The organism is Ruegeria sp. AN11 (assembly GCF_056536005.1).
Window position 1 is genome coordinate 2,880,056 of sequence record NZ_JBQFJD010000001.1, and the last position, 223,932, is coordinate 3,103,987.

223 protein-coding genes (2 of these 223 only partly in view) are annotated in these 223,932 nt (G+C 59.5%); 108 read left to right on the forward strand and 115 right to left on the reverse strand.

The genetic code is table 11. The features are described 5' to 3' along the window. The 5 genes from galE to ACR3EQ_RS14210 form a co-directional block, all read left to right on the forward strand. Window positions 1–656 carry the 3' portion of a UDP-glucose 4-epimerase GalE gene (gene galE / locus ACR3EQ_RS14190; protein ID WP_170612695.1) on the forward strand. It extends 328 nt beyond the left edge of the window, so only the last 656 of its 984 coding nucleotides appear in the window; its start codon lies off the left edge, out of view; its stop codon occupies window positions 654–656. A gap of 7 nt (window positions 657–663) precedes the next feature. After that, the gene (locus ACR3EQ_RS14195) at window positions 664–1,707 is read left to right on the forward strand and encodes a glycosyltransferase family 2 protein (RefSeq protein ID WP_480440951.1); all 1,044 of its coding nucleotides are present in this window, start codon (window positions 664–666) and stop codon (window positions 1,705–1,707) included. Window positions 1,708–1,893: 186 nt separating this feature from the next. Then, the gene (locus tag ACR3EQ_RS14200; RefSeq protein ID WP_480490987.1) at window positions 1,894–2,880 is read left to right on the forward strand and encodes a glycosyltransferase family 2 protein; all 987 of its coding nucleotides are present in this window, start codon (window positions 1,894–1,896) and stop codon (window positions 2,878–2,880) included. Next, window positions 2,877–4,577, forward strand: a complete 1,701-nt coding sequence (locus ACR3EQ_RS14205; protein WP_480490989.1) for a DUF5927 domain-containing protein — start codon at window positions 2,877–2,879, stop codon at window positions 4,575–4,577. Before ACR3EQ_RS14200 ends, ACR3EQ_RS14205 begins: the two co-directional genes overlap by 4 nt. Window positions 4,578–4,583: 6 nt before the next feature. Then, window positions 4,584–6,008, forward strand: coding sequence for a nodulation protein NodH (locus ACR3EQ_RS14210; RefSeq protein WP_480490991.1), 1,425 nt, complete (start codon window positions 4,584–4,586; stop codon window positions 6,006–6,008). 2 nt (window positions 6,009–6,010) lie between these two features. On the opposite strand, the gene ACR3EQ_RS14215 is transcribed toward ACR3EQ_RS14210, so the two are convergent. The 8 genes from ACR3EQ_RS14215 to hslO all read right to left on the reverse strand — a co-directional run bounded on the left by ACR3EQ_RS14215 (window position 6,011) and on the right by hslO (window position 15,272). Then, complete coding sequence (locus tag ACR3EQ_RS14215; protein ID WP_170612703.1) at window positions 6,011–6,529, reverse strand: L,D-transpeptidase family protein; 519 nt, start codon at window positions 6,527–6,529, stop codon at window positions 6,011–6,013. Window positions 6,530–6,590: 61 nt separating this feature from the next. Next, window positions 6,591–7,376: an ion transporter gene (locus tag ACR3EQ_RS14220; protein WP_170612705.1), complete on the reverse strand. Its 786-nt coding sequence runs from the start codon at window positions 7,374–7,376 to the stop codon at window positions 6,591–6,593. Window positions 7,377–7,396: 20 nt separating this feature from the next. Further along, window positions 7,397–8,626 (reverse strand): methyltransferase, encoded by a 1,230-nt coding sequence (locus tag ACR3EQ_RS14225; protein ID WP_170612707.1) that lies wholly within the window; start codon window positions 8,624–8,626, stop codon window positions 7,397–7,399. Between the two features lie 59 nt (window positions 8,627–8,685). Next, a complete protein-coding gene (locus ACR3EQ_RS14230; RefSeq protein WP_480490993.1) occupies window positions 8,686–10,518 on the reverse strand; it encodes an ABC transporter ATP-binding protein in 1,833 nt (610 codons plus the stop codon). Further along, window positions 10,515–12,353, reverse strand: a complete 1,839-nt coding sequence (locus ACR3EQ_RS14235) for an ABC transporter ATP-binding protein (RefSeq protein ID WP_480490995.1) — start codon at window positions 12,351–12,353, stop codon at window positions 10,515–10,517. The genes ACR3EQ_RS14230 and ACR3EQ_RS14235 overlap by 4 nt, the downstream gene beginning before the upstream one ends. 192 nt (window positions 12,354–12,545) lie before the next feature. Beyond that, window positions 12,546–13,700: a CCA tRNA nucleotidyltransferase gene (locus tag ACR3EQ_RS14240; protein WP_480490997.1), complete on the reverse strand. Its 1,155-nt coding sequence runs from the start codon at window positions 13,698–13,700 to the stop codon at window positions 12,546–12,548. Beyond that, the gene (locus ACR3EQ_RS14245) at window positions 13,697–14,311 is read right to left on the reverse strand and encodes a CoA pyrophosphatase (RefSeq protein WP_170612715.1); all 615 of its coding nucleotides are present in this window, start codon (window positions 14,309–14,311) and stop codon (window positions 13,697–13,699) included. Before ACR3EQ_RS14245 ends, ACR3EQ_RS14240 begins: the two co-directional genes overlap by 4 nt. Beyond that, window positions 14,286–15,272, reverse strand: coding sequence for an Hsp33 family molecular chaperone HslO (gene hslO / locus ACR3EQ_RS14250; protein ID WP_170612717.1), 987 nt, complete (start codon window positions 15,270–15,272; stop codon window positions 14,286–14,288). Before hslO ends, ACR3EQ_RS14245 begins: the two co-directional genes overlap by 26 nt. Before the next feature lie 76 nt (window positions 15,273–15,348). Here hslO and ACR3EQ_RS14255 point away from each other — a divergent pair, with 76 nt between their 5' ends. Then, window positions 15,349–15,792 (forward strand): NUDIX hydrolase, encoded by a 444-nt coding sequence (locus ACR3EQ_RS14255; RefSeq protein ID WP_170612719.1) that lies wholly within the window; start codon window positions 15,349–15,351, stop codon window positions 15,790–15,792. Here ACR3EQ_RS14255 and ACR3EQ_RS14260 read toward each other — a convergent pair. Continuing rightward, complete coding sequence (locus ACR3EQ_RS14260) at window positions 15,789–17,063, reverse strand: PP2C family protein-serine/threonine phosphatase (protein WP_480490999.1); 1,275 nt, start codon at window positions 17,061–17,063, stop codon at window positions 15,789–15,791. The genes ACR3EQ_RS14255 and ACR3EQ_RS14260 overlap by 4 nt on opposite strands. 161 nt (window positions 17,064–17,224) lie before the next feature. Between ACR3EQ_RS14260 and ACR3EQ_RS14265 the strand changes: the two genes are divergently transcribed. Continuing rightward, window positions 17,225–17,554 (forward strand): Hpt domain-containing protein, encoded by a 330-nt coding sequence (locus ACR3EQ_RS14265; protein ID WP_170612723.1) that lies wholly within the window; start codon window positions 17,225–17,227, stop codon window positions 17,552–17,554. Window positions 17,555–17,570: 16 nt separating this feature from the next. Here ACR3EQ_RS14265 and ilvA read toward each other — a convergent pair whose 3' ends face one another. Continuing rightward, window positions 17,571–18,797: a threonine ammonia-lyase IlvA gene (ilvA, locus tag ACR3EQ_RS14270; RefSeq protein WP_480491001.1), complete on the reverse strand. Its 1,227-nt coding sequence runs from the start codon at window positions 18,795–18,797 to the stop codon at window positions 17,571–17,573. A gap of 58 nt (window positions 18,798–18,855) precedes the next feature. After that, window positions 18,856–19,617, reverse strand: coding sequence for a hypothetical protein (locus ACR3EQ_RS14275; RefSeq protein ID WP_170612727.1), 762 nt, complete (start codon window positions 19,615–19,617; stop codon window positions 18,856–18,858). A gap of 141 nt (window positions 19,618–19,758) precedes the next feature. Here ACR3EQ_RS14275 and ACR3EQ_RS14280 point away from each other — a divergent pair, with 141 nt between their 5' ends. From ACR3EQ_RS14280 to msrA, 3 genes are all read left to right on the forward strand, one after another. Then, on the forward strand, window positions 19,759–20,985 hold the full coding sequence (locus tag ACR3EQ_RS14280; RefSeq protein WP_170612729.1) for an argininosuccinate synthase: 1,227 nt from the start codon (window positions 19,759–19,761) through the stop codon (window positions 20,983–20,985). Between the two features lie 144 nt (window positions 20,986–21,129). After that, window positions 21,130–21,411 (forward strand): SCP2 sterol-binding domain-containing protein, encoded by a 282-nt coding sequence (locus ACR3EQ_RS14285; protein ID WP_170612731.1) that lies wholly within the window; start codon window positions 21,130–21,132, stop codon window positions 21,409–21,411. Window positions 21,412–21,509: 98 nt separating this feature from the next. Then, a complete protein-coding gene (gene msrA / locus ACR3EQ_RS14290; RefSeq protein WP_170612733.1) occupies window positions 21,510–22,181 on the forward strand; it encodes a peptide-methionine (S)-S-oxide reductase MsrA in 672 nt (223 codons plus the stop codon). Here msrA and ACR3EQ_RS14295 read toward each other — a convergent pair. Next, window positions 22,178–23,050, reverse strand: coding sequence for a ribokinase (locus tag ACR3EQ_RS14295; RefSeq protein WP_170619055.1), 873 nt, complete (start codon window positions 23,048–23,050; stop codon window positions 22,178–22,180). The genes msrA and ACR3EQ_RS14295 overlap by 4 nt on opposite strands. Before the next feature lie 3 nt (window positions 23,051–23,053). Beyond that, a complete protein-coding gene (locus ACR3EQ_RS14300) occupies window positions 23,054–25,309 on the reverse strand; it encodes an NADP-dependent malic enzyme (protein ID WP_480491004.1) in 2,256 nt (751 codons plus the stop codon). 162 nt (window positions 25,310–25,471) lie between these two features. Here ACR3EQ_RS14300 and mutS point away from each other — a divergent pair, with 162 nt between their 5' ends. Further along, entirely contained in the window at window positions 25,472–28,087 is a 2,616-nt protein-coding gene (gene mutS / locus ACR3EQ_RS14305; RefSeq protein ID WP_480491787.1) for a DNA mismatch repair protein MutS, read from the forward strand. Between the two features lie 58 nt (window positions 28,088–28,145). Here the strand turns inward: mutS and ACR3EQ_RS14310 are convergent, their stop codons facing one another. Both ACR3EQ_RS14310 and hrcA read right to left on the reverse strand, forming a co-directional pair. Beyond that, on the reverse strand, window positions 28,146–28,709 hold the full coding sequence (locus ACR3EQ_RS14310; protein WP_170612739.1) for a nucleotide exchange factor GrpE: 564 nt from the start codon (window positions 28,707–28,709) through the stop codon (window positions 28,146–28,148). 10 nt (window positions 28,710–28,719) lie between these two features. After that, window positions 28,720–29,784, reverse strand: a complete 1,065-nt coding sequence (hrcA, locus tag ACR3EQ_RS14315) for a heat-inducible transcriptional repressor HrcA (RefSeq protein ID WP_480491006.1) — start codon at window positions 29,782–29,784, stop codon at window positions 28,720–28,722. Window positions 29,785–29,896: 112 nt separating this feature from the next. Here hrcA and rph point away from each other — a divergent pair, with 112 nt between their 5' ends. From rph to ACR3EQ_RS14335, 4 genes are read left to right on the forward strand one after another with little or no spacing between them, the layout of a single operon-like run. Next, the gene (gene rph, locus ACR3EQ_RS14320; RefSeq protein ID WP_170612743.1) at window positions 29,897–30,610 is read left to right on the forward strand and encodes a ribonuclease PH; all 714 of its coding nucleotides are present in this window, start codon (window positions 29,897–29,899) and stop codon (window positions 30,608–30,610) included. Next, window positions 30,607–31,221: an RdgB/HAM1 family non-canonical purine NTP pyrophosphatase gene (rdgB, locus tag ACR3EQ_RS14325; RefSeq protein ID WP_170612745.1), complete on the forward strand. Its 615-nt coding sequence runs from the start codon at window positions 30,607–30,609 to the stop codon at window positions 31,219–31,221. Before rph ends, rdgB begins: the two co-directional genes overlap by 4 nt. Next, window positions 31,211–32,365 (forward strand): radical SAM family heme chaperone HemW, encoded by a 1,155-nt coding sequence (gene hemW, locus ACR3EQ_RS14330; RefSeq protein ID WP_170619057.1) that lies wholly within the window; start codon window positions 31,211–31,213, stop codon window positions 32,363–32,365. The genes rdgB and hemW overlap by 11 nt, the downstream gene beginning before the upstream one ends. 3 nt (window positions 32,366–32,368) lie before the next feature. Then, window positions 32,369–32,722, forward strand: a complete 354-nt coding sequence (locus tag ACR3EQ_RS14335) for a YbaN family protein (protein WP_170612749.1) — start codon at window positions 32,369–32,371, stop codon at window positions 32,720–32,722. Here ACR3EQ_RS14335 and ACR3EQ_RS14340 read toward each other — a convergent pair. The 7 genes from ACR3EQ_RS14340 to ACR3EQ_RS14370 all read right to left on the reverse strand — a co-directional run bounded on the left by ACR3EQ_RS14340 (window position 32,712) and on the right by ACR3EQ_RS14370 (window position 40,080). Continuing rightward, window positions 32,712–33,605 carry a ParB/RepB/Spo0J family partition protein gene (locus ACR3EQ_RS14340; protein ID WP_170619058.1) on the reverse strand — a complete coding sequence of 298 codons (894 nt, stop codon included), beginning with the start codon at window positions 33,603–33,605 and terminating at the stop codon, window positions 32,712–32,714. The genes ACR3EQ_RS14335 and ACR3EQ_RS14340 overlap by 11 nt on opposite strands. Window positions 33,606–33,625: 20 nt before the next feature. Continuing rightward, complete coding sequence (locus ACR3EQ_RS14345; protein ID WP_480491009.1) at window positions 33,626–34,429, reverse strand: ParA family protein; 804 nt, start codon at window positions 34,427–34,429, stop codon at window positions 33,626–33,628. Beyond that, window positions 34,422–35,042 (reverse strand): 16S rRNA (guanine(527)-N(7))-methyltransferase RsmG, encoded by a 621-nt coding sequence (gene rsmG, locus ACR3EQ_RS14350; RefSeq protein WP_170807120.1) that lies wholly within the window; start codon window positions 35,040–35,042, stop codon window positions 34,422–34,424. Before rsmG ends, ACR3EQ_RS14345 begins: the two co-directional genes overlap by 8 nt. Next, window positions 35,039–36,907, reverse strand: a complete 1,869-nt coding sequence (mnmG, locus tag ACR3EQ_RS14355) for a tRNA uridine-5-carboxymethylaminomethyl(34) synthesis enzyme MnmG (protein WP_480491011.1) — start codon at window positions 36,905–36,907, stop codon at window positions 35,039–35,041. The genes rsmG and mnmG overlap by 4 nt, the downstream gene beginning before the upstream one ends. A gap of 12 nt (window positions 36,908–36,919) precedes the next feature. After that, window positions 36,920–38,206 carry a tRNA uridine-5-carboxymethylaminomethyl(34) synthesis GTPase MnmE gene (gene mnmE, locus ACR3EQ_RS14360; protein WP_170619060.1) on the reverse strand — a complete coding sequence of 429 codons (1,287 nt, stop codon included), beginning with the start codon at window positions 38,204–38,206 and terminating at the stop codon, window positions 36,920–36,922. Between the two features lie 30 nt (window positions 38,207–38,236). Next, window positions 38,237–39,508 carry a transcription termination factor Rho gene (rho, locus tag ACR3EQ_RS14365; protein WP_170619061.1) on the reverse strand — a complete coding sequence of 424 codons (1,272 nt, stop codon included), beginning with the start codon at window positions 39,506–39,508 and terminating at the stop codon, window positions 38,237–38,239. Window positions 39,509–39,630: 122 nt separating this feature from the next. After that, on the reverse strand, window positions 39,631–40,080 hold the full coding sequence (locus ACR3EQ_RS14370) for a CopD family protein (RefSeq protein ID WP_170612763.1): 450 nt from the start codon (window positions 40,078–40,080) through the stop codon (window positions 39,631–39,633). Window positions 40,081–40,484: 404 nt separating this feature from the next. On the opposite strand from ACR3EQ_RS14370, the gene ACR3EQ_RS14375 reads away from it, so the two are divergent. The 4 genes from ACR3EQ_RS14375 to dnaQ are packed head-to-tail and all read left to right on the forward strand — an operon-like array spanning window position 40,485 to window position 43,219. Continuing rightward, window positions 40,485–41,084 (forward strand): Maf family protein, encoded by a 600-nt coding sequence (locus tag ACR3EQ_RS14375; protein WP_480491013.1) that lies wholly within the window; start codon window positions 40,485–40,487, stop codon window positions 41,082–41,084. Then, window positions 41,081–41,914 (forward strand): shikimate dehydrogenase, encoded by an 834-nt coding sequence (locus ACR3EQ_RS14380; RefSeq protein WP_170612767.1) that lies wholly within the window; start codon window positions 41,081–41,083, stop codon window positions 41,912–41,914. The genes ACR3EQ_RS14375 and ACR3EQ_RS14380 overlap by 4 nt, the downstream gene beginning before the upstream one ends. After that, on the forward strand, window positions 41,911–42,504 hold the full coding sequence (gene coaE, locus ACR3EQ_RS14385) for a dephospho-CoA kinase (protein WP_170612769.1): 594 nt from the start codon (window positions 41,911–41,913) through the stop codon (window positions 42,502–42,504). The genes ACR3EQ_RS14380 and coaE overlap by 4 nt, the downstream gene beginning before the upstream one ends. Beyond that, entirely contained in the window at window positions 42,497–43,219 is a 723-nt protein-coding gene (gene dnaQ, locus ACR3EQ_RS14390) for a DNA polymerase III subunit epsilon (protein WP_170612771.1), read from the forward strand. The genes coaE and dnaQ overlap by 8 nt, the downstream gene beginning before the upstream one ends. 27 nt (window positions 43,220–43,246) lie before the next feature. On the opposite strand, the gene secB is transcribed toward dnaQ, so the two are convergent. After that, window positions 43,247–43,744 (reverse strand): protein-export chaperone SecB, encoded by a 498-nt coding sequence (secB, locus tag ACR3EQ_RS14395; protein WP_170612773.1) that lies wholly within the window; start codon window positions 43,742–43,744, stop codon window positions 43,247–43,249. A gap of 54 nt (window positions 43,745–43,798) precedes the next feature. Further along, complete coding sequence (locus ACR3EQ_RS14400; protein WP_170612775.1) at window positions 43,799–44,299, reverse strand: FxsA family protein; 501 nt, start codon at window positions 44,297–44,299, stop codon at window positions 43,799–43,801. A gap of 108 nt (window positions 44,300–44,407) precedes the next feature. Here ACR3EQ_RS14400 and ACR3EQ_RS14405 point away from each other — a divergent pair, with 108 nt between their 5' ends. From ACR3EQ_RS14405 to ACR3EQ_RS14415, 3 genes are read left to right on the forward strand one after another with little or no spacing between them, the layout of a single operon-like run. Continuing rightward, the gene (locus tag ACR3EQ_RS14405) at window positions 44,408–45,064 is read left to right on the forward strand and encodes a Tim44/TimA family putative adaptor protein (RefSeq protein WP_170612777.1); all 657 of its coding nucleotides are present in this window, start codon (window positions 44,408–44,410) and stop codon (window positions 45,062–45,064) included. Continuing rightward, entirely contained in the window at window positions 45,061–46,101 is a 1,041-nt protein-coding gene (gene mltA / locus ACR3EQ_RS14410) for a murein transglycosylase A (RefSeq protein ID WP_170612779.1), read from the forward strand. The genes ACR3EQ_RS14405 and mltA overlap by 4 nt, the downstream gene beginning before the upstream one ends. Next, window positions 46,101–46,688, forward strand: coding sequence for a Smr/MutS family protein (locus ACR3EQ_RS14415; RefSeq protein ID WP_170612781.1), 588 nt, complete (start codon window positions 46,101–46,103; stop codon window positions 46,686–46,688). The genes mltA and ACR3EQ_RS14415 overlap by 1 nt, the downstream gene beginning before the upstream one ends. Here the strand turns inward: ACR3EQ_RS14415 and ACR3EQ_RS14420 are convergent. The 3 genes from ACR3EQ_RS14420 to hslU form a co-directional block, all read right to left on the reverse strand. Continuing rightward, window positions 46,685–47,905 carry an MFS transporter gene (locus ACR3EQ_RS14420; protein WP_480440962.1) on the reverse strand — a complete coding sequence of 407 codons (1,221 nt, stop codon included), beginning with the start codon at window positions 47,903–47,905 and terminating at the stop codon, window positions 46,685–46,687. The genes ACR3EQ_RS14415 and ACR3EQ_RS14420 overlap by 4 nt on opposite strands. Further along, window positions 47,902–49,002 carry an alpha/beta fold hydrolase gene (locus tag ACR3EQ_RS14425; RefSeq protein ID WP_170612783.1) on the reverse strand — a complete coding sequence of 367 codons (1,101 nt, stop codon included), beginning with the start codon at window positions 49,000–49,002 and terminating at the stop codon, window positions 47,902–47,904. Before ACR3EQ_RS14425 ends, ACR3EQ_RS14420 begins: the two co-directional genes overlap by 4 nt. A 96-nt stretch (window positions 49,003–49,098) precedes the next feature. Next, complete coding sequence (gene hslU, locus ACR3EQ_RS14430; RefSeq protein WP_170612785.1) at window positions 49,099–50,406, reverse strand: ATP-dependent protease ATPase subunit HslU; 1,308 nt, start codon at window positions 50,404–50,406, stop codon at window positions 49,099–49,101. A gap of 199 nt (window positions 50,407–50,605) precedes the next feature. Here hslU and ACR3EQ_RS14435 point away from each other — a divergent pair, with 199 nt between their 5' ends. Continuing rightward, entirely contained in the window at window positions 50,606–51,007 is a 402-nt protein-coding gene (locus ACR3EQ_RS14435) for a DM13 domain-containing protein (RefSeq protein ID WP_170612787.1), read from the forward strand. A gap of 116 nt (window positions 51,008–51,123) precedes the next feature. Next, complete coding sequence (locus ACR3EQ_RS14440; RefSeq protein ID WP_170612789.1) at window positions 51,124–52,365, forward strand: MFS transporter; 1,242 nt, start codon at window positions 51,124–51,126, stop codon at window positions 52,363–52,365. Here ACR3EQ_RS14440 and hslV read toward each other — a convergent pair. Then, window positions 52,357–52,914: an ATP-dependent protease subunit HslV gene (hslV, locus tag ACR3EQ_RS14445; protein WP_170612791.1), complete on the reverse strand. Its 558-nt coding sequence runs from the start codon at window positions 52,912–52,914 to the stop codon at window positions 52,357–52,359. The genes ACR3EQ_RS14440 and hslV overlap by 9 nt on opposite strands. A gap of 199 nt (window positions 52,915–53,113) precedes the next feature. Between hslV and ACR3EQ_RS14450 the strand changes: the two genes are divergently transcribed. After that, window positions 53,114–53,308: a DUF1127 domain-containing protein gene (locus ACR3EQ_RS14450; RefSeq protein ID WP_170612793.1), complete on the forward strand. Its 195-nt coding sequence runs from the start codon at window positions 53,114–53,116 to the stop codon at window positions 53,306–53,308. A 57-nt stretch (window positions 53,309–53,365) separates the two neighbouring features. Here ACR3EQ_RS14450 and ACR3EQ_RS14455 read toward each other — a convergent pair whose 3' ends face one another. The 10 genes from ACR3EQ_RS14455 to regB form a co-directional block, all read right to left on the reverse strand. After that, complete coding sequence (locus ACR3EQ_RS14455; RefSeq protein WP_170612795.1) at window positions 53,366–53,728, reverse strand: Lin0512 family protein; 363 nt, start codon at window positions 53,726–53,728, stop codon at window positions 53,366–53,368. Then, a complete protein-coding gene (locus ACR3EQ_RS14460; RefSeq protein ID WP_480491017.1) occupies window positions 53,725–54,075 on the reverse strand; it encodes a Lin0512 family protein in 351 nt (116 codons plus the stop codon). The genes ACR3EQ_RS14455 and ACR3EQ_RS14460 overlap by 4 nt, the downstream gene beginning before the upstream one ends. 269 nt (window positions 54,076–54,344) lie before the next feature. Beyond that, the gene (gene trxA, locus ACR3EQ_RS14465; RefSeq protein ID WP_170612799.1) at window positions 54,345–54,665 is read right to left on the reverse strand and encodes a thioredoxin; all 321 of its coding nucleotides are present in this window, start codon (window positions 54,663–54,665) and stop codon (window positions 54,345–54,347) included. A 60-nt stretch (window positions 54,666–54,725) separates the two neighbouring features. Then, window positions 54,726–58,085, reverse strand: coding sequence for a double-strand break repair helicase AddA (gene addA / locus ACR3EQ_RS14470; protein WP_480491019.1), 3,360 nt, complete (start codon window positions 58,083–58,085; stop codon window positions 54,726–54,728). Beyond that, window positions 58,082–61,009, reverse strand: coding sequence for a double-strand break repair protein AddB (addB, locus tag ACR3EQ_RS14475; protein ID WP_480491021.1), 2,928 nt, complete (start codon window positions 61,007–61,009; stop codon window positions 58,082–58,084). Before addB ends, addA begins: the two co-directional genes overlap by 4 nt. Next, window positions 61,002–61,688: a nucleotidyltransferase family protein gene (locus tag ACR3EQ_RS14480; protein ID WP_170612805.1), complete on the reverse strand. Its 687-nt coding sequence runs from the start codon at window positions 61,686–61,688 to the stop codon at window positions 61,002–61,004. Before ACR3EQ_RS14480 ends, addB begins: the two co-directional genes overlap by 8 nt. Next, window positions 61,685–62,689: a phosphotransferase gene (locus ACR3EQ_RS14485; protein WP_170619065.1), complete on the reverse strand. Its 1,005-nt coding sequence runs from the start codon at window positions 62,687–62,689 to the stop codon at window positions 61,685–61,687. The genes ACR3EQ_RS14480 and ACR3EQ_RS14485 overlap by 4 nt, the downstream gene beginning before the upstream one ends. Continuing rightward, window positions 62,686–63,159 (reverse strand): tRNA (adenosine(37)-N6)-threonylcarbamoyltransferase complex ATPase subunit type 1 TsaE, encoded by a 474-nt coding sequence (gene tsaE / locus ACR3EQ_RS14490; RefSeq protein ID WP_170612809.1) that lies wholly within the window; start codon window positions 63,157–63,159, stop codon window positions 62,686–62,688. The genes ACR3EQ_RS14485 and tsaE overlap by 4 nt, the downstream gene beginning before the upstream one ends. Window positions 63,160–63,200: 41 nt before the next feature. Then, the gene (locus ACR3EQ_RS14495) at window positions 63,201–64,709 is read right to left on the reverse strand and encodes a PAS-domain containing protein (RefSeq protein WP_480491023.1); all 1,509 of its coding nucleotides are present in this window, start codon (window positions 64,707–64,709) and stop codon (window positions 63,201–63,203) included. Between the two features lie 64 nt (window positions 64,710–64,773). After that, entirely contained in the window at window positions 64,774–66,171 is a 1,398-nt protein-coding gene (gene regB / locus ACR3EQ_RS14500; RefSeq protein ID WP_170612813.1) for a sensor histidine kinase RegB, read from the reverse strand. Window positions 66,172–66,262: 91 nt separating this feature from the next. On the opposite strand from regB, the gene ACR3EQ_RS14505 reads away from it, so the two are divergent. The 4 genes from ACR3EQ_RS14505 (at window position 66,263) to ACR3EQ_RS14520 (ending at window position 68,620) form a co-directional block, all read left to right on the forward strand. Next, complete coding sequence (locus ACR3EQ_RS14505; protein ID WP_480491025.1) at window positions 66,263–66,883, forward strand: SCO family protein; 621 nt, start codon at window positions 66,263–66,265, stop codon at window positions 66,881–66,883. Window positions 66,884–66,959: 76 nt separating this feature from the next. Beyond that, window positions 66,960–67,514: an ActR/PrrA/RegA family redox response regulator transcription factor gene (locus ACR3EQ_RS14510; protein WP_170612816.1), complete on the forward strand. Its 555-nt coding sequence runs from the start codon at window positions 66,960–66,962 to the stop codon at window positions 67,512–67,514. A 131-nt stretch (window positions 67,515–67,645) separates the two neighbouring features. Beyond that, entirely contained in the window at window positions 67,646–68,140 is a 495-nt protein-coding gene (locus ACR3EQ_RS14515) for a lactoylglutathione lyase family protein (protein WP_170612818.1), read from the forward strand. Between the two features lie 84 nt (window positions 68,141–68,224). Beyond that, window positions 68,225–68,620, forward strand: coding sequence for a DUF805 domain-containing protein (locus tag ACR3EQ_RS14520; RefSeq protein WP_170612820.1), 396 nt, complete (start codon window positions 68,225–68,227; stop codon window positions 68,618–68,620). A gap of 28 nt (window positions 68,621–68,648) precedes the next feature. On the opposite strand, the gene ACR3EQ_RS14525 is transcribed toward ACR3EQ_RS14520, so the two are convergent. After that, window positions 68,649–69,242, reverse strand: coding sequence for an HD domain-containing protein (locus ACR3EQ_RS14525; RefSeq protein WP_170612822.1), 594 nt, complete (start codon window positions 69,240–69,242; stop codon window positions 68,649–68,651). Window positions 69,243–69,448: 206 nt separating this feature from the next. Between ACR3EQ_RS14525 and ACR3EQ_RS14530 the strand changes: the two genes are divergently transcribed. Together ACR3EQ_RS14530 and ahcY are read left to right on the forward strand one after the other, a co-directional pair. Then, on the forward strand, window positions 69,449–69,763 hold the full coding sequence (locus ACR3EQ_RS14530; RefSeq protein ID WP_170612824.1) for a hypothetical protein: 315 nt from the start codon (window positions 69,449–69,451) through the stop codon (window positions 69,761–69,763). 101 nt (window positions 69,764–69,864) lie between these two features. Beyond that, window positions 69,865–71,253, forward strand: a complete 1,389-nt coding sequence (gene ahcY / locus ACR3EQ_RS14535) for an adenosylhomocysteinase (RefSeq protein WP_480491027.1) — start codon at window positions 69,865–69,867, stop codon at window positions 71,251–71,253. 51 nt (window positions 71,254–71,304) lie between these two features. Here ahcY and ACR3EQ_RS14540 read toward each other — a convergent pair whose 3' ends face one another. After that, on the reverse strand, window positions 71,305–71,952 hold the full coding sequence (locus ACR3EQ_RS14540) for a DUF899 family protein (protein WP_480491029.1): 648 nt from the start codon (window positions 71,950–71,952) through the stop codon (window positions 71,305–71,307). Between the two features lie 191 nt (window positions 71,953–72,143). Here ACR3EQ_RS14540 and ACR3EQ_RS14545 point away from each other — a divergent pair, with 191 nt between their 5' ends. Then, window positions 72,144–72,485, forward strand: coding sequence for a DUF2853 family protein (locus ACR3EQ_RS14545; RefSeq protein ID WP_480491031.1), 342 nt, complete (start codon window positions 72,144–72,146; stop codon window positions 72,483–72,485). Window positions 72,486–72,721: 236 nt separating this feature from the next. Here ACR3EQ_RS14545 and ACR3EQ_RS14550 read toward each other — a convergent pair whose 3' ends face one another. From ACR3EQ_RS14550 to tsaD, 5 genes are all read right to left on the reverse strand, one after another. Then, on the reverse strand, window positions 72,722–73,765 hold the full coding sequence (locus ACR3EQ_RS14550; protein WP_480491033.1) for a hypothetical protein: 1,044 nt from the start codon (window positions 73,763–73,765) through the stop codon (window positions 72,722–72,724). 440 nt (window positions 73,766–74,205) lie between these two features. Beyond that, entirely contained in the window at window positions 74,206–74,628 is a 423-nt protein-coding gene (locus tag ACR3EQ_RS14555) for an EVE domain-containing protein (protein ID WP_170680070.1), read from the reverse strand. Next, on the reverse strand, window positions 74,628–74,897 hold the full coding sequence (locus ACR3EQ_RS14560) for a YciI family protein (protein WP_170807095.1): 270 nt from the start codon (window positions 74,895–74,897) through the stop codon (window positions 74,628–74,630). The genes ACR3EQ_RS14555 and ACR3EQ_RS14560 overlap by 1 nt, the downstream gene beginning before the upstream one ends. A gap of 1 nt (window position 74,898) precedes the next feature. Further along, complete coding sequence (locus tag ACR3EQ_RS14565) at window positions 74,899–75,861, reverse strand: NAD(P)H-dependent glycerol-3-phosphate dehydrogenase (RefSeq protein WP_480491035.1); 963 nt, start codon at window positions 75,859–75,861, stop codon at window positions 74,899–74,901. Continuing rightward, window positions 75,858–76,955 (reverse strand): tRNA (adenosine(37)-N6)-threonylcarbamoyltransferase complex transferase subunit TsaD, encoded by a 1,098-nt coding sequence (gene tsaD, locus ACR3EQ_RS14570; RefSeq protein WP_170612842.1) that lies wholly within the window; start codon window positions 76,953–76,955, stop codon window positions 75,858–75,860. The genes ACR3EQ_RS14565 and tsaD overlap by 4 nt, the downstream gene beginning before the upstream one ends. 97 nt (window positions 76,956–77,052) lie before the next feature. Between tsaD and ACR3EQ_RS14575 the strand changes: the two genes are divergently transcribed. Genes ACR3EQ_RS14575 through ACR3EQ_RS14585 form a run of 3 tightly spaced genes read left to right on the forward strand, consistent with a single transcriptional unit; the run spans window position 77,053 to window position 80,729 of the window. Then, window positions 77,053–77,766: a uroporphyrinogen-III synthase gene (locus ACR3EQ_RS14575; protein WP_480491037.1), complete on the forward strand. Its 714-nt coding sequence runs from the start codon at window positions 77,053–77,055 to the stop codon at window positions 77,764–77,766. Window positions 77,767–77,821: 55 nt separating this feature from the next. Continuing rightward, window positions 77,822–79,231, forward strand: a complete 1,410-nt coding sequence (locus tag ACR3EQ_RS14580) for a COG4223 family protein (protein ID WP_480491039.1) — start codon at window positions 77,822–77,824, stop codon at window positions 79,229–79,231. Window positions 79,232–79,241: 10 nt separating this feature from the next. After that, the gene (locus ACR3EQ_RS14585; protein ID WP_170612848.1) at window positions 79,242–80,729 is read left to right on the forward strand and encodes a heme biosynthesis HemY N-terminal domain-containing protein; all 1,488 of its coding nucleotides are present in this window, start codon (window positions 79,242–79,244) and stop codon (window positions 80,727–80,729) included. A 77-nt stretch (window positions 80,730–80,806) separates the two neighbouring features. Here ACR3EQ_RS14585 and ACR3EQ_RS14590 read toward each other — a convergent pair whose 3' ends face one another. Genes ACR3EQ_RS14590 through ACR3EQ_RS14610 form a run of 5 tightly spaced genes read right to left on the reverse strand, consistent with a single transcriptional unit; the run spans window position 80,807 to window position 85,010 of the window. Further along, on the reverse strand, window positions 80,807–81,349 hold the full coding sequence (locus ACR3EQ_RS14590; RefSeq protein WP_480491041.1) for a DUF3833 family protein: 543 nt from the start codon (window positions 81,347–81,349) through the stop codon (window positions 80,807–80,809). Continuing rightward, complete coding sequence (locus ACR3EQ_RS14595; RefSeq protein ID WP_480491043.1) at window positions 81,346–81,963, reverse strand: DUF3833 domain-containing protein; 618 nt, start codon at window positions 81,961–81,963, stop codon at window positions 81,346–81,348. The genes ACR3EQ_RS14590 and ACR3EQ_RS14595 overlap by 4 nt, the downstream gene beginning before the upstream one ends. Further along, complete coding sequence (locus ACR3EQ_RS14600) at window positions 81,960–83,183, reverse strand: MFS transporter (RefSeq protein WP_480491789.1); 1,224 nt, start codon at window positions 83,181–83,183, stop codon at window positions 81,960–81,962. Before ACR3EQ_RS14600 ends, ACR3EQ_RS14595 begins: the two co-directional genes overlap by 4 nt. Further along, a complete protein-coding gene (locus tag ACR3EQ_RS14605; RefSeq protein ID WP_480491045.1) occupies window positions 83,183–83,725 on the reverse strand; it encodes a hypothetical protein in 543 nt (180 codons plus the stop codon). The genes ACR3EQ_RS14600 and ACR3EQ_RS14605 overlap by 1 nt, the downstream gene beginning before the upstream one ends. After that, complete coding sequence (locus ACR3EQ_RS14610; protein ID WP_170612858.1) at window positions 83,679–85,010, reverse strand: FAD-dependent oxidoreductase; 1,332 nt, start codon at window positions 85,008–85,010, stop codon at window positions 83,679–83,681. The genes ACR3EQ_RS14605 and ACR3EQ_RS14610 overlap by 47 nt, the downstream gene beginning before the upstream one ends. A 187-nt stretch (window positions 85,011–85,197) precedes the next feature. Here ACR3EQ_RS14610 and ACR3EQ_RS14615 point away from each other — a divergent pair, with 187 nt between their 5' ends. Continuing rightward, window positions 85,198–85,923: an SDR family NAD(P)-dependent oxidoreductase gene (locus ACR3EQ_RS14615; RefSeq protein ID WP_170612860.1), complete on the forward strand. Its 726-nt coding sequence runs from the start codon at window positions 85,198–85,200 to the stop codon at window positions 85,921–85,923. A 2-nt stretch (window positions 85,924–85,925) separates the two neighbouring features. Here the strand turns inward: ACR3EQ_RS14615 and ACR3EQ_RS14620 are convergent, their stop codons facing one another. Further along, window positions 85,926–87,578, reverse strand: a complete 1,653-nt coding sequence (locus ACR3EQ_RS14620; RefSeq protein ID WP_170612862.1) for a Y-family DNA polymerase — start codon at window positions 87,576–87,578, stop codon at window positions 85,926–85,928. A 67-nt stretch (window positions 87,579–87,645) separates the two neighbouring features. Beyond that, a complete protein-coding gene (locus ACR3EQ_RS14625; RefSeq protein ID WP_170612864.1) occupies window positions 87,646–87,933 on the reverse strand; it encodes an I78 family peptidase inhibitor in 288 nt (95 codons plus the stop codon). A 131-nt stretch (window positions 87,934–88,064) separates the two neighbouring features. On the opposite strand from ACR3EQ_RS14625, the gene ACR3EQ_RS14630 reads away from it, so the two are divergent. Continuing rightward, window positions 88,065–89,177 carry an S-(hydroxymethyl)glutathione dehydrogenase/class III alcohol dehydrogenase gene (locus ACR3EQ_RS14630; protein WP_170612866.1) on the forward strand — a complete coding sequence of 371 codons (1,113 nt, stop codon included), beginning with the start codon at window positions 88,065–88,067 and terminating at the stop codon, window positions 89,175–89,177. A gap of 101 nt (window positions 89,178–89,278) precedes the next feature. After that, window positions 89,279–89,995: an NYN domain-containing protein gene (locus ACR3EQ_RS14635; protein ID WP_480491047.1), complete on the forward strand. Its 717-nt coding sequence runs from the start codon at window positions 89,279–89,281 to the stop codon at window positions 89,993–89,995. A gap of 7 nt (window positions 89,996–90,002) precedes the next feature. On the opposite strand, the gene ACR3EQ_RS14640 is transcribed toward ACR3EQ_RS14635, so the two are convergent. The 3 genes from ACR3EQ_RS14640 to ACR3EQ_RS14650 form a co-directional block, all read right to left on the reverse strand. After that, window positions 90,003–90,941, reverse strand: a complete 939-nt coding sequence (locus ACR3EQ_RS14640) for a DMT family transporter (RefSeq protein WP_170612869.1) — start codon at window positions 90,939–90,941, stop codon at window positions 90,003–90,005. Between the two features lie 153 nt (window positions 90,942–91,094). Then, the gene (locus ACR3EQ_RS14645) at window positions 91,095–91,508 is read right to left on the reverse strand and encodes a group III truncated hemoglobin (protein ID WP_170612872.1); all 414 of its coding nucleotides are present in this window, start codon (window positions 91,506–91,508) and stop codon (window positions 91,095–91,097) included. Between the two features lie 49 nt (window positions 91,509–91,557). Then, window positions 91,558–94,476, reverse strand: a complete 2,919-nt coding sequence (locus tag ACR3EQ_RS14650) for an error-prone DNA polymerase (protein WP_170612874.1) — start codon at window positions 94,474–94,476, stop codon at window positions 91,558–91,560. Between the two features lie 108 nt (window positions 94,477–94,584). On the opposite strand from ACR3EQ_RS14650, the gene ACR3EQ_RS14655 reads away from it, so the two are divergent. Further along, window positions 94,585–95,049: a DUF1203 domain-containing protein gene (locus ACR3EQ_RS14655; RefSeq protein ID WP_170612876.1), complete on the forward strand. Its 465-nt coding sequence runs from the start codon at window positions 94,585–94,587 to the stop codon at window positions 95,047–95,049. Here the strand turns inward: ACR3EQ_RS14655 and ACR3EQ_RS14660 are convergent. Then, on the reverse strand, window positions 95,046–96,038 hold the full coding sequence (locus tag ACR3EQ_RS14660) for an ABC transporter ATP-binding protein (RefSeq protein WP_480491791.1): 993 nt from the start codon (window positions 96,036–96,038) through the stop codon (window positions 95,046–95,048). The two genes, ACR3EQ_RS14655 and ACR3EQ_RS14660, sit on opposite strands and share 4 nt — an antisense overlap. A gap of 87 nt (window positions 96,039–96,125) precedes the next feature. Between ACR3EQ_RS14660 and ACR3EQ_RS14665 the strand changes: the two genes are divergently transcribed. The 3 genes from ACR3EQ_RS14665 (at window position 96,126) to polA (ending at window position 99,894) form a co-directional block, all read left to right on the forward strand. Then, window positions 96,126–96,305, forward strand: a complete 180-nt coding sequence (locus tag ACR3EQ_RS14665) for a zinc-finger domain-containing protein (protein ID WP_170612878.1) — start codon at window positions 96,126–96,128, stop codon at window positions 96,303–96,305. A gap of 34 nt (window positions 96,306–96,339) precedes the next feature. Continuing rightward, window positions 96,340–97,002 carry a YrbL family protein gene (locus ACR3EQ_RS14670; RefSeq protein WP_170612880.1) on the forward strand — a complete coding sequence of 221 codons (663 nt, stop codon included), beginning with the start codon at window positions 96,340–96,342 and terminating at the stop codon, window positions 97,000–97,002. A 93-nt stretch (window positions 97,003–97,095) separates the two neighbouring features. Continuing rightward, a complete protein-coding gene (polA, locus tag ACR3EQ_RS14675) occupies window positions 97,096–99,894 on the forward strand; it encodes a DNA polymerase I (RefSeq protein ID WP_480491049.1) in 2,799 nt (932 codons plus the stop codon). Window positions 99,895–99,944: 50 nt separating this feature from the next. Here the strand turns inward: polA and ACR3EQ_RS14680 are convergent, their stop codons facing one another. Both ACR3EQ_RS14680 and ACR3EQ_RS14685 read right to left on the reverse strand, forming a co-directional pair. Next, window positions 99,945–100,175 carry a DUF2798 domain-containing protein gene (locus ACR3EQ_RS14680; protein WP_170612884.1) on the reverse strand — a complete coding sequence of 77 codons (231 nt, stop codon included), beginning with the start codon at window positions 100,173–100,175 and terminating at the stop codon, window positions 99,945–99,947. 41 nt (window positions 100,176–100,216) lie between these two features. Then, entirely contained in the window at window positions 100,217–100,993 is a 777-nt protein-coding gene (locus ACR3EQ_RS14685) for a TIM barrel protein (protein WP_170612886.1), read from the reverse strand. 172 nt (window positions 100,994–101,165) lie between these two features. Between ACR3EQ_RS14685 and ACR3EQ_RS14690 the strand changes: the two genes are divergently transcribed. Then, entirely contained in the window at window positions 101,166–102,110 is a 945-nt protein-coding gene (locus ACR3EQ_RS14690) for a DMT family transporter (RefSeq protein WP_480440982.1), read from the forward strand. Here the strand turns inward: ACR3EQ_RS14690 and ACR3EQ_RS14695 are convergent. Beyond that, on the reverse strand, window positions 102,107–102,688 hold the full coding sequence (locus ACR3EQ_RS14695) for a DUF1285 domain-containing protein (protein WP_480491051.1): 582 nt from the start codon (window positions 102,686–102,688) through the stop codon (window positions 102,107–102,109). The two genes, ACR3EQ_RS14690 and ACR3EQ_RS14695, sit on opposite strands and share 4 nt — an antisense overlap. 64 nt (window positions 102,689–102,752) lie before the next feature. Between ACR3EQ_RS14695 and ACR3EQ_RS14700 the strand changes: the two genes are divergently transcribed. Genes ACR3EQ_RS14700 through ACR3EQ_RS14715 form a run of 4 tightly spaced genes read left to right on the forward strand, consistent with a single transcriptional unit; the run spans window position 102,753 to window position 109,430 of the window. Next, window positions 102,753–103,760 carry an AAA family ATPase gene (locus ACR3EQ_RS14700; protein WP_480491053.1) on the forward strand — a complete coding sequence of 336 codons (1,008 nt, stop codon included), beginning with the start codon at window positions 102,753–102,755 and terminating at the stop codon, window positions 103,758–103,760. Next, a complete protein-coding gene (locus tag ACR3EQ_RS14705) occupies window positions 103,757–104,632 on the forward strand; it encodes a DUF58 domain-containing protein (protein WP_170612892.1) in 876 nt (291 codons plus the stop codon). Before ACR3EQ_RS14700 ends, ACR3EQ_RS14705 begins: the two co-directional genes overlap by 4 nt. Further along, entirely contained in the window at window positions 104,629–107,391 is a 2,763-nt protein-coding gene (locus ACR3EQ_RS14710; RefSeq protein WP_480491055.1) for a DUF4159 domain-containing protein, read from the forward strand. The genes ACR3EQ_RS14705 and ACR3EQ_RS14710 overlap by 4 nt, the downstream gene beginning before the upstream one ends. Next, window positions 107,388–109,430, forward strand: a complete 2,043-nt coding sequence (locus tag ACR3EQ_RS14715; RefSeq protein WP_170612896.1) for a DUF7408 domain-containing protein — start codon at window positions 107,388–107,390, stop codon at window positions 109,428–109,430. The genes ACR3EQ_RS14710 and ACR3EQ_RS14715 overlap by 4 nt, the downstream gene beginning before the upstream one ends. 1 nt (window position 109,431) lies before the next feature. Here ACR3EQ_RS14715 and ACR3EQ_RS14720 read toward each other — a convergent pair whose 3' ends face one another. From ACR3EQ_RS14720 to ACR3EQ_RS14730, 3 genes are read right to left on the reverse strand one after another with little or no spacing between them, the layout of a single operon-like run. Next, a complete protein-coding gene (locus ACR3EQ_RS14720; protein ID WP_170807071.1) occupies window positions 109,432–110,271 on the reverse strand; it encodes a fumarylacetoacetate hydrolase family protein in 840 nt (279 codons plus the stop codon). A gap of 13 nt (window positions 110,272–110,284) precedes the next feature. Beyond that, the gene (pbpC, locus tag ACR3EQ_RS14725; protein ID WP_170612900.1) at window positions 110,285–112,321 is read right to left on the reverse strand and encodes a penicillin-binding protein 1C; all 2,037 of its coding nucleotides are present in this window, start codon (window positions 112,319–112,321) and stop codon (window positions 110,285–110,287) included. A 36-nt stretch (window positions 112,322–112,357) separates the two neighbouring features. Further along, entirely contained in the window at window positions 112,358–117,784 is a 5,427-nt protein-coding gene (locus ACR3EQ_RS14730; RefSeq protein WP_480491058.1) for an alpha-2-macroglobulin family protein, read from the reverse strand. 115 nt (window positions 117,785–117,899) lie between these two features. Between ACR3EQ_RS14730 and ACR3EQ_RS14735 the strand changes: the two genes are divergently transcribed. Then, window positions 117,900–120,107: a response regulator gene (locus ACR3EQ_RS14735; RefSeq protein WP_170612904.1), complete on the forward strand. Its 2,208-nt coding sequence runs from the start codon at window positions 117,900–117,902 to the stop codon at window positions 120,105–120,107. A 9-nt stretch (window positions 120,108–120,116) separates the two neighbouring features. Continuing rightward, window positions 120,117–120,593: a VOC family protein gene (locus ACR3EQ_RS14740; RefSeq protein WP_170612906.1), complete on the forward strand. Its 477-nt coding sequence runs from the start codon at window positions 120,117–120,119 to the stop codon at window positions 120,591–120,593. Here ACR3EQ_RS14740 and yaaA read toward each other — a convergent pair. The 3 genes from yaaA to ACR3EQ_RS14755 all read right to left on the reverse strand — a co-directional run bounded on the left by yaaA (window position 120,584) and on the right by ACR3EQ_RS14755 (window position 123,793). Next, window positions 120,584–121,354, reverse strand: a complete 771-nt coding sequence (yaaA, locus tag ACR3EQ_RS14745) for a peroxide stress protein YaaA (RefSeq protein ID WP_480491060.1) — start codon at window positions 121,352–121,354, stop codon at window positions 120,584–120,586. The two genes, ACR3EQ_RS14740 and yaaA, sit on opposite strands and share 10 nt — an antisense overlap. Window positions 121,355–121,387: 33 nt before the next feature. Continuing rightward, window positions 121,388–123,427: a DNA helicase RecQ gene (recQ, locus tag ACR3EQ_RS14750; protein ID WP_480491062.1), complete on the reverse strand. Its 2,040-nt coding sequence runs from the start codon at window positions 123,425–123,427 to the stop codon at window positions 121,388–121,390. A gap of 78 nt (window positions 123,428–123,505) precedes the next feature. Further along, window positions 123,506–123,793 carry a YggT family protein gene (locus ACR3EQ_RS14755; RefSeq protein ID WP_170568510.1) on the reverse strand — a complete coding sequence of 96 codons (288 nt, stop codon included), beginning with the start codon at window positions 123,791–123,793 and terminating at the stop codon, window positions 123,506–123,508. 129 nt (window positions 123,794–123,922) lie between these two features. On the opposite strand from ACR3EQ_RS14755, the gene ACR3EQ_RS14760 reads away from it, so the two are divergent. The 10 genes from ACR3EQ_RS14760 (at window position 123,923) to smpB (ending at window position 132,130) form a co-directional block, all read left to right on the forward strand. Then, complete coding sequence (locus ACR3EQ_RS14760; RefSeq protein ID WP_170612912.1) at window positions 123,923–125,290, forward strand: MFS transporter; 1,368 nt, start codon at window positions 123,923–123,925, stop codon at window positions 125,288–125,290. Continuing rightward, complete coding sequence (gene mepA / locus ACR3EQ_RS14765) at window positions 125,287–126,150, forward strand: penicillin-insensitive murein endopeptidase (protein WP_170619076.1); 864 nt, start codon at window positions 125,287–125,289, stop codon at window positions 126,148–126,150. The genes ACR3EQ_RS14760 and mepA overlap by 4 nt, the downstream gene beginning before the upstream one ends. Then, the gene (locus ACR3EQ_RS14770) at window positions 126,123–127,007 is read left to right on the forward strand and encodes an esterase-like activity of phytase family protein (protein ID WP_170612916.1); all 885 of its coding nucleotides are present in this window, start codon (window positions 126,123–126,125) and stop codon (window positions 127,005–127,007) included. The genes mepA and ACR3EQ_RS14770 overlap by 28 nt, the downstream gene beginning before the upstream one ends. Before the next feature lie 96 nt (window positions 127,008–127,103). Next, window positions 127,104–127,748, forward strand: coding sequence for a queuosine precursor transporter (locus ACR3EQ_RS14775; protein ID WP_170612918.1), 645 nt, complete (start codon window positions 127,104–127,106; stop codon window positions 127,746–127,748). Between the two features lie 263 nt (window positions 127,749–128,011). Further along, a complete protein-coding gene (gene arfB, locus ACR3EQ_RS14780) occupies window positions 128,012–128,431 on the forward strand; it encodes an alternative ribosome rescue aminoacyl-tRNA hydrolase ArfB (RefSeq protein ID WP_170612920.1) in 420 nt (139 codons plus the stop codon). A gap of 60 nt (window positions 128,432–128,491) precedes the next feature. Further along, on the forward strand, window positions 128,492–129,238 hold the full coding sequence (locus ACR3EQ_RS14785; RefSeq protein ID WP_480491064.1) for an SDR family oxidoreductase: 747 nt from the start codon (window positions 128,492–128,494) through the stop codon (window positions 129,236–129,238). Window positions 129,239–129,310: 72 nt separating this feature from the next. After that, window positions 129,311–130,327 (forward strand): P1 family peptidase, encoded by a 1,017-nt coding sequence (locus tag ACR3EQ_RS14790; protein WP_170612924.1) that lies wholly within the window; start codon window positions 129,311–129,313, stop codon window positions 130,325–130,327. 113 nt (window positions 130,328–130,440) lie between these two features. Next, the gene (locus ACR3EQ_RS14795) at window positions 130,441–130,854 is read left to right on the forward strand and encodes a c-type cytochrome (protein WP_170612926.1); all 414 of its coding nucleotides are present in this window, start codon (window positions 130,441–130,443) and stop codon (window positions 130,852–130,854) included. Window positions 130,855–131,063: 209 nt separating this feature from the next. Next, a complete protein-coding gene (gene idi, locus ACR3EQ_RS14800) occupies window positions 131,064–131,606 on the forward strand; it encodes an isopentenyl-diphosphate Delta-isomerase (RefSeq protein ID WP_170612928.1) in 543 nt (180 codons plus the stop codon). A gap of 47 nt (window positions 131,607–131,653) precedes the next feature. Then, window positions 131,654–132,130, forward strand: a complete 477-nt coding sequence (gene smpB / locus ACR3EQ_RS14805) for an SsrA-binding protein SmpB (RefSeq protein ID WP_170612930.1) — start codon at window positions 131,654–131,656, stop codon at window positions 132,128–132,130. Between the two features lie 13 nt (window positions 132,131–132,143). Here the strand turns inward: smpB and glpK are convergent, their stop codons facing one another. The 3 genes from glpK to panB all read right to left on the reverse strand — a co-directional run bounded on the left by glpK (window position 132,144) and on the right by panB (window position 135,368). Continuing rightward, entirely contained in the window at window positions 132,144–133,622 is a 1,479-nt protein-coding gene (gene glpK, locus ACR3EQ_RS14810; RefSeq protein ID WP_170612932.1) for a glycerol kinase GlpK, read from the reverse strand. Between the two features lie 67 nt (window positions 133,623–133,689). Then, entirely contained in the window at window positions 133,690–134,532 is an 843-nt protein-coding gene (gene panC / locus ACR3EQ_RS14815; protein WP_480491065.1) for a pantoate--beta-alanine ligase, read from the reverse strand. Beyond that, window positions 134,529–135,368 carry a 3-methyl-2-oxobutanoate hydroxymethyltransferase gene (panB, locus tag ACR3EQ_RS14820; RefSeq protein WP_170612936.1) on the reverse strand — a complete coding sequence of 280 codons (840 nt, stop codon included), beginning with the start codon at window positions 135,366–135,368 and terminating at the stop codon, window positions 134,529–134,531. The genes panC and panB overlap by 4 nt, the downstream gene beginning before the upstream one ends. A 183-nt stretch (window positions 135,369–135,551) precedes the next feature. Between panB and ACR3EQ_RS14825 the strand changes: the two genes are divergently transcribed. The 6 genes from ACR3EQ_RS14825 to ACR3EQ_RS14850 are packed head-to-tail and all read left to right on the forward strand — an operon-like array spanning window position 135,552 to window position 143,039. After that, window positions 135,552–137,027 carry an ABC transporter substrate-binding protein gene (locus tag ACR3EQ_RS14825; RefSeq protein WP_170613158.1) on the forward strand — a complete coding sequence of 492 codons (1,476 nt, stop codon included), beginning with the start codon at window positions 135,552–135,554 and terminating at the stop codon, window positions 137,025–137,027. Between the two features lie 60 nt (window positions 137,028–137,087). Further along, window positions 137,088–138,158, forward strand: a complete 1,071-nt coding sequence (locus ACR3EQ_RS14830; RefSeq protein WP_480491067.1) for a ligand-gated ion channel — start codon at window positions 137,088–137,090, stop codon at window positions 138,156–138,158. A 40-nt stretch (window positions 138,159–138,198) separates the two neighbouring features. After that, window positions 138,199–139,146 (forward strand): ABC transporter permease, encoded by a 948-nt coding sequence (locus ACR3EQ_RS14835; RefSeq protein WP_170612937.1) that lies wholly within the window; start codon window positions 138,199–138,201, stop codon window positions 139,144–139,146. After that, window positions 139,143–139,958 (forward strand): ABC transporter permease, encoded by an 816-nt coding sequence (locus ACR3EQ_RS14840; protein ID WP_170612938.1) that lies wholly within the window; start codon window positions 139,143–139,145, stop codon window positions 139,956–139,958. The genes ACR3EQ_RS14835 and ACR3EQ_RS14840 overlap by 4 nt, the downstream gene beginning before the upstream one ends. Beyond that, on the forward strand, window positions 139,955–141,553 hold the full coding sequence (locus tag ACR3EQ_RS14845) for an ABC transporter ATP-binding protein (protein WP_170612940.1): 1,599 nt from the start codon (window positions 139,955–139,957) through the stop codon (window positions 141,551–141,553). Before ACR3EQ_RS14840 ends, ACR3EQ_RS14845 begins: the two co-directional genes overlap by 4 nt. A 34-nt stretch (window positions 141,554–141,587) precedes the next feature. Next, entirely contained in the window at window positions 141,588–143,039 is a 1,452-nt protein-coding gene (locus ACR3EQ_RS14850) for an aldehyde dehydrogenase family protein (protein ID WP_480491069.1), read from the forward strand. A gap of 4 nt (window positions 143,040–143,043) precedes the next feature. Here the strand turns inward: ACR3EQ_RS14850 and pncB are convergent, their stop codons facing one another. Next, window positions 143,044–144,336: a nicotinate phosphoribosyltransferase gene (gene pncB, locus ACR3EQ_RS14855; protein WP_170612944.1), complete on the reverse strand. Its 1,293-nt coding sequence runs from the start codon at window positions 144,334–144,336 to the stop codon at window positions 143,044–143,046. Window positions 144,337–144,500: 164 nt separating this feature from the next. On the opposite strand from pncB, the gene ACR3EQ_RS14860 reads away from it, so the two are divergent. Beyond that, complete coding sequence (locus ACR3EQ_RS14860; RefSeq protein ID WP_170612946.1) at window positions 144,501–145,058, forward strand: hypothetical protein; 558 nt, start codon at window positions 144,501–144,503, stop codon at window positions 145,056–145,058. On the opposite strand, the gene pncA is transcribed toward ACR3EQ_RS14860, so the two are convergent. Beyond that, the gene (gene pncA / locus ACR3EQ_RS14865) at window positions 145,055–145,648 is read right to left on the reverse strand and encodes a bifunctional nicotinamidase/pyrazinamidase (RefSeq protein ID WP_170612948.1); all 594 of its coding nucleotides are present in this window, start codon (window positions 145,646–145,648) and stop codon (window positions 145,055–145,057) included. The two genes, ACR3EQ_RS14860 and pncA, sit on opposite strands and share 4 nt — an antisense overlap. Window positions 145,649–145,744: 96 nt before the next feature. Here pncA and trhO point away from each other — a divergent pair, with 96 nt between their 5' ends. Both trhO and ACR3EQ_RS14875 read left to right on the forward strand, forming a co-directional pair. Beyond that, on the forward strand, window positions 145,745–146,650 hold the full coding sequence (gene trhO, locus ACR3EQ_RS14870) for an oxygen-dependent tRNA uridine(34) hydroxylase TrhO (RefSeq protein WP_170612950.1): 906 nt from the start codon (window positions 145,745–145,747) through the stop codon (window positions 146,648–146,650). A gap of 41 nt (window positions 146,651–146,691) precedes the next feature. After that, complete coding sequence (locus ACR3EQ_RS14875) at window positions 146,692–147,234, forward strand: ion channel (RefSeq protein WP_480440990.1); 543 nt, start codon at window positions 146,692–146,694, stop codon at window positions 147,232–147,234. Between the two features lie 25 nt (window positions 147,235–147,259). Here the strand turns inward: ACR3EQ_RS14875 and ACR3EQ_RS14880 are convergent, their stop codons facing one another. The 6 genes from ACR3EQ_RS14880 to ACR3EQ_RS14905 form a co-directional block, all read right to left on the reverse strand. Next, window positions 147,260–147,589: a hypothetical protein gene (locus ACR3EQ_RS14880; RefSeq protein WP_170612952.1), complete on the reverse strand. Its 330-nt coding sequence runs from the start codon at window positions 147,587–147,589 to the stop codon at window positions 147,260–147,262. A gap of 496 nt (window positions 147,590–148,085) precedes the next feature. Then, the gene (locus ACR3EQ_RS14885; protein ID WP_170612954.1) at window positions 148,086–150,224 is read right to left on the reverse strand and encodes a hypothetical protein; all 2,139 of its coding nucleotides are present in this window, start codon (window positions 150,222–150,224) and stop codon (window positions 148,086–148,088) included. Next, a complete protein-coding gene (motA, locus tag ACR3EQ_RS14890) occupies window positions 150,221–151,090 on the reverse strand; it encodes a flagellar motor stator protein MotA (protein ID WP_480491072.1) in 870 nt (289 codons plus the stop codon). The genes ACR3EQ_RS14885 and motA overlap by 4 nt, the downstream gene beginning before the upstream one ends. A gap of 46 nt (window positions 151,091–151,136) precedes the next feature. Further along, the gene (locus ACR3EQ_RS14895; protein ID WP_480491793.1) at window positions 151,137–151,649 is read right to left on the reverse strand and encodes a MotE family protein; all 513 of its coding nucleotides are present in this window, start codon (window positions 151,647–151,649) and stop codon (window positions 151,137–151,139) included. 68 nt (window positions 151,650–151,717) lie between these two features. Continuing rightward, window positions 151,718–152,236, reverse strand: a complete 519-nt coding sequence (locus ACR3EQ_RS14900; protein WP_480491073.1) for a hypothetical protein — start codon at window positions 152,234–152,236, stop codon at window positions 151,718–151,720. Between the two features lie 9 nt (window positions 152,237–152,245). After that, entirely contained in the window at window positions 152,246–152,737 is a 492-nt protein-coding gene (locus ACR3EQ_RS14905) for a flagellar basal body-associated FliL family protein (protein ID WP_170612962.1), read from the reverse strand. Between the two features lie 119 nt (window positions 152,738–152,856). On the opposite strand from ACR3EQ_RS14905, the gene fliF reads away from it, so the two are divergent. From fliF to fliP, 4 genes are all read left to right on the forward strand, one after another. Then, entirely contained in the window at window positions 152,857–154,452 is a 1,596-nt protein-coding gene (gene fliF, locus ACR3EQ_RS14910; protein ID WP_480491074.1) for a flagellar basal-body MS-ring/collar protein FliF, read from the forward strand. After that, entirely contained in the window at window positions 154,452–154,910 is a 459-nt protein-coding gene (locus tag ACR3EQ_RS14915; RefSeq protein ID WP_480491075.1) for an ABC transporter ATP-binding protein, read from the forward strand. The genes fliF and ACR3EQ_RS14915 overlap by 1 nt, the downstream gene beginning before the upstream one ends. 130 nt (window positions 154,911–155,040) lie before the next feature. After that, the gene (locus tag ACR3EQ_RS14920; RefSeq protein ID WP_170612966.1) at window positions 155,041–155,328 is read left to right on the forward strand and encodes a FliM/FliN family flagellar motor C-terminal domain-containing protein; all 288 of its coding nucleotides are present in this window, start codon (window positions 155,041–155,043) and stop codon (window positions 155,326–155,328) included. Beyond that, complete coding sequence (gene fliP, locus ACR3EQ_RS14925; RefSeq protein WP_170612968.1) at window positions 155,328–156,047, forward strand: flagellar type III secretion system pore protein FliP; 720 nt, start codon at window positions 155,328–155,330, stop codon at window positions 156,045–156,047. Before ACR3EQ_RS14920 ends, fliP begins: the two co-directional genes overlap by 1 nt. Before the next feature lie 9 nt (window positions 156,048–156,056). On the opposite strand, the gene ACR3EQ_RS14930 is transcribed toward fliP, so the two are convergent. Both ACR3EQ_RS14930 and ACR3EQ_RS14935 read right to left on the reverse strand, forming a co-directional pair. Further along, the gene (locus ACR3EQ_RS14930) at window positions 156,057–157,508 is read right to left on the reverse strand and encodes an ATP-binding protein (protein WP_170816830.1); all 1,452 of its coding nucleotides are present in this window, start codon (window positions 157,506–157,508) and stop codon (window positions 156,057–156,059) included. Next, a complete protein-coding gene (locus tag ACR3EQ_RS14935; RefSeq protein WP_170612972.1) occupies window positions 157,505–158,242 on the reverse strand; it encodes a response regulator transcription factor in 738 nt (245 codons plus the stop codon). The genes ACR3EQ_RS14930 and ACR3EQ_RS14935 overlap by 4 nt, the downstream gene beginning before the upstream one ends. Before the next feature lie 218 nt (window positions 158,243–158,460). Between ACR3EQ_RS14935 and ACR3EQ_RS14940 the strand changes: the two genes are divergently transcribed. From ACR3EQ_RS14940 to ACR3EQ_RS14955, 4 genes are read left to right on the forward strand one after another with little or no spacing between them, the layout of a single operon-like run. Beyond that, entirely contained in the window at window positions 158,461–159,705 is a 1,245-nt protein-coding gene (locus ACR3EQ_RS14940) for an ABC transporter substrate-binding protein (protein WP_170619080.1), read from the forward strand. A gap of 57 nt (window positions 159,706–159,762) precedes the next feature. Then, window positions 159,763–160,635 (forward strand): carbohydrate ABC transporter permease, encoded by an 873-nt coding sequence (locus ACR3EQ_RS14945; protein WP_170612976.1) that lies wholly within the window; start codon window positions 159,763–159,765, stop codon window positions 160,633–160,635. Further along, window positions 160,628–161,527, forward strand: a complete 900-nt coding sequence (locus ACR3EQ_RS14950) for a carbohydrate ABC transporter permease (RefSeq protein WP_170612978.1) — start codon at window positions 160,628–160,630, stop codon at window positions 161,525–161,527. The genes ACR3EQ_RS14945 and ACR3EQ_RS14950 overlap by 8 nt, the downstream gene beginning before the upstream one ends. A 3-nt stretch (window positions 161,528–161,530) precedes the next feature. Next, complete coding sequence (locus tag ACR3EQ_RS14955; RefSeq protein WP_170612980.1) at window positions 161,531–162,628, forward strand: sn-glycerol-3-phosphate ABC transporter ATP-binding protein UgpC; 1,098 nt, start codon at window positions 161,531–161,533, stop codon at window positions 162,626–162,628. A 58-nt stretch (window positions 162,629–162,686) separates the two neighbouring features. Here ACR3EQ_RS14955 and ACR3EQ_RS14960 read toward each other — a convergent pair whose 3' ends face one another. Together ACR3EQ_RS14960 and ACR3EQ_RS14965 are read right to left on the reverse strand one after the other, a co-directional pair. Next, window positions 162,687–163,295, reverse strand: a complete 609-nt coding sequence (locus ACR3EQ_RS14960) for an MlaC/ttg2D family ABC transporter substrate-binding protein (protein ID WP_170612982.1) — start codon at window positions 163,293–163,295, stop codon at window positions 162,687–162,689. Further along, window positions 163,285–164,100, reverse strand: a complete 816-nt coding sequence (locus tag ACR3EQ_RS14965; protein ID WP_480441004.1) for an MlaA family lipoprotein — start codon at window positions 164,098–164,100, stop codon at window positions 163,285–163,287. Before ACR3EQ_RS14965 ends, ACR3EQ_RS14960 begins: the two co-directional genes overlap by 11 nt. A 294-nt stretch (window positions 164,101–164,394) precedes the next feature. Between ACR3EQ_RS14965 and ACR3EQ_RS14970 the strand changes: the two genes are divergently transcribed. Genes ACR3EQ_RS14970 through ACR3EQ_RS14985 form a run of 4 tightly spaced genes read left to right on the forward strand, consistent with a single transcriptional unit; the run spans window position 164,395 to window position 167,138 of the window. Continuing rightward, window positions 164,395–164,850, forward strand: coding sequence for a RidA family protein (locus ACR3EQ_RS14970; RefSeq protein WP_170612984.1), 456 nt, complete (start codon window positions 164,395–164,397; stop codon window positions 164,848–164,850). Then, entirely contained in the window at window positions 164,847–165,614 is a 768-nt protein-coding gene (locus ACR3EQ_RS14975; RefSeq protein ID WP_480491079.1) for a glycerophosphodiester phosphodiesterase family protein, read from the forward strand. Before ACR3EQ_RS14970 ends, ACR3EQ_RS14975 begins: the two co-directional genes overlap by 4 nt. 46 nt (window positions 165,615–165,660) lie before the next feature. After that, entirely contained in the window at window positions 165,661–166,848 is a 1,188-nt protein-coding gene (locus ACR3EQ_RS14980) for a GNAT family N-acetyltransferase (RefSeq protein WP_170612988.1), read from the forward strand. Next, window positions 166,845–167,138 carry a 4a-hydroxytetrahydrobiopterin dehydratase gene (locus ACR3EQ_RS14985; RefSeq protein WP_170612990.1) on the forward strand — a complete coding sequence of 98 codons (294 nt, stop codon included), beginning with the start codon at window positions 166,845–166,847 and terminating at the stop codon, window positions 167,136–167,138. Before ACR3EQ_RS14980 ends, ACR3EQ_RS14985 begins: the two co-directional genes overlap by 4 nt. On the opposite strand, the gene ACR3EQ_RS14990 is transcribed toward ACR3EQ_RS14985, so the two are convergent. The 4 genes from ACR3EQ_RS14990 to ACR3EQ_RS15005 form a co-directional block, all read right to left on the reverse strand. Then, window positions 167,135–167,446, reverse strand: a complete 312-nt coding sequence (locus ACR3EQ_RS14990; protein WP_170612992.1) for a hypothetical protein — start codon at window positions 167,444–167,446, stop codon at window positions 167,135–167,137. The two genes, ACR3EQ_RS14985 and ACR3EQ_RS14990, sit on opposite strands and share 4 nt — an antisense overlap. A 53-nt stretch (window positions 167,447–167,499) precedes the next feature. Then, window positions 167,500–167,847: a hypothetical protein gene (locus ACR3EQ_RS14995; RefSeq protein WP_170612994.1), complete on the reverse strand. Its 348-nt coding sequence runs from the start codon at window positions 167,845–167,847 to the stop codon at window positions 167,500–167,502. Window positions 167,848–167,858: 11 nt separating this feature from the next. Continuing rightward, complete coding sequence (locus ACR3EQ_RS15000) at window positions 167,859–168,104, reverse strand: glycine zipper 2TM domain-containing protein (RefSeq protein ID WP_170612996.1); 246 nt, start codon at window positions 168,102–168,104, stop codon at window positions 167,859–167,861. Between the two features lie 104 nt (window positions 168,105–168,208). Then, a complete protein-coding gene (locus tag ACR3EQ_RS15005; protein ID WP_170612998.1) occupies window positions 168,209–168,694 on the reverse strand; it encodes a peroxiredoxin family protein in 486 nt (161 codons plus the stop codon). Window positions 168,695–168,793: 99 nt separating this feature from the next. Here ACR3EQ_RS15005 and ACR3EQ_RS15010 point away from each other — a divergent pair, with 99 nt between their 5' ends. The 4 genes from ACR3EQ_RS15010 to ACR3EQ_RS15025 all read left to right on the forward strand — a co-directional run bounded on the left by ACR3EQ_RS15010 (window position 168,794) and on the right by ACR3EQ_RS15025 (window position 171,478). Then, window positions 168,794–170,005 carry an NAD(P)/FAD-dependent oxidoreductase gene (locus ACR3EQ_RS15010; protein WP_480491082.1) on the forward strand — a complete coding sequence of 404 codons (1,212 nt, stop codon included), beginning with the start codon at window positions 168,794–168,796 and terminating at the stop codon, window positions 170,003–170,005. Continuing rightward, window positions 170,002–170,562 (forward strand): 16S rRNA (guanine(966)-N(2))-methyltransferase RsmD, encoded by a 561-nt coding sequence (rsmD, locus tag ACR3EQ_RS15015; RefSeq protein WP_170613002.1) that lies wholly within the window; start codon window positions 170,002–170,004, stop codon window positions 170,560–170,562. Before ACR3EQ_RS15010 ends, rsmD begins: the two co-directional genes overlap by 4 nt. 76 nt (window positions 170,563–170,638) lie before the next feature. Next, entirely contained in the window at window positions 170,639–171,274 is a 636-nt protein-coding gene (locus ACR3EQ_RS15020) for an HAD family hydrolase (RefSeq protein ID WP_170613004.1), read from the forward strand. Between the two features lie 24 nt (window positions 171,275–171,298). Further along, window positions 171,299–171,478, forward strand: coding sequence for a hypothetical protein (locus tag ACR3EQ_RS15025; protein WP_170613006.1), 180 nt, complete (start codon window positions 171,299–171,301; stop codon window positions 171,476–171,478). Here the strand turns inward: ACR3EQ_RS15025 and map are convergent. Then, window positions 171,466–172,278 (reverse strand): type I methionyl aminopeptidase, encoded by an 813-nt coding sequence (gene map, locus ACR3EQ_RS15030; RefSeq protein ID WP_170613008.1) that lies wholly within the window; start codon window positions 172,276–172,278, stop codon window positions 171,466–171,468. The two genes, ACR3EQ_RS15025 and map, sit on opposite strands and share 13 nt — an antisense overlap. A 179-nt stretch (window positions 172,279–172,457) precedes the next feature. Here map and ACR3EQ_RS15035 point away from each other — a divergent pair, with 179 nt between their 5' ends. Next, on the forward strand, window positions 172,458–174,134 hold the full coding sequence (locus ACR3EQ_RS15035) for a tetratricopeptide repeat-containing sulfotransferase family protein (protein WP_480491084.1): 1,677 nt from the start codon (window positions 172,458–172,460) through the stop codon (window positions 174,132–174,134). A gap of 123 nt (window positions 174,135–174,257) precedes the next feature. Here ACR3EQ_RS15035 and sfsA read toward each other — a convergent pair whose 3' ends face one another. Continuing rightward, the gene (gene sfsA, locus ACR3EQ_RS15040) at window positions 174,258–174,959 is read right to left on the reverse strand and encodes a DNA/RNA nuclease SfsA (protein WP_170613012.1); all 702 of its coding nucleotides are present in this window, start codon (window positions 174,957–174,959) and stop codon (window positions 174,258–174,260) included. Window positions 174,960–175,008: 49 nt separating this feature from the next. Here sfsA and ACR3EQ_RS15045 point away from each other — a divergent pair, with 49 nt between their 5' ends. The 4 genes from ACR3EQ_RS15045 to ACR3EQ_RS15060 are packed head-to-tail and all read left to right on the forward strand — an operon-like array spanning window position 175,009 to window position 177,924. Then, on the forward strand, window positions 175,009–175,731 hold the full coding sequence (locus ACR3EQ_RS15045; protein WP_170679908.1) for a molybdopterin-binding protein: 723 nt from the start codon (window positions 175,009–175,011) through the stop codon (window positions 175,729–175,731). Continuing rightward, window positions 175,728–176,438, forward strand: a complete 711-nt coding sequence (locus tag ACR3EQ_RS15050) for a GNAT family N-acetyltransferase (RefSeq protein WP_480491087.1) — start codon at window positions 175,728–175,730, stop codon at window positions 176,436–176,438. Before ACR3EQ_RS15045 ends, ACR3EQ_RS15050 begins: the two co-directional genes overlap by 4 nt. 14 nt (window positions 176,439–176,452) lie before the next feature. Further along, a complete protein-coding gene (locus ACR3EQ_RS15055; protein ID WP_480491089.1) occupies window positions 176,453–177,025 on the forward strand; it encodes a peroxidase-related enzyme in 573 nt (190 codons plus the stop codon). Next, the gene (locus ACR3EQ_RS15060; RefSeq protein ID WP_480491091.1) at window positions 177,022–177,924 is read left to right on the forward strand and encodes an OmpA family protein; all 903 of its coding nucleotides are present in this window, start codon (window positions 177,022–177,024) and stop codon (window positions 177,922–177,924) included. The genes ACR3EQ_RS15055 and ACR3EQ_RS15060 overlap by 4 nt, the downstream gene beginning before the upstream one ends. A gap of 84 nt (window positions 177,925–178,008) precedes the next feature. Here ACR3EQ_RS15060 and ACR3EQ_RS15065 read toward each other — a convergent pair whose 3' ends face one another. After that, window positions 178,009–178,914 carry a LysR family transcriptional regulator gene (locus ACR3EQ_RS15065; protein ID WP_170613020.1) on the reverse strand — a complete coding sequence of 302 codons (906 nt, stop codon included), beginning with the start codon at window positions 178,912–178,914 and terminating at the stop codon, window positions 178,009–178,011. A gap of 229 nt (window positions 178,915–179,143) precedes the next feature. Here ACR3EQ_RS15065 and ACR3EQ_RS15070 point away from each other — a divergent pair, with 229 nt between their 5' ends. Further along, window positions 179,144–179,584 (forward strand): DUF4399 domain-containing protein, encoded by a 441-nt coding sequence (locus ACR3EQ_RS15070; RefSeq protein WP_170613022.1) that lies wholly within the window; start codon window positions 179,144–179,146, stop codon window positions 179,582–179,584. A 92-nt stretch (window positions 179,585–179,676) separates the two neighbouring features. Here ACR3EQ_RS15070 and ACR3EQ_RS15075 read toward each other — a convergent pair whose 3' ends face one another. Next, a complete protein-coding gene (locus ACR3EQ_RS15075) occupies window positions 179,677–180,303 on the reverse strand; it encodes a dioxygenase family protein (RefSeq protein ID WP_480491093.1) in 627 nt (208 codons plus the stop codon). Window positions 180,304–180,425: 122 nt separating this feature from the next. Continuing rightward, a complete protein-coding gene (locus tag ACR3EQ_RS15080) occupies window positions 180,426–182,453 on the reverse strand; it encodes an NADPH-dependent 2,4-dienoyl-CoA reductase (RefSeq protein ID WP_170613026.1) in 2,028 nt (675 codons plus the stop codon). 138 nt (window positions 182,454–182,591) lie between these two features. Here ACR3EQ_RS15080 and ACR3EQ_RS15085 point away from each other — a divergent pair, with 138 nt between their 5' ends. Then, window positions 182,592–183,077: an RNA pyrophosphohydrolase gene (locus ACR3EQ_RS15085; protein WP_170613028.1), complete on the forward strand. Its 486-nt coding sequence runs from the start codon at window positions 182,592–182,594 to the stop codon at window positions 183,075–183,077. Between the two features lie 49 nt (window positions 183,078–183,126). On the opposite strand, the gene ACR3EQ_RS15090 is transcribed toward ACR3EQ_RS15085, so the two are convergent. The 6 genes from ACR3EQ_RS15090 to ACR3EQ_RS15115 all read right to left on the reverse strand — a co-directional run bounded on the left by ACR3EQ_RS15090 (window position 183,127) and on the right by ACR3EQ_RS15115 (window position 187,074). Continuing rightward, window positions 183,127–183,900 (reverse strand): extensin-like domain-containing protein, encoded by a 774-nt coding sequence (locus tag ACR3EQ_RS15090; RefSeq protein WP_480491095.1) that lies wholly within the window; start codon window positions 183,898–183,900, stop codon window positions 183,127–183,129. 114 nt (window positions 183,901–184,014) lie between these two features. Further along, the gene (locus tag ACR3EQ_RS15095; protein WP_170807014.1) at window positions 184,015–184,242 is read right to left on the reverse strand and encodes a hypothetical protein; all 228 of its coding nucleotides are present in this window, start codon (window positions 184,240–184,242) and stop codon (window positions 184,015–184,017) included. Between the two features lie 7 nt (window positions 184,243–184,249). Continuing rightward, window positions 184,250–185,239 carry an adenosine kinase gene (locus tag ACR3EQ_RS15100; RefSeq protein WP_170679888.1) on the reverse strand — a complete coding sequence of 330 codons (990 nt, stop codon included), beginning with the start codon at window positions 185,237–185,239 and terminating at the stop codon, window positions 184,250–184,252. Next, complete coding sequence (nth, locus tag ACR3EQ_RS15105) at window positions 185,236–185,880, reverse strand: endonuclease III (protein WP_480491097.1); 645 nt, start codon at window positions 185,878–185,880, stop codon at window positions 185,236–185,238. Before nth ends, ACR3EQ_RS15100 begins: the two co-directional genes overlap by 4 nt. A gap of 101 nt (window positions 185,881–185,981) precedes the next feature. Next, window positions 185,982–186,623 (reverse strand): cysteine hydrolase family protein, encoded by a 642-nt coding sequence (locus tag ACR3EQ_RS15110; protein WP_480491099.1) that lies wholly within the window; start codon window positions 186,621–186,623, stop codon window positions 185,982–185,984. Between the two features lies 1 nt (window position 186,624). Then, entirely contained in the window at window positions 186,625–187,074 is a 450-nt protein-coding gene (locus ACR3EQ_RS15115) for a MarR family winged helix-turn-helix transcriptional regulator (RefSeq protein ID WP_480491101.1), read from the reverse strand. A gap of 120 nt (window positions 187,075–187,194) precedes the next feature. On the opposite strand from ACR3EQ_RS15115, the gene ACR3EQ_RS15120 reads away from it, so the two are divergent. Beyond that, window positions 187,195–188,037 (forward strand): bifunctional helix-turn-helix domain-containing protein/methylated-DNA--[protein]-cysteine S-methyltransferase, encoded by an 843-nt coding sequence (locus ACR3EQ_RS15120; protein ID WP_170613041.1) that lies wholly within the window; start codon window positions 187,195–187,197, stop codon window positions 188,035–188,037. A gap of 54 nt (window positions 188,038–188,091) precedes the next feature. Here ACR3EQ_RS15120 and ACR3EQ_RS15125 read toward each other — a convergent pair whose 3' ends face one another. Then, entirely contained in the window at window positions 188,092–189,531 is a 1,440-nt protein-coding gene (locus ACR3EQ_RS15125) for an aldehyde dehydrogenase family protein (RefSeq protein WP_480491103.1), read from the reverse strand. Between the two features lie 202 nt (window positions 189,532–189,733). On the opposite strand from ACR3EQ_RS15125, the gene ACR3EQ_RS15130 reads away from it, so the two are divergent. Beyond that, window positions 189,734–190,384, forward strand: coding sequence for a peroxiredoxin (locus ACR3EQ_RS15130; protein ID WP_170613045.1), 651 nt, complete (start codon window positions 189,734–189,736; stop codon window positions 190,382–190,384). An 82-nt stretch (window positions 190,385–190,466) separates the two neighbouring features. Here the strand turns inward: ACR3EQ_RS15130 and ACR3EQ_RS15135 are convergent, their stop codons facing one another. The 3 genes from ACR3EQ_RS15135 to ACR3EQ_RS15145 all read right to left on the reverse strand — a co-directional run bounded on the left by ACR3EQ_RS15135 (window position 190,467) and on the right by ACR3EQ_RS15145 (window position 193,479). Then, window positions 190,467–191,201 (reverse strand): glycosyltransferase family 25 protein, encoded by a 735-nt coding sequence (locus tag ACR3EQ_RS15135; RefSeq protein ID WP_480491105.1) that lies wholly within the window; start codon window positions 191,199–191,201, stop codon window positions 190,467–190,469. 58 nt (window positions 191,202–191,259) lie between these two features. After that, a complete protein-coding gene (locus ACR3EQ_RS15140) occupies window positions 191,260–191,949 on the reverse strand; it encodes an outer membrane beta-barrel protein (protein WP_170613048.1) in 690 nt (229 codons plus the stop codon). Between the two features lie 222 nt (window positions 191,950–192,171). Next, window positions 192,172–193,479 carry an aminotransferase class I/II-fold pyridoxal phosphate-dependent enzyme gene (locus tag ACR3EQ_RS15145; RefSeq protein ID WP_480491107.1) on the reverse strand — a complete coding sequence of 436 codons (1,308 nt, stop codon included), beginning with the start codon at window positions 193,477–193,479 and terminating at the stop codon, window positions 192,172–192,174. A gap of 133 nt (window positions 193,480–193,612) precedes the next feature. Here ACR3EQ_RS15145 and ACR3EQ_RS15150 point away from each other — a divergent pair, with 133 nt between their 5' ends. Beyond that, window positions 193,613–194,497: a LysR family transcriptional regulator gene (locus ACR3EQ_RS15150; RefSeq protein ID WP_480441015.1), complete on the forward strand. Its 885-nt coding sequence runs from the start codon at window positions 193,613–193,615 to the stop codon at window positions 194,495–194,497. Window positions 194,498–194,549: 52 nt separating this feature from the next. Here the strand turns inward: ACR3EQ_RS15150 and pnp are convergent, their stop codons facing one another. From pnp to rbfA, 9 genes are all read right to left on the reverse strand, one after another. After that, the gene (gene pnp, locus ACR3EQ_RS15155) at window positions 194,550–196,700 is read right to left on the reverse strand and encodes a polyribonucleotide nucleotidyltransferase (protein ID WP_170613054.1); all 2,151 of its coding nucleotides are present in this window, start codon (window positions 196,698–196,700) and stop codon (window positions 194,550–194,552) included. A gap of 453 nt (window positions 196,701–197,153) precedes the next feature. After that, window positions 197,154–197,399: a hypothetical protein gene (locus ACR3EQ_RS15160; protein WP_170613056.1), complete on the reverse strand. Its 246-nt coding sequence runs from the start codon at window positions 197,397–197,399 to the stop codon at window positions 197,154–197,156. A 163-nt stretch (window positions 197,400–197,562) separates the two neighbouring features. Then, on the reverse strand, window positions 197,563–197,832 hold the full coding sequence (gene rpsO / locus ACR3EQ_RS15165) for a 30S ribosomal protein S15 (protein WP_170613058.1): 270 nt from the start codon (window positions 197,830–197,832) through the stop codon (window positions 197,563–197,565). Window positions 197,833–197,976: 144 nt separating this feature from the next. Next, window positions 197,977–198,999, reverse strand: a complete 1,023-nt coding sequence (locus tag ACR3EQ_RS15170) for a calcium-binding protein (protein WP_170613060.1) — start codon at window positions 198,997–198,999, stop codon at window positions 197,977–197,979. A gap of 84 nt (window positions 199,000–199,083) precedes the next feature. Continuing rightward, on the reverse strand, window positions 199,084–199,587 hold the full coding sequence (locus ACR3EQ_RS15175) for a DUF1643 domain-containing protein (protein ID WP_170613062.1): 504 nt from the start codon (window positions 199,585–199,587) through the stop codon (window positions 199,084–199,086). Window positions 199,588–199,629: 42 nt separating this feature from the next. Beyond that, the gene (locus ACR3EQ_RS15180) at window positions 199,630–200,394 is read right to left on the reverse strand and encodes a DNA repair protein RecN (protein WP_170613064.1); all 765 of its coding nucleotides are present in this window, start codon (window positions 200,392–200,394) and stop codon (window positions 199,630–199,632) included. Window positions 200,395–200,440: 46 nt separating this feature from the next. Further along, window positions 200,441–201,349 (reverse strand): tRNA pseudouridine(55) synthase TruB, encoded by a 909-nt coding sequence (truB, locus tag ACR3EQ_RS15185; protein WP_170613066.1) that lies wholly within the window; start codon window positions 201,347–201,349, stop codon window positions 200,441–200,443. A gap of 54 nt (window positions 201,350–201,403) precedes the next feature. Beyond that, window positions 201,404–202,147 carry a phosphodiester glycosidase family protein gene (locus ACR3EQ_RS15190; RefSeq protein ID WP_170613068.1) on the reverse strand — a complete coding sequence of 248 codons (744 nt, stop codon included), beginning with the start codon at window positions 202,145–202,147 and terminating at the stop codon, window positions 201,404–201,406. Continuing rightward, window positions 202,144–202,539: a 30S ribosome-binding factor RbfA gene (gene rbfA, locus ACR3EQ_RS15195; protein ID WP_170613070.1), complete on the reverse strand. Its 396-nt coding sequence runs from the start codon at window positions 202,537–202,539 to the stop codon at window positions 202,144–202,146. Before rbfA ends, ACR3EQ_RS15190 begins: the two co-directional genes overlap by 4 nt. A 103-nt stretch (window positions 202,540–202,642) precedes the next feature. Here rbfA and dapB point away from each other — a divergent pair, with 103 nt between their 5' ends. Then, the gene (gene dapB / locus ACR3EQ_RS15200; RefSeq protein ID WP_170613072.1) at window positions 202,643–203,452 is read left to right on the forward strand and encodes a 4-hydroxy-tetrahydrodipicolinate reductase; all 810 of its coding nucleotides are present in this window, start codon (window positions 202,643–202,645) and stop codon (window positions 203,450–203,452) included. A gap of 38 nt (window positions 203,453–203,490) precedes the next feature. Next, complete coding sequence (locus ACR3EQ_RS15205) at window positions 203,491–204,174, forward strand: DUF2306 domain-containing protein (protein ID WP_170613074.1); 684 nt, start codon at window positions 203,491–203,493, stop codon at window positions 204,172–204,174. Here the strand turns inward: ACR3EQ_RS15205 and ACR3EQ_RS15210 are convergent. Genes ACR3EQ_RS15210 through tmpA form a run of 3 tightly spaced genes read right to left on the reverse strand, consistent with a single transcriptional unit; the run spans window position 204,161 to window position 206,549 of the window. Then, on the reverse strand, window positions 204,161–204,829 hold the full coding sequence (locus tag ACR3EQ_RS15210) for an ureidoglycolate lyase (RefSeq protein ID WP_170613076.1): 669 nt from the start codon (window positions 204,827–204,829) through the stop codon (window positions 204,161–204,163). The genes ACR3EQ_RS15205 and ACR3EQ_RS15210 overlap by 14 nt on opposite strands. After that, a complete protein-coding gene (gene tmpB, locus ACR3EQ_RS15215) occupies window positions 204,826–205,416 on the reverse strand; it encodes a (R)-1-hydroxy-2-trimethylaminoethylphosphonate oxygenase (RefSeq protein WP_170613077.1) in 591 nt (196 codons plus the stop codon). The genes ACR3EQ_RS15210 and tmpB overlap by 4 nt, the downstream gene beginning before the upstream one ends. After that, window positions 205,413–206,549 (reverse strand): 2-trimethylaminoethylphosphonate dioxygenase, encoded by a 1,137-nt coding sequence (tmpA, locus tag ACR3EQ_RS15220; protein WP_170619087.1) that lies wholly within the window; start codon window positions 206,547–206,549, stop codon window positions 205,413–205,415. The genes tmpB and tmpA overlap by 4 nt, the downstream gene beginning before the upstream one ends. Window positions 206,550–206,647: 98 nt before the next feature. Here tmpA and ACR3EQ_RS15225 point away from each other — a divergent pair, with 98 nt between their 5' ends. After that, window positions 206,648–207,502 carry a LysR family transcriptional regulator gene (locus tag ACR3EQ_RS15225; protein ID WP_170613081.1) on the forward strand — a complete coding sequence of 285 codons (855 nt, stop codon included), beginning with the start codon at window positions 206,648–206,650 and terminating at the stop codon, window positions 207,500–207,502. 4 nt (window positions 207,503–207,506) lie between these two features. Here the strand turns inward: ACR3EQ_RS15225 and ACR3EQ_RS15230 are convergent, their stop codons facing one another. Next, on the reverse strand, window positions 207,507–207,689 hold the full coding sequence (locus tag ACR3EQ_RS15230; protein ID WP_170613083.1) for a DUF1674 domain-containing protein: 183 nt from the start codon (window positions 207,687–207,689) through the stop codon (window positions 207,507–207,509). An 89-nt stretch (window positions 207,690–207,778) separates the two neighbouring features. Between ACR3EQ_RS15230 and ACR3EQ_RS15235 the strand changes: the two genes are divergently transcribed. From ACR3EQ_RS15235 to ACR3EQ_RS15265, 7 genes are all read left to right on the forward strand, one after another. Next, window positions 207,779–209,035 carry a transcription antitermination factor NusB gene (locus ACR3EQ_RS15235; RefSeq protein WP_170613085.1) on the forward strand — a complete coding sequence of 419 codons (1,257 nt, stop codon included), beginning with the start codon at window positions 207,779–207,781 and terminating at the stop codon, window positions 209,033–209,035. Window positions 209,036–209,125: 90 nt separating this feature from the next. Continuing rightward, window positions 209,126–210,865, forward strand: a complete 1,740-nt coding sequence (locus ACR3EQ_RS15240) for a heparinase II/III domain-containing protein (RefSeq protein ID WP_170619088.1) — start codon at window positions 209,126–209,128, stop codon at window positions 210,863–210,865. A 22-nt stretch (window positions 210,866–210,887) separates the two neighbouring features. Then, entirely contained in the window at window positions 210,888–212,477 is a 1,590-nt protein-coding gene (gene purH / locus ACR3EQ_RS15245) for a bifunctional phosphoribosylaminoimidazolecarboxamide formyltransferase/IMP cyclohydrolase (RefSeq protein ID WP_170613088.1), read from the forward strand. Beyond that, entirely contained in the window at window positions 212,477–212,953 is a 477-nt protein-coding gene (gene lspA / locus ACR3EQ_RS15250; RefSeq protein WP_170613090.1) for a signal peptidase II, read from the forward strand. Before purH ends, lspA begins: the two co-directional genes overlap by 1 nt. A gap of 50 nt (window positions 212,954–213,003) precedes the next feature. Next, the gene (locus tag ACR3EQ_RS15255) at window positions 213,004–213,522 is read left to right on the forward strand and encodes a DUF3035 domain-containing protein (RefSeq protein ID WP_170613092.1); all 519 of its coding nucleotides are present in this window, start codon (window positions 213,004–213,006) and stop codon (window positions 213,520–213,522) included. Window positions 213,523–213,603: 81 nt separating this feature from the next. Then, window positions 213,604–214,944 (forward strand): M16 family metallopeptidase, encoded by a 1,341-nt coding sequence (locus ACR3EQ_RS15260; RefSeq protein WP_480491114.1) that lies wholly within the window; start codon window positions 213,604–213,606, stop codon window positions 214,942–214,944. Continuing rightward, complete coding sequence (locus tag ACR3EQ_RS15265) at window positions 214,941–216,251, forward strand: M16 family metallopeptidase (protein ID WP_170613095.1); 1,311 nt, start codon at window positions 214,941–214,943, stop codon at window positions 216,249–216,251. The genes ACR3EQ_RS15260 and ACR3EQ_RS15265 overlap by 4 nt, the downstream gene beginning before the upstream one ends. A gap of 21 nt (window positions 216,252–216,272) precedes the next feature. On the opposite strand, the gene ACR3EQ_RS15270 is transcribed toward ACR3EQ_RS15265, so the two are convergent. From ACR3EQ_RS15270 to deoC, 3 genes are read right to left on the reverse strand one after another with little or no spacing between them, the layout of a single operon-like run. After that, on the reverse strand, window positions 216,273–217,082 hold the full coding sequence (locus tag ACR3EQ_RS15270; RefSeq protein WP_170613097.1) for an SDR family oxidoreductase: 810 nt from the start codon (window positions 217,080–217,082) through the stop codon (window positions 216,273–216,275). 25 nt (window positions 217,083–217,107) lie between these two features. Beyond that, on the reverse strand, window positions 217,108–219,441 hold the full coding sequence (locus ACR3EQ_RS15275) for an aldehyde dehydrogenase family protein (RefSeq protein ID WP_170613099.1): 2,334 nt from the start codon (window positions 219,439–219,441) through the stop codon (window positions 217,108–217,110). Between the two features lie 48 nt (window positions 219,442–219,489). Continuing rightward, window positions 219,490–220,488 (reverse strand): deoxyribose-phosphate aldolase, encoded by a 999-nt coding sequence (deoC, locus tag ACR3EQ_RS15280; protein ID WP_170613101.1) that lies wholly within the window; start codon window positions 220,486–220,488, stop codon window positions 219,490–219,492. A 199-nt stretch (window positions 220,489–220,687) separates the two neighbouring features. On the opposite strand from deoC, the gene ACR3EQ_RS15285 reads away from it, so the two are divergent. The 4 genes in view from ACR3EQ_RS15285 to ACR3EQ_RS15300 are tightly spaced (at most 4 nt apart) and all read left to right on the forward strand, a layout consistent with a single transcriptional unit that may run on beyond the window. Beyond that, on the forward strand, window positions 220,688–221,641 hold the full coding sequence (locus tag ACR3EQ_RS15285) for a metal ABC transporter solute-binding protein, Zn/Mn family (protein WP_170613103.1): 954 nt from the start codon (window positions 220,688–220,690) through the stop codon (window positions 221,639–221,641). Between the two features lie 4 nt (window positions 221,642–221,645). Further along, window positions 221,646–222,449: a metal ABC transporter ATP-binding protein gene (locus ACR3EQ_RS15290; protein WP_170613105.1), complete on the forward strand. Its 804-nt coding sequence runs from the start codon at window positions 221,646–221,648 to the stop codon at window positions 222,447–222,449. Between the two features lie 3 nt (window positions 222,450–222,452). Next, window positions 222,453–223,658 (forward strand): metal ABC transporter permease, encoded by a 1,206-nt coding sequence (locus ACR3EQ_RS15295; protein ID WP_480491117.1) that lies wholly within the window; start codon window positions 222,453–222,455, stop codon window positions 223,656–223,658. Continuing rightward, window positions 223,655–223,932, forward strand: the beginning of a protein-coding gene (locus ACR3EQ_RS15300; protein WP_480491119.1) for a metal ABC transporter permease. 652 nt of this gene lie beyond the right edge of the window; 278 of the gene's 930 nt are visible here — the first part of the coding sequence; the start codon lies at window positions 223,655–223,657; its stop codon lies beyond the right edge, outside the window. The genes ACR3EQ_RS15295 and ACR3EQ_RS15300 overlap by 4 nt, the downstream gene beginning before the upstream one ends.

Consider the following 223,932-nt stretch of genomic DNA (forward strand, 5'->3'; position numbering starts at 1 on the left):
TGGATTTCGTCTTTTCGTCGACCTGTGCCACTTACGGCGATCAGGACAACGTAGTGCTGGACGAAAACGCGCCACAGAACCCGGTGAATGCCTACAGCTCCTCGAAACGCGCGATTGAGGATATTCTGCATGACTTCGGGGCCGCGCACGGGCTGAATCACGTCATTTTCCGCTATTTCAATGTTGCAGGAGCTGATCCTGACGCAGAAGTTGGCGAGTTTCACCGGCCCGAAACCCATCTGGTGCCGCTGATGCTGGATGCCATCGACGGCAACCGGGATGGTCTGACCGTGTTCGGAACCGATTACGATACGCCGGACGGCACCTGTATCCGCGATTACGTTCATGTCTGCGATCTGGTCGATGCCCATGTTCTGGGACTGAAATGGCTGGAAAACGGCAAAGGCAACCGGGTGTTCAACCTGGGCACCGGGTCCGGGTTTTCGGTGATGGAAGTGATCGAGCAATCCGGCGCGGTCACCAACCGAACAGTGCCCTATACGATCGGACCCCGTCGCGCCGGGGATTGTACGCGGCTGGTTTCGGGCTCGGACCGGGCGGAACAGGAACTGGGCTGGCGGCCGAAAAGATCAACGTTAGAGACAATTGTCAGGGACGCGTGGCGCTGGCACCAGACCGGACACTACGAGAAATGAGGGTCATGTGACCGCGCACCCGGTACAGGATCTGCCATCCATTGGCTGGGCGCAGATGTACCGGTTGCGGCTGAAACGCCGCAGGCTCTTGTGGCGCTCATTCCGAAGCCGCCGCCAGCTGTCCTGTCTTGAGGACCGGACGGAGAAAATCGGTAAGGGAGATATTCTGGCCTTTATCACACTGCGCAACGAGATGATGCGGCTGCCGTGGTTTTTTGAACACTACCGAACCCACGGCGTGGATCATTTTCTGATCGTGGATAACGGCAGCGACGACGGATCGACCGAATATCTGTTGGAACAACCAGATGTTTCGGTCTGGAACACGACGGCCAGCTACCGTGCCGCGCGGTTTGGCCTGGACTGGCTGACCTGGCTGCAGATGAGATACGGGCACGGGCACTGGACTCTGATGGCTGATGCGGACGAGTTGCTGATTTACGCCCATCACGAGACCAGATCGCTACATGATCTGACCGCATGGCTGGAGTCGCACGGGCAGGATGCCTTTGGTGCGCTGATGCTGGATCTGTATCCGCAAGGGCCGCTGGGGGATCAAGGCTATGACCCCGAGACCGATCCGACCCGGGTACTGGACGGGTTCGACAGCGGTCCCTACCGGGTGCAGCGTCAAAGCCCGCTGGGTAATCTTTGGGTGCAGGGCGGAGCCCGCGAGAGGATGTTTTTCTCAAATGCCCCGCGTCGGTCGCCCACGCTGAACAAGATCCCTCTGGTACGCTGGTCCCGGCATTATGCCTTTGTAAACTCGTGCCATTCCGCGCTGCCGCGCCGGTTGAACACCACCTATGACGGCCCGGGGGGGACTGCGGCCTCGGGTATCCTGCTGCACACCAAATTCCTGCCGGATGTCGTCGACAGGTCCGAAACCGAGAAGACCAGGCGTCAGCATTTTCATGATCCGGACCAATTCGGGCCATATTACGATGGCATAATTGCGCAGCCTGTCATGTGGACAGAGCGATCAGAGCACTACGCCGGATGGCAGCAATTGCGCGCGCTGGGGCTGATGAATGACGGGGGCTGGAACTGAATTGCCGCCTTCCCGACAGAATTGCAACGCCCCCGGCTAACAACTTTTAAACCCGTTGCCTCGCAAGATGCAAAGGTGGCATAAAACGGCAATGGCTCGGATCAACTCAGGCTTGAACAGGCCCCGGGCCTGCTCGCGTAATAATAAGGGTTGGGCAGTCGCGTGAGCCTGTTGGATTCATATAGAATGAGGCTTCGGCGCAAGCGCCGTCTGGTGCGCTGTGTGCGCAAACGAAGCGAGCTGCGCGCGGTTTCGAACAACACCGCGCAAATACAACGTGGCGATGTCTTGCTGATGAGCGTTGTACGCAACGAAAAGATCAGGCTGCCGTTCTTTCTGGACTATTATCGCAACCTGGGCATCAATCACTTCCTGTTTGTCGATAACGACAGCGATGACGGAACCTGCGCCTTTCTTGAGGCGCAGCCGGATGTGTCCGTCTGGCAGGCCGAGGCCAGCTATAAGCGCGCATCCTTTGGTCTGGACTGGTCCAACTATCTGCTGCGCAAATACGCGCCCGATCACTGGGTCCTGACGGTCGACCCGGATGAGTTCTTCATTTACCCGTTTTGTGACACCCGCCCGATCCGCGCGTTGACGGACTGGCTGGATGGCTGCGCCGTACGCAGCTTTGGCACCATGCTGATCGACATGTATCCGCAGGGTCCGGTCGAAGAGGCGCCATATCAAGAAGGGCAGAATCCGTTCGAAATCGCGAACTGGTTCGACTCGGGCAACTACATGATTACCCGGAACCCCGATTATGGAAATCTGTGGATTCAGGGCGGCCCCCGCGCGCGGGTGTTCTTTCAGGACAACCCCTCAAAAGCTCCGGCGCTGAATAAGATACCACTTGTCAAATGGGACAAGCGCTATGTCTATGTCAGCTCGACCCATTCCCTGCTGCCGCGCGGGCTGAACCAGGTCTATGACGAATGGGGCGGTGAAAAGGCCAGCGGCGCGTTGCTGCATGCCAAGCTGATCAACACTCTGGGCGACAAGGCGCGCGAAGAACTACAGCGCGGCCAGCATTATCGCGGCTCGGGCGAGTACCGGGCCTATGCCCAGCGGCTGGAAGGCAAACCGGTTTTCTGGTGCGACTGGTCCGAGAAATACATCAACTGGAGACAGCTTGAGATTCTGGGCCTCATGTCGAAAGGAAACTGGGCATGAGCGGTCTGGGCGTCGTCATGCTGGTGCATACAGCACTGGATCGGGCCGAGCAGGTCGCGCGTCACTGGACAGCGTCCGGCTGCCCGGTGGTGATCCACGTGGATCGCAAGGTTCCCGACAAGGCATTTGCCGAGTTTTCCGAGGCCTGCGCCGACAATCCCCTGATTGTATTCTCGGACCGGCATGCCTGCGAATGGGGCGGCTGGGGCATCGTCGCAGCCTCGCAATGCGCGGCGACGCTGATGCTTGAACAGTTCCCGGATGTGCGTCACGTATTTTTGTCGTCCGGGGCCTGTCTGCCCCTGCGGCCCGTGCAGGAGCTGATCGACTATCTGTCGGACCGCCCGCGCGTCGATTTCATCGAAAGCGCGACCACCGCCGATGTCAGCTGGACCATCGGCGGTCTGGATCATGAACGGTTCACCCTGCGATTCCCGTTTTCCTGGCGCAAGCGCCGCAAATTGTTTGATACTTACGTCAAACTTCAACGCGCTCTGGGCTTGCGGCGGCGTATCCCGGACGGGCTGGTCCCGCATATGGGCAGCCAGTGGTGGTGCCTGACACGGCAGACCCTGTCGGCCATCCTGCAGGACCCCAAACGCCCCGTGTATGACCGCTATTTCCGCCGCGTCTGGATACCGGATGAAAGCTATTTCCAGACGCTGGCAAGGCTCTATTCCACGCATATCGAAAGCCGCTCGCTGACCTTGTCCAAGTTCGATTATCAGGGTCGGCCGCACATATTCTATGATGACCACCTGCAATTGCTGCGCCGTTCGGACTGTTTTGTGGCCCGCAAGATCTGGTGGAAGGCCGACCGGCTGTATCAGTCGTTTCTGACCGATCAGGCTGGGGCGATGAAACCGGCCGAGCCAAATCCGGGCAAGATCGACCGGGTGTTTTCCAAAGCGGTCGAGCGGCGCATGCGCGGGCGCGACGGGCTGTACATGCAAAGCCGGTTTCCCCGACATGGCAGCGAAAACGGCCTGACGTCGTTTCCATATTCGGTATTTCAGGGCTTTTCCGACCTTTTTGAAGATTTCGAAACCTGGCTGGAAAACACGACAAACACACGCGTGCATGGTCATGTGTTCAGCCCTGAACGGGCAGAGTTTGCAGGTGATCAGACGATCACCAACGGCGCACTCAGCGATTGCGCGACATTGCGCGACTACAACACGAAGGCTTTCCTGTCGAACCTGATCTGGAATACTCGCGGCGAAAGACAGTGTTTTCAGTTCGGCCCGGCGGACACGCAGGATATCAACTGGTTTCTGGCGCGCGACAAGAACGCACAGATTTCAGTGATCACCGGAGCCTGGGCAATTCCTCTGTTCCGGTCGAACCGGAACTTCGCCGACATCCGCAACGAGGCCGCGCGCCTGCAACAGATCGAAAGCAAACAGCTTGAGGTTCTGACCTCGGTCTGGACCAAGGCGCGGGTGCGCACCTGGTGTCTGGCAGAGTTTGTCGAATCTCCGATCGAGGCGCTGCACGAGGTGATAGACGAGATCGGGACCCAGCAACCGAGCCACCTGATTGAGGCGCCGAAGATGGTTGATCTGTCGGGCTTCGGGCAATTCCTGCAAAACCTGAAGAACCAGGGAATGCACCCGTATCTGATGGGCGATTTCCCGGTAGACGACGTGTTTGGCAGCCAGACCAAACCGTTCCGAAAACCCTATTTGGTTCAATAAGTCGCCATGTCTGGTCCCTGGGATTACTTCATCGTTCTTGGCGCCATGCGCACGGGATCCAACCTGCTGGAAGCCAATCTGAACGCACTGGAGGGCGTGACCTGCCACGGAGAGGCGTTCAATCCGTATTTCATCGGCCGATTGAAGTCCGAGGAATTGCTGGGTGTTTCGCTGGACGAACGCGACCAAAATCCCGACCTGTTACTGGACGCCATCAAAGCAGCCCCCGGCGCACTGAACGGGTTTCGCTATTTTCAGGGACACGATCCCCGCGTGCTGGAGCCTGCGCTGAACGACCCGCGCTGTGCCAAGATTGTTCTGACGCGAAATCCGCTGGACAGCTACATCTCACTGAAAATTGCGCGGGAGACCATGCAATGGCAACTGAAAAACATAAAGCGCCGCCGCGATGCTCTGGTCACGTTTCAGGCTGAAGAGTTCTCGGACTACCTGGATCAGCAGCAGGAATTTCAACTGTTGTTGCTGAACCAGCTGCAGAAAACCGGGCAGACCGCATTTTTCCTGGCCTATGACGACCTTAACCGACTGGATATTCTGAACGGGCTGGCATCGTGGTTGGGGGTACAGGCGCGGCTGACGGCGCTGGACGACACGCTCAAACCCCAGAATCCCGGTCCCGCCCTTTCCAAAGTCACAAACCCTGAGGAATTGGAACAGGCGTTGTCCGGAATGGACACGTTCAACCTGCATCGTAACCCGGGATTCGAGCCGCGCCGTGGGCCGGCAGTAGGCCAATACGTCACTGCCGCCCGGACGCCTTTGATGTATCTTCCCCTGCGCGGCGGAAACGACGACGTGGTGACGGCTTGGATGGCCGATCTTGATGGCAGCGCGCCGGTCACGAACCGCAATCGCAGGCAAATCCGGCAATGGCTGGAAGCCAACCCCGGACACCGAAAATTCAGTGTCTTGCGCCACCCTTTGGCGCGGGCCCATACCGCGTTCTGTTCAAAGATTCTAAGTACCGATCCAGGCGCCTATGCTTCCATCCGAAATACCCTGCGCAACCGTTTCAAACTGCCCATTCCCGGCCAGATCCGCGACGGTAATTACCCCTTGGAACAGCACTATCAGGCGTTTGCGGCCTTTCTGAAGTTCCTGCTCCACAATCTGTCCGGGCAAACGTCCATTCGGGTGGACGGCGTTTGGTGCAGTCAGGCGCAGGCGCTGGAGGGGATGTCGGCCTTTGCGCTGCCCGATCTGATCCTGCGGGAAGATGACCTGGCCGCCGCCCTGCCGGAACTGGCGCGTAAAACGGGCCATCCGTCACCCCCCCAACCGGCAACATGTGCGCCGGACACCCCCTACGCGCTGGATCAGATTTATGACACAGAACTGGAAGCGCTGGCGGTCGAAACCTACCAGCGCGACTATCAGCAATTCGGGTTTGGAGACTGGAAACCGATCTAGGATCAGGGGCGCAGGGTGATCAGCGTGCCTTTGTTCACCATCGCGTAAATCTCTTCGATTTCTTTGTTTTTTACGGCGATACAGCCTGCCGTCCAGTCGGGCGTCTTACGGGAGCGGCGGATTTCTGACCTGAGGCTGGGCTCACCATGAATGAAGATGTCGCCGCCCGGATCGACGCCTGCGGCTTTGGCCTGCGCAATGTCTTCCGAATTCGGGTAGGAAATCCCGATCGACAGGTGATAGCGGCTGCGCGGGTTACGGCGGTCAATCAGGTACGACCCTTCGGGTGTGCGGCCATCGCCGCGTTTTGTCTTGGTGCCTTGGGGCGCAAAGCCCAGCGCGACATCGTATTCTTTCAGTATCCGTTCGTTGTGCAACAGATACAGCTTGCGCGCGCCCTTGTTGACGACCAGCGACGTCACCTCGGGTCCGCGATATGTCAGAAATTTCGGGTTGGCGGATGCACATGCCGAAAGGGCCAGCGTCGCCATCGCCCCTAATCCAAATACTCGACGATCCATTTATTCACTGCCTGCTTCTGCTTTTTTGCGATGATTATGCCAGAAAACGCGAAATTTGAAATCACTTTTTGCTGTTCAACTGCCTGGTCAGGTGGCGCTCGATGGTTTCCAGACGCTCCAGAACCTCATCGCGGTAGGCATCGGTTTTGACTTCATCCTCGGCATGGTGGGCATCCTGCATCGAGTTGACGATCAGACCGACCAGCAGGTTCACCACGGCAAAGGTCGTGACCATGATGAAGGGCACAAAGAAAATCCACGCGTAGGGATAGACCTCCATCACCGGGCGGACGATGCCCATCGACCAGCTCTCCAACGTCATGATCTGAAACAGCGTATAGGCGGACAGGCCCAGATCACCGAACCAGTCCGGGAAAGACTGAGAGAACAGCTTGGTCGCGATGACGGCGCCGATATAAAACAGGATCGCCATCAGCAGAAACACGCTGGCCATACCCGGAAGCGCCGAGATGAACCCTTCGACAACGCGGCGCAGGCGCGGGGCCACCGAAATGACACGCAGAACCCGCAGGATACGCAGCGCCCGCAGCACTGACAGGCCCGCACCACCGGGAATGAGGGCGATACCCACAATCAGAAAATCGAAAATATTCCAGCCGCTTTGAAAGAACCGCCGACCGGTTGCCACAAGCTTCATGGCAATCTCGGCCACAAAGACTGTCAGGCACAGGCTGTCCAGCGTCACGATCAGGGGGCCTGCGCGTTCCATCAGACTCGGCGAAGTTTCCATGCCCAGCAAGATGGCGTTAAAGATGATGACACCGGTGATGAAACGCCCAAATGCCGGGGCTTCGATAACAGTCGAAAGGCGCTGGGTGATCCCCATTGTGAATATCTCCGGTCTGATCATTGTGCTGGGCCTAAAGTGAACCGCGCGGCAAGTTCGGTGTGTGACGACCACCGAAATTGGTCAACGACCTGTACCCATTCAAGGGCATATCCGGCATCAACAAGAATTTTTGCATCCCGCGCAAAGGTCACGGGGTTGCAGGACACATAGGCCACGACCGGACGCAGCGCCTGCGCCAGTTCGGCCACCTGCGCCTGCGCGCCCGCACGAGGCGGGTCCAGCACAATGGCGTCAAAGGACTTGAGCTCATCCGGCATCAGGGGTCGGCGAAACAGATCGCGGGCCTCGGTCGTGATCCGTTTCAGACCTTTGGCTTTGCGCCAGCCCTGGTCCAGCGCCTTGGTCATCGCCGCTTCGCCTTCGACGGCGTGAACCTCGGCCTGTTCCGCAAGCGGTAACGAGAGCGTACCGCAACCCGCAAACAGATCGGCGACGCGCTTCGCGCCCTGCGTGGCTTGCAAAACCGCCTGTATCAGAGCCTGTTCTCCGTCCTTCGTGGCCTGCAGGAATGCGCCGGGCGGCGGGGTGACTTCCGCCTGACCAAACCTCTGGAACGGAGGCGTACGCATGGCGATCACCTCGCCATCCCAGGCCAGTCTTGCCAGCCCGTTTGCCTCAGTCGCCTGCGCCAGCGCCAGTTCCAGCGGGCCGTCCAGCGGCTTGCCGCCCTGAACGGATACATCCAGGCCGACCTCGGACAATGTCAGCGTCACGGCCAGCACGCCTTTTCGGCTGCCGCCCAGAACGGCCAACGCTTCGGCAATGGGGATGGCAGCGACCAGCGCCGGGTCGAGCAACTGGCAATCGGGGATCTCGGTGATCGTGTCCGAGGCACGTCCGTGAAACCCGGCCAACGTTCCCTTTTTTGTTCGACGCACCGCGATTGTTGCCCGACGGCGCGACCGTTCCGGCGACGTATGGATCGGACGCATGGGCGCGCTCAGGTCCTGTGCGGCCAGCGCGTTGCGCACCACTTCGACCTTCCAGTCCGCTACAAAACTGTCGGCTGCATGTTGCAACTGGCATCCGCCACAGGCTTTGTAGTGGCGGCACGGCGCCTTGACCCTGTTTTCCGATGGGGTGTCCACGCGGATATCGCCGAGAATCTGGCCCTGCAACGTACCGCTGACCACTTCTCCCGGCAGGGCGCGCGGCGCGTAGACCGGGCCTTCGGCGATGCCGTCGCCCTGATGGCCAAGACGGGTGATGATGAATTGCTGCGTCATGCGTGGCCTGTTACCGGGGCTGCGCCCGCAACAAAACCCCTGACTGAACGCTTTGCGCCTTATTCCGCCGCTTCGGCCTGAATGAAGCCGCCCGACTGACGGTGCCAGAACCGGGCGTAAAGACCACCCTGTTCCAGCAGCGCCTCGTGGGTTCCGCTTTCCACGATGCGCCCATGATCCAGCACGATAATCCGGTCCATCTCGATCAGGGTCGACAGGCGGTGCGCGATGGCCAGAACGGTTTTGCCCTGCATGACGCGATGCAAGGCGGCCTGGATCGATGCCTCAACCTCAGAATCCAGGGCCGAGGTTGCCTCGTCCAGAACCAGTATCGGCGCATCCTTCAGAATGGCGCGGGCCAGCGCGATTCGCTGGCGCTGACCACCGCTAAGCTTGACGCCCCGCTCCCCCAGATGCGCTTCATAACCGGTTCGACCCTGCGCATCCTCAAGCCCGAGGATGAATTCATGCGCTTCGGCCTTCCGCGCGGCGGCGATCAGTTCGGGTTCCGTGGCGTCGGGTCGGCCATACAGAATATTTTCACGGGCCGAGCGGTTGAACATCGCCGTTTCCTGCGTGACCATCCCGATCTGGCTGCGCAGGCTGTCCTGCGTCACCTTAGAAACGTCCTGACCATCGATCAGGATTGCGCCCTCTTCCCGATCATAAAGCCTTAGCAGCAGGGAAACCAAAGTCGATTTTCCGGCCCCCGAGGCACCAACCACACCCAGCTTTTCGCCGGGCGCGACGGTCAGGTTCAGGTCTGCAACCCCGCCGATATCCCGACCATAGGCGAAACTGACGTTTTCAAAAGAGATGCGACTTTCAGTGACGCTCAGATGCGTTGCGCCGCTGCGGTCTTCGATCCGGTCCCGCCTGGTCAGTGTCTTCATGCCATTCTCGATCTCGCCGACATTGGCATAAAGGCCCATCAGCGTGAAACTGACCCAGCCTGTCATCTGCGCGATCCGGATCGACACCGCGCCTGCCGCGACGATGTCGCCCGCCGTGGCAATGCCTGCCTGCCACAACCAAAGCGTGGCTCCCAGCAAAAGCACTGGCAACACGCCTGCCAACGCCATCAGGATGGATCGGAAACTGGCCGAGAGCCAACCGAAATCCAGTGACCTTTCGCGCAAGGTCATCATGGCGTCACGTGCGGCCTGATCCTCGTTGTCGGAATGGGCGAACAGTTTGACCGTCTTGATGTTCGTGATGGTATCCACCACTTGCCCGGACACCATTGCCCGGGCTCCTGCCCGCGCGGCTGAACGCAGGCGGATGCGTGGCAAGTACCATCGGATCAACAGCAGATACACCGCAAGCCATCCGGCAAAAGGCAGCATGACCAGCGGATGAATCGACCCTAACAAAAGCAAAGATCCCGCAAGCGAGGCCAGCGCAAAAACGATTGCACTGATGACATCCGACACCACTGACGCCATTGCATTCGACGTCTGCATCTGTTTCTGGGCGATCCGGCCGGCAAAATCGTCGTCGAAATAGGTCGTCGATTGGCCCAGCGTCCAACGATTCAACCGGGCCAGAACCAGCGGCGTAATGTTGGGCATCACAACGTAATTGTTCGAGAAGGACGACAAGGCCGCGATGATCGGCCGCAACAGCATCAAAAAGATTGCGGCACCACCGAAGGCCCACAGATTCCGTTCTTCAAACAGGTTCTCCGGCCCGCTGGTGGTGGCAATGTCGATCACCTTTCCCAGTATCCACGCGGTGGCCACTTCTGCTGCTCCGCCCAGCATGGACAGGAACGCCGCCACAAACAGAATCGGCCAGGACCCCGCCAGGCACCAGCGAATGAACGCCCCCAACTTCTGCGGTGGGGGCGTTTCAGAGCCTTTGAATGGGTCGATGAGGTTTGCAAGCCTCATTCAGCAGCCTCAGGGTTCAGGAAGCCGCCAGACTGCCGCGCCCAGAACTGCGAGTAAAGCCCGCCTTGCGACAGCAGTTCAGAGTGCCTGCCCTGTTCCACGATTCGGCCCCCATCCATCACCAGAATGCGATCCATCTGCGCGATGGTGCTGAGCCTGTGGGCGATGGCGATTACGGTTTTACCTTGCATCATGCCGTAAAGAGTTTCCTGAATTGAGGCTTCGACCTCGGAATCTAGGGCAGAAGTCGCCTCGTCCAACAACAAGATCGGCGCGTCCTTCAGGATCACCCGCGCCAGCGTGACCCGCTGACGCTGACCGCCACTTAGTTTCACTCCGCGTTCACCGACATGGGCATCGTAGCCGGTGCGCCCTTGCGGGTCCTGCAGGTCAAGGATGAAGTCATGCGCCTCGGCCTGTTTGGCGGCGGCGATCATCTGATCTTCCGTGGCGTCGGGTCGACCATAGAGGATGTTGTCCCGCACCGATCGATGCAACAGCGCACTGTCCTGCTGGACCATGCCGATGTGGCTGCGCAGACTGCCCTGCGTGATGTTGGCGATGTTCTGATTGTCGATCAGGATTGCACCGCTCTCGACGTCGTAAAACCGCAAAAGCAGCTTGACCAGGGTCGATTTCCCGGCCCCCGACCGCCCGATCAGGCCGATTTTTTCACCCGGGCGGATTGTCAAATCGACGTGATCCAGACCACCGGTTTCACGGCCATAGTGATGCGACAGGTCGCGGATTTCGATCTGGCCTTTGGTCAGCTGCAAATCGTCGGCCTTCGGTGCGTCCAGCAAGTCGATGGGCTGCGCAATCGTTTCCATCCCTTCGGCAACGATACCGAGCTGGCGGAAAAAACTGGTCAGCGCCCACATGATCCAGCCGGTCATGGCATTCAGCCGCAAGGTCAGGGCGGTGGCGGCGGCAACCACACCGACCGTTGCGCTGCCCTGCATCCACAGGGAAATGGCCCAGCCCACAACGCCGACGATCAGCAGACCGTTCAGCGTGACCAGAACGGCATCCATCACGGTGAAGATCCGCATCTCGATCTGAAAGGTCCGCCGCGTTTCCTCGATCGCTTCGCGGGCGTAGTCGAGCTCCTGCGTATCGTGCGCGAACATCTTCACCGAATGGATGTTGGTGTAGCTGTCCACCACCCGCCCGGTCACGTTCGAGCGCGCATCAGACGCCGCCTTTGACGCCGGTTGCACTCGCCGCACGGTCCACCGGACCAGAGCTGCATAGAGCGCGAACCAGATCAGCAGCGGGATCAGAAGACGCGCGTCTGCCGCATAAAGCAGGATTGCCGCACCGATCAGATAGGCCAGCGAAAAGGAAATCGCGTCGAAGACCTGAAAAATCACCTCGCCAGCAGCCGGAGGGGTTTGCATGATCCGGTTTGCGATACGTCCGGCAAAGTCGTTTTCAAACCAGCCAACAGACTGGCGCAGCACGTGTTTATGCGCGCGCCACCGGATCAGTGTGCCAAAATTCGGCAGGATCGCGTTGTTCAGCAACAGCACGTCCACCACATGCAACAAAGGCCGCAAGAACAGGACAAAGATCGCCATCAGGATCAGTTCCGTTCCATGCGCCTGCCAAACCTCGGTGGGCGATCCGCTGAGCAGGTCCACGACGCGCCCCATATAGTAGATCAGACCGATCTCGACCCCGGCCACGATGACGGAAATCAGCGCCGTCCAGACGAAGATTCTGTAGAACGGGCTCGAATAGTCCAGCATGAACGGCCACAGCCGCGTCGGCGGTGTGTCGGTCTCGGTATAGGCGACAAAAGGGTCAACAAGGTTTTCGAAATAGCGAAACATGGAGAGTGCTCCGATTGAGCATAAACTAGGGGCGTGCGAAGAAAGATGGCGCCAGAACACCACCCTTACGGGTCAAAGTGTTCCGGCTTTAGCCGAACCAGATCCCGTAATACATTCGCATTCCTCCATCCATGTGACAGGGGCAAGTAACCACAAACGATTTGACTTGTCATCCCTTTTTGAGACCTCGCGCTAATCGGCAAGCAGCTCTTTGCGGCTTAGCCGGAAGCCCGACTCGATCCAACGGCGCTCCAGTTCGGCAAGTTTCTGGCCCAGTGCGGGCCCGGAAAAATCGGGGATCAGGTCCGTTGCACCGATTGGAAAACGGGCCGCCGCGCCAGCTTTCAACTGCTGTTTCAGGTCATCCGACCAGGGTTGTTCCAGCAACGCACAGCGCAGCAGGGTTTCATGCAATCCACCCTCTTCGCCATAGCGATAACCCAACTCGGCCACGCTTGCGGTCCCCGAGGCCTCTTCCCGCATTCGGGTCAGCCGCTGCAGTTGCGCCCGGCTAAGGCGCAGGGTCGCGGCGTCTTCGGGTGCTGCAATGGCCGCCAGCCTGCGCACTGCGTCAGGGGAGGCGCCAGCCTGCTGTTCCAGTGCAATCAGCGGTGCCAGAGATCGGTCATCCGCCCCGGGCAGCACTTGCATCAGAACGCCGGTACTTCGCATTCCCGCCACCGACGGTGCTGGATCAGGGGCTGCCAGCAGCTTCAGCAACTCGGCCCCGACCCGTTCGCGCGACAGTTGACGCAGCCCGTCCGGGTTAGCCGCAATCGCCGCCAGCGCATCCTGATCGAACCCGGCCTGCGGATCGCCATACCAGGCGTGAAACCGGAAAAAGCGCAGGGATCGCAGGTAATCCTCGCGAATGCGGTGTTCGGCGGTTCCGATAAAACGGACCCGGCGCGCCTTCAGATCCGGCAGGCCGTTCAACGGGTCACGAACCGTCCCGTCCGGCGCGGCATAGATAGCATTCATGGTGAAATCACGGCGGGCGGCGTCTTCTTCCACCTTATCCGAAAATGCCACCACGGCCCGGCGACCGTCCGTTTGCACGTCCCGGCGGAACGTGGTGATTTCATGCGCGATGCCGTGACAAACAACCGTTATGGTTCCGTGAGCAATCCCGGTAGGGATAGCCTTGAGCCCCGCTTTCCGGGCAAGCTGCATGACCCGTTCCGGCGGCGCATCTGTGGCGATGTCGATATCCGACACCGGTTCGCCCAACAAAGCGTTGCGCACGCAACCACCGACAAACAGCGCCTGCGCCCCGGCTTCTGTCAGGGCCGCACAGACCTTCTGCGTTGCCGGTTCCGTAACCCAGGGTTCAACAATCCGCTTCATTCATTCAACCGTGCTGCCAATCCCCGCAACATGCGGGCCGTTGCGCCCCAGATGTAATAGGGACCGAACGGAACTGTGAAATAGTGCCGTCTTTGGCCCCTCCAACGACGCGATTCCACGATATAATTCGCAGGGTTGAGGACATGTGCAAGCGGAACCGAGAAAACTTCCTCCACCTCACCGGGCTCGGGGATCGGGGTGAAAGGCCGCCGCAATATGGCGACGACCGGTGTCACCTGGAACGATGTCACGGTCTCATGCGCGGGCAGGTGTCCCAGGATTTCGGGCAGTTCAGGTGGCAGCGCGATCTCTTCGCGGGCTTCGCGCAAGGCCGTGGCGGTGACGTCGGCATCGTCACCGTCCTGCTTGCCACCCGGAAAGGCGATCTGACCGGGATGGTGTTTCAGGGCCGACGACCGTTTGGTCAGGATCAGGCGCGGCTGCTCCCCGACCAGCGAAATCGGCACCAGCACACCCGCAGGACGCAGTTTCCGCCCGGGCGGAAGAACCGCATCGGGGTTCAGGTCAAAATCGCTGGACCCACCGCCCGGTCGGCGCAGGGCCGCCCTGAGCTGTTCAGTCAGGTCATGCACCGCCGGACTCTTTGGCATCGAAACCCACGGTTTCGGGGTCAAGCACGTAATGTGCGCCACAGAACTGGCAGTCAGCCGTCACCTGACCTTCGGGAGTGGTCATCTTTTCGATGTCCTTGGCGGAATAGATCGACAGGCTCTGCCGTACACGGTCCTCGGAACAGGTACAGCCGAACTGCACAGCTTGCGCGTCATAAACGCGGGGCTGTTCCTCGTGAAACAGACGGATCAGCAGGTCCGTGGGTGCCACCGAGGGCCCGATGAGCTCCAGATCTTCGACCGTATCCAGCAGGATATTGACCCGGCCCCAGTTTTCGCCTTCTTCGCCGTCGACCAAATCCGTTGCCGTCAGGATTTCGCCCTCGCCCTGACTGCTCGCCACAAAGGGCGAGGCCTTGGGCATATGCTGCAACATGACACCGCCCGCGCGCCAGTGTTCGCCGACGCCGGGTTCAGTCGATTTGCCAAAGCTCAGTGAAAACCGGGTTGGCAATTGTTCGGATTGCGCAAAATATGCCTCGGCGCAGGCGCTAAGCGAGCCGCCGGCCAGCGGTGTGATGCCCTGATAGGGCTGTGTGCCTTTACCCTGGTCGATCAGAATCGCGAAATAGCCTTCGCCCACCTGATCAAACGGCGCGGCATCGGTCAGCCGATCGCGGTCAAAGCTTGCATAAGCGCGGATGCGGGCAAGCTCACCCTCTTTTTGAGGCGCGTAATAATCCGTTGCGATCATCCGCACCGCACCCTTGGACTGTACCTGCAGCGAAAGCTTCCAGCGCAACGCGACGGTCTGTCCGATCAGCGCGGTCAGCAGGGCCATCTCGGCCACCAATGCCTCGACCTTTTCGGGATAGTCGTGCTGTTTCAGGATGCCGTCCAGAACGCCATCCAGACGGGCCACGCGGCCGCGCATATCCGATACATCGAGTTGAAAGGGCAGGACGGTGTCGTCCCACGCGATTTTCGTTCCAAGAGACATGGGGTTTCCTTACACGCCACGGGTTGGCATACCGCCACCATATAGGTCGAACAGATTGGGTTGTAAGGGGCCATACATGATCAGACGGTTCGGTGAAACCCCGGAACCGGGGCGCAAGTACATACGCAGGGTGGGCGTTTACGGTCTGCTGCCGCGAGGCCGGCACCTGTTGCTGACCTGCCAGACCGAACCTGGGCCAGACCTTCAGTTACCCGGTGGCGGTATCGATCCCGGCGAATCCCCGATCACTGCGCTGCACCGCGAGGTTTACGAGGAGACAGGTTGGCAAATCGCCGCGCCCCGGCGCATCGGCGCGTTTCGACGGTTCACGTTCATGCCGGAATACGATCTGTGGGCCGAAAAGGTTTGCCTGATCTATCGCGCAAGGCCTGTGCGCCGCATGGGCCCGCCCAGCGAACCCTTTCACGAAGCATTGTGGATGCATGGCGCTGACGCGGTTGAGATGTTGGGCAACGGCGGCGATCGGCACTTTGCCAGACTTCATTTGAACAGGCTCTAACAAACATTAAACTCAAAAAAAACGGCCGAGACATCGTCGTCCATGCCTTCACCGGGCGAAGCGGTCTGGGTGAGCTGCCAGAACATGTCGTCCAGAAACTCGCTTCCTGCCCGGTCCGACGCGCAGCCCAGCGCCATTTGCTGCAATCCGGATTCGTCCAGCAAACCGCCATCGGCCAGGCGGCATTCCGTGAACCCATCGGAATACAGCATCAGCCTGTCGCCGGGCTTGAGGTAGAGTTCGGTCTGTTGGAAGTGAACATCCGGCAGCAAGCCGATCGGCAGACCGCCCTCACCCAGAAACTCAGCGCTGCCATCCTGGCGCAGCAGAAGCGGGTGCGGATGCCCTGCTTGCACCATTTTCACATGACCGTTGCGCAGATCGACAATGGCGTAGACCATCGTGAAATATTCTTCGACACCGGCATCCGCCATCAGGCGTGAGTTGAGCGTTGCAGCGACCTGTTCCGGTGGAAGCAAGGCATAGAACTTGTCGAACCGACGCTCCATCGTCACGTTCTGATCGAAGTGTGTGCTTGACAGATACCCGCCAAGACGCGCCGTCATCATCGCCGAAGTGATGCCGTGCCCGGACACATCAATGCTGTAAAACCCAAGGCGATTGATGCCGGGGGAAAACATGCCAACAAGGTCACCGCCAATGTGGCCACATGGTTTGAGCAACAGACTGACCCGGGATTTGCCGAATTCCCGGCTGAACTCGGGCACCAGTGACTGCTGGATCTTTCGGGCCTGCATCAGGTCCTTGTCGATGGCGTCGTGGGCCTGCTTCAACTCGTTCAGCGCGTTTTCGATCAGACGGTTCTTTTCCGACAGTTCGCGTTGCATATCCAGAATGCGTGCACCGGCCGAGATACGGGCGCGCAACTCATCCGCCTCGAGCGGTTTGATCAGAAAATCGTCTGCACCGGCATCCAGCCCGCGCGCGACCTCCTGCTTTTCGCTTTTGGAAGTTAGAAGGATGAAATAGCTGTAGTGATCGCCGCCCAGCGCCCGGAAGGCGCGGCAGAATTCCAGCCCGCTCATCCCCGGCATGACCCAATCGCTGACAACCAGATCCGGAAGGCTTTCGGCACATAAGGCAATGGCGGCTTCACCGCCGTCCGCCTCGATCACCTCGAACCCCCATTTTCTGAGGGATGCGACCAGAATGCGCCGTTGCAGGCGGCTGTCATCCACGACCAGCACCCTGCGGATCGCACCAAACTCCAGCTCTGCGCTGGCTTCCGCCTGTCCGGGTCCTGACACCATCACCCTCTGCACCGCACGCGTTTTCGAATGTCACAACCCTAGCGCGCGGTGATTTAACATCCGATGAAGGTGCAATCCGAGGTTTCTTCGACCGGCTTAACCGGACCTTTACCGCACAGATGTTAATTCCATGGCCAACAGAACGAGGCGGGAAGGGCACCATGATCCATTGGCACAGGGTCAGACAATTGCGGGATGAGGTTGGCGCCGACGAGTTTGACGAGGTGGTGCAGATCTTTCTGGATGAGGTCCAGGAAGCTCTTGCGCGTTTGCACAATGATACCACGCGGGCAGAACTGGAACAAAACCTGCATTTCCTGAAGGGCAGCGCGCTGAGCCTGGGATTCGATCAGTTTTCCAAACTTTGCCAGGATGGCGAACGGCGGGCAGCAGCCGGTGAAGGCGACAATGTGGATCTGAACGCAATCCTGACCGCCTACGATGAATCCCGGGCAGTATTTTTAGCAAACCGGGCGGAGAGCCTTAGTTAGAGGCTGTTTTTTGCGCTCAGATCACAAACTGGGCCAGTGTTTCGTCTTCAGTTATGTCGGTATAGGTGAACCCGGCCTCGTCCAGATGCGCAAACAGCCGCATGAAGTTTTCCGGCTTGCGGGTTTCGATCCCGATCAGGACCGAGCCGAAATTGCGCGCCGATTTCTTCATATATTCGAAGCGCGCGATGTCATCCTCGGGGCCGAGAATGCCCAGAAACTCTTTCAACGCACCGGGGCGCTGGGGCAGGCGTAGGATGAAATACTTTTTGACGCCGGAATAGCGCTGCGCCCGCTCCTTCACTTCGGGCAGACGCTCGAAATCGAAGTTGCCGCCCGAGGTGACGCAAACCACCGTCTTGCTGCGCACAAAGCTTTGAACATCCGTCACCGCCTCGACCGCCAGCGCGCCGGCGGGCTCCAGAACGATGCCTTCGACATTCAGCATCTCTATCATGGTGGCGCAGATACGATCTTCGGACATCACCAGGACATCCGACAGGTGGCAATTGCGCAGCAGTTCAAAGGGCTTTTCGCCAATCCGGCCGACGGCGGCGCCATCGACAAATGTGTCGACGCGATCCAGCGCCACCGGATGACCCGCCGCCAGCGCCGCGCGCAGGCAGGCCCCGCCTGCCGGTTCCACGAACAGGCAATGGGTGCGATCCCCGAACCAGGTCGCCACACCCGCCGACATCCCGCCGCCGCCCACCGGCAACAGCAGGTGATCAGGCACACCGCCCAGCTGTTCCTCGATCTCGACTGCAAGCGAGGCCTGCCCTTCGATCACGTCTGCGTCGTCGAACGGCGACAGGAAATGCCCGTCTTTTTCCGCACACCATTTTTGCGCCGCCTTCAGCGTGTCGTCGAAATAGTCCCCGGTCAGATGAATCTCGATATTGTCGCCGCCAAAGATGCGGGTTTTCTGAATTTTTTGCTGCGGGGTGGTCACGGGCATGAAAATCACACCGTTCACACCCATGTGCTCGCACATATAGGCCACGCCCTGCGCGTGATTGCCCGCACTGGCGCACACAAACAGATCCTGACCCGGTTGCTTGCGCATGGCGTTGAACGCGCCCCGGATCTTGTAAGACCGCACAGGGCTGAGGTCTTCACGCTTGAGCCAGATATCAGCCCCAAACCGGTCGGACAGATGGGCGTTCCGCTGCAACGGCGTTGGCGGAAACACGGTGCGCATCGCCTGTTCGGCGGCACGGGCGCGGGTCATGAAATCAGTCATGACCGTTTCAGTGCCGCATCAGTGCGAGAAGGGCAAGGAATACATATGTGTACGCGGCTCAGGTGAGTTCGCGTTTTTCGACAAAGATCCCATACATCGTGGTCAGGATGCTGACATTGATCATCGGCAGAATGAGAGATCCGAAAAACACGGTCAGCAAAACGCCCAGAACCGGGATAATGGCAAGCGCCGCAAGCGCAAACTGCACCAGGATCTGAAACACAAAACTGACCACTAGCAGAACAACAATCGCGCCAGCCACACCCGATGTTCGGTTCCATGCATCGCCCAGTGTAATCGGGTTGCCGATCGCGGCAGCCGGCAGGATGATGGACAAGCGGTAGAAGCAAACAACCAGAACTAGTGCGGCACCGAAGCTTATGACAACCGCGATCAGTCCGGCGCTTTCACCCAGGACAGACAGAATTAGCCCGACCGGTATGAACCCGATTGCCATCAACAGGCCCAGCAAAACAAAGCGGCCCAGATAAGCGAGAATTCTGTCGAAGCGGAATGTGGGCAACAGCCCGCTGGGGTATTCCTCCAACAATATGAACCTGTGCCAGGACACGGCGATCCAGAACATCACGATGAACACCACGACGACAACCAAAAAGGTAAAGACCGTAATCGAACCAAGGTTTTCTGGCGACGCATTGGCGGTGTCATCAAACGACTCGAGTGGAATTCCCAGCAGCAGAAACAGCCCGACGATCACGGCGGTTGCGATCACGGCCGGTCCCAGTGCGATCTGCAAAACCTGTCTGAAATTCCCGAATACCATCCGCACCGAATGCGCAAAAATCTCCCAACCCAGCATCTGAAAACCGCCCTCTCAACCAATCCTTGTTCTCTTTCCAACTGTTTCACCCCAATTCCCGCCTTGCGTCAATCCACACAGCTTGCCCCCAGGTCCAAAACCCGCTAGGGGCCAAGCGTTCTACGCATAAGGGGAAGTCAGATGTCCGCGCCCAAGAAAGTTGTTCTGGCCTATTCCGGTGGCCTTGATACCTCGATCATTCTGAAATGGCTGCAGACCGAGTATGGCTGTGAGGTCGTGACCTTTACCGCCGACCTGGGTCAGGGTGAGGAACTGGAACCCGCCCGCAAGAAAGCCGAACTGCTGGGGATCAAGCCTGAAAACATCTATATCGAGGATATCCGCGAAGAGTTCGTCCGCGATTTCGTCTTCCCGATGTTCCGCGCCAATGCGCAGTACGAAGGATTGTACCTGCTGGGCACTTCGATCGCGCGTCCGCTGATTTCAAAACGTCTGGTCGAGATTGCACAAGCTACCGGTGCCGATGCCGTCGCCCACGGCGCAACCGGCAAGGGCAACGATCAGGTGCGCTTTGAACTGGCGGCCTACGCGCTGAACCCCGACATCAAGGTCATCGCCCCGTGGCGCGAGTGGGACCTGACCAGCCGCACCAAGCTGCTGGAATTCGCCGAGGCGAACCAGATCCCGATTGCCAAAGACAAGCGTGGCGAGGCACCCTTCTCTGTCGACGCCAACCTGCTGCACACCTCGTCCGAGGGCAAGGTTCTGGAAGATCCCGCCGATATGGCGCCCGACTATGTCTACCAGCGCACCGTCCACCCCGAGGATGCGCCGAACGAGCCGGAATTCATCGAAATCGGCTTTGAAAAAGGCGATGCGGTCAGCATCAATGGTGAGGCAATGAGCCCCGCGACCATCCTGACCAAGCTGAACGAATATGGCGGCAAGCACGGTATCGGCCGTCTGGACCTGGTCGAAGGCCGGTTCGTGGGCATGAAATCGCGCGGCATCTATGAAACGCCGGGCGGCACCATCCTGCTGGAGGCGCATCGCGGGATCGAGTCCATTACAATGGACCGCGGCGCGATGCATCTGAAAGACCAGCTGATGCCGCAATATGCCGAGCTGATCTACAACGGCTTCTGGTACTCGCCCGAGCGGGAAATGCTGCAGGCCGCAATTGACAGGTCTCAGGAACACGTCACCGGCACCGTGCGTGTGAAACTGTACAAAGGCCTGGCCTCGACCGTCGGCCGCTGGTCGGATCATTCGCTGTATTCCGAGGCGCATGTGACCTTCGAGGAAGACGCCGGTGCCTATGATCAGAAGGACGCAGCCGGATTCATCCAGCTAAACGCCCTGCGCCTGAAACTACTGGCGGCGCGGGACAAGCGGCTTTCAAAATAAGCCCTGCTCGACCGAATTCTAAAACCCCGGCCCGCAATCCGGTGCCGGGGTTATTTTGTTGCGTGCTGCGGTTCCTGTTGCGTCACCCTTGCCCGCGGCCCCCGTTTGACTTTACGCAAAGGTCAATTGGGAAAAGGACAACACATGCTGCAAGAGATCGCCGACGGAATTCAGAAAGGTCTGAACGGCAAAAGCTTTGACGGATCGCTCAAATTCGATTGCGGCGCGGATGGCGTCATCGTTCTGGCGGACAACATGGCGTCGACGACGGATCAGGACACTGACTGCACCATTCGGATTTCCAGGGACAACCTGACAAAGCTGCTGACCGGCAAGCTGAACCCGATGACGGGCATCGCGATGGGCAAGCTGAAAATCTCGGGCAACATGGGCGTGGCGATGAAGCTGGGGCAGTTGCTGGGTTAGCGCGCGATAACTTCGTTTCACCAGCATGTGACAAACGATGTCAGCGGATTGCATGATCGGGGAACACGGGGCAGCCTGTCTCTGGAAGGAGACCTGCCATGACCCGGACTGCAAATGCCGTTTGTTTCAAACCGACCCTGCTGTTCATTCTGATCGTTCTGGCCGCGCTGCTGCGCGCACTGCCCGCGCCTGCCGCCGGGACCGAGACACTGACGGTTGCGGGTGGCTGTTTCTGGTGTGTTGAATCCGATTTTGAATCCGTCCCCGGCGTGACCGGCGCCGTTTCGGGTTATACGGGCGGCACGGTGGACAATCCGACCTACAAACAGGTGACACGTGGAGGAACAGGTCACTACGAAGCCGTTCAGATCACATTCGATCCGTCGCGTGTGTCACGTGAAACGCTGCTGAACATGTTTTTCCGCTCGGTCGACCCAACCGATGCCGGTGGGCAGTTCTGCGACCGGGGCGACAGCTATCGGACGGCCATCTTCGTCTCTAACACAGGGGAAAAGGTGCTGGCGGAAAAAGCCAAGTCCAATGCGCAATCAGCATTGGGACAAACGGTGGTCACGCCCATTCTGAATGCATCCACGTTCTACCCGGCCGAAAAATACCATCAGGATTATTACAAAGGCGACAAACTGGTCTTAACCCGCTTTGGCCCCAAACGTCAGAGCAGCGCTTACAAGGCCTACCGCAAAGCATGCGGACGCGATGCGCGGGTCAAACAACTGTGGGGCAGAGATGCACCCTTCGCCGGGTCCTAGTCGAACCGAGCTGCCCGCACTTCCTTCAGATCGGGAATAACGTCAGCCGTACCGTGCCGCATGACCATCAGGGCGCCGGCGCGGGTCGCCTGTGCGATGGCCTGCTCCATCGGCAGCCCCCGGTCCATTCCAGCCAGTACGTAGCCGGTGAATGTATCCCCCGCGCCCGTTGTATCGACAGCCTTGACCGCATGGGCTGGAAAGTCCTGTGGTTCGGCACCCCGTTGATAGTAGCGCGCGCCTTTTGATCCGAGGGTTACGATGACATGCCGGACGGGCAGATCATTGGCGTTCAGACCGGTTTCCTGCTGTAGCTGCTCGGCCTCCACCTCGTTCAGGATCAGGAAATCGAGGTAAGGCAAAACCGCCTTGACCGCATCGGCCTGAAACGGGGCTGCGGCGTAACAGACGGTCAGACCCAGTTCGTGCCCCAGCCGGGCCGCTTCGACCTGCGCGTTGGTTTCGTTCTGCATCACCAGCAAATCGCCGGTATCGGTCGCGGACAGTGCCTGGCCCAATTGATCCGCCTGCAATGCATGATTGGCGCCAGGGTACAGGACGATCAGGTTCTCGCCCTGCGCATCCACCGCGATGATCGCATGGCCTGTAGGTGTGTCAACTTCGGCAATGTGGCGGGTGTCGACGCCGTATTCTGTCAGCCGGTCCTTTGCCCAGCGCCCATCTGGACCAACCGCCCCTATATGGCAGACATGCGAGCCGGCCCGCGCAGCGGCGACGGACATGTTCGCCCCTTTACCGCCCAAAAAACGCTCCAGCCCATTTGCGGCCAGAGTTTCCCCCGGCGCAGGCAGGTGCGGCAGGGCGTAAACCATATCCGCGTTGATTGAACCGAGGTTCCAGATCGTCATGACTTACCCGATATCGCAAGAGGCCAGGATGGCCATGTTCAGAATGTCATTCGCCGTCGATACGGTCGAGCAGATCTGGATCGGCTTGTCGACCCCGGACAGGATCGGGCCAATCACCGTCGCGCCGCCCATTTCCTGCATCAGCTTGGTTGAAATCGACGCTGAGTGACGCGCAGGCACGATCAGGATATTGGCCGGGCCGGTCAGGCGCGAAAACGGATAGGCCGCCTGCTGATCCACGTTCAGCGCAACATCCACGGTCATCTCGCCTTCGTATTCGAAGTTGACGCCGCGCTGGTCCAGAACCGCTGGCGCGCGGTGCATCTTTTCCGCACGTTCCGAGACCGGATACCCGAAGGTCGAGAAGCTGACAAAGGCGACCCGCGGCTCGATCCCCATATGGCGCGCCACGGCGGCCGAGCGTTCGGCGATTGTAGCCAGGTCGTTCTCGTCCGGCCATTCATGGACAAGCGTGTCGCCGATCAGAACGATGCGCCCCTTATGCAGCAGCGCCGTAACCCCGGCCGCTCCATGGGCGGCGTCGGCATCGAACACGTGATTGATACGATCCAGAACATGCGCGGATTTGCGCGTCGCACCGGTTACAAGGCCGTCTGCGTGGCCGTGGGCCAGCATCAGGGATGAAAACACATGCCTGTCCCGCGCGGCAAGGCGGTGAATATCCTTGGAATCAAAGCCTTTACGCTGAAGCCGGTTGTACAGGAAAGATTTATAAGTCTCGAGATGCGTGGTATTTGCCGCATTCACCACCTCCAACTCACGCACTGCGTCCCCGAGGCCAGCGTCCTCGAGCTTTTTCTTGACGTCATCGGGTCGGCCAACGACCAGGGCCTTGCCGAAGCCCGAACGCTGATACATCACGGCTGCGCGCAACACACGGGGATCGTCACCCTCGGCAAAGATCATCCGGCTTTGCGCGGCGCGGGCGCGGGCGTTCAGACCGCGCAGGATGCTGGCCGTCGGGTCCATGCGGGACTTCAGGCTCAGCTCATAGGCGTCCATGTCGATGATCGGACGGCGGGCCGCACCGGTATCCATCCCGGCCTTGGCCACGGCAGGCGGGATACGGTGGATCAGGCGCGGGTCAAACGGCGTCGGGATGATGTAATCCCGTCCGAATGTCAGAGACTTTCCATAGGCCATCGCAACCTCATCCGGCACGTCCTCGCGTGCCAGATTGGCCAAAGCATGGGCACAGGCGATTTTCATCTCGTCATTGATGGCACGGGCATGGATGTCCAGCGCGCCGCGGAACAGGTAGGGAAAACCCAGAACGTTGTTCACCTGGTTCGGATAGTCGCTACGGCCGGTGGCGACGATGGCATCTACCCGAACCTCGTGCGCTTCTTCCGGAGTGATCTCGGGGTCGGGGTTCGCCATCGCAAAGATCACCGGATTGTCGGCCATGCTGGCCACCATGTCCTGCGTGACCGCACCCTTGACCGACACGCCCAGGAAGACGTCGGCACCCTTCATGGCCTCGTCCAGCGTACGCAGCTCGGTGGAGATCGCGTGGGCCGACTTCCACTGGTTCATACCCTCGGTCCGACCCTGATAGATCACACCTTTGGTGTCGCAGACAATACAGTTGTCATGCCGCGCGCCCATCGCCTTGAGCAGTTCGATACAGGCGATCCCTGCAGCACCCGCACCGTTCAGGACGATCTTCACATCTTCAATCTTCTTGCCCGAGATATGCAGCGCGTTCAGCAGGCCCGCCGCACAGATCACCGCCGTGCCGTGCTGGTCATCATGGAAGACCGGAATATCCATTTCTTCCTTCAGACGCTGTTCGATGATGAAACACTCGGGCGCCTTGATGTCTTCCAGATTGATGCCACCAAAGGTCGGCCCCATCAGTCGCACCGCGCGGCAGAACTCATCCGGGTCCTCGGTATCCAGTTCGATGTCGATCGAGTTCACATCGGCGAACCGTTTGAACAGGACCGATTTCCCCTCCATCACCGGTTTCGAGCCGAGCGCGCCCAGATTTCCCAGACCCAGCACAGCGGTCCCGTTCGAAATCACGGCCACCAGGTTGCCCTTGTTGGTGTAGTCATAGGCCGTTTCGGGCGATTCAGCGATGGCTTCACAGGGAACGGCCACACCGGGGCTGTAGGCCAGCGACAGGTCCCGCTGCGTGGTCATGGGAACGGTGGCCTGCACCTCCCACTTTCCGGGGGTTGGTTCCAGGTGAAAGGCCAGCGCCTCTTCGTTGGTGATCTTCGCTTTGGGCATGTGATGGGTCGTTTCTTTACATCTGCGGGACGATTGCCTCATAGCGCAGGAGAACGCGCGCCTCAACGGGAATGAGTTTTCGGCTTTTACAGAAGATGCGGGATTTGTAAGGTCGCGTCCGGAATACGCCAGAAGGGATCAGCCTTGTCCACAGTCACGCCGATGATGGCGCAATATCTCGAAATCAAAGAGGCCCATGCCGACGCCCTGCTGTTTTATCGCATGGGCGATTTTTACGAGATGTTCTTTGAAGACGCCGTCAACGCCGCCGAGGCGCTGGATATCGCGTTGACCAAGCGTGGCAAGCACAACGGAGCCGACATCCCCATGTGCGGCGTGCCCGTGCATTCCGCCGAAGGGTATCTGCTGACACTGATCCGAAAAGGTTTCCGAGTCGCCGTCTGCGAGCAGATGGAAAGCCCGGCGGAAGCGAAGAAAAGAGGCTCTAAATCGGTCGTAAAGCGCGATGTTGTGCGTCTTGTTACACCCGGCACGTTGACCGAAGACGCGTTGTTGGAGGCTCGCCGCCACAACTTTCTGGCCGCTTATGCCGAGGTCCGGGATGAAGCCGCCTTGGCCTGGGCCGATATCTCGACCGGGGCGTTTCACGTGATGCCTTTGACCTCTGTCCGGCTAAGTCCCGAGCTTGCCCGTCTGGCACCGTCCGAATTGATCGTGGCCGATGGGGTGCAAGACAAGCTGAATGAACCCGTCATGGATCTGGGTGTCTCGCTCACCCCGATCGGGCGCGCCAGCTTTGACAGCACCGCGGCGGAAAAGCGCATCTGCGGATTGTTTCACGTAAGCGCCCTAGACGCATTTGGCAGTTTTGGACGCGCTGAGATTTCAGCAATGGGCGCGCTGATCGCCTATCTGGAAATCACACAAAAGGGCAAACTGCCGCTGCTGCAAACCCCGCTCAAGGAATCCGAAGACCGCGTTGTTCAGATCGACAGCGCAACTCGGCGCAATCTGGAACTCACCCGATCCCTGTCTGGAGGCCGCGCCGGTTCACTGCTGTCTGTGGTCGACCGAACCGTCACACCGGGCGGCGCGCGTCTTTTGGAGCAGCGCCTCTCCAGCCCCTCCCGCAATCTGAATGTCATCCACGGGCGGTTGGATGCGGTGAGTTTTGCGACCGAAGACAGCCTGATCGCTTCGGACCTGCGCGAGGCGCTGAGGAAAACCCCTGATCTGGATCGGGCCCTGTCTCGCCTGTCACTGGATCGCGGCGGTCCGCGCGATCTCGCGGCCATTCGCAACGGCCTGACACAGGCAGCGGCAATTGCCGAGCTTTGTGCGGACCGGGACTTGCCTGTCCTTCTGGCAACGGCGTTGCAAAATCTGGTTGGTTTCGACGACCTGTTGAACCTGCTTGATGAAGCCCTTGTCGCAGAACCCCCGCTGCTGGCCCGCGACGGTGGTTTCATCGCCCCGGGGTATGACACAGAGCTGGACGAGGCCCGTACGCTGCGCGACGAAGGCCGCTCGGTCATCGCGGGCTTTCAGCAGAAATACGCGGAACATACCGGCATCACGTCACTAAAGATCAAGCACAACAATGTACTGGGTTACTTCATTGAAACGACGGCCACCCATGCCCAGAAGATGCTGAGCCCGCCGTTCAGTGAAACCTATATCCACCGCCAGACGACCGCGAACCAAGTACGCTTCACCACGGTTGAACTGTCTGAGATCGAAACCCGCATCCTGAACGCAGGAAATCTGGCGCTGGAGATCGAAAAGCGGCTCTATCAAAGACTTTCTGACGAAATTCTGGACAAAGCCGCGCGCCTAAACCAGGCGGCACGAGGGCTGGCTGAACTGGATCTGACCACCGCTTTGGCGGATCTGGCGCGTGGTGAAAACTGGTGTCGCCCGCAAGTCGACGCCTCGCGTACATTCGATGTCCAGGGGGGCAGACATCCGGTTGTCGAGCACGCATTACGCCAGCAAAGCGGTGACGCCTTCATCGCGAATGACTGCGATCTCAGCGCCAATGGAGGCGCAGCGATCTGGCTGCTGACCGGCCCAAACATGGCCGGTAAGTCAACGTTTCTGCGCCAGAATGCACTGATTGCTTTGCTGGCCCAGATGGGCAGCTATGTCCCCGCTGAACAGGCGCATATCGGTCTTGTCAGCCAGTTGTTCAGCCGCGTCGGAGCATCAGACGATCTGGCCCGTGGGCGCTCGACCTTTATGGTCGAAATGGTCGAAACCGCGGCTATCCTCAATCAGGCGGATGACCGCGCGCTGGTCATTCTTGATGAAATCGGTCGCGGCACCGCCACCTATGACGGTCTGTCCATCGCATGGGCCACGCTGGAACATTTGCACGCCGCCAACCAGTGCCGCGCCTTGTTTGCCACGCACTACCACGAACTGACCGCTCTTGCCGGACAACTGGAAGGCGTCGAAAACGCGACTGTCGCCGTCAAGGAATGGGAGGGAGAAGTCATCTTCCTTCACGAAGTTCACAAGGGCGCGGCCGACAGATCCTACGGAGTTCAGGTCGCGCAGCTCGCCGGACTGCCGGCATCTGTGGTCGAACGGGCCCGCATTGTTCTGGACCAGCTGGAAAAAACCGAACGCGAAGGCGGCAAACAAAAGGCCCTGATCGACGACCTGCCTTTGTTTTCGGCTGCGCCACCTCCACCGCCACCGGCACCGAAAACCTCGCCCGTAACCGACCTGCTGGATCAAGTTCTGCCCGACGAACTGACCCCGCGGGACGCACTTGACCTTATCTACAAACTGAAAGAGGCGGCCAGATCATGACCGCCCCTTCATCTTTTCAAAAATACTCTCGCCGAAGGCTTGGCTTCAAAGAAGCCAATCAGTTCGCAGGCATCGACGATACCCCGACCTGCGCCGGACGCAGCAGGCGGTCATGCAGCATGAACCCCTCGGCCGAAACCTGAATGATATCACCCGCACGAGTCCCCGGCACCGGGGCTTCGAACATCGCTTCATGCACATTCGGATCGAACCGGTCGCCAACCTCGGGTGTGATCACTTCGATTCCATGCTTCTGGAACACGTCCTTCAAGGCCCGCATGGTCAGTTCGACACCTTCGATCAGACCGGCGGCAACCTCTTTCTGTTCATCCGTCACAGTCTCAAGCGCGCGCTTCATGTTGTCGTAGACCGGCAGCATGTCACGGGCCAGTTTCGATCCGCCATACTGTTCCGCATCGCGGCGCGCCTTGTCGCCCCGCTTGCGCGCGTTTTCCGCATCCGCCAGGGCGCGCATGAACTTGTCCTTGAAATCGTCCCGCTCAGCGCGCAGTGCATCGATCTCCAGCGCCTCTTCGCTGATATCCATCAGCTCCTCAGCAAGTTCTTCCGCCTCGGCGGTTGCGATATCATCCAGAAATTCTTCGTTCTTGGGCTCTGCCATCTCTTACCCTCTAGCTCCGGTCGGATATCAGCTTGCCGACCAGTTGCGCCGTATAATCCACGATCGGCACGATCCGTCCATAATTCAGACGCGTGGGCCCGATGACCCCGACCGCACCAATTATCTTACGATCAGCGTTCATATATGGAGACACCACCAAAGAGGAACCCGAAAGTGAGAAAAGTTTGTTCTCTGAGCCGATAAAAATGCGCACACCCTCGCCTTCTTCGGTCAGTTCCAGAAATTCCGCGATGTCCCGCTTGCGTTCCAGGTCATCAAACAGCGTTCGAATGCGGTCCAGTTCCTCGGTCGCGCCGGTCTCCCCCAACAGATTCGCCCGCCCCCGCACGATCAAACGGGCCGAGTCGCCCGCATCGCCGTCCCAAGCAGCCATGCCGCTTTCGACCATCCCGCGCGCCAGCACATCGATTTCTTGCTTCCGCGCATCGATCTGGGTCTGCATCTGGCGCCGCACTTCGCTCAGCGTCCGGCCCTCAATCAGCGCATTCAGGAAATTTGCAGCCTCCCGCATCGAACTGGGTGTCTGACCGGGTGGTGGTGTGAATAGCCGGTTCTCAACATGTCCGTCCGCAAAAACCAGAACGACCAGGGCCCGGTCATGAGCCAGCGATACAAACTCGATATGCTTGATCTCGGATTCGTGCTTTGGGGTCAAAACCAGTGATGCGCCATGTGTCACGTGTGACAAGGCGGAACCGACCCGGTCCAGCATTCCCCCCACATCACCCGCGTTAGAGCCTAATGTCTCATCCATCTTTTGCCGGTCATCCGCTCTCAGATCGCCAACCTCAAGCAGACCATCGACAAACATCCGCAGGCCCATTTGCGTCGGCACCCGACCCGCACTGATATGCGGGCTGTCGAGCAAGCCCAAAAACTCCAGATCCTGCATCACGTTGCGCACGGTCGCGGCGCTGACTTTTTCCGACAGGGTGCGAGTCAGGGTCCGGCTGCCTACGGGCTCACCACTGTCCAGATAACTCTCAACGATCAGCCGGAACACCTCGCGCGACCGGTCATTCATCTCGTTCAGAATTTTACTTGCTTCGCTCATCGGCGGTCCCCTGCTGGGTCGTCATTAAATCGCAGGCAATTGAAAGGTCAATCGGGGTTGCATCGTAAGCCAAGGGGGCGTTATCCCCAAGCCAGCAAACAAAGGATTTTCAATGCGACCCTCTGGACGTGATCTAAACGAAATGCGCCCGGTTTCAATTGAAACGGGCTTTACCAAACATGCCGAAGGTTCCTGTCTGATCAAGATGGGCGATACCCATGTATTGTGTACCGCCACGATCGAGGATCGTGTGCCGCCCTTTATCAAAGGCTCGGGCCTTGGCTGGGTCACAGCCGAATACGGCATGCTGCCCCGCGCGACCAATACAAGAATGCGGCGCGAGGCGGCATCGGGCAAGCAAGGCGGACGCACCGTGGAAATCCAGCGCCTGATCGGCCGCGCCCTGCGCGCCGGTGTGGATCGGGTTGCACTGGGCGAACGTCAGATCACCGTGGACTGCGATGTGATCCAGGCCGATGGCGGCACTCGCTGCGCTTCGATCACCGGTGGATGGGTTGCCTTGCGTTTGGCAGTCAACAAACTGATGAAAACTGGCGATGTGATCTCGGACCCCTTGGTGGACCCTGTTGCAGCAGTTTCTTGCGGTATTTATGCAGGCCAGCCGGTACTGGATCTGGACTACCCCGAGGACAGCGAAGCCGGCGTCGATGGCAACTTTATCATGACCGGGTCGGGCAAACTGATTGAAGTACAGATGAGTGCCGAAGGGTCCGTCTTTAGCCGCACTCAGATGGACCAGCTTATGGATTTGGCGGAAAAGGGCGTGGCGGAATTGGCTGCAGCGCAAAAGGCCGCCGCCGCATGACCCGCAAGTTCGACGGCGACAGGCTGCTGGTAGCCACGCATAACAAAGGCAAGCTCGAGGAGATGGCGCATCTTCTCGAACCCTTTGGAGTGTCCGTCGTGGGCGCCGGTGAAATGGATCTTCCCGAACCGGAAGAAACCGAGGACACGTTCGTCGGCAATGCCCGGATCAAGGCTCATGCCGCTGCCAAGGCCACCGGCCTGCCTGCCCTGTCGGACGATTCCGGAATTACTATCGACGCGCTGGACGGCGCGCCGGGCGTCTACACCGCCGATTGGGCCGAAACCGGCAACGGACGCGACTTCGTCATGGCGATGACCCGCGCGCATAACGAGCTGGAGGAAATAAACGCGCCCTACCCTAGGACCGCGCAATTCCGCAGCACGCTGGTTCTGGCCTGGCCCGACGGACATGATGAAGTGTTCGAAGGTATCGCACCCGGCCACCTGGTCTGGCCCATCCGTGGCGAAGGCGGATTTGGGTATGACCCGATGTTTGTCCCCGACGGATACGACATTACTTTTGCCGAAATGGACCGTTGGGAAAAGAACAAGATCAGCCATCGTGGGCGCGCGGTGGAGATGTTCGTGAAAGGCTGCTTTGGCGGATGATTGGCGCAACGGGGGCTTTGGCCTGTATGTGCATTGGCCTTTTTGCGAGGCCAAATGCCCCTATTGTGACTTCAACAGCCATGTTTCCAGAAATATCGATCAAAAACAATGGTTTGAAGCGTTTCTTGCTGAGCTGGCCCGCTCGGCCGCCGAAACGCCAGGCCGGGTTCTGAACACGATCTTCTTTGGCGGCGGAACACCATCTTTGATGGCGCCGGAAACCGTTGCTGGTGTGATCGAGCAGGCGCGCAGCCTGTGGCGCCCGTCTAACAGCCTTGAAATTACACTGGAAGCCAATCCCGGTTCGGTCGAGGCCGGACGCTTTGCCGCCTATCGTGACGCCGGGGTCAATCGCATTTCGATGGGCATTCAGGCCCTGAACGATGATGATCTGCGCCGTTTGGGACGCATTCACACAGTGGCCGAAGCGCAAGCGGCGTTCGACATTGCCCGTCATTGTTTTGACCGCGTCAGCTTCGACCTGATCTATGCCCGCCAGCACCAAACGCTGGAGGCGTGGAAATCGGAGTTGACCGAAGCACTGAATATGGCGGTGGACCACCTGTCGCTTTATCAACTGACAATCGAAGAAGGCACGGCTTTCGGTGACCGCTATGCAGTCGGCAAACTGCGCGGGCTTCCGGAAGATGACAGTGCGGCAGACATGTATCTGGCCACGCAGGAGATTTGCGAAGCTCATGGTCTGCCGGCATACGAGATTTCAAATCATGCCCGCACAGACGCGGAATCCCGACACAACCTTATATACTGGCGGTACGGAGATTACGTCGGCATTGGCCCCGGTGCACATGGGCGCCTGACGCTATCTGGGCAAAAGATGGCGACAGAAACCTATTTGTCTCCGACCAGGTGGCTGACGGCTGCTTTGAGCGGCAATGGCGAAAAGTCCCGTACCGTCCTGTCATCAAAAGATCAGGCAAATGAATACCTTTTGATGGGGATGCGCATTGCCGAGGGGCTGGACATGGACCGGTTCGCAATCCTTTCCAAAGCCCCGTTGAATCCGGACAAATTGGATGAGCTCGAGTCCTACGGGATGATCAGACGTGATCAAAACCGACTTTTTGCAACCAAAGACGGTCGCGCGGTGCTGAACGCCGTGATCCGCGAATTGTTGGAGTAGCGCATGCAGTTTCTTTGGGCCGGACTGGGGTTGCTATGCGTGGCACTGGCGGTTGTAGGGATTGTCCTGCCGTTGCTTCCAACGGTGCCGTTCTTGCTGCTTGCAGCGTTTTTCTTCGCGCGCTCCTCATCCCGGTTGCACAATTGGCTGATCACCCACAGAACCTTTGGCCCGATGATCCTTGATTGGCAAAGTTCCGGTGCGATCCGCCCGGCAGCAAAAAAGGCGGCAACCTTGTCAGTTGCCGCCGTGTTTGGATTGTCTGTTCTGCTTTCCCTGCCAGCCCATGTCCTGATCATTCAGGCCCTGGTTCTGGGCGGCGTAATGGGTTTTATTTGGACCCGACCTAACGGCTGAGCTTGGCGCACAAATCGTCCAACTGATCCAGGTTTTCATAGGTTAAGACAACCTGGCCCGATTCTGTTCCGGCCTTGTGACTGATGGACACCTTCATCGCAAGGATTGCCGAAAGATCCTTTTCCAGCGCTCTGGTATCCGCATCCTTACCCGCATCCAGATTTCTGGCTCTGGGTGTCGTTGTTGCCGGACCGTTCTGCTTCTTTTTGACCAAAGCTTCGGTTGCCCGTACAGACAACCCATCTCGGACGACAATCTTCGCCAATTCAGACGGGTTTTCGGCCGTGATAAGCGCCCTCGCATGTCCTGCGGATAATTTCCCTTCAATAACAAGGGTTTGAACGTCAATTGGCAGAGACAGAAGGCGGAGTAGGTTGGCTATGTGGCTGCGGCTTTTGCCCAGGGCTTCTGCAAGCTTTTCCTGCGTGTGACCAAAGCGGTCCATCAACTGTTTATAGCCAGCGGCCTCTTCCACCGCGTTCAGATCAGCGCGCTGGATGTTTTCAATGATGGCAACTTCCAGAACCTCGGTATCGTCAAAGTCCCGAACAATGACCGGGATGTCGTGCAGCTGCGCCATCTGTGCGGCCCGCCAGCGTCGCTCCCCCGCCACGATCTCATACTCGCTACCATTGATCTGGCGCACGATCAGCGGCTGGATGATGCCCTTTTCTTTTACCGACGCCGCAAGTTCATCCAATTGATCGGTTGAGAAAGTCCGGCGTGGCTGGTTCGGGTTCGCACGCAGTTTTTCGATCGGAACCTTGAGATCAGGGCGGCGGGATTCAGAAAAGCCGCGCCCATCTGTTTCAGTTGCGACATCAGCCATAAGGGCCGACAATCCCCGCCCCAATCCCCGGGATTTTGTTTTTTTGACGTTCACGTCGGCCTCCTCACTGCTACCTAGGCGGCGGCTCTGTTATTTTTTTGCATGACTTCCCGGGCCAGATGACGGTAGGCCATCGCCCCCAGAGACCCAGAGTCGTACTGCAAGACCGGCAACGCATAAGACGGCGCTTCGCTGACCCGAACATTTCTGGGTATCTTGGTTTTAAATACCATCTCACCCAGATTGTCACGCGCGTCTTTTTCAACCTGGCGGGACAAGTTGTTGCGGTTGTCATACATGGTCAACACAACACCTTCGATTCTCAGGTCCGGATTTGCGGTCTGGCGAACCTCTCGAATAGTCAGCATCAACTGAGACAGCCCCTCAAGCGCGAAGAACTCGCTTTGCAGCGGAACCAGCACCGAATGGGCCGCAACCATGGCGTTGACCGTCAGCAAATTCAGGGACGGCGGGCAATCGATCAGCACATAATCCAACTCAAATTTGTCAATTGCGGTCTGACGTAGCGCATCGTGAAGCAGATAGCTGCGTTTTTCATTGGAAATGAGCTCGATGTCGGCTGAACTCAGATCGACAGTGGCTGGGACAACAAACAGCCCGTCAATCTCCGTTTCCTGAATCACCGCCTCCAGCGGAGCATCGTCAAGAATCAGGTCATAGGTCGTCCAGTCGCGGTCGTCGACGCCAAGACCGGTTGACGCGTTCCCCTGCGGATCAAGGTCCACAACCAGAACTTTACACCCCGCTTCTGCGAGGCCTGCCGCTAAGTTGATCGCTGTTGTGGTTTTCCCTACCCCACCCTTCTGATTGGCAACCGCAATTATCCGAGGCCCTACCGGGCGAGACAGATCAACCACGTGATACTCCTTTGACCTTAAGGATAACGGCTTGGGGTTCGGTTAAACTTCTAATTGGCTCAACATCAAAATTCCATTCCTCACGCGCTTCTTCCAGTTCTTTTTTCCAGTTTGCGCCTTTTGGGAACAGCGCTACGCCGGAATCGGCTAAATGCCTGTCGCAGAACGACAATAACTTGCTCAGATCGGCCAATGCTCTGGCGGATAGCACATCTGCTCCGGCAGGTTCCGCCAACTCGATCCGCTTGGAAACTACAGTGCAATTTGCCCCGCATTCGCGGGCTACGTTTCGCAAGAAAGCCGATTTTCGCTGATCGCTTTCCAGGAAAGTAAATCTGGTATCAGGTGCTTCATCAATGGCCATAAGTGCGCAAACCATGCCCGGGAAGCCCCCTCCGCTACCCAGATCCACCCAATGCCCAAAGCTCTGGGCACAACGGAATACCTGCACGGAATCCAGGATGTGGCGTGTCCAGATCTCCGAAAGACTGTTTTTCGAAACAAGGTTGATCTTAGGGTTCCAGCGATTCACCAAATCTACGTAGGTCTCAAACCGAGCAAATGTTTCACGTGAAACATTCAGCCCGTCAAACAAGGCAAACTCTGAACTCATGCTTTCCGGACCTTCAGGCCGCGCCTTAGTTTTGCAAGAACCAGTGCCAGCGCGGCAGGAGTAACGCCTTCGACCCGGCTGGCCTGTGCAATATTTTCGGGCCTTGCTGACGAGAGTTTTTGCTTCATCTCTGAAGAAAGCCCATCCATCCCGAAATAGTCGAAATCTCGTGGGATTTCATAGGATTCATCCCGCTTCATAGCTTCGACATCCCTTTGCTGACGCGCGATATAATTCGCATAAAGCGCGTCTCGCTCGACCTGCAACCGAATTTCACCTTCAACTTTCTTAAGATCCGGAAGTAACGGAAACAAATTCTCAAAGCTCACATCCGGGAAGGCAAGAATTGCCATTCCATCCCTGCGGTTTCCGTCCTGGTTGACACTAATTCCCGCAGCCCGCACTTCCTTTGGCGTGAAGCTTTGTTCTTTCAGGCGGGACTTAGCCTGATCCAATTTTTTAACCTTTTCTTCAAACTGGTTTTTCCGATGTTCATCAATACAGCCCAGTTTTATTCCGATTGGCGTCAACCGTTGATCTGCATTGTCAGCACGAAGGGACAGCCTGAATTCTGCCCGGGATGTAAACATTCGATAGGGTTCTGCCACACCACGCGTTGTCAGATCGTCGATCATGACACCGATATAGCTGTCGGCCCTTGTAAAGTGAACCGGATCCCGCCCTTGCGCTTCCAATGCCGCATTCAGACCTGCGACCATACCTTGTGCCGCCGCCTCCTCATATCCTGTGGTACCGTTGATCTGACCGGCAAGATATAGTCCCGGTACATCAGGCAAAGACAGTGAACTCGTCAGAACACGTGGATCCACGTAGTCATATTCGATCGCGTATCCAGGTTGCAGTATTTCAGCGGCTTCAAGTCCCTTTATGGACCGCACATAGGCCAGTTGAACATCCTGAGGCAGAGATGTCGAAATTCCATTCGGGTAGATTGTGTGGTCGTTCACACCTTCTGGTTCAAGGAAAACCTGATGGGAATCCTTGTCCGCAAACCTAACGATTTTGTCTTCGATCGACGGGCAATATCTGGGCCCAACACCGTCTATGTGACCGCCATACATTGCCGATCGGGACAGGTTGTTTTGAATTATCTCGTGGGTACGTTCGTTGGTATGGGTGATCCCGCATGAAATCTGTGGAGCAGCAGCCCTTTTTGTCTGAAACGAAAAGAATGTTGGATCCTCATCGCCCTTTTGCTCATCCAGTCCCGACCAATCGATGGTTCTGCCGTCCAATCGCGGTGGTGTCCCGGTTTTGAGACGTGACATCGGAAGATCAAATCCGTCCAGGCGCTCCGCCAGTTTCACCGATGGTCGGTCCCCCATCCGACCTCCGGGCTTTGACACATCTCCGATATGTATCACGCCCCGAAGGAAAGTGCCTGAGGTCAGAATAACAGTTTTCGCGTGAATCTCTGATGAATCAGCCAGTTGAACTCCGGCAACTCGTGATCCATCCATCAGGAAGTCGACGACTTCCCCGGTAATCACGGACAGGTTTTCCTGTCTTTTCGTCGTCGCTTGCATGGCGGACCGATACAACGCGCGGTCAGCCTGTGTTCGGGGGCCCTGCACGGCCGGACCCTTGCGGCGATTAAGCAGGCGAAATTGAATACCAGCCTGATCGGCGACCTGACCCATGACGCCGCCCAGGGCATCAATTTCCCGAACCAGATGCCCCTTGCCCAGCCCGCCGATTGCCGGATTGCAGGACATTACCCCGATATCCGTTTCAGACAAGGTGACCAATGCGGTGGCGGCACCCAACCGGGCTGCGGCATGTGCGGCTTCGGTTCCGGCGTGACCGGCACCAATTACGACGACATCAAACATTGAATGTTTCACGTGAAACACTCCCTACTTACCAAGGCAGAAGCTGGAGAATATTTCATCCAACAGGCTTTCTACATCTATTCTGCCGACCAGTGATTCAAGGGCGCGTATGGCTGAGCGTAGTTCCTCGGCTGCGATATCATACAGATCCGGGCCTGATTCAAGAACGCTTGTTGCGTCGGACAAGGATTGCAGGGCTTTGTTCAGCGATACACGGTGCCGTTCGCGCGTGGCGATACCATGGCTGGTAGATCGATGCGCCAAGACACACGATATCTGGGAGATTAGCTGATCTATCCCTTCCCCGGTTCTCCCTGATATTCCACCTTTAGAATGTGAACGCAGGTCGGATTTAGGAAAGACCTGGATATCTCCTTCGCTCATAGGAACACCCAGATCTTGCGGAGAATCAGCTAAAAATACTCGCAAATCAGCAGCTTCGGCGCGTTTTCGGGCCAGTTCGATTCCTAGGCTTTCAACGTGATCCTCGGTTTCGCGCAACCCGGCTGTGTCCAACAATGTGACAGGCAGCCCGGCAAGGTCCATGCGAACCTCAATCACATCACGGGTTGTTCCGGCAAATTCCGAGGTTATTGCAGCTTCCCGCCCGGCCAAGGCATTTAGCAGAGTGGATTTACCTGCATTCGGCAAACCGACGATGGCCACTTCAAATCCTGTTCGGATTCGTTCGGCTATTTTTACGCCTTCCGCTTCTAGGCGCAGGTCATCCATGACACCCGATACAAGCGACCGCACCTCAGGCGTAACATCTGTCGGCACGTCTTCATCGGCAAAATCGATAACCGCCTCCAACAAGGACGCGGCGCGGATAAGGTCACGACGCCAGCGCTCGGCCAGAACACCCAATTCACCGGCCAAAATCGTTTGCGCCTGTTTACGCTGAGCTTCGGTCTCCGCGTCAATCAGATCGGCCAGACCTTCGACTTGCGTCAAATCCATCTTGCCGTTTTCCAACGCTCTGCGCGTAAACTCTCCGGGTTCAGCCAGCCGCAGATCTTCCATGTCAGACAGACAGCGCAAAACGGCGTTCACTGAAGCCGTACTGCCATGGATCTGCAGCTCAGCCACATCTTCGCCGGTAAAGCTGGCCGGTCCTTCGAAGGTCAGGACAAGGCCATCATCCAACCGCCCACCGTCCTGCGCATACAGGGATCGGAGGTGCATGCCGCGGGAAGGCAATGTACCGCGGGTCAGTTCTGCCGCAGCCTTATGCGCCCGTGGACCAGAGAGGCGGATAACCGCCACCCCTGCTTTGCCTTGCGCGCTGGCCAAGGCGAATATCGTATCCATTCGAAGGCCTCGCGTCGGTTAAGACCTGTGTCAGGTATTCATCGAGTCGAAGAACTCGCCATTTGTCTTGGTCTGCTTCAACTTCGACAACAGGAATTCGATCGCGTCGGTGGTGCCCATCGGGTTGAGGATTCGGCGCAGAACGAAGGTCTTCGCCAGATCACCCTTGTCGACCAGCAGGTCCTCTTTCCGAGTACCCGACTTGAGGATGTCGATCGCCGGGAACACGCGCTTGTCTGCGATCTTGCGATCCAGAACGATCTCCGAGTTGCCTGTACCTTTGAATTCTTCAAAGATAACCTCGTCCATCCGGCTGCCGGTATCGATCAGGGCGGTTGCGATGATGGTCAGCGAACCACCCTCTTCAATGTTCCGCGCCGCACCAAAGAATCGCTTGGGACGTTGCAGAGCATTTGCATCCACACCACCGGTCAGAACTTTACCTGAGGATGGCACTACTGTGTTAAATGCCCTACCAAGTCTTGTGATCGAGTCGAGAAGAATAACAACATCTCGTTTATGTTCGACCAGACGCTTTGCTTTTTCGATCACCATTTCCGAAACAGCCACGTGGCGCGTCGCCGGTTCGTCAAAGGTCGAGGACACAACCTCACCCTTCACCGAGCGCTGCATATCGGTCACTTCTTCCGGGCGTTCATCGATCAGCAGGACGATCAGGTAGCACTCCGGGTGGTTCTGTTCGATCGAATGCGCAATGTTCTGCAGGATCACCGTCTTACCGGTGCGCGGCGGTGCGACGATCAGCGAACGCTGGCCTTTACCAATTGGCGAAACCAGGTCGATGACACGCGCCGATTTGTCCTTGATGGTGGGATCTTCGATTTCCATCTTCAGACGCTCATCCGGATACAGCGGCGTCAGGTTGTCGAACAGGATTTTGTGCTTGGCCTTCTCAGGATCTTCGAAGTTGATCTTGGTGACCTTGGTCAGCGCAAAATAACGTTCGTTCTCATCTGGTGCCTTGATCTCGCCTTCAACCGTGTCCCCGGTCCGCAGTGAGTGCAGGCGGATCATGTCAGGCGAGACATAGATATCGTCCGGACCCGGCAGATAGTTTGCCTCGGGCGAGCGCAGGAAGCCGAATCCGTCCTGCAGCACTTCAAGCACGCCATCACCGCCAACGGTCCAGCCATCATCCGCGCGTTCGCGCAGAATCTGGAACATCATCTCGCCTTTCCGCATGGTCGAGGCGTTTTCAATCTCCAGTTCTTCGGCCATCGCCAGAAGATCTTTGGGGCTTTTGGCTTTCAGGTCAGCCAGATTCAGGGCTTCAGTTGTCATGATATATACCTTCACCGCTGGCATCGCGGCACGAAGTGGAATTTCAGTACGGAAGATACGCCGCCCGGACGGGCGTGTTGATCCCTACATAAGCGCGACGGCTGGCGGAGTCAAACAGGCCTTCAGAACTTCAGAATGACCGCCAGAACGATGGCAACCATCAAAACGGTCGGTACCTCGTTCATCATGCGATACTGGCGCCCTGTGAGCTTGTTTCGGCCTTCAAGAAAGTCCTTTCGACGTGCCATTAGCCAGTGATGGAACCAGGTCATACCGATCACCGCTGCGCCTTTGACCCAGGGCCAGGACCAATCCCAGCCGACGATACCCGGAGTAAACACCATGATCAGGCCACAGGCCCAGGCTACGATCATTGCCGGGCGCATGATGACCCGTAACAGCTTTTCTTCCATTTCAAAGAAAATCTGTTCAGCCCCGTCGACGGATTGCGCCTTTTCCACGTGATAGACGAACAGTCTGGGCAAATAGAACAAACCTGCCATCCAAGAAATCACGGCCATGATATGTAAAGACTTCACCCACGGGTAAATCGTGAAAAGAAGATCGGTCATTCTGGCTCCGGGCGTTGCTCGGAACTCTCCCTAATAAAAAAATAAGAAAAGAGAAAGGATGATGGTTTTGTAGGGCGAATAGAATCCGTGGATTACTTTTTTACCCTTCACTTTTCCCCAGGTGGATAGAGTTGACCGCGATGCCGATGATCTTGTTAGTGTAATAATTTATCAATTAAATTCATATGGTTAGTATACTATTCCGCGAACTTCACTGTGGATAACTCGATGACCAACTGGGGACATCGTGGTTTTCCCGATTTCCAAAGTTATTCTTGTCCTGCTTTGACAGTTTTCGGGCGACTCGGGGAAGATCCGCGCCGAAATCGCAGGGTTGCGTGTCAACCTGAAAACCATACAAAACGTCCCAGATCACTCAACGCTTTGCCCACGGGGTTTTCCACATGCCTGTCCCCATCATACTCGCTTCGGGCTCGGCCATCCGGGCACAACTTCTGGAGAACGCAGGTGTCCCGTTTTCCGTTCAGGTCGCGTGTGTAGATGAAGACAGCATGAAACGCGCGCTGCTGGCGGAAGAGGCATCACCGCGCGATATTGCTGATGCGCTGGCCGAAATGAAGGCGCGAAAAATCAGCGACAAGAATCCGGGGGCCATGGTTCTGGGATGCGATCAGGTTCTGGACTTCGAAGGCCGTTTGTTGTCCAAGCCGGAGACGCCTGAAGACGCACTGGCCCAGTTGAAGGCGATGCGGGGGAAACGGCACATGTTGCTGTCGGCTGCCGTCATTTATCAAAACGGGGAACCGATCTGGCGACATGTGGGGCAGGTCCGTCTGCGGATGCGGGCCAGTTCTGATGCCTATCTGAAGGATTATGTGGCGCGCAATTGGGACAGCATCCGATACGCCGTAGGTGCCTATAAGCTGGAAGAAGAAGGCGCGCGGCTGTTCGCCACCATTGACGGCGACTATTTTAACGTCTTGGGTATGCCCTTGTTGGAGTTGCTCAATTATCTGGCTGTAAAAGGGGTGATCGATCAATGACGGAACATCGTATTCCTCTGGCCGGGGTGATCGGGCACCCGGTGGCGCATTCCCGGTCGCCCAAGCTGCACGGTCATTGGCTACAGACCTATGGTCTGGCCGGGCATTATGTTCCCATGGATGTCACGCCCGCGGATCTGGAAACTGTTTTGCGGAGTTTGCCGAAAGCCGGGTTTGTGGGTGCGAATGTAACGGTTCCGCATAAAGAAGCCGCACTGCGTCTGGCCGATCATGTGTCTGACCGGGCTTCGGTCATCGGGGCAGCGAATACGCTTGTGTTTCGCGACGATGGCTCGATCCATGCCGATAACACAGACGGGTATGGCTTTATGGAGAACCTGCGCGCAGGCGCGTCCGACTGGAACCCGCAGGACGGGCCGGCCGTTGTCTTTGGTGCCGGTGGTGCAGCACGCGCCATTCTGTCCGCCCTGGCGGATGCTGGCGTCCCCGAGATTCTGCTGACCAACCGAACCCGCACTCGTGCCGATCATCTGAAAGAAGAGTTCGGCCAGCGCATTACCGTGATTGACTGGGTGCAGGCTGGAAATGTCATTGAAGAGGCCGAGCTAGTGGTGAACACAACCTCGCTGGGAATGCAGGGTCAGCCCGAATTGCGCGTGCCGCTGGATGGCTTGCAGCCCGGCACCGTGGTGAATGATCTGGTCTACGCCCCGCTGCGCACCCGATTGCTGCAACAGGCTGAAGAAGCCGGATGCACAACGGTGGACGGTCTGGGCATGCTGTTGCATCAGGCGGTTCCGGGGTTTGAGCGCTGGTTCGGAGTGCGCCCCGAGGTCACCGCAGAAACCCGCGCGGCGGCCCTGGCATGAGTTTTGCCCTTGGCCTGACCGGCTCGATCGGCATGGGCAAAAGCACGACGGCGCAGATGTTCGTGGCCGAAGGCTGCGGGCTGTGGGACGCGGACGCGGCAGTCCACCAGCTTTATTCCGCAGGTGGGGCGGCAGTTGCGCCGATGGCTGCTGTGTTTCCCGAGGCTGTCCTTGACGGCGCTGTCAGCCGGGATGCGTTGAAACGGATCATCACCTCTGATCCCTCCGTTCTGAAAACCATAGAGAGCATAGTGCACCCGCTGGTTGCTGCGGATCGAGCCAGGTTCCGGGAAACCGCGACCGAGGATATTCTGGTGTTCGACATTCCGCTTCTGTTCGAAACGGGCGGAAACGTCGCGATGGATGCCGTTGCCTGTGTCTCGATACCGGCCGAGGAACAAAAACGCCGCGTGATGGCCCGCGGAACAATTTCCGAAGCGCAATTCGAGCAAATTCGCGCCAAGCAGATGCCGAATGAAGAAAAATGTGCGCGGTCGGATTTCGTGATTGTCACCGATACGCTAGACCATGCGCGCGCGCAGGTGCAGGATGTGGTCAGGCAGATCAGGGCAGGACTGGCAAATGCGTGAGATCGTTCTCGACACCGAAACCACGGGCTTTGACCCCGAAAGCGGCGACCGGATCGTGGAAATTGGCGCGGTCGAGCTGTGGAATCACGTCGCGACGGGCGAAACCTATCATGTCTACATCAACCCCCAGCGCTCGATGCCGGAAGAGGCATTTGGTGTGCACGGGATCGGTCCGGATTTGCTGGATCCGCCCCGCCCGCCAGAAAAAGGCCAGGTGACGCTTAAGGACAAACCTGTATTCGCCAAGGTCGGCCAGGGATTCCGCGATTTTGTGGGCGATTCGCGATTGGTGATCCACAACGCATCCTTCGATATGAAATTCCTGAACGCCGAACTGGGCTGGATGGGCCTGGCCCCGATTCCGATGGATCAGGCGCTGGATACGCTGGCCATTGCACGAAAGCGGTTTCCGGGCTCGCCCGCTTCGCTGGATGCACTGTGCCGCAGGTTCGGCATCGACAACTCGAACCGTGTTCTGCATGGCGCTCTGCTCGACTCGGAGATTCTGGCGGAGGTGTATCTGGAACTGATCGGCGGGCGGCAACCCGATTTCGGCCTGTCGGCGTCTACCGCAAATGCCTCCGGCGGCAGCGAGGATTGGCGTCCGACGCCGCGCGCAACACCGCTTGCGCCGCGGATCACCGAAGATGAACGCGCCGCACATCAGGAGTTTGTGGAAAAACTGGGCGAAAACGCCCTTTGGACCCGCGCCTGAACCAATGTCCGGCGCGGGTCAGATTGATCAGGCTTCGGCCTTCTGGGCTTCGGCCTGGCGGCGCATCAACTCGTTACGGTAGAGGCCGACAAAGTCGATTGTGTCCAGGTTGACCGGCGGGAAACCACCGTCGCGGGTGATGTCGCTGACAACGCGGCGCAGGAACGGGAACAACATCCGCGGACATTCGATCATCAGGAACGGGTGCAATTGATCCTCGGGCACACCTTCCACGTGGAACAGTCCGCAATAGTCGATTTCGCACAGGAACAGGATGTCTTCCATGCCCTTGGCTTTCGAGGTGAGGTTCAGCTTGATCGAAACCTCGAACTGGTGGTCTGCCGGGCGCTTTTTCGCGTCCAGATTGACCTGTACGGCAATCTCGGGCTGCACATCGCCGGATACACCCTTTTGCGCCATCACGTTTTCAAAGGACATATCGCGGATGAATTGCCCCAGAACCCGCATCTGAACCTGCGGGGCGGTTTGTGACGCAGCGTTGTCTGCGGCTTTTTCTTCGGCCATGGATCTACTCCAAAATTGAATTTCGCCACTGCTTATCAAGTTGGGCGCGGCACCTCAATGCTCGTGCGGACCATCCACCCATTTCGACGGTTTTGTTGGTTCTTTGCGGGGGTGAACCTCGGTAAATTCGCCATCAATAACGTCATCCTGACCAAAGGGATCATTGCGCTGGTGAAATTGTGCACCGGTGCCCATCTGAAAATGCGTCACCGTTACTTTGGATTTCAGATACCGGAACACGGCAACCCTTAAGCCGGGGATAAGCAGCGCAAAGCCCACGGCATCGGTAAAAAAGCCGGGCGTCAGCAACAATACGCCTGACAGAATGATCATGGCGCCATGGGCCAGGGGTTCGGTCGGGTCGTCGAGAGCGTTGAATGTTCTCTGTAATTCACCCAGCGCCATGCGGCCTTGCGTCCGCACCAAAGCGGTGCCCAGAAAGGCTGTCAGGACAACGATTGCAAGTGTCGGCCAAAGTCCGATCAGACCGCCAACCTGAATGAACAGGGCAATCTCGATGATCGGCACCAACAGAAATGCCAGAAACAGATACATTTTCGTCATCCTTTCGCGTGTGCAGGGCAGTGGACTTGCCCTAAACTGTCACCTACATAGTGACATGAGGCCGCGTATACAAAGTCGCGGTTCTGAAAAGAGGATGAAATGAACGAACCCATGATCCAGCTGCTGGTCCTGGCCGGAATTGCCGTTTTCCTGATCCTGCGCCTGAAAAGCGTTCTGGGTACGCGTGAAGGTTTCGAAAAACCTCCTCTGCAGCAGCCCGGTTCCAACAAGGCACGCCGCGATTTTGAAGTGATCGACGGCGGCCCGGATCATGACATCACCGACCACGTTCCCGAAGACAGCGAGCAGGCCCAGACACTGGCGGCGATGAAACGGATCGAGCCCGGATTTTCCGTCACCGAATTCGTGCAGGGCGCGCGCGGCGCTTACGAGATGATCGTAATGGGGTTCGAAAAGGGTAACCTGGACGAAATCCAGCCTTTCCTGTCGGAAGAGGTCTTTGACACTTTCGTTTCCGTTGTGGCCGACCGCGAAGACCGGGGCTTGACCATCGAAGCCGAATTCATCGGTGTGCGTGAAACCGCGCTGGCCGATGCCCATTTCGACAAGGACACCAATCAGGCCGAGATCACCATGAAGTTTGTGGGTGAACTGACTTCGGTGGTGCGGGATCGTGGCGGGGACATCATCGAAGGTAGCCCCAACACGGTCAAACGCCAGAAGGACAGCTGGACCTTTGCTCGTGTCATGGGCTCGGATGATCCGAACTGGCTGCTTGTCGCCACGGACGCATGATTGCCACGCTCCGGTCGCTCTTACTGGTGGGCGCGATGACCGCCGCCAGCGCCGCCGGAGCCGAGGCGACGCGATCTATACTGTCATTCGACGATCTGGATGGCTGGGCCGCCGACGATCACGGGGCGGCCCTTTCGGTTTTTCTGAACACCTGCAACGATCTGAATGACCCGGACTGGCGGGCCTTGTGCGGCGTGGCCCAGACTTATTCCCCTGACGCAGCCCGGGCCTTCTTTGAACTGTTCTTTCGCCCTGTCCTTGTCGAAGACGGCAAGGAGGCTTTGTTCACCGGGTATTTCGAGCCGGAACTGGACGGGTCCAGAACCCGATCGGATCGGTTCAGATATCCGCTATATAAAATTCCGCCCGAGGCACGCGCTGCCGACAAATGGCTGAGCCGCCGCGAAATCCTGACGGGCGAGGCCATGGCGGGGCGCGGGCTTGAGATTGCGTGGGTCGACGATCCGGTTGAACTGTTCTTTCTTCAGATTCAGGGCTCGGGGCGAATTCGTCTGCCCGATGGCAGCGCCTTGCGCGTCGGATATGGCGGCGCGAACGGCCACCCCTATCGGTCGATCGGGGTCGAGCTAATCAGGCGCGGTGTTCTTGGCGCACACGAGGTCAGCGCCCAGATGATCCGGGCCTGGGTACGCAAGAACCCCGAGGCTGGTGCGGAACTGCTGTTTCACAACCCGTCCTATGTGTTCTTCCGCGAAGTCACACGGGTCGCTCCTGACCGGGGTCCGCTGGGTGCCATGAACCGATCGGTCACGACCATGCGCAGTATTGCGACGGACCCAGCCTATACGCCGTTGGGGGCACCAGTCTGGTTGGAAAAGGATGGGGCAAATCCGCTGCGCCGCTTGATGATCGCGCAGGACACTGGTGCGGCCATCAAGGGCGCGCAGCGCGCCGATATCTTTTTCGGAACCGGCGACACCGCCGGTCAGGCTGCAGGGAGGCTGAAGGATCCGGGCCGCATGGTTGTGTTGCTGCCAATTCAGCGCGCTTATGCCATGTCGCCGGATGAGTTCTGATGTCCCGCCGAAAGCTGACTGCAGAAGAGGTGGAATTGTGGCGAAAGGTCGCGAAACGGGCCGAGCGTTTGCACCCCGAGATTCCGCAGACGATCCACCCGACCGTTTTGCCGAAACCCAAGCCGAACCGGCAGCCAAAACCGCGATTTGACGAGTTTGAACTGGGGCAGAAAGCAACAACAAAGCCGGCGCAACATGCCCTGAAACCCGCAATTGGAGACAGTCTGCGGGCAAGTCCTGTGCAGATGGACACCAAGGCCTTTGCGCGAATGAAGCGCGGCAAGCTGAAGCCGGAAGGCAAGCTGGACCTGCACGGAATGCGCGTAGACACGGCACATCCGGCTCTGGTGCGGTTTGTTCTGACCGCGCAGGCATCAGGCAAGCGTCTAGTTCTGGTTGTCACCGGCAAAGGGAAAGACAGGGATGAGCCCGGACCGATCCCGACGCCGCGGGGTGTCCTGCGCAATCAGGTTCCGCAATGGCTGTCTTTGCCGCCACTGGCGCAGGCCGTCCTTCAGATAACACCCGCCCATATCAGCCACGGGGGCGACGGAGCCTATTACGTGTATCTGCGCCGAACGCGTTAAAGTGTGCGTGCGGCTTGTGTGATACCGATCCAAGTTACCCCGCAGACCAGAATGAAAAACCCTCCGATCCAGAGAAACTGGGTCGCAAGCGGAATGCCGGTATCAATCAGAATGCCCGTCAGTCCGGGGCCGATGGCCGACCCAAGCACCATGATCGCTGTTGCCAGTGCCTTGATCGCACCGATGTGGCGCGTTCCGTAAAACTCGGCCCAGAATGCGCTGGGCAGCGTGCTGTTGGCCCCGACGGTCAGCGCCAGAAGGACCAGACCGGTCAGGGCGCCTCCAATCGAACCGGTGAAGGACAGAACAAGAAACCCCAGCGCTATGGGCAACTGGTAAAACGGCATTATGCGCGTCGTACCCCATTTGTCCAACGCCCAGCCCGCCGCAAACATAGACAGCACGCCGACTGCGGTGAAGACCGGGAACAGGGCCACCAGTTCGATATGAAGCCAGCCTTTGACCTCGGCCAGATGAACCTGATGAAAAAAGAAGGCCGTGATGAAGGCGGACGGACCCAACAATGCAGGTGCCATGAACCAGAACAGCGGATGCAAAAGCGCGTCCCGGCGGGTCCAGTGGCGGCCCTGCATGCCGGTGGCGGTATATTCACTGGCCAGACTTTGAGGTGTTCGTTCCTGGCGTAGCAGTCGGATCAGGATCGGTATTCCGAACGCAGAGACGGCAGCGCAAACCAACCACAGTGTTCGCCAGTCGAAATGGGCCATTGCGGCGACAAAGATCAGGGGCAAAAGCGCTTCGCCGATGGAAAACCCGACCGAGGCGATGGCAAGCGCCCTGCCCCGCGTTGCGGTAAACCATCGCGCCATGGCGACCAGCGCCAGATGGGTGCTCATCCCCTGTCCAAACAGGCGGAGAAGGAAAACGACCAATGGCAGCAGAACAACCAACTCGTTCAGCGCCATCGCCGCTGTCGCAACCGCCAGCCCCGTCAGAACCGCCGGGCCCAGCGCCCGCACGCGAAAAATATCGGTTAGCCCTCCGGCCCAGACCATCACCACCGCAGACATCAGGGTACCCAGCGAATAGAGGCTTCCCCATGCACCGTGACTCAGGCCGAATTCGGACCGGATCTGGCCCGAGAAGATCGAGATAAAGAAGGTCTGTCCGAAACTCGACAGAAAGGTCAGCAGCGCCCCCGCGCTCAGCCAGCTTGCGTTCTGGACAAGATACCGACGCAGGCCGCCCGGGTTCACGGAGTCGTAACCTCGGCCTGCCCTGTTTCTGTCAGGACTATTTCGGTTGCACCGTCCGGGTTCCGCTGGCTTGGCGGGACAAGGATGTCGATAGCCGGCCTATCTTCCGGCCCGAACGTGTTGTTGACACGTCTGAGCGAGCTGAGGATCGCCAGCAACGCCGGAGAGGTCGCGGCCACGAAATGCGATGATTCCGCATCGCTGTTGAATGCGGTGGTGTCGATCACGCTGATCGGAAATTCTTCAAGACTGTCGATCGAGCTGATGTTGCCCAACCGCTCACCCTCATCCGTTCCGCGCAAACGGGCCGAGATGTTCAGAATCCTGTCCTTTTGCGAAACCATGACGAGAAACGGATCCGGCGGGGACTTGATCCGCTCCATCTGCGAGCGGAACAGATCCACGTCCAGATCCGGTGAAATCAGAACCACGCCTTCCAGGTTCCTCTTGGCCCAGCCCGGTTCCTGCAACTCGGCCTGACGCATCATCTCCATTGTCAGGGCGCTTCCCATGGAATGCGCGACCAGAATGACCCGCTTGACCCCCATTGATTTCAAAGAGCGAATGGTCTGTTCCAGCCCGTCACGGGCGAACAGCATGCTGTCCAGATCATAGGCATAGCCAATGCCTGTCGCACGGCTGGGCCATGAATAGACCAGAGTGTTTCCGGGCAGGCCGATATCGTGGGACAGTTGTGCGGCCCGAAACAAGGTCTCGGTCTGGGTCGAGTTGTATCCGTGCACAAAAATTGTGACGTCTTCTTTGCCGCGCAAATGGGTTTTCAGGTCCTGCGGCCCATCCAGTTCGGTGACGTTCGCCAACACGAACTCTTTCTTCGGATTTGGGTTGGCGTAGGAGAACTTCAGGGTTCCCGGGGTGTGATTTGGCGGAATCGACACCGTGGTTTCCAGGTAGCGCAAGGATTCGCCGCGACGGAACCCATATGATCCATTCGCCTCTTTGGCGCGGGTCGTGGTTGCCAGAATCGTTTTGGGCGTGCCGACAACCGCAGCCGAAGGCACGATTTCAGACACCGTCCTGTCGACACAGGCGCTGAGTGAAAGACAGGCAAGCAGCAGGATCAGATGGCGCAACACGGACAATCCCCGGATCAGGTTTGCGCCAAGCTATCGAATTCTCGCCCCACGTCCAGCGGCGCGGGGTAGAAGAAAGGCAAAATCCGGCTGAGCGTGTTACAAAACGTAACGGCTGAGATCGGTGGATTTGGTCAGTTCACCCAGATTGCTGCTGACAAATTCCGCGTCGACCGTGATTTCCGTTCCGGCCTTGTCGGGGGCGGCGAAAGACAATTCTTCGAACACGCGTTCCATCACGGTGTACAGCCGCCGCGCACCGATGTTTTCGACGCTCTGGTTCACATCCGCCGCAATGCGGGCAAGCGCCGCGATGCCATCTTCGCTGAACCGGACAGTGACATCCTCGGTCCCCATCAGCGCGGTATACTGAAGGGTCAGGGCGTTGTCGGTTTCAGTCAGGATGCGCACAAAGTCTTCTTCCGTCAGGGCGCGCAGTTCGACCCTGATCGGCAGACGCCCCTGAAGTTCCGGCAACAGGTCCGAGGGCTTGGCGATGTGGAACGCCCCGGAGGCGATAAACAGGATGTGGTCTGTTTTGACGGGGCCATGCTTGGTGGATACGGTTGTGCCTTCGATCAAAGGCAAGAGGTCCCGCTGAACCCCTTCCCGGCTGACATCAGCGCCGCGTGCGTCAGAGCGGGCGCAAACCTTGTCGATCTCATCCAGAAATACGATGCCGTTCTGTTCGACGGATTCCAGCGCCACGCGGTTGACGGTTTCATCATCCAGCAGCTTGTCGGCCTCTTCCCCGATCAGAGCGTCATAGCTTTCTGCGACAGTCATCTTGCGTTTGACCGTGCGCCCGCCAAAGGCCTTGCCGAAGATGTCTCCCAGGTTCATCATCCCCATCTGGCTGCCGGGTTGGCCGGGAATGTCGAACATCGGCATCGGGCTCGAGGTGTCCGAGAGTTCCAGCTCGATCACCGTATCGTCCAGCTCACCGGATTTTAGTTTTTTGCGAAACATCTCGCGCGTGCCTTCGCGGGCGTCTTCCCCGGCTATGGCGGCGATGACCCGGTCCTCGGCGGCCTGATGGGCGCGCGCCTTGACGTCCTCCCGCATGAATTCGCGGGTTTGCAGGATGGCGGCGTCCGCCAGATCCCGCACGATCTGTTCTACGTCGCGCCCGACATAGCCAACCTCGGTGAACTTGGTGGCTTCGACCTTGATGAAAGGCGCGCGGGCCAGTTTGGCCAGACGACGGCTGATCTCGGTCTTGCCGACGCCGGTGGGGCCGATCATCAGGATGTTCTTCGGATAGACCTCGTCCCGGATGTCGTCAGGCAACTGCTTGCGCCGCCAGCGGTTTCGCAGCGCGACGGCAACCGCGCGTTTGGCATCCTTCTGGCCAATGATGAAGCGGTCCAGTTCCGAGACAATCTCGCGCGGGGTCAGGTCGGTCATATGCACTCAATCCGTTTGTTTCGAAGCGGAACCTAATCATAAGGCGCGAAAACACAAGCCGATCACGAAAACATCACGCCAACACACGGCGCGCACACAGAAATTCGTCCCGAAGTGATTGGAGTATGCGGCGAGGCCTGCGGCATAACGGACAACATCGGGCAAACCAGTCCGTGTCTACCAATGGAGAAAACTCATCATGATGACTCGTCGCTCGCTCTTTGTGAAAGCCGCTGCAGCCGGCGCGGTACTGACATTGACCAGTGCCAATGTCGCCTTGGCTGGCGGTGCCAAAAAGAAAGGCACGTTCGAGGGCCGTTCGAAGCACATCACCTCGGGTTCGGTGAAGCTGGTCAAGAATGGAGACCGCTACATTGTCGAACTGGGCGACGATTTCTCGCTGGATGGCGGGCCCGACCCGCGTGTCGCTTTCGGCAAGGACGGATCATATGATCCTGACAGCAAGCTGGGTGCGCTGCTGAACCTGACCGGCAAACAATCCTATGCCGTTCCGCCGACCATGGACGTTTCCGGCTACAACGAAGTTTACATCTGGTGTGAGGTCGCGGGCGTGCCGTTGGGCGTGGCGTCACTGAACTGATCCGCACGCGATCAGGACTGCCGGGGGCCGGGTAAAATCCGGCCTTTTGCATGGTGTTAGGTGTCAGGACACCTGTCTGCTACACTCACCCCATTTGAAGAAACGGGGCGGGTTGCATGACGAAGATTGCCAAAATCACTTTGTTGTTTGTTGTATTTGTAGATCTGATCGGACAGGGACTGGTCTTTCCCATCATCAACTCGCTGATCATGGAGACGAAGTCCGGGTTTCTGCCGGAAAATACGCCGGTCGGTCGGCGGCATTTCTACTATGGTCTGGTGATTGGCTGCTTTTTCCTGTCCTGGTTTCTGGGCGTTGTCTACGTGTCCAAAGTCTCGGATTCGATCGGGCGCAAGAACGCATTGCTGGTTTGTTTGAGCGGAGCGCTAGCGGGGTACGCCATCACCATCGCAGCGCTTTACCTCAACAGTTTGCTGCTTCTGATTGCCGGCCGGTCGATCACCGGCTTTACTGCCGGAAACCAGCCCATTGCACAGGCGGCAATGATTGATGGCAGTACGGATGCGGCGGATCGGGACCGCAACATGGGCTATATCGTGACCGGAGTCAGCTTTGGTTTGGTGGGCGGCCCGATTATTGGTGCGGTTCTTTCGGATGCTGCTCTGTTGGGTGGTGCGGCCACACTCAAAACGCCGTTCTATGGAGCCTTCGTTCTGGTGTTGATCGCGATTTTCCTGGTGCTGTTCTATTTCAAGGACACAAGAACCGAACGCACGGCGTTTGTTTTCCGTCCCCGTGACGTCACCGACAGCCTGATTGCAGTCCGCGGGCATCCCATGGTGCTGAAGATCCTGCCGGTCTATTCGTTCTTCATGATTGCCAACGTCACGTTCTATGTGTTCGTGGATAATTTCCTGACCAGCGCTTTCGGCTACGGCGTGATTGGCGGCAGTATGGCGATGGTGGTTATCGGCTTCGCGCTGGCGTTCTCAAGCACGTTCCTTGTGAAACCAGCACAGGAGAGATTCAGCAAACACAGCATTATCTACACATCGCTTGTGGTCATGATCATCTGCGGCATTGCCTTTGCGTTCAGCCCAAGCGGTGTATTCAGCTATGTGCCAGTGTTCTTCTTCTACTTCCTGTTCGGCGTGGCCTATCCGACCATGCTGGGCCTATTCTCTTCATCGGTCAGCGAAACGGATCAGGGCTGGGTCATGGGCGTGACCACCGCAGTATTCTGCCTGGCCGGAGGGATCATGTCGCTGGTTGGCGGCGGCTTGATGAGCATCGACATCCGCGTGCCCTATTACATCGTGGTCATTGCTGCGATACTGGGCCTGATCGGAATGCACCGCCGCTGGAAGGGGAAAGAGATCTCAGCCCTGTTAGCCTGAGATCGTTTCAACAGTCAGCTTGCCGTTGGTGTACACACAAATGTCCGCCGCAATCGCCATGGATTGCCGGGCGATGTCTTCCGCCGACTTGTCGCTGTCCATCATCGCGCGCGCAGCGGCCAGAGCGAAATTTCCGCCTGATCCAATGGCTGCCACGTTGTGTTCAGGCTCAAGCACATCCCCTGCCCCGGTGATCACGAACAGATCCTTGCCGTCGGTGACAATCAGCATCGCCTCGAGCTTTTGCAGATATTTGTCTGTCCGCCAGTCCTTGGCAAGCTCGACCGAGGCGCGCGCCAGCTGGCCCGGCGTCGCCTCAAGCTTGGTCTCCAGCCGCTCGAGCAGGGTAAAGGCATCTGCGGTGGAACCGGCAAAGCCTGCAACAATCTCGAACCCGCCGGGCGACAGACGACGCACCTTGCGGGCCGTTCCCTTGATCACGGTCTGCCCCAGGCTGACCTGCCCGTCACCGGCAATGACAACCTTTCCGCCCTTTTTGACGCCGATGATCGTTGTGCCGTGCCATCCGGGAAAGTCGCTGTCCGCCATGAAAGTCTCCGTTTGTTGTCCGGGCTCATATATGGGCTGCGCTGATGTTATGCGCAACCGCTTCCCGAAGTGCCTAATTGATATGCACAAAATGCATTGCGGGTTTACCAGACCAGCATTTGTGAGTCCGTGCCGGGCATACTAGATGAGGATCACAACCGACAACGGGTCGGCTGTTTCTGTTAGAAGGAATGCGCAAATGGCAACCACCGCAAACATCCATGCGCCGCTCGGAGCAGCTACCATCCTGCACGTAGTGGACGCATTCACCGGAGCTTTCGAAGCTGCCGCACAGTGGAACGAATCCCGCAAGACCCGCAAGGCGCTGTCAGTTCTGTCCGACGCCCAGCTGGATGATATCGGCCTGACCCGCGCCGACATCAAAAACCTCTGATTTCAAGGCAAGTCAGACCATGAGATGAGCCGCTCGACCGAGCGGCTTTTTTCTTTTTCAGGTCTGCACGAACTTTCCCGACTGATCCGGCAAAAAGGCCTCGATGGCGGCGGTCGCAACAACATGCCGGGTGCCGGCGTCGCTGTCTTCGATATCCAGTCCGCCCTTGACGGCGCGCACCTGCGCCCGCCCCCGGGGCAGATCGGCGGCGACCAGATCGCAATCCACCAGATCTGGGTTCTGAACGCCGATTGTCACCTGGACCCGCATTTCCGAGTGATCGATACCCAGCTTCGAAAACAGCGTGATCGAAGAATGATGCAACGCGTCCTGAACCGCCCGGCGCGCAGCCTTGGTGTAATCCTGACCGTACAGGTCATTTCCGGTTCCCATTTCCAGAATGATGCGTTTTTCGGTCATTGCGCAGGCTCCATATCGAAGGAAACGATGATGGCCGCGTTGGCGATGACCGTGCAGCCATCGGAATTCGGTTTGTCGATGTCCAGACCGCCATGTATCACCGTGATATTGGGCTGCCCGTAAGGGAACACGTCTTTCAGAATCTGGGTGTCGACTTTGTCCGGCTGCTGCACACCGATTTGCGCATCGATGATCATTGCTTGCTTTGGGAAATCAAACAGCTCGGCCATATTGACGGAGTTGTGCCGCAATGCATCCTTGATGGCCCGCAACGCAGCCTCGGTATAGTCCTCGCGCCGCAAAGACGTCCCCATGCCGAATTCAACCAGAACCCGAGTTTTTGCCATATTTGACGACCCTCCTGTCAGACTTTTGGCCAGGGCACCCTGAAAACCGGATGCGCTAACGCATTGAAATACGCCCTTTCAGGTAAGGACAAGTGATGCCGGTTCTGTGCAATGGCCCTTTGGTGACAGTTGCGGGGCATCGGTCAAATATCCAGTCGTGCGATGTCGGGCAGTCCAGGAAGCGCTGACAATATCGCAGCCCCTCCTGACCAGATGGCCAAAAAAAACGCCCCGCGGAAACGGGGCGTCTTCTGCCGAAATTCACAGGGTCAGATGGATTCGTCGATCCAGCTTTGCAGCGCCGCCTTCGGTGCCGCACCAGCGCGGTTGGATACCACCTGACCGTCCTTGAAAATGAACAGGGCCGGAATACCACGCACGCCCATGGCGGCGGCAGCGTTCGGGTTGCTGTCCACGTCAACTTTGGCAATTTTTACCTTGCCGCCATATTCTGCAGCCAGTTCTTCCAGGGCCGGACCGATCTGCTTGCAGGGTCCGCACCATTCTGCCCAGAAATCCACTACAACGGGGATATCCGAATTCTTGACTTCGGCGTCAAAGGTCTCGTCAGTAACGGCAACGGTCGACATATTCTGTCTCCTGAATGGGGTAAACTCGGGCTGAGAACGTAGGGGCCGATGCAGGCAACGTCAAGATACGCGGGCGCGGGTCAGAGCATCTGTCACAAGATCGTGTGGCAGCCACATGAGCCGGGCGGTCCGGGTCCAAAGGATCGCGGTACGGATGGTGCGCCCGGGATAAATCTGCGACAGCGCGCAGGCATAGGCGCCCATTTGGCGCAACAGGCCTTCGGGGCATTGCTCTGCAGTGTAAGGGACAGTGAAATTCGATTTGAAATCAATCGCCTGAACTTCGGCTTCCGTCACGATCAGGCGGTCAATGACACCGTGCATCCGTTGGCCGTTCAATTCGCCCGAGATCGGAACTTCGGCCAATGTATCTGGCGCAAACACCAAGGATAGCCGGTCGCAGGTCAGCACGCGCGTTGCCTCTGCCATCAGCTCCAGCCTCTCCGCTTCGTGCATATCAGGCAAAAGGCGGGCGCAAAGCTGAGCCCAGCGTTCCTGAGAAACGGATGGAAGGTGTTCGAACAGCATATGCAATTGCGTTCCGCGCAGCTTGGCGGCGTCTTCGTCCAGACCAGCATCACCGGGTAAAGCCTTGGCACCGCCCAGATCAGAAGGGCTTATTGTCTCCGCTGTTTTGGGTGCTTCCCCGGCGGGCTGCAGAAACATCTGCGGCAAGTCCGTTGTGCTTGCCGCGTACTGCTCCTGTTCCGTCAGAGCCAGTCCGTCCCAGTCGCCATGCGCCAACCTGAGTGTGTCTGTTCCCGGCAGCCGGGTGGCGCCCGCCTGTTCCATTGCGCCCTTGACCATCTGATACCAACTGCCATCCGTCGGCCCCACATCGCCGGCCGCAGCCACTATCAGCCACTTTTCAGCCCGAGTCAGAGCCACATAGAGCAATCTCAGCCGTTCGTTTTCTTCCCGTTCCCGAGCCGTGTTTCGCGCCTGCGAGATCAGCACAGGCGAGGCGTCCGAGGGGACTTTCCACAAGGGCAAATCATCCGAGACCATGATCTCGGCATCGCGTGGCGGCTGTCGCTTGCCGGTGTCCGGCAGGATCACGATTGGGGCTTCCAGCCCTTTTGAGCCATGAACGGTCATAACGCGGATCATATTGCCCACACCGCTCATCTGGCGCTTGATTTCCAGATCGTCGGTCTGCATCCAGACCAGAAATCCGGTCAGGCTGGGAATATCCGTCCGCTCATAGGCCAGCGCCTGCGACAACAGCGCGTTGATACCGTCCTCGGCTTCGGCCCCCAGACGGCCCAGCAGTTTGCGCCGTCCGTCATGGCGCGTAAGGATACGCTCGATCAGGTCAAAGGGGCGCAGAAAGTCGATCTGAGCCCGAAGATCGTTCAAAACGGCACAGGTTTCGGGAAACTCATCTGCCCGCCTGCGAAGCGCTGCCCACAGAAACTCCTCGGACCGGCGGTGCGCCAGATCAAAAAGCTGCTGTTCCGACCATCCAAACAACGGGGATTTCAGAACCGTGGCCAGTGACAGGCTGTCTTCGGGCGTGGCCAAAAAACTCAGCAACGCGGCAAGGTCCCTGACCGCCAGTTCCGCCCCGACCTTCAGCCGATCTGCTCCGGCGATGGGCAAGCCCTGTGCCTTGCAGGCGCGGATAATTTCGGCAAACAGGTCCGAGCGGCGCTGCACCAGGATCAGGAAATCGCCCGGTTCAATCCGTCGACGTACAAAGCTGCCTGGGTCTTCGCCATCTTCCGGAATGGTTTCACCACTTTCGATCATGCCCTTGATCGAATGTGCCACCTGTTCCGCCAGAATGACTGTGTGATGGCGTGCGCCGGGCCGGTCGACCGGATCGGTCCAGTCGCCGTCCTCTTCATCCTCGACCTTTTCCACGACCGGCCACAGATCGACGCGACCGGGAAGATCTGTCTTGAAGGCGCGGTGCAGCGAGTCCTTGTGAAACCCTGCATCTGTCTTGTTTTTAAACAGGATATCGACCAGCGTCAGAATGGCGCTGGAGGACCGGAACGAGAATTCAAGTGTGGAATCCCACAGTTTAGAGCCTGATTCCTGGAGTTTTCGCCCAAATTCTGCCTGCATCCGGTCAAAGGCCTGCGGGTCGGCGCCCTGAAAGGAATAGATCGACTGTTTCTTGTCACCGACTACAAAAATCGTACGTTCGACCCCGGACCGGGCCCCTTCCCCGCTGGTGAATTCCTGTGCCAGTTTTTCAACCACATCCCATTGATCCGGGCTTGTGTCCTGTGCCTCGTCCACAAGGATATGGTCGATGCCGCCATCCAATCGATACAACACCCATTCCGCCACGGCAGGATCGTTCAGCACTTGGCGCGCGCGCAGGATCAGGTCATCAAAGTCCAGCCACCCGCGCAATTGCTTGCGTCTTTCGTACTCCGGCAGAAACGCGGCTGCGAAACGATGCAGAACCCGCGATTTCTGCGCCGCCGTCAATGCCAGCCGCTTTTCCCGCGCGGCTTCGACACGCAGCATCAGCGCCTCAAGCTGTGGCATCCGGTCCGCAAGGGCGCCCTCGCGCAGAGCCTTGGTCGGGAAGCTGTTGATTTTGGCGGTAAAGGGCTCCTTTGCGCCTTTTCCCGTCACCAAAACGGATTCCAGTAGCGGCAAATGCCCAATCCGCGCCTCGGTGAATCCTGTAAGCTTGGCCGCCGCCTTGGCATTGTTGCCGCCGCTTTCGGTCAACGCAGGCAGTAGTGACTGGATCAGCTCGACCTCACCGCCCAGAAAGACGCTGCGCGACAGGGCGTCGTCGTCGAAACCAGGCGGCAGGTCAAAGCGTTTCAGCAGCGCGTCCCAATCCAGAGGATGAGAAAACAGGTGCCTCTTTTGCGTGATGGCGGCCGTCAACTTGTCGAAACCGGTATCCGTGACAAACCGGGCAATATCTTCGACCAACCCGGATTGTGGATCTTCGGCAAAGTCTTCGATGATTTCTTCCCGCAAAAGGGCGGCTGCGCGGTCTTCCATTTCGGCAAACTGGGGGCTGACGCCAGCCTCCAGCGGGAATCGCCGCAGAAGCGATGCGCAGAATGAGTGGATCGTCTGTATCTTCAACCCGCCAGGTGTTTCGATGGCACGCGCGAACAGGGTTCTGGCCTGCGCCAGCCGCCCGGGGTCAATGATGCCCGGAACCCCCAGTTCGGTCAGTTGCGCCAACAACTGCGAATCGCCCAACATCGCCCATTCGCCAAGGCGTTTGAACAACCGGTTCTGCATCTCGCTGGCGGCGGCCTTGGTGTAGGTCAGGCACAGGATATGCTGCGGCTGCACGCCGCCTAGCAGCAACCGGGCCACCCGGTCGGTCAGAACCCGTGTCTTGCCGGACCCCGCGTTGGCGGCAAGCCAGGTCGAGGCATCGGGTCGCGCGGCCTGCACCTGCCGTTCGGTTGCATCGTTGCAGGCTTTCATGTCAGGTCCTCGGGCGCTGTTTCGTCAGTGCGATCCCATTCCCCGAACCGCGCCAGATGATCATAGTCGCCAATATCCGTGTCCTTGTGCAGCATCCGACGCGACGAGAAGCCCTGATCAGGCTCTAAATAAGCGGAAATGAGCTCTTTCAGCTCGGCCAGAACTTTGTCGGCAGGTTCCTTGGCCAGCGGCGCGGGCACCTCTTTGTAGGTGCCGCCCATACCGATGAACACCGCCTCGGCCACTGGCAAGGGGTCGAATCCTTCGATGCCGCCCTGCTCGGCCATTGCGGCCTCGATGAGAAGCTGTTTGTCGAATTTGGCCTGTTGGCTTTCGGTCGGCGGCACACCGGTTTTGTAGTCGATGATGCGCAGGGCGCCGCGGCTGTTGCGATCAATCCTGTCGGCGCGCCCGGCGATCGTGAAGTCCAGCGGTGCAAGAACCAGCTTCATTGCCGTTTCGAAGGCCACTGGTCCGCCATCGCTTCGCCTCCCGGTTTCGGCAAGCAGGAACGCATCGGCGATCCTTTCCAGACGCGCCAGCCATAGTTTTCGCGCAGTCGCCCACGCGACTTGCCGGTCCAGCAACGCCGCTGCGCGTTTGAGGAAATTCTCGCGCGTCAGCAAGGCGGAATCCAGAACACTGTCTTCGATGAAATTCTCCAGGATTTCGTGAATGACAATGCCGCGCAACAACGCGTCCGGAGCCTGTACGAGTGGATCCAGCGGCCTCAGCCGCAGCACGTGTTTGGCGTATATGGCATAAGGATCGCGGATCAGCCGCTTGATTTCGGTGACGCTAAAACGGCGCGGACGTGCGGCAACCGGGGGGCGTGGCGAGGGGCGATGCGCAGAAGCGATATCGGGCGCGTGTTCCAGCGCTTCGCTCCAACGCAGATAGCTTTGGCCGCGCGCCCGCATTTCGGACAGGGCATCGGGCCCACCCTGATCCGGCAGGCCCTGCAACAGGTTGGTCAGGCGGTTCAGCCAGCGCGACGGGACGGTTTCCGCGTCATCCGACCGGGTTGCCCGGGTCAGCCACACTTCGGGCGCGCCGACGGCCTGCTGGAAATCATGGGCTGACAGTCCAATGCGACGCTCGGGCAGCAGCAGATCGGCCTGACTACGCATTTGCCGGTTTAACCACGGATCAGGGGCGGCGGCCTCGGGCCAGCTGCCTTCGTTCAACCCGCCAAGGATCAGCAGGTCAGCGCCTTGCACGCGTGCCTCCAGGGTGCCCCAGATCATGATATGAGGGTGCGGCGCGTCCCGGTCGCGCACCTCTTCCGTTGCCAGCAACGCGCCCAGAAGATCGGCGAAATCATGGGCGTTCATTTGGCCGCCATATGGGGCCTCGTTCTCCAGCGCGGTCAAAACGGACAAGGCCTTTTGGCCAGCGTTCTTGTCCCATAATGTGCCTGGGTCGCCCTTACTGCCCGCAGAAATCGCTTCGGCAAGTGCGCGCAGGTTTTCCACCCATTCCGCCAACGGACGCTCACCTGCAACCACCTGATCGCAGAAATGAGTGGTGACCCAGCGCACCCAGTCGTCCGAAACATCCTTGCGGATCGCAAATGCACTCAGGCTGGTACTGTCGGGGAACGGCGGGCCGTACCGCCGCAGATCCAGTTCCAGATCGCGGGTATGAAGCAAATGCGCCCCTCGCTCGGCGCCATCATGACACAGCGGGTGTTTGAGCAGGGTCAGGAGGGCCTCACCTTCAAGTCGTCGGACGAACAATCCGGCAACGTGGCGCAGAAAACGGCCGGGCGGCGACAGTTGCAGGGGCAGGCCGGCGCTGTCATCCGGCAGGATGTTCCAGCGGTCCAGCGCGGCACTGACCTGACGGGTCAGCATTCGGTCAGGTGTGATCAGGGCGGCGGTCTGGCCGGTTTCCGCCGCCTCGCGCAACCGCAGCGCGATGGCCAATGCTTCGCCCCGGGGGGATGCGGCCTCGACAAGGGTCAAATCCTGTGTTGCACCGGCCAGATCGGTCAGTCGCGGGCCCTCTGTCATCCACGCGTCGGTGATGGGTGCCGGGCGTAATGCCAGTGAAATCAGCTTGTTGCGCGCGGGTGAGGGTGGCTGGTCGGCGGTCCAACTGGTGATTTGGCCGGGTGTCAAACCCAGCAGGGTCATCAGCTTTCGAAACCGAAACTGGGGGTGATCTTCCGAGGTCAGCGCCTCATCCAGTCCTTCCCAGACTTCATTCGGTTGATCGAAATCGAAGCCCGGAAGGATCAGCGCGCCTTGTGGCAGCCTTGCGACGGCTTCCATCAGCATCAGGGTCGTGCCACGCGATCCGGTTGACCCGGCAAGAATGATGGGGTGTTCGGGCGGGTCGTTCCGCCAGCGGTCAATCAGGTTATTGACGACGCGCCGTTGCCGTGCCTGCGCGTCCAGGGTGTCTTCGCCGGTGTTGATGAATCGATCGGCGATGCCAAAGAATTGCTGTGCGCGGGCCCAATGGCCGGACATGTCGCTGACATCCAGTTGCCGGATGGCGTCGGGCGAAACGCCTTCGCCCTGCATTTCGTCGATCAGGCTGGCCAGACTGTCCGCCAGATCGAAGATGGAAGACCTTGCCGCCAGATCGGGTTGTTGGTCCAGCAGTTTCGCCACCAGCTGGGTCAGTTCCAGTCGCCGACGCAGCGCTGGAATGGCCGGAGGCACCTGCGCCAGATCAACCGATTCCCCCAGATCTGTCACCAGCGAGATTCTTGGCAACAGGCAGGGCGGTCCCTGATCGAACAAGTCCCTCACGCGGCGGGCCATGCGGCGGGTATTCACCACCAGTTGCACCCGCGCCAGCGCTTCGGGCGGAAGATCCGCACTGCGCGCCCTTAACCCCTGCACCAGAACTTTTGGAAAGTCTGCCCCGGGCGGAACCGCAAAAACACGGGGCAGGATGCCGGGTTCAAACATTGTCCAGCAACCCTTCGGCCATTGCGATGCCTTCGGGGCGGCCAACGTCGCACCAGCGACCAGGATAGGTCAGGGCGAACAGACGATCCTGCTGTTGCATCTGATCCCACAACAGGTTCAGCGAAAAGGCCGGTTGCTGAAACCCGTGCAAACCGTCCGTTCGAAGGATCTGAGCACCCCCATATACCAGCCCTCCGCCGCGCGTGATGCGTCCTGTTTCGTCTGCCGCAAAATCGCCCGATCCAGAATGTCCGATTGTCTGCGCGATCGGAATACACATCAAAAGAGCGTCCATTCGGTCAGGGTCCCATGCTGCGCGCAGCAATGTCAGCGGGTTCGGCCCCGACCAGATTGCATCGGTGTTCAGAGTAAAGACCGGATCAGACCCTAACAAAGGCAAAGCCGCCCGCAATCCGCCACCGGTTTCCAGTATTTCTGGCGATTCCCGCGACAATAATACCCCCCGAGGAGCCAGGTGCGCCGCGAGCTGATCCGCATGATAGTGCAGATTGGCAACGACACGCTGAGGGCCAAGATCGTTAACCAGATCCAGTGCGTGATCGATCAGCGGTTTGCCGGCAACTTCGATCAGCGGTTTGGGCCGGTCTTTGGTCAATGCCCCCATACGGGTACCAAACCCGGCGGCGAACAGCATGACAGCTTCGGGCGGTCGGGTCATTGCGGTCTTAGCCTGGCCAGGTTTTCGGGTGTCGGCGCGGGCAGGGATTCGCGCACCAGATCAGCCACTGATACCAGCGCCGGGTGCTCGAGGTCCCGCATCAGATGCGACCACGTGGCCGGGATCAGATCGACATAGTGCGGTTTGCCATATTCGGTCGCCAGACGCGCGAACCCGCCCACAATGCGCAGGTTCCGCTGTGCCCCCAGAACGCTGTACGCGGTGCGGAAATCGTGATCATCCATTCCGGTTGCGGCGATGTACCGGTTGACCATGCGCATTTCGGTACCCGGCGAGACTGAACGGCGCACATCCTGCAACAGCGACATCAGATCGTAGGCGGGATGGCCCAGCATGGCGGTCTGGAAATCCAGCAAACCCACTTTGTGCAAACCGTCCCGATCGGGCATCCAGATCAGATTTTCTGCATGATAATCCCGCAACACAACAACTTTCGCGCCCGAAGTTTCGCGGTGCAGGATATCCTGGAACCGGCGTTCAAACAGGTCGCGTGCGTCTTCGTCATGCGAACCCAGAATACCTTGTGCATATTTGGTAAAGGACAACGCGGCCAGCTCGGTCATCAGCGAAGGCCCGTACGACGGCAAAGACAGTGTCGGCGCGTTGTGAAGATGGATCAGAACGTCGGTTGCGGCCTCATACAAGGCAAGTTCCTGTTTGGGGTTCTTTTCCAGAACACGGGCAAACAGATCGTCGCCCAGATCCTCGAGCAGCAGAAATCCGAATTCCATGTCTTCGGCATAGATTTCGGGTGCGTTCAGACCGTTTGACCGCAGATATTCCGCGACACGCACGAATTGCGCGACATCCTCGGCCTTGTCCGGCGGGGCGTCCATGAATACGGCCGTGCGCCCGGTATCCGGGTCTGTCAGGCGCTCATAACGGCGATTGGACGCATCACCTGCCAATGCTGCGCGTGAGGCGTTCGCCCAGGGTGTTTGCTCAATCAGTGCTTTGGCCAGCACTGCGCGGTTGGTCATGCAGCGGTCTCCAGTTTGGGTGCCCATTTCGGGTCGGACCAGGACAGGGTCAGGTGTCTTGTGTCGGGTAAATCAGGGTCGGTGCGAAATTTCAACGCAAGGGCCGCGTCAGGCATAAGCGGACCCAGTTTCTCGGGCCATTCGATCAGGCAGATTGCAGTGTCGAATGCCTCGGTCAGGCCCAGCTCCTCGATCTCTTCCACGGCACTTAACCGGTACAGATCGCAATGCCAGATTTCTCCGGCCGGGGTGTCATAGGCCTGAACCAGCGTGAAAGTCGGCGAGGGTACGTCTTCGGGTACATCCATCAAGGACTGGATCAGACTGCGGGCAAAATGAGTCTTGCCGCCGCCAATCTCACCTTCCAGCAACAGGGTGTCGCCCGGCGCCAAGCCGGCTGCGACCCGGGTTGCGAAGCCCGCAGTTTCTTCCGGCGAATTCAAGGTGATCGAGAGTGGGGTTCGTGTCATGGCGCCACAATGAACCTGCGCCCGTTCGGCTGCAACCCGGTTCAGGCGCTGATCTGTTGTCGCACCATAGGCTTGCTGACGGTTTTCCCGTCCGCAAAGCGCACGATGGTTGCGCCATTCTGCATCGGACTGACGGTGCAAAGGATGTGCGTTCCGTCGCGCATGAACAGCTCGCCGGACCATTCGGCCCGATTGTCTCGCATTTCAACAAAATCACGGATCTCGCCCAGCAAGGGCGTTGCAGCACAGCGTTGTTGCCATCGCCGTGTGACCTCAAGAACCGATTCCGGTTCGAATCCGGTCTGGCCTGTGTCCTGCCACAACACGCGATAGGCATCATTCGTGCAGGCCAGCGTCCCGTCATCGGCAAACACCGCAATTGCATCTGCGAGCTTGTCCAGGATCGATTGCATCAGGTCCATTTCCGAACGGAACCTTCGGGTCAACGTGATTTCCGCGGTGATATCCTCGAACAGAAACGCAACCGCCCCGTCAGGATGAGGCCGCCCGCTGACCAAATAGACGGACCCGGAGGGCAGAGACCATGTTTCCTGATAATTCCCGTCCTCGGCGGCTTCCAGAAGATCATTCATCTGGCGGCGCCAGCTGCGGTAATTCTTGGGTTCGGGCATCATGTGTTGATCGCGCAGTCGGTCAAAGAAACTTGACAGGCTGGGGCGGCAACTCAGGAAATCCGGGGGCAGGGTGGTCAGGTCGATCAGGGCCGGATTGAACAGGGCCAGTTGCCGGTTGCGGTCGAAGATGACCAGACCGATGGACAGCTGGGCAAAGGTCTTGGTCATCGTCTGAACGAATTTGCGCTGCGTGTTTTCGGCGGCGACAATGGCGTTTATGTCAACGGCATAGCACAGCCGCCCTTCGGCGTGATCGACCAGCGTCAGATCGAACCAAAGTTTGCTGTCACTTTCTTTGACGTCTGCAGAAACCCGGATCCTGGTATTCAGGCGCATATCATCGGCCAGCGTTTGAAACAGAGGGTCTGTTAAATCGGCGTCCTGTCCGCGCACTTTTCGAACCAGTGAAACATAGGCTGCGTTGCACCACCGGACGCTGGCCTGATGATCCAGCAGCCAAACCGGATAGGGGGCCTGATCCATGGCAAGTCGGATCGGGTCATTGGCGTCGCGTCTTACATGGGTGGGGGCATTGCACTGTTCCCGCAACTGAACCCGCACAACGCCGTCGATCCATTCACACACCACCTCGCGCCCGACCGTGCAATCGATCGCCGGGACCACCAGCGTCCCGGCGCTTCGGACGCAATCCGGCGTTTCGGGAAAGGTTGGGAAATCCCGATGCAGCAACCGGCGCAGATCGCCCCACTCGGCGACTTTGTCGAACCCTGTCAAAGCGATGTCCGAGTGGCTGATCAGGCGACTTTCGTCAAACAGGAAGACGGTGTCGAACAAAGACGAAGGCGAAGCCAGCCCGAAACTGGCATCGTATTGCGCCTTGCGGGGCAACAGCCACTGCACCGCGAAACAGGATGAAACCAGACTGATTGCGACAAGGATGATCCAGTCGGCCATATGATCTCCGACACCAGTAAAGTTGGGCCGGACTATGGTCTTGATTGGTTAACGGTTTCTTAACTCACACCTCGATCGGCTGGTTGAGCCCGGACGGTACCGGCGTATCCCCGGTCTGCGCGTCAATCAGGTTGCGCGGCCACGATACTTTGACGATGGCACCCCGCCGTTCGGGATTGTCGGTCAGCGACTGGTAGGGGTCGGAACCGTTGGCAAATTCCAGCTCCGCACCGCTGCGCTCAAGCAGGGTTTTCGCGATGAACAGACCCAGGCCCATCCCTTCGTATTCCGGGCGGGTCCGCTGATCGGTTTCGGTCCTGCGCCGCCGCATGAACGGATCACCGATGCGTCCGATCATCTGCGAGGGGTATCCGCGCCCGTCATCCATGATGTTGACGGTAATCCTGTCTTCGGTCCACTCGGCCTCGACCCAGACATTGGCGCGGGCGAAATCCACGGCGTTCTGAATCAGGTTGCGCAATCCGTGGATGATCTCGGGTTTGCGCAGGATCGAGGGCTGCTGGACATCGCCGCCCTGCGCCGGACCTTCGGCAAAATGCACTTGTTTGCCCCGGTTGATATGCGGCTCTGCCGCTTCAAAAGTGACGGTTGAAAGCGGCGCTTGGCGCAGATGCAGGTCGTCTTTGCCTGCCCGACCCATATTGCGCAGAATATCGCGGCACCGGTTGGCCTGTTCGCGGATCAGGGCCGCGTCTTCTTTGAGATCAGGCCTGTCGTCCAGCTCTTCAAAAAGCTCGGAACTGGTCAGTTTGATTGTGGCAAGCGGCGTACCCAGTTCATGTGCCGCAGCAGCCACGACACCCCCCAGATCCGTCAGTTTTTGTTCACGCGCCAGGGCCATATGCGTGGCCGAAAGCGCCTCGGACATGGACTGCACCTCGGAACTGACCCGGTGCGAATACGCGCCAAGAAAAACGATGGCGATCACGATCGCCGCCCAGTTGCCGAACAGCAGGATATCGGGGATTCGTAATTCGAGCCCCAGATTGGTGCGCAAGGGTAGATGAAACTCGGCCAGCAGCGTGGTCAGGACGATTGCCACGGCCCCGACAATCAGGGTGGAACGGGTACTCATAACGCTGGCCGAGATCGTCACCGGGCCGACCAGCAGCAAGGCGAACGGGTTGTTCAGCCCACCGGTCAGGTACAACAGGAAGGCCAGCTGCAGCAGATCGAACAGCACCATCAGAAAGTTCTCAAACTCTGACAGGCGTTTGCTGCGGGGAAACAGAAGAATTGCGGTCAGGTTGCCCATGACCGAAACGCCTATGGCCAGGTAGCACAAACCGGCCTCGAGCTGCACATGATAGGTTTGCTGCGCCACGGTGATTGCCGTGATCTGCCCGACGATGGCGACCCAGCGCAACAGGATCAGGGTGCGCAACCGGATCCAGCTGCTGCGTTCCTGACCATGCCAAAATGTGATGTTGGAATCTGCCATGGGTCAATTATGTCCTATTGCACCGGTTCCTCATGTTGATAGGTGTCCCGACCGAAACGATCAACAACCCCTCTGGTATCAGGATAACGTCATGATCCGCCTTTACGCCATTCTCGCTACCGTCATTCTTGCCGTTGGATTGGGCGCCGTCTGGCTGCTGGTGCAGGGTTCAGCGTCGGACGACAAGTTTGCCCAATGCCGGTCCAGCCAGATCGCCGGTGGCGCAGCAGCCATTGGCGGGCCGTTTGAACTGGTGAACGCGCATGGCGATACTGTCACCGACAAGGATGTGATCACCGAACCGACACTGGTCTATTTCGGTTATACGTTCTGCCCCGATGTCTGCCCCTTTGACATGTCGCGCAATGCCGAAGCGATCGACATCTTGGCCGAGCGCGGGCAGTCTGTGACACCCCTGTTCATCTCGATCGACCCGGATCGCGACACGCCCGAAGTGGTCGGGGACTATGCCTTTAACCTGCATGAACGGATGATCGCGCTGACCGGCTCGCCCGAACAGGTCAAGGCCGCCAGCAAGGCCTACAAGACCTATTACAAGGCGCAGGACAAAAGTGACGAGTATTATCTGGTCGACCACTCGACCTTCACCTATCTGGTCACGCCCGAGGACGGGTTCCTTGAGTTTTTCAAACGTGACGACACTGCGGAGCAGATTGCTGACAAGGTCGGCTGCTTTCTGGATCAGACGTGATCGGTTTGACCTTTGTCATGGCGCTGCTATGACTTAGTGCTAGGCCGAAGGCAGGAAACAGCGGAAAGAGCGGAATATGGCGGACAGTCCTCAGTATGATATCGGGCCCGATAAATCATTGCTTCTGGTCGATGATGACGAGCCGTTCCTGAGACGTCTGGCCAAAGCAATGGAAAAACGCGGATTCGAAGTTGAAACCGCAGGCTCGGTCGCGGCAGGGCGCGCCATTTCCACCGCTCGGCCCCCGGCTTATGCCGTGGTCGATTTGCGGCTCGAGGATGGCAACGGCCTGGATGTGGTTGAAGTGCTGCGTGAAAAGCGCCCCGACAGCCGGGTCGTGGTGCTGACCGGATATGGTGCGATCGCGACTGCAGTGGCCGCTGTGAAGATCGGCGCGACCGATTACCTGTCGAAACCTGCCGATGCTACCGACATCACCAACGCGTTGCTGGCCAAGGGCGACGAACTGCCCCCGCCCCCGGAAAACCCCATGAGCGCGGACCGCGTCCGCTGGGAGCATATCCAGCGGGTGTATGAACTGTGCGACCGGAACGTATCCGAGACTGCACGGCGGCTGAACATGCACCGCCGGACATTGCAGCGGATTTTGGCGAAGCGCAGCCCGCGTTAAGATCGAACCTAAGCTGGCATTCTCCCTTCTCTGGATGTGGAAACTCAAACAAGCGCACTATTTCGGAAGGTATTGGCAAGGGCTGCTGATACCCTTCCTCTTGTTTGCTGTTGAACGAGGAGTTTCCAAAGATGTCTGCACTAACATTTTCCCACATCGGAATAACCGTTCCGGACCTTGAAAAAGCGGTCGAGTTCTACTCCAAGGCCTTTGGGCTTTATGTCCTCATGGAACCCACCGAAGTGCTGCATGACGACAGCGCCATAGGCCAGATGTGTGACGATGTTTTTGGTGAAGGCTGGGGTTCATTCCGCATTGCCCACCTGTCGATGGGGGATGGAACCGGCATTGAACTCTTTGAGTTTCCGAACACGATCGAAGAGGAACGGCCGTTTGAGTATTGGCGTCGCGGTCTTTTTCATTTCTGCGTGCAAGACGCCAATCTGGAAGAGCGGGTTAAGATCATAGAAGAGTTAGGCGGAAAACAACGCATGAGCCAGATCCGAAAATACTATCCTGGCGAAAAGCCTTATCGAATGGTCTACATGGAAGACCCGTTTGGGAACGTATTTGAACTTTATAGCCACTCGTACGAACTGACTTATTCGGCGGGCGCGTACGTATAGGTTTGTCGGCGGCCGCACAGACGGCTGCATATCAAATAACAAGAAAAAGTGATATGTGAATACCGCCCAATTGCGGAGGGCGGCATGAATAATCTTTCGACGGCATTTCGGCGGGCACTGTCAAATTACGCCAACTTCCACGGTCGCGCTTCGCGCGCGACCTTTTGGTGGTGGGTCCTGGCCGTATTTCTTGTTCTTTTGGTGACGCGAATTGTCGATGGTGCATTGATCGCGCCGATGCTTGGATTTGGCGCGTTTGAACCGAGCGCGGGCCAGCCGCTCTCAGTTTTGGTGTCACTTGGGCTGTTGCTTCCCAATGTGGCGATCGGGGCCAGACGTTTGCACGACATCGGGCGAACCGCTTGGTGGTTATTGATTGCCTTCATTCCGCTGATCGGAACCTTGGTTTTGATCTACTTCTACATTCAGCCAAGCGAGAGTGGTTTAAACCAGTTTGGAGAACCTGACACTTTCCCTTGAAGTTCCAGGTGGAATACGGGGATTTGGGCTACAGTTTCTTTAAAAGTTCCTCGTGACGCGCAGAATACGCCCGCCGAACCTCAACCGCCGGGCGCAACCGGATTTCCAAACCTTCTATGACCGCCCTATCCGGTCGCCCAAAGAACTTCGTCGCCTCAGCCTCGGAAAACCCCGCAATCTGGGTTGCCTCCATCCAGGCGCTGATCTTGTCGGCCTTTTTGATCTGCCGTTTCACTGTTTTCGGCACCTCGGCAGGCAGGCCGAACCGGATGTGGATGGCCGCAGCCAGTCGATCATCCAGCGCGCCGTAATCCGGACCCACGGCGGATTTCACCGGGGAAATCATGTCTCCGATCACATATTCGGGCGCATCATGTAACAAAGCAGCCAGCCGCCATTTTGCCGGTGCCTTGGGGACAATCCGGCCAAAAAGCTCTTCGACCAACAGCGAATGTTCGGCCACGGAATAGGCGAAATCTCCGTCCGTCTGCCCGTTCCAGCGGGCCACAAACGCAAGTCCGTGGGCGATATCTTCGATTTCGATGTCCACGGGCGTCGGATCCAGCAGATCCAGACGCCGACCTGACAGCATTCTCTGCCATGCCCGGGGTTGTGTTGCCATAATACCATACCTCTCGCGACCCGCCGCGATTGCGCCTCATTTTTAGGGTATGATGTACCTGTCTGGATCACTGGCTGCCAACGTTTTCTTGAGCATTCGTGCTTTGAAGGAATGACAGTCAATCCCGACATAAAGAACTGAGGGGGGCACGCGCTCCTCCCGGTGTGCCCCTCTCGTAACGAAACCCGTAACGAAAGGAGCTTGTCATGTTCAAGCGATTGTTCTCAATAGCCCTGACATTCGGCATGGCCGCGACAGCGCCGCCGGTGTTGGCCCAAAGCTGCGCAGTGCGCGAACACGTGATTTCCAATCTGCAGGACAAATATGCCGAGGAACTCGCCTTTGGCGGTCTGCAGAAATCGCGCGGTGCGCAATCGGTCATGGAGGTCTGGACCTCAAAGGAAACAGGCAGCTATACCGTTCTGGTGACACAGGCCAATGGCATTACCTGTATTGTCGCCGTTGGCACAGATTTCTTCGAGGCGATCCCGATTATCAAGCCTGAGGGTACGCCAAGCTGATTTTGACGGCATAACTCCCTGTATCCGGCTATCCAAGTTGCCACCTGCATAAAGGAATGCTAGGGCACTCCGGTTCGTGATTTACCGGAGTGGAGCACCTGATGGCCGGGGACTATATCGTCAAAGACATTTCATTGGCCGGGTTTGGCCGCAAGGAGCTGGATATTGCCGAAACCGAGATGCCGGGCCTGATGGCCTTGCGTGCGGAATATGGCGAAGCCAAGCCGCTGAACGGTGCGCGCATTGTCGGTTCGCTGCACATGACCATTCAGACCGGCGTTCTGATCGAAACGCTGGTTGCGCTGGGCGCCGATGTGCGCTGGGCATCGTGCAACATCTTCTCGACCCAGGATCACGCAGCCGCCGCGATTGCCGAGGCGGGCATCCCCGTCTTCGCCATCAAAGGTCAGACGTTGGAGGAGCACTGGGATTATCTGGACAAATCCTTCCTGTTCGAAGACGGCCCCAACATGATCCTGGATGATGGCGGCGATGCGACGCTGTACATCCTGCTGGGCGCCCGTGCCGAAGCGGGAGAGGACATCATCCCTGTTCCGGGTTCGGAAGAGGAAGCAGTCATCAAGTCGCAGATTGCCAAGCGCATGGCAGCAAGCCCGGGCTGGTTCACCAAGATGCGCGACCAGATCCAGGGCGTGTCCGAAGAAACCACCACCGGCGTGAACCGCCTGTATCAGCTGGTGAAAGACGGCCATCTGCCTTTCCCGGCGATCAACGTGAACGACTCGGTCACCAAGTCGAAGTTCGACAACAAATACGGCTGCAAGGAATCGCTGGTCGACGGCATTCGCCGCGCCACCGACACCATGATGGCCGGCAAGGTCGCCGTGGTCTGCGGATATGGCGACGTAGGCAAAGGTTCGGCGGCTTCGCTGCGCGGTGCAGGCGCCCGTGTGAAAGTCACCGAAGTTGATCCGATCTGCGCGCTGCAGGCCGCCATGGACGGGTTTGAAGTGACCCTGCTGGAAGACGAAGTTGCATCGGCAGATATTTTCATCACCACCACCGGCAACAAGGACGTGATCCGCATCGAGCATATGCGCGAGATGAAGGATATGGCCATCGTCGGCAACATCGGCCACTTCGACAACGAAATTCAGGTGGCCAGCCTGAAAAACCACAAGTGGACCAACATCAAGGAACAGGTGGACATGATCGAGATGCCCTCGGGCAACCGTCTCATCCTGCTGTCCGAAGGTCGTCTGCTGAACCTCGGCAACGCCACCGGCCACCCGTCTTTCGTGATGTCGGCCTCGTTCACCAACCAGGTTCTGGCGCAGATCGAACTGTTCACCAAGGGTGACCAATACAAAAACGAAGTCTACATCCTGCCCAAGCATCTGGACGAGAAAGTTGCGCGCCTGCATCTGGACCGGATCGGTGTGAAGCTGACCCAGATGGACAGCGAGCAGGCGGCGTATATCGGCGTAAAACCGGAAGGTCCCTACAAGCCCGAGCATTATCGCTATTGATTGCGGGGAATCTCAGGAAAACGGCGGTCGATCCGGCCGCCGTTTTTTGTTTCAGCGCAGTGGCGGCATGAAATCTCCACGACCCTTTGGTGTGAAATCCAGGATGTTCCAAAGCGGCCATGCCGCATCTATGTGACGCGGATGCCAGTCGCTGGGCTCAAAGAACAGCTCGGATCCCCAAAAATGATGAATACCGTCCTGATCCCGTTGAAACACGTTCAGGATCGGCAGTTGATTACCGTCTTCCGTTTCAGCCAGATAGTCACGCTGGTATCCCGTACCCAACGCTGAAAACAGGGACAGGTCATTCCAGCCCATCTGCTTCTTTAACGTTGCCAGCTTCTGAGGCGTATTCTCGGCCACGACCAGAATCGATATTTTCCTTCGGATATGGGCGACTTGCCCGTTCAGCCCATCCAGAAATGCCGAGCACATCGGGCAAGGGCTGGTGGCATTCGGCCCGTACATCAGAGAATAGATGGCAAGTGTGTCATGTTCGCCAAACAATGAAGACATCTTCGTGGCTTCACCGTCCAACGACCTGAACGCATAGTCGTCTGGAACTTGCCCGCCTTTTGGCAGGCCGCGTCGCATGGCGGCGACGGATTCGATCTGCGCTCTTAGCTCGGTTTCAGCCGTCAACAAAGCATTCCTGGCATTGCGATATTCGGAACTTTCGTTTGGCAGGGATACGGTCATTGCTACCTCCGCTTTCATTATTTAACAGATAAGTTAAATTAAAGCAGCGTTTCGATCAACCCCTGCTCATCCAATGGCGTTTACCTTAGGGGGGAAAGCGCGGTTTTTTTCCCTTTGTGCAAATCTCCACGCCCGCTACCGTATGTGCTGTGCTGAATGGACAGGACATGAACATCTAACAGGAGACGAAAATGGGAAAACGCGACGACCTGATCGCCAAGTATGCCGATGACCTGAAATCCAAATGCGGCATGGACCCGGACATGGACCTGCTGACCAAGGTTACGATTGGATGTGGTCCCGCCATTTATGACGCAGACGCCGCGACCGTGGCTGCCAGCCAGGAAAGCGAGTTGGAAACAGTCAAGAACAATTTCCTGATCAAGAAACTTGGCCTGTCCGATGGTCCGGAACTGATGGAAGCGATCAACAAGGCCATGGAAATCTATGGCATGTCCGAGCGCAACAAATACCGAGCCGTCGTCTATTACATGCTGACCAAGCATTTCGGCAAAGAGTCGGTCTACGGCTGATCCCGGATTCCGAATCTGATTGCGCCTGAACGGGAATCGACACCCGCTGATCTTACGGCGGGTGTGCTTAGTTTTACTTATATTCTAAACACTTGATTGTTGAACGACCTGCAAGAAACCGGGTAGATTCAGTTCAGGACTAGGACGGTCAGAGCCACGAATTCTATACACGTGTGGTGAGTTGGGAGCACGTGGGGTAGGGAAGGTTCTGCATCGTCGGAACCTTCCCGCATATTTCAGTTTGCGCCGCCCAACAGGCGGGCGATGAACTGGTCAAATCTGGTTTGTTTTTCGTCGCCGTCGCTTTTGCTGCTGCCGCCGCCACGTCCAGCCAGATACACCTCAATGCGGCCGGGCCTGGTTTTCACGTTGGAATCCGTAAAGTCTCGGGAAATTGCTCCCAGGGCTTTCGCAGTCAGTGCCGCCATTTCCGCATCGTTCGGGTGATAGAACCGAACCTGGGTTTCCTTGACCGAATATCCCACCCGGGCTGACGCCACCACATTGGCTTCACCGTCGGCCAGAACTTTCAGCGCCACGTTTCGCGCATCCTCTGAAACTCGGGTCGGCACAATCAGCGCGACTTCGATATCCAGTTCCGGTTTTAAATCAGGCAGTACTTCATCGGGCAATGCAAGCTCGGCAATCGTGCTGACTGGCGGATCAGGGTTCAACGCCACCAAGCTGACCTGCGGTTCATCGGGCAGGTTTTCAACCTCTGTTTTTGCGACTTCCGCATCATCGATAACTGCGTCTGGGGCTGCTGCATCTTCTGCAACTGCGTCTTGAACCACTGGGTCTTCAACAACTGCGTCTTGGATAACTGCGGCTTCTACAATGGCGTCTTCGACGACCGGGGTTTCGACCACGACTGCTTCGACTTGATCGGTCGGGGGACTCTGGTCTTCCTGAGGCGCAGGCACGCTTTGCGCTTCTTCAGACAGGGCAGACAACTTGGGATCCAGCTGTGCAACACTGTTGGAAAAGGCAGGGCTCCCTCGTTGAAGGGGCATCAGTTCCGCTCCGGGAAGGTTGATGCTGGCCACTTGGCTTCGCGGGTACACCTTTTTTCGGGAGGCCGGCGGTTCAGTTGCAATAGTGTCCGGTGCGGCAATCTTGACCGGAGGCTCATTCTCGGGGGCAGCAACCTCAGCAGGCAACTCGGGATCGCCCAGCGCCGCGTCCAGAATGGCTTCATCTTCAGCGGCCTGAGACCAGTTGGTGGTGACCTTGGCGCCGCCCCATTGCAGGGCCGCGCCGCATGTCATTGCGATAAGCACAACAAGCAGGAGCCTTGTCGTGCCGCGATTGCGTTTCTTATTTGGTCGAATTTCAGGATGGACAGGTTCCGAAACCGCTAGATCGGGCGCAGGTTCCGGGATTGCCTGCGCAATATCCTTTGATCGTGCGACAGTTGGAATCTTGGCTACGCCATTCCTGGGGGCTGACCCATTCGTACGCGCCAGCGCCTTCCGCCGCTGCTTTCGCGCCTCTTCAAGTCGCGCCTCCCAATTTTTTGGGTTTCGCGGCTTGGACTTCCCAGTACTGCCTCTGGCGTCAGACATGGGCTCAGACTTTCGAACAAGATCAAACTATGAACAAACAACACCAGAAATTAAGGTATCGCCAAAACCACAACCGAGATGCCCCCAACAGGCGAATTCCATTAGGTTATAGCATTTTGAAGGTCGCTTGAGAAGGTTTGCGCCCAAGAAGCGTTTCAATCAGGGCGGGTTTGACCCAACGCGCAAATGGCGTCCCATTCCGATTCCGTGACCGGTTGCACGGAAAGTCGGGAGTTTTTGACCAAAACCATTTCGGCCAGACGCTCATCCGACTTGATCTGATCCAGTGTGACTGCAGTCTCGAAAGGGCGAACGGCTTTGATATCTACACATTCCCACCGGTCGTCATCTGTCGTGCTATCGGGGTGCGCCTCGGCACAGACTTCGACGATGCCGACAATGGCCTTGTCCTTCTGTGAATGATAGAAAAAGCCGCGATCGCCTAAGGCCATCTGACGCATGAAATTGCGGGCCTGGTAGTTGCGCACGCCGTCCCATTCCTCGCCCGTCTCGCCCTTGGCGACCTGTTGATCCCAGCTCCACGTGGAAGGTTCGGATTTGAACAGCCAATACGCCATCAGCCAATGACCTTCTTCCAGGGAACCAGTTCGACCGATTTGAATAACCCAGCTTTGGCATAGGGATCGTTGTCGGCCCAGCTTTGCGCGGCTGCCAAATCTTCAACTTCTAGAATGATCAGCGAACCAATCATCGCGTCGCCGTTCAGAAGCGGACCGGCCTGTGCCACAACGCCGGTTTCTTCGATATAGGCCAGGTGCGCAGCACGATTGTCCAGTCGCGTTTGCAGCGCCCCGTCCTTGTCGCGGGCGATCAGAGCGATCAGCATATTATTCCTCCTTCAAAGGGCGATTGAGCAGCGATTGAATCGCCTTGGTTACACTGTATTCACCATGGCTGAGTTCCGCCACTGTTGTACTGATGGGCATGTCCAGCCCCTCGGCCCGGGCAATGCCGGACATGGCTTTTGCAGTGGCCACACCTTCCACGGTTGTTCCGGGGTCGAAACTTTCGTTTCGACCCAAACTAAGGCCAAAACGATAGTTTCGTGACAATTCGGACGAACAAGTCAGGACCAGATCCCCCAATCCCGACAACCCCATCAGGGTCTCGGGCCGAGCGCCGCGCATGGCCGCGAAGCGCTGCATTTCTGCGAACCCCCGCGTCATAAGCGCCGCGCGAGCGCTGTCGCCAAGACCGGCGCCGATACAGGCTCCGCAACCGATGGCCATCACGTTCTTTAGCGCCCCACCCAATTCGGCGCCGATCAGATCAGTTGTCCGATACAGGCGCAGGTTGGTCGTTGTAAGCGCGTGTTGCAGGTGCTGGCCCGGTTCATCCTCATCGCAGGCCAGTGTCAGCGCAGTGGGCAAGCCGCGCGCGATGTCGTCGGCAAAGCTGGGACCGGTCAGCAAAGCGGGTCTTGCATCGCGGGCGGTCTGGCGGATGACCGAAACCGGTCCAAGCCCGGTTGTCAGTTCAATCCCCTTGCAGCAGGCCACAAGCGTCTTGTGCCGCAACAAAGGTGCATGTTCCGTGATGACTGCGCGAAGCTGCTGCATAGGTACAGCCAGCAACAGAACATCGTTGCCGGCAGCGACTTTGATATCCGACGTCACGGCGATATTCGGGCCGAGCTGAATGCCAGGAAGGCGTTTCGCGCTCTCGCGCCCGTCCTGCATGGCCCGCGCTTGATCCTGCGAGCGCGACCAGAGCGTCACAGGCCCATTCCCGGCAAGTGACACGGCCAGCGCTGTACCAAACGCGCCCGAGCCTAGGACTGAAACGCTCATGCTTTGGCGCCTTTCTTGCCGCTTCCCAGCATGGCCGGGCTGGTTTGGTCCAATGGCCATCGCGGGCGGGCGGTCAGGTCCATTCCGTCAAGTGCGCCACTGCGGAACCGTTCCAGCCCGGCATAGGCGATCATGGCCGCGTTGTCCGTGCACAGGTTCATTGGGGGTGCCGTGAACCGGGCGCCGGTTTCCGCGGAAACAGTTTCTAACGCTGCTCGAATTGCCCTGTTGGCCGCCACACCCCCTGCCACTGCAATTACAGGTTCAGATGGCTTTTCGCCGAGATAGTGGGTAATCGCCCGACGGGTCTTTTCCGCCAGAGTATCGACGACGGCCTGTTGGAAGCCCGCGCACAGGTCGGCGCGATCCTGACGGGTCAGGCCGCCTTTTTCACTTACGATCTGGTCCCGCATGCGCATCAATGCAGTTTTCAGGCCCGAGAATGACAGATCACAGCCCGGACGATCCAGCAAGGGCCGGGGAAAGCGGAACCGGTCCGGGTTGCCCATACGGGCTTCAGCCTCGACCGAGGGGCCGCCGGGTTGCGGCAGTCCCAGCAATCGGGCGGTCTTGTCGAACGCTTCCCCTGGTGCGTCATCGATCGTGCCGCCCAAACGGGTGAATTGGTCAGGGCCATGGGCGATCAAATATTGGCAATGCCCGCCCGACACCAGCAGCATCAGGTAGGGAAATGCAATGCTGTCCGTCAGGCGCGGTGTCAGGGCATGCCCGGCAAGGTGGTTGACCCCAATCAGGGGTATGCCGGTTGCGGCACTCAACCCCTTGGCGCACATGACACCCGAGATTACCCCGCCAATCAGTCCCGGGCCGGCGGTCACCGCAATCGCGTCCATATCGCGAAGGTTCAGGCCGGACTCGTTCAGGGCCTGCGCCACGCAAACATCCAGCTTTTCAGCATGGGCCCGCGCGGCGATCTCCGGCACGACGCCGCCAAAGGCACTGTGAAGCTCTGTCTGGCCATGCACGACAGAGGACAGGATTTCGGCCCGCGCACCCTCCGTCTGGCGCACCACGGCGGCGGCCGTATCGTCGCAGCTGCTTTCCAGCCCCAGAACGGTAAGTGTTTGCACCATTGGCCTGATCCGTTGCATCATGATTGCAAAGCGGGGTATCACCCTGCGCGGACGCAAACAATCCCAAGGCCGAAGGCGCCGATAGTTGTATTTGTTGATGACCCGCCCTCATGCCGCATCCGAAAGGTTTGTTGCGCAGTTGCCAAACCGCGTCAGATCGCGGGTTCAAGTGATTTACTCCCCGATTCTGGATATCAGGCCGCTTGCCGTTCAGGTTGACACAAAGGGAATGCGCGGGTTGATCTTCACCTCCGCAAACGGGGTCAATGCAGCGGCGTCGCTGGGCGTAACGCGGAACCTTCCCGCCTTTTGCGTCGGTCCCGCAACAACGTCCGCGGCCCTGTCCGCAGGATGGACTGCCCGGATGGCGGGGCAGACGGCAGAGGAATTGATGGGAAATCTGCTGCAAATCAGGCCGCAGACCCCATTGCTGCACATTCGGGGCGAACACAGCCGGGGCAATATCGCCGAGCGGCTGACCGAATCCGGCCTGACCGCGCATGAGCAGCTGGTCTATCAGCAAAAGCTGCTGCCGCTGTCGTCCGAGGCCGAGGAAATTGCGCACAACGATGATCCGGTCATTGCGCCGTTGTTTTCCCCCCGCTCGGCGCGACAATTTGCCGATATCTGGTCCGGTTCTGCCCCTTTATGGCTAGCGGCAATCAGCGAAGCGACGGCTGAACCGCTTTATGCATTGGACTATGCCCGGCTGAAGGTTGCGAAACAACCGACGCCCGGGAAAATGCGGAAAGCCGTGAAAAAGCTTGTGAAACACGCGATGCGGGTTGAGGGAAAAGAGAGCACGGATTAACTTGGTCAGGTCTGTTGTTCAGGATTTTTTTGGAATCGATAAGGGGAATGTGACGGTGGCTGGTAAAAAGAAATCCGATCAGGAGCCGGAGAAAGACCCTAAGTCGGAAGATATTGCCGACAGCGTCGAAACTGAAGCCACGGATCAACCGGATAGTAAGCCCCTTGACGCGGCTGACCAGCCGAACGACGTAGTTTCCGAAGCCGAAGCCGAAGCCGAAGCCGAAGCCGAAGCCGAAGCCGAAGCCGAAGCCGAAGCCGAAGCCGAAGCCGAAGCCGAAGCCGAAGCCGAAGCCGAAGCCGAAGCCGAAGCCGAAGCCGAAGCCGAAGCCGAAGCCGAAGCCGAAGCCGAAGCCGAAGCCGAAGCCGAAGCCGAAGCCGAAGCCGAAGCCGAAGCCGAAGCCGAAGCCGAAGCCGAAGCCGAAGCCGAAGCCGAAGCCGAAGCCGAAGCCGCCTCTGCGCCGGTTGCAGAAAAAACTGTCGAACGGGTTGTGGAAAAGAAGAGTGGGTTCGTGCCGGCCCTGATCGGCGGCGTGGTCGCGGCGGCTGTCGGCTATGTCGTGGGCAGCGGGTATCTGACCAATGGCTCGGGTTCAGAAGACGCCCTTTCCGCGCTTGAGGCGAAACTGGCCGAACAGTCAGACCAGATTGCGGAGCTTTCGAAATCTCTTGCAGACGCCCCGGATGTTTCCGGTCTTTCCGATCAGGTAACTGCCCTGGCTGACAAGCTGGCCCCGGTCGAAACGGATCTGGGTGCCCTGAAATCCAGTGTCGACACACTCAGCAGCAAGGTTGCTCCTCTGGACACCCGCCTGAGTGATCTTGAAAGCAACGCTCTGACCCAGGGGGCATCTCAGGAAACATCAGCTGCCTTCGAGGCTGAGTTGAAAAAGCTGCAGGATTCCCTGGCCGCACAGCGCGCCGAGGTCGAGAAGATGGTAAGCGACGCACAGGCGCTTGAGGCGAAAGCTTCGGCCGAAGCACTGGCTGCGACCAACGCAGCGATCGTGTCGCGCCTGCAGGGTCAACTGGATGCGGGTCAGCCTTATGCCGATCTGGTGGCCGAACTGACAGCCAACGGCGTGGATGTGCCTGACGCCTTGTCGGGTCCGTCGGACAAGGGTGTGGACAGCCTGTCCAGCCTGCGGGCCTCGTTTGATCCGGCGGCCCGGGCGGCGCTGGCGGACGCTCGTGATGCGGACAAAGGTGCGGGTGTGATTGCATTTTTGCAGCGCCAGACCGGCGCCCGGTCAGTTACACCGCAGGATGGGGACAGCCCGGACGCGATCCTGTCGCGGGCGCAGGCCGCTTTGGCCAGCGGGGACCTGCCGGCGGCGCTGAATGAACTCAAATCCCTGCCTGAAGCCGGACAATCGGCAATGGCAGACTGGGAACAGGCGGCTCAGACACGGGTCGCCGCTGTAGCCGCCGCAAATGCGCTTCAACCAAGCGCAAACTCGAACTGAAGGGCCTGCCATGCTGTGGTCATTGTTTAAGATTCTTGTTTTTGTTGCGATTATCGGTCTGCTGGCCATGGGCGCAGGGTTCCTTATGGAAACCAGCGGCGGTGTTCAGATCACGGCCGGGGGCACGGAATACACGTTAGGGCCGCTTCAATCAGTGATTGGGCTGGGTCTGCTGGTCCTGGGTGTCTGGCTGTTCTTCAAGCTGCTCAGCCTTTTGGTTGCGACGCTGAAATTCCTGAATGGCGACGAAACCGCCCTGTCGCGCTATTTCGACCGCAGTCGCGAACAGCGCGGCTATCAGGCGCTGGCTGACGGCCTGATGGCGCTGGCTTCGGGGGAAGGACGCATAGCGTTGAACAAGGCCACAAAGGCCGAAAAACTGTTGAACAAGCCCGAGCTGACGAACCTGCTGGTGGCGCAGGCGGCCGAATTGAATGGCGACACCAAAAAGGCGTCAGAGACCTACAAGAAACTGGTTACGAACAACTCGACCCGTTTTGTCGGTGTGCGCGGCATCATGAAACAGAAACTTGCCGAAGGTGATGATGAAACCGCGCGCAAGCTGGCCGAAAAGGCGCTGGCGATCAAGCCGAGGCATCAGGAAACGCAGGATATTCTGCTGGGTCTCCAGACCAAGGCGCAGGATTGGGCTGGCGCGCGTTCAACCTTGACGGCCAAACTGAAAGCGGGCCACCTGCCGCGTGATGTGTTCAAACGCCGCGATGCAGTTCTGGCCCTGTCCGAGGCCAAGGATATTCTGGACGAAGATGCGACTCTCGAACAGCAGGAGCACGCGATAGAAGCCAACAGGCTGTCACCCGATCTGGTTCCGGCCGCTGCAATGGCTACGCGGGCCTATATCGCCAAGGGCAAGCCCCGAGCGGCAACCAAGATTCTGAAAAAAGCCTGGGAGGTTCAGCCTCACCCCGATCTGGCGCATGCCTTTGCCGAGATCGTGCCGGATGAAACGCCATCCGAACGGATCAAGCGCTTTACGGCACTGACCCGCATTCATCCTCAGCATCAGGAAACCCGGCTGATACTGGCGGAACTCAATATCGTTGCCGAAGATTTCCCCGAAGCCCGCCGCGCGCTGGGAGATGTGGTGGAAAAACAGGCAGATGCCCGGGCCTATACGCTGATGGCTGCAATTGAGCGGGGCGAGGGTTCGTCGGACGCGGTGGTGCAAGGGTGGCTGGCCAAGGCGCTGAACGCGCCGCGTGGTCCGCAATGGGTCTGTGACAACTGTCACGACATTCAGGCTGAGTGGGCCCCGGTCTGCCAGAACTGTCACAGCTTTGATACGCTCAGCTGGCAAACGCCGCAAACACCGGAAATCGCCAGTGCCACAGGGGTGCATATGCTGCCTCTGATCGTCGGCGCGCTCGAGGATAAATCCGAGCCGGAACAAGACGTTGTGGATGTTTCGAGTGACGACGCGGACGTGATCGAAATGGATGCTGAGCCAGTCGAGGACAAAACCGAAAAGTCGGCCTAGTGTTCAGACAGAATGCGGTGCCCAGCCGTTTGGGGCGTCAGGCTGCGGTTGCATGACCGTGGCCGCTCACCCCCGAACTACTTCTTTTCGAAGAACAGGATAACCTCACCCAAGCGGACGCCAAATCGTGACAGGTATGCACGATTGAGAAGCCTGTCGTCGTCCAGCAGCCACATCCAGTCATCGAAATCGGCCCGCATCGTGCCGTCTTTGACCGGCAGATCGATGCTGTACTTCCAGTTGAATGTGTCGCCCCGCTCGATGCCAGATGCGGTGCCCAGCACACCCGGGGCTGTTCCGGTCCAGGAATCCTCACCTGTTTTTGTTAGGGTCCAGACGCGCTGCTCGGTCGCGCCGTCGTCATAAGTGAAGTCTTCGACCAATGTCAGTGTTTCGCCGGTCCACCTGCCTTCAATATCGACCGTGAAGCGGCGCGAGACATTGCCCAAAACATCCTGAAACTGCCCATAGGCCGCCGTCTGACCGTCAAAGAATTCCTCAAGGTTCAGTTGGCGATCAGAAAGAAAGGTCTTGGGAACCTTTGGCTTGGCGGAACAGGTGGCAAGGATCATAAGCGCGGCAATGGCTATACAGCCTGCCAGAAAGCGGCGAAAGGTCATTGCATTGGCCTCGCCTCGGTTGTCGTGTCGCGACCATGTGCACCGTTCAGGTGGTTGGTCTTGACCGCTGGGGCGGGGCGCATGGTCGCTATCAACTCGACGACCTTCACCCCAAATTTCCGCATCTCGGACCGGTTCATGATCGCGCCGTTTTCGGTGAGATACATCCAGTCGGTGACGTCCAGAATATGCCCGCCGGCGTCTTCAGGCAGCACGATCCGGTAGGAAAGCCTGACGGTCGAGCCTGCGATAACGCCATTTCCTTCTCCGACAATATCGTCTGCGGTTGCCGTAAAAGTGTTGCCGGTGCCCAGGGTCAGGTACCATTTGCGGGTAATTTGTTTGCCGTTGGAATAGGTGAAATGCTCGGTCAGCGTCCCGGAATTTCCGGTCCATTCCCCCACCATGCGCGCGACAAAGCTGTTGGACATCTTTCCGTTTGGCCCAAAGATCAGCCCTTCGGACAGGATTTCCCCGTTCAGTTGCTCTTTCAGCGAAAACTTCGGGCCTGTGTCGGAATAATCTGCGGGTGATTGAGACCGAAAGCTGAAATAGCGCCTTTGTGCAAACAACAGGGCAAGCAGGGCAAACAGGAGAATTGCAAGGAGTTTCATTGGACGGGCTCCTTTGAGGGCAACGTCAGGACCAATCCAAACGCGCCAAGTTTCAGAATGCAGGGCAGCACGGCGTAAGCCAGGTTGAGTGTTTTCAATGCCTGGGCCGAGTTAGCCTGTCCGGGGGTGAATCCGCTGCGTTCAAGCAGGGGCAATGTGAAGAAGGCGGCCAAGGCCAGGCCCAGTTTCCCAGCGAATGACCAGATGCCGAACGCAGCCGAAGCATTCAGCCCGGCACGTGTCAGAACCACCGAGAACATGGCGGGCAAGACCACCATGTCTGCCCCCAGCGCCGCGCCCGAGGTCATGCAGATCAACGCAAACCCCGTGAGGTTCCCGGTCGCCAGAAGGGCCGCCCCGACAAAGCTGGCAATTGACAGAGGCATCGCAATAATCAGAGTCTGTTTAGGGCCAATTCGGTTGCTGAGACGCGCCCAGAACGGAACACTTGCGCCCGCGCTAAGGAAAAACAGGATCAAAAGAGGCCCCGCTTTACCAGGCAGTTGCAGCCGGTCTTCGACAAAGAAAAGAAAGAGTGTGGATGTTATTGCCACAGGCAGGCTGTTTACCAGAGCAAGCACCAGCAGCCTGAGCGCACCAGCCTGGCCCAGGCCGGAATATGTCAGCCCTTCTCCGGTTATCGGCGGTCGCCGCCACATGGGGAATGTCAAAACTATTGACAGGATAGCCATTATCCCAAGGAACAGCCCAAATGCGGGATATCCTTGCGATTGCGCCCCAAGGGCCGCCAGCAATGCCGGCGCACCTGCGGCAAGGATCACTCCGGCCAATTGCCCGCTTTCCCGATAGGCGGCCAGCGTCATCAGCTCTTTCGGGTCAGGCCGTTTGGCAAGTGTCGCGCTGCGGCCATAAAGCAGGATAGTGCCAAGGCTATAAGCTGAAAACAACAGGATCAGAATGGCGACCAAAGCCGCCAAACTTGCGCCCTGAGGTAATGAGAACAGCAGGGGAAATCCGACCGCCAGACCCGCCATGGCCATGGCCGCGAACAGAACCTGCGCACCTGGCCAACGGTCTATGGCCCAGCCGATCAGTGGATCCTGCACCAGATCGATCAGGCGGATCGCCAGAAGTACCGTGCCGATCGTGGCCAGTCCAATGCCCAGATTGACAGCCGCAAACCGGGGCAGATGGATATAAAGCGGGATACCGGCCGCAGCAAGCATCAGCGCATACAGGCTGACCCGCGGATAAAGCATCATTTCCCCAACAGCGACTGGGTGAAAGCGGCAGAGCGCGTGTTGTCCCCAACGAAGATCGACATGAAGCTGCGTGTGATCCCCGGGTAAGCCATCGTGCATGTCTTGCGACCGTTCAGCCAGAAGCTCACTTTGTCCGGGCCCTGGGACACGGCCAGAAAGGTGTCGCCTTTGCTGACGGCGTCGAAACAACCATCCAGCTGTTGCCGAACCGGCGCGGCGCGCCCGATGCGTTTCATTTCATCCAGTGTCGAGTTCACGAGCGCTTTCTTTGTCAGGTTCCGCCGATAACGCAATTCCAGGCCAAAATCCCTGCTCCAGCTGAGCGGCGCCCCACCTTGCGTGAACAGTTGCGCGTCATACAGAGGAAAGCCCAGGTACCGGAAGGTCGCCGCGCCGCGCGTCTGAGCATTGTCCAGAACACCAAAGACCGGAGACGCCGCCAGCCCGCCGGGGGCAAGCATCGCGACGGACAACAGCGCGGAACGCCAGCTGTTATGCGTCGGTTGAAACAGGGATGGCAGCTTCTTGAGGAACGCCATGTTCAGCTCCGGGTGTTTGCGAGTTTCCTTTGATCAACCCGACAACATGCATTGCGCTGGCAATCCCGTCTTCATGGAACCCATGCCGGTTGTAGGCTCCGGCAAACCATGTCCGGTTTTGCCCCTGCATGTTTCGAATCTGCGTCTGCGCCTTTATGGCGGCCTTGTCGAAGACCGGATGCGCAAATTCCACCTGATCATAGATCTTGTCGTCGCCGATTTCGGTCGGCGCATTCAGCGTAACGAACAGAGGATCGCTATCAGGAATGTTCTGAAGCCGGTTCATCCAGTATGTCACGCCTACCTGTCCGGCTTGCGACCGGTAGGTCCAGCTGGACCAGCAGGCGCGCCGACGCGGCATCTGGGCGGGGTCGCAGTGAAGCGTTGCGACATTCGGCTGATACCGGATTGCGCCCAATGCAGCCTTCTCTGATGCAGTGGCGCCCTGGCCCAGAATGGCAAGCGACTGATCCGAATGCGTGGCCAGTATCACCTCGTCAAACAGGTCCGAGACACCATGGCTGTGAATTGTAACCCCCAGATCGCTGCGCTGAATGTGATCAACCGGTGCGGCCAGACGGATCTCACAGCCACGCGCACGCAATGCCGCATCAATCCGGCGGACATATTCGATACTTCCGCCCGTGACCGTGTACCATTGATGCTGATTGGCGCGGCCAGAGGCCAACAGAGCATGGTTACGGAAAAACTGAACCAGTGAACGGGCCGGGAACTGGTCGACGAACTCGACCGGTGTAGACCAGATCGCGCCACACATTGGCATCAGATAGTTGTGGCGGAACCAGTGACCCAGGCGCAACTGGTCAACCAGTTCGCCAATTGTGGTGTCGTCATCCTTGGCCGCATCGGGTGCTTCTTTTCCAAAGCGCAAAATGTCCGCAATCATCTTGTAATAGGCAGGGCGTGTCAGGTTACGTTTCTGCGCCGTCAAGGTTCGCAGGTTGTTCAGCCCGTACTCGATCCGGCCGTTGTCGATGGTTGCCCCGAAACTCATCTCGCTTTTGCTGACGGGAACGTTCAGTTCATCGAACAGGCGCGTCAGATGCGGGTAGGTAACGTAGTTGAATACAATGAACCCGGTGTCGACGGGCTGGTCGCCGTTCCTTCCAGCCATAACCGTTCGGGCGTGACCACCCAGCCGGGGCTCGGCCTCGAACACGGTTACGTCGTTGTCTTCGGAAAGGTAATAAGCTGCAGAGAGGCCTGAAATGCCTGCGCCGATGACTGCGATTTTCTTGCGTACACGCGGGGTTTCGTCGAACATTCCATCCTCGTTATGCGTTATTTACTGAGATACGCGGGGCCAAAGACAGTGGATCAATAAAAAGCAATACTTTGCTGTATCTTAGCATCCCAAGGCTGTTTGAGGTGGCATCCCCAGGTCCGGACGGTGGGTGATCCTTTCGGGTCACCGGTGCGTAAAACGACTGTTACAACCGGAATGAAAAGGCATGATCGATTTTGATGGAAAGACCTACTGGATCATTGGCGCAAGTGAAGGGCTGGGCCGCTCGCTGGCCGAGGCGCTGAGCAACAAAGGGGCGCATCTGGTCCTGTCCGCCCGCAACGCCGAACGTCTGAAAGAAATCTGCGGGTCGCTGCCCAATGCGCGCGCCGTTCCATTTGATGTCGCGGACCTTGAGGCGGTTCGCCGTGCGCGGCAACAGGTCGGAGAGGTCGACGGACTGGTTTACAATGCCGGCATCTACGAGCCGATGCCCGCAAAACACTGGGATACCGAGGCCGTTCTTGCGATGAATGACGTGAATTTCACGGGTGCCCTGCGGGTTCTTGGCGAAACAGTGCCGGGCTTTGTTCAGGCTGGTCGCGGGGATATCACGCTGATCGGGTCGTTGTCGGGTTATCGTGGGTTACCGGCGGCGATTGGTTACGCCGCCAGCAAGGCAGCGCTGATTTCATTGGCGGAATCCATGCGGCTTGATCTTGCCGGCACCGGTGTGACTGTGCGCATCGTCAACCCCGGTTTCATCAAGACCCGGCTGACAGAGAAGAACAAATTCAAGATGCCGATGCTGATGACGCCGGAAGATGCGGCAAACCGTGTGGTCAAGGCGATGTCGCGACGCCGGTTTCGCACCGATTTTCCGGCTCCGTTTTCGTGGCTGGTCCGGTTTTTTGATTATCTGCCGGACTTTCTGGTGTTTCGCGGCAGGTAGTATCAGCCGAACTGCCCCTGACAGAACCAGCCCGCCGACAGGGTGCCGCCATGGCCGTAAAACAGCCAAAGCCGTTCACCCTGTTCCGTCACCACCACCCAGTAATCGCGCACCCCGCTGCGCCAGTTTGGATCGTCCAGCCACCACTCGGGCGCGATGCGTTCCGGACCGGTGGCTTGTGCCAACTGCCAGTCCCGCCCGCGCCAGCGAAAGGCACCGGGCACTTCTGGGGTTTCCGGGGCCATTACCGGTTCGGGTTGCCACATCTGCAAAGGCCGGGGGCGTGGCGGAACGGGCCAGTTGCGGGCGGGTTCCGACCACGCGGCGGCCAGGGTCTGAGCCGTTTTCTCGGGGATGTGAGAAGCCGCCGGGTGGCGCCGTGTGATCGCCTCCAGACCCACCCGCGCGCCCAGTTTTCCGATCAGGTCTTCGACGGCTCTGTTACCCTCCAGCCGTTCCCGGGCGGCGCGGCTGGCTTCGGCATGGCCGGTTCGGGTCCGGGCGTGGATGGGCTCGGACTGAACCGCCTCAAGTCGCAGCATGTCGATGCCATAACCTGCGTCGATCTTGTCGATCTTCATCTCTAACAAAGGGCGAATACGGTGTTTGTCATAGGTTGGGCGGGCCAGACCGACCTCGATGATCTCGGCCGCCTGATCCGCACGATGCGCTTCGAGCCGTAGGGTACGGACGCCGCGGCCCTTCTCTTCCAATCTGGCGCAGAGCGTGGGCAGAATACGATCGATGGCGGCCATCACGTCCTCGACCAATCCGATCGGGTTGGGCAGGGTCATCCGCACCGCAAAGTGATGCGGCGGACGGGCGGGTGAGACCGGCTCGGGGGCGCTGCCCATCGCCTGATCCAGCCGCAGCACCAGCCCTCGCCCGAACCGCCGCGCCAGAGAGGCGCGGGGCTGGCCCAGCAGATCGCCGATCCGGCGCAGGCCCAGCCGGTTCAGTTGCGCCACCACCTGATCCTCGAGCCGCAACGCTGCGATGGGCAGGGGGCTGAGCGCGCCATAGGATTGCCCCGGTGCTGCGATCCGTGCGCCGCCACCCAGTGCCATCACCTGCGGCGCGGCCCCGCCTTTGGTCCAGTGCCGTCGCTTTCCTGCACGGGCGCGGGTGGCGCGGGCCTCTTGGCTGATGGCGTCACCGTTGCGGTCGGACGTGGCCTCTTGCCCGGCATAGCGCGCCAAAGCCCAGGCGGCCCCCAACGTGTCGGCGATGCCCATCTGCACGCTCAGCCCCATATCGGCGCAGTCGGTCTCGATCACGCTCAGCAACGCTTCTTCGCCACCGAACAGATGCGCGCAGCCCGACAGGTCGACAATCAGCCCGTCCGGTGATTCCTCGGCCACCCAAGGGCTGAACTTGCCCACCCAGCGGCGCAGCGCGGTCAGAAACGCGGCCTCGGCCGGGGCATTACGGGGGCGTGTCACAAGTGCTGCACACATGGCATGGGCGTCGCGCACCGGCTGACCCACGCGCAGACCGGCGGCCTGGGCTTCGGCGTTCAGCGAGGTGACGACCTGCATATTGGACTGCTCGGCCACCACGGCCAAAGGCCCATCCTGCAGGCCCCGCGCGGCGCGGACCAGCCGTTCAGCCCCCAGACGGGGGAACCACAGCGAAAGTATTCGGCGTTTGGGCATCGGCAGACATCAAAGTGTTCTTATTTTGTTCTTATCTGAGAATCGATGCCAGAGTCGAGTCCGACCCCTACCCGCAGGCCAGCCGCTGAACGATCCCGGCCCCGTTCACGTAAACGTTCAGCCGGTCGATGCGGTAATCCTGTGTGGCGATGTCATCCGGGCCCAGTACACGGGCTCGCTCGGGCAGATCCGCCCGGATGCTCGAGACCGGCTGGCCAACGGAATCGGCAAAGGGTTCCCCCTTGCAAAAGGCCAGTTCCACCGAAGCGGCTTGGGGGGTGGCGGCGACATCTTCGGGAATGCTGGTGTCGGTACAGGCTGCCAGAAGGATCACAAGCGGGATTAATCGAAGCATTGGCGTTCCTCTTTCTGACAATGTCGTTTCTGCAATATCAAACAATTAGCCAATTTGCCATCAAAGCGCAGTTGAAAACGCTCTGCAATTGACGCAGGGTCGGGGCAATTTAAGACAGGGAGACAAACACCATGCGTACCCGTGCCGCCGTTGCCGTTCAGGCGGGCAAACCTTTGGAAGTGATGGACGTGAACCTTGAAGGCCCCAAGGCGGGCGAGGTTCTGGTTGAAATCAAAGCCACCGGCATCTGCCATACTGACGAATTCACCCTTTCAGGTGCTGACCCCGAAGGCCTGTTCCCGGCCATTCTGGGCCACGAAGGCGCAGGTGTTGTGGTTGAGGTTGGTCCGGGTGTGACCAGCCTGAAGCCGGGCGACCATGTGATCCCGCTTTACACTCCGGAATGTCGTGAGTGTGAATACTGTCTGCATCCCAAAACCAACCTGTGCCAGGCGATCCGCAGCACGCAAGGTCAGGGCCTGATGCCCGACGGCACCTCGCGCTTTTCGACGCTGGATGGCGATCCGATCCTGCACTACATGGGCTGTTCGACCTTCTCGAACCACACGGTTCTGCCGGAAATCGCGCTGGCCAAGGTGCGCGAGGACGCACCCTTCGACAAGATCTGTTATATCGGCTGCGGTGTAACCACCGGCATCGGCGCGGTGATCAACACTGCCAAGGTGGAAATTGGCAGCCGTGCCATCGTGTTTGGCCTGGGTGGCATCGGCCTGAACGTGATTCAGGGCCTGCGTCTGGCCGGAGCGGATCAGATCGTCGGCGTCGACCTGAATCCGTCCAAGGTCGAGATGGCCACCAAGTTCGGGATGACCGATTTCGTGAACCCGAACGAAGTCGAAGGCGATCTGGTGCCTTACCTGGTCGATCTGACCAAAGGCGGCGCGGATTATACCTTTGACGCCACCGGCAATGTCGGCGTGATGCGCGCAGCACTGGAATCGGCGCATAAGGGCTGGGGTGAATCGATTATCATCGGTGTGGCCCCTGCGGGGGCCGAAATCTCGACCCGTCCGTTCCAACTGGTCACCGGTCGTTCGTGGCGCGGCACCGCCTTTGGTGGCGCCCGTGGCCGGACCGACGTGCCCAAGATCGTCGACTGGTACATGGAAGGTAAGATCGAGATCGATCCGATGATCACGCACACCATGGGTCTGGACGACATCAACCACGGCTTCGACCTGATGCATAAGGGTGAGAGTATTCGATCGGTCGTCGTTTACTGATCAGATTAAAAAATCACGGGGCGGGCATTTTCCCGCCTCTTTTCGTGCATACATTCCTCATTACAAATTAAATTCTGATTTGAGGAATTGAAGTGACGACAATGAGTACGGACCGGCTGGCGGTTCTAATTGATGCGGACAACGTTCCCGCAAAACACGCTGCTGAAATTTTTGAAGAAATCGCCATATTGGGCGAAGCAGGTTTAAGGCGGATTTACGGGGATTTCTCCAATAGCTCGCCCCAGGGTTGGAATGCCAATACTCTGGTAGAGTTCGCCATCGTTCCCCATCAGCAATTCGCCAACACGAAAGGCAAAAACGCCAGCGATATTGCGCTGGTGATTGACGCTATGGATATCCTGCATACTGGCCGCTTTGACGGATTTGTGCTGGTCTCCTCCGACAGTGATTTCACGCGTCTGGCAAGCCGTATTCGAGAGCAGGGGCTGGACGTTTTTGGAATAGGGGAACGGAAAGCCCCGAAAGCGTTTGTGGCTGCCTGCAAAAGGTTCATCTACATCGAGAATATCGAAAAAGAGTCCTGCGAAGCAAAGAGCACGGGGAAAAACAGCAAAAAATACAAAAAACAGAGTCTAAACCACGCTTTTCAACTCATCCGAAACGCCGTCAAAAATACAAATGATCCGGATGGTTGGGCGACATTGCCCTTTGTTGAACGGCAATTGGGCAAAATTTATCCGGACTTTGACCCACGCAGTTATGGTTATGCAAAACTATGTGATCTGGTTCGAGGTATGGAGCGTTTTGATGAGGCCGACGCTAACGGCAATTTCCGGATCAGGTGCAAGGAAACCTGAAGGCGGCCTACTCCCCTGGTCTCGACGCCCCCGTATCCGACCTTGGCGATCGGACCCGTAGAACCGGGGTGTTAGCCGAAGTGGTATTGGACCGGCTTTCGCGCCAGACCACGAATACGCCCGAAGCAATGATGATGCTGGCGCCGACAGCGACCCAGCCGTCGGGCTGTTCGCCAAAGAATGCCATTCCGAATATCGTGGCCCAGATGATCTGGCTGTACTGGCTGGGTGCAACAACGCCGGCGGGGGCGGCGCGATAGGCTATGATGATCAGGTGCTGTGCGATCACCGAGAAAACGCCGACAAGGGCCATCATCGCCAGGTGCAGCAGTGATGGAGGCAGATACACCGCCGGTTGGGCGAGGCTCATCACCACGATGGCCAGCAGCATGGGGTAGAGGATCAGAACGGCCGAGCGTTCTTCGTTTCCGATCTTGCGTACCAGGACCGAGGCAAAGGCGCTGCAGAAGGCGGCCGTCAGGGCGGCCAGATGGCCCAGCGTAATATCCGTTGTGCCCGGGCGCAGAACGATCAGCACGCCGATCAGGCCCACGCCGACCGCGGCCCAGCGTTGCGCGCGAACCACCTCGCCCAGAATCGGAATCGACAGGACCGTGACGATCAGCGGGAAGGAAAACAGCAGCGAATAGACCTCGGCCAGCGGGAGGACCGAGAAGGCATAGAACGCGCAGGACATGGCCGTGACCATCAGTCCGGACCGCAGCAGGACCAGCCATGGATGATGGGGTAGAAAGTTTCCTGTCGTCCGGTCGGTCAGGATCGTGACCGCCATGGGGACAAAGGAAAACAGCGTGGCGAAAAAGATGATCTGCATCACCGAATAGGTGCCGCCCAGGACCTTGATCAGCGCGTCATGGCTGGCAAAGACCGCAAAGCCCAGAAACGCGTAGCCAAGTCCCCGAAGGGTGGAGTTTTGAGTGCTCATCAGTTGGCCTCGGGTCGTGGGTCGGTGTGGTTGCGATCGACGCGGCAGCCCGGATGAATTCTCGGGCTGGCTTTTCCTTTGACTAAACACATTTTCCGGGGGCGGATAGCCCCTATTTTACCGCTAACATGGCAAAGCCGCCATGATCGGAGGTCATTGCAAGATCGGCGGCGCGTCCTTGGGCTGGCGTGCCGATTGCACCCCGGCCTTCATCCCCACGCCGATGCGACGAGCCAATGCGACCCACGGCGTGGCGGTTTCAGGCGGTAGCGTTTGGGTGGCGACTTCTTCGAACAGGTCGAGCCAGCGGGCGAAAAGTTCGGGTTTCACATCGGGTCGTTCGATATGGACTCGCTGCGGGTTACCGTCATAGCTGCGCTCGAACAGGATGGCATTGCGCCAGAAGGCGGCGATCTTTTCCTCATGCGCGGGCCAGTCTTCGACATGGTTGGCAAAGATCGGGCCAAGTACGACGTCCTCGCGCACACGTGCATAGAAAGCGCGGACTTGCGCGTTGATCTGGTCCGGTGTCGCCGGAAAGCGTGGGGGTAGGGTGGGGCGGGTCATGACGATCCTGGGATTCGACTCTGTTCTTGGGCAATATCCGGTTATCTGGTCAGGCTACAGGGGTGGTTTTGTCGCGCTGGCCCGGCGTCAGCAGGTGCCGCAGCAAGGCCACCGGATGCGCCTTGAGGCTGAGACGGGTGGCGACGTAGTCCTCGACCACCTGCTCGCCCAATGTCATCTGTGGCAGGTAGGCTTCGGGCTCATCCAGCGCCTCACCTTCCAGATCCTGCGAGAACAGCGGCAAGGGTTTGGCGGTCGCAATCGCCTTGGCTTGCCACAGCGCGTCGCGCCGGGTCAGGTCGCAGGCGGCAAAGGCGTCGGCCTCGGCCAGGCGTTCGATCACCGAGGGGCCAAGGCCCGCACGACGCCAGACATCGTCGACCTGATGATAGCCATTGCCGCGCGCGGCGGTGAGCCAACTGGCGTCTTCCTCGCTGAGACCCTTGATCTGGCGGAACCCCAGCCGCAGGGCCAACCCACCATGGCCATCGGGTTCCATCACATTGTCCCAGAAACTGGCATTGATGCAGACCGGGCGGACCTGAACCCCGTGCTCGCGCGCATCACGCACGATCTGGGCCGGGGCATAGAACCCCATCGGCTGCGAGTTCAGCAGCGCGCAGGCGAAGATGCCGGGATGGTGGCATTTGATCCAGGCCGAAGCATAGACCAGCAGCGCAAAGCTGGCCGCGTGGCTTTCGGGGAAGCCGTATGAGCCGAAGCCTTCGATCTGCGAGAAGCAACGCTCGGCAAAATCATCCTCATAGCCGTTGCGCTTCATGCCGCGCAGAAACAGGGCGCGGAATTCACTGACATTGCCATGTTTCTTGAATGTTGCCAGTGAACGGCGCAATCGGTCAGCCTGTTCCGGGGTGAAACCCGCGCCCACGATGGCGATCTGCATCGCCTGTTCCTGAAACAGCGGCACGCCCATGGTCTTGCCCAGCACCTCACCCAACGCATCAGACGGGAAAACAACCGGCTCTTCGCCATTCCGCCGCCGGATATAGGGATGGACCATGTCGCCCTGAATGGGGCCGGGGCGGATGATGGCGACCTCGATCACCAGATCATAGAATTTGCGCGGCTTCATCCGCGGCAGAAAGTTCATCTGTGCACGTGATTCCACCTGAAACACGCCCACACTGTCGGCCACACACAGCATGTCATAAACCGCCGGATCCTCGGGCGGCAGGGTGGCCAATGTGTAATCGGTCTGATGATGCTGCCCGATCAGATCAAACGCCTTGCGGATACAGGTCAGCATCCCGAGGCTGAGAACATCGACCTTGAGGATGCCCAGGCTGTCGATATCATCCTTATCCCAGCAGATAACCGTACGGCCTTCCATGGTGGCGTTTTCGATGGGGACAAGTTCGTCCAGCCGCCCCTCGGTAATGATGAACCCGCCCACGTGCTGCGACAGGTGGCGGGGGAAGCCATCGATCTCATATACCAACATTAGAGTCTGTTTTAGCCGTCGGTCTTCGGGATCGAGGCCGATTTCGCGCATCCGGTGCGCCTCGAGCCCGGCAGCCGAGAAGAATCCCCAGAGCTGTGACGAGAGCGCAGATATGGTGTCTTCGGTCAGGCCCATGGCGCGGCCGACCTCGCGTATGGCGCGCTTGCCGCGATAATGCACGACCGTCGCGCAGAGGCCTGCGCGTTCGCGACCGTAGCGGTCATAGATATGTTGAATCACCTCTTCGCGGCGTTCATGTTCGAAATCCACGTCGATATCGGGTGGCTCATCGCGGGCTTCCGAGACAAAACGTTCGAAGACCATTGTGCCCATCTCGGGGCTGACTTCGGTGATGCCGAGGCAGAAGCAAACGACAGAGTTGGCCGCCGAGCCACGCCCCTGGCAGAGGATATCGCGGGACCGGGCGAATTTGACGATGTCGCGGACCGTCAGGAAATAGGGTTCGTATTTGAGCTTGCCGATCAGGGTGAGCTCATGCGCCAGCATCTTCTTGGCTTTCTCGGACGCGCCTGCAGGGTAACGCCATTTCAGCCCTTCATGCGCCAGTCGATGCAGGCGTTGAGTCGGGGTTTCCTGCTCGCTACCCTCGCTGGGATATTCATAGCGTAACTCGTCGAGCGAAAAGGTGAGTTCTTCGCTGAGCGCATGGGCGCGGGCAACAGCACCCTCATGGCCTTTGAAAATGCGCAGCATCTCGGCCTCGGATCGCAGGCGCTGTTCCCCGTTGGTCAGCGCATCGCGGCCCAGTTCGTCGACCTTGCGGCGCAGGCGGATGGCGGTCACCACATCGGCCAGCTTGCGGCGTGCACCGTGATGCATCATCGGTGTGGCGCTGGCAAGTGTGGGGAGGTCAAGTTGCTTGGATTCAGCCTCTAACAAAGAGAAATATGCGCTATCCGCGCCATCATATCGGGGGTGCATCAACAGGTGTATGCGCCCGGCAAAGCGGCGCGTCAGCTGTTGCGCCTGTGTCCGCCATGCGTCCGCGCCGCCCCGGGACCGGATCGCCTGTGGCCAGAGCAGCAGGTGGAGACCGTCGGAGAATTCCAAAAGGTCTGACAGATGCAGGATGCAGTCGCCCTTTTCGGCGCGCAGACGACCTGCCGACAGGATACGGCACAGGTTGGCCCACCCCTGCCGGTTCAGGGGCAGGGCGGTGACGGTGGGCGCGTCGGTGAAGATCAGCCGCGCCGCCGGGATCAGGCGTGGCACTGCATGGACCGGATAAGAGGGCGGTTTGGGGATGTGATCGGGGCAGGGCGGGCCGATCGAGGTGTTCTGCGCCTCCCACTCCAGCCGTTCACGCACCTTGCGGGCGATCTCGCGTCCCTGCGTGTGGGCGCGGACGATGCCGGCGACCGAGTTGTCATCGGCAATCGCGATGGCGGGCAGGCCCAGGGTGACGGCACGTTCCATGTACTCCTCGGGGTGCGAAGCCCCGGTGAGGAAGGTGAAATTCGATGTGATCGACAGTTCGGCATACATGGCGATTCCATATTATATTCACGTTTTGTTCTTTTTCGAGTCCTTTGCGCAGGAAACGGGTCGCCTAGGCTTGAGGTCACGGGCATGGTTGCCAAAAGGAGACCCGAAATGTTCAAAATCACCGCATTACCGACCGAAAATGTACGCGCCCTTCAGAAAGGAGGACCGGATGCCTACGGCGCCACCCCGGAACGTGTTGTTTCCACCGGGGCTGGGAATCCCTGCCGACACTGTCTGAAGAACATTCCTGAGGGCGAGGAAATGCTGATATTGGCACATCGGCCATTTTTAGAGACACATCCATACGCCGAAACCGGCCCGATCTTCTTATGTGCCGCCCCGTGCGAGCAGTACGGGGGTGAAGCGCTGCCCGAGATTCTGACCACATCGCCCGACTATCTGATCAAGGGCTACGGGCAGGACGACCGGATCGTCTATGGCACCGGCGCGATCACCGCAACGGATCAGATCAGTAAAAAGGTCACGGAGATTTTCACCCGCCCGGACGTTGCATATATCCACGTCCGGTCTGCACGAAACAACTGCTATCAGGCGCGGATAGACCGGGCCTAAAGCTTGACCCGGTGCATGCCCCGGCGCGGCTGGTCCTGATCGGCAGCCGGGCGATCATCCGTGCGGCTGGACGTCAGCGCGAGGAACACATCCTCGAGATCGGCCTCTTCGGTACGGACATCGCGGATACGAATATTGGCCGCGCGCACCGATTCCAGAACCTGTTCGGCGCTGGTCTGGGCGCTTCGATACTGAAGGACAAGGTTGCCATCTTCGCGCAGCGTGGCCTCAACCCCCGGCGTCGCGGGCAGGTCGGCGACCGGGTTGTCCGGCACGATCACCATGGTGCGGCTGTCCATGCGGCCCAGCAGGTTCGCGGTGCTGTCCTGCGCGATCTTTTCGCCATGGTTGATGATGGCGATCTCGTCACACATCTCCTGCGCTTCTTCCAGGTAGTGCGTGGTCAGGATAATGGTCATGCCCTGCTCGTTCAGCTTTCGGACATTGGCCCAAAGCATCTGGCGCAGTTCGATATCCACGCCCGCCGTCGGTTCATCCAAAACCAGAATCCTGGGGTGGTGGACCAGTGCCTTGGCCAGCAACAACCGCCGCCGCATACCACCCGACAGGGTGCGGGCATAGGCTTCGGCCTTGTCGCTCAGGCCAACCAGTTCGAGAATCTCATCGCTGCGGCGCTGCGCCCTTGGCACACCATATAGACCTGCCTGAACCTCCAAAGCGCCGCGCGGTGTGAAGAAGGGGTCAAGGTTCAATTCCTGCGGCATCACGCCGATGGCCGCCCGCGACTGGCGGGGATGCTGATCCTGATCAAAGCCCCAGATCGACACGTTGCCCGCGGATTTTATCACCAACCCGGCTAGAATATTGATCAGGGTGGACTTCCCGGCCCCGTTCGGTCCCAGCAGACCAAAAACCGATCCACGCGGAACCGTAAGATCAATACCTTTCAGCGCCTGCTTTTCGGGCTGGCCCTTGCCGCCGCGATAGGTCTTGCGCAACCCTTCGATCCTGATTGCCGCATCGCTCATGTGGCTCTTGCCCCCGGTTTGCTCATCGCTCATAAACGCACCTAATACATGCCCGCGAGGCCGACAACCGAAGAAGGATCGCCAGCCGTGACCATCGAAGCGCCGGAAACCAAGATCGTCGAAACCGCTCGTGTCGCCTGCGATGGCGGCGAGGGGGCATTGGGCCATCCGCGCGTCTGGTTGCAGATCCCCGAGGATACCGGCTGGGTTGAATGCCCCTATTGCGACTGCAAATACGTGCTGTCTGGCAGCGAGGCATCAAGCTGACAGCGTGACACGTGCCGCGCAGAACGGAGGCCGGATGCTTTGTGCAGTACAGCTTTTGCACCTATCGGATCAGGAGCCCTTGGCAAAAGGCGGCCACAGAAACGTATACGCGTATCCGGGCCAGCCTGACCTGTTGATCAAGGTAACGCGCCCGCGAACACGTCGAAACCGTTCCTTTTCCAAGCGGTTGATCAGGCGGATCATGCCGGACACCGCATATCGCAACGCCCTGAAAGAGATCGAGTGTGAGCTGAAAGCCGCGTTGAAAAGCGGTGAGGACATTGCGCAACTGCCTTTGGCGCGGTCGTTTGGCGTCGTACAGACGGATGTCGGGCCGGGGGTTGTGGTGGAGCGTGTTCAATCCGAAGACTCCAAACTGGCAAAACATCTGTTGTGGATGTGTGAGCAGCACAAGCTGACCGAGGAAGTCTTGGCCGACCTCAATCGATTTGTTCAAAAGCTGTTCGAATATCAGATCGTGGGGCGCGATATCCACGAACAGAACATCGTCTACGGGCTGCGTGGTCAGGTCCGCATGTTTCTTTTGATTGATGGGTACGGGGAACGTAACCTCATTCCCTTGCGCACGCTGAACCGCCGATTGAATGATCGCTCGCTGAACAAGCAGATGCAGATGATCGCAGATCGCACGGGGTTGCGTTGGGACAAGGCACGCAGGGCATTCAGCACAGCGTAGGTCGACATATCTGCGCCAGATAGATCACCTTCTTGACTGGCCACCCGAGCGCCCCTGTGGCAGAACCATCCCTGACCGACAGGGAGAGCGCGCATGAGCAATTTCGGAAAAGGGTGTCACCTGCATCTGATCGATGGATCGGCCTTTATTTTCAGGGCTTACCACGCGCTGCCGCCGCTAACGCGGAGATCCGATGGCTTGCCGATCGGTGCTGTGTCGGGCTTTTGCAACATGCTGCAGAAATATGTGGAAGGGAACGCCGGGGCGGATGCGCCGACTCATGTGGCGGTGATCTTCGATAAGGGCTCGCACACGTTCCGGAATGATCTTTATGATCAGTACAAGGCTAACCGCGAGGCAATGCCCGAAGACCTGCGCCCGCAGATGCCTCTGACCCGTGAAGCGACGCGCGCCTTCAATATCGCTTGCAAGGAACTGGAGGGTTATGAGGCGGATGACATCATCGCCACGCTGGCGGTTCAGGCGCGTGCGGCGGGGGGCCGTGTGACCATCGTCAGCTCTGACAAGGACCTGATGCAACTGGTCGGTGACGGGGTCGAGATGCTGGATGCGATGAAAAACAAGCGTATCGATCGCGACGGCGTAGTCGAAAAATTCGGCGTCGGGCCGGAGCGCGTGGTGGATGTGCAGGCGCTTGCCGGGGACAGTGTGGATAACGTGCCAGGCGCGCCGGGGATCGGGGTCAAGACCGCAGCGCTGCTGATCAACGAATTTGGTGATCTCGAAACCCTGCTGGACCGTGCGGAAGAGATCAAACAACCCAAACGCCGCCAGACCCTGATCGAGAAGCGTGACCAGATCGAGTTGTCGAAGAAACTGGTGCAACTGGACGAAAACACGCCGCTGGATTTCTCGCTGGACGATCTGGAGGTGAAGGACCCGGATGCCGAAACCCTGCTGGGTTTTCTGGCCGAGATGGAATTTCGGACGCTTACCAAGCGTATTGCTGACAAGCTCGGGGCCGAGGCTCCTGTCATTGCAGATGCGCCCGCGCCTGCCGCCGAGGTTGAGGAAGCCGAAGCGGTTCCGTTCGATGCGTCGAAATACGAATGCGTCAGGGACGCAGGCGCGCTGCAGAAATGGATCGATCAGGCCTATGAACGCGGCTGGGTCGCCGTGGACACCGAAACCACCGGCCTCAATGAAATGATCGCCGGTCTTGTTGGCATATCGCTGTGCGTGGAGGCGGGCGGGGCCTGTTACATTCCGCTGACGCACCGCGATGGATCCGCTGATGATCTGTTCGGTTCGGATGCACTGGCCGAGGGGCAGATGCCGCTGGATGAGGCTCTGACTCTGTTGAAACCGATGTTCGAGGACCCTTCGATCCTGAAAATCGGGCAGAACATGAAATACGATGCCAAGATCTTTGCGCGCTATGGTGTCAACGTTTCGCCGATCGATGACACGATGCTGATGTCCTACGCCATGCATGGCGGAGAGCATGGCCATGGCATGGATACGCTGTCCGAACGGTATCTGAGCCACACACCGATCCCGATCAAACCGCTGCTGGGGTCCGGAAAATCGGCGATTACCTTTGACAAGGTTCCGATTGACGAGGCGACGGCTTATGCCGCCGAGGATGCGGACATAACCTTGCGCCTGTGGAAGCTGTTCAAGCCGCAACTGCATCAGGTTCAGGTGACGACGGTTTATGAAACGCTGGAACGCCCGCTGGTCCCGGTACTTGCCGAAATGGAAATGCACGGCATCAAGGTCGACCGAGATGTTCTGAGCCGAATGTCCAACGCATTTGCACAGAAAATGGCCGGATTAGAGGCTGATATTCACGAACTGGCGGGTGAGAATTTCAACGTCGGTTCTCCTGCCCAGTTGGGCGAAATCCTGTTCGACAAGATGGGGCTTGAGGGCGGCAAGAAGGGCAAGACCGGGAAGTATTCGACTGGGGCCGATATTCTGGAGGATCTCGCGACCGAGCACGAACTGCCGCGCCGGGTGTTGGACTGGCGGCAGTTGTCCAAACTGAAATCGACCTACACCGACGCGCTGCAAACCCATATCAACCCGGATACAGGCCGGGTGCATACGTCGTATTCGATCACCGGGGCCAATACGGGCCGTCTGGCCTCGACCGATCCGAACCTGCAGAACATTCCGGTGCGGACCGAGGAAGGGCGGCGCATTCGCGAGGCGTTCATCGCCGAGCCGGGAAATGTGATGGTCAGTCTGGACTACAGTCAGATCGAACTGCGGATTCTGGCGCATATTGCCGATATCCCCGCCTTGAAACAGGCGTTTTCTGATGGGCTGGACATTCACGCCATGACCGCGTCCGAAATGTTCGACGTGCCGTTGGACGAAATGACACCGGATATTCGCCGTCAGGCCAAGGCGATCAACTTTGGTGTGATCTACGGAATCTCGGGCTTTGGTCTGGCCCGCAATCTGCGTATCCCAAGGGCCGAGGCGCAGGGTTTTATCGACCGCTATTTCGAACGGTTCCCCGGGATACGGAAATACATGGATGACACGGTCGCCTTTGCCAAAGAGCATGGCTATGTGCAGACCTTGTTCGGGCGCAAAATCCATACGCCCGAGATCAACGCCAAAGGGCCGCATGCCGGGTTTTCGCGCCGCGCGGCGATCAATGCGCCGATTCAGGGCACGGCGGCGGACGTGATCCGCCGCGCTATGGTGCGGATGCCGGAAGCGATCAGGGGGTTGCCCGCCAAGATGTTGCTGCAGGTGCATGACGAATTGTTGTTCGAAGTGGCCGAAGACGCTGTGGACGAAACGATCCGTATCGCGCGCGATGTGATGGAAGGCGCGTCCGATCCCGCGGTCAGGCTGGATGTCAAACTGGTTGTCGATGCAGGGAAGGGCGCCAACTGGGCCGAGGCGCACTAACCCGGGGAACGCGCCGCGCATCAGGCCCGGCGGGCCATCTTTGCGGCGGGTCAGGCTTCGGGCCTGACCAGTCGTTCTACCAGCTGTTTCACTGCGGGACCCAGCAGCAGGATCACGGTAAATGCGATTGGCCAGCAAAACATCCAGGATGAGATCCAGTCGCTCAGTGTGCCCGGCCCAAACCCCACCGCCTTAACCGTGGCAATGCCGGTCACCATGCAGGACATCAGACCAGACATGATTAGGCCGTACAGGGCATGAGCGTAACGAGCGGGTATCATCCGGTTATCCTGTCAGTTGATTGCCCCCCATGTGTGGCATTTCAGGCCTGAATTCCAGTACCCCATCCCTGCATCCAGCCCAGCGAGGCTGCGGTTCGGTCTGTTGACGGTGTGTATTCGGCGCTGACCCACCCAATATAGCCGCAGCAATCCATTGCATCGAAAAGCGCGGGAAAATCCGTGTCACCGCGCCCCGGTTCAGCGCGGTCGGGGGCCGCCCCGATCTGTGCATGAGTGACAAGGGGGTGAAAACGGTCCCAGATTGCAAGCGCATCACCGTGGATCATTTCTGCGTGAAAGCTGTCATATTGCAGGCCGAGATTTGGGCGATCCACGCGGTCCAGCACATTGGCGGCCAGATCATAGTCATTCAGAAAATATCCGGGTTGCGACGTCGTGTTCAGCGGTTCGATCGTGAATTTCTGCGTGGGCGCGAAATCAGCGGCCCATTGAAGATTTCGCACAAAGGTCTCAAACGCTGCTGAGCCTTCTGCATAGCCGGACATGATGTGGATCTGACCCGCGCGCAGCACCTGCGCATATCTCAGGACCCGGCGGATATCGGTCTGAAACCGGGCTTCGCCGCCCGGAACGGCGGCATAGCCGGGCTGTCCGCCTGTGTAATTGGGCGGTGGGGCATTGATCAGCAATAGCTCAAGCCCGTTCTCCAGCAGGGCGCGGCTGGTTTCACGGGCCGCCAGATCGTATGGAAACAGTATTTCCACGGCCGAAAACCCAGCTCGCGCGGCCGCCTCGAACCTTTCCAGATACGGAAGTTCGGCAAACAGAAGCGAGATATTTGCGGCAAATCTTGGCATGTGCTCGGTGTTCCTTTCGCCGGGACCTTAGACCCGGGGTGATGTCCGGGAAAGGGACTGAAAACGACAGATTGTCGAAAATCGACCAGAATAGCGGTGGCACATCGCCGACCGTCGGGCCTGTGCGGCGAATCAATTTTGCGACGCCCTGCCAACAGAAGGTCTGAAATTCATGGCGATGAGCTCTGAAACCGTTCGCGGTCAATCCGCGTCTGTGCCCCAAGGCCAGAGCTCTGCCTTGTCGGGCAATGGCCTGGCGGTTGCGTCCATGCTGTGCTGGGCTGCCGGGTTTCCGGCAGCTGAGGTTTTGCTTCAAAGCTGGCCCCCGGTCGCCCTGTTGGCGGCGCGCCTGGCTTTGGCGGTGCTTGTTCTGGTGCCGGTCTGGATCCTGATCGACGGTCCGACACGTGTTCTTCGCGCACGGTGGCGGCACGCGCTGTTGGTGGGCGGGCTTGGCATAGGCACCGGCATGTTCCTGATCATCCTCGCACAGAAACTGACGGATCCCGTCACCGTCGCGATCATCGCGTCCTGCGCCCCGCTGACGGCGACCCTGCTCGAGCTTGCCGCAGGTACGCGGCGTCTCAAGTGGAACTTTGCCCTTGGCGTTGCTGTATCGATTATCGGAGGCCTGATCGCCACCAGTTCAATGGCCCCGGCGCAGCTGGGCTTGGGCGCGGTCTGCGCCGTGCTTTCAACGGCTCTGTTCTGTTGGGCTAGTCAGGCAACGGCGAGGGATTTCCCCGAACTGAGCCAGACCGGGCGCACCACGATCGTTTTTGTCGGTGGTCTGGTCATGGCGACCATTCTGATGATCCTGTCGCATCAGTTGGGGATGGATATTCTGCCGTCTGCTCCGATTGACGTTGATCAGGTCGGGATGCTGGCGATCTATGCGCTGATTTCGATGGGGATCAGTCAGATTCTGTTTGTCGGTTCCATCGCAAGGCTGGGCGTCGCGCTGGCTTCGTTTCACATCAACATCGCGCCGTTCTACGTGATGCTGATCATGGTGATGCTTGGAGATGAGTGGAACTGGACCCGCGCGCTGGGCGCGGGCATCGTCGCGCTGGCGGTTGTGCTGGCACAAGACCGAAGGTCCGTGCGCCTGGCCTAGTTACGCTCCAGCGCATCAGACTGGATCAGGGGAAAGAAAACGCCCCCTGACCAGACACCGAACCAGCCGTCATGGTCAGTGCCAATGTCTACAAGGCGGTAAAAGCTCTTGCGGTCAACACGCGCTTCAAGGTTTGCGCGCATCAATATGTAAAGGGACGGCTCATTCGTTTCCGGATCGATGACAATGCGGATCGGGTGATCGGGCCCTGCGGCAGCCGTATCGCCCACCTGGGTTGTGAACGTCAGGACTTGCGCACCGCTTTCATCGGTGTTGTCAAAGTCCACGGCGACAAAGGGTGCATCCTCGACGGTGATTCCCACCTTTTCGACCGGGGTCACCAGAAAATACTTCCCGTCTTCTTTCTTAAGAATTGAGGAAAAAAGCTTCACAAGCTCGAAACGGTTGATGGGTGAACCTAAATAACTCCACGAACCATCTTTGGCGATACGGATGTCCAGATCGCCGCAAAACGGAGGATTCCAAAGGTGAACGGGCGGTAAACCCCGCCTTTTGACTGATTTGACCGAGGCCGCAAGACCATCGGGAGAAGGTGTCACAGGTTTTTGTCCGCTCATTGCTTTTGCCATTTCCTGTCAGCGCGATACACTTCAATCATATTCGTCCACGGAAGGGAAAACCATGTCCGAACCTGCCGACCTCGTCGCCGAGATCGAAGCGCTGGAAAACAAGCTGCAAGAGGCCAAGACCTCGATCACCCGCCGCTTTATCGGGCAGGAGAGGGTCGTGGACCTGACCCTGACGGCGCTTTTATGTGGTGGTCACGCATTGTTGATCGGTCTGCCCGGGCTGGGTAAAACGCGGCTGGTGGAAACGCTGTCGACCGTGATGAGCCTGCATGGCAACCGCATCCAGTTCACGCCTGACCTGATGCCTGCCGATATTCTGGGGTCCGAAGTTCTGGATACCGCCGATGATGGCAGCCGTCATTTCCGGTTCATCCCCGGCCCGATTTTCTGCGAATTGCTGATGGCGGACGAGATCAACCGCGCCAGCCCGCGCACCCAGTCGGCGCTGCTTCAGGCGATGCAAGAGCGCACGGTGACGGTCGCGGGCGAAGATCGCTCGCTGGGTGTCCCGTTCCATGTGCTGGCAACGCAGAACCCGATCGAACAGGAAGGCACTTATCCATTGCCCGAAGCGCAGCTGGACCGGTTCCTGGTTCAGATCGATGTTGAATACCCGGATCGCCAAACCGAACGGGACATTCTGTTGGCGACGACAGGCGTGGAAGAAGACGAGGCCAGCCAGATTTTCACCAAAGAGGAATTGCTGGCGGCACAGGTCCTGTTGCGCCGGATGCCGGTGGGTGAATCGGTGGTCGAACTGATCCTTGATCTGGTCCGCGCCTTCCGCCCCGAAGAACCGGGCGTTTCGGACCGTGTTTCTGAAACAGTCGCCTGGGGCCCTGGCCCCCGGGCGGCACAGGCGCTGATGATGACCGTACGCGCCCGCGCGATGTTGCAGGGGCGTCTGGCGCCCAATGCCGAGGATGTGCTGGACATGGCGCGTCCGGTACTCAGCCATCGCATGGCGCTGAACTTTGCAGCGCGTGCGCGTGGCGACAGTCTGGCCAGCCTGATCGACACCACCGCCGCCGGATTGGTGCGTACCGAGGCCGCGGCGTGAATGCCGCGCTGACCCTTCGTGAAAGATCCGAGGCCGAGGCGTCCCGGCTGCCGCCCCTTTTGGCGCGGGCCGAACATCTGGCCGGAACCGTCTTGCTGGGTGACCACGGGCGACGGCGTTCGGGCCTGGGCGACGATTTCTGGCAATACCGCCCGGCGCAGGCCGGTGACAGTCGCCGTCTTATCGACCACCGACGCTCGGCGCGGGGGGATCAGCAGTTCGTGCGCGAGCGGGAATGGCAGATCGCCCAGTCGATCATGCTGTGGGTGGATCAGGGTGCATCGATGCGGTTTGCCTCGGACAGGGCGCTGCCGGCCAAGGCGGACCGGGCGCGGCTGCTGGGTCTGGCGACAGCGATCTTGCTGGTGCGGGGTGGTGAGCGCGTCGGACTGACCGGCACCACGCTGCCGCCGCGGCGGGGCAACGCCCAGATCATCCGGCTGGCGCAAGCCTGGTCCGAGGACACCGAGGTCGACTATGCACCACCGGAACACCGGGCCATGGTTCCGCATGCCCGGGCTGTGTTCATCTCTGATTTCCTGGGTCCGCTGGATGAGGTTGAACTGGCGCTCACCAAGGCTGCGGATCGCGGCGTTCGCGGTGTGTTGCTGCAGGTTCTGGACCCCGGCGAGGAGACCTTTCCCTTCCAGGGACGCACTATTTTCGAAAGCGTCGGTGGCTCGGTCCGGCATGAAACCCTCAAGGCCGGAGATCTGCGCGACCGCTATCTTGGCAGGTTGGCCGCGCGCAAGGATGCGCTGACACAGCTTTGTCGTGCAACTGGCTGGCAACTGGGTCAGCACCACACCGGTGAAAGCGCGCAAGCGGCTCTGTTGTGGCTCTATCGTGCGTTAGACGGGGGTACGCAATGACGGTTCTGGCAGGCATCGGATTTACAGCCCCATGGGTGCTGCTGGGCCTTCTGACCCTGCCGATCCTGTGGCTGATTCTGCGCGCCGTGCCACCGGCACCCATTCGCCGACTGTTCCCGGCGGTTACATTGCTACTTGGGTTGAAAGATGACGAAAGCGTCTCGGACCGGACCCCGTGGTGGCTGCTGCTGTTACGGATGCTGGCGGCGGCGGCGATCATCATCGGGCTGGCCGGGCCGGTTCTGAACCCGTCGCGCGATCAGGCAGGATCGGGGCCGCTTCTGATGGTTCTGGACGCCAGTTGGGCCGGTGGAACGCGTTGGTCAGCTACGCTGGATCAGATCGACGCGCAATTGACCGAGGCCGGCCGTGCCGGTCGCCCCGTATCGATTTTACGCCTGACCGACCCGGAAACACCTGTATTTCAGGCCGCTGAGGCATGGCGCGGGCGCCTGCCGGGCCTGATGCCGATGCCTTGGCAGCCCAACCCGAAACAGTTGGATCAGGTATTGGCGGCGCTAGCCGATGTTGACGGCGGGTTCGAGACACGCTGGTTCAGCGACCGGCTGAACTACCCCGGCCACGACCGGATGTTGTCCGCCCTACAGGGGCGCGGGAGCGTCACGGTCTACCGCCCGTCTGCGCCGATTTTTGCACTATTGCCCGCAGCGTATCAGGACGGCGTTATTCAGGTGACAGCGCTGCGGTCGGAACCCGGACCGGCCATGTCGCTGACGATCCTGGCTCAGGGCCGCGACCCCGCAGGTGCAATGCGCGTTCTGCAATCGGTCGATGTGACGTTCGAGGATGGTGAAAGCCAGGCGCAGGTTGATCTGTCACTGCCTTCCGAGTTGCGCGCCCGGATTACGCGGTTCGAAATTCAAGGCCAGCGCTCAGCCGGGACCACGACGCTGACCGATGACAGCCTGAGGCGGCGCGAGGTTGCCCTGATCGCCGGTACGCTGAACCGCGAGGGGTTGGAGTTATTGTCACCGCTGCATTATCTCACGCAGGTTCTCAGACCGACCGCTGATTTTGTCGATGGCGGTCTGCTGGACGTGTTGCCTGCTAACCCTGATGTGATCGTGCTGGCCGATGTGGCCAAACTCTCTGACACGGAACAGGCTGAACTGGTTCAATGGGTCGAACAGGGTGGGCTGTTGCTGCGCTTTGCCGGCCCGCGCATGGCGGCAAGTGATCTGGGCCGCAAGGATGAGGACGCCTTGCTGCCGGTTCGTCTGCGAAGCGGCGGGCGTTCGGTCGGCGGCGCGATGAGTTGGGGAGAAGCCAAGGGGTTGGCGCCATTTGTCGAAGGCTCGCCATTCTATGGCCTGCAGATCCCCGGTGATGTGACTGTCACTACGCAGGTCATGGCCCAACCATACCCTAATCTGGCCGATCGGGTGATTGCATCGCTGTCTGACGGAACGCCGCTGGTCACGCGAAAGACATTGGGTCTGGGCCAGGTCGTCCTGTTTCACGTCACGGCTGACGCGGAATGGTCGACTGTTCCACTGTCCGGTTTGTTTGTTGAAATGCTGGACCGTCTGGCCGTGGCCTCGGCCGCAAAATCCCGGCAGGAGGCTCAGTTGCAGGGCACCGTCTGGGAGCCGATTCAAGTTCTGGACGGGTTCGGGTCGCTTTCGGATGCGGGCAATCTGGCCGGGGTGGACGGTGTTGATCTAGTATCTCGGGCGGTCGGTCCGGAATTGCGGCCGGGACTGTATGAAAGCGGTAAACAGAAACTGGCGCTGAACGTGCTGACCGATGACGCGACATTCCAGCCGGTGGTTTGGTCTGGGGATGTGACGATCAGGGGGCAGGAGGTTAACACGGAAACCCCGATCGGGGGCCTGTTGCTGAGCCTTGCGCTGCTGTTGCTGACCGTGGACGTGATCGCCTCGCTGGCCTTGTCCGGGCGGTTGGGCATGGCGCGTACGGCGGTGGTGGCCCTTGGCGCATTGATGCTGACCCCCGAGGTACAGGCCCAATCACCCGAAGACACCGAATTTGCGCTAAGCGCCACGCAGGAACTGGTTCTGGCTCATGTACTGACGGGTGACGAGAATGTGGATGCGATTGCAGGGGCCGGTATGCGCGGGCTTTCGCAAACGCTGTTGTTCCGAACTTCCGTGGAACCAGCCGAGCCAATCGGCGTCGATCTGGAACGCGACGAACTTGCGTTCTTTCCGCTTCTTTACTGGCCCATTACACCTGACCAGCCTCAGCCTTCCTCCGAGGCGTACGCGAAACTCAACGCGTATCTGCGCTCGGGTGGAATGATCCTGTTTGATACCCGCGACTCGGATGTGGCCCGTTTTGGCGCCGCCAGTCCAAACGGGCGCAAGCTTCAACAATTGGCCGGACCTTTGAATATCCCGTCGTTAGAGCCTGTTCCGCGCGATCATGTTCTGACACGTGCCTTTTATCTGCTGCAGGATTTTCCTGGACGATATGGTGGGGCCGAGGTCTGGGTCGAAGCCGCGCCGCCGGATGCGGAACAGATCGAAGGGATGCCGTTCCGAAACCTTAACGACAATGTCACCCCGGTGGTGATCGGCGGCAATGACTGGGCCGGTGCCTGGGCCATCGACCGAAACGGGCAGGCCCTGCTGCCGGTTGGCCGCGGTTATGCCGGCGAACGTCAGCGCGAACTGGCAAATCGTTTCGGTGTGAACCTGGTCATGCACGTTCTGACCGGGAACTATAAATCCGATCAGGTCCATGTGCCCGCTTTGCTAGACAGGTTGGGGCAATGACCGGAACCGTCATCTTTGATCCGCTGATCCCATGGACGGTATTGGCCATTGTCGCCGGGGTTGCGCTGGGCGGCGTCATTCTTGCGCTGTGGCGCGGACTATCCGGCTGGGCCTTGCGCGGGTTGGCGGCTTTGGTCGTTGTCGCGGCGCTGTCCGGTCCGGTCTATCAGGTCGAGGATCGCGCGCCTTTGACGGATATCGTCCTGATGATCGAGGATGAAAGCGCCAGTCAGACCCTGTCGGATCGCGCCGATCAGACGGCACGGGCCGCAGAGGAACTGGCGGCAGAAATCGAATCCCGCGACAATACCGAACTGCGCCGCATCGCCGTCGGCAACGGTGACGGGGATGAAGGCACGCGGGTGATGGCTGCCCTCAACGAGGCGCTGGCGGAAGAACCCCGTGCGCGCATCGCCGGGATACTGGTGGTCTCGGACGGTATCGTGCATGACGTCGATCAGGCCCCGGACCTGCCCGCGCCATTGCATCTGCTGCAAACCGGCCGTGCCGGCGATTGGGACCGTCGGCTGATTGTCCGCAACGCGCCTGCCTTTGCCATTATCGGAGAGCCCGTGACGCTGACCTTGCGGGTCGAGGACAGCGGCGCCGCACCTGCCGGAGCAGTCACCGCGCCGCTTGAAATCTCGGTCGACGGGGCCGCGCCGGAAAGCTTTAGCATTCCCATCGGGGTGGATGTCGAGCTTCCCATAACGCTCCCACATGGTGGGCGGAACGTCATCCAGTTCTCGGTGCCGCAGGCCGAGGGCGAGTTGACCGATCGCAACAATACCGCGCTGATTCAGATGAACGGCGTCCGTGATCGGCTGCGGGTTTTGCTTGTTTCCGGAGAACCGCATCCGGGCGGGCGGACATGGCGTAACCTTCTGAAATCGGACAGTTCTGTTGATCTCGTCCACTTCACCATCCTGCGTCCACCGGAAAAACAGGACGGGGTGCCGGTGGACGAGCTGTCTTTGATCGCCTTCCCGACGCGCGAGTTGTTTCTTGAGAAGATCAACGATTTCGACCTGATCATCTTTGACCGCTACAAGCGTCGCGGCATCCTGCCCGCGATCTATCTGGACAATGTCACCAACTACATCAACGAAGGCGGCGCGGTTCTGATTGCAGCCGGGCCGGATTTTGCGACGGCTGACAGCATTTTCCGATCTCCGCTTGCTCCGATCCTGCCCGCGCAGCCGACAGCGCGTGTGATCGAGGAACGCTATGTGCCGAAAGTCACGGATCTTGGTCAGCGCCACCCGGTTACAACCGATCTCGGCGATCCCGAAACCTGGGGCGCGTGGCTGCGTCAGATCGATGTCAAACACCGGTCAGGTGAGGCGTTGATGTCCGGGGTTGATGATCGGCCGTTGCTGGTGCTCGACCGTGTGGGCGAAGGACGCGTGGCGCTTTTGGCGTCGGACCACGCCTGGCTGTGGAGCCGGGGCTTCGAAGGCGGTGGCCCACAACTGGAACTGCTGCGCAGGCTTGCGCATTGGATGATGAAAGAACCCGAACTTGAGGAAGAAGCCCTGTGGGCCGAAGCTAACGGTCAGGTCATGCGCATCATCCGCCAGACGCTCAGCGATGAGGTTGGAACCGTGACCGTGACACGCCCAAATGGCGAAACGCTGGACATCACGCTTGATGAGGTGTCACCGGGACGGTTCGAGGCCCAATATATCGGACCTGAGATCGGGCTCTACCGCCTTGAAGAAGATGAGAATTCAGCGGTGATCGGTCTTGGGCCCGCTGCGCCGAAAGAGTTCGAGCAGACGATAGCAACCGGCGACCTGCTGGAACCGCTTCTGGCAGATTTGCGCGGTGGTGTTGTCCGTCTGGAGGACGGGCTGCCGTCGATCCGCAATGTGCGCGCCGGGCGGCCGGCCTCGGGGCGCGGCTGGATCGGTCTGACCCAAAGAAACGCCTATGAGACGCGCGATGTCACACAGGCCGGGTTGCTGCCGCCCTGGCTGGTCTTGCTGTTGGCTGGCGGGTTCCTGCTGGCTGGTTGGCTGCGTGAGGGGCGGCGATAAGCTACTCGAATATCACGCTGACGGTAGGATTGCCGGGCAGGCCGTCATACCTGACGGACGCGCCGCCTTTGCCTTTGGCAGGTGGAAACAGCGGTCCGAACGACCCAACCGAAATCAGATCGCCGGGCGCAAATTCGATCCCTTTTGACATCAGCCAGAGTGCCGCGTTTGCCGGATGACCCAACACGGCTGTGCCAGGCGCCTGTGCCAGAACCTCACCGTCGGCAGCGCTAAGCGTGACCGTCATGCCCATCAAATCCTGCGACATGGCGGCGGGATCGGTGACGGCGATTTCAGACCCTAAAACGCCGAGTTTCGGCGCAACCCCGATTGCGGTCAGGGTGACGGGGGTAATGGGTTCTCCGTCGGCCAGGGTCAGGTCAGGCAGTTCGATGAAGGGGCGAACAGACGAGACATGTTCCATCACTTCGTTGGGTGTGGTTGCCTGATTGATCGCTGCGTCGCCGACCACCAGGATCAGGTCCGCCTCGAATACCGGGCGGGCCCCCCAGTTTTCTGAAACACTTGCCCCGTCATCCAGCATCATGTCGCGATACAGAATACCCTGAACCGGTTCACTTGCTCCAAACCTGTCCTGCGCGGGTTTGCTGGTCAGGCCCGCCTTGTAGCCAATCAACGGTCCAAGATGCGGCTGCATCGCAGTGACAAGTTTCGCCTGCGTGCAAAGCGCATCCGCCATGCTTCCGTCCGGGGTCAGAGCAACGGTAGGTGTGTTCGTAAGATAGTCCTGAACAAACCGGTCGATCTGGGCGTCAGACGCGCATTCAGCCGCTGTCTGAGTGGCCGTCAAAGCAAGAACAAAAACAAGCCAATTGCGCATTCGTTTTCTCCCGTCATCTGATCTTGAACGAAACCCTGTCGGATTTGCCCAGTGCATCCACCACGACAAGGGCGGTGTGTCCGGGCCCGGGGTTGGGAATTTCAAACTCTCTGTGGTGCTGGCCGGTTACGACGGGCACGCCGTCAGACAGGACGGAAAACGGCCCGGTTCCGCCCCTCAGCTTCAGCGTAAGGGAGGCTCCATTTGTCTCTAACAAGGCATCTTTGGGCGGAAACAGAAGTTGCGGCGCAGAAGGGTCCGCCTCAAAAGCAGCTTGGCGAGGGCGGAACCGCCGCAAAGGCTGGGGCAGTTGCGCGGCACCGACAAGCAGGGTTGATGGCGGCGGCGGCGGCATCGGAGTGAATTTGGGTTTCAGAAGACCGAAGGCTTCAAACAAAACTGGGGCCGCAAGCGCGCCGCCAAACGCGCCGGGCACCGGTGTGCCGTCCGCCCGCCCCAGCCAGACACCGATGACGTGACGGCCGTCATAGCCGATCGCCCAGGCGTCCCGGTGCCCGTAAGAGGTTCCGGTCTTATATGCCAATACACCGGATTGCGCACCTGATGGCGGGGTCAGTCCGGTCAGAATATTGCCAACCTGCCAGGCCGCCGGTTCCGACAGGACACGTCGCGTATCGGCGTCGCCATCCAATGCCCGATAGTGCAAGACGGGGCCTTGGCCACCTGCCGCCACCACCGCAAAAAGCTGCACAAGATCGTGCAGGCTAAGCCCGATACCGCCAAGCGAGATCGCCAGACCCGGTGCGCCTCCGTTGAGGCGCGGTTCGGTGTTGGCACGCTGCAAGGCGTCCATGACGCGGGCAGGTCCCAGCTCCTGCGTCAGGCGCACCACCGGGATGTTCAGCGATAGTTGCAGCGCATCGCGAATACGCACGTCACCCCTGAACACGCCGTCGAAGTTGCGGGGTGCATATCGCCCGAACATCACCGGGCTGTCGCTGATCAGGGTTTCCGGATGCGCCAGACCCTGGTCGAAGGCCAGTCCATAGATCAGGGGTTTCAAGGTTGATCCGGGTGAACGCAACGCCTGCGTCATGTCCACAAACCCCTGACGCGCGTCCTGATAACCCGCCGACCCGACCGAAGCCAGAATCGCGCCGGTTTCATGGTCAGCCACGATCATTGCGCCGGAAACGCGGGGTCCGGCCCGTTTGGCGGCCTGCGCGATCAGCGGTTCCAACTTTGCCTGCAACGCCCCGTCCAGGGTCAGGTCCTGCGCCAGAGCTTCGGGCAACCCCGCACGGGCCCGGTCCGTCAGGTGGGGTGCCAGCTGGGGAAAGGGCCGCATTCTGGTTGGCACCGGGTCTGCCATGGCGCTTTGCATCTCGGGTCTGGACAAATGACCATTGCGATGTAGCCGTTGCAAAACCCGGTCGCGGGCTTTGCGCCCTGCTTGAAGATTGCGGTCGGGTCGCCGTGCCTCGGGGGATTGTGGCAGGGCGATCAACAAGGCCGCCTGCGCAGGCGTCAAACGGGACGGATCCTTGCCGAACCACGCCCGACTGCCCGCCCGGACCCCTTCAAGATTTCCACCATAAGGGGCATGGGTCAGATACAGCGACAGGATCTGATCCTTGTTCAGGCGCTGTTCCAACGCCAAAGCCACCCGGATCTGGCGGAGCTTACCGCTCCACCGACCTGTCGGGCCATCCTCAATCAGGCGGGCAACCTGCATGGTCAGGGTCGATCCGCCGGAAACAGGTCGGCCGTTCCAAAGCGACTGCGCCCCGGCCCGCGCCATGGCCAGCGGATCGATGCCGGAGTGAGCGCGAAACCGTTTGTCCTCGTACCGGATCAGCATGTTGACAAAACCCGGATCGACCGGGCCATGCTGCATCCGCCAGATACCGTCCGCCACCGGAAATGCGCGCAGCAGATCACCGTTCCGGTCCCGCATCTCGACCGAGGTTTCTGTCAGAACCACAGGCAGCGATGTGGCGTCGACCCAGTCCGCAAAGCGGTCGCGGGCAAAGCCGGTCACATACAAAAACCCCGCAAGTGCCAAGAGCAGAAGGCTGACCCTAGGCATCGGCCTTGCCAAAACTTCGATATGTTTGACCCCCGATCATTCGACCACAACGCGCCCAGTGTTTGTGTGCGCCCGGTTCTGCGGACGGTACATATCCTCGACCGAGGCCGCCGGGTGATGAAAGGCACCGGGTGTTACGGCGCGTGCCACATACGCAAGCGTGACCGGCTTGCGGTCCTGCAAGTCAACCGCCGCCAAAAAACGGTCAGACCGGAATTCGGTATGCCTGGCTTCGGACAAATCCAGCCAGTCCAGCGACCGCACATCACCCGAACGCAACAGGTTGGGATTGTCGATCTCGATACCAGCGGCCAGCGGGTCGTCGATCATCAGGCGCGCACCGCCATCCTCGAAGGGCGTGACGGTCAGAACCGTGACAAATCCCGTGCCCACCGAAAGTGCGGACTGGTCCAGCGGTTCACCTTCCATTGAGAAATACACCCGCTCGATCGCATATCCGGTGCCGCCCGCCGCAAGTGGGACGTCGGGTATTCCCGTCACCGTCATCGTGATGTCCGTGGCCTGTCCGTCCGCGGCAGTTATGTTCAGTACATCGTCGCTGTCCGAATGCAGGACCTGCACAAACGGCCCCTCGACCGGCGCACCGTTCACACGCAGCCCGGCGCTTTCCGGGTTCGAGATCAGCGCATGCGCCGCCAGCAGCGACCATGATGCCTCTTGCGTTGACAAATGCGCCGGGGCGGAACTGACCCGCCGGATCAGATCGTCCCGGTCGATCACCTCGCTGCCTGCGTCCACGGCCAGCGTCAGCAGTCCGGCCGCATCGCGCAGTTCGGTTCCGTAATCGGTGCGCCAGTAGCTTTGATTTTGATCCGGCCGCTCAGCCAGCAGCTGGGCAGCCCGTGCAAACATCCTGTCCGCTCGTGTCTGATCCCCGTAAGAGGCCAACGCCGCCCCAAGCTGAGCGGCTGCCAGAGGCGTGGCGAAGGCATCACCCTTGACGTCGGCGTAATAGCGCAGATCGCCCATGGATGCCGCGCTTTCGCGGGCCAGAACCATCAGCGCATAAGCGATGTCTTGCCCGCCTTCGTCGAAATCAGGGGCATAGCTGATCCTGTTTCGCAGGTTGTCCATCGCCTGTGCAAAGGCACGGTCCGGCACTGTATGACCCTGCGCACGGGCGCGGGACAGGAAGTCGGTGACATAAGCATCCAACCAGAAATCGCCGCCTTGGGCGCGCCACAGCCCAAAGGCACCATTCGAGGTTTGCCGGGTCAGTATGCTGCGGATGGCCGTGCTGATCCGCGCTTCGATCGCCGGTCCGTTCCCCAGCCCCGAGGCCTGGGCGACCGAAGACAAATACAGCAGCGGCAGCGCCTGACTGGTGATCTGTTCGGTGCAGCCATATGGGTACCTGTTTAACCAATCCAGCAGGCCGGGCGTGTCGAATTTCGCCAGCGGACCGGCGGACAGGATCGCCTTGACCGATCCGGGCCGGAATCCGTCGAAGACATCCTGCGAAAACAGAAAGCTGTCACCCGCGCCCAGCGAAAACCGGCGTGTCAGAGCAACGGCAGGATCGTTTGCGCGAACCGGCATCCGCAACGTCTGAGACAGATCGCGGCCGTCCGGTGTTGTGATTGACAGGTTGATCTCAGGGTCACCAACCGCAGTTGCGCGAATTGGAACTTCCAAAACGGTCTTGCCGCCGGGTTGCAACGTGAAACTGGTCGGGGTTGCGGCCAGTTCCAGCCCGGCCGAAGCCGCCAGACCCAGTGCCATTTCACCTGCCGGGCCGTCGGCATGCACGATCTCCAGCAGCATCCGGCTTTGGTCGCCAGGGGCCAGAAAACGTGGCAGGCTGGCCGATACGACAACCGGGTCGCGAACGATCATCTCAGCTTCCGCCTGACCGACCGCGCTGCGCGACCAGGCAACCGCCATCAGACGCACGGTGCCGTTGAAATCGGGCAGAGGTATGTCCAGTTCGACTTCGCCTGCCTCATCGACCTGAACCGGACCGTTGAATACGGCCATCAGATCCTGTGTCGGCGGTGGCGACTGCCGTCGCATACCAGCGTCACTGTCACCACCAGAACGAACGAGACCCATGGTCCCGTTCATCCCGTCGATCAGTCGGCCATAGACGTCCCGCAATTCGACGCCCAGACGGCGTTGTCCGAAGTAATAGGATTGCGGGTCCGGTGTTTCAAAACCCGTGAGGTTCAGGATACCGACATCTACCGCTGCCAGCGTCAGCCAGACGGGGTCATTGGCCGGGGCGTTTTCGACCCTGATGCGGGTCTTTTGCACTTGTCTTGGCGTCGCAAGCTCGGGCACCTCAATCCCGACCTGCAGCCTGCGCCCGACCGGTTCAACACTGGCGTGAGCGATCCCCATGGCCCTGGCCGGGTTCTGGCCGGCGGATACGTCCATCGGCCGGATCAGTGTGGCGGCGACATAGGCGCCCGCGCCCCATTCCGGCGTGACATCGATGGGAACAACGGTTTCACCTTCAGGGACTTCGATCATCTGGCGTTGGATCAGCCGGTTCGACAGAACCTCGATCTGCGCAACACCTGCCATGCGGGCCACTATCCTCAGCTGTGCGGTGTCACCGGGGCGATAGCTGTCACGGTCCAATGACATGTCCAACCTGTCCGGAGTGCTTGTGGCGTCGGCGGCCTGGTACCAGCCCGCGTAGAAATCGAAGGCCGCTTCGGCGTATGCGCCATCGATCCGCTGCACCACAAGCTCGTACCGGCCCCAATCGACCGCGGATGTCAAAGTCAGCGGGTCTGAGAGAAACTCGGCCTCTCCGGTGGCGATCCGTGTGCGCCGGGTGGTGGGTTCCCACTTCCATTCTCCGTACAGCTGGTACCACTGATACCGGGTTTCAATCCGGTTCAGGGTCCAGCGCAGGCGCATCGGGGTTGCCGACAGGTCGGGCGACAGTCCGACGACCTGAAATCCGGCTTCGGTGCCTTCAGGCACAACACCGTCAAACAGTGGTTTGATTCCTATGACCGGCTGCGTTGGCCGGACCGGAGCCGTCAGGCGACGCTCGACCGGTCGTCCAGACCCGTCTGCCAGCCGGGCAATCACCGTGGCTTCAACGGGCTTGCCCTCAGTCTCTAATACAGGGATTTCCACCGCGACAGTTGCCAGACCGGCGGCGTCGGTGCGCGTATTGCCGAAATAGGTGCTTTTGGTGGAAACCGCTGCATCATAGCGGCCAAACCGATACCCGTCATATCCGGAAACCGCTTCCGCCGGGCGCGCGAGGACCTGGCCGTCGATGTTCAGATCCGAACCCGGTGCACCGAACAGATAGCGGGCTTCGATCCGCAGAGGCGGGTTGTCGCCGGGATGCAGCGGGGCGTCCGGCAAGGACAGGTCGAAGTCAATCCGCTCGGGCAGGAAGTCTTCAATCAGTACGGTCTGCTGCGCTAGCGCATCAGCCTTCGGGTCCGACTTGACTTCGATCCGCCATGTTCCGCGCGGTGCATCCATAGCCACGGGCAACGCAAAAACATGACCTCCGGCAACACCGCCGCCCGACACGGCGCGTCGATATTCAACCCCGTCCGGGCGGTGCAGTATGGCGGTCAGCGGCAACCCCTCGATGGCCTGCGCCTGATCGTCACGCGTCAGGGCCGTCAGGTGAATCGTTTCACCGGCGCGGTAGGCGCCCCGGTCGGTGGTCAGAAAGACATCGATTGGTCCGGCTGGTGCCCGACCCTCGACACCACGGTCGGACAAGTCAAAGGCCGGGTCGGTCAGCGACAGGAACCCGATATCGCTGTCACCATCGACAGCCACGACCAGCGCGGGCGAGCTTGCCCCCGTTCCCCGAACAAGACCGGCATCAAACAGGGCATGGCCGTCGGCATCCGTCTTGGCCCGAGCAATAACCGCATTTGCATTCGAGATCACCGAAACCTCGATCCCTTCGCGGGGTGCGGCGTCGGTCAGGCCACGGACCGTGACATGCAGGCCGCCCGTGCCTTGAGCTGTTGAGAGACCCAGATCAGACAGAACGAACCACTGCGTTGCTGACGGGTCGTCGTAGGGGTCACTGCCGGGTACCCGCGCGGACAGCGTGTAGATACCGGCCGATTGATCAGCAATCGCCTCAGCCAGCGGCAGGCGCGCTGTCATGGTCTGGTTCAGCTGGTTTTCGACTTCCGCTGTGCCTGTCCAGATATCCTCGGCAATCTCGTTGCTGAACTCGCGTTCTTCCCATTCGCTGAGGGGGCGGCCGAAAAAGCCCTGCTGAACCGCACGCAACAGGTTCCGGTCACTGATACGGCGCAAGGTCAGATCCAGTTCGGCGACGTTGACCGTTTCAACGGGCAAGGCCGCATCCGCTGACTTAGGCAGCACATATCCGCGCCCGGGAAACCGGGCCGTTGGCGAACGGTCGCGCACGTAGTGGGTCAGGCTGACGTTGCGGTTCAGCACTTCTCCCGAGGCGGCTGGCAACCCCTCGCGCAAGGTGAACTGATACCGCGCACCATGCGCGACACCATCGACGCAAAGCTGCTTCTCGTCTGCCTGCACCACCAGACCATCGACGCTGCGCTGAACAAAGGGGTCATAGTCGACACCGGCCTTGATCAGCGGTTCCGAGAATTCAACACAGATGCGCGGCGCGGCAGCATCGCTTTCAACGCTACTGTCCACAACCCGGAACCCGTATTTGCCGATCGCCTGATCCAGAGCGGCCAGAACATCCTCGCGCGGCTGAAGCTGCTGGGCCAGTCGCAGCGCAGGGATCATGTCACGCCCGCGTTCGACAGCTTCAAGCGCGTTCGACAGGATTATCAGTGCTGATACCTGAGCGCCCTCTGATTCCGCGCGCAAGTATCCGTTTATGGCGGCGCCAAGCGCCCGATCGTGAAGGACATTTTTTTCGTTCCAACCCGACGCTTCGATGGCAAGCAGCAGGCGGGCGTAATCTGTCCACAGGTCAGAGGCATCATTGATCGACAGGGCCACACCGGTCCACTGCATGGCCAGAGCCGGCGTATTGGCGGCGCGGGCCGCGTTCATCGCGTCTTCGGCATTGAACCCGCCGGCCGAGTGCAGAAATCCAAGGTTCCTGGCCTGATCACGTGCCCTTTCAAAATCGGTCGGTCGCAGGAAATCCAGCGTGCCTTTGCGGGTTTCAGCCAGTGTTAGGGTCGATTCTGGCGTTGAAACCTTCTGTGCGGACAAAGCGCCGTTGTAGGGTTCCTGTCGGGTTATGTCCTTCTTTGGAAAGCAAGCATCCGAACGAGTGTTAAAGGTAAATGCGGTACAGCTTTGGATGGCCGAACACGCCTGAATGCAGGATTTCAGATCCGTGTCGAACAGCGCATTCAAATCTGTTCCGATAAAATCAGCGTCGCGGGTCGTGATGTATCGGAACTCTGGCGCGGCAGATTGTGCCTGACCCGGGGCTGGCTGGAAAAAATGTGAAAGAAAATAAACTATTGCAATCAAAACCAAGCGGTGCATCGCAACCTCCTATTTGCAGCAACCCTCGCATGTGGCCCGCTTGTTTGGCAACGGCTTAAACACTTCTTCACGGTCTAGCGGGATGGTGCGGGAATGTGTTCCGGGATCATCTGAAATGAGTCTTGCAAACAAACTGGCGCAGGAACGGCGTGCGCGGCTGGCAGCCGAACGGTTGTTGGAGTTGAAACAGGCAGAACTGTCGGCAGCGAACCGCAAACTGGGCCAGCACGCCATCGCCCTGACCAGACGCATCGGCGAAACCCAGGCCGAGGTTGAGACGGTTCGCGGCGAGAACGAACGGGTCAAGTCCGACCTGACCGTCGCCCACGCCAAAATCGAAGTGGCCGAGCGGCGTCTGTGGCATTCGATCCAGACCATTCAGGACGGGTTTGCCTTCTTTGACGCAAACCACAGCCTGATTGGGGCCAATGCCGCGTATCTGAGCGTGTTCGAAGGCTTGGAAGAGATCGCTGCGGGCATATCCTACGCGCGTATCCTCGAGATCCTGACCACCGAGGGGATCGTCGATACCGGACCCGAGTGCGCGGCCGACTGGCAGGCGCGGATGCAGTCGCGGTGGATGCAGGCAAACCCCGAACCTGTGGTCATTCAGCTTTGGAATGGCCAGTATATCAAGCTCATCGATCAACGCGGCAATGGCGGGGACGTGGTCAGCCTGGCGTTGAACATAACCGCCTCGGTCCGGCATGAGGCCGAACTGACGGCGGCGCGGGAACGGGCCGAAGCCGCCAACCGCGCCAAATCCTCGTTTCTGGCCAATATGAGCCACGAGATCAGAACCCCGATGAACGGCATTGTCGGCATGACCGAGTTGCTGGCCGAGACGCAGCTTGGGGAAGAGCAGCGTTTATACGTCAACACCATCCGGAACTCGGGCGAGGCGCTACTGGTCATCATCAATGATGTGCTGGATTATTCAAAGATCGAAGCAGACAGGCTGACCCTGCACCCCGAGCAGTTCGATTTCGAACGGTGCATTCTCGAAGTGGCGATGCTGCTGCAGCCCGGCGTTCGGGAAAAAGGCCTGACCTTACTGGTGGATTATGATCTGTTTCTTCCAACGTTGTTCATGGGCGATCCGGGACGTATTCGGCAGGTTCTGACCAATCTGGTGGGCAACGCGGTGAAATTCACCGCACAGGGCCACGTCCTGATCCGCGTAACCGGAGTCCCCAATGCCAAGGCGCAGACGTGCGACATCCATGTCGCGATCGAAGATACCGGGATCGGAATTGCCGAAGACAAGATCGGCCACATATTCGGTGAATTCAACCAGGTGGAAGATGAAAGAAACCGGCTGTTCGAGGGGACCGGGCTGGGGCTTGCCATTACCAAGCGACTGATCACCCTGATGGATGGGACCATCTGGGTCGAGAGCGATCTTGGTAAGGGGTCGTGTTTCGGGTTCCGCATCTCTTTGCCGACCATGCCGGGACCACAGCCGGAGCCACCTGATCTGGGGGGACGTTTGCGTCATGTGGTGGTGGTTGAGGATCTGGCTGTAAATCGAGCCATCCTGAGCAAGCAGCTGGGGCGCCTGGGATTCAGGGTCACAGTTTGCGAGACCGGATCAGAGGCATTGAAAATCGTGGATGAGACGGTCGACCTGCTACTATGCGACCATGACCTGCCCGATATGGACGGGCTTGAATTGGCGGCAATCCTGAAGGAACGCGGACTGGGTGAAACACCCGTCGTCGTCATGTCCGCCAACCCGGCTTTGATCCACGCCAGCGCTTCCCGGCACCTGGTTGAAGGTGTTTTGCAGAAACCGATTCCCCGGGCCGAACTGTATTCCCAGCTGATGGCGCTTGGCAAAGCCAGCAAAACAGTGGAAGCGGTTTCTGTCACCGAAGCGCCCAGTCGGCTCAAGTTGCCTTCCCGGCAGCGTCTGATGCGAGTTTTGGCGGCCGAGGCCAATCGCACCAATCAACTGATCCTGAAAAAGATGGTCAAGGATGCGAATATCTATCTGCGATTTGCAGATAACGGGATTGATGCGGTGCAGGCCCATCTGGATTTTGACCCGGACCTGATCTTCATGGACATCTCGATGCCGAAAATGGACGGCAAACAGGCTACGGCTGAAATTCGGCGGCGCGAGGTTGGGACAGGGCGCCATGTACCCATCGTCGCCCTGACCGCCCATGCGATGGACGGGGACGACACCGGAATTTTGTCAGCCGGGCTGGATCACTATCTGACGAAACCGCTACACAAGCAGCGCATACTTCAGATGATCCTGGACCACTGTCCCGATGGCGCCTGCCCGGTCATTGCCGAACCCGGACATGTCGAATAGCCTGATCGCATGACCCGCAAGCAAACCTCAGATCACCGCGGATTTCGCCCTCGTGCGTTGGGCGAGATTGCGATCCGCTGCGCCGACATGCCCGCGATGGTTGCGTTCTATGAAAGTGTGATCGGGCTTGAGCGTCTGTCGGGCGATCACAACAGCGCCATTACCTTTTTTCGCATCGCCGAAGCGTTTGGCGGACATATACAGGTGCTGGCGTTGTTTCATCACACGGCGGCTCCGCGGCCCGGGTTGCACCCGAACAGCGCAAACAAGCCCGTGACCGGAGGCAGGTCATCCTTACATCACATTGCCCTTTCTCTGCCGTTTTCCGAGCAGGAGGCCGTCATGCGCTGGTACACCGAATTAGGACAACCCTACCGCGTCGAAAAATTCGGCTGGATCGGCTGGCGTGGAGTCTTCACAGAGGACCCCGAAGGCAACACCGTTGAACTGGTGGCTTTTGATCCTTCAATGCTGGATCAGGCCTGATAGGGGCGCACAAAGACCGGTTTGTCCTGTTCAGATAGGTGTGGACGGTACTGATAGCCCCCGGTATCGAAATCCAGCAGCCCCATGGGATCGGTCAGCCGGTGCTGGATAACATACCGCGCCATGGCACCGCGCGCCTTTTTGGCGAAGAAACTGACGATCTTCGGCGTACCGGCTTTGTCTTCCATGAACACCGGTGTGATAACCCGCAGTTTAAGCGTCTTCGGGTCGACAGCGCCGAAATATTCCTGACTGGCGCAGTTGATCAGAATGTCAGACCCAATGGCGCTACCCTGCGCGTTAAGGGCCTTGCTCAACTGGTCGCGCCAGTATTCATAAAGGTTTTTGCCGCGCCGGGTCTTAAGCTTGCTGCCCATTTCCAGCCGATAGGCCTGAATGGCATCCAACGGTCGCAGCACACCGTAAAGGCCGGACAGAATGCGCAGATGATCCTGCGCCCAGACCAATTCCTCGGCGTCCAATGAGGTTGCTTGGAGCCCTTGATAGGTATCACCGGCAAATGCCAAAGCAGCAGGGCGGGTCACTTCTGCGTCCGGCGAATCGGAAAAAACGCGGTACCGGTCGCGGTTCAACCGGGCCAGATCGTCGCTCAGGTCCATCAGTTTCTTCAGATCGCCCAGAGTCAGGTTTCTGGCGGTCTTCGACAGGCGGATCGCATCATCCTGAAAGTCCGGTTGCGTGACATCGACATCCCGCTCTGCCCAGTCCAGCCGCTTGGCCGGGGAAATGACTACCAGCATATCCGCCCTCGTTTTTTGCCTGATGCAGGGTATCTAGCCCGCCTGACGCAGCACGTCCAGAAAGGCAGCGCCAAACCTTTCGTGACGGCGGTCTCCCAGAACCTGCTCGATCGCTCTTGGATCGTCCGAGCGGAGTTGCGCCACCTTTGCCAGTTGAGAAGCCGAGCAAGTCAGCGGTTTGTCGATCCCGTCCGGACCGCGTGATAAGCGAGTCTGAATTTCAAGCAGGCGATCGTAGATGTCGCCCTGATCGCGCCCGGCCAGCTTGCGCCGCGCGGGATGCACAGTTTCGACCGCACCCGCGATTACTTCAAGAAAGGTGTCGCCGTACCGCTCCAGTTTCTTCGCGCCGACGCCACCGATCCGGGCCATGTCATCCAGCGTGGCGGGGCGCTTTTCGGCCATCTCGATCAGGGTGCGGTCAGGGAAGATGACATAGGCCGGAACCCGGGCTGATTCCGCCAGCGCCCGGCGTTTGGCCTTCAGCGCAGACAGCAGAGGCGCATCTTCTTCCGACACCATCATCTTGACCGCTGGCCGACGGGTCGCCTTGCGTATTGTATCCTTACGCAAGTTGATCTGCGCCGCGCCCTTGAGGATCGGTTTCGCGGCCTCGGTCATGCGCAGCGCGCCGTGGCGTTCGGGATCGGGACGGACCAGGTCGTGGCCCATCATCTGCCGGAAAATCGCCTGCCATTGTGGGCGCGACCAGTCCTTGCCGATACCCCATGTCGACAGATCATCGTGGCGGCGTGCACGGATCTTGTCGGTCTCGTTGCCCAGCAGAATGTCGATCAGATGACCCGATCCAAACCATTCCTCGGTCCGCAGGATCGCGGACAAGGCCATGCGAACAGGCGTGGTGCCGTCGAACACTTCGGGCGGGCTGTCACACAGATCGCATTTACCGCAGGGTTCAGCCTGTTCGCCAAAATAACCCAGAAGGCTCCGGCGGCGGCATTCCAGCGCTTCGGCCAGTCCTAACAGGGCGTTCAGGCGTGCGTGATCGGCCATGCGCCGTTCAGGCGGGGCCAGACCTTCGTCGATTTGCGAACGGCGCAGGCGGATGTCGTCGGGGCCGAACAGGGTCAGGGTTTCCGCAGGGCTGCCGTCGCGCCCGGCGCGGCCGATTTCCTGGTAGTAGGCTTCGATGGATTTGGGCAGGTCCGCGTGGGCGACCCAACGGATATCGGGTTTGTCGATCCCCATGCCGAACGCCACGGTGGCGACCACGATCAAGCCATCCTCGCGCGCGAACCGGGTTTCGACGATGCGGCGATCCTCGGCCTCCATGCCACCGTGATAGTGGCAGGCAGAATGGCCTTCGGCCCGCAGGGCCTGCGCCAGAACTTCGGTCTTGTTGCGCGTGCCGCAATAGACAATGCCCGATTGCCCTTTTCGGGCGGCGGCGAAGTCGAGCACCTGTTTTCGCGGCCCGTCCTTGGCGGCAAAGGCCAGATGGATGTTCGGCCTGTCGAAGCCACGCAGAAACTTACGCGGAGCGGTGCCGTCAAACAGTTTCTCGACGATTTCGTCCTGCGTTTCCGCATCCGCCGTCGCGGTGAAAGCGGCCAGCGGCACATCCAACGCGCGCCGCAACTCTCCGATCCGCAGATAGTCGGGGCGGAAATCATGCCCCCATTGACTGACGCAATGCGCTTCGTCCACGGCGATCAGGCTGACATTGATCCGCCGCAGCATCCCCAGCGCAGATCCTGCCGCCAGCCGTTCCGGTGCCATGTAAAGCAGCTTGAGCCGCCCGGCTTCCAGCGCCTCCCACACGGCGTCGGTTTCCTCGGGCGTGTTGCCCGAGGTCAGCGCCCCGGCCTCGACTCCGGCCTCCTGCAGCCCGCGCACCTGGTCGCGCATCAGGGCGATCAGAGGGGAGATCACCACCGTCACCCCGTCGCGCAGCAGGGCAGGAAGCTGATAACACAGGGATTTACCACCGCCAGTGGGCATGATCGCCAGCACGTTTTCGCCCAGCGTGACAGCATCGACAATCTCTTCCTGCCCGGGGCGGAAATCGTCGAATCCAAAGACATCTCGCAGCAGGGGTGCGGCGTCGAACATGTGCGGGGGTGCCCTGTTTTAAGGTTTATCTGCTCTTAAGACAGGACAATCACACACTAAGATTCGGTGAACAAGAGGTCAGACGAAATAGACCGCATTGTTGATCAGGATGATCCGCAGCGCGTAGACCGCGACCAGCACCACCAATGGTGTCAGGTCCAGTCCGCCCATGTTGGGCAGAACGCGCCGGATCGGGCCATAGATCGGTTCCAACAGTCGGTTCAGGCCGTACCAGATCTGCGCCACAAGCTGTTGATGCAGGTTGAGCACCTGAAAGTTGATCAGCCAGCTCATGATCACATGGGCCAGGATGATGAACCAGACAATGTCCAGGATCAGCAGAAGGATTTGGATCAGCGACAGCATGGGCACTCCGTTTGCGCGTTTGCTGAGACCTAAGCGCCCCGGCCGCAAAGAGCAAGTGCAGGCCAACAGAACGCTTGCGAAATGCCGCAAAGCCCCGTCTTATGAAGCAAAACGCACAAAGAGGCAGTGATGGCAGAGATTTCCAAGCGTAAGCGCATCTGGGGATGGTGGTTTTTCGATTGGGCCAGTCAGCCATATCATACGCTGCTGGTGACATTCGTGTTCGGCCCCTATTTTGCAGGGGTCGCAGCCGGATACTATGCCAATACCGGGCTGGAAACAGAAGCCGCTGCCGCGCAGGCGCAGACGGTCTGGGCGAACTGCCTGACCATCACCGGGCTGATCATCGCGTTTGGCGCGCCTTTGTTGGGGGCCATGGCAGATGTGTCCGGCCGCCGCATCCCGTGGATTTTCGCGTTTTCGGTGATGTATGCGGTGGGGTCCGCCGCGCTATGGTACACGCTGCCAGATGGTTCGAACATGTGGCTGATGCTGTCGGCCTTCGGATTGGGGTTTGTGGGTGCGGAATATGCGCTGATCTTCATCAACTCGCAGCTTCCCGATCTGGGCGATGACAATGAAGTCGGAGAGATTTCAGGCTCGGGTTTTGCGTTTGGATATTTTGGCGGTCTGATCTCGTTGGCGATCATGCTGACGCTGTTTGTTGAACAGCCCAACGGCAAGACGCTGATCGGGATGGAGCCGTTGTTCGGGCTGGACGCCGGCGCGCGTGAGGGCACGCGCTTTGTCGGGCCCTTTACCGCAGGGTGGTTCGTTCTGTTCATGGTGCCCTATTTCCTGTGGGTGCGCGACGATGAACAGACGAACAAGAAGGGCAGTGTCGGCGAGGCATTGCGCCTGCTCGGGAAGTCGATTGCCGCCCTGCGGCACCGGGGCAGTCTTGCGGCCTATCTGGGTTCGTCCATGTTTTACCGCGATGCGCTGAACGGGCTTTACAGTTTTGGCGGCGTTTACGCGCGCCTGGTGCTGGAATGGGATCTGATCAAGATCGGTGTGTTTGGAATCGTCAGCGTTCTGGCCTCGGCCATCTTTGCCTGGATTGGCGGCAAGATGGACCGGAAATACGGCCCTAAACCGGTTATTTTGGTCGCAATCTGGGTTCTGATCTTTGTCTGCGTCACTGTCGTTCTGATGGACCGGACGCAGATTTACGGCATCGCGTTGCCCGAGGGATCAAACCTGCCGGATCTGGTCTTCTTTGGTTGCGGCGTCCTGATCGGTGGCATGGGCGGTATCCTGCAATCGGCCAGCCGATCCATGATGGTGCGCCACACCGATCCCGAGGCGCCGGTCGAGAGTTTCGGGCTTTACGGGCTGTCCGGTCGCGCCACCGCCTTTGCCGCGCCCCTGCTGATCGGGATCGCGACCACCGCGACGGGCAGCGCAAGACTGGGGGTGTCACCCATCGTTCTGTTGTTTATTCTGGGCCTGTTCCTAATGCGCTGGGTTAAACCGGAAGGGGATCAGAGCAGATGATTTTATTACGTTTTTTGGCAATTCTTGCGACTTTGACGCTGGCAGGCGCGGCGGGGGCGCAACCCCTGGCCAAGCAGTTGTTCGGGGCGCAGAGAGTCAGTTCACAACAAAAACCCGCCGCCTTCGGCAGTTATTCGCGCGGATGTGCGGCCGGGTCGGTGCAATTGCCCGAAACCGGGCCGACATGGCAGGCCATGCGTCTGTCGCGAAATCGAAATTGGGGGCATCCCGAAGCGATCGATTACGTGCAGGCCCTCAGCCGTTTTGCGGCGAAGCAACCAGGTTGGAATGGTCTCTATGTCGGGGATATCAGCCAGCCGCGTGGCGGTCCGATGACATCCGGCCACCGCAGCCATCAGCTTGGTCTGGACATCGATATATGGATGCTGCCGGGCAACGACATGAGGCTGTCCCGCAAGGCACGCGAGAATATCTCGTCGATTTCCCTGCGCCGCTCGAACGGGGCATATGTGAACGGCAACTGGACAAAACAGCACCATGCTGTTCTGCGAGAGGCCGCCAAGGACAAGCGCGTGGCCCGGATATTCGTCTTCCCGGGCGCCAAAGTTCAGATGTGCAACGACGAAAAGGGCAACCGCGCCTATCTGCGCAAGATCAGGCCATGGTGGGGGCATCACTATCACTTCCATGTCCGGCTGAAATGCCCCAGAGGATCGCGTGGCTGCGTCAATCAGGATACGCCGCCCAAAGGTGATGGCTGTGCCGAAGCGCAGCAATGGGTGCAGAATATCCTCAACCCACCGCCGCCTGATCCAAACGCACCGGCCCCCAAGAAACGCCGCGAATACCGATTGGCCGATCTGCCCCAGCAATGCACCGCCGTCTTGCAGTCCAACTGATTGCGACACTGGTGCTGGCGGGGCCTCTTCGGGCAGCCGAGGGTCCTGCCGCCACCCATCTGGGCAGTTTTACGTGGACCCACGGATCGGGCTGGTTTGGCGGTTTTTCGGCGATCCATCTGTCCGAAAACGGTCGAAAGCTGATCGCGCTAAGCGACCGGGCTGTCCTTGTGTCCGCGCGGATTGACCGGGACGGGGACGGTATCAGCGAGGTCAAAGTATTGGGGCATTGGCCTGTCCTGTCCAGCACAGGGCGCGCCTTGCCCGGTTACACAGGTGATTCAGAAGGACTCGCCGTCGCGCCTGACGAAAGCTTCTATATCTCTTTCGAAGGTGTTCACCGCGTTGCCCGCTATTCGGGCCCGGGCGGTGCCGCGCGCGTTCTGCCGCGCCCCAAGGCGTTCGACGGTCTGGAGGGCAACGGATCGTTCGAGGGATTGGCGATCGACACTCAGGGGCGGCTGTATACCCTGCCGGAAAGGAACCGCACCGCCGAAGGCAATATCCCGGTCTATCGCTGGAACGGTCAGGCGTGGTCCACGCCGTTTGTCCTGCCGCAGCGGGGCCGGTTCCTGCCGGTGTCCGCAGATTTCGGCCCGGATGGCCGATTGTATGTTCTCGAACGTGCCGTATCGCTGACCGGCTTCCGCTCGCGCCTGCGCCGTTGGCAGATCAATGCAGACACACCCATGTCCGAAGAGACCCTGTTTGAAACCGGTACCGGAACGCATGATAACCTCGAAGGGTTGTCGGTCTGGCGCGACGATCAGGGGCGTCTGCGGGCGACGATGATCTCGGACGACAATTTTCTGGCCCTACAGAGTACCGAGCTGGTGGAATACCTGCTGCCCGAATGACTTGCCAAACACGATTCGACTCGCTAGAAGCGCGGCTTGCCTTGGGATGAACCCTTGGCCAAGTCGCCGCTACCTTGTCAAAACGGGCATCTGAAAATGCAACGCAGCTTTATTCCCGGCATTATTGCCATGGCCACTATCGTTGTGGCCTCGAACATCCTGGTCCAGTTCCTGATCCTTGACGGCCTGCTGACCTGGGGTGCCTTCACATATCCGCTGGCCTTTCTGGTCACTGACATCATGAACCGCGTCTATGGCGTGGGTCCGGCCCGCAAGGTCGTGTTTGCCGGGTTTGTCACCGGTATCATCTGCTCGCTCATCGGCAGCCAGATCATGCTGCAGGGCGATGGCTTCACCTATGCCGCGGTGCCGCTGCGGATTGCTGTCGCGTCCGGAACCGCCTTCCTGATCGCGCAGCTGACGGACGTTACTGTGTTCAACGCGATGCGCGGCGGCCGCTGGTGGCGCGCGCCGCTGGTCTCGACCCTGGTCGGCTCGGCGCTGGACACCGCGTTGTTCTTCACCATCGCCTTCTCGGCGTCGGTCACGTTCTTCGGCGCCGATGCCGATGCGGCCATCAGCTGGGCATGGGAACCTGTTCCTTTCATGCTGTCCGGTCCAATGGCACCTTTGTGGGTAACGCTGGCCTTTGCCGACTGGCTGGTGAAACTGTCGCTGGCGATGATCGCGCTGATCCCGTTCAAAGTGATCGTTGCGCGACTGACCGCTCAGCCTGTGTAAAAAAGTGCTTTGAGATTGGCACAACTTGTGTCACGCTTCTTTTCAACCGCAACAGATAGAAAAGGAGGTGATCCAGTGTCGAGAAAGAGATTGGAGAGAGGTGTCGGAACAACCGGGGGGATCGCCTGTTAAGGCAGCCCTTGGCGGAGCGCTCGCTCCGGCTGGTCGTTTGATCTAACCGACCCGACCTCCTGAACTTTCGAAGGGCCGTCCCGCCGGGGCGGCCCTTTTTGTTTCTGCGCGCCACCTGTAAGGTCGCGCGCATGTTGCGCGTTACGGACGATATCATCCTGCAGGACTGGGAAATGACCGAGAGCTTTGTGCGCTCGTCCGGTCCAGGCGGGCAAAACGTCAACAAGGTTTCCACCGCTGTCGAGCTGCGGTTTGAGGCGGCGCGCTCCCCGTCCCTGCCGGATCCGGTCAAAGCCCGGCTGAAACGGCTGGCCGGGCGACGCTGGACCAAAGAGGGCGCGATCATCATCCAGTGCGAAGAGACCCGTTCGCAGGCGCGCAACCGTGAAATCGCGCGCGCCAGACTGGCCGAGCTGATCACCCGCGCATTGGTCAAGCCCAAGCGGCGTATTGCAACCAAGCCCACCTACGGTTCGGTCAAGCGTCGGCTTGCGGCAAAAAAGGCGCGTGGCGACGTCAAAGCGCTGCGGGGCAAGGTGTCCGAAGATTAATCTGGTATCTTGCAGGGGCGTTGATAGTCTGACCCGGAACATCGGCAGAGGGGTAACGCGATGAGGCTTAAGGATAAAACCGCGATCGTGACTGGTGGCGCCTCGGGGTTTGGGGCCGGGATTGCCCAAAAGTTCCTTGACGAGGGCGCGCGCGTGATGATCGCCGATATCAACAAGGATGCGGCAAAACAAATGGCCGCGACCCTCGGCGGGGCAGCCGTGGCCCAGCACGTTGATGTCGCCGACGCGATTTCCGTTCAAACAATGGCAGACGCCGCCATCGCCCAGTTTGGGCAGGTTGATATTTTGGTGAACAACACAGGCGTGACTCATCTGCCGACACCGCTGGAGGAAGTGAGCGAGGAGGATTTCGACCGCGTCTTCAGCGTTAACATGAAATCGGTCTTTCACACTGCGCGGGCATTTGTACCGGCAATGAAGGCGCGAGGCTCGGGCGCGATCCTGAACGTTGCTTCCACAGCTGGTCTGTCGCCGCGCCCGAACCTCAACTGGTACAACGCCTCAAAGGGTTGGATGATCACCGCAACCAAGACGATGGCCGTCGAACTGGCGCCCTTTGGCGTTCGCGTGAATGCGATCTGCCCGGTGGCCGGAGAAACCCCCTTGCTGAAATCCTTCATGGGCGAAGACACACCCGAGATTCGCGCCAAGTTCCTGTCGACCATTCCACTGGGCCGGTTTTCCACGCCTCAGGACATGGCAAACGCCGCCTGTTTCCTGTGCTCGGACGAGGCCAGCATGATTACCGGAACCGCGCTGGAGGTTGACGGTGGCCGCTGTATCTGACCTGCGCCCTCTTTTGTTGAAAAGCACCCCCACCGGGGGCAGCGCTTTGCTGAGACAAGGGAAACCCTCTCGATGAAACCCGGACCTAAGAACCTGATCACCGATATCCCCGGGCTTTTGGTCGGAAATGCTCAGGATGGCCGGTTGAAATCCGGCACAACCGTTCTAACGGCCAATCAGCCTTTCACCGCGTCCGTGCACGTGATGGGCGGCGCGCCGGGTACGCGCGAAACCGATCTTCTGGCCCCCGACAAAACGGTGACAAAGATAGATGCCATCGCCCTGTCCGGCGGGTCGGCTTTTGGACTGGATGCCAGCTCCGGCGTGTCGGATGCGCTTCGGTCGCAAGGCCGGGGGTATCCGGTCGGCCATACCGTGGTCCCGATCGTGCCCGGGGCAATCCTGTTCGATCTGCTCAACGGCGGTGACAAAAGCTGGACCGAGAACCCGTACCGTGCCTTGGGGCGCGCCGCTTTTGACGCGGCCTCAAAGGACTTTGCGCTGGGCACGGCCGGTGCAGGGACCGGAGCCCTGGCCGCTATGCACAAGGGCGGGCTTGGGTCTGCATCGCTTGTTCTGGACACGGGCGTCACCGTCGGGGCTCTGGTCGCAGCCAACCCGCTGGGCAGTATCACCACGCCCGGCGACCGTCATTTCTGGGCTGCGCCTTACGAAATTGGCGACGAATTCGGCGGTTTAGGGCCTGATTTCAGAGCGGGCCTGGGGCTGCCTCAGGTCAGCCTCAAGGCGCAGGCCATGCGACCGGCCGAGCCGGACAAGACCAACACAACCATCGCTGTCGTGGCGACGGACGCCGCTTTGACCAAACCGCAATGCCAAAGGCTGGCCGTGGCCGCGCATGATGGCATCGCACGCGCCATCCTGCCCGCCCATACGCCGGGCGACGGTGATCTGGTCTTTGGTGTCAGTACCGGGTCAATGCCTTTGGAGAACGAGGCAGTGCTGGGAATGATCGGGCACGCCGCCTCACTATGTCTGGCGCGCGCCATCGCGCGGGCGATTTATCTGGCAACACCAGCGGCTGGCGATCTTTTGCCCTGTTGGTCCGGGTCACATGACATAAGTTAAGGACGGCCACTATGCCGCAGTGGCACAGTGGCCGCGCGCGGCAATCTGCGCGTTGACTCTTTTTTGCGCCGACGATCCATTCGGTGCAGCCAATTCGTATCGGAGCAAAAGCTATGAATCGCATCCTCGCAACCGCAATCGTCGGCCTGATGGCCCTACCCGCATATGCAGAAGGCGACGCCGAGGCCGGCAAAAAGACCTTTAACAAATGCAAATCCTGCCACCAGATCGCCGATCCTGCTGGCGAAGTTATCGTCAAGGGCGGCAAAACCGGTCCGAACCTGTATGGAATCGCGGGTCGGACCGCAGGCACCGTCGAAGGGTTCAAATACGGCGACAGCATCGTGGCTGCAGGTGAAAACGGGCTGGTTTGGGATGAAGCGACCTTTGTCGAGTATTCGCAAGATCCCAAGACCTTTCTGAAATCCTATCTGGATGACACAGCTGCCAAGTCCAAGATGACATTCAAACTGAAAAGCGGCGGCGAAGACGTCTACGCTTATATCGTCAGCGTTTCGGGCGAATAATCTCCAGCCATCAGACGACCTGTGTGAGTACAAAAGGCCGCAGCCCCTGCGGCCTTTCGTGCGGTTGATAACGGGTACGATCAGCGCCACGTTGGGAATGCGCGGCCAGTCACGCTCTGAACATGTGATGCCGCGACGCCAAGCCGATCCGGCCAAAGGTAATCCGCAATGTCCCGTCACACAGGCGGATTGGCAGCAGGAGACAACAAATGGGTATCATGATCCCGGCATGGGTCGATGGCGAACTGACCCCCGTCGACAAGCTTGAGGCGCATGAAAAGGGCCTGCGACACAAGGCGGTGTCGGTCTTTGTCGTGCGTGGGACAGAGATATTGCTGCAGCGCAGGGCGTTGGGAAAGTACCATACGCCGGGCCTGTGGGCGAACACCTGTTGCACACATCCTGACTGGGGTGAAACCGCATCCAAATGCGCTGTGCGCCGTCTGCGCGAGGAACTTGGGATTACAGGGCTATACCCGGAATACCGTCATCGGCTGGAATACCACGCCGATGTCGGCAACAACATGATCGAACATGAAGTCGTCGACGTGTTTCTGGCTAGGGCTCGTGGTTCTCTGAAAATCGAGCCTAATCCGGAAGAAGTCATGGAGATCCGCTGGATCGACTATCACGATCTTCTGGCCGAGGTGCAGCGCCACCCATCCCGGTTTACGCCGTGGTTGAAGATCTATCTGCACAACCACTCTGACACGATTTTTGGCCCCGATCTGATCATCTCGGCGCCATCCTGACGTCTACGGCTTGCAAGGTCCGCCCAAGCCGCCTAAATCAACGCGTCATGGCCAAACAGAAGACAGACCCGAACTACAAAGTCATCGCCGAAAACCGGCGTGCCCGCTTCGATTACGCGATCGAGGACGATCTCGAGTGCGGCATCGTGCTGGAGGGGTCCGAGGTCAAGTCCCTGCGCGCTGGCGGATCGAACATCGCCGAAAGCTATGCTTCGGTCGATGACGGAGAATTGTGGCTGATCAACAGTTACATCGCGCCCTACGAACAGACCAAGGTCTTCAAGCACGAAGAACGCCGCCGGCGTAAGCTGCTGGTTTCGCGCAAGGAATTGTCGAACCTGTGGAACGCGACCCAGCGCAAGGGCATGACACTGGTGCCGCTGGTTCTGTATTTCAACCACAAGGGCCGCGCGAAGCTGAAGATCGGCATCGCCAAGGGCAAGAAGCTGCACGACAAGCGCGAAACCCAGGCCAAGCGCGATTGGTCACGGCAGAAGCAGCGGTTGATGAAGGATCACAGCTGATCCTTCACTGGTTTCAGAACGCCATTGAGGCGGAAACGGCACGTTTCCACCTGTCATAGGCCGCATCGCGGTCTTCGGCGGACATTTCTGGTACAAACCGGCGATCCAACGCCCAGGTTTCCGAGAATCCCTGCTGGTCCGGATAGATGCCGGCGCGCATCCCGGCCAGCCAGGCAGCGCCCAGGGCGGTGGTTTCCTGCATCACAGGGCGGTCAACCTCGGCGCCGAGATAATCCGACAGGCCCTGCATCGCCCAATCCGATGCACTCGCCCCGCCATCGACGCGCAGGGTGACATCGGTATCCGCGCCCCAATCACCCTGCATGGCATGCCACAGGTCGCGCGTCTGGTAGGCGATGCTTTCCAGCGTAGCCTTGGCAAACTCGGCGCGGCCCGAATTGCGGGTCAGGCCAAACACCGCGCCGCGGCAATCCGGCTTCCAATAGGGTGCCCCAAGGCCGGTAAAGGCCGGAACCAGCACAACATGCTGGTTGGGATCGGCCTGCTGTGCCAGTTCTCCGCTTTCCGGCGCCGAGTCGATAATCTTGAGCGCGTCGCGCAGCCATTGAACCGCCGCCCCGGCGACAAAGATCGACCCTTCCAGCGCGTAAGTCCGCTGACCGTCCAGCTGATAAGCGATGGTGGTCAACAGGCGATTGTTGGATTTGACCGGCGTTGGTCCGGTGTTCAGCAGCGCAAAGCAACCCGTGCCATAGGTTGACTTCATCATCCCGGGCTGGAAACAGGCTTGTCCGATGGTGGCGGCCTGCTGGTCCCCGGCCACGCCCAGGATTGGAATATTGCCCCCAAACAGAGACGTATTTCCGAAGTCCGACGCGCAGTCATGTACCTTCGGCAGCATATTCATCGGTACATCCAGCAGATCGCAGATCTCGGCGCTCCACTCACCCTTGTGAATGTCGAACAGCAGAGTGCGTGCGGCGTTGGTTGCGTCGGTTGCGTGGCTGCGTCCTTCCGTCAGGCGCCAGATCAGGAAGCAGTCGATGGTGCCGAACATCAACTCTCCGGCTTCGGCCCGTTCCCGCGCGCCGGGTACGGTGTCCAGCAGCCATTTTACCTTGGTGCCCGAAAAATAGGGATCAAGCAGCAGACCGGTCTGGGCGGTGACGTCATCTTCACAACCGGCCTGCTTGTAGCGGGCACAGATCTCGGCGGTCCGGCGGTCCTGCCAGACGATGGCGTTGTGGATCGGTTTGCCGGTGGCGCGGTCCCAGACGACGGTGGTTTCGCGCTGATTGGTGATACCGATGCCAGCGATCTGATCTGCGGCTACGCCGGTGTTGTCCATCACCTCGCGGCAGACACGCAGGACGCTTTCCCAAATTTCCTCGGCATCATGCTCGACCCAGCCCTCCTGCGGGAAGTGCTGAGTAAATTCGTGCTGCGCGGTGCCGACGCGCTGCATATCCGTGTCGAACAAAATGGCCCGCGATGATGTGGTGCCCTGATCAATGGCAAGAATATAGGTCACGCCTGCGCCCTCTCCCGTTTGGTTTTGCAGGACTTTAGCGCAAACAATGACAATCGTGCCAGAGCGTTCAGACAGGAATGTTGTCGATCAGCCGAACACCTTCAAGCCAGGCCGCTGCCAGCAGACGGGCAGGCCGCTCAGCATGGCTCAAGCGTTCCAGTGTCTCGGCGCAGTGCAGTTTCAAATATTCCACCTGCGCAAAGCCAGCAGCAAGCAGGTCAGTGTGCGCCTTCGAAGCCAGCGGATCGAAAGCTACCCCGCCATCCAGCGCGTCCGCCAGTTCCTGCATGACCCTGCTCATCTTCGCGGCAGTTTTCAGCCCTTCGGGTGACAGGCGCAGATTGCGCGAGGACATGGCAAGACCCGAGGGTTCGCGCACCGTGGGGCAGCCGATCACCTCGATGGGGATATCCAGATCCCGCGCCATCCGGCGAACGACCAACAGTTGCTGATAGTCTTTTTCCCCGAAATAGGCTCGATCTGACTGTGTTTGAAGGAACAGTTTTGCGACCACCGTGGCGACTCCGTCAAAGTGACCTGGGCGGAATTCGCCCTCAAGCACATTGGTCAGACCCATGACAGATACATTGGTGGCGAAGCCCTGCGGGTAGATTTCCTCGGGCTCGGGCACATAGATCGCGTCGACACCGAATGGGGCCAGCTTCTGTGCGTCCTCGATTTCGGTGCGCGGATAATTGGCCAGATCCTCGGGGTTGTTGAACTGTTTGGGGTTCACAAAGATCGTGACGATCACCCTGTCGGTGCCCGCCTTCGCGGCCTCGACCAGCGACAGATGCCCCAGGTGCAACGCACCCATTGTGGGAACAACCCCGATCACCTCGCCCTTGCGACGCCAATCGGTGGTCAGCGCGCGCAGGTCCGCCAGACGGCGAAGGATTGGAGCAGTCATTTCCCGGGTCCCTTGGACGGTGCCCGGTCGGCAAAGACATGTTCGTCCGCCGGAAAAGTCCGCGCCCGGACTTCGGCGGCGTATTCGGTAATGGCAGCCTCGGCCAGAGGGCCAAGCTCGGCATACCGTTTGACGAATTTCGGTTTGAAAGCGGTGAAAAAGCCCACCATGTCGTCTACCACTAGGATCTGTCCATCGCACCCGGCGGACGCACCGATACCAATCGTCGGGATCGCAATCTCAGCCGTAATGCGGTCGGCCAACCCTTGCGGAACTTTCTCTAACACGACGGAAAATGCGCCGGCTTCGGCGACGGCATGGGCGTCGGCCAGCACGGCGTGGGCCTGACCATCTCGGCCCTGTACCTTGTAGCCGCCCAGCGTGTTGATCGATTGCGGCGTCAGGCCGATATGAGCCATCACCGGGATGCCACGCCTGACCAGAAAGCGGATCGTCTCGGCCATCTCAACGCCGCCTTCCAGCTTGACGGCTCCCGCGCCGGTCTCTGCCATCAGGCGGGCCGCGTTCTTGAACGCCTGTGCCGGGTCGTGTTCGTAGCTAGCAAAGGGCATGTCGATGACCATCAAGGCCGTCTCCAACCCTCGCGCGACGGCCTGGCCATGCAGGATCATCATCTCCATCGTCACCCCAAGGGTCGATTCCAGCCCGTGCAGCACCATGCCGACGCTGTCGCCCACCAGAACAAAATCGCAATGGGCATCCATCAGCCGCGCCATCGGAGTGGTATAGGCGGTCAGGCTGACCAATGGATCACCGCCTTTTCGGGCGCGAATATCCTCGGCATTTGGGGCTTTTTTGCGGGCTGTGGCGCTCATGCTCGTTCCTGCAGGGTCAATGTTGCAGTGCAGCATAGCAGATCGCGCGCTGGCGAAGAAACCCCGGTTGCGCGAACATTTCCTTGAATGACCCGAGGTTTAGAGTGACATTGTTATCAATAAAGCCGGTGACAGCATGAGCCGGTCTGTTTTCAGTGGGGAGTTAATTTCGTGACAATACAGATGTTTCGACCCTTTGTGTCAGCACTGGCCGTCAGTGCCAGCCTGTTTGCCAGCCAGGCCATGGCCAAATCAGATATCACAATAGCGATGGGGCTTGAGCCGCCGCATCTGGACCCGACAAGCGCGGCGGCACAAGCGATAGATTCGGTCGTTTACACCAATATCTTCGAGGGCCTGACCCGTTTCATGGGTGACGGATCCGTTGTCCCGGGTTTGGCGGAAAGCTGGGAGATTTCGGATGATGGCACCGAATACACCTTCACGCTGCGCGACGGGGTGACGTTCCATGACGGCACGACCATGGATGCCGAGGACGTCAAGTTCAGTCTGGATCGCGCCCGCGCCGAAGACAGCGCCAATGCGCAGAAGGCGTTGTTCGCCGGAATTCAGGATGTCGAGGTTGTTGACCCGCTGATCGTCAAAGTCACCTTGTCCGAACCCAATGGCAATTTTCTGTTCAACATGGCCTGGGGCGACGCGGTGATCGTTGCGCCCGAAAGCATAGAAAACATCAAGACAAATCCGGTCGGCACCGGCGCTTATACCTTTGGCAATTGGGTTCAGGGCGACAGCATTACGCTGAACCGCAATCCTGATTACTGGGGTGACCAGCCCGCACTGGAAACGGCCACCTTCAAGTTTATCTCGGACCCGACCGCTGCCTTTGCCGCCATGATGGCCGAGGATGTGGACGTTTTCGACATTTACCCGGCTCCCGAGAATCTGCCTCAGTTCGAGGCCGATCCGCGGTTTCAGGTTCTGGTCGGCTCGACCGAGGGCGAGACGATTCTGTCGACGAACAACAAGCTGACCCCGTTCGATGACATTCGCGTTCGCCAGGCGCTGGCTCATGCTATTGATCGTCAGGCCATCATTGACGGTGCCATGTTCGGATACGGCACGCCAATCGGCACACATTTCGCGCCGCACAACCCGGCTTATGTGGATCTGACCGGCAATTCTGCCTACGACCCTGAAAAGGCAAAGGCGCTTCTGGCCGAGGCGGGTCTGGAAAACGGGTTCGAAACCACGCTGCATCTGCCGCCGCCATCTTATGCCCGCCGTGGCGGTGAAATCATTGCCGCGCAGCTGGCCGAGGTCGGTATAACGGCCGAAATCATCAACGTGGAATGGGCGCAATGGCTTGAGACGGTGTTCAAAGGCAAAGAGTTCGGCCTGACCATCGTAAGCCACACGGAACCGATGGATATCGGTATCTATGCGCGCCCCGACTATTATTTCCAGTATGACAGCACTGATTTTCAGGCTCTGATGGATACCTTGAATTCCACCACCGATCCTGACGAACGCGCACGGCTTCTGGGCGAGGCGCAACGGCTGATTTCGAATGACTACGTCAATGGATATCTGTTCCAGCTGGCAAAGCTGGGCGTGGCCCGGGCCGGAGTGCAAGGGCTGTGGCAGAATGCGCCCACCGCCGCAATTGATCTGACTGGGATCAGCTGGTCAGAATGATATCACGCCGGGGCCGCGTCTGGCGGCCCCGGTGAACCTCAACTCAAAGCGAGCCCGAATGTGAAACTGGTCCGCGTCATATGTCTACTGGCTGTGATGACATGCCTCTCTTTGATCGGGGGCGGGCCGGCATTGGCGCAGAATACGCTGGGCGGCGGGCTTCACGCGCTGAAGGGGACACCGGAAAACCCGCTGCAGGTCGGGATCGGTATCCGGATCGATCAGATCACAAGCGTGGATCAGAAGGCTGAAAATTACGGGGCCGTCGTCATATTGAGGGCCGAATGGACCGATCCGACGCTGGCCTTTGACCGGGATGAAGTCGGACGCGAAATTCAGGTTTTCAACCCTCCGGTGCTGGCCAATCACGCCCGCGAACTGGGGGCGGTTTTGCCTGCGTTTGTGGTGCATAATCAGCAATCCAACAAGTGGGTCCATGAAGCCGCCGCCTCGGTGCGCCATGACGGGCACGTTGTCTATGCCGAGAAATCCTCGCTGACCTTGCAGGCCCCGCATTTCGATTTCCGGAAATACCCCTTCGACACGCAGCAGTTCTATTTCGAAGTTGTCTCGGTTTTTCCGACTGAATACGTGTCCTATTACCCGCTCGAGGCGTATTCAGGCCTCGGCGATCTGCTGGGCGAGGAAGAATGGATCTTGGACAACGCCCGGGTCGAACACTCGACCGTGATCGGACTGTCCGGCCGGGATAGTGACCAGATTGCCCTGGCCTTCGAGGGTCACCGGCACCTGACCTACTATGTGATCCGGGTATTCCTGCCGATGCTGGTGCTGATCTCTGTCGGGTGGGCCTTGTTTTTTCTGGATGAATACCGCCGCCGGATCGAGATCGCCGGGGGTAACCTGCTGGTGTTCGTGGCCTTCAATTGGGCCATTTCTGCCGACCTGCCCAAGCTGGGCTACCTGACTTTCCTGGACTTCATATTGCAATGCATGTTCCTGATGACCGGGGCACTGATCGTGTTCAATGTCGCGCTGCGCAAGCTGAAAGTTTCCGGTCGCGAGGACGTGGCGCGAAAGCTGGACAACTATGCAATCAAGTGGATCTACCCGCTGGGTTACGCAGCCATTGTCGGCTATGCGATTTTTGCCTTTCTGATGACACCTTAGGTGCTGGACCCGTGCGGTATGCGCCCCTAACGTGGACCTGATGCTGCGCTATGCCCTCAAACGTCTGATTTCTTTGCTGATCAGCCTCGCCGTCGCCTCGGTCGTCATCTTCGCGGTGATCGAAGTCGCGCCGGGTGATCCGGCCTCTTTCATGCTAGGCGTGAATGCACAGCCCGATACTTTGGCGGCGCTGCGGGCTGAACTTGGGCTGGATGGGACAAAGCTGCAACGGTATCTGAACTGGGTCGGCGGCATGTTGGTGGGGGATTTCGGCACGTCCTACACGTATCGCACACCTGTTTCCCAGATGATCGCGGATCGTCTTTGGGTGTCGCTCCCCCTCGCGCTCTATGCGTTGACGCTGTCTACCCTGATCGCCTTTCCCGCCGGGATCTACGCAGCATCCCGCCGTGGCAAGCCGGGTGATCTGGCGGTGATGGGTGCAACGCAGCTGGGCATCGCGGTGCCGAATTTCTGGTTTGCGATGATGCTGGTGCTGATCTTCGCCATCAATCTGCGCTGGTTCAATGCGGGAGGGTTTGCAGGATGGAAGGATGGCCTTTGGACCGGTCTGCATTCCCTGACCCTGCCTGCAATTGCGCTGGCCTTGCCGCAGGCGGCGATTCTGGCGCGTGTGATGCGGTCGGCCCTTCTGGACATTCTGGGCGAGGATTTCATGCGCACTGCCCGGGCCAAGGGGCTGACCCGCCGCCGGGCGCTGTGGCGGCATGGGGTTAGAAACGCGCTGATCCCGGTATTGACCATCATCGGGCTGCAGTTTTCCTTCCTTCTGGCCGGCTCGATCATCATCGAGCAGGTGTTCTATCTGCCCGGCCTAGGGCGACTGGTGTTTCAGGCCATCTCGGCGCGCGACCTGATCGTAGTGGAATCCGTGGTCATGCTGCTGGTCTTCGCCGTCATCACCGTCAATTTCCTGGTCGACCTGGCCTACGCCGCCGTTGATCCAAGGTTAAGGAGCCGGACATGAGCCGTAACCTGATCCTCGGCACTGCGCTATCCTCGCTGGTTCTGCTGGCGGCCCTTTTGTCATTTGTCTGGACGCCCTACGACCACGCCACGCTGAACATCCCCGGCAAGTTGCAGACACCGGACTCAATGCACTGGTTCGGAACCGACCATTTCGGGCGCGACATGTTTTCGATGATCATGGTCGGTGCGCGCACGTCGATTGCCGTGGCGCTGGTGGCCGTCGGCATCGGCATGGCGCTGGGCGTGCCCTTGGGACTGGCGGCGGCCGCCCGCAAAGGATCCTGGCTGGACGAGGTGATCATGCGCGGCAACGATCTGGTCTTTGCCTTCCCTTCGCTGGTCATTGCCATCCTGATCACCGCTGTTTTTGGCGCCGGTGCGATCAACGCGATCATCGCCATTGGTATCTTCAACATCCCGGTCTTCGCTCGAATTACCCGCGGCGCGGCTCTGTCGCTGTGGGAGCGGGAGTTTATTCTCGCCGCCCGTGTCTCGGGCAAGGGCGCGGCGCGGATATCGGTCGAACATATCCTGCCCAACGTCGCCAATCTGCTGATCGTGCAGGGCACGATCCAGTTCAGCCTTGGCATCCTGGCCGAGGCGGGCCTGTCCTATGTCGGTCTGGGTGCGCAACCGCCCACGCCAAGCTGGGGGCGGATGCTGGCGGATGCGCAGACTATGGTCAGTTTTGCCCCGCATTTGGCTCTGATTCCGGGGGTGGCGATCATCGTCACGGTTCTGGGGCTGAACCTGCTGGGCGATGGTTTGCGCGACTTTCTGGATCCACGTATTCGGGTGGCCCGCACATGAGCCTGTTGCAAATCGAGAACCTGTCATTGTCGATTCATGGCGCGCCGATCCTCAGACAAGTCGGCCTGACAATTGATCCCGGACAGATCGTGGCCGTAACCGGTGAAAGTGGATCCGGCAAATCCATGACCGCGTTGGCCGTGATGCAGTTGTTGCCGAACGGAGCGGTGGCCAACGGCACCATTCAGCTGGACGGACAGGATCTGATGCAGCGGTCCGAGAGCCAAATGTGCGCCCTGCGTGGCGCGGCCATCGGCATGGTGTTCCAGGAGCCGATGACTGCGCTCAACCCGGTCATGACGATCGGTGATCAGGTGACGGAAACGATTCTGATCCACAAGGCGATGTCACCCGCCAAAGCCCGCGAGCAAACGCAAAAGGTTCTGACCCGCGTCGGCCTGCCGCCCGACCGGTTTCCGCTATCGCGCTATCCGCACGAACTATCTGGCGGTCAGCGTCAGCGCGTTGTGATCGCAATGGCCATCGCCTTGCGACCTCGGCTTCTGATCGCCGATGAACCGACCACCGCACTGGATGTCACCACGCAGGCACAGATTCTGGACCTTTTGAAGGGGCTGGTTCGCGAATACGGCATGGGATTGCTGATGATCACCCATGACCTGGCGGTTGTCGCCGACATGGCGGACCAGATTATTGTCATGCGCCACGGCGAAGTGGTGGAAAGGGGTGCAACGAACGATCTGCTGCGGAACATGCAGCACCCCTATACCCGTATGTTGTTCGAAGCCTCGGACCATCAGGTCACACTTCCCGATCCCGTTCGACCGGGCCCGCTGCTGGAGGTGACAAATGTCGTTCGTGACTACCGTTTGCCCCGCAGGCGGTTATTCGAAACACCGGCTCGCCACCGGGCGGTGGATGACGTCAGCTTTACCCTCAGCCGGGGTGAGCGCCTTGGTCTGGTCGGAGAGTCCGGTTGCGGAAAATCGACACTAACACGGGCAATTCTAGGGCTTGAAGATGTTCAGGGTGGGCACGTTCTGTTGAACGGGCAGCCTGTTTTTGCGGCCCACAAGCCCAATCTTGCGGTGCGCCGTAACATGCAGGTGGTGTTTCAGGACCCATTTGGCAGCTTCAACCCACGCCATCGTGTCGGGCGGCTGATCACCGAGCCGTTTCACCTGCTGGACACCCCGCCGACGGGATCAGAGCGGCAGGACAGGATTTCCGAGATGCTGACGGCCGTTGGCCTCAGCCCCGGTGACGCCGGAAAATACATACATGAATTCTCGGGTGGGCAGCGTCAGCGGATCGCCATCGCCCGTGCGCTGATCATTCGGCCGGAACTGATCCTGTTTGACGAAGCGGTCTCGGCGCTGGATGTATCGGTTCGGGCGCAAATCCTTGACCTGCTGGCCGAGCTTTGTGCGACCTATGATCTGACCTATCTGTTCATAAGCCACGATCTGAGCGTCGTTCGCACGATCACGGATCGGGTCATGGTGATGCAATCCGGACGAATTGTTGAACAGGGTGAGACTGAAGCCGTCTTCGGCAATCCTCAGCATCCTTATACACAAAAGCTGATTTCCGCTGCGCCAAAGCTGCCGGATTACAATCGAGGTGCCGCGTAAACTGCCTTGTTAGAGCCTGAATTGGAGACATTGAATGACTGATCAGATCTGGTTTGACCCAACTCGGTGTCTGATAGCAGGAGAGTGGATATTACCGATCAGCGGCGGTACCTTGCCCCTGACCAATCCCTCGGACGGATCAGAAATCTGCCAGATTGCGCGCGGCACGAAGCAGGATATCGATGCTGCTGTTGGCGCGGCCCGGTCCGCTTCGAATGGAGCGTGGGGCCGAATGACGGCGCTGAACCGAGGACGTATTCTGACCCGCTTGGGGCAACTGGTTCTGGAAAAGGTCGAAGACCTTGCCACTCTCGAGGCGATGGATGTCGGCAAACCTCTGACCCAGGCTCGCGCAGATGCAGTTGCGTTGGCGCGCTATTGCGAGTTCTACGGTGGCGCAGCAGACAAGGTCATGGGCCAGACGATTCCATATCTGGACGGCTATACTGTCTACACGCTGCGCGAGCCGCACGGGGTTACCGGCCACATCGTGCCCTGGAACTACCCGATGCAGATCATCGGCCGGTCTGTTGGCGCTGCGTTGGCGATGGGCAATGCCTGTGTTCTGAAACCGGCAGAGGAGGCATGCCTGACCGCGCTGGCTTTTGCGCATCTGGCGCTTGAAGCCGGCTTGCCGCCCGGCGCGCTGAACGTCGTGCCCGGGCTTGGGGCCGAGGCCGGAGCGGCGCTGTCGGCACATCCGGATGTCGACCACATCTCATTTACCGGATCCGTTGCCACGGGCGCATTGGTGCAGCAGGCGGCGGGGCGCAACGTGGTGCCGGTGACGCTGGAACTGGGCGGAAAGTCCCCTCAACTGGTGTTTGACGATGCCGATCTGGATGCTGCGCTGCCGTTTCTTGTGAACGCAGGGATTCAGAATGCCGGCCAGACCTGCTCCGCCTCGTCTCGCATATTGGTGCAGCGCGGTATTTACGATCAGGTCCGGTCGCGTATGGCCGAAGCTTATGAACAGTTGTCTGTCGGACCGGCGATGCAGGATTTGCGGGTTGGCCCGTTGATTTCGGACCGGCAAAAGCAGATCGTGACCGGGTTTCTTGAAAAAGGTTCCGATCTGAACATCGCGGCACAGGGGCGGATCGCTGAGGGTGCGCCGGAAAGTGGCGCTTATGTTCGTCCGACCCTGTTCTCGGACGTGCCGCCGGATCACGTCCTGGCCCGGGACGAGATATTTGGCCCGGTACAGGTTCTGATCCCTTTCGATACCGAGAAACAGGCTCTAAATATAGCCAACAGCACCGATTACGGTCTGGTTGCCAGCATCTGGACCCGCGACGGGGCGCGGCAGATGCGGCTGGCGAAACAACTGCGTTCGGGACAGGTGTTCATCAACAATTACGGTGCAGGTGGCGGGGTCGAATTGCCCTTTGGCGGGGTGGGGAAATCCGGTCACGGACGCGAAAAAGGGTTCGAGGCGCTGTACGGGTTCTCGCAACTTAAAACAGTGGCGGCTTTCCACGGGTGATGATCTAGACGATCACTTCGATCGCCTTTTGCGCGCCAACTCCGAACACGCGCTTGTAGCGTTCGATCTGATCCGCCGGACCCATAGCCTTTTCGGGATTGTCCGATAGCTTCACTGTCAGGCGGCCATTGGCAGAGACTGCCTTGCACACCAGCGAAAACGGCGCCAGCGCATCATTTGGCACGAGACCTCGGAAATCATTGGTCAACAGGGTCCCCCAACCGAAGGACACGTTGACCCGTTCCGCAAACTGGCCGTGCAATTCCTGAATTTTTGCAACATCCAGCCCGTCCGAAAAAATGATACGTTTCTGGCGCGGATCCTCGCCGCGGGATTTCCACCAGTCGATGGCAATCTCGGCTCCGGCGGCCGGATCGCCGCTGTCGATACGAATGCCGGTCCATCCGGCCAGCCAGTCGGGCGCGCTGTCCAGAAACCCCTTGGTGCCATAGGTATCAGGCAGGATAATCCGCAGATTGCCGTCATGTTCCTCGTGCCAGTCGCTCAGGACGTCATAAGGCGCCTGGGCCAGGTCCGCGTCGCTATCGGCCAGTGCGGAATAAACCATGGGCAGTTCATGGGCATTGGTGCCGATGGCCTCGACCTCGCGTCGCATCGCGATCAGGCAGTTCGACGTTCCGGTGAACGAACTGCCCAGCCCTTCGATCATCGCTTGAACGCACCAGTCCTGCCACAGGAAGGAATGACGCCGGCGGGTTCCGAAGTCGGCGATCCCCAAGCCGCCAATACCGCGCAGTTGTTCGATCTTTTCCCAGACCCGTGTCATCGCTCGGGCATATAGTACCTGCAGTTCGAACCGGCGCATGTCATTCAGAACCGCGCGCGACCGCAGTTCCATCAACACCGCCAGCGCCGGGATTTCCCACAGCATGACCTCGTGCCATTTGCCCTCAAAGGTCAGCTCGTACTGATCGCCTTTGCGTTCCAGGTGATAGGGCGGCAGGCGCAAGTTTTCGAACCATTCCATGAAATCCGACCGGAACATCTGCCGCTTTCCGTAGAAAGTATTGCCGCGCAGCCACGTGCTTTCACCGCGGCTGAGGCTGAGCGAGCGGATATGATCCAGTTGCTCGCGCAGTTCGCCTTCATCGATGAGTTTCGCCAGCGGAATGTGATTCGACCGGTTGATCAGCGAAAAAACGACGTCCGTTTGGGGCTTATTTCGAAACACTGACTGGCACATCAGAAGTTTGTAGAAGTCCGTGTCGATCAAAGACCTGACAATCGGGTCGATCTTCCATTTGTGATTGTACACGCGTGTCGCAATATCGACCATGTGGAACTCCTGCGATTTCCATTGTTAGATCAATCGGAACGATGAATGGCAAGAGTCGCCCAATTGGTGACAATGACAAGGTTCAGTCACATTGCGGGCAAATTGTGTGTGCTTTTCACGGGTTAGTGAAAAGAGGGGATGGACATGTGAGTTGAGTTTAGTGAATGGGTCTCGAGTACGACTTTGATATTGTAACGATTGCACAGGACGAAGTGGAGCCAGCTCAGGCGGACACAGAAGCTTCGCAAAATGGGAAGACGCGGGCTCGAGCCTTGTTCCGCGACTTTCAGACGGCAGAAGCCCTGCGCGACACGTCACCGAATATCCGCAAGATGTTTGTGGATGCCGGGTTCGATTTTGAAACCCGGAACAGCAGTTTGCCCAATGGTATCTATCGGGCAGAAGACGAGGATTTGCGAAACCTCGTCATCCAGCGCCTTTTTGCCAATATCAAGGCCACGGGCCTGGCGGGTGAGTATTGTGGTGAATTTGATTTGTGGGCGTTTCTGAACGGCATCAAAACCGCCCGCCCACAAGGGAAACGCCGCCGAAAACCACCAATACAGTTGCTGCCCTACATTCAGCCTGAACCGGAAAGCGCACCGCAACCGGTGCCGCCCAAACGGCGGACGCTGCCCTGGCGCATTGGAATCGCGCTGGGTCTGGCTGTACTGTTGATTATCCTGCTCAGATTTCTGGCAGCAGCCGGCGCGACGCCTTAAATCAGGGTGACGCCGGCCTTGTGCATGGCGTTTTCCGCCGCCTTCAAGGATCCGTCCAGATCAATGGCGCGACAGGCCGCCATCCTGACAGTCACGTCAAATCCCAGACGCGCCGCGTCAAGTGCTGAAAACTGAACACAAAAATCAGTGGCCAACCCGACAAGCGTCAGTTTGGTGATTCCACGGGTGTTCAGATACCCCTCCAGGCCGGTGGGTGTTTTCTGGTCGTTCTCAAAAAAGGCCGAATAGCTGTCGACGGCAGGGCGAAATCCTTTGCGAATGATCAAATCTGCATCGGTTCTGAGCTCCGCATGAAACGCGCTGCCCTGGCTGCCCTGAATGCAATGATCCGGCCACAGAACCTGGGGACCATAAGGCATTTCGATCGATTCAAATGGGTTACGGCCGGGATGCGAACTTGCAAATGATGAATGCCCATCCGGGTGCCAGTCCTGGGTCAGAATGACCGCGTCGAAGTCGTCCATCATGTCGCTTATTGGGGCGACTACTTCGTCGCCGCCGGGAACAGCCAGCGCGCCGCCGGGGCAGAAATCGTTCTGAACATCGATCACGATCAGGGCATGAGTCATGCGGACCTCCTTCCGTCGATCTATCGGTAGGCGGGCAGATGGGGGGCGTCAATCCGTTCTCTTGCGACTCTGCGCGGGTGGTATTAGATCGCGCGCATGTACACAATCGCCGCTCTCTATCACTTTACCCGATTCACCGATCATGCCGCACTGCGTGAGCCATTGCTGGAACTGTGTCAGGCGCAGTCCGTCAAAGGAATCCTGCTGCTGGCGCAAGAAGGGATCAATGGCACAATTGCAGGCCCGCGATCCGGGATCGATGCTGTTCTGGCCCATATCCGCGCCCTTCCGGGTTGCGCCGATCTGGAATGGAAAGAGGCTTCGTCGGATCACCCGCCCTTTGGCCGGATGAAAGTGCGCCTGAAGAAAGAGATCGTGACAATGGGGCAGCCGGATGTCGATCCGCAGGCGCGCGTCGGTCACTATGTCGAACCTGAAGACTGGAACGACCTGATCCGCTCGGATGACGTTGTGCTGATCGATACGCGAAACGATTATGAGGTGGCGATCGGCACTTTTGAGGGCGCAATAGACCCTAAAACAGCCAGTTTTCGCGATTTTCCGGATTGGTGGGAGGCAAACAAGGACCGTTTCCACAACAAACGTGTCGCCATGTTCTGCACTGGTGGTATCCGATGCGAAAAATCCACCAACTACCTGCTGGGGCAGGGGGTCGACGATGTCTATCACCTGAAAGGTGGGATTCTGCGGTATCTCGAAGAGGTTCCGGCCGAAGACAGCACCTGGCGGGGGGAATGTTTTGTGTTCGACAACCGGGTCTCAGTCGGGCACGGGTTGGTCGAAGGGCCGCATAACCTGTGTCATGGCTGCCGGCGCCCGATTCTGCCGGATGACACGAAGCGGCCAGAATACGAGCATGGCGTTTCATGCCATCATTGCATCAATGAGACCTCGGAGGCGGACAAGATGCGCTTTCGCGAACGGCAGAAACAGATTGCACTGGCCCGCGCCCGTGGGGACGCGCATTTGGGCGCAAACTGATCGCCACGCGTTAAGGGTTGTCGATTTCCGCCGGAATGCGGATGATCGCGCATACGCAACTGTCCGGAACACCCATGTCGACCGAACCAAGAACGCTGGAAGAATGGAAATCGACTTTGGCCGCCGCCTTTGGGCTGGTTCTGGTCAGCTTTCTGGCCTGGTACGCTCTTTCCAGTCTCAACGAGGCCACGGCAGGGAATACGATTGGCACGATTGCTTCGGGCGCGCTGGTGCTGTGGCTGATCTCGCAGACCTGGTACTACATGACTCAGGTCACGTCTCCCCGTCGTCAGCTGTTGTTGATGGGAATATCGTTCATACAGGTGGTGCCGTTTCTGTTCGCTGCGGCTTACGGCGCGTTCGGCTATTATGACCTGTGTGTTGTCGGCGCAAAAGGTCCGGCCGATGTTCTGTACTTTTCATATGTGACTTTCACGACCGTTGGGTTTGGAGATCTGAAGCCCGCCGGTCTGTGCCGCGGCCTGGCAGTGGCCGAAGCGATCACCGGCTACATTCTGCTGGGCCTGTTCGTGGCCGCGGCAGTTGGGCTGTATGGGCGCGAACACAACAGGCATCCGCACTGACCCCTGAATACCCTCGCAAAAGAGTCTATTTGTTGCTGTCGATCCACTGCGACATGCGTTGCTTGTCGCGAAAGCACTCGGAAGGAATAGGCCGGCGTTTGCTGCGTGAAATACGTTCGGCAAAGGCCACCTGCTTGCCAGTCGGGTAATTTGCGAAGGGTGAAGGATCGTTAGGTTTGTGTGCCGAAATCCAGTCCGACATTGATTTTCGGTCTCGCTGCGCCTCAACTGGAATTTCCAGAGCAGACTTTTCCGCAATGGCACGGGCATAGCGCATCTGCCGGTCCGTCACCGGCAGCATGTGATAGTCGTTGCTGGGCGCATCAAACCAGCTTTGGCGGGCAGCGTTGGTCATAGCTCGAAAACCTCCGTTCCACATGAGAACAAATATAGAACATTTTAGGAACTTTTCAAGATTTCCGCTGACCGGCTTCTGATTGAGCCGATATTTGTCCAGCCTGTCCCCTCGCCATGCGAGCAATTTGGCGCGCTTTTTTGCGTCCAATGGAAATGAAGGAACGATTCGGTGTGAATTCAACCCATGTTCGGTCACGTCGCCGATAGTGGCAGGTTGAACGGCGACAATGCGCGCAAATTGTATTGTGCCCGGATCGGCCTGCTTTTGATCAGTCTGCTAAATGAAATTTGATCGAAGCTTACTGCTTCTCGAAACCTTAGACTCTGTACATCAAGATCAATCGACCGAGAAAGTGCTGCCAAAAGGTAAGGAGAGATTAAGCCCGGTAAGACCAAAGTTACCTTTCCCACAGCATAACAGTGCTGTTTGTGATCGAACAGCCGATGCGCCTATTCCCTTGATCTACTCATGCAATCGTGGGCAGTGGCTTTCGTTAAGGATCAAGCGCGGCAAGCAACTCGGCAATCTTTTGGCGCGTATCTTCACTATCTTTCAAAAGATATGCCGCATCTGCCAGCGGTTTGGCCGGGTTTCGTGCTGGTTGATTTGCCAAAGCCCGCGTCGTTGCGGCAATCTTTGCGAACTGCCCGTTTTGATCTGCTGTTTGATCTGTCAGATTGGCCAGCCAGAAATACCTATCGGCTTCATTCAGCGTCCCAAGCTTCTTCGATAGTTCACCGGCTTTTTCGAAATCTCCGACAATACGGGCCACCTCAATCCGAAGAAGGTCGGCTTGAACGCTATCATCGTCGGCAAGCTCGAGCATGGCTTGATGAGGACGCCCGCCCAGCAAGGCCGCGCGAGCCCTCAGTCTTGCACGCTCCGACCGTTTGATACTGTCTTGCGGACGGCTGGCGAAGAAATGGGCCTTTGAAGCAAACCCGAGCATCGCCAGCCGATCGGAAAGTGCGATGGCAGTTTCGGTGCTCAGATCCGACACGAAGTCATCCGCCAAGCCTAGGGTTCGGCGCAGGAATGTCACGTCATCCGAGCGTTCCGCCACCATCAACATAACCTGGTTCAGCGTTCCCGCCCTGCCTTCACTCGCAGGCAGGCTTTCGGCAAGATCCACCGCCGCATCGAACTGGTCACTCAGGCTCAGCGCCACTGCATGGGCTTGCAACATCATTGACCCAATTTCCGATCTCCGGAACTCCAGCACATATGCTGCCGCCAGATCGACTTCCTGAGCCGAGACCGCACCCCTTTCCCCCCAGCGTTTTTCTATCAGTTGCGCCAGCGCCAGCGGGGCTTCCAGCACGGCATCCGGTGACGAGATGACTTCGTTCAGTAAAGCCTCTGTTTGCGGGTCATCCCCTTCAGCACTGGCAACCGCAGCTTTCGCGCGACTGACCTCAGGCCGGCTTTCGGGCTCAACTCTGTCGATTGTCCGCAGGATCCGCCGCGCCGCCTCAAGTTTCTGGCCTTCCACCAGGATATTCGCCAATGACGGGCCGAAGTGGCGCTGCAGATGGTCCGGCAGGCGCGGGAAAGCTTGTTCAATGGCCTCCAGATCAGCATCGGACCGTAGTGTCTGTTCACTTAACACCGACCACAACGCCGCGTCACTGGTGCACCTTTGAAGGCTTTCGAACGGGTTCGGTTCAGCGACTGTCTGATCGTCAATGATCCGGGCAATGGCCGCGATCCGGTCCCTATCGGAAGATTGCGAAGTGGTCAGATCCAGCACCTGTAAAGCCTCGATTCCGAAACCGTGGAAAGCGTATAGTCTTGCCAGTTTCATGACAGTTTCCGAATCCACACGATCAAACTCTTCAAAGAGTCCGACTCGTAGATCGGCTATCTGTTCGGAAAAGGAACGCCCATCTGACCAGCTATCAAACCCGATTTCCGCGCGCGTCAGACAGGCCGGGCGCGATGGCACCGGTTGAATGTCCGGCACCGGAAAGCCCGGCAAGTCCTCCAGCACTGACGAAACCCGGAAGTTCGGCTCCAGGTCCGGCAAATCTTCCAAATCGTGGACCTCAGGCACCCGGCGCGGTCCCTGGCCGGCAAGGTTCAGGTCAAGGACGTCGCGATCCGCGCCTTGCACGAACCGCGTAGAAAGCCGTTCTTCTATTCTTTGCAATCCCTGTTCAAGAAGCGGCAGTGCAAATGGCTTTGGCGCCCGGTCAGACGCGGATTGTTCTTGCTCGAAACCCTGCGAGATGTCTGGCACGGACACCAACAATGGGCCAAGTGGTGGCAGGACATCCACTGGGGCAATATCGATGACGATCATCGTGCCCTGATACAGAAAGGCAGACGCGGCACAGTCACACCCGAATTCCATGTCCAATTCGGCACCAGACCGAGCCTGAGAAAGCGTGCTCAAACGGGCGCTTGAGAGTCGGGCAAAGACAGACCCTGTTTCGAACCTGACATCGTCAATGGCCACCTTCAGACGCGCACCGTTCTTTTTCTGGGTCAAAGCCCACTCGGTTCCATGAGGAACCTGCGCGACAAGCCGCGTGTGCCCGTCATGTTCGCCGGATCGAACCGTGACGGATTGTGCCGCGGCACAATTGGCGACCACGAACAGAGAAATAGCGAGAAGAGCACCCCGGATCATGCCGCCGCCTGTTTGAGTTCCTTCAGCGCATCCTCCAGTTCGGCAAAGCCGGGGCGGTTGTGCGTTGGCGTGTTTTGTCGTCCGACTTCAATACACATTGCAGCGTTGTGGTTGTGCAGGTTGGCAACCAGAACCTCTTTGATCAGTTGGTAGAAATGGTTGTCCTCCTCGACCACGGCTTTCAGTTTCCCCGCGAACGGTCCGACTAGGCCATAGGCAAGAAAGACACCCAGAAACGTGCCGACCAGGGCGCCGCCGATCAGCTTTCCCAGAACTTCGGGTGGCTGGTCGATCGATCCCATCGTCTTGATCACACCCAGAACCGCCGCGACAATTCCCAGCGCTGGCAGCCCGTCGGCCACGGTCTGCAACGCGTGGCTGGAATGCATGGCGTGGTGGAAATTGGCCTCCATCCGTTTTTCCAGCACTTCTTCCACCTGATGCGGATCGTCATAATTCATGGCCGCTGATCGCATCGTGTCACAGATAAGATCCACCGCTTCCTGGTCTGCCTGAATTTTCGGATATGCAGAAAACAGAGTAGAGTTTTCGGGTTCTTCGATATGCTGCTCAACCTCGACCGGGTTGGCTTTGGCCATGCGGATCAGGGAAAACAAAAGGCACAGCAGGTCGCGGTAATCCTGCGGTTTCCATTTGGGTCCCTTGAATACCTTTCCCATGTCTTTGGCGGTATGCTTGACCGCGCTCATGTCGTTGCTGATCAGAAATGCCCCAACAGCGGCTCCGCCGATCATCATCATTTCAAAAGGCGATGATTTCATAATGATAGCCATCTTGCCGCCAGCCGCGAGATAGCCGCCGAAAACCATGACGAAAATGACGATGATTCCTACAAGTCCGATCATCTGCGTTCTCCGGCAAAATGTGTTGCGGGTGTGACCAATAGTTTCATCATTCTTCGGGGGCCGATGCGTTGCGGCCTGCCATCACGACGCTCACCGTGTAGGCGACCTCGGGCGGGAGCCCGGAAAGAATGCCGGCCGCAGCATCGGAAGGCATTCGGGCCAGAAAACCTGCAGAGAACACCGGGTTCATAGTTTCGAATAATGCGGCGGCGTCTTTCGGCTTCATGCTTTGGTACATGTCCGTAAGCTTGCTCAGATCGCTTTCGGCGGCCGTGTCGGCGATGGCCAAAGTGGCTCGCAGGTCCTGTTCCGCCTGCTGCAGGGCAATCAGGCGGGATTCGATGGCCTGATCTGCTATTTCCAAGGCCTTTTCCCTATTCAGAAGGGTGTTTTCACGTTGTACCAGCTGTTCTTCCCGGCGAAGCAGTTCGGTCAGCAGAACCTGAACATCCGGTGCCTTTTGAGAAGCAGGTTGCAGCAGTGGCTGAGACGGGTCGGCAGCCTTTGCAAGGGCGGGGCCGGCTTCCAGACCCAATCGGATCACAGCGGACCCGACCATCAGCAAGGAAATCACAGTCAATACTCCGCCACGAGACCGACCCCGCCTGCTTGGCGTTTTTCGTTATTTCATGGCGTAGCCTCGCCTGATTTGCGGGCATGCCTGAAAAACATCAGACCTTCCGGCTGTCCCTTAGGCTGAGGTGCGACCTCGAAATCCTCGTGTTTCTCCGTATCCGGTTGCTTTGTGGGACCCTGTGGCGCCGGGGTCTCCGAATCCACCGCCGGTTCAATCGCGGAGTTTTCTGTCTCGGCTTCACCGGGCTCGGGGTCTTCCGGACCTGGGCCAACGTTGTCCTCGTCCGGGACAATGTCGTGCATTGAAGCCATCATCAGCTCGAGCCGCCCGGCTACGGACTCGGCACGCTGGGTCAGGTCTTTTAAAGCAACTCCGGACTGATCGGAGGCAGACCGGGCCGACTCAAGCGATCTTTTTAGCGCGTCCGCCTGCGAGGACAGAACCGCCACGGCACCACCGACACCCTGCTCCAGATCAGTGAATTTCCGGAGCCGCCGCGACAGTACAAAACAATACAGACCGGCGCCAAGCGCGCCTGCAACAAGCAAAATATCCGCAATCAGCTCCAATTTCGCCTCCTAATTCAGTACAAATTCCATCACCAGAACATCGCGGACGCGCCCTTTGCCCACGACAATTTCGATACGCCGCAGCAGGTGTCCACGAATGCGGATCAAAGCCAGCGAATCCTCCAAGTCTTCGACTTCGATCGCGCGGAGATAACCATTGAGAACGTCCATGACGCGGGGCTTCATCTTTTCGACATCACCGATGTAGGGTGCATTCACTTCAAGCTGGGCATGAAACCTCAGATGACGCGAATCGCCGACATCCACCGAAATGATCGCGGGTGGCAGGTCGACAAAGCCAATCTCGGGCACTGCTTCGGCAGAGATTTCAGCCGTTTCTTCATCGGATTCGGTACCGTTGCCAGCCAGCGGCAACAGGCCGGACGTTGCCAGAAAATAACCGCCGGCCGCACCCAGAACGGCCAAAACCGCCCCGACGATTAGGCCCGTTTTCCTCGGTTTTACCGGGGCTTCGCTTTCTTCAGCCGTTGCGTCAGCCATGGCGTCCTCATCCATCCGTTCGGCCACCGTCATAACCCCGCAGGGACTAACCGATTGTTAAGGGCAATCGTCCAAACAGAGGTTGCGCCGGGCAGAATGTCGGCGAGTCGGAGGTGAGAGTGCAGCAGATCAGAACTGTCTGGGCAAATTTGGACAGGCGTAGGCAAATTGTCGTCGCCGGTGCGGTGGTGCTGGTTTTTCTTGGGGTTCTTGCCATGTCCCGGCTGGTGACGGCACCGTCGATGACGTTGCTATATGCCGGGCTCGAAAGCGGGGCCGCTGGCGATATTGTCCGGGCCCTGGATCAGCGCGGGGTTGCATACGAAATTCGCGGCGGTTCGATTTATGTCCCCGGAACGCAGCGGGATGAACTGCGCATGACGCTCGCCAGCGAGGGGTTGCCTGCAAACGGCAACCGCGGGTACGAACTGCTCGACTCGCTTAGCGGGTTCGGCACCACGTCGCAGATGTTCGATGCCGCCTACTGGCGTGCCAAGGAAGGTGAGCTTGCCCGGACCATCGTCGGCAGTGCCTATGTCAGTCAGGCCCGTGTTCATATCGCAAACAGTTCTTCCAACCCGTTCAAGCGCAGCGCCGCGCCAACAGCATCGGTGTATCTGGTGCCTTCGGGTGGTCAGATTACGGCAGATCAGGCCCGTGCCATTCGCTTTCTGGTGTCGTCGGCAGTCAGTGGCCTGACCCCGGAAAACGTGGCGGTTATCGATTCAAACGGAGCGGTGATCGGCGCGCAGGAAAGTCGGGCCGCGGCAGACACGGCTGATGACAAGGCCCGAACCCTGCGCGAGCGGGTTTTGCGCCTGGTCGAGGCCCGCGTTGGTGCGGGAAACGCAGTGGTCGAAGTCAGTGTCGATACGGTGACAAGAACTGAATCGATCCGCGAACGCCGCATCGATCCCGAAACGCGCGTGGCGATTAGCACGGATGTAGAAGAACGTACGGACAGTGCAGGCAACCAGTCCTCGGATGTGACCGTCGCGTCGAACCTTCCGGATGGCGACGCGGCGGGCGGTGACGAATCTAACTCCACTGCGACCCAGACCCGGGAACGGGTGAATTACGAAGTGTCCGAGACCGAACTGGAAGTGCACAACGCCCCTGGGGCGGTCAAAAGACTGACAGTGGCAGTTCTCGTTAACGGTTTCAGGGAAGTGACGGATGAAGGGACGGAAAACTTTGTGCCACTGCCGCAGACCGAGCTGGACGCGCTTCGCGAGCTGGTCGCGTCTGCCGTTGGTTTCGACGCTGCGCGGGGCGACGTGATTACACTCAAATCGATGGATATGCCTTTGATAGAGCCTAAAGGAGTGCTGGTTTCCGGTTCCTTCTGGCCGAAACTCCATCTGGACGCCATGTCTCTGATTCAGATGGCGGTGCTGGCGATTGTCTCTCTGATCCTGGGGTTGTTTGTAATCCGCCCGATTCTGACAAAGCCGGTTGCGGCCACCGCGCTTTTGCCTGCGGACCGTAGGCCCGAGTCTGAGGACGCTCCGTTTCTTGTTGGTGAAATCGCGACGGCGGATGGGGTAGAGTTTGCGCAAATACCCAGTCAGGCGAAGCAGGCAGAGGTTCCCGCGCTGGGGTCGCCTGCCGGCGCTGACCCGGTTGACCGCTTGCGCGCAATGATCGGTGAAAAGCAGGAAGAAACAGTCGAAATTCTGCGCAGCTGGCTTGAAGAAGGTGAGGAGGCTGTGTGATGTCCATCGCCCATCTCCTTGAAGACTTCTCGGCACAGGCCAGTGGTGTTCAGGTTCATCTGCTGGACGAGGAGGCGCTGGAAGAGCATCGCCTTGCCGCATTTGAACACGGCTACAAGGCGGGTTGGGAGGATGCCCTGACCGCACAGGAACAAAGCCTTGATCGGACGTCCGCTGCGCTGGCCGCCTCGCTTGAAGACATGTCCTTCACCTATCACGAGGCGCTGAACCGGATGTCGCTGTCGCTTGAGCCGATGTTCGAGGGGCTCGTCCGTCTTGTTCTGCCGGAAACGCTGGAGCGGGGCTTTGGGACCCGTCTGGCGGAGCAGTTGTGCGAATTGGCTGGCGAGCAGATCGGTCAGCCCATGCAAATACTGGTTCCTGTGGGGCAGGGGAATGGTGTCGGCGCTCTTGTGCCGCCGGGTCTGAGCCCACCCCCAAAAGTGATCGAGGATTGATCGTTGGAACCGGGGACGGCGCGGCTGCAGGTTGGCATGTCGCAGCAGGAGGTGGATTGCAACGCCTTGCTGGCGTCGATTTCCAGCGCATTCGACGCTTATCTGTTCGAGGCAAGAAAGGCACTGTCAAATGAGCGAAAATCAGACCCTAAATAAGGGCAAATTAAATCCGTTTGAAACCGTCCCGATCGAAGTGACGGTCTCGGTCGGTCGGGCGCGGCCATTGATCCGCGACCTGCTGGCGTTGGGCGAAAACGCGGTACTGACCCTGGACAAGCGTATCGAGGATCCCGTTGACCTGTATGTTGGCGACCAGCTGGTTGCGCGGGGGCTTCTGGAAGAATTGGAGGGCGATCAGGCCGGTCAACTGGCCGTGCGCCTGACCGAGATATCGGATCTTCAGCGCGGGATCGGCTGATGCGTCCGCTGGTCTGGCTTGCCTTGGCGCTGGCGCTGCTGACCCCGTCTTTGGCGGCGGCTCAGGATGTGACCTTGTCGCTGGGCGAGGGTGGATCGATCTCGGCGCGCACAGTGCAGCTGATCCTGTTGATCACCGTGCTGAGTCTGGCGCCCGGACTGGCCATCATGATCACGTGCTTTCCGTTTCTGGTTACGGTTCTGGCCATATTGCGGCAGGGCATCGGCCTGCAGCAGTCACCGCCGAACATGTTGATTGTCAGCTTGGCCCTGTTCCTGACCTATTTCATCATGGAGCCGGTTTTCACCGAGGCCTGGGAAAACGGAATACGCCCAATGGTTGAAAAGACAATGGAAGTGGAACGTGCGCTGGTTCCATTTCGCGCCTTCATGGCCGCACGACTCGACCCGGACACGTTTCACGCCATGGCGGCCCTGCGTCCGGGCGGCGACACGATTGCGCTGTCGCCGGACGCGCCGGCATCTGTTCTGATGCCGTCTTTCATGCTGTCGGAAATTGCGCGGGCCTTTCAGATCGGATTTCTGATTTTCCTGCCGTTTCTGATCATTGATCTTGTGGTCGCAGCGGTTCTCATGTCGATGGGCATGATGATGGTTCCCCCGGCTACCGTGTCACTGCCGTTTAAACTGGCCTTTTTTGTCATCGCTGACGGGTGGTCCCTGATCGCAAGCGCGTTGGTGCGCAGTTACACGATCTGACAATGACCACTATTGCCGTGTGATGTGCAGACGGGCACGCAATCCCTGTTCTCCGGCCTCGAAGCTAAGTGTCCCACCATGCTGTTCGGCGATGGTTGCGGCGATCGTCAGGCCCAGGCCATAGCCGTCAGAGGATCCGATATTCGACCCGCGTCGGAACGGTGCCATCAGTGCCTCGATATCCGCAGCGTTCAGGTCGGCGCCTTTGTCCTCGACTGTGATGGTGGCCGTCTGGGCATCTGTCGCAAGCCCGACCTCGGCCTGCCGCCCGTATTTCAGAGCATTGTCGATCAAATTGGTCAATGCGCGTTTCAGCGAAATTGGCCGCCCGATAACCAGAATGCGCCGGGTTTCAGGCATCGAGCCGTGGCCGCGGCGCGACATGAAAACTGAACGCCCGCCTTCGACCAGAACAGGGGCGGCCTGTTTCAGGGTGACGGGCCGGTCCATGTCCTGGTAATCGGCCACCACGGCTTCAACCAGCGCCGTCAGCGAGATCTGACGTGGCTCCTCGACACTGAGTTCGGACCGTGTCAAAGTCAGGACGCTTTCGATCATTCCGGTCATCTGGTCCACGTCAGCCTCGAGTTTCTCGCGCAGGTCTCGGTCGGGGATCAGGGCGGCGCGCAACCGAACGCGCGTAGCCGGTGTGCCCAGATCGTGACTGACGCCAGACAAGACAATGGCGCGCTTTTCCAGCTGCGCCCGTTCCGCATCAAGATGGTCGTTCACGGCCTCGACGATTTCGCGCAGTTCGCCTGGGCCCTCGGTATCGTAGCTGTCCGGCCCGCCGCGCCGCTTTCGGTCGCGCAGTGCGTGTGAGAACCGGGTAAATGTGTCGCTGACATTCCCGACCGCGGTAAGAAGGATCGCCAACGCAACAACGGCCACCAGAATTGCGGGCAGCCGGAGATCAGCTGGTGCGGCACCGCAGCCCCAGACGTCGGTTCCGTCCACCATCTGCCACGCACTGCGCCCAAAGCGGGCGATCAGAACCGGTTCGCTGCAATAGGTCGCCAGCAGCCGGGTCAGGCTGCCCATCTTTTCCGGCCCAGTCTGATCACTGCCCGAGAGAATGTCCGAAACGGGGTAAACCAGGCGGTCCGACATGACGGCCAGGGTCAGTTCGCGCCCGCTCAGCGGGGCGGAACTGTCGGTGAAGATCGACAGGTTGGTGACAAAACTGCGGTCCGACATGCCGGGCAGTTGTTCGAACCGGCCGACTTCGGCAAGGGCGGCGCTTGGCACGGGCAATCGGGTTATCGTGATGCCGGAGGGCGGGGTTTTGCCGACACGCAGGTCCTCATAGACCGCGAAGCCCGCAACTTGCGCCCGCGTCAGGAAACCCTCCCACGCCTGCGCAGACGCAAACCACAGTCCGGCTGAAACCAAACCGGCGGAAAACGCGGCGATTGTCCAGATCCAGCCCAGGCTGCGCAGACGCAACGCAGGCCTGTTCATGCGTCCTCTTCCACCGAAACGTCCGCGGCAAAGACATATCCCAGCCCCCGTTCGGTTCGCAGCATTTGCGGCTCTTTGGGATTGGCCTCGATCTTCGAACGCAGACGTCCCACCAGCATATCGATGGCGCGGCCCTGTGCCTCGCTCTTGTCGCCATCACCGGTGACGTCCAACGCTGCGGCGATCTCGACCCGGGTCAGCGGGATATGCGGATTGGCCAGCAACACCTTGAGCAAAGCGCTTTCGCGCTGAGAAAGGGGCACCAGATAGCCCTCGGGCGAAAAAACCTCGTCCCGTTTTCCGTCATATACCCAGCCGGCAAAGCGAAAGGTCCGGGTGCGGCGGCGATAGGCCAGAGACGGCGTGCGCCGAGTCCGCTGCATCACGGCCCGCACCCGCGCCAGCAGCAGATGCGGGTTGAAAGGCTTGGCGATATAGTCGTCCGCGCCCACCTCGTACCCGGCCATGCGCTGATGATCGGCAGACAAGGCGGACACGAATATGATCGGGACATCCTGTTCGCGCCGCAATCGGGCGCAGATGTCCACGCCGTTCTCATCCCCCAGCATGACATCCAGCAGAATAAGGTCGATGCGCCCCGAGGACATATGCGTGCGGATCTCCATGTCCGAACTGGCGGGAAGTGCGATGAACCCGTTTTGTTGCAGAAACTGGGTCATCATCAACCGCATTTCGGGGTCGTCATCCACCACCAACAAGCGCGAAATGGTCACGCTTCTCCTCCCTGTCACGGTTTCAGTCCGGCTCGCCAATTGTAACGAACGGCAACAGATTCAAGTCCAACGTAACAGGCTGTAACAAATGGTGGGAAAAATTCCACTGTTGCCGGGATTTACCCCGGAAAATCATTGCCAGACGGCCATCCGCTATCCGTAGTATCGCGCATCGCCGCCGATCCGGTGGCTAAAAAAGTATCTGGGAGGATCCCTTTATGAAACGTTTTGCATTGTCCGCAGTTTCGACTCTGGCTGTGGTCGCAGGCACCTCGGTTACGGCCGAGCCGCAGGCCGAAGTTCTGCACTGGTGGACATCCGGCGGCGAGGCCAAATCGGTCGCCGTTCTGCAGGAAGAATTTGCCTCGAATGGCGGTACCTGGACTGACATGCCCGTTGCCGGCGGCGGTGGTGATGCGGCAATGACCGCGCTGCGGGCCCGTGTTCTGGCTGGTAACGCGCCGACTGCGGTTCAGTTGAAAGGCCCGGCCATTCAGGAATGGTACGAAGAAGGCGTTCTGGCTGACATCTCGAACGTGGCCGAGGCCGAAGGCTGGGCGGATGTCCTGCCCGCGTCGATCGCCGGTCACATGATGTGCGAAGGCACGTGGTGCGCCGCTCCGGTAAACGTCCACCGCATCGACTGGATCTGGGCGAACGCCGATGTGCTGGCTGCAAACGGCATCGAAATGCCCACCTCGTGGGAAGAGTTCAACGCCGCAGCCGAGAAACTGCTGGCCGCCGGTGTGATCCCTCTGGCCCATGGTGGGCAGGCGTGGCAGGACGCGACCGTGTTCGAAGCGGTTGCTTTGGGTCTGGGTGGACCCGAGTTCTACCAGAAGGCTTTTGTTGATCTGGACCCTGAAACGCTGACCTCGGACACCATGGTTCAGGTCTTTGACCAGATGCGCACCCTGCGCGGGTTCGTGGATGAAAACTTCTCGGGCCGTGACTGGAACCTGGCCACCGCCATGGTGATGAATGGCGAAGCGGCGTTCCAGATCATGGGTGACTGGGCCAAGGGCGAATTCCTGGCGGCTGGCAAGAAGCCCGGCGAGGACTTCCTGTGCGCCTCGACCCCCGGCGACGGCTACCTGTACAACGTCGACAGCTTTGCCATGTTTGACGTGGAAGGTGACGACAAGCGCGCCGGCCAGGAACTGCTGGCCAAGCTGATCGTTGCGCCGAACTTCCAGGAAGTGTTCAACCTGAACAAAGGCTCGATCCCGGCCCGTACGGATGTTGCACTGGATGCGTTCGACATCTGCGCGCAAATTTCGGCCGAAGACATGGGCTCGACCTCGGCAGGCGGTTCGCTTCTGCCTTCTTACGCGCATGGTATGGCTCTGCGCGGTGCGCAGGCTGGTGCGATCACCGACGTTGTGACCGCGCATTTCAACTCGGATATGTCCTCGGCTGACGCGGTTCAGCAACTGGCGGACGCGGTGGCAAACAGCTACTGATCCAATACGCTCTGCCCCCTATACTGAGGGGCAGAGCATCTTTCCCCGGAGGAAAAAATGTCCGAATGGCTGGAAAACCACCTGCCCAAGGTGGTGCTGGCACCGTCGTTCATCGCCGTATTGATCTTTGTCTACGGCTTTATCGGATGGACCGCATGGGTGTCGCTGACCCGATCGAAGCTTCTGCCGAAATACGAGATCAAGGGCTTCATTCAATACGAACGCCTGTTCGACTCGCCCCGTTGGGATACGGCGATCAACAACCTTTATATCTTTGGCGCGCTGTTCATCGTAATCGCGATGATGCTGGGCCTGTTGCTGGCTATTCTGCTGGATCAGAAGATCCGCGTCGAAGGGGCCATTCGCACGATCTACCTGTACCCCATGGCGCTGTCGATGATTGTGACCGGTACCGCGTGGAAGTGGATCCTCAACCCGGGCCTGGGTATCGAGGCGATGGTGCAGGGCTGGGGCTTTCCGAACTTCGAATTCGACTGGCTGGTGAACCCGGATTACGCCATCTACACCATCGTCATTGCTGCGATCTGGCAGAGCTCGGGCTTTGTCATGGCGCTGTTCCTGGCCGGTTTGCGTTCGGTGGATGGTGAGATCATCAAGGCCGCGCAGGTCGATGGTATCCCCACATGGCGCATCTATACGGCAATCATTATCCCCTCGATGGCCCCGATCTTCCTGTCTGCCTTCATCGTGCTGGCGCACCTTGCGATCAAGAGCTTTGACCTTGTCATCGCCCTGACGGGTGGCGGTCCGGGCTACGCGACCGATCTGCCCGCAACCTACATGTACGCCATGGCGTTTTCGCGTGGCGATATCGGTCAGGCGGCTTCGTCGGCAATGATCATGATGCTGGTCGTCTTTGCCATCGTGGTTCCCTATCTTTACTCAGAGCTGAGGGCGAAAAATGACTGATCTGTCGATGCCCCAAACCCAAACCCGCACCCAAAGTGCCACCGGCAAGATTGCCCTGCGTTGGCTGCTTTATGTCCTGCTGGGCCTGTTCGCGCTGTATTACTTGATGCCGCTGTTCGTGATGTTGACCACATCGTTGAAAAGCCTCGAAGAAATCCGCACAGGCAGCCTGATCTCTCTGCCGCGCGAGGTCAGCTTTGAGGCCTGGAAAACCGCGTGGTCCGGTGCCTGCACCGGTATCCAGTGCGAGGGCCTGCGGCCCTATTTCTGGAACTCGGTCCTGATCGCGGTGCCTGCCGTGGCCATCTCGACACTGCTGGGTGCGCTGAATGGCTATGTCGTGGCACAATGGCGGTTCAAGGGCGCGAACATCATCTTCTCGCTGATGCTGTTTGGCTGCTTCATCCCGTTCCAGGTTGTCCTGCTGCCGATGGCGCGCCTGTTGGGCATGATGGGCATTGCCGGGACCATTCCGGGCCTGATCTTCGTTCATGTGATCTACGGGCTGGGCTTCACCACGCTGTTCTTCCGCAACTACTATGTCACCATTCCGGCCGAACTGACCAAAGCGGCCCGAGTCGATGGGGCCGGGTTCCTGCGGATTTTCTGGTCGATCTTCCTGCCGCTGTCGCTGCCCATCATCGTGGTGACCGTAATCTGGCAGTTCACGCAGATCTGGAACGACTTCCTGTTCGGCGTGTCGTTCAGCCAGGCGGGCACGCAGCCCGTGACCGTGGCGCTCAACAACATCGTAAACTCCACCACCGGCGTCAAAGAGTACAACGTCGACATGGCCGCCGCGATCATCGCGGGGCTGCCGACGCTGCTCGTCTATGTCGTTGCCGGTAAGTATTTCATCCGCGGCCTGACCGCCGGTTCCGTGAAGGGATAACCCATGGCTCCCATCCTCGATATCAACAACCTGTATAAGAATTACGGTGCGACCGAGATTCTGAAGGACATCAACATCTCGATCGAACCGGGCGATTTCCTGGTGCTGGTCGGCCCCTCGGGCTGCGGCAAGTCCACCCTGTTGAACTGCATTGCAGGTCTGGAGCCGATCTCGGGCGGCACCCTTTCCATCGGTGGCAACGACATGACCCATGTCAGCCCCAAGGATCGCGACATCGCGATGGTGTTCCAATCATACGCTCTGTATCCGACCATGACTGTCGCCAAAAACATCACCTTTGGTATGAAGGTGCGAGGCGTCGACCAGGCCACGCAGGACGCGAAACTGAAAGATGTCGCGTCACTGCTGCAAATCGAGCAGTTGCTGAACCGTCGTCCCAGCCAGTTGTCTGGTGGCCAACGTCAGCGTGTGGCGATGGGGCGGGCGCTGGTGCGCGATCCCAAGCTGTTTCTCTTTGATGAACCCCTGTCCAACCTTGACGCCAAGCTGCGGGTCGAGATGCGGACCGAGATCAAGAAGTTGCACCAGACGCTGGATGCCTCAATCGTCTATGTGACCCATGATCAGATCGAGGCGATGACGCTGGCCACCAAGATCGTCGTTCTGAAAGGCGGCATCGTGCAGCAGATCGGCAGCCCGGCCGAGATCTACAACAATCCGGCCAACCTGTTTGTCGCTGACTTCATGGGCTCGCCCGCGATGAACCTGATCCCGGCCAAAGCATCGAACACTGGGTCAGGCACCCAGATCGCTATCTCGCGCGGAGCGGGCGAGACGCTGGTGTTGAACGATGCCCGCGACTTGTCCCTGCCAAAGGATGTGATCCTTGGCCTGCGCCCCGAGGATATCGCCGAAGCAGGCTTTCGTGCAGGAGCGGGCGTACAGGAGGCTGCGTGCATGGTCGATATGGTCGAACCTGCAGGCGCGGACACTTATGTGGTCTCGGAACTGGGCGGCAAACAGGTCACGGCGCGCCTGCATGCGGAAACCAGCGCACAGGCTGGTCAGATGCTGAACCTGGCCTTCGACATGAGCAAAGTGTCTTATTTCGCCGAAGAGACCGGCGAACGCCTCAACTGAAATGAAAAAGCGCCGCGCGAGTGTTTCGCGCGGCGCTTTTTTGATCTCTCGAATGGGATCAGCTGAGCCGGTTCATGTCTTTGATCAGCCTGTTCAGGTCGCCGCCACGCGCATCCAGCATCGCTCCGACTTCGGTCCGTTCGGTCAGCAGCATGTTCACCCCTTCGATGAACATATTGAAGAACCGGTCACGCCCGGATTTGTCCGAGACCAGAAAGGTTACATCGAACGGCGCGGATCCCTTTAGCTTGACCGAGGTTCTGACCTCGTAGCCAGCCTTGATTTTCCGCGCGTCGCGAACAGTTACTTCGCCACCAATGAATTCGCGGAACCGGCGTCCGTATTTGGTGGAAATGTAGCCCTGAAACGCCTTGGTGAACTGTTTCAGCTGCGTCGGGCTGGCCGCGCGGCCATCGGCGCCCAGCACATAACGCGCCATGATCGGCACATCGGCATATTGCACGAAGATCTTTTCAAAATCGCGCAACATGGCATTTTCGGATTTGCCCGAGGCGATCACGCGATTGATGTCGTCAACAACGCTGACAACCAAAGCCTTGGCACTGGCTTCGGTCTGGGCAAGCGCGGGCAGGGGGACTAGGGCAAGCGCAAGGCCTGCCAATCCGGTGGCAACAAAATCGCGTCTGTTCAGAGGGTTATTCGGCATAGGGGTCCTCGTAAGGGTCTAGATAGGGGTCCCTGACAGGGTCGGTTCCGGTTTCGGCATAGGGGTCAGTATAAAGACCCAGATAGGCGTCCTCATCGTCTCTGGCCAGTTCAAAGCGGCGATTTTGCAGGTAGATCGTGCGCGCCTGGGCATAGCTGTCGGCGCTTTCATACAGGATCGAGTCGACCGTGTCTGCAAACCGTCCCCGGTCGCCCATCCGGCGCACAACTTCGGCATAGACGCCGATGTTGTCCACCGGGCGGACCGGGCTGAAATTGATCGGGTTCGAGAACAGGTTGACGATCACACCGACCGAGTCCCGCGCGGTCGACGGACCATAGAAGGGCAGTTCGACATAGGCGCCTTCACCGACCCCCCAGACATGCAGGGTTTCACCGAAATCCGTGTCAACTGGCGGCAGGTTCAATTCGCTTGCCGGGTCGGACAGGCCCACACCGCCCACGGTCGTATTGATCAGAAACCGCAGCAGCGCATTGCCGGACTGTTTGATATTGCCCTGCAAAAGATAGTCCAGGGCCTGACCGGGCATGGTCAGGTTCTCGGCGAAATGGTTGAAGCTTGTGACCATCGGGTCGGGCACGATCTTCACGTAGCCTTTCGAGGCGGGACGAAACAGAAACCGGTCAACGCCAAGGTTGAATTTGTGGATGCCCCGGTTGGCGTTTTCATACGGATCAAAGATTTCTCCGCGTGCGGCTTGGTCCTGCGGCTGGGATGCGCAGGCGCTCAGGACAGCAAACACAGACAGCAGGATCAGAGATTTCAGGCTGAACTTACTCGACACGGTCTTCGTTACTCCAATACATCCGTTGCGGGTACACCGGATACTTAATCAATGTGGCCTTTTTCAGCGCTTCAAGGCCCAATTCGCCGTCACATATGTGTTTCGCAATCACTTTGAAACACATAGCGTTTAACCCGCCGAAAGGAAGTAGGTAAAGTGACTCAAGTTCAACAGTTCAGAATAAGAAAAGTTTCGCCAAGGCCGTTCAGCGATGAAAAATGACGGTTTCCAGCTTTCCCAACCGCGTGTTCGCGGTTAGCGTCCGCCCGAGTCAAACAAGGTGAGGATCATCACATGAGCATTGCAGCGAAACTGGAAAGCCTGGGCGTCGCCCTTCCGGACGCACCCGCACCGGCCGCGAACTACGTGCCCTTCGTACGTGTTGGCAACATCGTCTATGTCTCGGGTCAGATTTCCAAGGCCGACGATCTGATTACCGGCAAACTGGGTGACGACATGGATGTCGAGGCAGGCGCAGCCGCAGCCAGGGTGTGCGCCATTAACCTGCTGGCCCAAGTCAAGGCGGCTTGTGGTGGCGATATCGAGAAACTCGTGCGCGTTATCAAGCTGACCGGCTTTGTGAACTCGACCGCTGATTTCACGGCCCAGCCGCAGGTCATCAACGGCGCGTCCGATTTTCTGGTCGAGGCGCTGGGCGAAGCCGGCCGCCACTCGCGCTCGGCTGTCAGTGCGGCATCCCTGCCGCTGGGTGTTGCGGTCGAGATCGAAGGCATTTTCGAAGTCCAATGACGCCATCTCTGCCAGCAGAGTTCCTGCGAGCCCCGATTGCGCATCGGGCGTTGCACGACATTGCGGATCACCGCCCGGAAAACAGCCGGGCGGCCATTTGCGCGGCCGTCAAGGCCGGGTACGGGGTCGAGGTTGATCTGCAACTGACGGCCGATGACCGGGCCATGGTATTTCACGACTATGACATGACCCGGCTGACCGGTCAGCCTGGCCCGATACGTCAGACCACCTGCGCGCAGGCACAGGCCACGTCTCTGCTGCATGGCGATGACGGTATTCCCACGCTGGACGAAGTGCTGGAGCTGATTGGGGGCAAGGTGCCACTGCTGATCGAGCTCAAGGATCAGGACGGTGCCATGGGCACTGATATCGGGTCGTTGGAACACGACACCGTGCGGGCACTGCGCGGGTATGAAGGCCCCGTGGCGCTGATGTCCTTCAACCCCAACAGCGTTGCGGAACTGGCGCGGCTTGCCCCGCATCTGCCACGTGGTCTGGTCACGTGTTCCTACGATCCAAAGGTGGAGCTTCTGCCGCAAAAGGTTTGCGACCACTTGCGCGAAATCCCGGATTTCGACCGGGTCGGCGCTGGTTTCATAAGTCACGAGGCGGAGGACCTTTCCCGTCCCCGCGTGGCTGAACTCAAGGCGCGTGGCGTGCCGATCCTGTGCTGGACCGTTCGCTCGCCTGGGCAGGAGGCCGAGGCGCGCAAGGTTGCCGACAACGTAACCTTCGAGGGGTATCTGGCGGCACATCCGGGTTGATCCCGCCCCGGGCCGTCACAGATAAAGAACAGACGCGGGAGGGGATATGGATCAGGCGCAGATTGAGGTTCGGGTTCTTGGGTCGCTCTCGCAGATACCTGCGGTCGAGTGGGACAGTTGCGCTTGTCCCGAGACTGATGATGGTGGGCGTCCGCTGGACCCGTTCACCACGCACCGGTTCCTGCTGGCGCTCGAAGAAAGCGGCTCGGTCGGGCGCGGTACCGGTTGGCAGCCGCAATATCTGACGGCTTATCTGGACGGGATGCTGATTGCTGCCGCCCCGATGTATGCCAAATCGCACAGCCAGGGCGAGTATATCTTCGACCATAGCTGGGCCCATGCCTATGAGAATGCCGGCGGGCGCTACTATCCGAAGCTGCAAATCGCAGTACCTTTTACCCCGGCAACCGGGCGCCGTTTTCTGGTGCGGCCCGGCTATGAAGGTGTCGGCACGTCGGCGCTGGTTCAGGGCGCGGTGCAACTGGCAGCCGACAACCGGGTCTCGTCAATTCACATCACTTTTTGTACCGATGATGAGGCGCGTGCAGGTGAGCAGATGGGACTGATGCACCGAACCTCGCAGCAGTTTCACTGGCTCAATGACAACTACACCGATTTCGATGCGTTTTTGAGGGCGCTGTCGTCCCGCAAGCGCAAGAACATCCGCAAGGAACGGGCACAGGCAAACGGCTTCGGCGGAGACATTCGCACACTGACAGGCGCGGATCTGCATCCCGACCACTGGGACGCTTTCTGGCGCTTTTACCAGGATACCGGATCGCGCAAGTGGGGGGCGCCCTATCTGACGCGCCAGTTCTTTGATATTGCACAGGAAACCATGGCAGATGACATGGCGTTGGTGTTGGCTGAACGCGATGGGTATCCGGTTGCCGGGGCGCTGAACTTCATCGGGCGTGAAACGCTGTTCGGACGCTATTGGGGCTGTGTCGAGCATCACCCCTGTCTGCATTTCGAGTTGTGCTATTATAGAGCGATCGACTTCGCCATCGCTCATGGCCTCAAACGGGTCGAGGCGGGCGCGCAGGGCGAGCACAAGCTGGCCCGCGGCTATCTGCCCACGCGTACGCACAGTCTGCACTGGATCGGCGATCCGGGATTTGCGGACGCTGTGCAGAATTATCTGGACGCCGAAGCCCGCGCGGTGGGAGAAGAGATTGAGATTCTGACGGACTATGGCCCGTTCAGAAAATCGAACCCGGAGGAACAGCAATGACCGAACTATTGTCGACCGAGACACGCGGCCCGCTACTGGATCCGTTGTTCAGGAACGGCTGGACGATGGTCGATGACCGGGATGCAATCACAAAAACCTTTATCTTCGAGGATTTTGTCCACGCTTTTGGCTGGATGACGCAGGTGGCGATCTTTGCGGAAAAGTGGAACCACCACCCCGAATGGTCGAATATCTACCGCACGGTCGAAGTGGTCCTGTCCACCCATGACGTAGGCGGCCTTTCCGCGCTGGATGCCAAGCTGGCGCGCAAGATGGACAGTCTGCTCTAGCCCCGGTCGCTACCCGAGCCCACACCGCCCGCCAATGATGCGGCTACGCCCATCTGTTCGAATTCAGCCGGAGTAACCGTGCCATCGCTGACATTGATGCCGCCTGGAATCCGGGTTGTCTTGTTGCCGATCGACCGGACGCTGCGCGCCGCCGGGTTAATATCGAGACAACGTGTCTGATAACAGGTCAGACCATTGGTGTTGATCTGGATACGCGCCTGCCCGTCGGGGCCTGTCACTACCGGGGCCTGCGGGACGTTACAGGCCGCCATCACGCTCAGAACACCAAGGCCAATCCATTTGTTCATCAAAGGCTCCTGTCCCATCAGATCAGCCCCGGTTGTTCCGCGGCCGGTCCGTTTCAGTCCAGCTGGCCATTGCCGTCCTGGTCGGCGGCCAGAAAATCTTGGTTCATCTGTGCGTCATATTCGGCACGAGAAACCTGGCTATCGTTGTTGCGGTCCACTTTCCGGAACATGTCGAGACTTAGAAAGGGTTTCGCTTCGGCCTGACCCAGGGTGCCATTCTTGTCCTCATCCATTGCCTGAAAGGCATAGTCGGAAAAGGCGTTGAACTCGTCCCGCGACAGGAAGCCGTCGTTGTTTCCGTCGATGGCGTTCAGCTCGCCCTCATGCAATTCGGCGACGCTTTCCGCGGAAACGGCACCGGCCATCATCATGGCCATGATCACTATAATACCACGTTTCATCCTGCCTCTCCTCAGCACGCGTAACGTTGACCGGACACGCCACCGGCTGCCGCACCGGCTGCCGTCAGGATCGTTTGGCCCGATCCGCCGCCAAACTGATTGCCGATGGCCCCGCCAATCAGCGCACCACCCAAGGTCCCGCTGAGGCAGGCAATCTCATGCTGCCGTGCGGCTTGCTGCTGCGGTGTGGGGGCCGGTCCACAGGCCGCCAACAAGCCTGCGCCACCTAAAATCAAAGGAAAAATCTTTAGCATCATAAACAAACTCCCCGGTTATATGTGCCAAGTATTCGCACTTCGGGGCGTTGCATCAAGTTAAATGCACTTTAACCGGCCCCGGCTTGCCCCGGGGCCAGCCAATTTCAGATGACGTCCAGCAGACCTTCGCCGGCCGAAATTTCACATGCGCCCGGGCTTTCTTCGAGGTTCAGCGCCACGACCCGGCCGTCTTCGACCAGCATCGCATAGCGTTTCGACCGCGCGATCAGACCCGCGGGCGGGGCGTCGAAGTCCATTCCGATGGCTTTCGTGAACTCGGATGCTGCATCGGCCAGCATGGTCAGGCCCGCATCCGAGGCGCCCGTCGCCTCGCCCCATGCTTTCATCACGAACGGATCGTTGACCGAGATGCAGATGATCTCGTCGACGCCTTTGGCGCTGAACTGATCCTTGGTGCGCATAAAGCTGGGCACATGCGCCGAATGGCAGGTCGGCGTGAATGCGCCCGGTACGGCAAAGATCACCACCTTGCGCCCTTTGGTCTTGTCCGACACCCGAACCTCTTCCGGGCCTTCCGCACCGATCTGGGTCAGCGTGGCTTCGGGCAGCATATCACCTGTTGAAATCATTTTAGCGCTCCTGTCATTTGGATTTGCAGAGTCGGTCCCTGCCGCAATATAGGTGAGCGGATCAAGTTAACCACGGGAATTCGACAGGGTGGGAGGAACATGAGCCATATTGTCGTGATTGGTGCCGGTCAGGCCGGATCTTCGCTTGTTGCCAGACTGCGCAAGGACGGGTTTGAGGGGGACATTACCCTGATCGGGGCCGAGCCGCATCTGCCCTACCAGCGCCCGCCATTGTCCAAAGCCTACCTGTTGGGTGAGATGGAGCTGGAACGCCTGTTCCTGCGACCCGAAAGCTTCTATGCCGAGAACAATATCACCCTGCGTCTCGGCCAGCGTGTCTCCGCCATCGACCCAAACGCAAAAACCGTTACTCTGGGCGATGAGGTCATTCCTTACGACGAGCTGGCACTGACCACCGGATCGGACCCGCGCCGCCTGCCCGCATCCATAGGCGGGGATCTGGACGGCGCGCACGTGGTGCGTGATCTGGCCCATATCGACGAGATGGAGCCCCGTGTGACAGACGGCGCACGCGCGTTGATCGTGGGCGGCGGTTACATTGGCCTCGAGGCTGCGGCGGTCTGCGCCAAGCGCGGAGTCAAGGTGACGCTGGTCGAGATGGCCGACCGCATCCTGCAACGGGTCGCTGCCCGCGAGACCAGCGACTATTTCCGCGCCCTGCACAGTGAATATGGCGCCGACATCCGCGAAGGCGTCGGGCTGGACCGGCTGGTTGGCGACAACGGCAAGGTCACCGGCGCGGTACTGACCGACGGTACCGAGCTTGCGGTTGATTTCGTGGTGGTCGGCGTTGGTATCGCCCCGTCGACCCAATTGGCTGAAATGGCAGGCCTGGAACTGGACAACGGCATCAAGACCGACGCCCATGGCCGCACTTCTGACCCGTCGATCTGGGCGGCGGGCGACTGCGCGTCCTTCCCGCACAAGGGCGATCGTATCCGCCTTGAAAGCGTGCCAAACGCCATCGATCAGGCCGAGATCGTGGCCCAGAACATGCTGGGGGCTGCAAAGGACTATGTTGCAACGCCGTGGTTCTGGTCAGACCAGTACGACGTGAAACTGCAAATCGCGGGGCTGAACACCGGTTATGACCGCGTTGTGACCCGAAAGGGCGAGGGTCAGACCGTTTCGTTCTGGTATTACAGCGGGGATCGGTTGATTGCCGTTGATGCGATGAACGACCCGCGCGCCTACATGGTCGGCAAGCGCCTGATCGAAATGGGCAAGACGGCGGATCCGGCGACTGTGGCCGACCCCGACGCGGACCTGAAACCGCTGCTCAAGGCGTGAGGATCATCGCCGGAGACTTCCGGGGCCGCGCGCTGGCCCCGGTCGGCAAGGGGGACGCAGGCGCGCATTTGCGCCCCACCACGGACCGGGTCCGCGAAAGCCTGTTCAATGTTCTGGCCCACAAGATCGACTTTGACGGCCTGCGGGTGCTGGACCTGTTCGCGGGCACAGGCGCATTGGGGCTCGAGGCGCTGTCACGCGGAGCATCTCATGTGACCTTTGTCGATGACGGGCGCGTGGCGCAGGGGCTGATCCGACGCAATATCGACCTGACCCGCAGTGCCGACCGCACCAACCTGATCCGCCGCGATGCGACCCGGTTGGGTGAAAACCCCGGCGCGCCCTGTGATCTGATCTTTCTGGATCCGCCTTACGGCAAGGCGCTGGGCCAGAAGGCAATTGCCGCTGCCCTGACCGGCGGCTGGATCAGCGACCACGCGGTTCTGGTCTGGGAAGAAAACTCTGCCATGGTTGTACCTGAGGGGTTCAGCCTGCTGGATGCACGGAAATACGGCGACACCCATATCTCATTGATGCAGCGTGGCGTTTCGGATTGAAACGACCTGCGCGGATTACAGGTTTGCAGGCTGGTCGATCCTCGGCTAGCTCAACCGAAAACAGGCGGAGGACCGTATGCACGATCTGGTCATTTTCGATTGCGACGGAGTTCTGGTTGATAGTGAGGTCATCTCGAACCGGGTCTTGATGGAAAATCTGGCGCGATACGGGCTGAGCCTGTCACTGCCGGAGTGTATGTCTCTGTTCGTGGGTGGAACCATGACAGGTGTCCGGGACAAAGCGCGGGCTTTGGGCGCGGACCTGCCCGACGACTGGACCGATCAGGTTTATGCGGAAACATACGAAAAGCTGCGGGCAGGCGTGCCGTTGGTGGCAGGTGTGCAAAGCCTGCTGACGCTTTTGGATCAGAAGGGCATTTCGTTCTGTGTCGCGTCCAATGGAAGCCCGGACAAGATGCGGATCACATTGGGCCAGAATGGGCTGTGGGACCGGTTCAGCGATGTGATGTATTCCGCCCATGTGCTGGGAACCGGCAAACCCGAGCCGGATATGTTTCTGGCCGCCGCTGAACGTTTCGGTTCGATGTCCCCGGTGGTGATCGAAGACAGCGTGAATGGCGTCACTGCCGCCATTCGTGCCGGAATGCGGTGCCTGGGGTTTGCCGCCCATGACGACGGGGCATCTCTGGCGCAACTGGGGGCCGAGGTGTTTCACGACATGGCCGACGCCCCGCGGCTTTTGGGAATCTGAGCCGGGCGTGCTACCATCCCTGATATGGACCGCGCCTTACCGTCTCCGTTCTGGACGATCACATCCGATACCGACACAACGACCGGCCCGCCGCCAAAACCGCGTCGCGCGCCCGTGTTTATCCATGACGCAATCACCCCATGGGGTGACGAGACGATGCTGCTGAAACTGCTGCGCGAGCAGGCTGCCGATCAGGAAGAATAGGTCGGGTGGAACTTTCCGCCCGGCGACAGGGTAAAGATCTCGACCCCGTCCGAAGTCACCCCTACCGAATGCTCGAATTGCGCCGACAGAGACTTGTCGCGGGTCACGGCGGTCCAGTCATCGGCCAGTGTCTTGGTCTCGGGGCGGCCCAGGTTCACCATCGGCTCGATGGTAAAGAACATCCCCTCTTCCAGTTTGGCTCCGGTACCCGGACGACCGTAATGCAGCACGTTCGGCGGGGCGTGGAAGACCCGGCCCAGACCGTGGCCGCAGAAATCGCGGACAACGCTCATCCGATGGGCCTCGACATAGGTCTGAATGGCATGGCCGATATCGCCGAAAGTATTGCCGGGCTTGACCATTTCGATGCCCTTGAACAACGCGTCATGGGTTACCTGGATCAGTCGTTCCGCCTTGCGCGGCAGTTTGCCCGCAACATACATGCGCGACGTGTCGCCGAACCAGCCATCAACAATGACGGTGACGTCGACATTGAGGATATCGCCGTCTTTCAGCTTTTTGTCGCCGGGGATGCCGTGGCAGACCACGTGGTTCACGCTGATGCAGCTTGCGTGCTGATAGCCCTTGTAACCGATAGTGGCCGAAGTCGCGCCCGCATCTTCGACCATCTGCGTGATGAGACCGTCAATCGCGCCTGTGGTCTGGCCCGGAAAAACATGGTCGGCAATGTCGTCGAGAATCCGCGCCGCCAGCGCCCCTGCCGCATGCATCCCGGCAAAGTCACCCTGTTCATAAATGCGGATGCCGTCCTTGGTCAGACGGCCACGATGCTCTTTCATCGACGCTAAGCTCCAAATGTGTCGCGCAGCATTCCTTTTACGCTGCTTGTGCAGAAAGTACCAGAGGGTGCAGGGTAGCACCTGCAGTCGGAGGGTTGCCTCATCTCTGGTAGACCCTGCGGGCAGAATGAAATAGCACATGGCAATAGCCGCCGGGTTTGCGCAAATCACAGAAAGGCATGGCAATGCAAAAAGCTGATCAGCTGAGGGCCGAAATCGCCAGCATCAGCGATCTGCTCAGGAAAGGCCGGGCTGATCGGGCTTTCAAACGGGCAACCAAGGCCGCCAAGAAATGGCCGAACGTGTCGGCATTGCCAAGACTTGCCGGTCTGTGTGCGATCCAGCAGGGCAAGTTCCCTCTGGCCCAGACTTATTTCGAACGGGCATGGCGGCTGGAACCCGGAAACGCGGATTTGATCCAGAATTACGGCATGAGCCTTGTTCAGGGAGGCGACGCTGGCAAGGCGCTGGCGTTCATTGACAAAATCGGCGCGCGCGCACCCCTGACGCCACCCCAGCAGTTCATTCGCGCGATGGCGTTTCTGCGAGAGCAGAAGGAACAAAAGGCGTTGGAAGCCGTTGATCTGGTGCTGAAGCGCCAGCCCGGCAATCTCGAGGCGCAGTGCCTGAAAGCCGATATTCTGGACGAATTGCGCCGCTGGGACGATGCGGTCGGGCTCCTGACGGCGCTTGTCAAACAGCATCCCAAATTTCAGTACGGGCAATTGCGCCTGTCCAAGGCTCTGGCCGGGGTCGGTCGGCTGGACGAAGCCCTGAAACACGCACGTCTAGCGCTTGCCTTGGCGCCCGGTCATCCGGAAACACTGGAGTTCATTTGCAAGCTGTCGGGCCTGAAGCAGGACGATCTGACTGCCTTGCGGGCTCAGGTCTCAAAATTCCTCGGCGAGGGGCCGATCGCCAACCGTGAAAGTGCCTCGCTGATTCACTTCGCTGCGGCAAGCCTTGCGCGTCTGGACAAGGACCTGGCGCAGGAGATGCATCATCTGGACGAGGCGCACGAACTGCGGCGCGACGGTTTGGAAAGTCTGGAGGAGAGCCGCGAGAAGGAATGCCGCGACCGTCTTGCTGCGCCTTTGCCGAAGGAATCTTCGGACCCGCGAACCGACATTCCCCGACCGATCTTTGTTGTCGGCCTTGCCAGATCGGGCACAACTCTGGTCGAGCGTATCCTGTCGGCACATTCACAGGTACAGGGGCTGGGAGAGCTTGCCACCGTTCAGTTCTGGGTGATGAAAGAGGAAAGCCTGCATTCACAGGCGCAACCACTGGCGGATTACTATGTCGAGCGCCTGCCCGAGCTGAACCGGGACGCCGCGGCCTTTGTGGACAAGATGCCGGGCAACTACGCCTATCTCGGCGCGATTGCACAGGCCTTTCCCAATGCGCTGATCCTGAACGTCCAGCGCGATCCAAGGGACGTCGCCCTGTCGATGTGGCGCGAGAATTTCGGCGCGCAGGGGATGTATTTCACGCATGACTTCAAATGGATGGCGGCCGAGGCCAACCGTTACCGCCGCTACATGCAGCACTGGCACAAGGAACTGCCGGGCCGTATTCACGACATCCGGTACGAGTATCTGGTCAACAATCTGCAGGACGCGGCAGCCGAGCTTGCCCAAGTTTGCGACCTGTCGTTCGAAGAAAGCATGCTGACGCCGCAATCCTCATCGGACGCGGTCAAAACCGCCAGCAGCCTTCAGGTCCGCCGGCCCGTCAGCACGTCGTCGGTCGGGCGTTGGCGCGAGGTGGCGGATCACTTGGCGCCATTTGTGAAGCGTCTGGATGCGGAGCTTTGGCCGGAGGTGTACGAAGAGGCTCAAGACGCCGTGAAGTAAGAGGCCCAAATTCAAGGAGACCCATGAACTCCACCTTGTCAGGAAACGCAGGTAACCCGTCGGTATCTGTGTGGTGATCCAAATCTGGGTTGAAACGAAACGCCTGCGCCGTGCAAGGCGTCTTTAGGTGGGAATGGGTCTCGGGTTTACCCAAACACCTTCCGGCGAAATCCGCGTTCCGTAAACCAGCCGCTCGACGCCCTGCGCCTGCGCGGCCTCGAAGGCGGCCGCATAGGCGGGGTCGATATCGTCGGCCAGCGCAAACCGGTCGCAATCGGTGCGCTGCACCAGATAAAGCATAATGGCGCGGTGTCCTTGTGTGGCCATCGCCGCCAGCTCGCCCAGATGTTTGGTGCCGCGCGCGGTTACGCTGTCTGGGAACTCGGCCAGACCGGGCTGGCGGGACAGGGTGACGCTTTTGACCTCGACATAGGCGTCCGGCAGGCCAGGCCCGGTCAGAAGGAAATCGATGCGGCTGTTCTGGCCGTATTTCACCTCGGCTCGGATGGTTTCATATGCCGCCAGTTCCGGGATTTGACCGGCGTTCAGTGCTGCGCGCAGGGCTTTATTCGGAACCGATGTATCGACCCCGGTGAAATGTCCGTTTTCGTGATCGACCAGCCGCCAGCCGTATTTCAGCTTTTTCTTCGGATCGTCATTGGGCTCCAGCCAGACTTGCTCACCCGGTTCGGCCAGCCCCATCATTGAGCCGGGGTTGGCGCAATGAGCTGTAACCTCGCGCCCGTCCTCAATCGTGCAGTCGGCCAAGAAGCGTTTGTATCGGCGGATCAGGCGGGCGGGGACAAGAGGGGTTTCAAATCGCATGTCTCACGGCCTATACCTGCCCAAACGGTCGATCAAGAGGGGAGCGCACATGGCCAATCCAACCGCCGCAATGCTGGTGATCGGGGATGAAATCCTGTCCGGCCGCACCCGCGACGCCAATATGCACTATCTTGCTCAGGAGCTGACCAAGCACGGCATCGACCTGAAAGAGGTCCGCATCGTTTCAGATGAGGCACCGGCCATCGAGGCGGCGGTCAGGGCGCTGTCCGATGCGCACGATCATGTCTTCACCAGCGGTGGCATCGGCCCGACCCATGACGATATCACCGCCGATTGCATCGCCCGCGCGTTTGAAACCCCAATTGATATTCGCGCCGACGCACGTGCCCTGCTGGAGGCGCATTACGACAAGTCGGGGCTGGACCTGAACGCTGCCCGTCTGCGCATGGCGCGCATTCCGGACGGTGCCGTACTGATCGAAAACCCGGTCTCGACGGCGCCAGGCTTCACCATCGAAAACGTGCATGTGATGGCTGGGGTGCCCTCCGTCTTTCAGGCAATGGTGGCCAGCGTTCTGCCCACGCTGACCGGCGGCAGCCCGTTGTTGTCGCAGACCCTGCGCATCGACCGCGGTGAAGGGGATATCGCGCAAACCCTGGCGTCGCTGGCCGAGGAGTTTTCCGATCTGACCATCGGCTGCTACCCGTTCCAGATCAACGGGGTCTTTGGTGCCAACGTCGTTGTGCGCGGCACCGATGGTGCCCGCATCGACGCCGCAACCACCCGCCTCGCGAAAGAGCTTCAGCTTTGAGCGTCAACTGGGAGGCCGTGGTGGATGGCACATGGCCGGCCGCCGCGTACGAAACAATCGGGCCGTTCCGGCTGCGGCAAGGGCAGGGTGGCGGCTCTCGGGTGTCCGCCGCCAGTGCGACTTCTTCCGCGACCGAAGCCGATATTGATGCGGCCGAGAAAGCCATGGTGGAACTGGGGCAGAAACGCCTATTCTGTCTGCGTCCGGGGGACGACGCGCTGGATGCCCAGCTTGCCGAACGCGGCTACACGGTGCTTGATCCGGTCAACATCTACACCTGCCCGGTCGGGCATCTGACGGACGTGCCGGTGCCGCGCGTGACTGTTTTTACCATCTGGAAACCGCTTGCGATCATGTGTGAGATTTGGGCGACGGCCGGTATCGGGCCGCAGCGTCTGGCCGTTATGGATCGGGCGGATGGCCCGAAGACCGGCCTGCTTCTGCGGCGCAAGGACCAACCAGCCGGGGTTGGATTTGTGGCTGTACATGAAGGGGTTGCCATGATGCATGCTTTGGAAATTCTGCCCGCCCATCGCCGACAGGGTCTGGGACAATGGGCCATGCGCGCCGCGGCCTTTTGGGCGCTGGACAACGGCGCCCATACCTTTAGCGTGATCTGCACCAAGGCAAATACCGGCGCCAATCGTCTCTATCACTCGCTTGGGATGGAGATCGCCGGAGAGTATCACTACCGCCAGCTGGCCTGAGGAGAAAGACAGCCGTGCCCGATCAAGACATGCCCACAGCGCTGAACCTGCCCATGGTCGACCCGCTGCCGCCCGAGACACAGAAGTATTTCGACATCTGCGTCGAAAAGCTGGGCATGGTGCCAAACGTGCTGAAGGCCAATGCGTTTGATATCGACAAGCTGAACGCGTTCACCGCGATGTACAACGATCTGATGCTGGCCGACAGCGGGCTGACCAAGCTGGAACGCGAGATGATCGCGGTTGTGGTCTCGTCCATCAACAAGTGTTTCTACTGCCTTGTGGCCCATGGCGCAGCCGTCCGGCAATTGTCCGGCAACCCGCAGTTGGGCGAGATGCTGGTGATGAACTACCGCGTGGCGCCGTTGGACGACAAGCAGCGTGCGATGCTGGATTTCGCCGCCAGAATGACGACAGCCAGCGCTGAGATCGAGGAAACCGACCGCCAGCGGCTGCGTGACGTTGGTTTCTCGGATCGTGATATCTGGGACATCGCCAACGTGACCGGCTTTTTCAACATGTCGAACCGGGTGGCCAGCGCCACGGGTATGGTCCCGAACGACGAATACCACTCCCAGTTCAGATGATCCGCCGCGTTGCCCTTTGCCTGTTGATGCTGGCCGCTCCGGCAGCGGCGCAGGACCTGACGATGCCTACCGGTGCCCGTCAGATCAGCGACCGTACCAGCCCGCTGGACAGTTACGCGCTGCCGACCGGTCCGTTCGCCGATGGCGCAGTCCCGACACGCGAGGTCGAGGGGCGGGTCGAACGCTTTACCTGGAAGCTTCAGGCCGGATCCAGCACGACGTTGCAGATTCTGGCCCCGCTCAGGGATCAGCTTGTCGCGCAGGGCTTTGATATTGGGTTCGAATGTGAGGCCCGCGCCTGTGGTGGTTTCGATTTCCGCTTTGATATCGAAGTGGTTCCGACGCCCGACATGTATGTCGCCATTCAGGATTATCGTTTTCTGTCCGCCTCGCGCGATCAGGAAGTGCTGAGCCTTCTGGTCAGCCGCAACCCTCCCGACGGGTATGTGCAGATGATCCGTGTTACACCCGTGGCGGAAACCTCGCCGCCCCCGGTCGTCGTAGAAGAAACGGTCGAAACCGAAGGTGGCCTGCTGGCGGACTTGCAGCAGAATGGGCATGTCATTCTGGACGATCTGAATTTCAGCACTGGTGAAGTTGATTTGGGCGAGGGTCCGTTTGCCTCGTTGGCGCTGCTGGCGGGGTTTCTGGGCGACAATCCCGACCTGCGCCTGGCGCTTGTGGGCAACACCGATGACACCGGCGACCTGCAGGCCAATATCTCGGTCAGCACAAAACGCGCCCAGTCGGTCCGTACCCGCCTGATCGAGGCACATGGCGTCGCGCCGGACCGGATCGAGGCGGAAGGGGTTGGATATCTGGCACCGATCACCTCGAATGCAACGCCGGAAGGCCGTGATCTCAATCGCCGGGTCGAGGCGGTTTTGCTGATCAATTAGGTACCTAAAAGTCCTACCTAGGCTGGGACAAAAAAAAGACCCGCACGACAGGCGTGCGGGCCGTTCAGGTTCCACGGGGAGAATTTACCAGTCCATCGGACCCTTGTCGCTGAATGAATCAGCCAGAAAATCAATGAATGCCCTTACTTTGGGCTGCGTGAAGCGGCCGGGCGGGTAGACGGCATAGACGCCCTGTACCTCATCCGGCAGGGACGGCATCGCGTCCTGCACCGCTCCGGACTTCATCGCGTCGGCATAAAGATAGCTGGGCAGATAGGCGATACCCAACCCTGAGATGGCGGCGTTCAGCAGGGATTGGCCGTCATTGACGCTTAGCCATCCGGCGGTGCGAACCTGCCGCTTTTCGCCCGAGGGTGCAGTCAGTTTCCAGACATTGCCGGATGACTGGCTGGAATAGTGCAGAAGCTTGTGTTCGTTCAGATCGTCAATCTTCTGCGGGCGTCCGTATTTCTCGACATAGCTGGGGGCCGCAACCATCCGTTTGACGGTTTCGGTCAGTTTGCGCGCGCGCAGTGTACTGTCTTCCAGTTCTCCGATTCGCACGGCGACGTCGAACCCCTCTGAAATCAGCTCCACATACCGGTTGTTCAGCACCATGTTCACGGTGATGTCGGGATAGGCCGACAAAAAGCCGGACAACACAGGCGACAGGTGATTCACACCAAAATCCGTGGCCACGCTGATCCGCAGCAGACCCGACGGGGCGGACTGCATCGATGTCACCAGCGCATCCGCTTCGCCTGCGTCATTCAGCACGCGGCGGGCACGATCATAATATGCCAGCCCGATCTCGGTGGGCGAAACGCGGCGCGTTGTCCGGTTCAGCAGTCTAGCACCCAATCGTGCCTCAAGGCTCGATACATGCTTGGAGACAGCCGATTTGGAGATGCCCATCTTTTTGGCCGCATCTGTAAAGCCGCCCTGATCCACTACATTGGAAAAGGCTTCCATTTCGGTCAATCGGTCCATTCGCGTACCCCAGGTCTTGGTTCTTTGCCTGACCATGGCCCTGAACTTGGGCGGAAACGGGGCAGACATGGGATAATATCTGGGATTTGATTCGGATCGTTTGCACATGGGAAACGCTGAAACAGTGGTTTCCATGCGCGCTACAGGACGTGCATTGTCAGCAAATCAGGGGACAATTGCCCAATCGTGCTATGTTGAGAATGGCAAATTTGTGTCCAGGGAGGGAATCATGAAAACATTTATTGGTGTTGCCGCGCTTTGCCTGTCCGCTTCGCTTGCGCTGGCCCAGGGTGAGACGCCGTCAAACCCCGACGCCCGGGTCTATTTTGTCAATCTCGCGGATGGTGACACCGTCCCGTCGCCGGTGACGGTGGTGTTTGGCCTCAGCGGCATGGGGGTTGCCCCTGCGGGGACGGAAAAGGAAAACACCGGCCATCACCACCTGCTGATCGATCGCCCGCCATTGGGTGAGGGCGAGGATGGAGCGGACGAGCTGTCCTATGGCCTGCCCGCAGACGACAATCACCTGCATTTCGGTGGCGGCCAGACCCAGGTGACGCTGGACCTTGAGCCGGGCGAACACACGCTGCAACTGGTTTTGGGCGATGCGGGCCACGTACCGCATGCGACGCCGATTGTGTCCGAGGTGATTACGATTACGGTGGAGTAACGCCTTACACCGAACTTTGCGGTAATCACCGTTAACCACGGCGGGCAAATTTTTTGGCGCGCAGAGCCATGCAATGCTGACAACGTTGCCTGTCAGACAACTATGTTGACTGTCGTTTCTATCCCGCCCGAGACCTCGACATATGTCATCGAAACGTTGCGGGCCTCGGCCGGGGACATACGCCGATAGAGCGAATCCCGCTTATTGCCGGGGTTTCCCGCCTCGTAGAACTGCGTGGTCAGAACCTCGCGGTCTCTTTCTAAAACCTTGACATGGATATGCGGCGTCCGGCCCGGATAGCTGCCTGGCTTGATTGTCCGGAAACTATAGCGACCCTGCGCGTCCGTGATGTCGTGTCCAAAGCCCTGAAACCCCCGGTCGTATTGCACAGTCCGCCTGTCGCCGGGGTGAATGTATTTTCCATTCACGTCGCATTGCCAAATCTCGATCCGGTATCCTGCCCGGGGACGCCCGGCCTTGTCTGAGATCCGTCCTTTTAGGGTGATCACCTCACCTCCGGCTTCCCGAACCAGACCGACGACTTTGACCAGATCGTTATCCGCATCGGCGACGCGCATCGGTTCCGTAGGGTAGAACGGACCCTCTGCCGCATTCGGCGTCAGTTGCGCGGCAGCGGTGCGCCCTGCAGCCCAGATCGCCCCGATAAAAGTGACCGCGCCGGTGAGAAACCCGCGCCGATTGTCTTCGCCCGTTGCCATGGCCTTCTCCACAGTTGCACCCGGTCAGGTCTGCGCCCCGGCAGACGGGCGCAGCACCTAAGATATAGACCGAAACCTGTGTGCGGCCAATTTCCACAAAGGCCGAACGAAGGGTCGTCTCCTTAGAACGCCGCAGCCAGCCGCGTGCCCTGATTGATTGCCCGTTTGGCGTCCAGTTCGGCCGCAACATCCGCGCCGCCGATGACATGTGGCGTAATCCCGCGTTCGATCAGCGCATCTGCCAGACTGCGCTCGGACACCTGACCGGAACACAGAACGATCGTGTCCGCCGCAATCACCGTCGGGTCGGCGCGTTCTTCGCCAAAGCTGACATGCAGGCCTTCATCATCGATACGCTCATAGTTCACGCCGCCCACGAAATTGACGTCCTTCATTTTCAGTGTCGTGCGATGAATCCAGCCGGTGGTTTTGCCCAAACCTTTGCCATGCGCCTGTTTTTTGCGCTGCAGCAGCGTGACCTGACGTTTTGGCGCTTCGGGTTGCGGCCCTTCCGGCGCAAGGCCCGAGCGGTGCTTGGCCGGGTCAGTAACACCCCATTCCTTCATCCAAGCGGGCAGGTCAGTGGTCGGGCTGTGGCCCTCTTCGACCAGATACTCAGACACGTCGAACCCGATGCCGCCCGCGCCGATCACGGCCACGGACTTCCCGACCTTGGCCTTGTTGCGCAATACGTCGACATAGCTGAGGACATTGTCCCGATCCTGCCCCGGAATCTGCGGATCGCGCGGGGTGACGCCGGTGGCAATCACCACTTCGTCATATCCGGTCAGGTCCTCTGCCCTCACCTCGCGGTTCAGTTCCAGCTTCACGCCAAGATCGCTCATCATGGTGCGGTACCAATCGACGAGGCCCCAGAATTCTTCTTTCCCCGGAACCTGCTTGGCCATGTTCAGCTGGCCGCCGATTTCGGCGGCGCGGTCGAACAGCGTCACGTCGTGACCACGCTGGGCGGCGGTCATCGCGGTGGACAGTCCGGCAGGCCCTGCGCCAACGATGGCAACGGTTTTTGGCGCCTCCGCCTGGGAAATCACCAGCTCAGTTTCATTGCAGGCGCGCGGGTTGACCAGGCAGGTGGTCAGCTTGCCGCTGAATGTATGATCCAGACAGGCCTGATTGCAGGCGATACAGGGCGCGATCTTTGCGCCGTCTCCAGCGATGGCTTTGTTTACAAAATCCGCATCCGCCAGCATTGGCCGCGCCAAGGATACCATGTCGGCGCAACCGGTCGACAGAACTTCTTCGGCCACTTCGGGTGTGTTGATCCGGTTCGAGGTGATCACCGGGATCGACACCTTGCCCATCAGCTTCTTGGTCACCCACGCAAAAGCTGCGCGTGGGACGCTGGTGGCAATCGTCGGAATTCGCGCTTCGTGCCAGCCGATCCCGGTATTCAGGATCGTGGCCCCCGCCTTTTCGATCTCCTGCGCCAGTTGCACAACTTCGTCATGGGTCGAGCCGTTGGGGATCAGATCGATCATCGACAGGCGATAGATGATGATGAATTTGGTGCCCACCGCCTCGCGCGTGCGGCGCACAACCTCGATCGGCAGGCGCATCCGGTTTTCGTAGGAACCGCCCCAGCGGTCAGTGCGCTTGTTCGTGTGGGTCACAAGAAACTGGTTGAGGAAATACCCCTCGGACCCCATGATCTCGACCCCGTCATAGCCCGCTTTCTGCGCCAGAACGGCGGCGGTCACGATGTCGCTGATCTGCTTCTCGATGCCGTCTTCATCCAGCTCATGCGGGGGAAACGGCGAGATCGGGGATTTGACCGGGCTGGGGGCCACACATTTCGGGCCATAGGCATACCGTCCCGCATGCAGGATTTGCATGGCGATCTTGCCGCCCGCGTCGTGCACGCGCTGGGTCACGATGGAATGGTTCGCCACTTCTGTCTCGTTGGTCATCATCGCCGCCCCGGGCAGCACCGATCCCTCAAGGTTCGGGCCAATTCCGCCCGTCACCATCAGTGCGACGCCGCCCCGCGCCCGGTCGGCATAGAATTCGGCCACCCGGTTCCAGTCGCCGGTTTCCTCAAGTCCCGTGTGCATCGACCCCATCAACACGCGGTTTTTCAGCGTGGTAAAGCCCAGATCCAGCGGGGCCAGCATGTTTGGGTACGCAGTCATGGCGGAACTCTCCCTCGTAAACTTGGCTGATAGATTGACGTTCGCGTCAACATTGTCACGTGAAACCTAACGTCATACTCTTTGCCTTCGCCGTGCCGCTTGTTACAGACGCTGCACAGCATTTTCACGAGGCCGCACATGACACCTGAAGAAATCGCCAGACTGCCGTATCGTCCCTGCGTCGGGCTGATGCTGATGAATGGCGAGGGCAGGATATTCGTCGGTCAGCGCAACGACCGCCACGCCGAGGCCTGGCAAATGCCGCAAGGTGGCGTGGACAAGGGCGAAGACCCCCGCGATGCGGCCCTGCGCGAACTGATGGAAGAGACGGGCGTGACCGCGGACCTGGTTCAGATCGTGGCCGAGACCGACGGCTGGCTGCCCTATGATCTGCCGCATGACATCGTTCCGAAAATCTGGAAGGGCCGCTTTCGCGGGCAGGAGCAGAAATGGTTTCTGCTACGCTTTACAGGCCGTGACGATCAGATCGATATCCAGACCGAACACCCGGAATTTACCCGCTGGAAATGGCAGGAACCCGCACACCTGGTCGACGAGATCGTTCCGTTCAAGCGGGACGTTTACCAAAGGGTGTTGGAGGCCTTTGAAGAACACCTTTTCTAAGTCAGGCGTCCGTCAGCCGACTTGACTGCGTGATGACCATGCCCTGCGCCTACCGGCACAACGGCCCACCGCCGCGTCGGGCGGTGTCGAAATGAAAATGGCCTTTGTGAAACCGGTCTGAATCTGGGCCGAGAACTGTTCCGAACAGACCACAGGCACCCTTGTGCAGTTCACGCAAAACGTCGCTGTTGTCCTCATCTGTCCAACCGTCGCCCACCGTGATGATGGTGCCGTCCCAGAGCACAAAGGAAGAAATGTCCACGGCACGGCCTCTGGCGTGTTCCGACAGGCGCGCGCGTGGCCGGTTGTTCTGCGTCCGACAGGCGTAGTGGCCCGCAAGCCGCATTCCTTTCAGGCCGCCGCCCTGATCCGCGAATGCCGGTTTGGCCGTGTTTTCAATCCAGGTCTTCAGCGTGATTGCGGTTTCGCAATCCATCAACGCCAATTGACTGAGTGCGACATCCGAGATCTTTCGGACACGAACCGGGTTCGCGATCCTGCACCCCCTGTATGGCCCCGATATCTGCTTGAGCGTTTCGCCCAGAATGGTCCAGTCTTTGCACACCGCACCCCGATTGCGCATGCGTTCGCGTCCCAGGGCAATGTTGCGGAACTTGCAGGGCCTTAATTGCGGTCGCCGTGACTCGGTGACTTCGGTCCCGGGTGTTTCGGCAGACAGGTCCGATGCCTTGTCCGATTCAAGCGCGCCGATTTCAAAGGCAACCAGATCGACCGCGTTTCGCACCGGGCTTTCGGCACAATCCGGTTCGGCGTGTGCTGCGGCGGCCCATAGCACCAGAAGTGCGACCAGACCCCGCCTCAACGCGCTGAATCCACCGAAAGGTTCTTCACATTCAAATCCCGGGACGCCGCTGACTTGTGGGCACATCCGGATCGGGAACGGGTAAAGAATGGTCCCAGAAAGGAATTATCGCATTTACGTGCCAAGTTCAGTTTCGCTTTTCAAACAGTGCCAGAACGCCGGGAGCAGCGAAGGGCTTCGGCTGAATGATAAGAAGAAATGCCTTCTGTTGTTAAACAGTTTTTTCCAAGCGATCAGAACACGTCGGCGCAAGGCTACGCGGAAAAACCCGCGCCCGATCCGCCGATCCTGAAAAAGAAAACCCGCCTGCCGATCCGGCAGGCGGGTCAGGAACGCATCCATGCAGGGGTCAGAGCAATCCTTCTTCCCGCAACAGCGCGACCAGATCCGCCTCGGGCCTGGGTCCGATATGGCTGATGACTTCACGGGCGCAGATATTGCCGATCCGGGCGCAGGTCTCATAATCCCGGCCTGTGGCCATGCCGAACAGGAACCCGGCGGCGAACTGGTCGCCCGCGCCGGTCGCATCCACCGGTACAACCTTCTGAACGGGAACGTCGATGCGCTGTCCTTCGTGCAGAATAGTCACACCGTCGCCCGAGCGGGTGCATACAACCAGCCGGCAAATCTCGGCGGTTTTGGCCAACGCTTCTTCCAGATCGTCAGTTTCGAACAGCGATTTGATCTCGGCCTCGTTGCCGATCACGAAATCCAGCTCGTTCTCGATCAGCAGAAGGAAATCCACCCGGTGGCGTTCAACGCAGAAGGGATCGGAAATGGCGATACCCGCCTTGCCGCCGCCTTTGTGGCAATTGCGCGCGGCCTCAAGGAACGCGGCCTTGCCCTTTTCCTTGTCGAACAGATAACCCTCAAGAAACATGATCTGGCTGTTGCCTGCCACGTCGGCTGGAACATCCTTGGACGACAGTTCCGAGGAAATCCCCAGATAGGTGTTCATCGACCGTTCACCATCGGGCGAGACAAAGATCATTGAGCGAGAGGTCGGCAGTTCACCACCCGGGACCGGTGCGTTCACGAAATCCACACCGTCTTCGTTCATCGCGTTGGCATAGAACCGGCCAAGCGCGTCGTCATGCACCCGACCGATGAAGGCAGCGTCCAGCCCAAGCGCTCCGGCACCGGCGATGGTATTGGCCACCGAGCCACCTGGCGTCTGGACCCGGCTGCCCATCGCGGCGTACAGCACCTCGCCGCGCTCGCGTTCGATCAGTTGCATGATGCCTTTTTCGATGCCCATCAGCTCAAGAAAGCTGTCATCGGCTTGGGAAATCACGTCAACGACGGCATTTCCGATGCCGACAAGCTGGTAGGTTTTCATAGGTTTTTGTCCTCGAATTGACAGAGATCGCGGATAATGCAGGTTCCGCACAGAGGTTTGCGCGCTTTACAATGATAGCGGCCGTGCAGGATCAGCCAGTGATGCGCGTGCAGCTGGAAATCGGCCGGAATGTTGTCCTCGATGGCACGTTCGACGGCGTCCACGTCCTTGCCGGTGCAGATCCCGGTTCGGTTGCCAACGCGAAAGATATGGGTGTCCACCGCCTGCGCCGGTTGCCGCCACCACATGTTCAGCACCACATTGGCCGTCTTGCGCCCCACCCCCGGCAGCGATTGCAGCGCGGCACGGGAGTTGGGAACTTCGCCGCCATATTCCTCGACCAGAATTCGGCTCAGCTTGATGACGTTCTTGGCTTTCTGACGAAACAAACCGATGGTCTTGATGTGTTCGGTCAGACCCTCTTCGCCCAGCTCCAGCATCTTCTGCGGTGTATCTGCGATCTTGAACAGCGCGCGCGTGGCCTTGTTGACACCCGCATCGGTTGCCTGCGCCGAAAGCGCCACCGCCACGACCAGGGTGTAGACATTCACATGTTCCAACTCGCCTTTGGGTTCCGGGTCGGCTTGTTGAAAGCGTGTGAAGATCTCTCGGATCGTGTGGTAGTCGAGTTGTTTAGCCATCCAGCACGGTATGCCCTGCCGGATCGCTGCCCGCAATTAAAAAGGCGGGAAATTGGCAATACGGATGGCCGAGTGTCGGGGCTGCTATCGGAGTTTCACGCCTATAGCCCTCGAAGCTCCGCCCCATTTGACTCCAGCCGCTCCTTGACCTTCGCCCAGTTTGCTGGATTGGCCGCCAGAACAGCAGTTGGATCGATGCGAACCTGATATCCCCGGTTCAGCGCCCCCTGCGCCGTCTTGTTGACGCAATGACAACCATCAAGGCCGGTCAGGATCAGTGTTCCGATCCGATTGTCTTCCAAAAACTGTTCAAACGCACTCGAGGAAAAGGCATCACCTATGGATTTCACAAATTCCGCGTCCGCATCCAGCCCGAGGCGCGGATCGGTCTCGATCCCGGCCGACCCTTCATTGCCACGCCCCTGATTGAACCAGCCGTTCAGAAGGTTCGCCAGCCTGCCCTTGAAAACGTGCCGAATGGCGATCACGGGCATTCCGGTTTCGCGGGCCTGCCTGACGGAGTCTCTGATGTTCGAAATGGCGCCATCCAACTCCGCTGCATCCCATCCGGGCACTGAGGAGGTGAAGTCAGTCTGCATGTCGATCACCACCAGCGCCGTTGCCGGGCGAGCGACCAGATCAATTGCCGGTCCGGTTGTTGGTACTCCAATCCTGCGAATTTCATTGAGAATATAGAGAACCACGATCACACTGCCCGCGAGGATGATCCAAATAACCGACATCTCATACCTCCTCAGTCAGATCGGCGAAAAACCGTGTGAGCGCCATTTGCACCTTATGGTAAGTCGCAAGCTCTTCGGGAGAGAAGTCTGTGGAAAAACCGGCCAGTTTTGACATTTCATCTGTTCTGATCGCAGTGATGATGTCTTGGCCGGTAGGTGTCAGCCGATAGCAGTAAGAACGCGCGCGCTTGGGGTTGGCGCGACTGTCGACCAGACCGGCCTTCATCACTTCCTGCAGGATGCGCGCGACGTATTGCCGTTTTAGCTGCAACTCGGTGCACAACTGTGGGGCTGTCGCTCCGGGGAAAAGGGATAACCCCTCAAGGATCGCACGTTGTCCAACAGTTACGCCTTCGCGATTGCTGCCGCGTTCAACCGCGGCTGTAATGTTGCGCAGCAGGGGCCGGGTGGCCTGAACTGCCTGATAGAGCTGATCCAACGAATGTTCCATGCCCTCAATTTTGATGGGTGTAAAACAATTCGTCAACTCAGTTGACAAGAATATGCGCAGGTTCCGGGTCGCGGCATTGGTCTGAGCGCGGTAATGTTAGTGCAAGCGAAGAGGTGCAACATGAACGTCCAGAACCCAGAAACCGGCTATCACTACAACGTCATGCGCCGGGCCATCGATCTGATCGACCAGGGCGGCGAAGCGCTCAGCCTCGAAGAGCTTGCTCGTCAGATGGACATGAGCCCCGCGCATTTTCAGCGATTGTTTTCGCGCTGGACCGGTGTGTCGCCGAAACGTTACCAGCAATATCTGACGCTGGGCCACGCCAAGGCCCTGCTGAGGGAACGGTTCACCACGCTGGAAACCGCGCACAATGTCGGCCTGTCCGGCAGCGGCCGTCTGCACGATCTGTTCCTGAAATGGGAGTCCATGAGCCCCGGCGAATATGCCCGCAAAGGTGAAGGGCTGACGATCTTCTGGGGCTGGTTCGAAAGCCCCTTTGGCCCGGCTCTGGTCATGGGAACGGAAAAGGGCATCTGCGGTATCGCGTTTGCGTCCGAGACGGGCGGGGAAGCAGCGATGGAGGACATGGTCGCGCGCTGGCCGAATGCGGAGTTTGTGGAAAATTCCGAACGGCTGCAATCATGGGTGCAGGGCGCTTTCGGGCCCAGCCGCGCCGAGACGCCGCTGCACCTGCTTGGCTCACCTCTGCAGATCAAGGTGTGGGAAGCGCTGATGCACATCCCGTCGGGTCAGGTCACGACCTATTCCGAGATTGCGCAGCGGGTCGGTTCGCCACAAGCCGTGCGCGCCGTGGGAACAGCCGTGGGCCGCAACCCGGTCAGCTGGCTGATCCCCTGCCACCGCGCGCTGCGCAAATCCGGCGGGTTGGGCGGCTATCATTGGGGGTTGCCGGTGAAACGCGCGATGCTGGCATACGAAGCCGCGCAGGCGGATGCCTGACGCCCAGTAAGCGAGGCACCCTCAGGTGCCGCGCATCTGACTTGTTGTGGCGCGTTACTCTGCCGCCCAGCCGCCGACGGCTTTGACTTCCAGAAAGTCCTCAAGCCCCCAGACGCCGCCTTCGCGCCCATTGCCGGATTGCTTCATGCCGCCAAAGGGCGAGCCGGCACTGCGGGACTGGCCATTCATCTCAACCATGCCGGACCTCAGGGCGCGGGCCATCCGGTTGGCACGTGCACCGTCCTGTGTCTGGACATAATTCGTCAGGCCGTAGGGCGTGTCATTGGCGATCCCGATGGCCTCTTCCTCGGTGTCGAAGGGGATCATGGTCAGGACCGGGCCAAAGATCTCCTCGCGGGCGATGGTCATCTGGTTGTTGGCATCGGCAAACACGGTGGGTCGCACATAGTAGCCCTTGTTCAAACCTTCAGGCCGACCGGTGCCGCCCGCGACCAGGCGTGCGCCTTCGTCAATGCCTTTCTGGATCAGGTCCTGAATCTTGGTCCACTGCACCTCATTCACGACCGGGCCAATGTGGCGACCTTCTTCGGCAGAGCTGCCGACAGTGACCTTACCGGCCACTTCGGCCGCCGTTTCGACCGCCTGATCATAAATCGGACGTTGCACCAGCATTCGGCTGGGCGCGTTGCAGCTTTGGCCCGTGTTGTTCATCATGTGCAGAACGCCGCGCTTGACCGCCTTTTCGTCCGCGTCGGCGAAGACGACATTGGCGCCCTTGCCGCCCAGTTCCAGATGAACTTTCTTCAAGGTATCAGCCGCGCTTTTCGAAATTGCGGTCCCAGCACGGGTCGAGCCGGTGAAGCTGACCATATCCACATCCGGATGCGCAGACAGTTGCGAGCCGACCCCGGCGCCATCACCGTTGACGAGGTTGAACACACCGGGCGGAAAGCCTGCCTCGTCCATCATCTCGGCAAAGATCATCGCGTTCAGCGGGCTTTGTTCCGAGGGTTTCAGCACCATGGTGCAGCCTGCGATCGCCGCCGCACCGACCTTGAGCGTGATCTGGTTCATCGGCCAGTTCCACGGGGTGATCAGGGCCGCCACGCCGACGGCCTCGTAGATGATTCGGTCATTTGGGGCGTGGTCGCCCAGCGGACGCTCGAACTCAAAGGCTTTGGCGGCCCGGATGAAGTTCTTCAGGTGCCAGATACCTGCACCCGATTGCTGGGTGCGCGCCATGTCGATGGGCGCACCCATCTCAAGCGACATTGCCTGCGCCAGATCTTCGCTGCGGGTCTGGTAGATATCTGCAAGTTTTTCCACCATTGCGATCCGCTGCGCCACCGGTGTCGCCATCCAACCCGGCAGAGCGGCCTTGGCAGCAGCAACTGCAGCGTCGGTATCCGCCTGGGAGCCCAGTGAAATCACCGCGCATGGTTCCTCGGTCGAGGGGTTGATGACGTTGAAATCCTGGGGCGCTGACGGCGCGACCCACTGTCCGTTGATGTAGAAATTGCGTTTCTCGATCATGGCCTGTCCTCCTGATCCTGTTGCCCCGGCTTCGGGCTCGGCGTCACTCTGTCATTGCCGCCAAATACGGGCAAGAGATAATTTGATCAAATTATTTCTGCGAATTGCTGACTGCTTTGCCCTGCATATGGTTTAACAATTGCGGAAAGTGTTTAGGTTTACGGCAACCGACTCGGTTTTTTCACAGGAAAGGAGATGCCCCATGGGTTTGCGCATCAACGATACCGTCCCGAATTTCACTGCAGAAACGGATCAGGGCACTGTTCAGTTCCACGATTGGATCGGCGACAGCTGGGCCATCCTGTTTTCGCACCCCAAGGATTTTACCCCGGTCTGCACCACCGAATTCTCGGCTGTGGCGCAGCTGAACGATGAATGGGCTGCGCGTAACACCAAAGTGATCGGCGTGTCCGTCGACGGTGTGGAAGATCACAAGAAATGGAAAAAGGACATCGAGGCCTATGGCAATGCCAACCCCGGTTTCCCGATTATCGCCGACGACGGTCTGGCGGTATCCAAGGCCTTTGACATGCTGCCTGCCGAAGCCTACCTGCCCGATGGCCGCACACCTGCCGACAGCGCCACGGTGCGGTCGGTCTTTATCATCGGGCCGGACAAGCAGCTGAAGCTGTCCATGACCTATCCGATGACTGTCGGCCGCAACTTTGCCGAGATCCTGCGCGCGCTGGACGGGTTGCAGATGAGCGCGAAGGGCGTAGCGACCCCGGCAAACTGGGTTCCGGGTGAGGATGTGATTATCCCGCCCACCGTGTCGAATGAAGACGCCAAAGCGAAGTTTGGCGAGTTCGAGACGATCTTCCCATATCTGCGCAAGACCAAGGCGCCGTCGTAACGGCTGCTTGGGTCCAGGGGGGGCTGCCCCCCCCATCGCGCCCCTCGGGGCGCGATTTCTCCCGAAGGTAATTTCTATCTGATTACGGCAGTGGTCTTTGTGGGTGCAGGTGTAGCTTCGCCCGGTAAGCAGCGCGCTTGAATTCGCGGGTCAGCTTGTCGCTGAGCGGTGGTTTTGTCTGAATGGTGGAGCCGCCGATTTCCCGCGCCACTTCACGGTTGCCGCTGCCCAGCAGGGCGTGGATCGGCTGGCCGGTCAGCCAGTGCATCTGCTGAAACGTGTCCACGGGGCGGTCGATTTCGTTGGTTGCGGCCAGCAACCGTTCTGCGGCGCGCCGGCCAACCATCTGGCACACGCATTGCAGTCCGATGACCTTCGGCAGGATCAGTTTCAAACCGTTCTGTTCGGCCAGGGTCTGCACCGGCACTTCGCGCTGTTTCACCGGGATGCGGATGTATTGGTCGGGTGTCGCAAGAGGGTCCAGCATGTCCAGTGCTTGGGCCATGCGGGGGGGATCTATGCGCAGATCATCCTCGGTGATGATGGCCAGATCGATCTGTTCATCGACCATCTTTTTCCAGATCCGCCTGTGGCTTTCGAAGACGCCGATTTCAGCGGGGCGCAGGGGAAACGGATAGTGGGGTCGGTGCAAGTTGCCGGGATGCAGTCTGACATGCGCGATCTGGTCCGGGTCGCGACCATTCACGGCCTCGAACAATTCGGCATTGGGAAGGTCTTGGCACAGTTGATCGGCATTGGCGCGGCGCGCTGTGCTTGAGGACATATGAATGACAAAGGATCGCATGCCCCCGTGCATAGATCACGAGGGCACGCGGGGAAAGCGAAACCGGAGGGAAACACTTTCCCGTACCGCGTCAGAACTTGTAGCGCAGGCCGAGATTTATGCTGAACGTATCCAGATCGTCCTCGACCGACCCGGTCAGCGCGCCGTTTGGCGCCAAACGATCGGACGAAACATCAAAGGCGCGCGAATAGCGGGCATCGACGATGAAGGCGGTGTTGTCATTGATGTCATACGCCGCCCCGGCAATCAGTTGTGCGGCAAAATCGGTGCCGCTGTCGTTCAGCTCAACCCCCGGACCATAGGCGAAGTCCAGATCTGAATAGGTCGCACCCAGACCAAAGCCGAAATAGGGTGTCAGCGGTCCGCTTTGTTTGATGTCGAACAGGATGTTTGCAAACAGCGAGGTCTGAGTGACATCGCCCGAGATATTGCCCTCGGTCGCCGGTCCGTTGCCAGAGAAGTTCACCCCGTCCACATCATTTTCGCGATAGGACAATTCCAGCTCGATCCGGGTTCCGATCCTGTCGTTGGACCATTGCGGAACTTCCGTTCCGATTGCCAAGCCAAGCCCATAGCCCGCGTCGAAATCGGTATCAACTGACTGGGTCGCGCCACCGATCGAGCCCGAAAAATCGCTGTCCTGCAACTGGCTGTAGCCGGCGAAGCCCTGAATATAAGCGCCCTCGGTCAGGCTTTGCGCGCCGGCGGCGGAAACGCCCAGGCCTAATGCGGCAGAGGCGAGGATGAAACGGGTGATCATGGTCATGTCCTTTGTTCCGTAAGATGCACGCGGCACATGTGGGGCGGATCGGAACAAACGAAAGCCGGTCCCCGATCAACTCGGGTCACGGTGGATTTGAACGGCGTGAGTGAATAATTTCGTCGGTGGCATCGGCCCTATTGGAAATGGTGCAAGCTGCTATAATGTATGAGGAAAACAACCGCAGGCGCATGAGATTGCGGCTCACGCGCCCGCATCGTCTTAGTGCATGAAATGCAGGGTCGAAAAGCTTTGCCGCCAGTCTGAAACCTGTTCTGCGATATCCTTTTTCGCCAAACCGTCTGCAATCTGCGTGGCCAGCTGTTCGGCGTCGGCCGCAGTCATGCCCCACCGGACCAGTTCCGGTGTTCCGATGCGCAGGCCGTTCAGATCGCCGGCGACAGCGTTAACGGGCAACCCGATGCCACAGGCCAGGAAACCCGCATGCCGCAGTGTTTTTGAGGCCGCTTGCCCGCCGCCAAAGGGCTCCGCCAGCACGGCGAACTGATGCGAGGCGGTAAAGCCCCCGGCACCCGCAAAAACCGGAACCCCTTTGGCATTCAACGCTTCGGCCAGCGCTTTGGCCATCGCAATCATCGCCGCCGCGTATTCGGCACCAAAATCGCGCCAGTCCAGCATCGTCACAGCCAGGGCCGCCGATTTGGCCGCGTCGAAATTTGCCGTCATGCCGGGAAAGGCGATGCGATCCAGCGCCTGCGCAATCTCGGCGTCATTGCTGACGATCAGTCCCCCTGCAGGTCCGCCCAGGCTTTTGTAGGTGCTCATGGTCATGAAATGCGCGCCTTCGGCCAGCGGGTTGCGCCAAGCCTTTCCGGCAATGATCCCGCACTGATGCGCGGCATCGAACATGACCCTGGCGTCGATTTCATCAGCAATGGCACGGATTTCGGCGACCGGATGTTCAAACAGGTTCAGGCTGCCGCCAATCGTGATCAGGCGAGGCCGTTCCGTCAGCGCGATCTGCCGCAGCTGGTCCAGATCGACGGTGTAGCCATCGGGATTTACCGGCGCTTCGATGGTTCGCAGGCCGAACAGCCCGGCACAGCCGGCCAGGTGATGGGTGACATGCCCGCCGATTGACGCGGGTGGTGCGATGATCGTGTCGCCCGGTTTGCAGGTGGCCATAAAGCCGTAAAGATTCGCAATCGCCCCAGAAGGCACACGGATTTCGGCATATTTCGCATCGAAAATCTCAGCACACAGCTCGGCCGCGATCACCTCGATCTCTTCAATGGCTTCCAGGCCCATCTCGTACTTGTCGCCGGGATAGCCCAGCGAAGGGCGCGAGCCGATGCCCGAGGCCAGCAATACCTCGGCCTTCGGGTTCATCACGTTTGTGGCAGGGTTGAGGTTGAAGCACTCTTTCTCGTGGATGTCCCGGTTTCGTGCCACAAGCTGGTCAATCCGCCCCAGCAGATCTGCCGAGGACGCCTGTGCCGTCCTGGCCGCGATGTCCTGCACCAGTGTCTCGCATACCGCAGGAACCCAGGCCCGTTGTTCGATTGTCATATCTGTGTCCTCCATTTGCGGCCAAGATTGATCACTTCGAATGACAGCGCAAATCAGATTTGCTATTTCTTGGCGTAGAAAAGCTAAGGCTAGGAATTTGCCCGTTTCACCACGCCGCCCCAAGGGGCCACCCATGAACGCCCTGCGCGCCTTCGAGGCCGCGGCGCGTCACGGCAGTTTTGTCGCCGCTGCGGATGAACTGAACGTCACGCCCGGTGCGATTTCCCAGCATATCAAGGCGTTGGAGGGCTGGGCAGGGGTGACATTGTTCCGCCGGAATGCGCAGGGCGTACAGTTGACCCCGGCTGCCCGCAGTCTGAGCCGCGAATTTACCGAGGCCTTTGACGCGCTTGCATCCGCGACGCAAAGCCTGAGGAACCAGCAACCCAATGCGGATATCCATATCGCCGCTCTGCCGTCGGTCGCGCAGCTTTGGCTGCCCGCCCGGCTTGGGCGGATTCGGAAAAGCTATCCTGATATCAATTTCTCGGTCACCGCGCTGGAATCACCGCCCAACCTGACGCGCGAGTTTTTCGACCTGTCCGTATTCTTCGCCATCCCCGATGGCAGCGCCGAGCAGGTGGTCCTGGCCAGGGATATCATCTTTCCCGTCTGCACTCCGGCATTGGCCGAAGACGTCGCAAAGGGTCGCGATCTGGGCACCCTTCCATTGCTGCACGATCAGACATGGCAGGACGATTGGGCGATTTGGTCGGATAAATCCGGGCGGGCGCTGGCTGATCCGCAAAAAGGACCGCGCTATTCCCTGTACAGTCTGGCTGTCGAGGAAGCCAAATCCGGGGCGGGGGTCTTGATGGGCCATGCCTGCCTGATCGAGCAGGCGCTGCACACTGGATTGCTCTGCCCGTTATTTCCCGAAAGATGTGAGAGCGGCCTCTCACTGGTCCTGAACCGCCCGCACAGGACCCGGCGCAGGTCAGAGGTCGATGAAATCGCCGACCTGCTGAGCCAGAGCGTTCAGTCGCCGGATACCTGTCCTGAAAACCAAAGCCCATAAAAAAGACCCCGGCCGAAGCCGGGGTCTTCTGTATCTCTGAAAAAGGGGCAGATTACTCTGCGCTTTCCTCTTTCTTTTCTTTCTTCTCGGGGACGATCTCTTCACCGGTTTCCTGATCGACGACTTTCATCGACAGGCGAACCTTGCCACGATCGTCAAAGCCCAGCAGCTTGACCTTCACTTCCTGACCTTCCTTCAAAACATCCGACGGATGGTTCAGGCGGCGATTTTCGATCTGGGACACGTGCACCAGACCGTCGCGCTTGCCAAAGAAGTTCACGAAGGCACCGAAGTCGACGATCTTGACCACTTTACCGGTATAGACCTGACCTTCTTCCGGCTCGGCCACGATCGAATAGATCATGTCATAGGCCTTCTTAATCGATTCACCATCCGGCGAGGCGATCTTGATGACGCCGTCGTCGTTGATGTCGACCTTGGCACCCGAAACCTCGACGATCTCTCGGATGACCTTGCCGCCCGAGCCGATCACTTCACGGATCTTGTCGGTCGGGATGTTCATGGTCTCGATGCGCGGAGCGTGGACCGAGAATTCGTTGGTCTCGGACAGGGCTTTGCCCATCTCGCCCAGAATGTGCATCCGGCCTTCTTTGGCCTGTGCCAGAGCAGTTTCCATGATCTGCGGCGTGATGCCTGCGACCTTGATGTCCATCTGCAGCGAGGTGATGCCGTTTGCGGTACCCGCAACCTTGAAGTCCATGTCGCCCAGGTGATCTTCGTCACCCAGAATGTCGGTCAGAACAGCGTACTCACCGTCATCTTCCAGGATCAGGCCCATGGCCACACCGGCAACCGGTGCTTTCAGCGGAACGCCTGCATCCATCATCGACAGCGAACCGCCGCAGACAGACGCCATCGAGGACGAGCCGTTGGATTCAGTGATCTCCGACACCACGCGGATGGTGTAGGGGAAGTCGGTCGGCGCAGGCAGAACCGCCTGCAGCGCACGCCATGCCAGCTTGCCGTGGCCGATCTCACGACGGCCGGGCGAACCAACGCGGCCAACTTCACCAACCGAATACGGAGGGAAGTTGTAGTGCAGCAGGAAGTTCGATTTGAAGTTGCCGTGCAGCGCGTCGATGAACTGCTCATCGTCACCAGTGCCCAGCGTGGTCACGGCCAGCGCCTGCGTTTCACCACGGGTGAACAGGGCGGAGCCATGCGTACGCGGCAGCAGCGAGGTTTCGGCTTCGATGGCGCGGACATCGGTGGTCGAACGGCCGTCGATGCGCTTGCCGCCTTTGACGACGTCGCCGCGCAGGATGCCAGCTTCCAGCTTTTTCATCGCGGAACCCAGGTTCGCGTCTTCCAGCTGTTCCTCGGTCAACGCTTCCTTGATCGCTTCACGGGCAGCGGCAACAGCGGCGGTGCGCTCCTGCTTGTCTGTGATCGCGAAGGCGGCGCGCATCTGCTCTTCACCGGCTGCGGCAACAGCGGCGTAGAGGTCCGAATAATCGGGCGCTTGGAAATCGAACGGCTCTTTAGCGGTTTCTTCGGCCAGATCGATGATCAGGTCCAGAACCGGCTGAATCTGCTCGTGCGCAAAGTTCACGGCGCCCAGCATTTCGGCCTCGGACAGCTCGTACGCTTCGGACTCCACCATCATCACGGCGTTCTTGGTGCCGGCGACAACCAGATCCAGACGCTGTTCGGGGTTCAGGCGCAGGTCCTGCATGTCGTCCACAGTCGGGTTCAGGACGTATTCGCCATCCACGAAACCAACACGGGCACCAGCGATCGGGCCCATGAACGGCGCGCCCGAGATGGTCAGGGCAGCCGAGGCGGCGATCATCGCAACGATGTCGGGGTCGTTGACCAGATCGTGGCTCAGCACGGTGCACATCACCAGAACTTCGTTCTTGAAGCCGTCAACGAACAGCGGGCGGATCGGACGGTCGATCAGACGAGCGGTCAGCGTCTCTTTCTCGGTCGGGCGCGCCTCGCGCTTGAAGAAACCACCCGGAACCTTACCGGCGGCATAGTATTTCTCTTGGTAGTGCACGGTCAGCGGGAAAAAATCCTGACCGGGCTTTTGTTGCTTGGCAAAGGTCACGTTGGCCATGACGCTGGTTTCACCCAGCGTGGCAATCACGGTGCCGTCGGCCTGACGGGCAACCTTGCCGGTTTCCAGTGTAAGCGTCTCCTCGCCCCACTGAATTGATTTCTTTGTTACATCAAACATATGCGTATCCTAGAAGGGAGCGCTCCCGGCCCTCCGGGTCTCCCGTTTGCATGGCGGCCCCATTGCCGCCGACCCCACTTTATCTTCCATTCGAGTGCCGGGGTCAGGGCACAACGTCTCAGATACCCGCGCGCATACATGAGTTTTGGCCCGAAGGGAAGGGAAACCGGATGCCGATAGCGAAAGGGTGCCGAAAGCGTTTAGAAAGACCGTTCGCGCGATTTGCGCAGCGCGCGGATGTCTTGCGCGGGCTCTGCCGTCGGCGCGGTTGTGGCACTTGCTGCCCACTGCGATAAGCGCGAACGAGACCTGCGTGCTTTCGGCAGCATTTTGCAGCGCGCTCCAAGAGAAAGGCTCACCCGCCTGCCAGATGGCAAACAAGGTAGCGGACAGGTTCACGATGAAGGTCAGGCACCACAGTGCCGCCGCAAAGAACAATCCGTACATTACCGACTACAGAACCAAAGCCCTGTAATCCGTGCGCCGCGTTTCCCCCTTCAATGCCAGAGCAGCGCGTATCCCGAACAGGCTGATGAAGGCGCTTGTAATCGGCTCGCTGACGTGACCGGCCAACCCAAGGGTGAAAACATCCAGAACCATCCACACAACTATTGAGGCGAGGCTGATCGCAAGGATGGGGAAAATCATGCGGGGTGTGACGCGGAGCGACAGCACGAATGAGTTCAGAATTAGAAGCATTAAACAGGCTTTTGACATAACCTTAAGTTGTGCAGGTGGATACACCTCAACCCCCTGGCAATGTCAAATGCGTGGGTCGACCGCTCTAAAAAAAGAGGTTCGATGGCCACAACAAAAAACGCCCGCCAAAATGGCGGGCGTTTGAAACAAATGCAAAAAGCGGTTAGCGGCGGATGCCCAGCTTTTTAATCAGGTCCTGGTAACGCGCTTCTTCCTTGCCTTTCAGGTAGTCCAGCAGCTTACGGCGCTGAGCAACCATCTTCAGCAGACCACGACGACCGTGGTTGTCTTTCTTGTGGGTCTTGAAGTGCTCGGTCAGGGTGTTGATGCGCGAGGTCAGGATGGCAACCTGAACTTCAGGCGAACCGGTGTCGCCCTCTTTGGTTGCGAATTCTTTCATGACGCGTGTTTTTTCAGCGGCAGTGATCGACATCGGGGTCTCCTTTGAAAGGTTAGAGTGAATGGCGCAGGCCGGGATGTCGTCCAGCGCAGGCCCATGGAGAAAACCGCACCGATTCCGATGCGGATGCGCGCGTATAGGCGCATTTGCGGCAAATGGCAAAGGGAATCTCCTGGCTCAGTCCGGAAGGCCCAGCTGTTCCAGTTCTGCTTCGGTCATGAATTGGATATCATCTGCCGTGATACCTTGGGCACCGAGCAGATGCGCCACATCCTGCCCGTTGACCATCACCCGGATCAGATTTTCGTCTTCGGCGTCGGTTTCCAGACGAATATCGGGTTCTTCAGCGTCATTCCAGGAAATCAGCAACTTGTCCTGCCCTGGCTGAAAATCCATCACTGTGACCTGATCGTCGTCGTCCTCGGGGCTCAGAACAAATGTATCCGCGTCCTGTCCGCCAGTGACGATATCGCCGCTTTCCGCCAGAATCGTGTCTTCCCCTGCGCCACCGTTCAGGAAGTCTGCTGATTGTTCCGCGTCGCCATCGTCGCCTGAAATAAGATCATCGCCATCGCCGCCGAAAACGACGTCTTCACCGGCCCCGCCGCTTAGCGTGTCATTGCCATAGCCGCCCTGCAGCACATCATCGCCTTCCCCGCCGGTCAGAATGTCATCACCTTGCCCACCAATAAGCGTGTCGTCACCCTGCCCACCGTGCATCTCGTCCGAACCGCCATGTCCGTAAAGCTCGTCATCCCCGCAATCGCCGTTCAGAAGATCATCCCCATCCATGCCATGAATCAGGTCATCGCCTTCTGCACCGGACACGATGTCATCGCCGGTGCCCCCGAACAACATGTCGTCCTCATGGCTGCCTTCGATGATCAAATTGCTGTCCTGAACGTCAGCCGGATCGTCGCCGGCCGCATCTGGTTGCGTCTCGGTGTCATCGCCCGTTTCGGGGACTTCAGTGCCCTCGAACTCGGGTTCTTCAGTTCCGGTGGGCAGGTCTTCAACCTCGGGAGGGGCCGGGTCATCGACATTGTCGTCGATTTCCAGAAATGCCCCCTGTCCGGCGTCATCCGGCTGATCCGGTGCGACGTCGTCATCTGATTCTTCATCTTCGGACGAAAAGATATCGCTGACCGCGTAGGCGGCACCGCCTACGGCCGCCAGTCCAAGCAAACCGATCAGAAACATGAAAATCCTCCGAAAGCCTGGTGAAATATCCCATGGATTCAGAAGTTTGGTCAAAGCAAGCCTGAAGGTGTGGTTAACCTTTTGTCACCACGCTTGGGGCTGCTGAGAGTAGGCGATGTAGAGGGGATGCTTGGGATGCCCGTCTTTTGTCAGCCCAAGATGAAACAGGGGCTGGCCGGTTCCGCGCAGCAGGTTTTCAACAGCAGGGCCACGCTCAAGATGTGCGCCGTGGGTGCCCCAGGCGGCGATGACCTGGTCGGCCCATTGGACACCGTCCAGAATGGCCGCGTCATTCTCGGGTCCGACCGGATCGGGGGCGGCTCGCATCTTGCGCGGGTCGGTGTCGCGCCAGGCAAAGATGTTGGTCACCTGAAATGCGCCGAACCCCAATGCCCGCGCCCGACGTTCGCACCGTTCCACCGTTGGGTCGTTCTGTACCTCGGTCGCGGTCGATGGGTTCAGCATGACGAACAGCGCCTTGCGCCCCGTCGGATCCCAGATGCGTGTCAGGCTATAGCGATAGTTCTCGCAATCGGAATACACGGCGGTCGAGGGCGCGTCGCCTTTGGTGTGGGAACGGGTGATCATGAGGGTTAGTGACCAATTGCGCCGGCTTTCGCAAGCGCAAGCTCAGCGGTCGGTGTATTTGTCCAAACCTTTGTCGACCCAGTTCAAGGCATATCCCGCTGGCCCGCGTATGCCCTGTTTCGGATTCGTGGGACAATCAAGCTGCACATGCGGATTGTCACGAAGAAGCGTGAGCGCGTCCCTGGCCGCAGCCAACTGGTCCTTGGTGACTTTGGGTACGTCGCTGTGCTTGACGGCTGCCAGTGTCATCCGATGCAGCGCCGAAGCCAGTGTCCAGACCGTATGATACCGCAGGCCTTCCAGTTTTGGGTGCGCCGCGATGCGGGCGATGACGGCAACCAAAACGTCATAGAAGGTCAGGTCCCTGTTTGTCCGCAAAATCTCGGCGGCCACGTAAACATCTGCAGGGTCCGCGCCGGGTTTCAACCCGTCATGGATCGGCGCCGTATCGGGCAGGTTCCCCGCCAGAACTTTCAGCGACTGCCGGGTTTCTTCCAGTTCGGACACCGGCGCGTGAATGTCGAAGGCCGAATACAACGTGTTCAGACGCGCGTTTTCCTCTTCCAACTCGGCGACATGCGCCTCTGTTTCGTCGAGCTTTTGCTTGACTTCACGAAGCTGAACTTCGAACTCGCCAAGCTTTGCGGACGAAATGTAGCGAGGGATCGCCTTAAGGCGCTCGGGCTTGCGGATGATCCATATGACCAGCCCCAGGGCGATCAGCGACCAGATCGAGATGTTTTCAAGAAACAGCTTCAGGTATTGGAAGACCGCATCGTTTTCCAACGTGAACCCCCATCGTTGCAATCGGTAATCCGACCGTAGCGGCAAAACCCAGTTGGGGGAACATCGCTCAGCTGTCGACGAACACCCGGCTGGGGTGCAATTCGCCCGATTTGTAGATACCCACGGCCACAGCCTTGCCATTCAGTGAGGCCCAGGCCTCATCGCCGTATTCAACGTCCGATGCCAGAACCATGCCCGGATTGCCATTGCGCAGGCGGGTAGCACCTTCGGGGGTGCATTTCAGCTCGGGCAGGTCGGACAGGCCGGTCTCCAGCGGGTGCAGGTAATCGTCCAGTGCCTCGGTCTTGGCCATTTCATCGATCTGTTCGATGCTCAGCCCGTCTTCGGCCTCGAACGGGCCGGACCAGATGCGGCGCAGCTCTCTGACGTGGCCGTGACAGCCCAGTGCCTCGCCCAGATCGCGTGCGATCGAACGGACATAGCCGCCCTTGCCGCATGTCATTTCCAGCACGACGTGATCTTCATCGGGGCGGTCGACCAGTACCAGTTCCTCGACCCATAACGGGCGGGCGGACAGGTTCACATCCTCGCCGTCGCGGGCCAGCTTGTAGGCGCGCTGGCCGTCGATCTTCACGGCTGAGAACTTGGGCGGCACCTGCATGATGTCACCCAGAAACGGGGCCAGTGCCTGTTTGATGTCGTCATCCGAGGGGCGCGCGGGGCTTTCAGCGATCACCTCGCCTTCGGCATCGTCGGTGTTGGTGGCCTGACCCAGACGCACGGTGAAAGTATAGGCTTTCAAAGCATCGGTGATGTAGGGAACGGTCTTGGTCGCCTCGCCCAGAGCTACGGCCAGAACACCGGTCGCTTCAGGGTCAAGTGTACCCGCATGGCCCGCCTTTTTTGCATCCATCGCCCAACGCACCTTGTTGACCACTGCGGTCGAGGTCATGCCCGCGGGCTTGTCCACCACCAGCCAACCGGAAATATCGCGGCCCTTGCGTTTGCGTCCCATACTGCACCTAGAAGATTGCTGAGGCGCGCGGGTTAGCGGATCGCCTCACTGCTGTCAATTTGCAGGCGCATCCTCGACCACTCCGACTATTGGCCCCAGCGAAAACCCGACATCGGACCGTTTGTTCGCCCGGTCATACATCCGAGAGATATTGCCGTCGAAGAACAGCGCGTTGGGCGTACCCAGCAGATCCCGGAACAGGCCGCCGAACTCGTGGAAAGTGACGTAATCATCCGAAATTGCGAACACCGCCCGTGTGCCGTCGGCACTGGTGCCCACCCCGTTGCGCACATAGAGCGAGGTCGAATCGGGCAGGAAGCGCGGATGCAGCTCTCCGTTGATGACCAGCATCGGGCCGGATTGTGTGGCAAAACGGCAGTCGGGAACCTGATCGACGAAATCCAGTGTCTCGAACACGTCGGCGCGACCCTCGCGAATGCAGAACACGCCATTGGGCAACAGACCGAAATTGCCGGGGCCCGGGTTGGCGATCACGCGCATCTGTTCCTGGCCGTCTTCGACATAGTGACCGACAGGTGAGCGGTCTTCGTGATACATGCCCGCGTTCATCGCGAAGGCAAGCCGTTTGCCGCCCGGTTTCAGTGCATCATTGACGGAAGAGAAATGCCCCAGCAGCTCGCCGTTTTCATCGTTCAGAAACAGACGTAGATCTTCGTTCGCGGCATCCACCTCGCAGACTGTGTACCGCTTGCCCTCATGGGTCAGCTTATCACAGGTCACCGCAGAGGCTTGCGCGGCCCAGAAGGCCGCGATCAGCGAGACGGCGGGGCGGATCACTCGTCCAGATCGCGGCGCACCGCGTCCTGATCGAACATGCGGCGGGTGTCGTCCAGCCGGTCGAACGTGTCGTCCAGCCGGAACCGCAGATCGGGCGAGAATTTCAGACCGACCTTCTTGCCGACCATGCGCCGCAGCTCGCCCTTGTTGCGGGCGAGCAGCGCGATCACGTCTTCCTGCCCTTTGCCGCCCAGCGGCAGCACGTAGGCAGTGGCAATCTTCAGATCGGGCGAGGTGCGCACCTCGCCTACGGTGATCGACATGCGATTCAGGTCGGGGTCGTGGACATCTCCGCGCGCCAGAACCTCGGACAGGGTGCGGCGGATCAGCTCGCCGACGCGCAGCTGTCGTTGGGACGGGCCGGGGCCATCGTGGAATTTGTTCTTTGCCATAAACCCCGATCTAAGCGCAAAGCGGGGCTTTGCCAAGCGGGCGCGAACGGGGTAGGAGGCTTTGAGCCGACCATCCGGCAGGCAACGCGAAAGGACCAGCGCCATGACCCATATTCCGGGGATCGTCATCACAGGGGCTTCGGGCCGTATGGGGCAGATGCTGATCAGGACCGTCACGGACAGTGATCAGGTTCGTCTGGTCGGCGTGGTCGAGCGTAACGGCCACGACTGGATCGGTCAGGATGTCGGCAATGCGATGGGCGGGCAGGCGCTGGGCGTAGCCGTGACCGATGACCCGCTCGAGGCTTTCGCGCAGGCGCAGGCTGTCATCGATTTCACCGCACCCGAGGCGACGCTGGAATTTGCCGCCCTGGCCGCGCAAGCGCGTTGCGTGCACGTGATCGGCACCACCGGCATGACCGAAGAACAGATCGCGGCGCTGGAACCGGCCGCGCGCCATGCCGTAATCGTGCGGGCCGGTAACATGAGTCTGGGGGTCAACCTGCTGGTACAACTGACCAAAAAGGTTGCCGCCGCGCTGGATGAGGATTTCGATATCGAGATCATCGAAGGCCATCATCACCACAAGGTCGATGCACCATCGGGCACCGCGCTGATGCTGGGCGAGGCGGCTGCCGAGGGCCGGGGCGTCAATCTGGCCGATGTGTCCGACCGGGGTCGCGACGGCATCACCGGCGCGCGCAAGCGAGGGGACATTGGGTTCCATGCCATTCGGGGTGGGGACGTTGTCGGCGAGCATGACGTGCTGTTCGCAGCCCCCGGCGAACGCATCGTATTGCGCCATCTTGCCTCGGACCGCGCCATCTTTGCACGCGGTGCGCTGAAGGCGGCGCTGTGGGGGCAGGGCAAGGCGCCCGGTCAGTATGACATGGTGGATGTGCTGGGGCTCTGACCCGTAGACAGGTCGCAAGCCGGCGCTAAAGTCCGGGTATGCGCATCCTGAAATCCCCAGTGGCGTCCGGCCTGTTGCTCGTGGCGTTTTATCTGACACTGCTGCCTTTTCTGGTGCATGGGTTTGGCATGATTGGTATTGGGCTGTCTGACGATGCAGCCCAGCGCAGCTATTTGTTTGCCGACGGTCAGGGCATCGGCAATACGATGATGATGGTGCACATACTGGCCGGAACTGTGCTGGTGGCATTGGTGCCGCTGCAACTGATCAAAAGGCTTCGGCTTGGATTCAACCGATTTCACCGTGCATTGGGTTCTGTTCTGATTTCGCTGGCATTGATCACAGGCGCGGCGGGAATGGCCTATATCCTGTTGCGAGGAACGATTGGTGGCCCGGTGATGTCTGTGGGCTTCTTCCTCTATGGCCTGTGCCTGTTTGTTTCGGCTCTGATGCTGGCCCAAAAGGCAGTGGCAGGTGATCGCGCTGGTCACTGGGCCTGGGGATTGCGACTGTTCTGGCTGGCGCTTGGGTCTTGGTTATACCGTGTGCACTACACATTATGGTACCTGCTGACCGGAGGGCTTGGGTCAGAGCCCGATTTTTCGGGCCCTTTTGATCTGGTGCAGAATTTCGCGTTCTTTCTTCCCTATCTGCTGGCCGTGCAGGTTTGGATTTCAGGGCGACGTAACGACCATCAGCGGGCGTTGGTCACAGATCCCTGATCTTGTCCGCACGCAGCGGGCAGGCGAGGTAGACACCGAATTCCTTCCCGATGTCAGCGCTGACCCGGGCGTGGACTTTGCCTTGACGGTCCAGGAACCGTTGATTGTCCTCAACGGGAAAAATCCCCTCGTGCCAGATGCCGGGATGGATATAAAGACCGCGCGAGCCGTCGCACCAGAATGCCACCACCTTGTCGGGGGTCAGGTTATCGCCGGGCAGCGCGGCAGGCACGATGAACGGTCTGTTATCCAGCGGCCAGAACATCTGCCCGCCATCCGGGTGATAGTTCATGTGCCACAACAACACCTGATCGCGCGGCGCGGTTTGCTGTTGCGATTGCGCTTGCTGCGGATCGGTCGACCAGCCAAGCACATAGTGACCATTGACGGCCTCGTTTCGACCATAAAGCACATCACCCTTCCATTCCCCATGGAATGTGCCCTCGACCCAGCCACCTTCGTCACCGGTGCCGTCGTCGATCGGCCGCCAACCCTGTTGCGGCCAGCGGACGATTTCGATTTCGAACGTATCAGGATCATCGACCAGGCAGCCGTAGCCTTTTACCGACTGCTCTGTCGCCCGGATCAGCGGAACCTCATGCCATGGCAGTGACGGCTTGGAGCTCGCTTCGAAGATGTATTCCGGCGCGTTCATGATGCCCCCAAATGTCTGTCGACCATACGCTGCACCATCGGTGCGAAATGGGCGAATTCCGGAGTTTCCATGTCGGCACGCTTGCCCGCCTCATCCAGATACCGCACCTGAATAATCTCTTTCAGGTTCGGGTTGCCCTCGAACTCTGCCACTTCATCGGCACTCATGGGTCCGCCCTGCAGTTCCAACGTGTGGACCGACGCGGCGGACAGGCGGTTGAAGTATTCGGGCTTGGTGGCGCAGAGATAGCGCTTGGCCGCGACGTGATAGCGGCAACAATCGGTGATGACCGACGGAAAAAACTGCTCCAGCACCTCGGCACCAGCGTCCTCGTGGTGGCGATCCTCGGTGTCGTCGGGATGATAGGTGCCGAATTCGGACGTGAAATGGCCGATATCGTGCAGCAATGCTCCGACGATGATCTCTTCGGTCTGGCCGTTCTGCTCGGCAATCGTGGCGCCCTGCAACATGTGCTGGGCCATGGTGACGGGTTCCCCCAAATACTCCTCTCCGCCACGGCGCTCGAAAATATCACCTATGAAGGCCACGATATTGTCGCGGTTCAGGGTCGAGAAATCGGGCTTCATTCCGCCGCCTCCGGTTGTGCCATCTCCATCGCGGCTAGAGTGGACAGCAGTCCATCCTTGTCGGCATAACACCCCTGCAGCCAGCGTGATCCGGCACCGGAATAGCCCAGACGGGCGTGCAGCACGCGGGTGTTGTCGACGATAAAGCTTTCGCCCGGTTCCAGCTTGAACGACACGCCCATGGCCGGGTCGTCGATGATTTCACCGAACTGTCGATAGGCGGCGTAGTAGGCTTCCATCTTGTCGAACGGCACATCCACAAATGGCGCGGATGAGCGGTTGTTGAAGCGGATGCTGATCAGTTCTCCGTCAGGCGAAAGCTCGATCATCGGGCGGCGTGAGCGCAGGCAGACACCGTCCGAACCCTTATACTCGAACCGCGCCGGATAGCCCGCCAGCAGGGCGAAACCTTCAGGATTCAGGTCCCGCAGCTTTTCAGCGGCCCGGAAGCCATCGACCACGATCGAGTCACCGCCTTCGGCGCTGTTTTCCAGGCAATAGAGGATTTGCAGCGTCGGAACCGGATCACGGTAGGGATTGTCGGTATGGGCCTGCAGACCAAGGCCGGTATAGGCAAGGTTGGTGGGGTTCACCTCGGTCCGGACCTCGAAATAGGGGCCGTAGTTTGTTTCGCGGACGTAACCGAACAGATCGGCCACTTTCAGCAGCGATTCCGGTTCGGCGGGACCGCCGGTCAGTTTGGCAAAACCGAACTCGGCCACTGCGGCCAGCCAGTCCCGTTTGGCACCGGGGTTGACGTGAACCGCAGTCCAGTCGCCAGAAGGCGCCTCCATGCCGCGTTCCCAGGTAGTGATGCCCTGCGCGACTCGCCCGAAAGCACCGGCGTGATCGTGATCATAGCCGTGGTCGGCCAGCCAGTCGGCCGGGAAGTAAACGGTCTTGTCTTCGGGCTGGAACGTGACCTGCAGATCGCCGCCGACAATTTCCGCCGCACTGACCGAAACATTTGCGGGAATGTCACCGATGGTGATCAGACGTTGTCCGTTGCCCGGCGCGCGGGTGTCGGGGTCCAGCGCGTTGTCACGCAGCCAGATGGCGTGAAAGCGCGATTGGGACGCGTCGGCAAAAGTGACAGTTACGACGGAAGGGGTGAAAGTGGCGGTGCGCAGCATTGGGAATCTCCTGTTCAGCGCGGCTTTGGTTGAGGAGATACGGTGCTTGTGGCATTAATACAATTAATCCTTCTTTCTGCTGAGGCCCGGAAAAACTAATGGATAGAAAGAAAGCCGGTCTGCCCCCTCTGGATTGGCTGCGCGTGTTCGAGGCCGCCGGGCGTCTTGGCGGGTTTTCAGCCGCCGCGCGTGAGTTTGGCCTGACGCAGGCGGCGGTAAGCCAGCGGATCGGCAACCTTGAATCCTGGCTGGGCCGAACATTGTTCGTGCGCGAAGCGCGCGGCGTGTCCCTGACTGTTGAAGGCGAAAGTTACCTGCCGCTGGTGCAAGACAGCCTGCAGGCACTGGAGCGAAATACGGAGGACCTGTTCGGCAAATCCCCGCGAGAGCTGCGTGTCGCGGGCCTGTCCTCGAACATCCACGCACTGGTTCTGCCGGCCGTCGCGCGGTTTCAGGAGGTGCGGCCCAAGGTGCGGGTGATGACCGACTCGGTTGCGCGCCGGTCGTCGCTGGACGAGGAGCGGACATGGCTGCAAATCCGCTACGGCCGCGGAACCTGGCCCGGGCGCGATGCGGCGCTGATCGCGCGTGAGGTTCTGGTGCCGATGGCCGCGCCGGGTGTCGAATGGGGCGCGCCGCTGATTGATCTGCGCGGGGAACGACCAGCATGGCGGGACTGGGCGCGCAAGACGGACAATGCGGAATTGCCGCCGTCAAAGATCAGTCTCGATTCGATGGAACACGCGATTTCCGCAGCTCGGCAGGGGATCGGCGTGGCGCTGGGTTCGGTGCCTCTGGCCCATTCGGACTTACATGCGGGACGATTGTGCAGGCTGGATCTGCCCGAGTTGCCGACCAAGGATGGCTATTGGCTGACATGGCCCGAAGAGCGTGCGAAATCGAACAAGCAGCGCGCTCTGATTGCTGATTTTCTGCAGGCTTTGCGGGGCTGAACGATCAGAAATCGATGGCGATGCCTTTTTTCTCCCAGTCGCCATAGCGGGCGGGGTCGGGACCGTCGCGCCCGCCCAGTTCCTTTGGCATTTCTTTGGCTTCGGTCTCGGCCTTCTTGCGGCGTTCTTCGGCTTCGGCCAGCGCGCGCTGGGCAGCAGGCGGCAGGTCTTTGCGCTGATCGGTCATGACATCGGGTTCCTTTCCGTGCTTGGGCTTGATATACGCCCGCGTCCGCCCTTGGCAATGCGGGCTTGGGTCACAGGAAAGGCGAATCCATGTCTGACAGCGCAACAGCGGCGCGGCGCAGCGCGATCTATCTGCTGGATCAGATTTTGGGAGAAGGGCGATTGCTGTCGGAATGCCTGGCCGCAGGCGCGCTGGATCGTCTTGAACCCGAGGACCGTGCAAGGGCTCAGCGTCTTGCGCTGCAAACGTTGCGCGGGTTGGAACGGGCGGACCGCCTGCTGGACAATCACCTGAACCGGACACCGGCGCTGACTGTCCATAACGCCTTGCGTCTTGGCGCAGTCGAGTTGTGTCACGGCGAGGCGGCACATGGTGTCGTCAACTCCATGGTCGAGATCGTAGGCCGGTCGCGCAAGCATGGACGCCTAAAGGGCTTGGTGAACGCCGTGCTGCGTAAAGTCGCCGCCGAAGGCCCGGACGCCTGGCCAAGAATGCGAGTGCCGCGCCTGCCGGAGTGGCTGCGGGAACCGCTGATCATGGCCTGGGGTCCCGATGCCGTTGCGGGCATGGAGGTGGCTCATTTCAACGGCGCGCCGCTGGACATCACGCTGAAGCCCGGCGCGACCGGACCCGGTGAGGCTTTGCCAACGGGTTCAATGCGCGTTCACGATGCAGGCCAGGTATCGACCCTGCCCGGATATAACCGGGGCGCGTGGTGGGTACAGGATGCAGCGGCGGCCTTGCCCGTTCGGGTACTGGCGCCGAAAGCGGGTGAGCAAATTCTGGACCTTTGTGCTGCCCCCGGCGGCAAGACGTTGCAACTGGCGGCGGCAGGGGCAGACGTCACTGCGCTGGATATCTCGGAAGGTCGGCTGGAGCGGGTGCGCGAAAACCTTGCCCGCACCGGTTTGTCAGCCAAGGTCATCGCCGGCGACGCCTTGGAACATCAGGGACAGTATGATGCCATCCTGCTGGATGCCCCCTGTTCCGCCACGGGCACCATTCGTCGGCACCCTGACCTGCCTTTTGCCAAGGATGGTTCGGAATTTGGCGGGCTGATCGAATTGCAGGCCCAGATGCTGGCCCATGCCTGGACCCTTCTGAAACCGGGCGGGCGGCTGGTCTATTGCACCTGCTCGCTGCTGCCGGATGAAGGCGAGGTGCAGGTCGAAGAGGCGCTGGAACAATATCCCGATATGCAGATCGACCAAGGCGCGCTGGGCATCGAAGGTGTCAATTCCGACTGGATCACACAGGAAGGCGGGTTGCGCCTGCGGCCAGACTTTTGGGAGGATCGGGGCGGCATGGACGGGTTCTATATCGCCTGCCTGAACAAATCCGCCTGAAGGCACGCTTTTCGATGACTTGACGCGCCGCCCGGTCTATCGTTGGGTCTCAGGCGCCAGCAGAGCGCAAGGGGCAGAGAAACAAGCGTCATGTCGAAGTCGGACACCATGGCCAACCGGTGGATGCGGTTTCAGAACCGTTTCTACGCGCGCCTCAGCCAGCGCCAGAAGGCGGTCACCGGATTTGTCAGCCAGCCCGAACCCCGCGCTGTCGGCTCATTCGCGCGCGGCAGGCAGTTGGTGGCCGGGAACCTGCTGTTCGCCGGTTACTTGGTCGAGGCGCAGGATACCGGGCTGTGGGATGTCGCAGCGCCCAGTGCCGGTTTTGACAATGAACGTCACGGATTTGCCTGGCTGGACGATCTGGCCGCAGTTGGAGACATGCGCGCGCGGGAAAAAGCCCAGCGTTGGGTCTGGGGTTGGATCGCGACACATGGCCGGGGGCAGGGGCCCGGCTGGGCGCCCGACCTGACAGGTCGCCGGGTGATCCGCTGGATCAACCACGCCATTTTCCTGTTGCGCGGTGTGGACGAGCAGCACAGCAGGCTGTTCTTCCGCTCTCTGGCGCAGCAAACGTGGTATCTGTCCAAACGCTGGCACGCCGCGACGCCGGGCTTGCCCCGGTTCGAAGCGTTGACCGGTCTGGTGCAGGCCGGTCTGGCGCTGGAGGGATTGGAGAGACTGGCCGATCCGGCCCTCAGCGCATTGTCGCGGGAATGCGAGCGGCAGGTGGATAAGCAGGGCGGGATCAGCACCCGGAACCCCGAAGAATTGCTTGAGGTATTTACGCTTCTGTCCTGGACATCCGCCGCGCTGAGTGAACTGGGCCGGGGGACGCCGGGATCTCAGCTGAACGCGATCAGACGCATTGCACCGACCCTGCGCAGTCTGCGGCATTCGGACGGCGCGCTGGCCCGGTTTCATGGGGGGGGGCGCGGCCTCGAAGGGCGGCTGGATCAGGCCCTGGCGCAAAGTGGCGTGAAGCCGGACAATTCAACAGGGCTGTCAATGGGATATGCCCGTCTCTACGCCGCACGAACCAGCGTGATCATCGATGCCAGCGCGCCACCCAAAGGGGCTGCATCCTATAACGCGCACGCTTCCACCCTGGCGTTTGAGCTGACATCCGGACGCAGGCCTCTGGTCGTGAATTGCGGGTCCGGCGCTAGTTTCGGGGTCGAATGGCGTCGGGCCGGGCGGGCGACGCCTTCGCATTCCACCCTGTGCCTGGACGGATACTCCAGCGCCCGCCTGACCGATCCGGCCCCGGGCACGGAATACGAAGCGCTGGTCGATGCGCCCTCGCAGGTCCTGACCGAGGTTGAGGCCGGTTTTGAAGGAACCCGCTTCATGGCTGGCCATGACGGGTACGCAAAAGTGTTTGGTCTGACCCACGCCCGTACTTTTGAACTGCGTTTTGACGGCCGCGAACTTGTGGGTGAGGACATTTTGCTGACCGCAACCGACAAGGCGAAGCGGCAGTTTGACAAGGCGATGGATGCCTCGGGCCTGTCGGGGATCGGGTTTGATATCCGGTTTCACCTGCACCCCGACGTGGATGCGGCGCTGGATTTGGGGGGCGCTGCGGTGTCGATGGCTCTCAAAAGCGGTGAGATCTGGGTTTTTCGCCATGATGGCGCGGGAAAATTGTCAGTCGAGCCAAGCGTTTACCTTGAGAAAGGGCGTTTGAAGCCGCGCGCGACAAAACAGATCGTTCTATCCGGGCGCGCAATGGAGTATGCGACCCGCATCCGGTGGACGCTGAGCAAGGCACAGGATACAGCCTATGCCGTGCGCGATCTGCACCGGGACGAGCCCGAGTTTGACTGACGCCAAAAGGACCTTTGGACCCATGACCGACCTTCACCCCGTGCGCCGCGCGTTGCTTTCCGTTTCCGACAAGACCGGGCTGATCGAGCTGGGAAAGGCGCTGGCCGAGCGCGGAGTCGAGTTGCTGTCGACCGGCGGCACGGCCAAGGCGCTGCGCGAGGCAGGGCTTGAGGTGAAGGACGTCAGTGAGATCACAGGCTTCCCCGAGATGATGGATGGCCGTGTGAAAACCCTGCATCCGATGGTGCATGGCGGGCTGCTCGCGCTACGCGACAACGACACCCACGTTGCTGCGATGGAAGAACACGGCATCGGTCCAATCGACCTGCTGGTGGTGAACCTCTACCCGTTCGAGGCGACAGTGGCCAAAGGTGCTGGTTACGACGAATGTATCGAAAATATCGATATCGGCGGACCTGCGATGATCCGCGCGGCCTCCAAGAACCACGCCTTCGTGAACGTGGTCGTGGATGTCGAGGACTATTCCTCACTGTTGGATCAACTGGAAGAAAACTACGGCAAAACTTCCTATGGTTTCCGTCAGTGGCTTGCGCAAAAGGCTTACGCCCGCACCGCGGCGTACGACACCGCAGTTTCGAATTGGATGGCCGACGCATTGCAGCTTGAAGCGCCCAAGCGCCGATCTTTTGCGGGTGAGCTGAAACAGACCCTGCGCTATGGTGAGAACAGCCATCAACAGGCGGCTTTCTACACTGATGGAACCAACCGTCCGGGTGTGGCGACCGCCGTTCAGCACCAGGGCAAGGAACTGAGCTACAACAACATCAACGACACAGATGCTGCGTTTGAATTGGTGGCCGAGTTCAATCCTGCAAAAGGTGCGGCCTGTGCGATCATTAAGCATGCCAACCCTTGCGGCGTAGCCACAGGCACGACCTTGCTGGAAGCGTATAAGTCAGCCTTCGACTGCGACCGGACTTCGGCCTTTGGTGGGATCGTGGCACTGAGCCAGCCGCTCGACGCCGAAACCGCACAGGAAATCACCGGGATTTTCACCGAAGTCGTGATCGCCCCCGGCGCGTCGGACGAGGCAAAGGCGATCTTCGCGGCCAAGAAAAACCTGCGTCTGCTGACCACCGAAGGCCTGCCGGATGTGACCACTGGTGGCAAAACCGTGCGACAGGTGGCCGGTGGCCTGCTGGTGCAGGACAAGGACAATGGGTTCATCGGAATGGATGACCTGAAGGTTGTCACCAAAAAGGCCCCGACCGAAGAGCAGATGCGCGACCTGCTGTTTGCCTGGAAAGTCGCCAAGCACGTCAAATCCAACGCCATCGTCTACGTCAAAGACGGTGCGACCGTGGGCGTGGGCGCGGGCCAGATGAGCCGCTTGGACTCTGCCATGATTGCCGCCAAGAAGGCCGAACGCATGGCCGATGCGCTTGGCTTGCCGCAACCGCTGACCATTGGCTCGGCCGTGGCGTCCGATGCGTTCTTCCCCTTCCCTGACGGGCTGATGGAGGCCGCCGAAGCCGGCGCGACCTGCGTGATCCAGCCGGGCGGCTCGATGCGCGATGACGAGGTGATCGCTGCGGCGGACGAGGCAGGCCTTGCAATGGTCTTCACCGGCATGCGCCATTTCCGTCACTGATGCGTTATCGCCTGCTGCTCTGGGCCGCGCTGGCGGCGCTGTTGATCGACCAGATCAGTAAATATCTGGTCGTTCACGTGATGCGCGTGGCCGAAAGGCCCGGGGGTGTCGACGTGTTGCCGCCGCTGCTTGTGTTCAAGTACGGCGAGAATCGCGGGATTAACTTTGGCCTGTTTCAGGGGAACACGGACGCAGCCCGCTGGTTTCTGATTGGCATATCGGTCGTGATCTGCACGGCCGTTCTGATCTGGTTGATGCGGACGACGCCGCCGAAGCTGATGCAGATTTGCGGCGGCTTGCTGATCGGCGGGGCGCTTGGAAATGTGGTGGACCGGGTTCTCTATGGCTATGTCCTGGATTTCCTGAACATGTCCTGTTGTGGCATCGAAAACCCGTTTGTCTTCAATCTGGCCGATGTGTTCATTTTTGCCGGAGCGCTGGGACTTGTTCTGTTTGACGGCAAAAAGCCCTCGTGACGCGCCGGACGATATGCGATAAAAGCGCCTCAAACAGGCTGGAGACACAAATGCGGATGCCGCTTGCCATACTTGCACTGACACTTGCCGTTGCCGTGGCGGGCTGTTCCAAACGTGGTCTGCGCGATCTTCAGCCACCCGGACCGGGTCCCGACGAGTTTTCGGTGCTGCCGGTCAAGCCGCTGACGGCGCCTAAAGATTACAGCTTCCTGCCGGCCCCCACACCGGGCGGCGGCAATCTGGTTGATCCGACGCCCAAGGCGGATGCCGTGGTGGCGCTGGGGGGCAGTGCGGCGGCACTGAACTCGAATACCAGCATTCCGTCTTCAGATGCGGCACTGGTCACCGCCTCCAGCCGTTATGGCGTTCCGGCCAATACGCGGCAGGTCGTCGCGCAGGAAGATGCGGATTTCCGCAAGCGCCGTGGCCGCTGGACAGGTCTGAAACTGTTCCCGGTTGACCGCTATGAGCAGGTTTACGAGCGGCAGGCGATTAACGCGAATGCGCAAAACGAAGCAGCCCGCGCGGCAGGGATTGAGACTCCCTCGGCCCCGCCTGCCGATGAATAATTCTTAACTTTCCGTCATCGCCCTTGAACCCGCGCGGCGCCACCGTAGTTTGAAACGCATAAACCAAACGGAGGATGCCGCATGGTTCGGGCACTGGCGTTGTTTGCCGCCCTGATGACCGCGACCCCGCTTCTGGCCGAAGACGGGCAGGAGGCAGTCACGACTTTTACACTGGATAACGGCATGGATGTCGTGGTGGTCGAGGATCATCGCGCCCCGGTCGTACAGCATATGGTCTGGTATCGGGCCGGTTCGGCGGACGAGCCCATCGGCGCGTCCGGCGTGGCGCATTTCCTGGAACACCTTCTGTTCAAGGCCACCGACACGCTTGAGGCCGGAGAGTTCTCGGCCACCGTGGCGGCCAATGGCGGCAATGACAACGCGTTCACGTCGTATGATTACACCGCCTATTTCCAGCGCGTCGCCGCTGACCGGCTGGAACTGATGATGCAGATGGAATCGGACCGGATGCGCAACATCCGCCTGACCGAAGCCGATATCGAAACCGAACGCGATGTGATCCTGGAGGAACGCAACCAGCGCACGGAAAACAACCCTCGTGCCCTCTTCGGCGAGCAGATGAGCGCGGCGCAGTATCTCAACCACCGGTATGGTGTGCCGATCATCGGCTGGAAGCACGAGATGGAGGAGTTGGATCTGGACGATGCGCTTTCCTTCTATCGGATACACTATTCGCCCAACAACGCGATTTTGGTGGTCACGGGTGACGTCGACCCGGAGGAGGTCCGCGTTCTGGCCGAAAAATACTATGGCGTGATCCCCGCCAACCCGGACCTGCCTGAACGGGTCCGCTCGCAGGAACCGCCGCAAACCGCCGAACGACGCCTGACCTTCAAGGATCCGCGCGTGGCGCAGCCCTACCTGCAGCGCAGTTATCTGGCGCCGGAACGTGACGCAGGTGCTCAGGAAAAGGCCGCAGCGCTGTATTTGCTGGCCGAATTGCTGGGCGGCGGCACCACCTCGTACCTCAATGAAAAACTGCAGTTCGAGAAGCAGATGGCCGTCTATGCAGGCGCGTTCTATCGGGGCGTATCGCTGGATGACACGACCTTCGATATGGTGGTCGTCCCGGCCGAGGGCGTCTCGCTGCAAGAGGCTGAGGATGCGATGGATCAGGCGGTTGCGGACTTCATTGCCGAAGGTGTGAACGCAGATGATCTGGACCGGATCAAGATGCAGCTGCGTGCCGCCCAAACCTATGCGCGCGACAATGTCGACGGGATCGGCAACCGCTATGGCCGCGCGCTGACCACCGGTCTGACGGTCGAGGATGTGCAGGCCTGGCCCGACATTCTGCAGGCCGTGACCGGGGAAGAGATCATTGCGGCCGCCCGCGAGGTGCTGCAGTCCGAAGCGTCTGTCACCGGATGGTTGATGCGTGACGATGAGGTGACGCAATGAAACGGATATTCGCAACCCTGATCGCCTTGGTCATTGCGATGCCTGCATGGGCCGAGATCGAGATCCAGGAAGTCACCTCGCCCGGCGGCATCAAGGCCTGGCTGGTCGAGGACCCATCGATCCCTTTCACCGCGTTGGAGTTGCGGTTTCGCGGCGGCACCTCGCTGGATGACCCGGACAAGCGTGGCGCGGTCTATCTGATGAGCGGCCTGATCGAGGAAGGCGCGGGCGATATGGACGCGCGGTCCTACGCGCGAGAACTGGAATCGCTTGCGGCCTCGTTCACCTACAACGCCAGCGATGACACGGTTTCGATTTCGGCGCGGTTTCTGACCGAAAATCGGGATGAAGTGATCGATCTGCTGCGCACCACGATTCATGAGCCCCGCTTCGATCAGGACGCGATTGACCGGGTTCGCGCTCAGGTACTGTCCGGTTTGCGGTCGGACGAGACCGATCCGAACGACATAGCTGGCCGCAGCTTTGCCCGTATGGCCTATGGGGACCATCCCTACGGGTCCGAGGGCAAAGGAACGATCGAAAGCGTTTCCGCCCTGACGCGCGACGACATCGTTGCGGCCTACGACAACGTCTTTGCCCGGGACCGGCTGTATGTCGGGGCCGTCGGCGACATATCGGCAAAAGACCTGGGTGCACTGCTGGACAGGCTGCTGGCCGATCTGCCCGAAACCGGCAAACCGATCCCGGACAAGGCGCAGGTTTCAATTACGGGCGGCATCAGCGTCGTGGATTTCGACACCCCGCAATCGGTCGCCCTGTTTGCCCAGAAGGGGATTGACCGTGACGATCCGGATTTCTTTCCTGCCTTTATTCTGAACCACATTCTGGGTGGCGGCGGGTTCGAAAGCCGCCTGATGCAGGAGGTTCGCGAAAAACGGGGCCTGACCTATGGCGTCGGAACCTATCTTGTGCCCAAGGATCTGGCCTCAGTCTATCTGGGGTCGGTGTCATCGGCCAATGACAGGATCGCAGAAGCGGTCGAGGTGATCCGCGATGAATGGGCGCGCGCCGCGTCCGAAGGCGTGACTCAGAAGGAACTGGATGATGCCAAGACCTACCTGACAGGAGCCTATCCGCTTCGCTTTGATGGCAATGGCCAGATTGCCGGGATCATGGTCGGGATGCAGATGGAAGGCCTGCCCATCGATTATGTCGCCACCCGCAACGATAAGGTGAATGCCGTGACGCTTGAGGATGTGAACCGAGTGGCATCCGAACTGCTGGACCCGGAAGGCCTGCACTTTACCGTCGTGGGCAAGCCGGTCGGTCTGGAAACGACCAACTGATGACCAGGGGCTGAGCGAAGCTCAGCCCTTTTTCATGCTCCGCAACATCTCACCCATCATCTGTCCGAACTTACCCGACCCACGCTGGTACAGCGCTCCGTCAACGGCCAGAACCGTGCCGCTGATATAGCTGGCCAGATCAGAGCTGAGGAACAGACAGGCATTGGCCACATCCTTCGGCTGTCCCCAGCGGCCCAAGGGCACGTCCTTGCGAAGCTCTTCGTGGGCGTTTTCGGTGGGGGCCAGACGTCTGGCCCCTTCTGTGCCTTCGATAAATCCGGGCACGACCGAGTTCACGCGGATGCCCTCGACACCCCATTCCATCGACAATGTGCGGGTGATCTGATCGACGCCCGCCTTGGCGGCGCAGACATGCGCCTGACCTTCGTAAGGCAGATAGGATTGCGGGGCCGAGATGTTGATGATGCTGGCCCCGGGACGCTTGAGGTAAGGATAGGCCCCCTTCATCACGTGGATCGTGCCCATCAGATCAATATCGATCACGGTCTTGAACGCATTGACCGACATCTCGGCCGCCAAGGCGGGGAAATTGCCCGCCGCGCCCGACACCAGAACGTCGAAATCTCCAAATGCCTCGTGGAATTGCTTGAGGCCCTCAGCCACAGCCTCAGGGTCACGCACGTCAAACGCCGCACCGACGGCATCCTGTGCGCCCGCAGCTTTCAGTGCGGCAACCGTATCATCGACCTTCTCCTGCGACCGGCTGGCAACGGCCAGTTTGGCACCCGAGGCCGCAAAGGCCTCGGCAATGCCTCGGTTGATACCGCTGGTTCCGCCGATGACGATGACGGTCCTTCCTGAAAAGTCCATGTAGGCCTCCCGAGATGCGGGAGCCCTACTCGCCGTAAGGCACCCAGATGTTTTTTACTTCGGTCGCAGCCTGCAGGAAGCGGCGGGAATGGTCCATGCTCCAGTCAAATGCCGTCGCGTTATTGACCCACGTCCGTTTCAGGTTCCCGGCCGAGACCACCTCGATCTCTTTCGACAGGTCGGTGGAAGAGAACGACCAGACCGCATCGACGTTCAGATGCGAGGCCAGCGGTTTCGCCAGTTCCGCGTGGCTGCCGGTCAGGATGTTGACCACACCAGCGGGCACGTCCGAGGTTTCGAGGATCTGGTAAAAATCCGTCGCCGCCAAAGGATAAGGCTCCGATGCCACCAGAACTGTCCGGTTGCCCATCGCAATGGCCGGGGCCATCACTGAAACCAAACCAAGCAAAGGTGCTTCGTCCGCGCACAGCGCGCCGATGACCCCCACGGACTCTTTCATGGCAATCGCCACGCCGCGGATCGGAACGCCGTGCACCTGACCGTCATATTTGTCGGCCCAGGCCGCGGCGGTGAACAGGCGCTGGATTGATGCTTCAACCTCTTTGGCGCCGTCCTTCTTTCCGGTCATGGCGTCGATACGAGCGGCGAACTCATCAGCACGGGCCGAGAGGTTCTCACCGATAAAATACAGGATCTGTGCGCGCAGATGGCCGGTGGTCTTGGACCAGCCTTTGGCCCCCGCGGCAGCTTCAACGGCGTTGCGAACGTCTTTGCGGTTGGCAAGGCCGACATGACCCAGCAGGCCGGATTTGCCCCAGACCGGTTTCGAATAACCCCCATCGGGGCGCGCCTGCTTGCCGCCGACATACATCTTGGCGGTGCGGTCAATCGGATCGACCGGTGCGCCTTCGCCCGTCGTTGCTTCGACCTTTGCCAGTGGCTTGGCCTTGCCCTTGGGTTTGGTATAGGCCGCCAGACCTTCCCAGCCGCCTTCACGGCCAAAGCCGCTTTCGCGCACGCCGCCAAAGCCTGCGGCGGCGTCGAACAGGTTGGTGGCATTCACCCAGACCACACCCGCGACCAGCTTGGGAGCGATGTCCAGCGCGAGGTTCACATTCTCGGTCCACACAGTCGCGGCCAGCCCGTAGCGGGTGTTGTTGGCCAGCTCGACCGTCTCTTCCGGTGTGCGGAATGTCGAGGACACCAGCACGGGACCAAAGATCTCTTCCTGCATCAGCGGATCGGATGTCTCCAGCCCCGAGATCAGCGTCGGAGGATAGTAGCAGCCGTTCGCGGGCATCTCGCAAGCGGCCTGATGCACATGACCAGCCGTGTTGCTTTCGACCAAGCTCTTGATGGTCTGCAATTGGACCGGGTCCACAACGGCACCCACGTCGATGCATTTGTCCAGCGGATTGCCGACGCGCAAACCGTCCATGCGCGCGCGTAGCTTGTCGTGGAAGCGGTCGGCAATGCCTTCCTGCACCAACAGGCGCGAGCCCGCACAGCAGACCTGACCCTGATTGAACCAGATCGCGTCAACCAGACCTTCGATGGCGCTGTCGATATCGGCGTCGTCAAACACGATGTAGGCGGACTTTCCGCCCAGTTCCAACGTCAGTTCCTTGCCCGATCCAGCCGTCGCTTCCCGGATCCGGCGGCCAACGACGGTCGAGCCGGTAAAGGCGATCTTGTCAACGTCCGACGCCACGATCATCTCGCCCACTGCACCATCACCGGTTACAATGTTGACCACCCCTTTGGGCAGGCCCGCCTGCGAGCAGATATCGGCAAACAGCAGCGCAGTCAGCGAGGTGTATTCGGCCGGTTTCAAAACCACCGTGTTGCCCATGGCCAGCGCCGGAGCGATTTTCCACGCCAGCATCAGCAGGGGAAAGTTCCACGGAATGATCTGGCCGCAAACCCCCAACGCCTCGGCACCGGGCAATTCGCTCTCCATCAGCTGCGCCATGCCCGCGTGGTAATAGAAATGCCGCTGCGCCAGAGGGATATCGATATCGCGCGACTCGCGGATCGGCTTACCGTTGTCCAGGCTCTCCAGAACCGCAAACAGGCGCGAATGCTTCTGCAAAAGCCGCGCAATGGCATAGAGATACCGCGCACGTCCAGCGCCACCCAGTTTCTCCCATTTCGGCTGCGCCGCGCGTGCGGCAGCAACAGCGGCGTCCACGTCTGCCTGTTTGGCCTGCGTCAGCCTGGCCAGCACCTCTCCGGTGGCTGGATTGCGGCTGTCAAATCCCTTGCCGGGCTTGGTGAAGGCGCCATCGATATAGTGACCGAACTTGTCGCCCTGATCGACCAGCCAGGCCAGCGCCTCGGCAGCGCTTTCAGGGGCGGGGCCATAGTCCATGGTTTCGAATATCTCTTTGACTGTCATGACTTCATCTTTTCCCAAATACTCACTGTCCAGACTTCAAAACGGGGCTCAGCCCATAGAATGTCTGTAACCAGCCGAGTAGGCCCCGGTGACATAGTGTTCCAACTGCCGTTCGATATCGCCCAGCAACGATGACGCGCCAAAGCGGAACAGTTCGGGTTCCAGCCAGCGGTCGCCCAGTTCATCCTTGATCAGCGCCAAGTACACCAGCGCATCCTTGGCCTTCGAAATTCCGCCCGCAGGCTTGTAGCCAACCCGATAGCCGGTGCGGTCATAGTAGTCACGGATCGCGCGGATCATCACCAGCGACACGGGTAAAGTGGCGTTGACGCTTTCTTTCCCGGTCGAGGTCTTGATGAAGTCCGCCCCGGCCATCATGCAGACCAGCGAGGCGCGCGCGACATTGCGCAGGCTGCCCAGTTCTCCGGTTGCAAGGATGGCTTTGACATGTGCATCGCCACAAGCCACGCGGAAGGCCTTCATTTCGTCGTACAGGGCTTGCCAATCGCCCGACAGCACATGGCGGCGCGAGATCACGATATCGATCTCTTCGGCCCCGGCTTTGACGCTTTCCTCAATCTCGGCCACGCGCAGATGGAACGGGGACAGGCCAGCCGGGAAGCCGGTGGATACGGCGGCAACCGGAATGCCGGTGCCCTTCAGCGCCGCGACAGCGGTTTCGATCATGTCGTGATAGACGCAAACGGCCCCGGTGGTGATCGGCGGCATGTCCAGCGCCTGCAAGGTTGCAGGCGATACAGGCTGCCGCGCCTTGGCGCACAGGCGTCGCACGCGGCCAACGGTGTCGTCGCCGGACAGGGTCGTCAGGTCGATCGTGGTAATCGCCTTGAGCAGCCAGGCCGCCTGATATTCCTTTTTGACTGAACGGCGGCCGGGCAGCGTCGCCGCGCGGCGCTCAATCGCCGAGGTGTTGGCCTGAACGGCGCGCACCCAGTCCATGTCCAGTTCCATGCCGGGGTTTCTGGGTTCTGTCACTTGCGGCAGATGCGCGGTGCGCACGGGGCTTTCTGAGCTCTGCGTATCCATCATCACGTCCTTTGGGAGGTTTGCGCCAAAATCGCACGGGACGAGGTGAAAGGGAAGGTGTTCGGCTGCTCTCGACACATATTTTTTGACCATTTGGACAAAAACAGGCGTTTTCTTGCGAGTAATTCGCAATAGCATTGACTTAGTTGCGAATGGTTCGCATATTCATTCTCAAGAGGATGCCATTTTGGGGCTGAATATGATTCGTCGCAGCTTTCTTGCAGTACTGGCCGTGGTCGCCATTCTGCCTTTGTCCGCCTTGGCCGAAGCGCCGCTGAAGGTGGTCGCCACTACCGGCATGATTGCCGATGCCGCCCGTCAGGTCGGGGGTGATCAGGTCGAGGTTAAGGGCCTCATGGGCCCCGGCGTCGACCCGCATGCATATCGCCAGACACGCAGCGACATCGTTGCGATGACCCGCGCCGATCTTATTCTATGGCACGGTCTGTACCTTGAAGCGCAAATGGAAGATTTCTTTCATGACCTTGGCCGCAAGCGCACCGTCGTTGCCGTTGCTGAAGGAGTCGACAAATCCAAGCTGCGGGCGCATGACGATTATGCCGACAAATACGACCCGCATGTGTGGATGAGCCCGGCCCTGTGGCGTGATGTCGTGGCCAAAGTACAGGAGGCGCTGACCGAGGCGCGCCCCGAAGCAGCGGGCATCTTTGCCGCCAACGCACAGGCGCATCTGGCCGAACTCGAACAGCTCGAAGCCTATGCCGGTCAGGCCCTGGCGTCTGTCCCGGAAAACAACCGTGTACTTGTCACCGCGCATGATGCCTTTGGCTATTTCGGGGCCGAGTACGGCTATGAAGTGATGGGTATACAAGGCATCTCGACCCAGTCCGAGGCCGGTCTGAACCGGATCGGAGAGCTGGTGGATGCGCTGGTCGAGAAGCAATTGACCGCAGTTTTCGTGGAAAGCTCGGTCTCCGACCGCTCGATGCGTGCATTGATCGAAGGCGCCGCAGCGAAAGGCCATGAAGTGGGCGTTGGTGGCGAGCTGTATTCAGATGCCATGGGCGAACCGGGCACGTATGAGGGTACCTATATCGGCATGCTGGATCACAACATCACGGTTATTGCCGGGGCGCTTGGGGCCGATGTGCCTGCACGCGGCATGAACGGCAAATTGTCGGCGGGGTTCTGAGGCAATGCTTGAACTGGCCGCAAATCAGGGTGTTTCAGTGACCGACCAAAGCGCCGGAAACAGCCCGCTGGCCATTCGCGGACTGACCGTTTCCTATGGTCAGAAACCGGCGGTGTTTTCGGTGGACATGACGGTCCAACCGGGGGCGATGACGGCGATTATCGGGCCAAACGGCGCTGGTAAGTCGACCCTTCTCAAGGCAGCTCTGGGGATCGTGTCGCCTTTGTCGGGGCAAGTCACGGTCTATGGTCAGCCGCTTGAGAAACAGCGCGCTCGTATTGCCTATGTACCGCAGCGCGCCAGCGTGGATTGGGATTTCCCGACCCGCGTGATTGATGTGGTGCTGATGGGGCTGTCGCGCGAACTTGGGCTGCTGGGCCGCGTACGTGCGCGGCATATGTCGCGGGCGATGGACTGCCTGCACCGCGTCGGGATGCGCGATTTCGCCGATCGTCAGATCGGCCAATTGTCCGGCGGGCAGCAGCAACGTGTGTTTCTGGCCCGCGCGCTGGCGCAGGATGCCGATCTGTATCTTCTGGACGAACCCTTTGCCGGTGTCGACGCAGCTACCGAAAAAGCTATCATCGCGGTTCTGAAATCACTGAAAGAAGCCGGCAAGACTGTCGTGGTCGTGCATCATGATCTGGCCACCGTCACCGACTATTTCGACCATGTCTTCCTGATCAACACCCGTAAGGTTGCCGAAGGCACCGTGGCGCAGGCCTTTACGGCCGAAACCCTGCAATCCGCCTATGGAGGTCGCCTGGCAACCGCCCAGATCGACCAGATTTCGCGCGCGCTGGGGTAAATCATGCTTTGGGACGCCCTGACCCTGCAGCTTGGCTATAACGCCACGCTGGTCGCCATCGGTGCCAGCTTGCTGGGTGTGTCCGCCGGTGTGGCTGGAACCTTCTTGTTTCTGCGCAAACGCGCGTTGGTAAGCGATGCGATCAGCCATGCGACCCTTCCGGGCGTGTGCCTGGCCTTCATGGTGCTGGTTGCGCTGGGCGGCGACGGGCGCAACCTGATTGGCCTGCTGGCGGGCTCCGCTGTGTCTGCATGGGTGGGTCTGCTGTGCATGAACTGGCTGACGCGGCACACCCGTCTGGCCGAGGATGCCGCCATCGGCGCCGTCCTGTCCGTGTTCTTCGGGATGGGGATCGTGCTGCTGACCGTGATCCAGACCATGGGTGTAGGCCGTCAGGCCGGGTTGGAGGGGTTCCTGCTGGGCTCGACCGCAGGGATGCTTTGGGCTGACGCACTGATCATCGCCATGGGCGGGGCGGTTACGCTGCTGCTGGTGATGATTATACGCCGCCCCATGATGATAGTGGCCTTTGACCCGGAATACGCGGCCGCCCGAGGCGTGCCGGTGCACCGGGTCGATCTGGCCATGATGGGGCTGGTCATGGCCGTCACGGTTGTGGGCCTGAAAATCGTTGGGCTGATCCTGATCGTCGCCCTGCTGATCATCCCGCCCGTGACTGCGCGGTTCTGGTCCGACCGGTCGGACCGGGTCGTCCTGCTGGCCGGGTTGACCGGTGGGATGGCTGGGTATCTGGGTGCTGGGATTTCAGCATCGGCCCCCAATCTGCCGACAGGGCCGATCATCGTGCTGGTCAGCTTTGGCTTTTTTGCCCTGTCGCTGCTTTTTGCGCCGGTTCGCGGCGTTCTGGCCGCGATTTTGCGCCACCTGAGGTTCCAGCGTCGCGTTCATATCCGTCAGGGCTTGCTGGCGATGGCGCAGGGGCAGAAGATATACGAGCCGTTGACCTTGCGGTTGCTGCGCCGGGCCGGCCTTGTGCGTGCCGATGGCGTGGCGACTGAGGCGGGCAAGGCGCGCGCCGCCAAAGCCCTGCGCGATGAAAAACGGTGGGAGATCGTGCGCGCCGATCAGGCGCATGAGGCAACGGCGGCACTTTATGACGGGTTGCGCGACATCGAATCTGTTTTGACCCGCGATCAGATCACTGAAATCGACCGCCGCATCGGTGGCCCGCAGGAGGTCACGCCATGAGCGGTGAAGAATTCGTCCCGCTGTCCCTGACGCCATTGCTGATCGGAACGTTTGCGGCGATTGCATGCGCCCTGCCCGGCAACTTTCTTGTGCTGCGCAAGCAGGCGCTGATCGGGGATGCCATCAGCCATGTCGTGCTGCCCGGTATCGTTGTGGCCTTTCTGCTGACCGGAGCGATTTCGACTTGGCCGATGATGCTGGGCGCAGCGGGTGCTGCGGTTGTCGCCGTGGTGATGATCGAGGCGATACGGCGTCTTGGTCAGATCGAGCCTGG

Bases quoted from the DNA above. Each gene is read 5' to 3' on its own strand.
- dapB (WP_170613072.1), top strand. From the start codon at position 202,643: ATGACCCATATTCCGGGGATCGTCATCACAGGGGCTTCGGGCCGTATG.
- ACR3EQ_RS15275 (WP_170613099.1), bottom strand. From the start codon at position 219,441: ATGACAGTCAAAGAGATATTCGAAACCATGGACTATGGCCCCGCCCCT.
- ACR3EQ_RS14980 (WP_170612988.1), top strand. From the start codon at position 165,661: ATGGATCAGGCGCAGATTGAGGTTCGGGTTCTTGGGTCGCTCTCGCAG.
- ACR3EQ_RS15210 (WP_170613076.1), bottom strand. From the start codon at position 204,829: ATGAACGCGCCGGAATACATCTTCGAAGCGAGCTCCAAGCCGTCACTG.
- ACR3EQ_RS14610 (WP_170612858.1), bottom strand. From the start codon at position 85,010: ATGTTCGACGAAACCCCGCGTGTACGCAAGAAAATCGCAGTCATCGGC.
- ACR3EQ_RS15225 (WP_170613081.1), top strand. From the start codon at position 206,648: ATGGATAGAAAGAAAGCCGGTCTGCCCCCTCTGGATTGGCTGCGCGTG.
- ACR3EQ_RS14985 (WP_170612990.1), top strand. From the start codon at position 166,845: ATGACCGAACTATTGTCGACCGAGACACGCGGCCCGCTACTGGATCCG.
- mutS (WP_480491787.1), top strand. From the start codon at position 25,472: ATGATGGCGCAATATCTCGAAATCAAAGAGGCCCATGCCGACGCCCTG.
- mnmE (WP_170619060.1), bottom strand. From the start codon at position 38,206: ATGGATACGATATTCGCCTTGGCCAGCGCGCAAGGCAAAGCAGGGGTG.
- arfB (WP_170612920.1), top strand. From the start codon at position 128,012: ATGTTGCGCGTTACGGACGATATCATCCTGCAGGACTGGGAAATGACC.
- ACR3EQ_RS14515 (WP_170612818.1), top strand. From the start codon at position 67,646: ATGTCTGCACTAACATTTTCCCACATCGGAATAACCGTTCCGGACCTT.
- ACR3EQ_RS14625 (WP_170612864.1), bottom strand. From the start codon at position 87,933: ATGCTTCGATTAATCCCGCTTGTGATCCTTCTGGCAGCCTGTACCGAC.
- ACR3EQ_RS14310 (WP_170612739.1), bottom strand. From the start codon at position 28,709: ATGGCAGAGCCCAAGAACGAAGAATTTCTGGATGATATCGCAACCGCC.
- rho (WP_170619061.1), bottom strand. From the start codon at position 39,508: ATGACAACTGAAGCCCTGAATCTGGCTGACCTGAAAGCCAAAAGCCCC.
- ACR3EQ_RS14690 (WP_480440982.1), top strand. From the start codon at position 101,166: ATGGCGATGAGCTCTGAAACCGTTCGCGGTCAATCCGCGTCTGTGCCC.
- ahcY (WP_480491027.1), top strand. From the start codon at position 69,865: ATGGCCGGGGACTATATCGTCAAAGACATTTCATTGGCCGGGTTTGGC.
- recQ (WP_480491062.1), bottom strand. From the start codon at position 123,427: ATGTTCGACGCCGCACCCCTGCTGCGAGATGTCTTTGGATTCGACGAT.
- ACR3EQ_RS14760 (WP_170612912.1), top strand. From the start codon at position 123,923: ATGGCAGAGATTTCCAAGCGTAAGCGCATCTGGGGATGGTGGTTTTTC.
- ACR3EQ_RS14510 (WP_170612816.1), top strand. From the start codon at position 66,960: ATGGCGGACAGTCCTCAGTATGATATCGGGCCCGATAAATCATTGCTT.
- ACR3EQ_RS14245 (WP_170612715.1), bottom strand. From the start codon at position 14,311: ATGCCAAAGAGTCCGGCGGTGCATGACCTGACTGAACAGCTCAGGGCG.
- ACR3EQ_RS14555 (WP_170680070.1), bottom strand. From the start codon at position 74,628: ATGGCGTATTGGCTGTTCAAATCCGAACCTTCCACGTGGAGCTGGGAT.
- ACR3EQ_RS14260 (WP_480490999.1), bottom strand. From the start codon at position 17,063: ATGGTGTCAGGACCCGGACAGGCGGAAGCCAGCGCAGAGCTGGAGTTT.
- pncA (WP_170612948.1), bottom strand. From the start codon at position 145,648: ATGACTCATGCCCTGATCGTGATCGATGTTCAGAACGATTTCTGCCCC.
- ACR3EQ_RS14940 (WP_170619080.1), top strand. From the start codon at position 158,461: ATGAAACGTTTTGCATTGTCCGCAGTTTCGACTCTGGCTGTGGTCGCA.
- ACR3EQ_RS14595 (WP_480491043.1), bottom strand. From the start codon at position 81,963: ATGAAACTCCTTGCAATTCTCCTGTTTGCCCTGCTTGCCCTGTTGTTT.
- ACR3EQ_RS14440 (WP_170612789.1), top strand. From the start codon at position 51,124: ATGACGAAGATTGCCAAAATCACTTTGTTGTTTGTTGTATTTGTAGAT.
- ACR3EQ_RS14670 (WP_170612880.1), top strand. From the start codon at position 96,340: ATGCTTTGTGCAGTACAGCTTTTGCACCTATCGGATCAGGAGCCCTTG.
- ACR3EQ_RS15295 (WP_480491117.1), top strand. From the start codon at position 222,453: ATGCTTTGGGACGCCCTGACCCTGCAGCTTGGCTATAACGCCACGCTG.
- addA (WP_480491019.1), bottom strand. From the start codon at position 58,085: ATGAAAGCCTGCAACGATGCAACCGAACGGCAGGTGCAGGCCGCGCGA.
- ACR3EQ_RS15010 (WP_480491082.1), top strand. From the start codon at position 168,794: ATGAGCCATATTGTCGTGATTGGTGCCGGTCAGGCCGGATCTTCGCTT.
- ACR3EQ_RS14950 (WP_170612978.1), top strand. From the start codon at position 160,628: ATGACTGATCTGTCGATGCCCCAAACCCAAACCCGCACCCAAAGTGCC.
- ACR3EQ_RS14605 (WP_480491045.1), bottom strand. From the start codon at position 83,725: ATGGCGTTCCTCAAGAAGCTGCCATCCCTGTTTCAACCGACGCATAAC.
- hrcA (WP_480491006.1), bottom strand. From the start codon at position 29,784: ATGAGCGAAGCAAGTAAAATTCTGAACGAGATGAATGACCGGTCGCGC.
- ACR3EQ_RS15205 (WP_170613074.1), top strand. From the start codon at position 203,491: ATGCGCATCCTGAAATCCCCAGTGGCGTCCGGCCTGTTGCTCGTGGCG.
- ACR3EQ_RS15260 (WP_480491114.1), top strand. From the start codon at position 213,604: ATGGTTCGGGCACTGGCGTTGTTTGCCGCCCTGATGACCGCGACCCCG.
- ACR3EQ_RS14415 (WP_170612781.1), top strand. From the start codon at position 46,101: ATGTCCCGCCGAAAGCTGACTGCAGAAGAGGTGGAATTGTGGCGAAAG.
- ACR3EQ_RS15230 (WP_170613083.1), bottom strand. From the start codon at position 207,689: ATGACCGATCAGCGCAAAGACCTGCCGCCTGCTGCCCAGCGCGCGCTG.
- ACR3EQ_RS14995 (WP_170612994.1), bottom strand. From the start codon at position 167,847: ATGAAACGTGGTATTATAGTGATCATGGCCATGATGATGGCCGGTGCC.
- ACR3EQ_RS14845 (WP_170612940.1), top strand. From the start codon at position 139,955: ATGAGCCTGTTGCAAATCGAGAACCTGTCATTGTCGATTCATGGCGCG.
- ACR3EQ_RS14650 (WP_170612874.1), bottom strand. From the start codon at position 94,476: ATGTATGCCGAACTGTCGATCACATCGAATTTCACCTTCCTCACCGGG.
- ACR3EQ_RS14620 (WP_170612862.1), bottom strand. From the start codon at position 87,578: ATGCCCAAACGCCGAATACTTTCGCTGTGGTTCCCCCGTCTGGGGGCT.
- ACR3EQ_RS15170 (WP_170613060.1), bottom strand. From the start codon at position 198,999: ATGTTTCTGATCGGTTTGCTTGGACTGGCGGCCGTAGGCGGTGCCGCC.
- ACR3EQ_RS14210 (WP_480490991.1), top strand. From the start codon at position 4,584: ATGTCTGGTCCCTGGGATTACTTCATCGTTCTTGGCGCCATGCGCACG.
- ACR3EQ_RS15035 (WP_480491084.1), top strand. From the start codon at position 172,458: ATGGCAATGCAAAAAGCTGATCAGCTGAGGGCCGAAATCGCCAGCATC.
- ACR3EQ_RS14695 (WP_480491051.1), bottom strand. From the start codon at position 102,688: ATGAGCGGACAAAAACCTGTGACACCTTCTCCCGATGGTCTTGCGGCC.
- tsaE (WP_170612809.1), bottom strand. From the start codon at position 63,159: ATGACACGAACCCCACTCTCGATCACCTTGAATTCGCCGGAAGAAACT.
- ACR3EQ_RS15080 (WP_170613026.1), bottom strand. From the start codon at position 182,453: ATGACTGCGTACCCAAACATGCTGGCCCCGCTGGATCTGGGCTTTACC.
- ACR3EQ_RS14205 (WP_480490989.1), top strand. From the start codon at position 2,877: ATGAGCGGTCTGGGCGTCGTCATGCTGGTGCATACAGCACTGGATCGG.
- ACR3EQ_RS14230 (WP_480490993.1), bottom strand. From the start codon at position 10,518: ATGAGGCTTGCAAACCTCATCGACCCATTCAAAGGCTCTGAAACGCCC.
- motA (WP_480491072.1), bottom strand. From the start codon at position 151,090: ATGATCGGACTTGTAGGAATCATCGTCATTTTCGTCATGGTTTTCGGC.
- ACR3EQ_RS14740 (WP_170612906.1), top strand. From the start codon at position 120,117: ATGACCCGCAAGCAAACCTCAGATCACCGCGGATTTCGCCCTCGTGCG.
- ACR3EQ_RS14875 (WP_480440990.1), top strand. From the start codon at position 146,692: ATGATCGCGCATACGCAACTGTCCGGAACACCCATGTCGACCGAACCA.
- ACR3EQ_RS14215 (WP_170612703.1), bottom strand. From the start codon at position 6,529: ATGGATCGTCGAGTATTTGGATTAGGGGCGATGGCGACGCTGGCCCTT.
- ACR3EQ_RS14700 (WP_480491053.1), top strand. From the start codon at position 102,753: ATGTCCGAACCTGCCGACCTCGTCGCCGAGATCGAAGCGCTGGAAAAC.
- ACR3EQ_RS15070 (WP_170613022.1), top strand. From the start codon at position 179,144: ATGAAAACATTTATTGGTGTTGCCGCGCTTTGCCTGTCCGCTTCGCTT.
- ACR3EQ_RS14735 (WP_170612904.1), top strand. From the start codon at position 117,900: ATGAGTCTTGCAAACAAACTGGCGCAGGAACGGCGTGCGCGGCTGGCA.
- deoC (WP_170613101.1), bottom strand. From the start codon at position 220,488: ATGGATACGCAGAGCTCAGAAAGCCCCGTGCGCACCGCGCATCTGCCG.
- idi (WP_170612928.1), top strand. From the start codon at position 131,064: ATGGGTATCATGATCCCGGCATGGGTCGATGGCGAACTGACCCCCGTC.
- ACR3EQ_RS14540 (WP_480491029.1), bottom strand. From the start codon at position 71,952: ATGACCGTATCCCTGCCAAACGAAAGTTCCGAATATCGCAATGCCAGG.
- ACR3EQ_RS15160 (WP_170613056.1), bottom strand. From the start codon at position 197,399: ATGCTTCTAATTCTGAACTCATTCGTGCTGTCGCTCCGCGTCACACCC.
- ACR3EQ_RS15240 (WP_170619088.1), top strand. From the start codon at position 209,126: ATGTCGAAGTCGGACACCATGGCCAACCGGTGGATGCGGTTTCAGAAC.
- ACR3EQ_RS14255 (WP_170612719.1), top strand. From the start codon at position 15,349: ATGATCAGACGGTTCGGTGAAACCCCGGAACCGGGGCGCAAGTACATA.
- ACR3EQ_RS14880 (WP_170612952.1), bottom strand. From the start codon at position 147,589: ATGACCAACGCTGCCCGCCAAAGCTGGTTTGATGCGCCCAGCAACGAC.
- ACR3EQ_RS14380 (WP_170612767.1), top strand. From the start codon at position 41,081: ATGACGGAACATCGTATTCCTCTGGCCGGGGTGATCGGGCACCCGGTG.
- ACR3EQ_RS14495 (WP_480491023.1), bottom strand. From the start codon at position 64,709: ATGGCCGACTGGATCATCCTTGTCGCAATCAGTCTGGTTTCATCCTGT.
- ACR3EQ_RS14240 (WP_480490997.1), bottom strand. From the start codon at position 13,700: ATGAAGCGGATTGTTGAACCCTGGGTTACGGAACCGGCAACGCAGAAG.
- ACR3EQ_RS15075 (WP_480491093.1), bottom strand. From the start codon at position 180,303: ATGGCAACGGGCGAAGACAATCGGCGCGGGTTTCTCACCGGCGCGGTC.
- ACR3EQ_RS15020 (WP_170613004.1), top strand. From the start codon at position 170,639: ATGCACGATCTGGTCATTTTCGATTGCGACGGAGTTCTGGTTGATAGT.
- ACR3EQ_RS14970 (WP_170612984.1), top strand. From the start codon at position 164,395: ATGAGCATTGCAGCGAAACTGGAAAGCCTGGGCGTCGCCCTTCCGGAC.
- ACR3EQ_RS14835 (WP_170612937.1), top strand. From the start codon at position 138,199: ATGCTGCGCTATGCCCTCAAACGTCTGATTTCTTTGCTGATCAGCCTC.
- pbpC (WP_170612900.1), bottom strand. From the start codon at position 112,321: ATGCCTAGGGTCAGCCTTCTGCTCTTGGCACTTGCGGGGTTTTTGTAT.
- ilvA (WP_480491001.1), bottom strand. From the start codon at position 18,797: ATGACTGATTTCATGACCCGCGCCCGTGCCGCCGAACAGGCGATGCGC.
- ACR3EQ_RS15145 (WP_480491107.1), bottom strand. From the start codon at position 193,479: ATGACAATCGAACAACGGGCCTGGGTTCCTGCGGTATGCGAGACACTG.
- ACR3EQ_RS14450 (WP_170612793.1), top strand. From the start codon at position 53,114: ATGGCAACCACCGCAAACATCCATGCGCCGCTCGGAGCAGCTACCATC.
- ACR3EQ_RS14280 (WP_170612729.1), top strand. From the start codon at position 19,759: ATGTCCGCGCCCAAGAAAGTTGTTCTGGCCTATTCCGGTGGCCTTGAT.
- ACR3EQ_RS14860 (WP_170612946.1), top strand. From the start codon at position 144,501: ATGGGTCTCGAGTACGACTTTGATATTGTAACGATTGCACAGGACGAA.
- ACR3EQ_RS14660 (WP_480491791.1), bottom strand. From the start codon at position 96,038: ATGAGCGATGCGGCAATCAGGATCGAAGGGTTGCGCAAGACCTATCGC.
- tmpB (WP_170613077.1), bottom strand. From the start codon at position 205,416: ATGAAGCCCGATTTCTCGACCCTGAACCGCGACAATATCGTGGCCTTC.
- coaE (WP_170612769.1), top strand. From the start codon at position 41,911: ATGAGTTTTGCCCTTGGCCTGACCGGCTCGATCGGCATGGGCAAAAGC.
- ACR3EQ_RS15265 (WP_170613095.1), top strand. From the start codon at position 214,941: ATGAAACGGATATTCGCAACCCTGATCGCCTTGGTCATTGCGATGCCT.
- ACR3EQ_RS14565 (WP_480491035.1), bottom strand. From the start codon at position 75,861: ATGAGCGTTTCAGTCCTAGGCTCGGGCGCGTTTGGTACAGCGCTGGCC.
- ACR3EQ_RS14920 (WP_170612966.1), top strand. From the start codon at position 155,041: ATGAGCGAAAATCAGACCCTAAATAAGGGCAAATTAAATCCGTTTGAA.
- ACR3EQ_RS15130 (WP_170613045.1), top strand. From the start codon at position 189,734: ATGGGTTTGCGCATCAACGATACCGTCCCGAATTTCACTGCAGAAACG.
- ACR3EQ_RS14400 (WP_170612775.1), bottom strand. From the start codon at position 44,299: ATGTATCTGTTTCTGGCATTTCTGTTGGTGCCGATCATCGAGATTGCC.
- rsmG (WP_170807120.1), bottom strand. From the start codon at position 35,042: ATGAGTTCAGAGTTTGCCTTGTTTGACGGGCTGAATGTTTCACGTGAA.
- rph (WP_170612743.1), top strand. From the start codon at position 29,897: ATGCGACCCTCTGGACGTGATCTAAACGAAATGCGCCCGGTTTCAATT.
- ACR3EQ_RS15110 (WP_480491099.1), bottom strand. From the start codon at position 186,623: ATGTCGGTTATTTGGATCATCCTCGCGGGCAGTGTGATCGTGGTTCTC.
- truB (WP_170613066.1), bottom strand. From the start codon at position 201,349: ATGGGACGCAAACGCAAGGGCCGCGATATTTCCGGTTGGCTGGTGGTG.
- ACR3EQ_RS14530 (WP_170612824.1), top strand. From the start codon at position 69,449: ATGTTCAAGCGATTGTTCTCAATAGCCCTGACATTCGGCATGGCCGCG.
- ACR3EQ_RS15235 (WP_170613085.1), top strand. From the start codon at position 207,779: ATGTCTGACAGCGCAACAGCGGCGCGGCGCAGCGCGATCTATCTGCTG.
- ACR3EQ_RS15005 (WP_170612998.1), bottom strand. From the start codon at position 168,694: ATGATTTCAACAGGTGATATGCTGCCCGAAGCCACGCTGACCCAGATC.
- ACR3EQ_RS14960 (WP_170612982.1), bottom strand. From the start codon at position 163,295: ATGCCGAATAACCCTCTGAACAGACGCGATTTTGTTGCCACCGGATTG.
- ACR3EQ_RS14905 (WP_170612962.1), bottom strand. From the start codon at position 152,737: ATGGCTGACGCAACGGCTGAAGAAAGCGAAGCCCCGGTAAAACCGAGG.
- ACR3EQ_RS15125 (WP_480491103.1), bottom strand. From the start codon at position 189,531: ATGATCGAGAAACGCAATTTCTACATCAACGGACAGTGGGTCGCGCCG.
- lspA (WP_170613090.1), top strand. From the start codon at position 212,477: ATGCGTTATCGCCTGCTGCTCTGGGCCGCGCTGGCGGCGCTGTTGATC.
- ACR3EQ_RS14885 (WP_170612954.1), bottom strand. From the start codon at position 150,224: ATGATCCGGGGTGCTCTTCTCGCTATTTCTCTGTTCGTGGTCGCCAAT.
- ACR3EQ_RS14335 (WP_170612749.1), top strand. From the start codon at position 32,369: ATGCAGTTTCTTTGGGCCGGACTGGGGTTGCTATGCGTGGCACTGGCG.
- rbfA (WP_170613070.1), bottom strand. From the start codon at position 202,539: ATGGCAAAGAACAAATTCCACGATGGCCCCGGCCCGTCCCAACGACAG.
- purH (WP_170613088.1), top strand. From the start codon at position 210,888: ATGACCGACCTTCACCCCGTGCGCCGCGCGTTGCTTTCCGTTTCCGAC.
- ACR3EQ_RS15060 (WP_480491091.1), top strand. From the start codon at position 177,022: ATGATCCGCCGCGTTGCCCTTTGCCTGTTGATGCTGGCCGCTCCGGCA.
- ACR3EQ_RS14945 (WP_170612976.1), top strand. From the start codon at position 159,763: ATGTCCGAATGGCTGGAAAACCACCTGCCCAAGGTGGTGCTGGCACCG.
- ACR3EQ_RS15085 (WP_170613028.1), top strand. From the start codon at position 182,592: ATGACACCTGAAGAAATCGCCAGACTGCCGTATCGTCCCTGCGTCGGG.
- ACR3EQ_RS14645 (WP_170612872.1), bottom strand. From the start codon at position 91,508: ATGACCCGCCCCACCCTACCCCCACGCTTTCCGGCGACACCGGACCAG.
- ACR3EQ_RS15045 (WP_170679908.1), top strand. From the start codon at position 175,009: ATGGCCAATCCAACCGCCGCAATGCTGGTGATCGGGGATGAAATCCTG.
- ACR3EQ_RS15270 (WP_170613097.1), bottom strand. From the start codon at position 217,082: ATGGACTTTTCAGGAAGGACCGTCATCGTCATCGGCGGAACCAGCGGT.
- trhO (WP_170612950.1), top strand. From the start codon at position 145,745: ATGTACACAATCGCCGCTCTCTATCACTTTACCCGATTCACCGATCAT.
- ACR3EQ_RS14200 (WP_480490987.1), top strand. From the start codon at position 1,894: ATGAGGCTTCGGCGCAAGCGCCGTCTGGTGCGCTGTGTGCGCAAACGA.
- hslO (WP_170612717.1), bottom strand. From the start codon at position 15,272: ATGTCTCTTGGAACGAAAATCGCGTGGGACGACACCGTCCTGCCCTTT.
- ACR3EQ_RS14975 (WP_480491079.1), top strand. From the start codon at position 164,847: ATGACGCCATCTCTGCCAGCAGAGTTCCTGCGAGCCCCGATTGCGCAT.
- ACR3EQ_RS15150 (WP_480441015.1), top strand. From the start codon at position 193,613: ATGAACGCCCTGCGCGCCTTCGAGGCCGCGGCGCGTCACGGCAGTTTT.
- ACR3EQ_RS15025 (WP_170613006.1), top strand. From the start codon at position 171,299: ATGGACCGCGCCTTACCGTCTCCGTTCTGGACGATCACATCCGATACC.
- ACR3EQ_RS14560 (WP_170807095.1), bottom strand. From the start codon at position 74,897: ATGCTGATCGCTCTGATCGCCCGCGACAAGGACGGGGCGCTGCAAACG.
- ACR3EQ_RS15065 (WP_170613020.1), bottom strand. From the start codon at position 178,914: ATGGACCGATTGACCGAAATGGAAGCCTTTTCCAATGTAGTGGATCAG.
- ACR3EQ_RS14635 (WP_480491047.1), top strand. From the start codon at position 89,279: ATGAGTACGGACCGGCTGGCGGTTCTAATTGATGCGGACAACGTTCCC.
- ACR3EQ_RS14895 (WP_480491793.1), bottom strand. From the start codon at position 151,649: ATGGTCGGGTCCGCTGTGATCCGATTGGGTCTGGAAGCCGGCCCCGCC.
- secB (WP_170612773.1), bottom strand. From the start codon at position 43,744: ATGGCCGAAGAAAAAGCCGCAGACAACGCTGCGTCACAAACCGCCCCG.
- hslV (WP_170612791.1), bottom strand. From the start codon at position 52,914: ATGGCGGACAGCGACTTTCCCGGATGGCACGGCACAACGATCATCGGC.
- ACR3EQ_RS14840 (WP_170612938.1), top strand. From the start codon at position 139,143: ATGAGCCGTAACCTGATCCTCGGCACTGCGCTATCCTCGCTGGTTCTG.
- ACR3EQ_RS14715 (WP_170612896.1), top strand. From the start codon at position 107,388: ATGACCGGAACCGTCATCTTTGATCCGCTGATCCCATGGACGGTATTG.
- ACR3EQ_RS14545 (WP_480491031.1), top strand. From the start codon at position 72,144: ATGGGAAAACGCGACGACCTGATCGCCAAGTATGCCGATGACCTGAAA.
- ACR3EQ_RS15120 (WP_170613041.1), top strand. From the start codon at position 187,195: ATGAACGTCCAGAACCCAGAAACCGGCTATCACTACAACGTCATGCGC.
- ACR3EQ_RS14220 (WP_170612705.1), bottom strand. From the start codon at position 7,376: ATGGGGATCACCCAGCGCCTTTCGACTGTTATCGAAGCCCCGGCATTT.
- ACR3EQ_RS14375 (WP_480491013.1), top strand. From the start codon at position 40,485: ATGCCTGTCCCCATCATACTCGCTTCGGGCTCGGCCATCCGGGCACAA.
- ACR3EQ_RS14285 (WP_170612731.1), top strand. From the start codon at position 21,130: ATGCTGCAAGAGATCGCCGACGGAATTCAGAAAGGTCTGAACGGCAAA.
- ACR3EQ_RS15095 (WP_170807014.1), bottom strand. From the start codon at position 184,242: ATGGATGCGTTCCTGACCCGCCTGCCGGATCGGCAGGCGGGTTTTCTT.
- ACR3EQ_RS14295 (WP_170619055.1), bottom strand. From the start codon at position 23,050: ATGACGATCTGGAACCTCGGTTCAATCAACGCGGATATGGTTTACGCC.
- regB (WP_170612813.1), bottom strand. From the start codon at position 66,171: ATGGCAGATTCCAACATCACATTTTGGCATGGTCAGGAACGCAGCAGC.
- ACR3EQ_RS14730 (WP_480491058.1), bottom strand. From the start codon at position 117,784: ATGCACCGCTTGGTTTTGATTGCAATAGTTTATTTTCTTTCACATTTT.
- addB (WP_480491021.1), bottom strand. From the start codon at position 61,009: ATGTTTGAACCCGGCATCCTGCCCCGTGTTTTTGCGGTTCCGCCCGGG.
- ACR3EQ_RS14955 (WP_170612980.1), top strand. From the start codon at position 161,531: ATGGCTCCCATCCTCGATATCAACAACCTGTATAAGAATTACGGTGCG.
- hslU (WP_170612785.1), bottom strand. From the start codon at position 50,406: ATGACCGACCTGACCCCGCGCGAGATTGTCTCGGAACTGGACCGCTTC.
- mepA (WP_170619076.1), top strand. From the start codon at position 125,287: ATGATTTTATTACGTTTTTTGGCAATTCTTGCGACTTTGACGCTGGCA.
- ACR3EQ_RS15100 (WP_170679888.1), bottom strand. From the start codon at position 185,239: ATGAAAACCTACCAGCTTGTCGGCATCGGAAATGCCGTCGTTGACGTG.
- nth (WP_480491097.1), bottom strand. From the start codon at position 185,880: ATGGCTAAACAACTCGACTACCACACGATCCGAGAGATCTTCACACGC.
- ACR3EQ_RS14785 (WP_480491064.1), top strand. From the start codon at position 128,492: ATGAGGCTTAAGGATAAAACCGCGATCGTGACTGGTGGCGCCTCGGGG.
- polA (WP_480491049.1), top strand. From the start codon at position 97,096: ATGAGCAATTTCGGAAAAGGGTGTCACCTGCATCTGATCGATGGATCG.
- ACR3EQ_RS15000 (WP_170612996.1), bottom strand. From the start codon at position 168,104: ATGATGCTAAAGATTTTTCCTTTGATTTTAGGTGGCGCAGGCTTGTTG.
- ACR3EQ_RS14630 (WP_170612866.1), top strand. From the start codon at position 88,065: ATGCGTACCCGTGCCGCCGTTGCCGTTCAGGCGGGCAAACCTTTGGAA.
- ACR3EQ_RS14795 (WP_170612926.1), top strand. From the start codon at position 130,441: ATGAATCGCATCCTCGCAACCGCAATCGTCGGCCTGATGGCCCTACCC.
- ACR3EQ_RS14485 (WP_170619065.1), bottom strand. From the start codon at position 62,689: ATGACCAACCGCGCAGTGCTGGCCAAAGCACTGATTGAGCAAACACCC.
- ACR3EQ_RS14405 (WP_170612777.1), top strand. From the start codon at position 44,408: ATGAACGAACCCATGATCCAGCTGCTGGTCCTGGCCGGAATTGCCGTT.
- ACR3EQ_RS14685 (WP_170612886.1), bottom strand. From the start codon at position 100,993: ATGCCAAGATTTGCCGCAAATATCTCGCTTCTGTTTGCCGAACTTCCG.
- ACR3EQ_RS14825 (WP_170613158.1), top strand. From the start codon at position 135,552: ATGTTTCGACCCTTTGTGTCAGCACTGGCCGTCAGTGCCAGCCTGTTT.
- ACR3EQ_RS14585 (WP_170612848.1), top strand. From the start codon at position 79,242: ATGCTGTGGTCATTGTTTAAGATTCTTGTTTTTGTTGCGATTATCGGT.
- ACR3EQ_RS14505 (WP_480491025.1), top strand. From the start codon at position 66,263: ATGATCCGCCTTTACGCCATTCTCGCTACCGTCATTCTTGCCGTTGGA.
- sfsA (WP_170613012.1), bottom strand. From the start codon at position 174,959: ATGCGATTTGAAACCCCTCTTGTCCCCGCCCGCCTGATCCGCCGATAC.
- ACR3EQ_RS14680 (WP_170612884.1), bottom strand. From the start codon at position 100,175: ATGATACCCGCTCGTTACGCTCATGCCCTGTACGGCCTAATCATGTCT.
- rdgB (WP_170612745.1), top strand. From the start codon at position 30,607: ATGACCCGCAAGTTCGACGGCGACAGGCTGCTGGTAGCCACGCATAAC.
- ACR3EQ_RS14640 (WP_170612869.1), bottom strand. From the start codon at position 90,941: ATGAGCACTCAAAACTCCACCCTTCGGGGACTTGGCTACGCGTTTCTG.
- ACR3EQ_RS14455 (WP_170612795.1), bottom strand. From the start codon at position 53,728: ATGACCGAAAAACGCATCATTCTGGAAATGGGAACCGGAAATGACCTG.
- ACR3EQ_RS14720 (WP_170807071.1), bottom strand. From the start codon at position 110,271: ATGCGCAATTGGCTTGTTTTTGTTCTTGCTTTGACGGCCACTCAGACA.
- panC (WP_480491065.1), bottom strand. From the start codon at position 134,532: ATGACTGCTCCAATCCTTCGCCGTCTGGCGGACCTGCGCGCGCTGACC.
- ACR3EQ_RS14300 (WP_480491004.1), bottom strand. From the start codon at position 25,309: ATGCCCAAAGCGAAGATCACCAACGAAGAGGCGCTGGCCTTTCACCTG.
- panB (WP_170612936.1), bottom strand. From the start codon at position 135,368: ATGAGCGCCACAGCCCGCAAAAAAGCCCCAAATGCCGAGGATATTCGC.
- mltA (WP_170612779.1), top strand. From the start codon at position 45,061: ATGATTGCCACGCTCCGGTCGCTCTTACTGGTGGGCGCGATGACCGCC.
- ACR3EQ_RS14755 (WP_170568510.1), bottom strand. From the start codon at position 123,793: ATGCTGTCGCTGATCCAAATCCTTCTGCTGATCCTGGACATTGTCTGG.
- ACR3EQ_RS15290 (WP_170613105.1), top strand. From the start codon at position 221,646: ATGCTTGAACTGGCCGCAAATCAGGGTGTTTCAGTGACCGACCAAAGC.
- ACR3EQ_RS14460 (WP_480491017.1), bottom strand. From the start codon at position 54,075: ATGGCAAAAACTCGGGTTCTGGTTGAATTCGGCATGGGGACGTCTTTG.
- rpsO (WP_170613058.1), bottom strand. From the start codon at position 197,832: ATGTCGATCACTGCCGCTGAAAAAACACGCGTCATGAAAGAATTCGCA.
- tmpA (WP_170619087.1), bottom strand. From the start codon at position 206,549: ATGCTGCGCACCGCCACTTTCACCCCTTCCGTCGTAACTGTCACTTTT.
- ACR3EQ_RS14480 (WP_170612805.1), bottom strand. From the start codon at position 61,688: ATGACCCGACCGCCCGAAGCTGTCATGCTGTTCGCCGCCGGGTTTGGT.
- ACR3EQ_RS14915 (WP_480491075.1), top strand. From the start codon at position 154,452: ATGTCCATCGCCCATCTCCTTGAAGACTTCTCGGCACAGGCCAGTGGT.
- ACR3EQ_RS14770 (WP_170612916.1), top strand. From the start codon at position 126,123: ATGCACCGCCGTCTTGCAGTCCAACTGATTGCGACACTGGTGCTGGCG.
- ACR3EQ_RS15115 (WP_480491101.1), bottom strand. From the start codon at position 187,074: ATGGAACATTCGTTGGATCAGCTCTATCAGGCAGTTCAGGCCACCCGG.
- ACR3EQ_RS14710 (WP_480491055.1), top strand. From the start codon at position 104,629: ATGACGGTTCTGGCAGGCATCGGATTTACAGCCCCATGGGTGCTGCTG.
- pnp (WP_170613054.1), bottom strand. From the start codon at position 196,700: ATGTTTGATGTAACAAAGAAATCAATTCAGTGGGGCGAGGAGACGCTT.
- ACR3EQ_RS14990 (WP_170612992.1), bottom strand. From the start codon at position 167,446: ATGAACAAATGGATTGGCCTTGGTGTTCTGAGCGTGATGGCGGCCTGT.
- pncB (WP_170612944.1), bottom strand. From the start codon at position 144,336: ATGGTCGATATTGCGACACGCGTGTACAATCACAAATGGAAGATCGAC.
- ACR3EQ_RS15135 (WP_480491105.1), bottom strand. From the start codon at position 191,201: ATGCACGGGGGCATGCGATCCTTTGTCATTCATATGTCCTCAAGCACA.
- ACR3EQ_RS15140 (WP_170613048.1), bottom strand. From the start codon at position 191,949: ATGATCACCCGTTTCATCCTCGCCTCTGCCGCATTAGGCCTGGGCGTT.
- ACR3EQ_RS14575 (WP_480491037.1), top strand. From the start codon at position 77,053: ATGACCCGCCCTCATGCCGCATCCGAAAGGTTTGTTGCGCAGTTGCCA.
- ACR3EQ_RS14275 (WP_170612727.1), bottom strand. From the start codon at position 19,617: ATGCTGGGTTGGGAGATTTTTGCGCATTCGGTGCGGATGGTATTCGGG.
- ACR3EQ_RS14615 (WP_170612860.1), top strand. From the start codon at position 85,198: ATGATCGATTTTGATGGAAAGACCTACTGGATCATTGGCGCAAGTGAA.
- ACR3EQ_RS14775 (WP_170612918.1), top strand. From the start codon at position 127,104: ATGCAACGCAGCTTTATTCCCGGCATTATTGCCATGGCCACTATCGTT.
- smpB (WP_170612930.1), top strand. From the start codon at position 131,654: ATGGCCAAACAGAAGACAGACCCGAACTACAAAGTCATCGCCGAAAAC.
- tsaD (WP_170612842.1), bottom strand. From the start codon at position 76,955: ATGGTGCAAACACTTACCGTTCTGGGGCTGGAAAGCAGCTGCGACGAT.
- ACR3EQ_RS14655 (WP_170612876.1), top strand. From the start codon at position 94,585: ATGTTCAAAATCACCGCATTACCGACCGAAAATGTACGCGCCCTTCAG.
- map (WP_170613008.1), bottom strand. From the start codon at position 172,278: ATGAAAGAGCATCGTGGCCGTCTGACCAAGGACGGCATCCGCATTTAT.
- dnaQ (WP_170612771.1), top strand. From the start codon at position 42,497: ATGCGTGAGATCGTTCTCGACACCGAAACCACGGGCTTTGACCCCGAA.
- yaaA (WP_480491060.1), bottom strand. From the start codon at position 121,354: ATGCTGGTAGTCATTTCCCCGGCCAAGCGGCTGGACTGGGCAGAGCGG.
- ACR3EQ_RS14370 (WP_170612763.1), bottom strand. From the start codon at position 40,080: ATGACCGATCTTCTTTTCACGATTTACCCGTGGGTGAAGTCTTTACAT.
- ACR3EQ_RS14225 (WP_170612707.1), bottom strand. From the start codon at position 8,626: ATGACGCAGCAATTCATCATCACCCGTCTTGGCCATCAGGGCGACGGC.
- ACR3EQ_RS14930 (WP_170816830.1), bottom strand. From the start codon at position 157,508: ATGAACAGGCCTGCGTTGCGTCTGCGCAGCCTGGGCTGGATCTGGACA.
- ACR3EQ_RS14590 (WP_480491041.1), bottom strand. From the start codon at position 81,349: ATGACCTTTCGCCGCTTTCTGGCAGGCTGTATAGCCATTGCCGCGCTT.
- ACR3EQ_RS14520 (WP_170612820.1), top strand. From the start codon at position 68,225: ATGAATAATCTTTCGACGGCATTTCGGCGGGCACTGTCAAATTACGCC.
- msrA (WP_170612733.1), top strand. From the start codon at position 21,510: ATGACCCGGACTGCAAATGCCGTTTGTTTCAAACCGACCCTGCTGTTC.
- ACR3EQ_RS15255 (WP_170613092.1), top strand. From the start codon at position 213,004: ATGCGGATGCCGCTTGCCATACTTGCACTGACACTTGCCGTTGCCGTG.
- ACR3EQ_RS14435 (WP_170612787.1), top strand. From the start codon at position 50,606: ATGATGACTCGTCGCTCGCTCTTTGTGAAAGCCGCTGCAGCCGGCGCG.
- ACR3EQ_RS14600 (WP_480491789.1), bottom strand. From the start codon at position 83,183: ATGCTTTATCCGCGGGTCAGCCTGTATGCGCTGATGCTTGCTGCGGCC.
- ACR3EQ_RS14265 (WP_170612723.1), top strand. From the start codon at position 17,225: ATGATCCATTGGCACAGGGTCAGACAATTGCGGGATGAGGTTGGCGCC.
- fliP (WP_170612968.1), top strand. From the start codon at position 155,328: ATGCGTCCGCTGGTCTGGCTTGCCTTGGCGCTGGCGCTGCTGACCCCG.
- ACR3EQ_RS14790 (WP_170612924.1), top strand. From the start codon at position 129,311: ATGAAACCCGGACCTAAGAACCTGATCACCGATATCCCCGGGCTTTTG.
- ACR3EQ_RS14850 (WP_480491069.1), top strand. From the start codon at position 141,588: ATGACTGATCAGATCTGGTTTGACCCAACTCGGTGTCTGATAGCAGGA.
- ACR3EQ_RS14525 (WP_170612822.1), bottom strand. From the start codon at position 69,242: ATGGCAACACAACCCCGGGCATGGCAGAGAATGCTGTCAGGTCGGCGT.
- ACR3EQ_RS15285 (WP_170613103.1), top strand. From the start codon at position 220,688: ATGATTCGTCGCAGCTTTCTTGCAGTACTGGCCGTGGTCGCCATTCTG.
- trxA (WP_170612799.1), bottom strand. From the start codon at position 54,665: ATGTCGACCGTTGCCGTTACTGACGAGACCTTTGACGCCGAAGTCAAG.
- ACR3EQ_RS15175 (WP_170613062.1), bottom strand. From the start codon at position 199,587: ATGATCACCCGTTCCCACACCAAAGGCGACGCGCCCTCGACCGCCGTG.
- ACR3EQ_RS14235 (WP_480490995.1), bottom strand. From the start codon at position 12,353: ATGTTTCGCTATTTCGAAAACCTTGTTGACCCTTTTGTCGCCTATACC.